Genomic DNA, 168,295 nt, shown 5'->3' with positions numbered 1-168,295 from the left:
CATCCGTAGCTCAGCTGGATAGAGTACTCGGCTACGAACCGAGCGGTCGGAGGTTCGAATCCTCCCGGATGCACCATCTTCTGCGATACCCCCGTCGATTTATTCTCTCAGGTTTAATGCATGTTTCTGCTGATACCAGCAAGAATAATGCTGCTTCGACAAGAGTCTGCAAGCTAAACAAAGCCATTCTCCAGACCGCATCACCTTCGCAAAACACAAAACTTCGTCTCACCGGTTACCCAAGCCAAATCATGCCAACATAATGCTTCTCACTTGCTGGCAGCGACAAAAATGACTGTTTACGTTAAAGTAACTGTTTGTTATCCGCTTTGTGAGAACATGATGTACGAACGTTACGCTGGTCTGATTTTCGATATGGACGGCACAATTCTTGATACAGAGCCAACTCACCGTAAAGCCTGGCATGAAGTGCTCGGGCGTTATGGTATGCGTTTTGACGAACAGGCGATGATTGGGCTTAACGGCTCTCCAACCTGGCGTATCGCGCAATCCATTATTGAAGCCAACCAGGGCGATCTTGCTCCTCATCTATTGGCTCAAGAAAAGACGGCGGCTGTAAAAGCGATGCTGCTGGATTCTGTTCGCCCATTACCGCTTATCGAGGTGGTGAAAGAGTGGCATGGTCGTCGTCCTATGTCGGTAGGAACAGGTAGCGAAAGCGCAATTGCGGAAGCGCTGCTGGCACACCTTGGACTACGAGGTTACTTTGACGCCGTTATTGCAGCCGATCATGTTAAACATCACAAACCCGCGCCCGATACTTTCCTGCTTTGTGCACAAAGCATGGGGGTGGAACCGACGCAGTGCATCGTTTTTGAAGATGCAGATTTCGGGCTTCAGGCGGCGCGTGCAGCCGGTATGGACGTCGTGGACGTACGCTTATTGTGAGTGACGCGCTGTCGCTGTTGTCGCTGTTTTCCAGCAGCTTTCTCAGTGCCACGCTGTTGCCTGGCAATTCTGAGGTCGTGCTGGTTGCAATGTTAATTTCTCACGTTAGTCAGCCCTGGCTTCTTGTTGTAATAGCAACAATGGGTAATAGCCTTGGAGGCCTGACTAACGTTATTCTTGGGCGTTTCTTCCCACAGCGTAAAACATCGCGCTGGCAGGAAAAAGCGACCGACTGGCTTAAACGATACGGCGCGGCAGCGCTGTTATTAAGCTGGGTGCCTGTTATAGGCGACTTGCTGTGCCTGCTGGCAGGCTGGATGCGCCTGTCTTGGGGGCCAGTACTGATTTTTTTATGCCTTGGCAAAGCGTTGCGCTATTTGGCGATCGCCTTTGTAACGCTGCAGGGCATGACGTGGTGGCACTAATTGGACTGAGTGAGTGACCTTTAATCGTCAACCATTACAATTATGCTTAATAAAATGATTATGACAGGCGGGAGGTCAATTTGATCCCGGACGTATCACAGGCGCTGTCCTGGCTGGAAAAACATCCTCAAGCTCTGAAGGGGATACAACGCGGTCTTGAGCGTGAAACGCTGCGCGTAAATGCGGATGGCTCTCTGGCAACTACGGGTCACGCGGCTGCGCTTGGCTCAGCACTGACCCATAAATGGATCACCACCGATTTTGCTGAAGCGCTGCTGGAATTTATCACTCCGGTAGATGGCGATATCGATCATATGCTGACCATCATGCGCGATATTCATCGCTACACTGCGCGCCAGATTGGCGACGAACGCATGTGGCCGTTGAGTATGCCGTGCTATATCAAGGATGGTCAGGATATTGAGCTGGCGCAGTATGGCACTTCCAATATAGGGCGCCTGAAAACGCTCTATCGCGAAGGGCTGAAAAATCGCTATGGCGCACTGATGCAAACCATTTCCGGGGTGCATTACAATTTCTCGCTGCCGATGGCCTTCTGGGAAGCGAAAAGCGGCAGTACTGATAAAGAATCGGTATCGGAAGGTTATTTCCGCCTCATCCGCAATTACTACCGGTTTGGCTGGGTTATCCCGTATCTGTTTGGCGCTTCGCCAGCAATTTGCCCGTCGTTCCTGCAAGGGAAACCGACAACGCTGCCGTTTGAGAAAACGGCGAACGGTATGTACTACTTGCCTTATGCGACCTCATTACGCCTGAGCGATCTCGGCTATACCAATAAATCGCAAAGCAATCTCGGTATTACATTCAATAATCTGCACGACTATGTGGTGGCCCTGAAACGCGCAATCAAAACGCCTTCTGAGGAATACGCCAAAATTGGTCTGAAGAAAGAGGGCAAATACTTACAGATCAACACCAATATTCTGCAGATTGAAAACGAGCTATATGCGCCGATTCGCCCGAAACGTGTGACTCGCAGTGGCGAAACGCCATCGGATGCATTGCTACGTGGCGGGATTGAGTACATCGAAGTTCGTTCTCTGGATATCAACCCGTTCACCGCTATTGGCGTTGATGAGCAGCAGGTGCGCTTCCTCGATCTGTTTATGGTCTGGTGCGTGTTGGCTGATGCGCCGGAAATGAGCAGCGATGAGCTGCTGTGCACCCGTACTAACTGGAATCGCGTGATACTGGAAGGGCGTAAACCCGGTTTGACGCTCGGCATTGGCTGCGAAACCGCACAGTTCCCGCTTGCTCAGGTAGGTAAGGATCTGTTTAGCGATTTGAAACGAGTAGCGCAGACGCTGGATGGCGTGTACGGTGGCAAAGAGTACGAAAAAGTGTGCGACCAGTTGGTTGCCAGCTTTGACGATCCGGAATTGACATTCTCTGCGCGCATTCTGCGGTCAATGATTGATAATGGTATTGGCGGCACGGGAAAAGCGCTGGGCGACCAGTACCGCTCGCAGCTGCGTGAAGAGCCATTGGAAATTTTGCTCGAGGAAGATTTTATCGCCGAGTGCAAAGCGTCGCTGGCGCGTCAGGCCGAGGTTGAAGCCGGGGATACGGAGTCATTCGAGGCGTTACTCGCGCGCCACGCCTGATACAAAAGAAAAAGGCCACATCTCTGTGGCCAAAATTTCATCTCTGAAGTTCAGGGATGATGATAACAAATGCGCGTCTTTCATATACTCAGACTCGCACGGGAAAAAAGAGTTCATTTTATTTTTAAAAAATCACTGTCGGAGGTGACTAAATGCCATTATTGGATAGCTTCACTGTCGATCATACCCGTATGGAAGCGCCAGCAGTCCGTGTTGCCAAGACTATGGACACGCCGCATGGCGACACCATTACCGTATTCGACCTGCGTTTCTGCGTACCGAACAAAGAAGTGATGCCGGAAAAAGGTATCCATACACTTGAGCACCTGTTCGCCGGTTTTATGCGTAACCACCTCAACGGCAACGGCGTTGAGATCATCGACATCTCTCCGATGGGTTGCCGCACCGGTTTCTACATGAGCCTGATCGGTACGCCGGATGAGCAGCGCGTTGCCGATGCCTGGAAAGCGGCGATGACAGATGTTCTGAAAGTAAAAGAGCAGAATCAGATCCCGGAACTGAACATCTATCAGTGCGGGACATACCAAATGCACTCTCTGGAAGAAGCGCAAGAAATCGCGCGTCACATCCTCGATCGCGATGTTCGCGTTAACAGCAACGAAGAACTCGCCCTGCCGAAAGAGAAATTGCAGGAACTGCACATCTAGTTTCCCATGCCGCCTTTCTGCCCAGAAGGCGGCATTATTATTTTATCCGCACGCCTTCTGTATTCTATTCATTCAGTGAAAATATTATATTTCATTATTTATAATGAAATGATAATGCGTCAATAATATCCATTGCAGCTATAGGGCTTCTTGTTGTTATTTAAATCTCAGCATGATAGTTTTCACCCCTGTTGTTATTTGACGGATATTTCACGTTTAATTTATTTATTAACTGAATGTAATTCAGTGAAATAATATGCCTAAGTGATGAGGATATTATGCGGCGTTCACACTCTTATCTTTTATGTCTCTCCTTCGTTTTGCCCTTTACATTAACGGGTTGTGTTAAATCAACGGTGCCCTCCGTGGTAAAGGATGCTCCGCAGAAACAGCAGGCGCAGCAATGTTACGAGCTTCTGACTGCATTAAAAGGTCTGGATAACTCCGCATTTGAAACCTACAAACAGCAATTTAATACGATTAATAAAAGCTATGAAGTCTACAAGCGAAATCGACCGATAATTGATAAAAATTCTGCAGAAATAATGAAATCCGAAATTGATAGTAAGATTGAAGTTGTTTGCTCGCGCGTGCGCAGCGCGGTATTCACTAATATGTCCAGTCGCGCAAATGCCCTGAAACAGTTATGAGAAAACTACTTTATTCATCTGCTGTGCTGTTATCGGCTATATCATCCTCAGCCACCCGCGCTGAGCCTGCCTCATTACTCGAACGCCTAAACGAGGAGCACATAATCTCAGCCGAGCCGCAGTCTCCGTTTACGGCTGATCATGGAAATGCAGGTTCGGTTGCTACGCCTTCGTCACATGCTGCTGTTAAACAGCAGGCTGCACAAAAAAAAGAGACGAGTGAGCAAGAAATCAGATCTCTGAAACGCAAGCTCATGGAATCACGGCGTGAAACAGAAGCTCTGCGGAAAAAGCAGACCCCAGCGACGCCCGTGCAGCCAAAAAATAACGCAGGCAACGATAACAAACAACGACAGCAGCAGCTCCCGGTCAGTAGTAGTGAAAATAAACAGCTACAACAACAGCTCCAGGCCAGCGAGAAGCAACTTGCCGCAGCGAATAACAAGCGCGAAGAGGCAAATAATTACATTGATGCTGCCGCGAAAAAGATGAGTGAGCAGGCTCAGCGTATTACGACGTTGAAAGATGCGTTGCAGCAGCGCAGCGAAGAGGAAGCGCAGGCGGAACAGCAACTGGCGGAAGCGAAAAAGCAGAGTGCAGAGCTCAGCGCGAAGCTGCAACAGGCGGCCACGAAAACCGCAGAACAGGAAAAGCAGCTTACCGATGCGAATAAAAAACGCGACGAGATAACCAGCCAGCTCGCTGACGCCATGAAACAGGCTGGGGGGCAGACATCGCACATCGCCACACTGGAAGCAACGCTGAAACAGCGCAGCGAAGAGAAAGCGCAGGCGGAACAGCTGCTGGCGGAAGCGAAAAAGCAGAGTGCAGAGCTCAGCGCGAAGCTGCAACAGGCAGCCACGAAAACCGCAGAACAGGAAAAGCAGCTTGCCGAGGCGAATAAAAAACGCGACGAGATAACCAGCCAGCTCTCTGCCGCCACGAAACAGGCTGGGGGGCAGACATCGCACATCGCCACACTGGAAGCAACGCTGAAACAGCGCAGCGAAGAGAAAGCACAGGCGGAACAGCAGCTGGCGGAAGCGAAAAAGCAGGGTGCGGAGCTCAGCGCGAAGCTGCAACAGGCAGCTACGAAAACCGCAGAACAGGAAAAGCAGCTTACCGATGCGAATAAAAAACGCGACGAGATAACCAGCCAGTTCGCTGACGCCACCAAACAAACCGCAGATCAGCAAACGCAGCTTGCCGAGGCGAATAAAAAGCGCGATGAAATAGCCGGTCAGCTTGCTGCCGGCACGAAACAAGCCGTAGATCACGCATCACGCATCGCCGTGCTGGAAGCGAAATTAAAACAGAGCGGCGAAGATAAGGCGCAAATGGAACAGCAGCTCGCTGCTGCGAAGAGTGTGGCACCTACTGCGGAAAATGAGGCGAGTAAAGCGAATTCACCGGCATTCTCGCTGGCGGCGGATAAGTCTGAGCTTGCGCGCGTGAACTATGCCTGGGGTGTCTGGTTTGCGGCAAAAGTTCAGTTGGAAAGCGAAACGCTGAAAGACATTGGGCAACAATTTATGCCGCAGGCTTTTCTACAAGGCCTGCAGGATAAATTTGCGGGCAGTCTGCAAATGCCGAATGCTGACCTTGAAAAGGTCCTCAGTACGCTCAACAAGCAGGTAGACGATGCGCGGCAACGTGACATAGCCCGGAATAAGAAGCAAGGGCAGCAGTTGCTGGCCGATGCGGCGAAGCTAAAGGGCGCGGTGCGAGCGGATAATGGCGTGGTCTATTTGGTTGAAAAACGTGGGCCGGGTGCCGCTATTGGCGATACCGATGTCATCCGTTTCAAAGTGGATGAAAAGGTCAGTTCCGGGCAAGTTCTGGCGCAGGGTGAGGTCAATACGGCGCGGGTGAGCGAATTACCGCTGGTGATGCGAACTGGTGTGAAAAAGCTGGTTGTTGGCGGTCGGATGAAGATTTATGTTCCGTTTGAGTTGGCTTATGGCGAGGAAGGTATACCTGGCGCGGTGCCACCCGGCGTGACTTCCGTGATGACGCTGGAAGTCCTCGGCATTGAGAAGTAAAGAAAGCAGTTAAAAAATCGCCTCCCTTCAAGAGGCGATTTGCTTTTCAGGTTAATGCGCGCCGCCGCCACCACCCGCGCCAAATGGCGGTTTGGCAAACCACACCAGCCCCAGCAAGAGCAGGAACACCCCCGCAGAGAACCAGAAAATCTCGTTGGCGGAGATAATCAACCCCTGGTTGGTTATCTGGGTCGCTATCCAGCCTGAAGCCTGTTGCTGCGACATGCCCATCCCCTGCAACTGGTTATAGATTTCCTGCGAGTTCGGATTGTACGGATTTACCGACTCCGTAAGCTGCGCATGGTGCAGCGATTCCCGGTTAGTCCATAGCGTAGTGGTGATCGAGGTGCCGATGGAGCCCGCCAGCGTACGCGCGAAGTTCGACAGGCTCGACGCCGCCGCCAGCCGCTCCGGCGGCAAACCGGAAAGGGTGATGGTCGTCAGCGGCATAAAGAAGCACGCCACCGCAAAACCCTGAATGAACTGAGGCCACGCCGAAGCGCCAAAATCCATGCCCGGCTCGAAGGTATACGCGCGCCAGTAGAAGCACACCGCGTACATGATAAAGCTGAACGTCACCAGACGCCGCATATCCAGCTTATGCGCGAAGCGGCCGATAATTGGCGACAGCAGTACCGGGATCACGCCAACCGGCGCGGAAGCCAGCCCCGCCCAGGTCGCGGTATAGCCATACACCTCCTGCAATAACTGCGGCAGCAATACAATCGCGCCGAAGTAGAGCATATAGGCAAGGCTGATACACAAACAGCCGATGGTAAAGTTGCGCGACTTAAACAGCGACAGATCAACTATCGGGTTATCGTCGGTCAACTCCCACACCACCAGGAAGCTTATCGACACCACGGCGACAATCGTCAGCACGACGATCTCCGTCGAATTAAACCAGTCCAGCTCTTTGCCCTGATCGAGCATCACTTGCAGACTACCGATACCGATGACCAGCAATGCCAGCCCTACGCCATCAATGCGCCGCTGTTCGGTACGCGTTTCGCGCCCACGCAGGCTTTGTAATGTGAGCAACACCACCAGCGCACCGATCGGCACGTTGATAAAGAAGATCCAACCCCAGTGATAGTTATCACTGATATAACCGCCGAGGATCGGCCCACAAATCGGCGCGACGATCACCGTCATTGACCACAGCGCCAGCGCGATAGAGCGCTTCGCGGGCGGATAGTTGCTGAGCAACAAGCTCTGTGACAGCGGGATCAGCGGTCCGGCGACAATCCCCTGGATCACGCGAAAGAAGATCAGCATCCCCAGGCTATTGGACACGCCGCATGCCCAGGATGCGATAGCGAAGGCGACGGTAGACCAGAGAAACAGCTTCACTTCCCCAACGCGTTTCGCCAGCCAGCCGGTGATCGGAATCGAAATGGCGTTCGCCACCCCGAAAGAGGTGATCACCCAGGTACCCTGGCTCAGCGAGGAGCCAAGGTTACCGGCAATAGTCGGAATAGCAACGTTAGCGATGGTCGAGTCCAGCACCTGCATGAAGGTCGCAAGCGACAACGCAATGGTCATAATGACCAGTTGCGCGCCTTCCAGCGGTTTCTGTTGCATTGCACTCACCTCAGATTAACCGGCGTTGGCTTTCACGATGTTTTCGATCAACGTGTTGACCGGTTCAAGGCTGATTTCCCGGGCATTGCTTTCATAGGCCGGGCTGGTGCGCACCTGGCTTGCCAGTATCTGGCCTTCGCGATCGGCGGTATCCACTTTTACCAGCGTGGAGAGGCCAATACGCAACGGATGATCGGCAAGCTGTTTTGCATCCAGCTCAATACGTACCGGCAGACGCTGAACCACTTTGATCCAGTTACCGGTGGCATTTTGCGCAGGCAGCAGCGAGAAGGCACTGCCGGTGCCCATATCCAGGCCAACGATTTTACCGGTGTACTTCACATCATCACCGTAAATGTCGCTGATAATGGTGGCACTCTGACCAATACGCATATGCGCGAGTTGAGTCTCTTTGAAATTTGCATCCACCCACAGATTGCTGGCCGGAACGACCGCCATCAGCGCGGTTGATGTGGTGATCTGCGCGCCAGGCTGTACGGCGCGGCGGGAAACATAGCCGGTGATTGGGCTGACGATTTTAGTCCGTTGCAGTGCCAGCCAGCTATTGCGAACTTCGGTCGCAGCCTGTTTTACCGCGGGCTGATCTTCCAGACGAGTGTCGAGCACGATGGCCTGGTTAGCGTTGTATTGCTGAATGGCGACATCCAGCTCTGCTTGTGCGCTGGCCACGGCGTCACGGGCGTGTTGCAGCTCTTCACGACCAATCAGGTTGGCACTGCCGAGCGGCACGCGGCGGTTAAAATCGCTCTGCGCCTGGGCGAGGGCGGTTTTTTTCAGCTCAATGCTCGCCTGCAACTGTTTGCTGTTGATGATTGACTGGCGGGTTTGGCGAACGCTGCTTGCCAGCGCGGTTTGCGCTTTTTCAAACGCCTGTTGCGCGTCGGTTGCGTCCAGCGTCACCAGCACATCGCCCTGTTTTACAAAATCGGTGTTGTCAGCCCAGACTTTCGTCACGCTGCCAGACACCTGCGCCATAATTTGTACCTGGTTCCCTGCTACGTATGCGTCATCGGTTTCCTCGAAGTGACGCAGTACCAAAAACCAATAAATCCCGTATGCCACGGCAATAACAATAAAGAGCAAGGTCAGTAGAAGAAGGGTACTTTTACGTTTGCCTTTCTTTTTGACCGGTTGCTGCGGGGTTTGGCTCTCCGCATTTGCGCTCATGCTTTTCTCCACGATCTTCTTATTTTCATCCCGGCAAACGCCGGCCTGTTTTTGCCAAAAAAGCCAGTAGATACCGGCTTTTCAGTATTCTTATATCCTGGATATTCGAGCGTCTTATCGCGTTAGCGCAACGCCTCGAGAATGACGTCGTCCTCTTCCATCTGGTCGAGGCGCGTCAGGAGTTTTCGGGTGATATGCTCAAGCTGATCTTTTTCGCTAACGCTCAGCGAAGACCAGAGTTGATGCAGGCAGTTATGCTGCGGGGGCAGAACCTGGCGCAGGAACTCATGACCTTTATCGGTCAGTTGCAGATGCAGACAGCGGCGATCGTTATCACTTTCGCGACGCTCAATCCAGCCGCGCTTTTCCAGCTCATCGGCAATGCGTGTTGCATTGGTACGGGATGACCCCAGCGCGCTACTCAGCTCTGACGGCTGAATACTATGATTTTCCTGGGATTCCAGCGTAATCAGCGCCATAAACAACGTCTCGTTAATGCCCTGCGCTTTCAGCATCTTATTGCGGTTTTCCAGCAGCTTGCCCTGCATATGCATACACAGGCGAGTCAACAGAATTTCCTGAAACGGGAAATCTTCATAGCGGCTGGCGCGAAACTTAAGCATTTGTTCGATGGGCGTAAACGAACTATCCATTTGGGTATGACCTCATTAATTGCAGTCGATATAGTAACGACAGTGACAAATAAAGTAAATGTATTATTTGTAGTAATAAATTTGCCTTATCTATACATCTGCCAGGAGTTTCCAGACGATTCCGTACGCGAAAGCGCTCAGTAGCGTGGGGATAATTATGCTGCGTGTTTTCCAGAAGCTCACGCCGAGCACGGCGAAACCGGCAAGCGTTGGCAACAGGCGGCGGCTGTCGGCGGTGATTTCCGGCACGCAGGAGACCACCAGCAGCGCACAGATAGACGCAATGCCAATGGTGTCCAAAAACACACTGCTCACGCCGCGTTTCGTCGGGCGCGTCTGCCCGGTGCGGAGACGCAACGGAAGATAACGGAATAAAAAATTGACGCAGCCCACCAGCAGGCCGAGTAGCAGCACCTCATTGCGCATCAGGTGCTCCTTGATAAAACGCCTGTACCAGCGCGGCGAGACAGCCGGCGAAAATCCCGGCCAGAATTGCAGCAGGAATAGAAAACAGCGTAACGCCCGCCAGTGCGCCGAGCAGCGCCGCCGTGACGGCACTTATCTGACGACGCTGGAACGAGGCCAGCAGGAAGCTCATAAACAGCGCGGGCAACATAAACCCTAACGCTGATTCCACCGCTGGATAACCTTCCAGCAGTCCGTCGCCGGAAAACGCGCCCAGCACGGTGCCCGCTACCCATGAAAGCCACGAGAATAGGGCGATGCCAATCATCCAGTTTTCGCTCCAGCGGCGGTTGTCACGCACCAGCTTAGCCGTGGCGGCGGCAAATACCTCATCCGTCAGACCAAAAGCCCAGACGGCAGTTTTACGGTTTTTGAGCGGTTGCAGAATACGGCTGCGTAGCGACGGGCCATAAAGCACGTGGCGAACATCCATGGCCATCACAGTCAGCGCGGCAACCCATAATGCGCTACCCGCAGCAAGCATGGTGGTGATGACGAACTGGCTGGCACCCGCATAAATAATGCAGGAGAAGAAAACGCTTTCGAGTGGGGTAAAACCGAGTTTGGTGGCATTCATGCCAAAGGCAAACGCAACGGGGACGTAGCTCAAAACGATGGGAAGGCTGTCTTTGATACCTTCCATAAAGGTCGCGCTCTGGTCAGACGTGCTCTTTGTTGCGGTTACTGAACTATCCATATCCATAATGTTTGTTATATATCACCCACGTTAATATAACCGGGATAAACAAGTCCCATAACCTTAACAGACTGAGGGACTCGTTAACACCCCGGTGTTCCTCCGAAACGTGCAAACGTGGGTGGTTGCTTACATTGCCGCCTCCTGGCGGTGAAATCCTCGCCACCAAACCAGCAGATTCAGCAGCGCCAGAACGCTACCCGCCAGGCAAACCCCCGTCCAGCCTGCGTGTTGCCAGGCGGAGGCGGAGATCAGTGAGCCTGCCGCGCCGCCAATAAAATAGCTGGTCATATACCCGGCGGTCAGGCGGTTTCGTGCGTCCGGTTTAACGCGATAGATAACCGTCTGGTTGGTGATATGCACTCCCTGTACGGTGAGATCCAGCACGATAATGCCAATAATCAATGCGATAACCGAGCTGTGTCCAAGCCAGATAGCCACCCAGGAGAGCAGCAACAGAATCAGGCCGCCGGTGGTGGTGAGATGGGAATGTCCCCGATCCGCCAACCCACCGGCTTGCCGCGCGCCGAGTGCGCCTGCTGCGCCCACCAGACCAAACAAACCAATCGTCGCTTCGGAGAATTGAAACGGCGGTGAGGCCAGCAAAAACGCCATTGACGTCCACAAAATGCTGAAGTTAGCAAAGCTCAGGCAGCCAAGCATTGCCCGGGTACGTAACAGTTTGTCGCCAGCAAACAGGCCAAATACCGAGCCAAGCAGTTGCAGGTAATTAAGGTGATTTTCTTGTTTGAGTTTCGGTAGCCCGCGCCACAGCGCCAGCGCCATCAGGACCATTAACACGCTGGCGACCCAGTAAACCGTGCGCCAACCGCCGAGGCTTGCCAGCAATCCGGCAACGGTGCGCGCCAGCAAAATGCCGAGCAGCAGACCGCTCATAATCGTGCCCACCACTTTGCCGCGTTTGTCTGGCGTTGCCAGCGTGGCGGCCAACGGCACGAGAATTTGCGCCACCACGGAAAACAGCCCGGTCAGTGCGGTGCCGAGGATCATCAGCCCGAGCGACGAACTACTGGCGGTGATCAGCATGCCGCCTGCCGACAGCAGCGTCATCAGCACAATCAGCGAACGTCGTTCGAACATATCGCCAAGCGGCACGAGAAATAACAGCCCGGCGGCGTAGCCAAGCTGGGCGGCGGTGACGATAAATCCAGCCTGGTTGGGCGTGAGTGAAAAGGCGTGGGCGATAGTATCGAGGAGCGGTTGCGCGTAGTAGTTGCTGGCAACGGCGAGGCCGGTGGCAACGGACATCAGCGCAATCAGCGCCGGGCTAAGGCCCTGGTTCGGTGTGGTCATTGGCGTTGTGAGTCAGGTATGTTTTTCCAGACAATCATGATAGCCAATAGATTGAATTTTGTGAGGAAGAACACGTGTCGGAACGTGCTGTTGCGTATCCTGCCAGGCGAACAGGCGAACAGGCGAACAGGCGAACAGGCGAACAGGCGAACAGGCGGCCTGAATAAGCAAAAGCGCCATCCGGCATAAAACCGATGGCGCTTTGGGAAGGCTTAGCGCAACAGGTTATTTCTGTGCGGCAAGGGCCTCTTTGATCCATCCGTCGAATTGCTGCTGGTGAGCTTTGATCCAGCCATCAACGTGACCCTGAATATCCGCTTCAGACGATTTGCCCGCATGCATCATGGCGTTCTCCGCATTGATGTCGGCCAGCGGCAGTTTCATCACGGCGAAAAGTTTCGCCGCCGCCGGGTTTTTCTCGGCCCAGGCTTTGTTGGCAACAATATGCATGGTGTTCACCGGGAAACCGTAGTTCATGCCGTTTGGCAGCTTGGTATCAATATCTTTCTGTTCCCCTGGCAGGGAAGAGAACGGGACTTGCAGCCACACCACATCTTTACCCGGTTTCAGCACATCGCTGACCCAGTAAGGCGTCCAGGTGTAATAGAGCACCGGTTTGCCTTCTTTGAAGCGGGTGATGGTATCTGCCATCATCGCTGAGTAGTTCCCGTGGTTAACGGTGACGGTGTTTTCAAGGCCGTAAGCCTGATGCTGGTGGTTAATCACCGCTTCACAGCCCCAGCCCGGTGAGCAACCCATCATGTCGGCTTTGCCGTCGCCGTTACCGTCAAACAGTTTGGCGATTTTTGGATCTTTTAGCTGCTCAATGTTGGTGATGTGATATTTCTCGGCGGTCTTCTTATCGATCAAATACCCCTGCGCCGCGCCGGTGACATAGGTGCCTTCACGGTAGAATTTTTTGTCGCCCCCGGCGGCGGCATACATGTCGTCATGTAGCGGTTGCCAGTTGACGGCGGTAAAGGTGACATCACCTGCCGCCATCGAGGTGTAACCCACGTTGTAATCCACTTCATCCGGGGTGTTCACGGTATAACCGAGTTTTTCTAGAGCGCGGCCCACCAGCAATGTCTGGAAGCTCTCTTCGGCGATAGTGCTTTGAAATGGCTTGACGGTGATGCCTTTGCCTGGCAGTTCTGCGTCCGCAGCAAATGCACTGGTCGAGACAAGGGTGGCAAACGCTGTGGCAAAAAGTACGCTATGTCGCATCGTTGTTCCTTATTGTTCAGGTGGGATACTGCTACCCGGCAAGGTTGCCGGGCGACAGATTATTTAGCGAAAGGGCGGGTCAGCAGACCCAGCGGGCCGGTTTGATACCAGCGGCGATTACCGCGACTGCGGGAATCGCGACCGACAGCCTGCGTCAGGCGGTCGAGAATGATGGCGAGAATAACAATCCCCACGCCACCCACGGTGGCAAGCCCCATATCAAGGCGGCCGATTCCGCGCAGTACCATCTGACCAAGCCCGCCAACGGCGATCATCGAGGCGATCACTACCATGGAGAGGGCAAGCATCAACGTCTGGTTAATTCCCGCCATAATGGTAGGCATGGCCAGTGGTAACTGTACTTTAAACAACATCTGGCGCGGGCTTGCGCCAAATGAGCGCGAGGCTTCTATCAAATCGGCTGGCACCTGGTTAATGCCGAGAATGGTCAGACGCACCACCGGCGGCAGGGCGAAGATGATTGTCACCACCACGCCCGGCACGTTGCCGATACCAAACAGCATCACAATCGGCACCAGATAGACAAATGCCGGTGTGGTCTGCATCGCATCCAACAGCGGGCGAACGATTTTCGCCGCGCGCTGGCTACGTGCCAGCCAGATCCCCATCGGCAAGCCGATCACCACGCAGAACAGCAGGGCGGTCAGCACCAGCGCTAATGTCACCATCGCCTGCGACCAGGCACCGATGGCGCCAATGGCAATCAGCGACACCAGCGTGGCAATACCCATTCCGGCGCTACTCATCTGCCAGGCGATCAGCGAGAAAAGAATAATCGCCACCGGCGCAGGCATGCCCAGCAGCATTTGCTGAAACGCGCTGAGGATGTAATCCACCGGCACGCGAATGCCCTGAAACAGCGGGCGGAAGTGCATCACCACCCAGTCGATCGCCTGTGTTACCCAGCTATCAAGCGGGATCAGCGTTTTATGGAACGGGTCCATAATATTGAAATGTTCCGGTGCGGGCGCTGGTGCGCTGTGCAGCCAGTCTGCGCTGCTGCCATCGGTTGGCGCGCTACTACCGCCGCCCCATGCATCCGCAGACTGCGCGGCGTTGTCGGTTGCAGGTGCGCTATCCCACGGGTTGTTTTGATCAGCCATGGTTTGCCCCCTCGCGATCTAAAGCTTGCAGCAGCATCCTTTTGGAGATGATGCCCACGTACTGTTGCTCTTCACCCACCACCGGCACGGCACAGGGCGCCTGCCCGACGTGCGAGAGCAACTCGCTGAGCGGCGTTTCGGCATCCACCGCAAGCGGGACGTCAATCAACGCCGCCTCGATCCCCTGGCTTTGGCCGAGCGCCTCTTTCAGGGAGTCGATAGAGACAACGCCGACAAATTTATTGCCGCGTTCAATCACATAACCGAATTCACGATCTTCATCCTGCAACAATTTCAGCGCTGAACGCGGGCCGAAGCCAGGCGTTTTGCGAATCAGCCCCACCGGGGTTCGACGCGCAATATCTTTGGCACTAAATACCTGGCTAATATCCACACCACGGAAGAAGGTACGCACATAATCATTGGCCGGATTATTCAATATTTCATCCGGCGTGCCGACCTGCACCACTTCACCGTTTTGCATAATGGCAATCCTGTCGCCAATACGCATCGCTTCATCCAGATCGTGGGAAATAAATACAATGGTGCGCTGGTGTTTTGCCTGAAGCTTTACCAGTTCATCCTGCATTTCGGTGCGAATTAATGGATCGAGCGCGGAGAAGGCTTCATCCATTAATAAGATATCGGGATTGATGGCTAATGCGCGCGCCAGACCAACACGCTGGCGCATACCGCCAGAAAGTTCATCCGGATAACTGTGCGCATAATTCTCCAGACCGACCTGACGTAGCGCATCCAGCGCTTTTTCCTGGCGTTCTTGCGCCGGAATGTCGGCTAATTCCATGCCAAAAGCGGCATTATCCAGCACCGTCATATGGGGCATTAGCGCAAATGACTGGAAAACCATCGCAATCTTTTTCCTGCGCACCTCGCGTAATTCGGCGTCTGATATTCTGGCGATATCCACGCCGTCAATCAGCACCTGTCCGCGGGTGGGTTCAATCAGGCGATTGAGAAGGCGTACCATAGTGGATTTACCCGAACCGGATAACCCCATGATGACAAATATCTCGCCTTCTTCAATGGCCAGACTGGCGTCTTTAACGCCAAGCGACAGACCCGTTTTTTCCAGAATGTGTTCTTTCGAAAGCCCTTTTTCAATATATTTGAAAGCCCGCTGCGGATGCTCGCCAAATATCTTATAAAGGTTTTTAACTTCTAATTTAATTGCCATGCAATAATAAAGTTCCTGTTATTTATTGTGTCGATATCGTACCTGGTGAGAATAATTGACTGGTTATACCCTAGCATACTCAGAATTTGAGACAACCCTGAATTCCCTGACTTTGAGAATTTACTGATGCAATAATTGCCGCCATTTCCCATGAAATAAGGGCTGGCGGCGGGTGAGATTTTTTTAGAATTCATCGGGAGATCGCACCTGAATAGAGCTGATTCAGATGAAAATGACGTAACAATTACAGTGTAGAAGCTGGATGGATATTGTGCAGATAAATCGTCAGGACATTATTGAAATAACAATATCCTTTTTTTGTGGCGGGTTATTTTAAATGCAATATTAATGGGAATATTCCTCTCCCGAATGGGAGAGGAAAAAAAGATCAGAAGTTCCAGTCTTCGTCTTCGGTTTCGACGGCTTTACCCATCACATATGACGAGCCGGAGCCGGAGAAAAAGTCGTGGTTCTCATCGGCATTTGGCGAGAGCGCAGACAAAATTGCCGGGTTCACTTCGGCCATTTCCGGTGGGAATAACGGCTCATAACCGAGATTCATCAGCGCTTTGTTGGCGTTGTAGCAGAGAAACGCTTTCACGTCCTCGGCCCAGCCACTATCGGCGTACAGATCGTCGGTGTAACGGAGTTCGTTATCGTAGAGATCCATCAGCAGATCCAGCGCGAAGGTTTTCAACTCTTCGCGTTTTTCTGCACTCACTTTTTCCAGTCCTTTCTGGTACTTATAACCAATGTAGTAGCCGTGTACCGCTTCATCGCGAATGATCAGACGAATCAAATCGGCGGTATTGGTGAGCTTGCCACGGCTCGACCAATACATCGGTAGCCAGAAGCCGGAATAGAACAGGAACGATTCCAGAAACACGCTGGCGATTTTTTTCTTCAGCGGTTCGTCGGCGCGGTAATACTGCAACACCTGCTGCGCTTTGCGCTGTAAGGCAGGGTTCTCTTCGCTCCAGCTGTAGGCTGCATCGACATCTTTGGTCTGGCATAGCGTAGAGAAAATAGAGCTGTAAGAGCGGGCATGTACCGCTTCCATAAAGCTGATATTCGACAATACAGCTTCTTCGTGCGGCGTTAGCGCATCCGCCATCAACGCGGGCGCACCCACGCTGTTTTGAATGGTGTCGAGCAGCGTCAGCCCGGTAAATACACGAATGGTAAGCTGCTGTTCTGCCGGGCTTAAGGTTTGCCAGGCGGGAATGTCGTTCGACAGCGGCACTTTTTCCGGCAACCAAAAATTGCTGGTCAGGCGGTTCCACACTTCCAGGTCTTTATCGTCCTGGATTTTGTTCCAGTTAACCGCGCTGACGCGTGATAGTTGGCTCATCCTTTTCTCCTTACAACGCGCAGGACACGCAGCCCTGGATTTCGGTGCCTTCCAGCGCAAGCTGGCGCAGGCGAATGTAATACAGCGACTTGATGCCTTTTTTCCAGGCGTAAATCTGTGCTTTGTTGATATCGCGGGTGGTGGCGGTGTCTTTAAAAAACAGCGTCAGCGACAGCCCTTGATCCACATGGCGCGTGGCTTCGGCGTAGGTATCAATGATCTTTTCCGGCCCGATTTCGTAGGCGTCTTCGTACAGTGCCAGGTTGTCGTTGGTCATAAAAGGCGCCGGGTAGTAAACGCGCCCGGTTTTACCTTCCTTACGGATCTCAATTTTCGACACAATCGGGTGAATACTCGACGTCGCATGGTTGATATAGGAAATCGACCCGGTGGGCGGCACCGCCTGCAGATTCTGGTTATAGATCCCGTAGCGCATCACATCCTCACGCAGTTGTTGCCACATCTCACGGGTTGGGATTGTGATGCCAGCACGTTCAAACAGCGCCCGCACTTTTTCCGTTTTCGGTTGCCAGTCGCTCTCAAGGTACTGGTTGAAATACTCGCCGCTGGCGTAGCGCGAGGCCGGGAAACCGGCAAAATGTTGACCGCGCTCACGGGCGATCATCATTGAGGTATGCAGTGCATGCCAGGTGATGGTGTAGAAATAGAAATTGGTGAAATCGAGCCCTTCCGGGCTGCCGTAGGCGATGCCTTCGCGCGCCAGATAACCATGCAGGTTCATCTGTCCAAGCCCGATGGCGTGCGAGGCGGCATTACCGTTTTCCACCGAGGGCACCGAGCGGATGTGGCTCATATCCGATACGGCGGTTAAACCGCGAATGGCGATTTCCACCGTGCGGCCAAAGTCCGGGGAATCCATGGTGTGCGCAATGTTCAGCGAGCCAAGGTTACAGGAGATATCGCGCCCGGTGTCGGCGTAATCAAGGTTCTCATCAAAGGTCGAGGCGCTGTTAACCTGCAAAATTTCCGAGCACAGGTTGCTCATGTTAATGCGCCCGGCAATCGGGTTGGCGCGGTTGGCCGTATCTTCAAACATGATGTACGGGTAGCCGGATTCAAACTGAATTTCCGCCAGCGTCTGGAAGAAATCGCGGGCGTTAATGTAGCTTTTACGCACACGATCGTCGGCCAGTAATTGCTCGTACATCTCGCTGATGGCAACGTCACCGAACGGTTTGCCGTATAAACGCTCGACATCATAAGGCGAGAACAGCGCCATTTCGGCGTTCTCTTTCGCCAGACGGAAAGTGATATCCGGGATCACCACGCCCAACGACAGGGTTTTGATACGGATTTTCTCGTCGGCGTTTTCGCGCTTGGTGTCGAGAAAACGCAGAATATCCGGGTGATGCGCGTGTAGATAAACCGCCCCCGCGCCCTGGCGTGCGCCAAGTTGGTTGGCATAGGAAAACGCATCTTCCAGCATTTTCATTACCGGGATCACCCCGGAAGACTGGTTTTCAATGCGCTTGATCGGTGCGCCGGCTTCACGCAGGTTGGAGAGCAGAAATGCCACGCCGCCGCCGCGTTTGGAAAGCTGCAACGCGGAATTCACCGCGCGGCCAATCGATTCCATGTTGTCTTCAATGCGCAACAGGAAGCAGGAGACCAATTCGCCGCGCTGTTGTTTGCCGCAGTTGAGGAATGTTGGTGTCGCGGGCTGGAAACGGCCAGAGAGGATCTCGGTAGTTAACTGGCGCGCCAGCGCTTTATCGCCCTGCGCCAGCGTCAGCGCCACCATGCAGGCGCGATCTTCGAAATGTTCAAGATAACGTTTGCCGTCGAAGGTTTTCAGCGTGTAGCTGGTGTAAAACTTCCATGCGCCCAGAAAGGTCTGGAAGCGGAAACCGCTGGCGTGCGCATCGGCAATCAAGTCGACGACGAAAGCGCGGTCGTAACGGGCCAGCACACTGTCGTCGTAATAACCTTCCGCCACTAGCCAGTTCAGACGTTCATCCTGGTTGTTAAAGGTCACGGTATTTGGGCGCACATGGGTTGCCATAAAGGCATCCACCGCCTCGCGGTCTTTATCGAACTGGATGCGGCCGTCTTTGTCATAAAGATTCAGCATCGCATTCAGCGCGTGAAAATCGGGCGCGGATTGCATCACGCGCTCTGCGGTTGTCGTAGCCAAAATTCGCTCACTCCTTTACGCACGTTGTCGATGTCCTGCCGGGTACCCATTAGCTCAAAACGATACAGATACGGCACGGCGCATTTTTGCGATATCACATCGCCTGCGCGACCAAATGCTTCGCCGAAGTTACGGTTGCCGGAGGCGATCACGCCGCGAATCAATGCGCGGTTTTGTGGATCGTTCAAAAAGCGGATCACCTGGCGGGGAACCGCGCCTGCCGTACCGCCGCCGCCATAACTGGGCACCACCAGGATATAGGGTTCGTCTACCTGGAGCCGTTCACGCTCATTAAGCGGAATGCGCACGGCCGGCAGCCCGAGACGCGCGATAAAACGCTGCGTGTTTTCCGAGCTGCTGGAGAAGTAGACAAGGGTGCTCATGCGCTGGCAACGCTCGGTGTGGCGTGTAAGCGGTTAATCATATCCGGGCGGAAACCGGACCATTTTATTTCCCCGGCGACTACCACCGGCAACTGACGAAAGCCCATCGCACGTAGCTCATCTGCCGCTTGCGGCACGTGGTCAACGTTCACCATTTCGAACGCCAGGCCACGGCTTTCCATCGCGCGTTTGGTGGCGTGGCACTGAACACAATCATTTCTAGTGTAAATGGTAATGCGCATAGTTCGTATTTCCGTTTAAAATGGGACGGCGGCGCGAAGGTTCGCGTCAGTTAGTGTGTGTGTTACTGTTTTGAATACTAGATGTAGTTATTTAAAGATGCAACCACACAATATATAGGAAATTATCATAGGCTTTGCCCAAAGGATGGAAACAATGGGTAAGGGCGGTTTGTACGCGTTTTGTACAGAAAAGGGCGATGTGCAGGCAAATAAAAACCCCTGCGGGGGAAACCGGCAGGGGTTGGGTCGTGCGGAAATCCGTTAGCGGCGCAAGCTCAGTAGCGCGCCAACAAAAATACCGACCGCGGCGGCAGCGCCAACGCTGCACCAGGGTTTGTCTTTCACAAACGTATCGGCACAACCCACGGCATCTCTTGCTGCTTGTTGTACACGGCTGCGGCCATGCAGACGCGCTCGGGTCTCTTTGAGCAGCGCCTGTGCTTTACGGCGTGCGCTTTCGGCTTCGTCTTTCGCGTCGCTACCCCAGGATTTCAGCACTTCTTCGAGGCTATCAGCGAGCTGGTTAACATCGTGGTTAATATCCTCAACACCTTCATCTACGTCACGGCGATTCGGTCTGTTAAACATAGGATCCTCCCTCGTTTTCGATGTGAATTTTAGTTTAGACCATAATTTTCAAGGCCAGACGGCAATCACGCCTTTCAGGTTCGTTTGTGGAATTTTCTGAGTCACGGTCCATGCTCAGTCATGTAAGGTGGCGAGGCTTTGGAAAGATGACGAGGAAAATCTATGTATTTAAGACCCGATGAAGTGGCGCGCGTGCTGGAAAAAGTGGGATTCACCATGGATGTGGCTACGCCGAAAACCTATGGTTATCGCCGTGGCGAAAATTATGTATATGTTAACCGCGAAGCGCGTATGGGACGCACGGCGCTGGTGATTCACCCCACGTTGAAAGAACGCAGTTCGTCGCTTGCGGAACCCGCCTCGGACATCAAGTTGTGCGATCACTATCAGAATTTCCCGCTCTATTTCGGCGGAGATGCGCAGGAGCATTACGGCATTCCGCACGGTTTTAGCTCGCGCGTGGCGCTGGAAAAGTTTATTACGGGGTTATTTGGCGAAGCGCATTAAAAGGCGGCAGACCAAAGCCTGCCGACAGCCATCAGGCTTTAGCCTGATGGTAGTTGCTCACCCGGAACAGGCGGCGGCAATAATCGAGGAAGTAACCGTACACCGCGCCCATCATCATCGACAGCACAATATTGGAGCTGACTGCGGCGACAATCTGGTGCCAGTCGGCACCGACACTCCACAAAATGGCGACATATACCGGTGACTGAAAGGTCACATAAGCCAGCACATCTGCGAGATTTTTCATCCAGCCAGACGGGCTAATTCGGCGGGCGTAACGCATAAATGCATCGCGGTACATGCCATAAGGCCAGGCAATAATAATGTTCACCGGGATCGCTACCAGTCGTGATGAAAGTGACTGTTCAAAGCTCATTCCGGAGAGGAATATTTCAATCAACATGTTCACTACCGAACAGTAGACAACCATCGCAAAGGTGTCCGCAGCGGCGTGACGCAGGCGAGACTGCGAAGAGAACATGGTGGTGCTCCTTGATAATCAATAAACAGGCTGATGAACGGTCGTGTTAGCGTTTTTAAACGGCTGGCTTGATGTGGATAGAGTATCTATCTGCATTGAAACTCACAACTAGCGATAAATTTTTATTTTCTTTTCTTTGTTGGATAAAGTGCTCTGCGTTTGCGTGAATTTTACGCATTTCATTATTTTTGTTGGGTTGGCTATTAAATGTATTAACTATCAATTAGTTATATTTTCTATGTGATGTGGCGCACTGACTGGCACGTGATCAAATAGCCACGTTTCAGCGCGCTATGCTTCCGGGGGGAAAATAAAACAGTGGGCAGCATTTTTTATGCTAGTTAAGCGCGAATGGTAGTGTTTAGTGCTGAAAAGTGAGTTGCTTGTTTATGTGGTTTTTTTGAATGGAAATGAAGTTTAAAGCGGTGGGAGAACGCCCACCGCCGCCGATCAGCAGACGCCAAAATCCCCGTCTTCTTTATACAGCGAGACATCTTCCGCTTTCAGCGTGATTTTTGCTGCCTGCTCGTCGTGGGCCGGAACCGCGACAATCTGATCCTGATGCACTTCCAGTACTTTCAATTTTGGCCCGCCAATGCGTGGTTGCACAATATCGCCGACAGAAAACATGTTTTGCTCCTTTTGTAATGAGTTTGTGAAGATAAACATAGCCTGAACGCCCGCCAGGGTACAGCGTAAAAGAGGGTAAACATAACCAATGAAAATGGCAGGTGCAGGCAAAGTGGCTAATCTTTAAGGGATTGTTTTTTCAATCAGCTGGAATGACGTTGCGTTGCATAGGAGGCTTAATATGGGTTTCTGGCGAGTTGTCTTTACCATCATCCTGCCGCCGCTGGGCGTACTGCTTGGCAAAGGCTTTGGTTGGGCATTTATCATTAACATTCTGCTTACACTGCTGGGTTATTTCCCAGGCCTGATCCACGCGTTTTGGGTGCAAACCCGCAATTAACCCCTGCCGGGCGGTTTTCCGCCCATTATTAAAACTCACCTGATTACACCCCAATTTATGGTGGTTTTGCGTGAATTTTGCGCAAAAAAGTAAAGCCTCCTGCTCTGCAGACGATAACCGACTAATTAACGTCAATTTTATGGAGAAGATATGAGCATTCAGGATGTCGGTTCGGCTGCCGCGTTGCAGACGTTGCCCGAGGTACGTCAGTCGAAAACTATCATCTTTGCCGGAAAAGAGATCGTCACGGAAAGCTCCATTTCCGTCAACATTTCAGCAGAAGCGCTGGCGAAGGGCATGGAAGGGCACACTGCGCCGACCAAAGAAGAGGGCGAAAAGGCGGCCCAGGCAATGGCGACGGTCCGCAATGCTAACATGGCCACGTATTCCCGTGGGCCAAGCCTCGCCAGCGAGTTCTATGCCGATCCGCAAAGCGCGGGTGACGCGGTGAAGTTTATTGATTTTTTCCAGCATTCTTCTGTTAACGCCGATGATATGGCTGCCGCGCTGCATCAGGCGCTCATTTCGCCGCAAGCGAGCGGTGATTACACCACCAGCGCGATGGATCTGTCGATGACTCAGGCGAAGCTGAATGAGGTAGTGTCAAAGTACATCTCAGCTGATTATCAGCAGCAGGCCAGCGAGTTTGTCGCCGGTTTTATTGCCGAAAAAGCCGACCAGGCCGATCAGATGAACCGCGTGGTGCTGGCGCAAGCGTCGACACTGGCGCAAAGCCTGGGCGATACAGCACAAGCCAGTTATCACCAGCAAGCGATTGAGCAGCTGAGCGCGGGCACGCATGATTCGCAGACAGTACGCAACCACATGCTGAGTATTACCGCCAGTAACAGCGACAGCGATAGCTGGTTCACGCAGTTCAACCAGTCGGTGGACAGTAGCGGAACGCTGCCGTTTATTCGTGATATCGAGAAAAACCACATCGGCGCACTCCAGCAGCAATGGCAGCAATTTACGGTCTTTTTGCAGACGGCAAAACAGAGCGATGCAGCCCAGGAGAGTGTCAAGCTGTAGACAATCACCGCCACAGCGTTGTGGCGCTATCCGGCTTAAAAACGCAATCGTGAAATGAAGAAAAGCCAGCGCGACAGGGATATCGCGCTGGCTTTTAGCGGGTGTTAGAACGTTTCCCAGTTGTTATCACTGCTTGAATGTGTCGCCGTAGTAGACGGGCGCAGCGGCGTGGCTTGCGGTTTGCCCGGTTTAGCATTCTGCAGCGCGCTGTGCCCGTTAACACGGAACACGGCAACCGCCTGACGCAACTGCTCGGCTTGCTCTTCCAGTGCCGCGGAGGCGGCGGCGGATTCTTGTACCAGCGAGGCGTTCTGCTGCGTCACGCTGTCCATTTGCGAAACCGCGAGGCTCACCTGCTCGATCCCTTTGCTCTGTTCTTCCGATGCGGAGGCGATTTCACCCATGATATCCGTCACGCGCGTAACCGCATTGACGATCTCTTTCATTGTATCGCCCGCTTCTGCAACCTGCGTGGTACCTGAGTTCACCCGGTTCACGGAGTTATCAATCAGGGTTTTGATCTCTTTAGCTGCCTGCGCACTGCGGCTTGCCAGGGTACGGACTTCGCCGGCCACCACCGCAAAACCACGGCCCTGTTCACCTGCGCGAGCGGCTTCTACCGCCGCGTTGAGCGCGAGAATATTGGTCTGGAAGGCGATACCGTCAATCACGCTGGTGATATGGGCGATTTGCTGCGAGCTGTCAGAGATTTCGCTCATCGTGCGCACCACATTGTTCACCACTTCGCCACCGCGCGCGGCGGTATCGGATGCGTTTTTCGCCAGATGCGATGCCTGACGGGCGTTGTCAGTGTTCTGTTTCACCGTCGCGGTTAACTGTTCCATGCTGGCAGCAGTTTCTTCCAGCGAGGCGGCTTGTTGCTCGGTACGCGACGAGAGGTCGTTGTTGCCGGTAGAGATTTCGCTCGCCCCGGTGTAAATCGAATCGGAACTGTTACGCACTGCGCTAACGGTTTTCACCAGCGAAGATTGCATTTCATGTAAACCAGCGGCGAGCTGGCTCATTTCATTACGCCCTTCGGCCGAGATACTCATCGTTAAATCACCACCGGCGATGGCGCGAATATGCCCCATCACACTGTGCAGCGGGCGCAGAAGCAAGTGCTGCAAACCCAGCCAGATAACGGTCATCACCGCAATTACCACCAACAAAATCACGCCCAGCGTCCACTGCATGCTGGTAAAGCTACTCTGGTTTTGTTGCGCGGCGGCTTGCAGGAAAGTATTGTTTTCTGCCCGCCATTTGGCATAGCTGGCATCCATATCATCCTGCGCTTGCTGCGCGTCGAGGTTGCCATAAGCCTCGTAGTTATTGGCGCGCAGGAAGGCAATCGACTGCTGCAACACATCGTGCATTTTGGTAACGTTCTGCGCCACTTCGTCAGCTAACGCGCTGTCCTGCCCGGCAACGCGCGGTGTGCTTTTGTAGTTGTTGAAATACCCTTCGGACTTACCCAGAGAATCTGCCGCCGTCGTGAGCAGCTTTTCAATGCTGGCCAGCGACGCCGGATCGCGCTGGTTTTTCAAAAAGCGGATCGCCACGCGGGTAACGGTAACGCGCGTTTTGATAAGCGTGTTCACGCTGTCGCCAAGATTTTCTTGCTGCGCGTTCAAAACGCCAGTGTTCTGAAAGTTGACCCTGTCGTTATTGACCGCAGAGTAGAAAAGACCCCCAGTAACCAGTTGAAGAAGACAAAATACTGAAAGAGCAATAATGATGCCTGTAATAACCCGTATATTTTTTAGCATGGCCATAGTCCGTGAGAGAGTCGGGATTGCACCACTAATATCGACCTGGCCAGCATTAACTTTATGATCACTTTTTAAACACTTAAATAAGACTTAAATAAGTGCCGGCGCCTTGCGCGCCGGGAAAGTGTTTTAGATTTTTTTGCGCCGTTTTACGGCGAGAGCAATACGGGGTTCCAGCAATTTGGCCACGGCGGCAAAGACGGGAACGACAACCGAGTTACCAAACTGGCGATAGGCTTGCGTATCGGAAACCGGAATGCGAAACGGTTTTTCGCCCACTTTTTCAAACCCCATCAAGCGCGCACATTCATGTGGTGTCAGCCGTCGCGGGCGACGTGCCTGATTTTCCGCGTTGGCAAAATCGGCCTCGCCGAGCGCTTTATCCCAGCCGCGATCGATAAGAATTTCTGATCCATCTTTGTGATAACGCGCCGAAAGGGTGCGCGCCACGCTATCGGCACGGGTTGGATCAACCAGCCCGAAGCCAAAACCATTGCCTTTCGCCGCGTGTTTCTTCGCGTAGCGATAGAGGTAATCCCACAACTTATGTGACAGCACATATTTGCTGTCGACGGTGGGATCCAGCAGATCACCGAATGCGGGCCGTTTTGCCGGATAAAAACGGTCGATATCGCGCAGGGTAAAACCGTCGGCGAGGTCTAAATCGCGGCGAAAACCCACCAGCACAATGCGCTCGCGGTGCTGGGGTAAGAAGTGTTTGCCGTCGATGATTTTCGGGTCATCTTTGCCGTTTAGCGCGGCGTCAGCTACGTCGTAGCCCAGTTCATCCAGCGTATTCATGATCACGCTGAAGGTTTTGCCTTTGTCGTGGCTCTTTAAATTTTTAACATTTTCCAGCACAAAGATGGCCGGGCGACGGGCTTTGATAATGCGCGCCACATCGAAAAACAGCGTGCCTTGCGCTTCGCACTCAAACCCGTGCGCGCGGCCCATGGCGTTCTTTTTACTGACGCCCGCGAGGCTAAAGGGCTGGCAGGGGAAACCTGCGAGCAGAACATCATGCTCGGGAATAGTCGCGGCGATGTGTGCATAGGCGTCGGCTTCGGAAACGTTCGGGTTGCCGCTCAGCGTGACTTCGCGAATATCCTGGTTGAAGGTATGCGTGGCATGGTCGTTGTACCAGTTGGCTTTATAGGTGCGCACCGCATTTTTATTCCATTCACTGGTAAACACGCACTGCCCGCCAATGGCTTCAAATCCGCTGCGAATACCACCGATACCGGCGAAGAGATCGATAAAGCGAAAGCGATAGTGCGGGTGATGCGCGGGTAGGGAGGGCAGCAAGCTGCGCAGCAGCGCTTCTTCAGCGGCGGTGAACGTTCTCGGATTGCCTTTGCCGTTGACCCAGCGGTTGAGCGATTCGCGGCTCCACTCGGCTTTACCCGCTTTTTTTAACTGCTCTGCCACGTATTTCTGACCGTAGATTTCCAGCACCAGATCCAGTAGTACCCGGTCCCGTTCTTGCTGTCGCTGCTGGTCAGTATCTGCCTGCGCCAGCAGATCCTGCGCAAGTGAATCAAATTCCGCCATGACGTCTCCTTGGGGTTAGGCTCTGAAATATATCACTCATTTGACCCGGAGGATAATTGGCAGAAGTAGCGGTTATTGATTAATGTGCAGACAATTCTTTAAAAAACGCAGGGTTAGCTTTGATAGCGGCCAGGACTTTTGCTGCGAGTCCTGTTGGGTTACGCCGCCCGGATTCCCAACTTTTAATTGTATCCACACTCGTACCCAGAGCTTTCGCCATTTCACCCTGCGACACGTTAAGTTGTTCTCTTATTGCTTTCACATCAGCAATTTCATAACGGGTAACACGGGCCGGCTTTTTAGCACCGTTTTTTATGTCCACAGCCTCTTCCAGCGATGCTTTCAGCTCGTCAAAGAAACTCATATTGCACCTCATCTTTCAATTGCCTGGTCAGCTTTTTAAGTTCAGCCTTTTCTGCATCAGTCAGGCTATCTTTCACATTTTTAGGATAAGCCATCACCAGGTAGATAACGTCTTCTGTCGCCAGAAAATAGATCACTCTGGCGCTTCCGCTTTTTCCCTGAGAGCCTGTTGCCATCCTTATTTTGCGCAGGCCACCTGTCTTCTGAATCAAATCCCCTTTATCTGGAGATTCAATCAGCACTCTCAGTTCATCGTCCGTGGCAATCTGTTTAATTTGTCGAGAGAACATCGAGGTTTCAATAAATACAATAGCTTGACTTACTGTCATACCTCTCCTTTTGGTGTACATAGTACACGCTCAGGAAAGGGCTTACAATAAGACGCGGCTCATTTGATTCAACGAATAATCAACTGAAATGGAGCTCGCTATAACGGTGCTTCTTAACCGCGGTTCCACGGCATTTTCGCCAGCAGCAGCGCCATGCCGCACCAGCCGCTTAATCCTGCAAACAACAGCCCTGCGCCGACAAAACCCGACAGCAGGAAGAAATTGGGGTGAATCGCAAAACCAAGCACCACACCGAGCAGGATCAAGCTGCCTGCGACAATCTGCACCTGTTGCATCAGCGGGCGCGGCTGACGTTTATCCTGCACGGTCGGCAGCTTTTCGCGCTTCCAGTTATTCATTCCGCCTTCGAGGATCATGACAGTTGCTGGTGCCATTGCGCGCGCCAGCGCTTCGGCATTTTGCTGCGTACGCATGCCGGACTGGCAATGGAAAATAATCGTTTGTCCCGGCGAAACGTGCGCCACGTTTTTCCCGGCCAGCAGTTCATCCAGCGGCAGGGAAAGCGCGTCGGGCAAATGTTCACGACGAAATTCATCCACCTGGCGAATATCAACAATCAGCGCGCCATTTTGCTGTTGTGCTCTGGCTTCTTTGGGGCTGACAGGGGTGTATTGCATGGCTATGCCTCCGGGCAATAAATTGTTTTCAGTGTGTGGACCAGCGTTCGGATCGCTGGCGCTTTAATGAAGTAGTTCACCCGCTGCGCCTGGCGCTGGCTTTCGATCAAACCTTCCTCTTTCATCCGCGCCAGATGCTGTGAAGTGGCTGACGGGCTCAGACCAGTGATCGCGCTTAATTCCCCGGCGGACGTACCGGGCGCGTCGCACAGCATGCAGAGGATCAGTAAACGATGCGGGTTGCTCATCGCTTTAAGCAGGGCAGAGGCTTTTTCTGCCTGCGCTTGCAGTAAGGTGATATCCGGGTTTGTCATTGTATTTTAGCTTTTTCTAAATTTAGACAAATCTAAATCAAAAGGAGAGGAAAAGGCAACATGTATGAATAAATTACTCACACTTTCGTGTTTGAATTCTTGCATGTAACTCCGTTTACTGGCGGCTAACGTCCCGCTATCCGTGGAGAAAATCGTGAAAGTTAGCCGCAATCTCAGCTATGCGATCTGCGCCCTTACTATGTGGGTCAACGGCGCAAATGCGTGGAGTAATGCGTTGCCCGTTGGGCCAGCGGTCGGCGATCAAACGCTTTCGCCGTTTTACATCTGGGATGGCGCGTTACCCGATAAACCCGGCGTGATGCTGCGTGAAGAGCCGATTCCTGGTCAGCCTGACATTACCGATGCCAGCCAGATCGCGCGCATTCTTTACACCTCGCAGGATAAACGCTGGAATGCTGGCATCGTGCCGGTCAGCGGTACGCTGTGGCTACCAAAAGGGCAAGCGCCAAAAGGCGGCTGGCCACTTGTTGCCTGGGCGCACGGAACACTGGGCGTTGCCGATAGCTGCGCGCCTTCCTGGACCAACCCGACTCCGCGTGATGCGCACTATATTAACCAGTGGCTAAAGCAGGGTTTTGCCGTTGTCGGGACCGATTACCAGGGGCTAGGCGGGCCTGGCCCGCATCCGTATATGAACTGGGAAGCCGAAGGGCGTTCGGTGCTCGATAGCGTGCGCGCTGTGCTCAACAGCTCGCCGCAGGTAGCAAACAATCTGGTGATTAGCGGCCAGTCGCAAGGCTCCGGTGCATCGCTCGGTGCCAGTCTGCTCGCGCCGGATTACGCGCCGGAACTCAAGCTGCGCGCGACAATAGCCACCGGTGTGGTTGCCACTTTTCCGGACGGTCCGATCAAACCGGGGCCTGCGCGGCTAGGGCAGCGCGATCCCGCCCGCTTTACGCTTCTGCGCATCATTGGCGGTTCGTTGCCGGACGGCGCACCGGCTGCTGAAAAATGGGTGACGGATAAAGGCACGAAGATGCTGGCGCTCGCCAGAACGGCCTGTATGCCGGAACTGGGGCGTTACGAACGACGGGAAAAGCTCACTGGTGGCACGGTATTTGTGGGCGGCACAAAGCAGGTGGAGTCAAAATTGCTGGCGGTAACGGATATGCCCGTGAAAACTTTTCCCGCACCGCTCTTTACCGCAACCGGGCTTGCCGATCACACGTTGTCGCCACATCACCAGTACGCCGCCATCGCCGCGCTCTGCGCGGGTGGTAATGCAGTGGAGTGGAAGACCTACCCTGGCATCACGCATAACGGGGTCGTTAACGTCGCTTTCGATGATGAACTGAAGTTTGTGCGAGGCGTGATGGAAAATGCCCCGCAGCCCAATAGCTGTGGTTCGTTACAGGCTCCGGGGAAATTGCAGCAACCCGCCAGAGGCGTGGCGTTTAACTAATAGCACACCAGGTAAACAGTACACTCACCGCTTAAAACGGCAGCAAGTAAAAGGGAGAAGTCGGTATGACAAACTTCTCCCTTTAGCGGCAAAGAAATATCCGGTTAACAGTCACACCTTATTTATGCCAGCCGCCAAAACGAATCTTACTTAGTGATGCTCAGCATTTATTCCTAATGCATTCGTTCGTGTCAGGCTTCTTTTTACTTTTATCTCTTTGGTTTCAAAGTTTCCTTCTGGGGTTTGAATTTTCTTTTTAAAGTAAGCTGGTTTTGCTCTTGCTTCTCTTTTAACAAATTTTCCATTTTCTGAAATAGTGATATTTTTCTGTTTGAAGGGGTAGAAAACAGTCGTGCCTAAATATCCGTAAACGTTTCCTTTATCTCTTTTGGGTTGTAATTCAAGTAAGCTCTCTTCTAGTTTTCCGGCTAAAGAGGCAGAAAATGGACCTCTATTTTTCGCAATGAATTTAAGTGTTTTTCTACTCGATTTTATCGTGTCGTCAATAACAATATGATCACCTTTACCTTGCGCACTATAACAGGCACTGATCTTTATTTTTGCCGTCGCAGGGAGCTCAAAATCAGTGACCAGCGTTTGTGCCACTTCACCGGCAGAAATTTGAGGAAGTGATTCACCGATACGTTCACCATAAAAATAACTGCTGGCGGGAAGGCCATGTGAATTGATAATTAACTGGTCATTTTCCCCCATCTCCTGCAGGTCATTCACCACATTGAACAACATATTCTCCTTAAGTTCTTCATCGCCTTCAGGCGAATGGGAAAAATGTGTCTCAACAAGTTCGTTGAACTTATCTTCATCCTCAGATTTGATAAGCGTTACATAATCCGATTTATTACTTCCCATCCTGGCTTGATTTGCTTTTACCAAACGTAAAATCCTTGCTTCATCCAAAAAAGGAAAATAAATAAATCGCCTTCCGGGGGCCAACCCATCGTTGTCCTCCAGCGTCACGGGATTATTTTGCACCATCCTGAACAGATTCAGCCCGTCCACTGTACCCGCCGGATCAGCGCTTAGCCACCGCCCCACCCATGGCTGGTAATAGCGGTAACCGTAGTAATACAGCCCCGTCGCGTCCTGTTCTTTTCCGGAATAACGGAGGATTTTGTAATCCGCTTCCAGCTGGCTGCGCGCGGCAAACAGTGCCGTGCCGCCATACGGGTAATACTCTTCCTGGCTGATAAGCTCGCCGCTGCCGTCCACTTCCAGCGCGCTACTGCCCGTCAGGTTGTCGTAGCTGTAACGAATTTGATCGTTGCTGATACTGGCGGGCTGACCGCTTTCCCAGTGCAGCACCCGCACCTGCGCGCGCCCGGCAACACCGACGGTTATCACCTGTAATTCTTCGGTTGTGCTGTTGCGCAGCTCCAGACCCGGCAGGTAAATCACCCGTTTTGTCTGCGTGGTGCTGCCGGTCAGTTGTGAGGTGATTTTGACGATGCGCTGGCTGGTGGCATCGTAGCGGTAACGTTCGCTGTCATCGGGTTCGCCGTTGCGGGTGACGGGCGTGACTTTCTGCAGTTCCTGGCGCGCCGTCCACAACAGATTCTGACCCGGTAAAAGCTGTTTCTGCTGACCACCGGCAGTGAACAGCGCCTCCACATCTGCCGGGTTTTCGGTGAAGGTACTGAGCACCGCGCGGTTGCTGCTGTCGGAGACGGTGATGCTGGTGGTGTAGTTATTGCCGGAGGCCGGGGCGCTGTGCTGAATTTTCGTCAGGTTACCGGCGTTGTCGTAGGTGTAAGTGCGGGAATAGTTCGTGTAGGTGGCGTTATCGAAGGAGGAATAAGCTGGCAGGCTGCTGTTCTGCTGCACCGCATTGGCCATTTCGCGCCCGGTGGCGCTGACCAGCTGGTACAGGCTGTCGTAGGCGTAGGTGTTTTCGGGCACCACTTGCTGATTGCGCCAGAAACGGGTCTCCTCGGCATCGCTGGTAATCACCAGCACATTGCCTACCGGGTCGTACTCGTAGCGCAAATCCTGCAGCACTTTTGTCGTTGTCGCGCGTTCGGTTTTAATACCCACCAGACGCTGGGTTTCCGCTTCGTAGCTGTAGGTTGTCACCACGCCATTGCCGTGCTCCTCGCGCAGTTTCTGCCCGGCGGCGGAGTATGTCAGGGATTTGACTATGACCTGCTCAGAACCGCTGCTGACCGTCAGCCAGCTCCTTTTCAGCAGGCCCGCCACGTCATACGCCACGCGCTGGATATTGCCTTTCGTGTCGGTGGTGGTCAGCACATTTCCGGCGGCGTCCACTGTACTCAGCGTGGTGTAGGTTTCGCCCGCCAGCAGGTCGTTCCACGCCGAGGCGTCCGCGCCCTGCCAGTCCGCTTGTGCATCATCCGGCAGCAGCTGGCGGGAGACAGAAAGCGGTACGCCGTTCAGAGAAACACGGCTCATCGAAAGCAGACCTGCCGGGTCGTAATGGCTAACGCATACGCCAGCGATATTCAGCGCCTGATCTGCCTCCGTGTTGCCCGCATACACAAAGCGCTCCGCAATACGTGCTGCTTCGCCAGCCATCTGCTCAGTCACGCCAAGCGGGCGTCCGGGCATTGAGGCGTCTTCATACTGCCAGTGACGGATTACCACCTGGCTTCGGTCTTCAGCGCCGTCGTCAGCGGTGCGAATATTACTGGCCGAGGTCAACAGGCGCCCGCAGGCATCGTTCAGGCTGATAGTGATGCCTGCATCTACGCTCTGAGTACGCAATACATCGCCGTTCAGATCCGTTAGCCAGATAAAGTTCGCCAGCCCGGTATCGTGCAGGCGCGGATCGGCGCTGCGAGCCTGGAACCCGCGTGCATCAAACCGATGGCGGGTAATGCGTTCGTCAGTGGTGTCCGGCGCATCGGGATGACGGTGATATAATATTTCACGCACTGTCAGGCCACGGTTATCCATAACCGCGACTGACGGGGTGTTGCTGAACAGTGATGTGCTCATTATTTTCTCCTGTTTGAGTGATGCCGCCAGTAAGGCTGCATGATTAAAAATAGAGCAAACAGGAGAGGGCCGGCGGGGGAATAATTCTTATGACGCGGGGTGGCGAAAGCGCAGGGTTGCGGGCAGCACGCGCTGCGGCGAAGCCGGTTCATTGCCCTCTATCATCTGGGTGATGATATCAAAGCAGTCCTGCGCGAGGCGCGGGACATTCTGCTCCACCGTATCAATCGGCAGCGTCAGCGAATCATATAAATAGTGATCGTCGAAACTGGCGATATGAATATCGCTCTCCAGCAAATGGTGCTGGCTCATATAACGCAAAACCCCTTCCAGCAGGCCGCAAGCGGCGGTGAACAGCGCTTTAGGCGGGCGCCCCAGTTTCGCGCACAGAGCGGCGAACATCTCGTAACCGCTGCTCGGATGATAATTACCGTGAATGATCCACTCCGGGCGCGGAGTAACGCCCGCGCGCTCCAGCCCTTGCATAAACCCGGCGAGGCGGTCTTTCGTTGGCGACAAGCGCGGTTGCCCGCCAAGAAAGTAAACTTCATCAGGGTTGGCGCGCGCCAGCCTTTCGACCAGATCGGCGGTCGGCGTCAGCGAATCGGTGATCACCAAAGGCAGTTGCGTGTCATTGATATGGCGGTCAAACAGCACCACCGGCAACTGCTCGCTGAGCTTCACATAGTCGGCGTCGTTTTGCATGCTGGAGGCGACAATCAACCCGTCCACCTGGCGTGCGACCAGGTTGTTGACCACCACCGTTTCCTGGCTGGCGTTTTCGTCGGTACAGGAGATAAGCAGCTGCAAACCGGCTTCGCGGCAGAGGTTTTCCAGCTCGTGAGAAAAAACGGCGAAACCGTAGTTAGTAATTTCCGGCACCACCAGCCCCAGCGTGTGGCTGCGGTTTTCACGCAGCAGGCGGGCATGAATGCTGGGTTGATAATGATGCTGCTGGGCGATGGCCTGCACGCGATCGCGCGTCTCCTGCGCCACGCGCAGCTCTTTGCCGCGGCCGTTAAGCACCAGGCTGGCGGTGGCTTTCGACACACCCGCCAGCGCGGCGATATCACTGATGGTAACGCGTTTTGTTTTTCTCACGGTTGTGCATCGGTTAAGGAAACAAGCACTTATTCTACCATGCAAGCACGTAACGACCAGTAGCTGGCCTGCACTTCTGCGTCTCCCGTCAGGGTTATTTGCGCCGGATGGTCCGGGAAGTAGCGGCTGCTCATCACGCCTTCGCCCTCGTTGATAAAGATCTCGACGCTGGAGTGGTCGCACAGGATCTGCAATTTATGCGCGTATCCGTTCCAGTAACGGTACAGCCATGCGCCGTTCTCCAGGCTACGGCGCGAAAGGCGCAGCTCGTCATGATGCCATTCGAGGATCAGCGTATCGGCGAAATTCAGCGTCACGTCGCCCGCGCTTTCCAGCACCAGCTCCAGGCGTTGCGCGTCCAGCGCGGGCATCTTGTGCGCCGCGCCGTGATAGTGCTGCTGTTCACCGCGCAGTGCCTGCAACTCCTTAACGGGCTGCTGGTACAACTTTCCGTTGCGGGATGTCAGTTCACGCAAGCAGGTCATCTGGTGGATCCAGCCGTAGGCAACGGTCGGCTGGCGCATCTCTTCGCCGTCCGGCACGCCCATCCAGCCCACCAGCAGGCGGCGTCCGTCGGCGCTGAGCGTAGTTTGCGGGGCATAAAACTCAAACCCGGCGTCCAGTTCGTGAAATTCGCCGTGCTGGTAGCTCGCACTGGCGTAGTCGAACTGACCGCTTAAGTAAGCACTTGGGTAGGTGTTTAGATAGCGCTTCTCTTCGCGCGTCACGCCTTGCGGGCAGCAAATCAGAAAGGTACTGCCGTTAAGGGGGAACATATCCGGGCACTCCCACATGTAGCCCGCGTCACCCAAGCCGCCCAGCCCGCTACCGGCGATTTCTCCCAGGTTTTGCCAGTTCCACAGGTTTTCGGAACGCAGTAGTAAAACTTTGCCCTGCAATTGCAAGTCCTGCGCGCCCAGCACCATGTACCAGTAGTCACCGTGTCGCCACACTTTCGGGTCACGAACGTGGCCTGTGTAACCGTGTGGCAACGGGATTGCCGGGCCGAGCTTGTCGAAGCCACCTGCGCTGTTTTGCACCGCCAGGCATTGCCACGCGGTGCGTGTGCCATCGTCAAATTTAACATTGCCGGTATAACAAAGCGTCAGTACGCCGTTGTTATCTACGGCGCTGCCGGAATAACAACCGCTGCGGTCGTACTCTTCATCAGGCATCAACGCGATAGGTTCATGCTGCCAGTGCACTAAGTCCTCTGAACTCCAGTGCGCCCAGCACTTATGCTGGTGCTGGCAACCCAGCGCATTCCACTGATAGAACAGGTGGTATCGCCCGGCAAAGTGGATAAACCCGTTCGGATCGTTGAGCAGCCCGGTAGTGGGTGCCAGGTGCCAGCCAGGGTAATGGCTGTCATTTAGCGCCTTCGGTTGACCTTTCATCACCGCCTGTAAAATGGCGGGTAGCAGCGGTTGTGAAGCCATTATTCAGAGTCCGTTTTGTATTTCAGCAGGTAAGAGATAACAAAGGCGACGCTAAAGGCGATAGCCATGCCGATAATATAATTCAGCAGCGAGCTGGCTTGCACAATCGCCATCCCTGGTAGGCCTGTCAGGCCAACCGCCGTCATATAGACATGCACCGACACCACCCACGCGCCGCCAACCGCGCCGCCGATAAGTGCGGCGATAAACGGTTTCATAAAGCGCAGGTTGATACCGAAAATTGCCGCCTCGGTAATGCCGAGTAGGGCGGAGAATGCCGAGGGCAGAGTAATCGCCTTAATCTTCGCGTCTTTGGTTTTAAACCATACCGCCAGGCACGCGCCGCCCTGTGCCACGTTCGCCATCGCCCAGATTGGCAGCAGGAAGTTAACGCCAATCGACGGGTTACCCAACAGCCCGGCTTCAATGGCATGGAAGCTGTGGTGCACGCCGGTAATCACAATCACTGAATACAAGCCGCCGAACAGCAAACCGGCCAGCCATCCGGCATGGGTGATAAGCGTGCTGAGCACAAAGGAGATACCGTCGCCGAGTGCGCGACCCGCCGGGCCGATAATCAACATCGCGACAAAGCCGGAGATAATCACCGTCAGGAATGGTGTGAGGATCAGATCCAGCGCATCCGGGATCACCCGGCGCAGCTGTTTTTCCAGCAGGCTCATAAACCACACCGCCAGCAGCACCGGGAACACCGTGCCCTGGTAGCCGATCATCGCCACTTCAATGCCGAAGAAATTCATGGTGTGGAAGCCTGCCGCCACGCCCCAGGCGTTGGTCAGCGCCGGGTGGGTCAGAATGCCGCCCAGAGTCGCGCCAAGGTACGGGTTACCACCAAATTCACGCGCGGCAGTAAAACCAATCAGGATCGGCAGAATGATAAACGCTGCCGAGCTGAACATGTCGAGCATGATATAAAGCGCGTTGTCGGCGCTGACCCAGCCGTAGGTTTTCACCATCCCCAGCAGGCCCATCAGCAGGCCGGAGGCGACAATCGCCGGAATAATTGGCACAAAAATGTTGGAGAGCAAACGGGCGATACGCTGGAACGGGTTAAGCTTGCGCGCGGCAATATCTGCCGCTTCTGATTTGCTGGTTTCGCTGATCCCGGCTTCGGCGATAAACGCGGCGTAAACTTTATTCACTACGCCAGTGCCGAAGATAATCTGCAACTGACCGGCGTTACGAAAGCATCCCTTTACGCCATCAATTTTGCCAATCGCGGCAGTGTCCGCTTTGGCATCTTCCACCAGCACCAGACGCAAGCGTGTTGCGCAGTGCGCGGCGCTGGCAATATTGTCCTTGCCTCCCAGTAGCGGCAGTAGCGACCGGGAAATTTGTGCAAAATCCATAAAAACCTCTGTTTTATCGTTTTTGTGGGACTAACCGGCAAAAATGGCTCCCGAAGGAGCCGTTTCATCAGAACCAGGTTTCCATTTGTACGCCGAAGTTCCATTCGCCGCCGGCCTTGAAGCCGTCGCTGCCAAAGGCGTCGGAGCTCGCATATTTATCCAGACGATGATCCCAGTCCATCCAGGTGGCGAACAGGCGGATTTCCGGGCGTTTAAGGAATTCACCCACATCGCTGGCTTTCAGCGTTGGGGCGACAGTGAGTTTGTAGAAGTTGCCGCTGACGGCGTTGCGGCTGTTGTAACCTTCCGGGCGCAGATCCATGTACTGATAGCTGCCTTCATACTGCATCTCGAAGTTTTCGGTAAAGCCCTGAATCAGGCGCACGTTGGCGGTTGCCCATTGATAGCTGTCGCCTTTGACATAGCGATCTTTGCTGGTCTGCGCCAGCAGTGCCGGGGCAATATGCCAGCCACCGCCGAGCGGCGTAATACCGTAGCTGGCAAGACGCCAGGTGTTGGCTTCCGACAGCAGCGCGCCGTCGGAACCGATCGATTTCACTTCCGCACCCAGGCCGTGACCATACAGCAGTGCGGTTTTCGCTGAGCCTTCGCGCAGGCCGTAGAAGCTATCGTTATGCAGGCCGAGCAGGGCGTGCACACCGGTGTTCGCCGCATCGTTCTTCACTTTGTTGCCGTCGAGATCCAGTCGGTCGTCGTTATCTTTGGCGCGCATCCCGCTCACCATCAATTGCACCGGGCCGTAGAAGTTATTCAGCGAGAGAATGTAGTTCTGCGCGGTGTTTTCGCTGTTTTCGATATCGCCGAAGGTGCGCCCGTAAATCGAGACGTTGCTGCGCGTGTTGTCGTTCCATTTCATGTCGTAAACGCCCGCGCCGGTCCCGGCGAGGAACACCACATCGGAGTCTATCCAGTGGATGTCGAAGTTGTCGCGGTCAAAGCGTTTACCGGCCCAGACGGTGGAATCTTTAAACGCGCCGCTAAAGCTTGGCAGATGGCCAATTTCGGTAAACGCCTGGCGCAGGTTGAGATCGCTTGAGGAGGCTGTCCAGTCGTTATAGGTTTTCTGCCCGTCGGCGAGCATCACTTTAAAGCGCGTGGTCGCGCCGTTCGCCAGCGTCTGTTTATGCTCAAGATTCATCTCAACATAGGTGTCCGGCTCATTCCCCAGACGACCAACGTGACCGCCGGTTTCTCCGGCTGGCGTCACCGTCGGGCCACCTTGGGTTTTGGCCGCAGAGTTGTTCATCAGCAGGCCAGAGCGGGCGTAGCCGTGGAATTCAAACCCGCCTTCGTCAGCGGCTTTTTGTTCCAGTTTGGCGATGCGCTGCTCAACCGGGGCGGTGGTGGTCTGGTTTTTTTGCTGGGCGGCAGCCAGTTGCTGAGCCTGTTTTTCGGCGGCCTGCGCACGGTTTTCGGCGGCCTGCGCACGGTTTTCGGCGGCGTTAGCGCGTTGTTCTGCGGCTTGCAGGCGCTGTTCCAGTGCGGCGAGACGCGCTTCAATGCTGCTCATGCTGGGGTCGGCGGCGTGAGCGGCACCGGCGCTTAATATCAAACCAAGGGTTACGGCGAGCGTGCTTTTTTTCATCTTTTTGCATCCCTAAGGAAGAGCCATCATCACAGAGTTATTTTGCTAAACCGGTTTAGGCCTCGAATCATAATCAAGGCCAATTTCTCCGTGCAATGAAATTTGCTAAACCGGTTTAGTGATTGTGAGACGGCTCGCAAAACGAAGCGGCAAGCCTGCCAAATCAGCGGCATTGTTCCATAAGTTGGTGGTGATACGGCAGGGCGGTCATCGCGCCTTTGGCGGTGGTCGCCAGCGCACCGCAGATCTGCGCGCTGGCAAGCCTCGCGGATAACTGCGCTTCGCAGTCCGGCAGCCCGTGCTCCGCCAGACCCCACAACAGCCCGGCGACAAAGGCGTCGCCCGCACCGGTGGTATCGACGCTCACCACCGGCAAAGTGGGGTAGTGATAAATTTTGCCGCTGTGCCAGGCGGTGACGCCGGCTTTTCCTTGTGTCACCAGCAGTAAACTGATGGCATAACGCTCCGCCATGGCTTGCATGCTGGCTTCCAGTTGTGTTGAGCCGGAAAAAAACGCCAACTCCTCTTCAGAAAGTTTCACCACATCGGCCAGCGTTAAGGCTTGGCTCAGGCACTGGCGAAGCTGCGCGGCGTCCGTCCAGAGATCCTCGCGAATATTCGGATCGAAGCTGACAAACCCGCCTGCGCTGCGCACCTGCTGCATGGCAGAGAAGGTCGTTGAGCGCGACGGTTCCGCTGCCAGCGCAATGGAGCAGCAGTGGAGCCATTCGCCACGCTGGAATTCTGGCAGGTCGCTTTTGGCAAGAAACAGGTCAGCGCTGGGGCGCACCATAAAGGTAAACGAACGTTCCCCGTCATTGTCCAGTGCTACCACCACCGTGGAGGTGCGCTGCGCCGGATCGGTGCGCATAAACGCGGTGTTGACCTGTTCTGTTGACAGTGTTTGTTGCATAAAATGGCCAAATGGATCGTCACCGACGCGGCCAATAAACCCGCTATTTCCCTGTAATCGGGCAACCCCGACCGCGACATTCGCCGGTGCGCCACCGGGGCACTGCATCAAATGCCCCGGTGCTTCCGGCAGTAAATCCACGACGGCATCGCCCAGACACCAGACTCTGGCTGACATGCTATTCTCCTGGCAAAAAGTATGGCTAAAAATTAACTAAAACGGTTTAGCAAATCAATGATGTTTTGCAAGACCAACGATTTTTACCCCTTGCTGTGCGGCGGATTCTGCGCGAAATGTAAAAGATATATCAGGAAAAGACGGATTGTTGCAGGCGAAAAATAACGATTTCCAGCCATATAAGATCTGAATTCATCTCATTAAATATAAATTAAGATGGTTGGTGTGGTTATTTATATCAGCGAGTTACCTGTTCTTATTAATAAACATACATTTCACCCGTTAATGGTTTTTTCCTTTTAAATTCAGCTTAATGACGCGCTGTTTTTCTTTATTTAATGATTGGCTCGCAAATTTTTACTCATTTGAAAAAATAAAAATCAGGGTTTATAGCTTTTTCAGGAATGTCGAATTAGCGAATGCACTCATAAGGAGAGGGCACATGGATGAGCAATACCCTGGCATAGACGATATTTATGCTTCACTAGAGCTATCTTCGTCCCTGGAAAAACACCAATTCCCCGCTAAAGAACGGGACCCGCGCAATGTCTTTGCCGCAGTACGCGACGAATTGATGCTTGACGGTAACTCACGACAAAATCTGGCCACGTTTTGCCAGACATGGGTCGACAGTGAAATTCGGACATTGATGGATTTATCCATCGATAAGAACATGATCGACAAAGATGAATACCCGCAAACGGCTGACATCGAGTCTCGCTGTGTGCATATGCTCGCCGATTTATGGCACTCGCCGGAGGCCGAAAACACACTCGGTTGTTCGACGATTGGTTCATCCGAAGCGGCAATGCTCGGCGGCCTGGCGCTTAAATGGCGCTGGCGAAAAAAACAGGCTGCTGCAGGCAAACCTACCGATAAACCGAATCTGGTCTGCGGACCCGTGCAAATCTGCTGGCATAAATTTGCCCGCTATTTTGATGTTGAGCTGCGCGAAATCCCTCTTCAGGGCCAGCGTTTGGTGATGAACGCCGAGGAGGTGCTCAAGCGCGTTGATGAAAACACCATTGGTGTTGTCCCGACGATGGGCGTCACCTTCTCGTGTCAGTATGAGCCGGTGAAAGCAGTGCATGATGCGCTGGATAATCTGCAACAGAAAACCGGCCTGGATATTCCCATCCATGTTGATGGTGCCAGTGGCGGGTTTCTGGCGCCGTTCTGTGCGCCGGATATTCAGTGGGACTTTCGCCTGCCACGGGTGAAATCGATTAATGCCTCTGGCCACAAATTCGGTCTTGCTCCGCTGGGTGCCGGTTGGGTCGTATGGCGCGAAGCCGCCGATTTGCCGGAAGAACTGATTTTTAATGTTAATTACCTCGGCGGCAACATGCCGACGTTCGCCCTCAATTTTTCACGCCCTGGCGGGCAGGTCATTGCCCAGTATTACAATTTCCTGCGTCTGGGGCGGGAAGGCTACGCGAAAATTCACAACGCCTGTTACCAGACAGCGCAGTATCTGGCACGCGAAATCGACAAGCTTGGGCCGTTCAAAATCTTGTTCGATGGCGACAGTCAGCAAGGCATTCCCGCGCTGGCGTGGACGCTACGCGCTGAGCGAGCCATTGGCGGATACACCCTTTATGACCTTGCAGATCGCCTGCGTAGCCGTGGCTGGCAAGTGCCCGCCTATTCAATGCCTGCCCATCGGGAAGATTTGGTCATCCAACGAGTGCTGGTGCGTCACGGCGTAAGCCATGATCTCGCCAGCTTGTTGGTGGACGATATTAAGCGCGCACTTGACTACTTTTCCCGACATCCGGTCAGTAGCCCGCTCAGTGCTGAAGAAGCCAGCGGTTTTAATCACGCCTGAGGCCCGGAAAGTCTCGTTAAAAAAAGGAGGAGAGCCATGGAGGCGGCGAACAAAAGCGTTCCGGCTAAGTCATTATCCATGATTGGTTTTTTTGCTATCACCGCATCCATGGTCATGGCGGTGTATGAGTACCCGACGTTTGCGACATCGGGTTTTAGTCTGGTTTTTTTCTTATTATTGGGCGGCATCTTATGGTTTATTCCGGTTGGCCTGTGTGCGGCTGAAATGGCCACCGTTGATGGCTGGGAAGAGGGCGGGATCTTTACCTGGATATCAAACACACTGGGGGAACGCTGGGGATTTGCGGCGATTTCGTTTGGTTATCTGCAAATCGCAATCGGTTTTATCCCGATGCTCTACTTCGTGCTGGGAGCGCTGGCTTACATCCTTGACTGGCCAGCACTGAACAGCGACCCGCTGACGAAAACACTCGCCGCGTTAATCATTCTCTGGGGGCTGGCGTTTACCCAATTTGGCGGCACGAAATATACCGCGCAAATCGCCAAATTTGGCTTCTTCGGCGGCATCCTGCTGCCTGCCGCTATCCTCGTGGTGCTGGCCATCGCTTATCTTCTCAGCGGTGCGCCGCTGGCCATCACCTTTGATATGTCGACATTTGTCCCAGATTTCACCCGGCTCGGCACGCTGGTGGTTTTTGTGGCGTTCATTCTGAGTTATATGGGTGTCGAGGCGTCGGCTACGTATGTTAACGAAATGAACAACCCAGGCCGTGACTACCCGCTGGCAATGATACTGCTGATGATCGCCGCGATTTGCCTCAGCTCGATCGGTGGCTTGTCTGTCGCGGCCGTGATCCCACATAACGAGATCAACCTTTCTGCCGGGGTCGTTCAAACCTTCAGCGTATTAATCACCCATTACGGTGCGGGACTCTCCTGGGCCGTAAAAGTGATTGCGGCCCTGCTGGTACTGGGTGTGCTGGCGGAGATCGCGTCATGGATTGTTGGACCGTCTCGCGGCATGTATGTCACCGCGCAGCGAGGCATATTGCCCGCGTCATTCGCCAGGGTTAATAAAAATGGTGTGCCAGTGACGCTGGTTGTGAGCCAACTGCTGATGACATCCGTTGCGCTGGTGGTGCTTACCAATTCGGGTGGCGGGAGCAATATGTCCTTCTTGATTGCCCTGACGCTGACGGTACTGATTTATCTGTGTAGCTATTTTTTATTGTTCCTGGGCTATATGCAGTTAATTCGCAAGCAGCCACTGCTCAAGCGCACCTTTCATATTCCCGGCGCAAACGGATTTCGACTCGCGATGGCAGGGCTGGGCTTTTTGGTGTCACTGCTGGCCTTCATCGTCTCTTTTTATCCACCGGCCTCGATTGGTGGTGAAAGCGCCGATGAGAAGTACGTCACGCTGCTGGTTATCTGTTTTGTGATTGTGCTGATCCTCCCCTTTCTGGTCTACGCGCTGCATGACAAGCGCGGCAAACAAGGCGCTGTGACCCTGGTCGCCATCACTGCTGATAATGCGCCGAAAGGACATTTTTTTATCCATCCACGTGCGCGTTCGCCCCACCATTTAGCCCCTAGGAAATCTACGGAATAGCAGTTTTTTCAATGATATAAGTCATCGTTAAGGAGAAGTGAATGAAGACAACCGTTAGCATCATCGTTGGCAGCTTGCTGCTGGTTTCCGCTGCGACACAGGCGGCAGAAAAAGGTAAACCCGTGAATAGCTGGACATGTGAGGATTTTCTCGCGCTGAAAGCCTCTTTCCAGCCAACTGCCATCGGCATTGCTGAGGCGTTAAACAATAAGGACAAACCTGAAGAAGCGGTGGTGGATGTTCAGGGGATTGAAACGGTCACGCCCGCCGTGATTGAAGCCTGTAAACAAGACAAACAAGCCACTTTCAAAAGCAAAGTGGAGGGTGAGTGGGGCAAACTAAAAAAGGATATATAAACGCGAAAATATATTATGGCTAACCTGCCGGGGCTTCAATGCCCCGGCAACTTATTCAGGTTTAAATAGTGGCACTATCTTGCCAGTGATATAGCGTCGGCGCAGCCAGGCCGATGCGCTATCCATCAGCATTACTACCGCCACCAGAATCACGGTGATAAACATCACCACATCCCAGTTCCACAGCCGCATATTCTCGGCATAAATCAAACCAATCCCGCCCGCACCAACAAAACCGAGTACCGCCGCCGAGCGGGTGTTGGACTCAATCTGGTACAGGCTCAGCGCCAGAAATGTCGGGAAGGATTGGGTAAAGGTGCTGAAGCGGTGTTTCTGCAAGCCGCCTGCGCCCACGGCGGTTAAACCGCGCCCTGGCGAGCGATCCACTGCTTCGTGACTTTCGGCGTATAGCCGACCGAGAAGGCCGGTGTCCTGCATGATGATCGCCAGCACCCCGGCAAGCGGCCCAAGCCCGACGGCGCGCACAAAAATCAGCCCCCAGATCGCCATATCAATGCCGCGCAGCATATCGAACAGGCGGCGCACGAAAAAGGCGATAATGCCCGCAATGCCGCCTTTCATGATGTTGCGCGCGGCAAAAAACGACAACAACAGCGCGAATACCGTGGCGGTCAGGGTTCCGGCAAAGACAATCGCCAGCGTAATGCCAATTTGCGTGAAGTAGTAGCCAAACGGCCAGTTGAGAAAATCGTGCCAGACGAACATGCGCAAAATATAGCGGCCAATCTGCTGCATGCCGGTCAGCGCCTGCTCAACAGGAATGCCGAACTGCATAAAGAACCAAACGTAGTAGAGCAGCACGGCGAGGGCGATAACCCCCAGGCGGCGCAGATAACGCCCCTGTGCCTGGAACAATTTTCTGTTTAATTTGCGGCTCAATTCCACATTCGGTACGGCTTGCCAGTTGGTCATTTTTTCCCCTCCAGCACCCACTGGCGTAAGCGGCCAGAGAGCGTATCAAGCACGAAAACCACGGTAATAATCAGCAGCAGCGTGATGCTGACCTGATCATAACGGTCGAGTTTGATATTCGTCATCAGCTCCTGGCCAATGCCGCCCGCACCGACCAGCCCAAGAATGGTCGAAGAGCGGAAGTTAATTTCGAGGCGCATAAATCCATAAGAGAGAAAAATCGGTTTCACCTGCGGCCACAGCGCGAAGCGAATGCGTTGCAGATGTGTCGCGCCACAGGAGGCCAGCCCGCGCACCGGTTTATCTTGTGCGCTCTCTACCGCTTCATAAAACAGCTTGGTCAGGCTGCCAACGGTGTGCAGCGCCAGCGCCAGGAAACCGGGGATCGCCCCGATACCAAACGCCATCACGAAGATTACCGCCCACGCCAGTTCCGGCATGGTGCGTAAAAAGGCCACCAGTGTACGCACGGTAAAGCGTACCGGTGGCGGAGACCAAGTGTTGCTCGCCGCCAGAAAAGCCAGCACGGTGGCGATAGCGAATGACGCCAGCGTTGCGGCCAGCGCCAGTTGCAGGGTTTCCCAAATCAGCGGTAGCTGGATCGGTAAACGATAGCCCCAGTACGCCAGCGAGCCTTTGGTGTGGGTGTCGGCAAACAGTACCGACCAGTGCAGCGTCGGCACTGTTTCCAGCATGTAATCCATAAAGTTCGGCAGCGAGTGCCAGATGGTGGCGAGATTAAATTCCGCCGCGTTCCCGGCGGCAAAATAGAGCGCCAGCAGCACCAGCGACCAGGCGACAGTGTCGCGCTTCTGGCGCATTCTGATTTGCTGATAGTAGTGCTCAAACTGCGTATTCGACCTGTTCATGCGTAGCGGTAGCGTCCTGTATGACCATCGAATAAAAGCCCCTGGTTTTTACGCAGGGGCCGGGGAATCGATACGGCGAAGGATTAACGTGCGCTAACCAGTTCGCGTTTCATCTCAATAATCTGTTTAAAGTCATCCACGCTGCCCGGACCGATATGCTGTGTACCGCCCATCGCCTTCACGAAGCAGGCGTGGTTGTCGGTATCCAGTTTTTTAATGGCGGTGACCACTTTGGCTTTGAACGCGGCTGGCAGGCTATTGCTCACAAGGATTGGGCCGTTGGGGATGATCGGCGATTCCCAGATAATGCGAATTTCTTTCATCAGATTCGGGTGATCCATACGAATCAAACGGTTAAACGCACCGGTGCTGTAGCCGGAGTCGTAATCGCCGACCATAGAAGTCCAGGTTACTGCACCGGCGAACTGGCCGTTCAGCACGCCAAGAATGTCCTGCTCGTGACCACCGGAGAAGGTAACGCTGGAGAAGTAGTTGTTGTATTTATTGTCCGCGTTACCGCCAAACTTCTGTTTGAACGCATAGTTCGGGATCAGGTAACCGGACGTTGAGTCGGGATCGGCGAAGCCAAATGCTTTGCCTTTCAGATCTTCCAGTTTTTTGTACGGACTGTCGGCTTTAACGATAACCACAGAGTGGTAACCGCGCGATTTATCTTTGTCATCCACCGCGATACCCACGATATCGACTGCTTTCGGGTTGTTGATATACACAGACGCGTAAGAAGAGGGCGACATGCTCAGCACCACATCGACTTTTCCGCCCAGCAGACCCTGGATCACGCCTGAATAGTCAGACGAGTTGCGCAGCTTGGTATCCACGCTCAGTTCTTTATCCAGAAACTCTTTCACGCACTGGTTATCACCAATTTGTTGGGTTGCGTTCTGGCCGCCCAAAATCCCCAGATTTAATTCCTTCGGCTGCTCAGCGGCAGCCGCCTGCCATGCCAGCAGAAGACCTGTCATCAATGCCGATAAACGTAATGCGCCAGAAATATGCTTTTTCATTGTCATTGCCTGTGTCGTCTCATTGGAAGGAATAATTAATGCAATTGACTGATTTCATCGCCGTACAGCACCTGCAACACGTCCTGCGTTAGCCTTGCGGGATGATCGTCAAAAATGATCCGTCCCTGGGAAACGCCGATAACGCGAGTGCAATACTCTTTTACCAGCTCCACGGAGTGCAGGTTCACCATCACGCTGATGCCTTGCTCGCTTACTTCGCGTAACACGCCCATGATGCGCTGGGTATTTTTCGGATCCAGCGAAGCGACAGGTTCGTCCGCCAGTAAAAGGGATGGGTTTTGAATTAATGCGCGACAAATGGCGACACGCTGCATCTGCCCGCCGGAAAGCGTTTCTGCACGCTGCAAGGCATGCGGCAGCATATTCAGCCACTCCAGCAGCGCGATGGCTTTAGCGCGGTCTTCGTCGGTAAAGACTTTAAACAGGGATTTCAGTGTTGACGTCTGGCTCAGCCTGCCGAGCAGGACATTGGTCAGCACGTCGAGGCGCGGCACCAGGCAGAAGTCCTGGAAAATCATGCCGCACTGGCTGCGCCACTGGTTCAGCGCGCGGCCTTTCAGGTGCGTGACATCACGCGGCTTGCCCATTTCCGGGAAACTGACGATCTCACCAGACGTGACGCTGTGTGTGCCGTTTAGCACGTGCAGCAACGTGGATTTCCCTGCGCCTGAACGCCCAATTACGCCAACCATCTCGCCGCTGTGCAGATCGAAACTGATGTCGTGCAGCACGGTCTGGTGCTTGTTATAGGCTTTGCGTAAGTTTTTCACGCTCAGCACCTTCTGCTTCGGTACGGTGTTTAATTGATGCAGAGACGAATAGTGGTCTTCAGAGATTTCTGCCAACGCGCTGTTCATAAGTCTTCCGGATTTTTCATTAAACTGGCGACCATTAAGAGCACGGGGGATGATCGTTTTATGACGGAAAAGCGAACAAATAATGAACGTGGATGTTTGGCTTAGGCGCTCGCGCCTGCGGATCTTTATTTTACGCAATCGACAGTGAGGTATTTTTTCCAACCCGGTGCGCGGTGAACGGCCGGCGGATCAGCAAAGAAAGGAAAACGCAGACGGGCGGTAAGGGATATTTTTACCCTCCATTCGGCGTCGCCGAGGAAGCGAAAGGTTATTTCCTCCTCTTTGACTGACAATTTTTCAAAATGCCCGCTTGCCCACGCCTGACCAATACGCACAATCTCTTTCACACCCCGATTGATATCTATCAACACCATGGTCAGCCACTCTTCAAAAATAATATCGTCGGTGAGAAAAAGCAGAGAGTGGCAGGCATCTATTTTTACTGCAGCTTCCAGCACCAGCCCAGGCACGATGATATTTGTGGCGATACCTGCAATTTCTACCTTCGACTGTGCTTGCGAAAACGGGGTTGCTTCACACACCGCGATGAGTGCTACGTTATTGGCTTCTTGCATGGACTACTCCGCGATGCTGCGTATTATTTTATCTTCAGATTATTCTTATCTATAAGCCGGGCAAAGTGAGTATTCTGTGTAAACTTTTGTGTATGAAACAGCGAAATAAATACCCGGAATCTTTAGCTGAACATTATATAAATTAATGTAATAACGGTTTGGTATTGTCCTGGTTACCAATTTATTGTCATCATAATACCACTATCAAAAAGACGCAGACGGATGACGTGACAGAAGATGCGACCTTCACCTACCAGGCTAAACGCACCACCACGGTCATGAAAGCGGAAACCAAAACATTTAATGAAAGCGAAACCACCACCATCCAGCACGGACGCAAGCTGGATATTACCAGCGGTGGCGACAATGTGACGATCAAAGATGGTCGGACAACCAATATTACCGGCACGGAATTACACCATGTGACTGGCAATGTGACGCAAAACTTCGACAGCGCGCTGATAACCTCTGTTAAAGGCGGACAAACCGAGACGATTGATGGTGGCGTGACAATCAATGTTAACAGCGGCAGTTGGACGCAAAACGTTAACAACGGGACAATTACCATTACCAGCCCGCAAACTATAACGTTGCGCAGCAGTGTTTCCATCGATCTTGATGCACCGAAATCAACTTATACCGTGGGTGGCCATAAGGAAGCCGTTACAGGGAATAGTCTTAGCGTCACTGGCGCGTCGGAAGGGGTTACAGGTGTTGCGTTTGATTATAAAGCTCTGTCTATCGGTGTAGCGAACACAGCTATCTCACGTAATGTTATTTCTATTAGTTCAAAAGCATTTGAAAAGAAAAATGTGCCGCTGGATTACAAGCAGGTTGGGGTTTTACTAGAGTCCGGAGCGTTACGGTGGAATTCTAAGGCTCTGACGCTAATAGTTTAAAATGATGGAGCTGTAAAATGGAATTCAGATGGATGTATCTCGTTTATCTCTTTATCGCTATTGTCGCCATTCGAGTTTTGATCATGGCCGGCTCGATGGTGATACCGGGTATTCGACAAACAATGATGGAATCAGATGTGCGTAAAAATGGTGTTGGCGTTGGAGCCACTATTGTCTCCAGGAGTCGTGCAGGTTCATTTGAGGGAGGGCTGCCTGTTTACAGGCTGACTTTTAAATTCAAAACACGCGAAGGTGTTGAGGTTGAGTCGAGTCTTGAGCGCCCGTTAGCGGCAGAGGACGTTATGCAATTTGAGCCCGGAAATGGTGTCACGCTTAAGTATGATCCCAAAGCTCCTAAGCGTATTGCACTGTCCGACCGCCCTTTAATTTTAGGCGATTAAACGCAGCTTTCTCAGGTCAGGAAATAACCTTATGCCGTACCACCTGGACTATGTTGTTTTCGCCTTTGTTGCCGCCGTGGCGGCGTTTCTGCTTTATTGCGCGTTGCGCTGGGTTCGCCAGCTATTTATCGAAGTCCATGTGATGAAACACGGAATTGGCGCAAACGCCGATATCATCGCGTTGAATCGTACCAACCTTATGGACAGATATACCGTTTATTGCGAGCTGGTATTGCGCTTTAAAACGCGTGAAGGGCTGGAAGTTGAATCGCGCGTGAAGAAGGCGCTAACACCGCGTGAAATCGTGCGCTTTGCCGCTGGTAATGGCACGACCGTGAAATACTCGCCACAAAATCCACAGCATATTGTGTTGTATGATCGCCCGCTGATTTTAGGCGATTAATATCTCTGTTCTCGATCTCGCAAGCGTGATAAATAAAAGTAAATATCGCCAGGCTTAATTACTTCTTGTCATCATCTCGCCTTTCTACTGACTCTTTTTCACTTCGTGATGCAAAGAACAACCGATCTATCTGGTTGATCTGTAATGCTTTAGCGCAACAATGTACGCAAACCTGCAACCTCATTAATTAAACCCTGCCAGCGTCACAAAACCTGGAAAAAACAAGCCATTGCGTTGCATCGGTCAGCATGCGCGCTATATGTTAAATTTGTGTTTAAAAAATGATACCGAAGGGGTTTGTTCATGGATAAGAAATTAAATGTTCTGGCCGTGGCGCTGGCGGCGCTCTTTTCCAGCACTACGCTGGCTGCCGTGCCTCAGGGGTACCCGGCGGATTACCAGAAAATCGTAGACGCCGGAACCAAAGAAGGCAAAGTCGTTATTTACTCCACGACCGATACCAAAGCCGCAGGACCGCTGATTAAGGGTTTCGAAGCGCAATATCCGGGCATTAAAGTGGAATATAACGATATGAACAGTACTGAACTGTACAACCGTTATCTTAGCGAACAGGCTTCCGGCGGGGGCAGCGGCGATGTGGTCTGGAGCTCGTCAATGGATACCGCGCTGAAACTGGCGACCGACTATGCTGCCGAATACGCGTCGCCCGAGCTGGATAAATTGCCCAAGTGGGCGGTCTGGCAGAAAAAAGCCTACGGCACCACCTACGAGCCGGTGGTCTTTATCTATAACAAACGCCTGATCCCGGCGGGCGACGTGCCGGATTCACACACCGCGCTGGGGAAACTCATCGCCAGCCAGACCGACAAATTCAAAAGCAAAGTCACCACCTACGATATCGAAAAATCGGGGCTTGGCTTTATGCTCGCAGTGGAAGACAGCAAACACGATAAAGACTATTTCACTCACCTGGCGGATGTGGCGAAGGGCGGTTTAACGGTGCAGTCCTCCACCGGCACCATGATGGAGCGCGTCTCTTCCGGCGAAAACCTGATTGGCTACAACATCCTGGGTTCGTACGCCGAAGCGCGTGCGAAAGGCGATAACTCGCTGGGCATCTCCTACCCGAAAGATTATGTGCTGGTGCTTTCGCGCGTCTCGTTTATCAGCGCCGAAGCGGAGCACAGCAACGCCGCGAAATTGTGGTTTGACTATGTGCTTTCTGAAAAGGGGCAGAGCATTCTTGCCAATCAGGCGGATATTCCCTCGCTGCGTAACGATATTGAAGGCAAAAACGACATTGACGGCATGACCAAACAGCTTGGCGACGCGCTGAAGCCGATTGCGGTGGATGAATCGCTGCTGGAGTATCTGGAGCCGAAAAAACGTCTGGAATTTATTAAACAATGGCGCACCGCTGCCGCTAAATAACGCCCTAACTGGTTGTGCGTTTTGCCGACGCACAACCCTTTTCTCAGCCAGCGGGTTGGCGTGAGGTTCCTGACCAAAGGGATGATGTATGAATAGTGTGCGCAGAAAATGGCAGGGGTTGCCGCGCGGCGTCATTGTGTTAATCACCGCGCTGGTTATCTATATCCCGCTGTTATTTATTGTGGTGCAGAGTTTTCTCTCGGCGCCTTTTTTTGTCCGCTCGAAGGAGCTGAGTCTCGAAGCATTTGAGTTCATTTTTACCGATCCGGATTTTTATCTGGCGCTGAAGTCCGGCTTTATTCTGGCGTTTGGCCTGGTGTTTATCGCCATTCCGCTGGGCGGCATTCTGGCGTTTTTGATGGTACGCACCGATTTACCGGGCCGCCGTTTTATTGAGCCGCTGATCCTTGTGCCTATTTTTGTCTCGCCGATGGTGCTTGGCTTTGGTTATGTGGTGGCAGCCGGGCCGGTGGGCTTTTTCTCACGCTGGGCGCAGGAGCTAATCGGCTTTGTGCCGTGGAACATCTACTCGATGTTTAGCATCGTAGTGATTGCCGGGCTAACGCATGTTCCTCATGCTTATCTTTATATCTCCTCGGCGCTGCGCAGTGTCGGTTCCGACGTGGAAGAAGCCGCGCGGACCGTTGGCGCATCACCATTACAGGTGATGACCGCCGTCAGCCTGCCAATGGTGCGACCCTCGATTTTGTACGCCTGCGTTCTGCTGTTCTTCCTCGGGCTGGAGGTGTTCGGCCTGATGCTGGTGCTGGGCGACCCGGAAGGCAACATGGTGCTGGCGACCTACCTGTATAAATTAACCAACAAATTGGGCACGCCCTCTTACCACCTAATGGCGGCGGTGGCGGTGGTGCTGATTTGTATCACTATTCCACTGGTGATGCTGCAACGCCGCCTGATGCGGACCGCGAACCGTTTTGTCACTATGAAAGGGAAAGCCTCGCAGGCGCGGGCGCTGCCGCTGGGTAAATGGCGCTGGGTTGCCGGTGCGGTAGTGGTGGCGTGGCTGACAGTTACCATCGGCGTGCCGCTGATTGGCGTCGTGCTGCGGGCATTTATCTCCAACTGGGGCGTTGGCGTTTCCTTGTGGGACGAAGTGTCGCTCGATACCTTCCGCAATATCTGGCAGCAGCCCAACCTGCTGCGCGCCATCGTCAACTCGATGGCGATTGGCGTTTTTGGCGGCGCACTGGCGGTGGTTTGTTATCTGTTTGTCGGCATTGCCATGCACCGCAAACAGGATAGCGTTACGCGGTTTCTTGATTACAGCGTGCTGGTTCCCCGTGCGGTGCCGGGGTTGCTGGCCGGGCTGGCATTTTTGTGGGTGTTCCTGTTCTTACCGATGTGGCTCGATCAGTCGCTGAAAAACGGCTGGCTTTCCGGGTTGCCGGTAGCCGAGTGGCTGCGCGAAAACCTGATTGTCTGGCTGCGATCGCTGCGTAACACCATCTTTAGCGTCTGGCTGGCCTACACCGTGGTGTGGATGGCTTACGGCTTGCGGCTTATCTCCTCAACGCTTTTGCAGGTCGGGCCGGAGCTGGAAGAGGCGGCGCGCAGCACGGGAGCGACCAGCGGGCAAGTCACCCGCCATGTCACGGTGCCGTTGTCGCGTTATGGCCTGATTGGCTCCTGGCTGCTGATGTTCCTGATTTTTGAGCGCGAATACTCAACCGGGGTTTATCTGCTCTCGCCCGGTACGGAAACCATCGGCTCGATGCTGGTGTCACTGTGGGCGGCAGGGGCGATTGATATTGTCGCTGCGCTGTCGTTTATCAATATTCTGCTGGTGGTCATTGGTCTTGGTGTGGCCCTGCGCTTTGGAGTGAAATTACATGATTGAGCTGGTGGTAGAAAACCTGCATCTGACTTACGGCGACAACCCGGTGTTAAAAGGCGTCTCGATGGAGCTGAAACGCGGCGAAGTGGTGTCGTTGCTTGGTCCTTCCGGCAGCGGAAAAACCACGCTGCTGCGCGCGGTCGCCGGGCTGGAAAAACCAACCCAGGGGCGGATAACCATTGGTAATAACGTGGTGTACGACGGTACGCCGCGCAGTGAGGTTCCGGCGGAGGAACGCAATCTCGGCCTGGTGTTCCAGTCTTACGCATTGTGGCCGCATAAAACCGTGTTCGAGAATGTCGCTTACCCGCTCAAGCTGCGCAAAGTGGGTACGGCGGAAATTAACACCCGCGTGCAAAACGTGCTGGATCAGCTTGGGCTGGGTACGCTTGGCAAGCGCCACCCGCACCAGCTTTCCGGGGGGCAACAGCAGCGCGTGGCGATTGGTCGGGCGCTGGTCTACAACCCGCCGGTGATTTTGCTTGATGAACCGCTCTCAAACCTCGATGCCAAGCTGCGTGAAGAGGCGCGGGTGTTCCTGCGCGAGCTTATCGTCAAACTCGGTTTGTCGGCCTTGATGGTGACCCACGATCAGAATGAAGCGATGGCGATTTCCGACCGCATTTTGCTGCTCAACAATGGCGTGATTGAGCAGCAAGGGACGCCGCAGGAGATGTACGCCACGCCGTCAACGCTGTTTACCGCCGAGTTTATGGGCAGCAACAACCGGCTGCACGGCAAGGTGAGTGAAGTCAGTAACGGCAGGGCGCGGATCGAAGGGGCGAACTGGGCGCTGTGGGGCGTCGCCGGGCCGGGCGTGCGTGCGGGGCAAGATTGCACGGCGGTGATCCGCGTCGAAAGCCTGCGGCTGGCGGACTCACCGCAGAATAACTCGCTGGAGTTGCCGATGCTCACCAGCATGTATCTGGGCGATCGCTGGGAGTACTTATTCCGCACCTCCGGCGATGATTTCGTGATCCGTGTTTACGGCACCCAGCAGCGCAGCCAGCAAAACTACCGCGTGGTGTTGCCCGCCGAACAGTTGTGGATCTTCCCGCAAAAAAGCTAAGTGTGTAAGCACGTACTGACTGCTCAGTACGTGCTGCGCATTACGGGAGCGACACCCATTTGTAACCCAGCGCCATCGTCCCAGCCACAATGGTGCTGAACGCGGCAATATGCAGCATCAAATCCGGCAGGCTGATATGCGTCGAGTGGCAAAGTGCAAGCAAGGTCAGTGACATGCAGGCGACGCCCGCGCCCGCCGCTGCCAGGCTGCGCGCCGGGAAAAGCGTGCGCGTCCGGCGCAGGTAAGCAATCACTATCAATACCATCGGCACGCTGACCGTCACCATAAACAGGTAACAGTTTGGCCCTTCAACAGCGGTGCTCACCGGCAAGACACGGTGGAAATGCAGGTTACTGAACGTACCTGCAAGCCAGAGTGCCGCCAGCGGCGTAAACCACTTCCAGCCCAACGCGTCACGCCCGGCGATACTCAACAGAAACGCGTTACGCACCGCCAGTGTCCCGGCGATAAACGTCAGCAGCAACTGCACCAGCGCCCACCACGCGCCAGGCTGCGACCAGTCGGTTAGCGTGCGGTTAAGTCCGAAACCGGCGGCTATGCCGCAGGGCAGCGCGAGGGCCACCCAGCTTAGCGCTCGCCAGCCAGGCTGGAAGGGGCGTTTTACCGGTTCGGCGCAGCGGCTTAAATGTGCAATTAACAGTTCATGATCGGCCATGATGTGCTCCTAACCGACGAAGGTTATTCAGGGCGCGATGCAGCAGGGATTTCACGGCGGCAACCGTCAAATTTTGTTGCGTCGCGGTTTCGGCCAGCGTCATTTCACGCAAGTGGACATGCTCAACCACCTCCCGCTGGCGCGCAGGTAGCTGATTCAGCAGCGTTGCCAGCTCGTCGTGCGATGACGATTCCATGCTGGTGGCAAGCAGGGGAATCTCCGCCTCGTCGGCGACTTCGCGCTGTTGGTGGCGACCGCGTTTGCGCAGGGCATCTACCGCGCGGGCGTTGGCTATCGCCATCAGCCACGGCAAAAAAGGCGCGCCCGGATCGTAAGTGTGACGCACCCGATGCACAGTGAGCAGCACATCCTGAATCACATCTTCCACCAGAACCTCATCGGCGATGTGTTTGCGTGCAAGTGAGCGGATAACCGGCACCAGCGCTTTGAGCAGCCGCGTGTAGGCCTGGCTGTCGCCGGACTGCGCCAGCGCCATCAGTTGCGGCCATTCGTCGCGCGCTGCCTCATTTTTTTCCATATCCCGCCTTCAGGTTTTTTTACCGCTGGCCTGCGTCAGCGCGTTGACCACAATTGAGGGGGTTAGCACCTGCGGTAAAATGTGCGGTGCGCTGCCGTCTGCCGGGTAGACCACATACAGCGGTAAGCTGCCTTGCCCCAGCGCGTTCAGTGCGTCATCAATATCGGCATTAAATTTGGTCGAATCCGCCACCATGTAAAGCGTGCCGGTTTTCGCCAGTGCCTCTTTCACTGTTTGTGTCGAGAGCGACGTCTTTTCATTTACCTGGCAGGTTATGCACCAGGACGCGGTGAAATTCACAAAGATGGCCTTGCCGTGGCCGCGATTATCCGCCACGGTTTGCGGCGACCATTTGACCTCTTCAATACTCTTGTTCGCTGCCAGCGGCGCGCCGTTTTGCACCACCGAAGGCAGGGGAACAACGGCGGCCAGCAGTAGCGCAGCCGTTAATGTAAACAATAGCTTATGCCCGCGCCCGGCAAACCGCCGCTGCTGCGCCATACCATAAAGCCAGGCGGCGAAACTCACCACCACGGCAGCCGCCAGGATAGCTGCCAGCGCCGTTGTTCCTGCCTGTTGCGCCAGCACCCACACCAGCCAGCCGAAGGCGCCAAACATCGGAAAGGCCAGCCCGCGTTTTAAGGTGTTCATCCATGCGCCGGGGCGCGGCAGCCATTTGCCGAGCGCCGGAAACAGCGAAATCAGCGTAAACGGCGCGGTAAAACCGAGCGCTAGCGCGACGAAAATAGCCAGCGCCACAGCAGGTGGTTGCACCAGCGCGTAGCCGATGGCTCCTGCCATGAAGGGCGCGGCACACGGGGTGGCGACAATGATCGAGAGCGCACCGGTCAGCGCCGCACGCAAAAATGCCCCGCGCTCTATGGTTATCTCGCCGGCGCGTTGTACCGACAGACCGACCTCAAACACGCCGAGCAAATTGAGTGCCGCGCCAAGAATAACCAGCGCCAGAAAGGCGATAACCAGCGGCGACTGTAACTGAAAACCCCAGCCGACGGCGGTTCCCCCAGCGCGTAACGCCAGCAAGACGCCGGCAAGCGCCAGCATGGTCACTACACAGCCGAGCAAAAAACCCAGCCCCTCTTTGCGGGTTTGCGCCGCGCTTTGGGTGTGACGCAACAGCCCCAGCGCTTTCAGCGAAATAATAGGAAACACGCAGGGCATCAAGTTGAGAATAATGCCGCCTGCGAAGGCGGCGAGCATGGCGGTTAACATAGCGAATCTCTGATGGATAAAAGGAGCTTAACGGGCCTGTTTACGAATGCGCGTTCGCATACTGTTTCACTGCTTCCATCGTTTTCTGAATATGCGTTTCCGGGTTTCTGTCAGTGTAGCTCAGCAGGATTTTGCCATCTGGCGCGATCACATATGACGTGCGATCCGAGAGGGTTTTGCCGTTCATTTTCATCAGCGTGTCGTATTGCGCCGCCACTTTTGCGCCCGGATCGGCGGTGACGGTGAATTTGTCGCGACACTCCAGTTTTGAAAACTCATCTATCTGGTCGGTGTTGCCAGCGGTCACGCCAATGACCGTCGCACCCAGTTTTTTGAAATCGTCTGTCGCTTCGGCAAAGGCGTGTGCTTCGATGGTGCACCCTTTGCTGAATGCCGCCGGGAAGAAGTAGAGCACTACCGGGCCTTTTTGCAGTGCCTGTTGCAATGAGAAGGTGAGCGGTTTTCCAGCCAGCGCGCCTTGTAATTTAAAGTCCGGTGCTTGCGAACCGGTGGGCAGAGCGGCGTGGGCGTTGGCGATATTCAACAGTGCAGCGGCGGTGAGGCTCAAAACGAATTTTTTCATTGGGATCATGTTGCGCTCCTGTAGGGAAGTTTATTGATGCTCATACACAGTTCGTTTGCTGGCAGACAAAAGTTTCGCCTGGTTAAAAAAAAGAAAATGCCATTTTTTCTGAAGCAGAAAAGCAGATTAATTATTAACCACACGCAGAATTAACGTGCTCGGGAAATTAAAATCGGTGATAAATCTGAATTGGTAAAAATGCTGAAATGAGGGTAGGTTTCGAACAAAAGCGAGTAATTTATCCTTTTCTATCATGCTATTATTATTTTCTTTAACTGGCGAAAAGTGCGTGATATTTGGTTGGGCCGATTCTGCTTATTTTCTCATATGCTACATTTAATAGGTTTTCTTCTGGCCTTGTCGCCACCTTTTAGCTGCCTTGCGTTACGCTGGTAAATCTTAATGCTCTATAATTCTGCCGTTAAAAAAGGTAGTTTGCTGCGCCGCTATAATCGGTTGCTTTCTCGCTATAACACCCATCGCCACGAAGTGTCGTTGGCGCAAATTGCCGATACATTAGCCTGCACCTCGCGCTATGCGCGCTCTCTACTCCATGAAATGCAGGAGGAGGGCTGGCTGGTGTGGAATTCCCGTCCTGGGCGCGGCGCACTTGGTGTGCTGCAATGCCGCATGAATGCGGCGTCGCTGGAGACGCTGGTTGCGGGTGAGTACCCGACCTCGGAAACCGAAATGGCGACCGGGCAGGCGCAACCGCACTATTCCAGCGATGGTTTTCGCTATTTCATCGCTTTCTACCGGCCGCTGTTGGCACCTATTCCTTCCATCCACACCGACCGGGCCGGGCGGCATATTTTGCAAATGGTGCATGCCGGTCTGGCGCGCCATATTCCCGAACAGGTTGCACCGATCCCCGGTCTTGCCCATACGATCACCTGCAGTGAAGAGGGATTGCGCTGGCGTTTTATTCTGCGACGCGGCTTGGTCTGGCATAACGGTGAGCCTGTCGCGCCAGAACAATTACGCTACACGCTGGAGCGCTATGCCGGTGGCCCGGGGTTGCCGCATGTTATCGAGGTGAAATGCACCGATCATGTTCTGACGATGCAACTGGGCCAACGTGACACCATGCTGCTTTATCGGCTGGCAAGCCCGGTTTATGCGCTGCCGCATCCGCGCAACGGCTCCATTGGTCTGGGACCATTTAAAGTAAGCGAGCACTCAAGCAGCCAACTGGTGCTGACCCGGTCTGCCTTCTGGTACGGTGAAACGCCGCAGGCGTCGGAGATTATTTACAACACGCCGCTCAGTGTCGCGCCGTTGCCCGCGCTGGTGCGTCTGGATACGCCGCACTCATTGATTGCGCCGGAAGCCATGACACAGCGCGAAGATGCCGACGCGTTCTACTATGTCACTTTCAACCAGTCTCGCGGGCGATTAAGCGCGCAGCAGCAGGCGTTTATCCGGCGTATTGCGCTCTCGCTCAGCGCAGGATTGATTGAGCGGGAGGATACGCTGGCACCGTTGCCGGAGTGGTTGCAGCCCGCAGCCGAGCCCGAAGTGCAGGCGTTATTACCGGATAGCCTGAATCTCGTCTATTTCCGCTCAACGGAAATGCGAAAGCTGGTTGATGAGCTGGCGAAAAGCCTGCGGTATCGCGGCTGTAAAGTGACAATGACGCCTATAAGCGTGACGCACTGGCTATTGCAGGATAAAAACTGGGCCGAACAGGATCTGTGCATGGGTTTTCTGCGTTTTGAGCAGCATGATGCATTCAGTATGGAAGAGCGCTACCGCCACAGTGTGATGTGGGCCTGGTTTTGGGGCGAAGCGGTATGGCGGCGCGGGATCGGGATTCTTGATCGCATTAACGCCGGGCCTGCGGAGCGTTACAGCCAGCGTGTCAAAAGATTGATGCGTTATCTCAGCGATCACCGCTGGATTGTACCGCTGCTTGCGCAACGCTACCGGCTGGTGACGCCCGCCAGCGTGCAGGGCGTTTTTTGTTATCCGCAGAGCTGGCCCGATTTCACACGGCTGTGGACGGACGAGGTGCAGCATGTCCAGAGCACACAAAATCATCAAGATTAGCTTTTCTTGGTTAAAAATATCGCATATTTCATTTTTCTTGGTGTTTAAAATCGGAAATTGGCGGGGAAATTGCACGTTGTCGATATTAATTGCTGGTTGTAGTGCTGCCTTGTCCTGTTATTCCCAATAAAGTTTAAATATAACAGTGGGTTGTGGTTTTAACATCGGCGGCGGCAGAAACTGGACGATTAAAAAAGATACGGTAGAATACGTCTTCACAGCCATTGCAAAACAGGCTGCTCTCTATTTTTCCGCTAATAAGATAAAACTGTCAGAATATATCCTTTAAACAATAAATGGATATTTTTATGATGTGTTATATCGCTTATTTGTTGAATAACAGCGATTCCTATTCCTGATATTTATCTTTTTTTATAATTCTTCTTCGCATTTTCATTTCTCAGCTTGAGTGCTGAAAATATATCCTGTCCTTTTCCTTTCTTCCCTGTTTTTTTGAAGATTCCACTTGCCTTTCTTGCTTAACATCATGAAAAAAAGGCAAAAAAAATGCCACTCAAGGTGGCAATCGAAATAGTGGTTTTACATCACATATGACAACTAATGTACTGTTTAATTGCCACAGTAATATAGTTTAGTCACCAGGTTTCCCGACATGTGGCAACTAAAAAAAACGCCTTTCATCGAGAGGGTATTTAAGCAAAGCACCATTCAGAATGAATCGGTAAAACGTCCTGTTGCATTGCTTGAACGTATTTTCGCTATTTTTGATGCGTTCGTAAATAGCCTTTTTTCTGCCGATTGATTTATTGGGGGGAGAAAAACGAGGTCAAAAATTCCCTGCTAAAAAAGTGCCAATTATTTACTCTGACCGCCTCCGCTCAGGCAGCATTTTTAACCGGAAAAAAAGGATCAAAATCAGCGCTTTTGATTTTTAATGCGACGGACCTCACACTCGCCGTCAAAATTTACGAAACATCTTGAAACATTTTTGTTAGGGGATGCGCTAAGAACGGCATTCTGCGCGGGTTTATCGCTAAGACTAGTACGAAGATAACTAACGCTGATGGTTAAATAAACCGCACAGAGGATTGTGCTATGGATGAAGGCCATAAAACAGCACCGAAGTGCGCGGCGGTAAATCTCAATCGTCCAGACAATCGCTGTAGGCAAAAATGGATGCCATAACGCCACACAGAGTAAAACACCGGAACTAAACGCGAGCTAACGGCACAGAAGAAAGGTGCTAGTTTTAGCGTCCGAATATCACGCAGAGTAATACACCGGAACTAAACGCTAGCTCACGGCACAGAAGAAAGGTGCTGGTTTTAGCGTCCGAACGCCATACAGAACAAACCGCCGGAACTGAATGCCAGCTAACAGCGCAGAAGAAAAGATCCAGGTTTAGCTATCTAAACGCCAGCTAACAACACAGAAGAACGGTGCTGGTTTTAGCGTCCGAATGCCACGCAGAGTAATACACCGGAACTAAACGCTAGCCCACGGCACAGAAGAACGGTGCTGGTTTTAGCGTCCGAATACCACGCAGAGTAAAACACCGGAACTAAACGCGAGCTAACGGCACAGAAGAAAGGTGCTGGTTTTAGCGTCCGAATGCCACGCAGAGTAATACACCGGAACTAAACACGAGCTCACGGCACAGAAAAACGGTGCTAGTTTTAGCGTCCGAATGCCACGCAGAATAAATCGCCGGAACTGAATGCCAGCTAACGGCACAGAAGAAAAGATCCTGGTTTAGCTATCAATAACGCGCATAACGCTACGCAGAAGAAACCGCTGGAATGAAAGACCCGCCAGCCGCCCGCAAGAAAGGCCGGTTACAGCGTCGGTACGCTATGAAGAACGGATACAGGAAATGAGGCGCAGAAAATCACGCAAAGCGTGTTCAGAGAACGTGCGTCAGGCGTAATGCGAGAAGCACATGCAGGGCATACACACCAGGCACGGAAGCAGAGAATGGCTTCCGAACCTGGCGCGAGGAACAACACTGGCGCGAAAGACGCCATAACATCGTGTTAATGCTGAATGCTGCACAGAGAAGAGGCCGCATTAAACGGAAATGCGATAAACATTACCCGAAGCATCATTGCTGCGGTTTCCACTTTCGCCATAAAGCTGCGCGGTTGCGGTCGTCTGGCTGACAATCTTTTTGAAGTCGTTCATCTTCTTCATATGCATGTTCAGCAACTGATAGCTCTTCTGGTTGAGCTCAGCAGATTTTCGCACCACCACGGTAATACGATCCCAAAGCGTAGCGAGTCCGGAGTGGCGCGGGTAAGGAAACGCCAACCGATGGTGTTTCTCTTCCTGCTTGCGCTGCTCATCATAAAAGTTAATCGCCGACAGCAAGCGGCTCTTGTTGTCGGAGATCACTTGCAGCGAAACCGGGTTTATCTGGGCGCGGCTAAGCTGGCCGATTTCTTCTACCAGGGTCGCTTCAAGCTCACCCAGCAGGCTATACAGTTTGTTCAGAATTACGGGTAAGTTTTCCATTATTCACGTGCATGTTGAGATTAAGAGAATCGAAAGATGTCGCGTACCAACGCGCTGGCGATTTTATCGCTGTCCAGGTGGAGTTCACCTGCGTCCATCTTCGCTTTAATGGCGGCAAGACGTTCCGTATTAACATCACGGCTACCGTCATTTTTAATTTGCTGCGTCAGCTGGCTGAGTTTGACCTGCGTCCCGGCCTGCTGGGCGTCTGTTTTCCCCGATTGCGCTGACTCATCATTCATTACTCTCGTCTCAACGGGCTGCTGTTGAGTGCCGGTTGCCTGAATGGGATTGGCCTGGCGGGTGCGTTCAATGTTCATACGGATCCTGGTTTTCTATGCGGTGGCTCTGTATTAAAGATATCGGCACGGGGAAAATAAAACTGAAATCAGTTCGACAGGCTAATGCTCACTTGTCCTTGTCCTGTTACGGTGGCGACCACCACCTGGCCGGTGCGAGTCTGTACTCTGACGCTTTCATCGAGTGCGGCGTTATCCAGCGCTTTACCTTTGGCGTGGATCAGAAAACCGTCACCGGGCGCGGTAATATCGACGGTGCGATTAGCAATAACGGCCCAGCTGCGGCGCAGCTGGTTATCCGCCAGCGGCGACCCCGGTTGAATGATGCGCGTAGGCGTGCTGCCAATGATGTTCTGCGGATCAAGTAATACACCGGCCGGTAAACGATCCAGTTCGCCGCTCACGGGCTGGATATCCTCTGCGCCAATGATCTGCCCCGGTTTGAGCGTCCGCGCTGCCACCCAGTACCTGCCACTGGCACTAATCTGAATCTGAATGAACTGCTGTTTTTTACCGCACTTGGCGATGACGCTGCGCCGGCCTGTCAGGCGCACGGAGCGACCAGAAAGACGTAAATCCGGCTGTGCGCATAATGCGGCGAGTTTGGCCGCGGGGGTAAGAATTTTAATGCGCAACTGCGGCTGATTCTCTGCTTCTTTATTGTCCGCAGCCAGCAAGGTGGCGATCCTCGCTTCGAGATCGCTGTTTTCCGGCGCGCTGGCAAAAGCCGGTGAGAATGGGCAGCAGAGCGCGAAAATCACGATGAGTGACCTGATAAGGGACTGCGGCATAATGAGATAAACCTGCCTGATAATATAAAGGAGCAATAGGATTAATATTTTTTTATTGTAATTCAGAATGGCTATTTTCTTATCTATTAAATGCCGTCAGTTTTGACTGCATTTCACTGTATTGGTATTTCAACTTTTAAATATAAGCTTCTTTTCGGCAAATTAAGAGAGGTTGAATTGGCTAAATGCGTCTACTTCTGTCGGATTTTTAAGGTATAGATTTATTAGGTTGTCTCTTAGACTATGCCTCGTAATCAATTTCGAAGTAAGCGAGTCATTTCATGTTTGATAAACTTGATAATGAATTGCGTTTCCAGCAGCAGGCGTTAAGCCTGATGTCGCGGCGGCAGGATATTCTAGCGTCTAATATCGCGAATGCCGATACGCCGGGATACAAGGCGCGAGATATTGATTTTTCTAAGCAATTGAAAAATGCAATGCAGCAGGAAACGCGTCATCCATTAACACTAAGTTTAACAGCCGGGAAACATATTCCTGGCGTAGCGCCGAAAACGGACGATCGACAATTACTTTATCGTATTCCCGATCAGCCAAGAGCTGATGGAAACACTGTCGATATGGATCGTGAACGCGTTAATTTTGCTGACAACAATGTCAAATATCAGACGAGTCTAACGATTCTCGGCGCTCAATTAAAAGGTTTAACGAGTGCCCTTAACCAAGGTCAATAATTTTCATGTCGCTGTTTAGTGTTTTCGATATTTCAGGTTCGGCAATGGCCGCCCAATCAAAAAGACTTAACGTCAGTGCCAGCAATATGGCGAACGCCGACAGTATTGCCGGCCCGGATGGCAAACCGTACCGCGCGCGTTCGGTGGTTTTCAATGTTGATAACTCCGCGGGTCAGGAGATTGGCGGCGTGAAAGTGAGCGGCGTTACGGAATCCACTGCGCCGGACAGGCTGGTCTATGAACCCGCAAACCCACTGGCGGACGACAAAGGTTATGTCCATATGCCGAACGTCGATGTGGTGGGTGAAATGGTCAACACCATTTCTGCATCCCGCAGCTATCAGGCCAACGTCGAAGTGATGAACTCGGCGAAGAGCCTGATGCTGAAAACGCTGACTCTGGGCCAGTAAGGATTAAAAAATGGCAATTTCACCCGTTATGACCCAAAGCGCACCGACGACGAAAACCACCGCTTCGTCGGGCACAAGTAACACCAATACCACCAGTTCTTCCAGCGTGGGTACCGGCTCCAGCGCCGATGACCTGCTGAATAACTTTATGACGCTGCTGGTTGCGCAGATGCAAAACCAGGACCCGACCAGCCCAATGGACAACAACCAGTTGACGGCTCAGCTGGCGCAGTTCAACACGGCGGCGGGCGTCGAGCAGCTCAACAGCACCATGAACAGCATGGGTACGCTGGTTGCCAGTATGCAGCAGATGAACTCCGCTGACTGGGTAGGGCGCGACATCATGGTTGAAGGTGAGCCTTCTGTTTCCACCGCCACGGACGGAAACCAGAAAGTCGGGCTTTCCCTTAACAGCCCGGCGGATGAAGTCACCGTCACGCTGACCGATCCGGCCGGTAACGCCTATACCGCGAAGCTGAAAAATGTGGAAGCGGGCGTGCATCAGTATTCACTGGATGATTTTGAAGATTTCCAGCCGAGCGATCCGCGCTTGCAGGCCGACACGAACTTCAAAGTGTCGTTCTCCGCCACCAACGCCGATGGCAGCACGCCAACCATCACCGCGCTGAAACCGGCAAAAGTGCAGAGCGTCTCCTTCACTAACTCAGGCGCAGTGCTGCAACTGGGTGTTAATGGTACCGCCTCGCTGAGTGACGTTTACCTCATCGAGTAATTTTTAGTTTGGATTTTGCGCAACCCGCGCACAGGAATTTATCACATGGGTTTTTCTCAAGGTCTTAGTGGATTAAACGCCTCTTCACAGGCGCTGGATGTTGTAGGTAACAACATCGCCAACTCACAAACGGTCGGTTTTAAATCAGGTTCTGTTGCTTTCGCCGATGTGTTTGCCGGTTCTCAGGTCGGCATGGGCGTACAGGTTGCTGGTGTGAACCAGAACTTCAGCGATGGCGTACTTGGCGCAGGCAGCAGCCCGCTGGATATGGGTATCCAGGGCAATGGCTTCTTCCGCATGGTGACCGAAGCGGGTCGCGTATTTTACAGCCGTAATGGTCAGTTCCAGACCGATGAAAATGGCTACGTCATCAATAACCAGGGCATGCGCCTGACCGGTTATATGGCAACGGGTACACCGCCTGAAATTCAGCAGGGCGCGCCGGTAGGGCCGATTCAGATCCCAACCGGGCAGATGCCTGCGCGTGCGTCTGACGCGGGTTCCATTTCCGGTAACCTGGATTCCGGTAACGACATTGTCACGGTAACGCCTTTCGATCCGGCTGATGGCAAATCTTACAGCTACTCCACCCAGGTTAACGCTTATGACAGCCTGGGCAACGAGCACGCGATCAACGTCTATTACGTAAAAACGGCGGACAACAAGTGGACTGCCTACTCCGTCGACTCCACGTCGCCGGGCACCACCAGCAAGGTTGACCTGACGTTTGATACCTCCGGCAAGCTCACCACCAACCCGGCAGAACTGGCGGTGCAGGGTGCAGCTTACCAGGGCGGCGCGGCATTGAATTTCAACCTCGATCTTTCCGGTCTTTCTCAGCAGGCGTCTGAAAACACCATGGATAGCCCGAGCACCACCGGTTACCCGCCGGGACTGATGAACGGCTACACCGTAGGTGATAACGGTCAGATCATCGCCTCCTACAGCAACGGTGAAAACCAGCTGCTGGGTCAGGTTGTGCTGAGCAACTTCACCAACCCGGGCGGCCTTGAGTCGGCAGGGAACAACTGCTGGTCTGAAACCCCGGAATCGGGTCAGCCGGTCATTGGTCTTGCGGACACCGGTAACCTGGGTTCACTGCGCGGCAACATGCTGGAAGGCTCCAACGTGGATCTGAGTAAAGAGATGGTGAACATGATTGTTTACCAGCGTAACTACCAGTCCAACTCTCAGACCATCAAGACCCAGTCTGAGCTTCTGCAAACGCTGGTTAACCTGGGTTAAGAGTAGCGCTTCATGGATCACGCGATTTATACCGCAATGGGGGCCGCAAACGCGGCCCTTAACCGCCAGGCGGTGACCTCTAACAACCTGGCGAATGCTTCTACCACCGGCTTTCGTGCGCAGATCGCGGCGTTTCGCGCGATCCCTGTGCAGGGGCCGTCGATAGAAACCCGCACCATGGTGGCGGAATCCACGCCGTTTAGCGACAACACCATGGGCGCGGTGCAGGCCACCGGGCGTAGCCTGGATGTGGCCATGCCGCAAAACGGCTGGCTGGCAGTGCAACTGCCCGATGGCAGTGAAGGCTACACCAAAGATGGCAACATCGAAGTGGATGCCGAAGGCCAGCTGCGGGTGCGCGGTATGCCGCTGCTCGGTGACGGCGGCCCGGTAGCCGTACCGCCGCAGGCGGAACTGACTATCGCGGCGGACGGCACCATCACCGCGCTGGGCGCAGGCGATGAGCCTTCAGCGCTGGCGCAGGTGGCGCGCCTGAAAATGGTCAACGCCACACCGAACACGCTGAAACATGGCGACGACGGCCTGTTTCATGTCGCCGATCCGGCTGCGGCGCAAGTACTTCCCGCCGACGCGGATCTGCGCTTGATGCCCGGCATGCTGGAAGGCAGCAACGTCAGCCCGGTGAAATCGATGGTGGACATGATCGCCACCGCACGCGGTTTTGACATGAACATGAAAGTCATCACCACCGTTGATGATAACGAACAAAAAGCTAACCAGTTACTGAGCGCCGGTTAAGCCTCGGTAAGGAGAAAAACACCATGATCCGTTCTTTATGGATTGCGAAAACCGGCCTCGAAGCCCAGCAAACCAATATGGATGTGATTTCCAACAACCTGGCGAACGTCAGCACCAACGGCTTTAAACGCCAGCGTGCGGTGTTTGAAGATCTGATTTATCAGACCTTACGCCAGCCGGGCGCACAGTCTTCCGAGCAGACCACCATCCCTTCTGGTTTACAGTTGGGTACCGGTGTTCGCCCGGTCGCGACCGAGCGTATTCACAGCCAGGGCAGCCTGACGCAGACCAACAACAGCAAAGATGTTGCCATTCAGGGCAGCGGTTTCTTCCAGGTACAGTTGCCGGATGGCACCACCGCCTATACCCGCGACGGTTCGTTCCAGTTTGACCAGAACGGGCAACTGGTGACCTCCAGCGGTTACCAGGTGCAACCGGCGATCACCATCCCGCAGGACGCGCAAAGCCTGACCATCGGTAACGACGGTATTGTCAGCGTGACCGTGCCGGGGCAGACCGCGCCGCAGCAGGTTGGTCAGCTGACGCTGAGCTCGTTTATCAATGATTCCGGCCTCGAAAGCATTGGTGAAAACCTGTACCGCGAAACGCAATCTTCTGGCGCACCGAATGAATCCACACCGGGTTTAAACGGCGCGGGAACCCTGAAACAGGGCTACGTCGAAACCTCGAACGTCAACGTAGCAGAAGAGCTGGTCAACATGATCCAGACGCAGCGCGCCTACGAAATTAACAGTAAAGCGGTGTCGACGTCTGACCAGATGCTGCAACGACTGACCCAACTTTGATCCCTGGCCGCGGGCGTTGCTCGCGGCTGCTTTACCTGTAGTGAATGAGATGACCAATCACCCTTGCTCTGTACGTACGCTTTGTCGTTTTGCAACGATCTTAATGCTGATTTCCGTGGTTACCGGCTGCGCCTATATCCCGCAAAAACCGTTGGTTGGGGGCGAAACCTCCGCTGTGCCTGCACCGGTCGCCGCCGCTACTGCGAATGGCTCGATTTTTCAGACAGGGCAGGCGATGAATTATGGTTATCAACCGATGTTTGAAGACCGCCGTCCACGAAATGTGGGCGATACGCTGACCATTGCGCTGCAAGAAAATGTCAGCGCCAGCAAAAGTTCCTCTGCGAGTGCCTCGCGTGACGGCTCCACCGATGTCGGCGTTGCTGGCGTACCTGGTTTTATGGCCGGTCTGGTGGGCAACGGCAAAGCCGATGCGTCGATCAGTGGAACGAATGACTTCGCCGGTAAAGGCGGCGCGGCGGCGAAAAATACCTTTAGTGGCACCATCACCGTGACGGTGAAACAGGTGCTGGAAAACGGCAACCTGGCGGTTGTCGGTGAAAAACAGATTGCGATTAACCAAGGGACTGAGTTTATCCGATTTTACGGCATCGTGAACCCGCGCACGATCAGCGCCAGCAACACCGTTATCTCCACCCAGGTGGCAGACGCGCGCATCGAGTATGTCGGTAATGGCTATATCAACGAAGCGCAGCAAATGGGCTGGCTGCAGCGCATGTTCCTTAACCTTTCTCCTTTTTGATTGATGATGAAAACGAATTTCTTAACTCGCTGCCTGGCGCTGTTGTGCTGTCTGTCTGCGCTGGTGGCCGGGCAGGCCAGCGCGGAGCGGATCCGCGATTTAACCACCCTGCAAGGGGTGCGCGGTAACTCCCTGATGGGCTATGGCCTGGTCGTCGGGCTTGATGGCACTGGCGACCAGACCATGCAGACACCTTTCACCACCCAGAGCCTGAACAATATGCTCTCGCAGCTCGGTATCACCGTGCCAGCGGGCGTGAATATGCAGCTCAAAAACGTCGCGGCGGTGATGGTGACGGCGGAACTGCCGCCGTTTGCCCGCGCCGGTCAGCAAATTGATGTGGTGGTTTCCTCAATGGGTAACGCGAAAAGTCTGCGCGGCGGCACGCTGCTGATGACCCCGCTGAAGGGCGCGGATAGCCAGATTTATGCGCTGGCGCAGGGGAACCTGTTGGTTTCCGGCGCAGGCGCGCAGGCCGGTGGTAACCGGGTGCAGGTAAATCAGCTCAATGGCGCGCGCATTAGCGGCGGCGCAACGGTAGAACGTGAAGTGCCGTCAAACTTTGCCGGGCAGAGCACGCTCAAACTCCAGCTTAATGAAGACGATTTCACCGTTGCGCAGCAGATAAGCGATGCGATTAACCGTCGTTACGCGGGCGCCGCGTTTGCGGAAGACGCGCGCAGTATCAGCCTGCGCGCACCTGCCGACAGCGCCGCGCGCGTGCGTTTCCTTGCCGCAGTGCAGGATATTCCGTTGCGCATTGATGCGGGCGATGCCCGAATTATCATCAACTCACGCACCGGCTCCGTGGTGATGAACCGCCATGTTTCGCTTGATTCTTGTGCGGTAGCGCAGGGTGATCTGACGGTAGAAGTCGCCAGCAACACCCAGGTGAATCAGCCGAATACGCCGCTGGCAGGCGGGCAAACGGTAGTCACGCAGAACACGCAACTTTCCGTGCGTGAGCAAAACGGCTCCCTGCAACGCGTGAACACCAGCACCGATCTGAACAATGTGGTTCGCGCGTTAAACAGCCTTGGCGCAACGCCGAATGATTTGATGGCAATTCTGCAATCAATGAAAACCGCAGGCTGCCTGCATGCACGTCTGGAGATTAACTGATGATCGGCCCGGCAATGACTCAGGGGGCGGCGTTTGACGCGCACAGCCTCGACAAGCTCAAACTGGCCGCCCGCAACGACTCTCCGGATGCGCTAAAGGCGGTGGCGAAGCAGATGGAAGGGCTGTTCGTGCAGATGATGCTCAAGAGCATGCGCCAGGCATCATTCAAAGACGGCCTGTTTAATACGCAGCAGTCGGAAATGTTTACCTCGATGTACGACCAGCAGCTGTCGCAGAACATCGCCGATAAAGGAAAAATGGGATTTGCCGATCTGATGGTGCAACAACTGACCGGCAAACCCGCTTCCACGGCGGAAAATGTCACAGCGACGCGTGAAGTGCCGCTTAATATCAGCCCGGCACGCTTTATTAGCGTGCCGCTGCGTTTGCAGCCGGTCGATCCCGAAGAACAGCAGGCGGAAAAAGCCGCAATGGCGCAGCCGGAAATACCGGCGGTTCCAGGCGGCAGCTTTATTTCCCGCATGATGGCACCCGCGATGGCAGTCGCGCGTTTGAGCGGTATTCCGCATCAGTTAATTATTGCGCAGGCGGCACTGGAGTCGGGTTGGGGTAAACGCGAAATTATGACCAGCGATGGTAAACCCAGCCATAACTTATTTGGCGTGAAAGCCACGGCAGATTGGGACGGCGAAACCACGGAAATCATCACCACAGAATATGAAGGTGGAGTTGCGCAAAAAATAAAAGACAAATTTAAAGTTTATTCCTCTTATGCCGAGGCGCTGGAAGATTATACGTCGTTAATTAGTCGTAGTCCGCGTTATAAAAATGTTGTGAAATCTGAATCGCCGGAAATAGCGGCAAAAGCGTTGCAGTCTGCCGGATATGCAACCGATCCCGCCTACGCGAAAAAATTGATCAATATCATTCAGCAGGTGAAGAATAACGTTAATCAGGCGGCTGAAGCCTACTCTTCAGATTTTTCTTCATTATTTTAATCGTCAGGCTTTAGTGAAATTTTATAAGGCCGATAAATATAAGAGAGCGCTACTTTTATCAGGGGCGTCTTACCTCCTCCTCTGGTTAGGATCGATAACATATGAATTTAATCAATCTGGCCCAGAATGGGCTTAACGCTGCGCAGAATGCATTGAATGTGGTGGGGAATAACCTGTCGAATGCTACCACGGCGGGATATAGCCGCCAGAATATTGTTCTGGGCGAAGCGGGTGGCAAATCCACCAATTATGGTTTCTTCGGCTACGGCGTAAAAGTGGGCGATGTCCAGCGTGCTTATAATGGTTTTATGACCAACCAGGTGCGCGGCGCGGCAACGGAATTTTATTCCCTCAATAGCCGTTACGAGCAGGTTAGCCAAATTGATAACATGCTCGGCGATAGCACCAATAATATTTCCGTGACCATGGATAATTTATTCGAAGCCATGGAATCGGTAAGTAAAGACCCTGTTGACCCGGCGGCTCGCCAGGGGGTTCTGGCTGAATTTAACGCCATGGCCAACCAATATCGCTCCAACAGCAAAACATTAAATGGTCTGGAGCAGAGCACCAACACGCAAATTAATCAGACTGTTGATGATATTAATTCCTATACCAAACAGCTGGCGTCGCTGAATAAGCAAATTGAAAAGATCCACGGCCAGACCGGCGGTATGCCTGCGGATTTACTCGATCAGCGTGACCAATTATTAGGTCAGTTGAGCGAAAAGATCGGTATTAAGGTGACAGAAAATACTGATACCGGCGCTGTGAATGTTTCCATGCAAAACGGCATGGCGTTGGTCAGCGGCGGCAAATCCTATGAACTGCAGGCCAGCGCGTCTGAAAGCAACCCGGCAAAAACCGTGGTGGCGTACGTTGATGCGTCGGGCAACGCCCTGCCGCTCGACGAAGGGAAAACCACCGGTGCGCTGGGCGGGCTGTTCAAATTCCGCAATGAAGATCTGGTTTCTGCGCGCGATCAACTGAACCAGCTGGCGCTGCAAATGGCCAACAAGTTCAACGAAGCGAATGCTCAGGGTTACGACCTCGACGGCAACGCGGGCGGCGATATTTTTAACATCGGTAAACCGCAAGCGGTCGGCAACATCAATAACACCGGCACCGGTTCACTGGATGTCAGCTTTACCGATATTCCGTCCGTGAAATCGGAAGACTACGAGCTGACCTTTAACGGCCCGGGCAGCACCGACTGGACTATCACCACTGCTGATGGCCGCTCTATCACGCCGACCGTTGGCAGTAATGGCGAACTGGAATTCGAAGGGATCTCCATTACCCCTGGCGGCACACCGCAGCCGGGTGACAGCTTTACGCTGAACCCGACCGACGGCGCGGCAGATAACATCACCGTGGCGATCACCGATGGCGATCAGATTGCGGCGGCGAAATCCCCCGATCCTGACGACCAGAGCGATAACGAAAATATCCTGGCGATGATTGGCATCAAGGACGAAAAAGTGGTGGATGGCATGACGCTGTCTGGCGCTTACGCAAGCCTTGTCAGCTCCGTCGGTTCCTCGGTGAGTGCGCTGAAAGCGGACATGACCACCTCGGCGAATGTGTATGACCAGTGGGCGCTTCAGCAGCAGTCGGTTTCGGGTGTTGATATCACTGAAGAGTACGTCAATTTGCAGATGTTCTCTCAGTATTACCAGGCGAATGCGCAGGTTTTACAGACTGCGAACACCCTGTTCGACACGTTGTTAAGTATTCGCTAAGTACGCCCGGTTTACCGGGCCACTCAATGAAAAGTCAGGAATAAACGATGCGTCTTAGCACCAGTTATATGTTTCAAAATCGTATTGATAGCCTGTCAGATGCGATGACCGGTTATAACGATTTGTCCACGCGCCTTTCTGCCGGGCAAACGCTGCTGAAGCCTTCCGACGATCCGTCGGGTGCGTCGCAGGCGGTTATTTTGCAGAACGCGTTATCCCGAATGAGCCAGTACGACACCGCGCGCACCTACGCGCAGGATGCGTTGGGCCAGGAAGATAACACGCTGGATTCTATCTCTAATCTGCTGTCTGAAAATTTGTCGCAGAAAATTGTTGCCGGTGGTAATGGCGCGTACTCCGATGAAGATCGCGCAGCGCTGGCGCAGGAGTTGCAGGGGATCCGCGATAACTTGCTGGATCTGGCGAACACCAAAAACAGCGACGGTCGCTACATTTTTGCCGGTTACAAAACCGGGGCGGCGCCTTTCCAGAAAGACGGCACCTATGTCGGCGGTGATACCGCGATGACGCAGGTGGTTTCCGACAGTACCGAAATGCAGGTCGGTCATACGGGCGACGATATCTTTTTGAGCGGCTCCCCGGACGATCTGTTCAAAGCGTTGGACGCGGCCATTACGCAACTGCAACAGCCAGTCACTAACGATGCCGATCGTCAGGCTTTGCAGGCCACGCTGGATAGCACCAACGTCAGTATTAAGAAAAACATTGATAACCTGGGCAAAGTCCGCGCCACCGTCGGCACCAATATGCAGCAGATTGAAGCCCTGGGTTTTAGCTCGGAAGCGCAAAATATCAATGTGCAAAGCCGGTTGCAGGAAACATTAGGATCGGATTGGGATTCGATGATTACGCTGTTGTCGCAATCCAAGATGTCGGAGTTCGCACTCAATTCGTCAATGACCGTGTTCCAGTCGATGCAGCAACTGTCGATTTTTAATTTCGTGGGTTAACCCCATTCAGGCCCGTCATTATTGACGGGTTTTTATTCATCTCGCATGTGTGCATGAAATATCTGCAAAAAGGTATTTCGCCGTGTTCTCAATTATTTAGGTTTCGTTATGTTTAAAGACTTAAAAATATCCACCGGGATTAATATCCTGTTTGGATTGTTAATTGCTTGTATTGTTATGGTATCTACCTATGCGTTAGTCAGTAGCCGCGCAACGGCGGATAACTTCGATGATGCGGTCATGACCAACAACAATATCGATATGTTAAACGGCGCGATTGTCGGTATGACCGGCGGTATTGCGCAGATTAACGGCGCAATGCTGGCGACCATGATCAACCAGGCGCCAGGACAGGACGATATCGATAAAGCGAAAAAAATGCTCGCGAATGCGGAAAAGCAGATGGACAAATTTATGTCCACGCCGTTCCAGACCGAAGAAGAACAGACGATTGCCAACAATATTAAGAAGCGTTTTGATACGGTTCTGGCGGGTGCACAGCGCAAGGCAACGTTTATTAAAAACCCGACGACATATGATCGCGATGTGATTGAAGAAGCCAAACTGCGTGTCGGGTTACAAGATGCCTCTGAAGAATATTTAGCCTATGCCGAGCAAATGGTTACCGGTTTTAGCGATGTATCGCACCGTGATACCCAGCGTATGAGTTTCTTCGCGTTCTTTGCGCTGGCGTTGGCGGTGATTAGCGCGGTGGTTTCCCGTCTCTGGCTGAAACGCACTATCTTTAGCCGTCTGGAACAAGCTATCGTCTCCTTCAAGGCTATCGCTGAAGGTAACCTGAGCAGCAAAATTGACGCGGGTGCGCAGAACGAAATCGGCAAAATGCTGCTGGAAGTTGAGCACATGCGCCAGTCGCTGACCGACACGGTTTACGGCATTCGTACCGGCGTGAAGCAGATTTATTCCAACGCCCAGGAAATCGCCACCAGCAACAACGATCTCTCTTCGCGTACTGAACAGCAGGCTTCCGCACTGCAGGAAACTGCGGCCAGCATGGAAGAGCTGAAAATCACCGTTCGTCAGAACGCCGACAACGCCCACAGTGCGCAGCAACTGGCAGAAAGCGCCAGCGTCAGCGCGCAGAAAGGCGGCGAAGTGATGACCAATCTTGATAAGATCATGACGGAAATTACGGTGAACTCCCGTCAAATTGCCGACATCAACAGCGTGATTGATAGCATTGCTAACCAGACCAACATCCTGGCGCTTAACGCGGCGGTTGAAGCGGCGCGTGCCGGTGAGCAAGGTCGTGGTTTTGCGGTTGTTGCCGGTGAAGTACGTAACCTGGCGAAACGCAGCGCCGATGCGGCGAAAGAGATCCGCCAATTGATCAACACCTGTGTTGCCAATATGAATATCGGTTCTCAGGAAGTTGAACTGGCCGGTTCTTCCATGCAGGAAATTGTGAAATCCGTTATTCAGGTAACCGACATTATGGCGGAAATTACCTCAGCATCGGATGAACAAAGCACCGGTATTAACCAGATTGCGCAGGCCGTTAATGAAATGGACCTGGTTACGCAGCAGAACGCCAGCATGGTAGAGAATGCCGCGCGTACCGCAACCAGCGTGGAAGAGCACGCCAGCGATCTGGAACAAATTGTTGCCCAGTTTACTGTTAATGAAAGCCATGTGTCTGCCGTTACCCGCAGCAGAAATAACGGAGAGAAATTGCGCCCTGTTATTACCGCTGCCAAGCGAGATTATGTTCCAGCCAAAAAAACTGAAGGCGACTGGGAAACATTCTAATTAGCTGTGGGTTTCGTGGGGAAATAAAGTCACGATATGTTCCACTTTCCGATTGCTTATCATGCTATTTGAATTGGCGATAATCGATAATAATTTTAATCAATTATTATCATCCCGGAAATTGTAATAGTGAATGGATTATATAGCCCTGACGGGGCAATTCTGAAAGACCAGTTGTGGACCAAATACGGTTATTTAGTTCGCTACGAAGCGTTAAAGATGCAGTCTAAATTATCATCAAGTGTTGATATTGACGATCTTATTCAGGCGGGTGCCATTGCGCTTCTGGATGCAATCGAACAGTTTGACCCCAAAAAAGGGGTCAAACTCACGGTTTACATTGCACAGCGTTTACGTTGGGCGTTTATGGATGAATTACGCGAACACGATTGGGTACCTCGTCGCGTTCGTCGTAAAACCCGTGAAGTTTCTTCTGCCATTATGCGCGTTGAGCAACGTGCCGGTGGCGTGGCAAGCGAGTCGGACATTGCTGCTGAATTAGGGATGTCATTGCAGGAATATCAGCAAGTATTATCTGATACTAATACCAGCATGCTCTGTTCACTCGACGAGCTACAAGAATTACTGGCAGATGGCGTTGAACTGTCAGAAATGGAACAGGATCATCTTGACCCGCTAAACGATATTTTACTGGGCGATTTGACAAAGCAGATCAGTAAGGAGATCAGAGAGCTTCCTGAGCGCGAGCAGATGCTACTCAATTTATATTATCAACAGGAGTTGAATATGAAAGAGGTCGGTTCACTGCTGGGTATTACCGAAACGCGCGTCAGCCAGTTGCATAGCCAAACGATTAAACGTTTACGTGCGCGTCTGGAAGGAAGAGGCTGGGAATAATAAGTCATCAGGAAAATCTTGCTCCGATAAAACTTCGACCAGGCTGGCTTTTCTTATTAGGTTCATTATTCCCGTCTAACCTTGATTTCTTATACTAAAAAATCGGCATTAAACTTGTTACATCTTGGTTACACAATAAAGGACGGTAATTGCAGTATGGATTACCTTGTACAGGGGGAATTGTAATGAACGTAACAAACTTTAATGAGCCGACGCAGTGTATTCGGGACTTGAATCTTTCCTATTTGTTATTGGCGCAACGTCTCATTCACGAGGATCGCTTTACGGCAAAATTTCGCCTGGGCTTAAGTGAGTCCACAATCGATATTGTGAAAGGCTTGACGTTTCCGCAGCTTATTAAACTTTCGTCAACCGGTCAGCTTATTTGCCGGTTACGCATAGATAACGAAACAGTGATTGACTGTTTGACCAAAGATTCCCGTATTGATGCTTTGCAAAGTCTCCATACCGGAATCATTTTATCCACTGATTTGCTTAATTCTCTTTCTGGGGAAGAGCCTTCGAGATCCTGACAGCGGAGTTTGTGATGTGTGAAAAAAGCATAATGTCAGAAATCAGGGATGCGCAAATTGCCATGGAATTGATTTCTTTTGGCGCCAGGATGCAGGTTCTCGAAAGTGAAACCAATCTTAGCCGCAGAAGATTATTAAAACTGTATAAAGAACTCAAAGGCTGTTCGCCGCCGAAAGGCATGCTACCGTTTTCCACCGACTGGTATATGGCGTGGGAACAAAATATTCATTCGTCAATGTTTTATAACATTTTTTGTTATCTGCAAAAGACGGAATTGGGTCGCCCCGTTGAGATTATGCTGAAAGGCTATCGCCTGTATCTGGAAAATAGTCTGAACGGTACAGAGGAAAAGCCAGTTTTAGGTTTAACGCGCGCCTGGACGCTGCTGCGCTTTATTGACTGCGGCATGGTTACACATACTGAGTGCAGCACTTGTGGCGGGCGCTTTATTACCACGCCGGAAAATACCAACACGAATTTTACTTGCTGTTTGTGTTTTCCACCTTCGCGGGCAATAAAAAAAGCCACGCCTGATCTGGCGCGTTCTCATCGGCGACAGTAACAGATGCTGCGGCATTTTCACCGCGCGGCCTGATATCAGAGTTGCGGAATGATTACTGAATTATTAAGGAGTTGAAGTGTTAGTCATCATTGGCTATATCGTCGTTTTCGCGACCGTATTTGGCGGCTTTGCGCTCAGTGGCGGCAATCTTGCGTCACTGTTTCAGCCTACCGAATTTTTAATTATCGGCGGCGCAGGCGTAGGGGCTTTTATTGTCGGAAATAACGGTAAAGCGATTCGGGCCACCTTAAAAGCGTTTCCTACTCTGTTTAAAGGTTCCCATTTCACCAAAGCGTTATATATGGATCTGCTGGCCATGATGTATCTGTTGCTGGCGAAAGGCCGACAGAATGGCCTGGTATCGCTGGAAAACGATATTGAAGATCCGCAGAACAGCCCGATTTTCTCGGCCTATCCACGGCTGATGGCCGACAGTGAAATCATGAATTTCATCACCGATTACCTGCGTCTGATGGTGAGCGGTAATACCAACGCGTTTGAAATGGAAGCGTTGATGGATGAAGAGATTGAGACCTGCGAACACGAGCATGAAGTGCCGGCGCACAGCCTTAACTCCGTCGGTGACGGGTTGCCCGCATTTGGTATCGTGGCGGCGGTCATGGGGGTGGTTAACGCCCTGGCGGCCGCCGATCGTCCGGCAGCGGAACTGGGGGCGCTGATTGCCCACGCCATGGTCGGTACCTTCCTCGGTATTTTGCTGGCATACGGCATGGTGCTGCCGCTGGCGACGCTGCTGCGTCAGCAGAGTGCGGAACACCTGAAAATGCTCGAGTGCATTAAGACCATGCTGCTTTCCAGCATGAACGGTTATGCGCCGCAGATCGCCGTTGAATTTGGCCGTAAGACTCTCTTTTCCACGGAACGTCCCAGCTTCGCGGAACTGGAAGATCACGTTCGCGAAGTGCGTACCTCAAGCTCTTCATCCTCTTCGGGTGAATCGACATGAGTAAGAAGTCTGCCACTACCATTGTTGTCCGCAGATCCATCAATAAAAAGCATGGTTCTCACGGCGGTTCCTGGAAAATCGCCTATGCGGACTTTATGACCGCGATGATGGCGTTTTTCCTGGTGATGTGGCTGCTCTCTTCTTCCAGCCCGGAGCAGCGCCAGCAAATCGCTGAATATTTCCAAATGCCGATTAAAACCACGCTGGCACAGGGTGATAAAGCGAGCCTTAGCGACAGCATGATCCTCGGCGGTGGCGAAGATGTCATTAAACAAGATGGCGAGGTTTTCAAGCGGACGTTGCAGCAACTGGACGAGAAGAAGAGTGAAGTCAACCTGAAGCGCGCGAGGGAGAAGCTGGAAAGCCTGATCCAAATCGATCCGCGTTTGAACAACTTCACCTCCAACCTGCGGCTTTCGCTGACCGATGACGGATTGCTGATTCAGATCACCGATAGCGCGGATCGCCCGATGTTCCAGATAGGCCGGCCGACACCGGAAAGCTACATGGTGAACATTCTGCAGGCGCTGGTGCCGGTGTTAAACGACATGCCGAACCGCATCATTGTGACCGGTCATACGGATTCGCTGCCTTACGCCAACGGTGCGCAGGGCTACAGCAACTGGGAGCTCTCTTCCGATCGTGCCAACGCGGCGCGGCGCATTCTGACTGGCGCAGGGCTTGCCAGCAATAAATTTATCCGGGTTGTCGGTACGGCGGACACCATGATGCAGGCCGGTTCCGATGCGGCCGATCCCATTAACCGCCGTATCAGTATCCTGGTGCTGAGCCAGCAGAAAGAGAAACAGATCATGCAAGAAGATGTGCTTTTGCGCGACACGCTGGTTTCATCCCCGGCGAGCCAGAGTGCATCAGCCACCGACGCGCCGCAGAGCAGCAGCGCAGTGGCAGTTGAACCTACGGTAAAAAGCGGTCCTGAGGAGATTAAGTAAGTGGACATAAGCGATTTTTATCAGGCCTTTTTTGACGAGGCGGATGAGCTGATGGCGGATATGGAAAAATATCTGCTGGAGCTGGATCTCGACTCACCGGACAGAGAAGTTCTGAATGCGATTTTTCGCGCTGCGCACTCGATAAAAGGCGGTGCGGGCACCTTTGGTTTCACTGTGTTACAGCAAACCATGCACATCCTGGAAAACCTGCTGGATGATGTACGCAGCGGTACGTTGACGATTACCGGCCCTATTCGCGATCTGTTTTTGGAGAGCAAAGATATTATGCAGGATCAACTGGATGCCTATAAAGCTTCAGCCGAGCCCGACGAGGAGACATTCCACTATATCTGCGAAGCGTTACGCCAGATAGCGCTCGACGGTGCGGCTCCTGCGGCGGTTTCCACAGACGTTTCGGCGCCTGTTGTGGCCGAGGCAGTCGTCACAGAAGCGGTGGCAGCACCGGCGGCGAAACCGGCTGAGGATGGCCAGCGACTGCGCATCGTGCTGAGCAAAATCAAAGAAGACGATCGCCAGCCGCTGATCGATGAAATGGGCAATTTAGGCCGCGTGAGCCATTTGCAGGCCGAAAATGAGAACCTGCAACTGACGCTGCACACGACCGTATCCCCGGACGATATTCTCGCGGTGTTGTGCTTTGTGCTCGAACCGGAACAGATTGCCATCACACCTGCACCGGCTGAAGACGAACCTGTTGCCACATCCGACGAACCTGCGGCACCCGCGCCTGCGCCGGTTAACGCGGTGACCGCACCGGCGGCACCTGCAGCGCGTGCGACACGCCCGGAAAATAACCGCCAGCGTCCACAAGCGACAGAAGCCAGCAGTATCCGCGTGGCGGTCGAGAAGGTCGATCAGATAATCAACCAGGTGGGCGAGTTGATCATCACCCAGGCCATGCTCTCGCAGCTTTCTGGTGTGCTCGATTCAACCAACCACGACACGCTGATTAGCACCATCGCGCAACTGGAGCGTAACGCGCGCGACTTGCAGGAGTCGGTGATGTCAATCCGCATGATGCCAATGGAATATGTCTTCAGCCGCTTCCCGCGACTGGTTCATGACCTTGCCGGTAAGCTCAATAAAGAAGTGGAACTGACGCTGGTCGGTGGTTCTGCTGAGCTGGATAAACGTCTTATCGAACAGATTGTCGATCCGCTGACGCACCTGGTGCGTAACAGCCTCGATCACGGTATTGAACCGGTCGATGTGCGCCGCGCCAACGGTAAAGCCGACATGGGGAACCTGGTGCTTTCGGCGGAACACCACGGCGGCAATATCATTATCGAAGTGACCGACGATGGTGCCGGGCTGAACCGCGAGAAGATCCTGGCGCGTGCGCAGCTGCAGGGCATGACGATCAGCGAAAACATGAGCGATGAAGATGTCTGGATGCTAATTTTCGCGCCGGGCTTCTCCACGGCGGAAAAAGTGACCGATGTCTCGGGTCGCGGCGTGGGTATGGACGTGGTGCGCCGTAACATTCAGGAAATGGGCGGGCATGTGACCATCCATTCCGAGCAGGGGCGCGGCTCGAAGATCCGCATCATTCTGCCGCTGACGCTGGCGATCCTCGACGGGATGTCGGTGCGTGTTGGCTCGGAAATCTACGTTCTGCCGCTCGGCAGCATGATGGAATCGTTGATGCTTTCCGAAAACGTCCTGCACCGGATGACCGGCGGCGAGCGCATGTTGCAGGTGCGTGAAGAGTATTTACCGCTGGTTGAGCTGGGCACGCTGTTTGGCATTCACGACGAAAATTACGATATCAGCGAAGGGATTGCCGTCATTGTGCAGAGCGCCGGTAGCCGTTACGCCTTACTGGTGGATCAACTGATCGGCCAGCACCAGGTAGTGGTGAAAAATCTTGAGCAGAACTACCGCAAAATTCCGGGTATTTCTGCGGCGACCATCCTCGGCGACGGCAGCGTCGCGCTGATTCTGGATGTGGCGGTGTTAACGACGCTGGCAAAAAGCGCTAAGGCGCAATGAAACGCAGCCTGACGTCAGTTTTTGAAAAGGTTATGAAATGAATTTATCGAACACAGACAAGCAGTTAACCGGTGACAACACCGGTAATGAGTTCCTGGTCTTCCGCCTGGGCAAAGAAGAGTACGGCATTGAGATCCTTAAAGTGCAGGAGATCCGGGGTTACGATCGCGTCACCCGCATCGCCAACACGCCTGCCTTTATTGCCGGTGTGACCAACCTGCGCGGCGTGATTGTGCCGATTGTCGATCTGCGCGTGAAGTTTGAACTGGCTTCCGCCGAGTTTGACGACAATACGGTGGTGATTGTGCTGAGCCTCGACAGCGGTCGCGTGGTCGGGATTGTGGTTGATGGCGTTTCCGATGTGCTGGCGCTCAATGCCGCGCAGATCAAACCCGCGCCGGAATATACCGTTACGCTCTCCACGCAGTATCTGCTGGGTCTTGGCTCGCTCGATGAGCGCATGCTGATTCTGGTAGATATTGAAAAGCTGCTGAACAGCGAAGAGATGGAGCTGATTGAACGCGTGACTGAGACCTCTTTTAACTAATTTTGTTTTACTTTTAATACGCGCTGTACCTTACAGGCCTTTCCCTTACGGGAAAGGCTTTTTTTTGCTTTCAGCAACGTGATCACCAGCTCACATAAACCCGAATCGTTCTGCCCACTTGGCTTTTCAGATACTGGTGCATTTTGTAGACATCATTGCTTGAATTGAAATCATCGAATCTAAAGCGAACATGGTCTCCCATCGAATGGGCAAAAATATAAGCCTTAAAGTCGTGAGACATATCATAAATGACATCATCGATTCTGATTTGTATGCCCGCTACGCTAAGTTCGGCAAGCAGTTGTTCATCGTTTTCAGGACTACCGGTGAAAAACATAGCGACAAAATTGCACGATGGAGAAATGTACTCAGGATGATATGAGGTGCCGAAACTCCATACAGCGTTTAATAATTCAGGTGACTGAATTAAAGTTGCATAACTTTTAGCGCCATAATCCTCACCGTCTGTGCCCGCCGGGTTGATTTTTATCGTTTCCATATCAAATATCACTTTCCAGTTATCGCCAGGTTCACCAACCCCACCAACAGCGCTCCAGTCCATTGCTTCCATATCCTCGTGCGTCGCAACCCAGGGAACAAAATCCTGCTGCGCATTGCATAACTCGATATTGGGTAAGTAGTTAAATGCCGTACCCACGGCGATACCTGCCGCCGCTCGCCAGTCATTTTCAACTACCACCTGCTCTGTTAAGCCTGGATTTCTGACGAGGTACATTCCTGCATCATGCCACACGCTTCTGCTGACCCGGTTACCGGCCTGAAGCTGTAACATCGCCCATGCGAATGAACCTTCTGGTGCGGTTAAATCTGCCATCGCTACTCTCCTTTAAACGGAATATAAAAAAGATAGCCAGCGTGGAAATGAAAGATAGATGAAGGTTCTGATAACGCGTTTTAGTCAACGCGGTGCAGGGCGGTTTATTACTGATAGAAAGGCGTGTTAAATCGCAGGCAATAAAAAACCCGCCCAGGCGAATGGGCGGGTGGGTAAAAAGCAGGCCGCAGCCTGCCGGAAACACCAGAAATTAACGCAGCAGAGACAGTACGTTCTGCGGAACCTGGTTAGCCTGAGCCAGTACGGAGGTACCAGCAGACTGCAGGATGTTCGCGCGGCTCATTTCGGAAACTTCAGAAGCGAAGTCCGCATCCAGAATACGAGAGCGAGACTGAGACAGGTTGTTAACGGTGTTGTTCAGGTTGCTGATGACAGAAGCGAAACGGTTCTGTACCGCACCCAGACCAGAACGCAGTTCGTCAACCTGAGCCAGCGCGTCGTCGATTTTGGTCAACGGATCGGTAGTTGCCGGAGTGGTAGAAACAGCTTTACCGGTGGTAATAGTACCGTCCTTATCTGCATTGGCTACGGTCAGGCCACCAGCGGCATCTTTAACATAGAAGTTACCTTCACCATCAGTCATCAGAGAGCTACCAGCAAGGCCGGACATGTCAGCAGTCTGCGAAACGGTAACGGAAGAACCCGCTTTGTTGCTGCTCATGGTCACACCGGTAGTGGTTGACGCAGTGGTGGTGTTAAATGTCAACCCAGTACCTGTGCCGTTTGCTTTTGCTTCGTAGTATTTACCATCATCACCAGAAACATAAGTTTTACCATCAGAACCCTGAACAACGCCGGTGGCATTTACGGTTGCACCAGCTTTGCCATCAACGAGGTTACCCAGATTAGCGTCAACGGCTACGCTGATATCCACAGTGGTAGAAGTGGTCAGGGAGTTAACGTCAACGCCTGCTGCTACGTTGAAGCTATCCATACCCAGCGTGCTTGCGTCCATTTTGCTCAGTTCGATATCGATTTTCTGACCATCGTTAGAACCTACCTGAATAGTCAGGCTCTGATCTGCGCTCAGTACTTTCACGCCGTTGAACTCAGTCTGTTCAGAGATACGGTTGATTTCAGACAGACGCGCGTCGATTTCGTCCTGGATGGACTGACGGTCAGAATCAGAGTTGGTGCCGTTCTGCGCCTGTACAGACAGACGACGGATGTTCTGCAGGTTGTCGTTGATTTCGTTCAACGCGCCTTCAGTAGTCTGCGCCAGAGAGATACCGTCGTTGGCGTTACGGGAAGCCTGGCTCAGGCCGTTGATGTTAGCGGTGAAGCGGTTAGAGATTGCCTGACCTGCTGCATCGTCTTTGGCGCTGTTAATACGCAGACCAGAAGACAGACGTTCAATTGCAGTACCCAGAGAGCCCTGAGATTTATTCAGGTTGTTTTGGGCGACGAGGCTGAGGGCGTTGGTATTAATAACCTGGGACATGGGGTTTCCTTATACACAATTTACTATACAGAGTATGGTTATGCGTCATTTCGTTCGCATACTTAATTAATCGGCCTTATAAAAAATGACTAAAATATTTTGCGCGAAAAACTTTTGTATTGGTTGGCCGACTTTTACTTTTTGAGTGGGTTTTGGTGCTATATCGTTGATATTTTATGCGTCTTTATGGTTTATGTTTTAAATTAACCGCAAAACCGCGCGTATTTTGCTTAATTACTTTTTTATCTTTTTCTTTTGAATTTTAATACGGTTTTCTTGCTATATAAGGAAAGGTTTTTTATTGAACGCAAAGCGATAAATTGCCGTCATTTTTGTCGCTAATTATCAGGAATGAATTTTGCTTCTTTATGTGCGGTGTTTGCCCTTTTGTAATCGGCTGGAATTGTTGAGAATAGCCAGTGAAAAGTGCGTCTTTCCTTTATAGTGCACTAAAGGTAAAAAATTCATCTTTTATTTTTCTGCGCCGATAGCTTAATAGAGAATTACCGCAAATATACATTTCCGACAGGAGAAGAAATGGCTATATCATCATTAGGGGTTGGTACTGGCGGGATTGATACGGCGTCGATGCTGGATCAGATGAAAGCGGGCGAACAAACACGCCTGACGCCGTATACCAGCCTGAAAAGCAAGTACGACTCGCAAATTTCGGCCTGGGGCCAGATTTCCAGCCTGCTGGCAAACTTGCAGAAAAGCGTCACCACCATGGGTGGCGATGCGTTTAGTAAAATGACCGTTAGCGCCAACGAAGCGTTTTCGGCCGTTGCGGGCAGCGGCGCACAGGCCGATAGCCACTCGGTGACGATTTCGCAGCTCGCCGCCGCGCATAAACTGAAAACCCAGCCGCAAACCGATGCTGATACCGCGCTCGGTACCAGCACATCGGGCGGTACGCGCACCATCACTATTACCCAGAATAACGGTAAAACGATGGACGTTGAGCTGGCTGATGATGAAACCTCGCTGAACCAGATTGCGAAAGCCATCAACAAAGAGAAAGGCGATGTCAGCGCATCCGTTCAGCGTACCGATGACGGTTATCAACTGGTACTGAGCTCGAAAACAACCGGTTCAGACGGCCAGATGAGCGTCAAAGTTAACGGCGACGCCTCGCTTGCCGGTGTGCTCGATACCTCAAATGGCGGTCAGCATTTTGACGATCAGGGTGTGCTGGTTAACGACCCTGGTATGACTGACAACATGATCTCCGTTTCGGATGCGCAGGACGCGAAATTGCGCGTCGACGGTTCCGACTACACGCGTTCAACCAACAACATCAATGACATCATCGATGGCGTGACGCTGAACCTGAAAAAAGTGTCGGAAAACGGTGCTTCTGAGCAGCTCACGCTGACCAACGATACCTCGGCAATCAAAACCAGCCTGCAAGATTTTGTTAAGCAATACAATGCATTGCTGGATAAAACCACCTCGGCCAGTAAATATGTCGCTGCCGATACTTCAGGCCTTGGCGATGAAGATGTTGCCACACAGAGTTCGAAAAGCGGCGCGCTGATGGGCGATTCCACCCTGCGCGGGCTGGTGAGCGAAATCCGTTCCACCGTGAATGGTGTGTACGGTGATGCGGATGCGACCTACGGTTCGCTGGCGGATCTCGGTATTTCAATTGATGCCCAGACCGGCCAGATGACGCTGAACGAAGATACGCTGGATGAAGCGATTGCCGACAACCCGGAACAAATTTCCAATATGTTTTCGGGTCGCGGGGCGAATGAAGGGCTGGCAACGTCGCTGGGTTCGATTCTGAAAGAGTACCTGGGCGACAGCAAAACCAAGACCGACGGCATCATCGATACCGCGACCGACAGCCTGGAAACTCAATCCGAAATCGCGCAAACGCAGATCGACAAAACGCAGAAGCTGATTGATGCCCAGGTTGAACGTTATCGTGTCCAGTTCCAGAATCTGGACTCCATGATGTCGAATCTCAACAGCATGAGCAGCCAACTGACGTCTCTGCTTTCCACCCTTTAATTTTTGTTACCAGCAGGCCTTTGCCGGCCTGCTTTCAGGAGCCGCATATGTATGCATCTCAGGGCACTCACGCCTATGCGCAGGTATCGTTGCAAAGCAAATTGTCTGGCGCGACACCACACCAATTAATTTCCATGCTGTTTGATGGCGCGCACAGCGCTATTTTGCAGGCCTCAATCTATTTTGAAAAAGGCAATGTTGCCCAACGCGGAAAAATGATCTCCAAAGCGATTAATATTATCGACAACGGCTTACGCGCCGCGCTCGACCATGAGAAAGGGCAGAGTATTGCCGCCGATCTCGAGCAAATGTACGAATATATGTCGCGCACCTTATTAGAAGCGAATTTGCGTAATGAACCCGAGCCGTTAAAACATGTCGACAGTCTGTTAATGAAACTGGCCGCAACCTGGAAAGAGATTGAGCCGGTACAGAAGCGAGTGCGTTATGGCTGAGAGTATTTTGCAATATTACCGTGAATTATTTGATATGAACTTAGCGATGCTGGAGATGACGAAACAGGAACGCTGGGAGGATTTCGTTGAAGTCGCAGCGGATTATGTGATTAAGAAGCAGGATATTTTAACCCATAGTACCGATGCGCTTTCGATGATGGTCAAAGAAGAATTGAAGGTATTGTTAAAAGAACTACTGGCGAATGAAGCGGAAATAACGCGTAATTTACAGGCGCGTCTCAACACCCTCAAACAGAATTTATCCTCAATACATCGTGGTGCCCGGTGCAGCCAGCTTTACTCCCAACATCAAGCCCCTTCACTGCATTAATCTTCCCCCAAAGGCTAGCGGAACATCATTTGTCCGCATAGCCTTTCGTTTTTTCTTATTAGCGATAATTCACGGTTAATTGATTACGTACGACGTTGAGCGCCGGCTGTAGCTGGCCGAGGCTGTTGACGGAATAGATAAAGCGGAACTCACCGTTCGCCGCCAGCGGAACATCAATGCGACGCTCGCCGGCAAGTGCAGGCAGCGGAACGCATTTATCGATGCGGCAAAGCTTAATCACCAGCCCCGGCGGGGGAGGGGAGAGCAGCGTAATGCGCCATGAAATACGCACAATGCGCGCTGAAGGGGAAAGGGATTCCGGGGCGAAAAGCGGGCGTCCACGCAGTAACTGTTTACCGGTGGTGACGCTGCCGCCCGCGGACGTGGCGCTCCAGGCACCCGTCGTTTGTGCGGACGCCGCAGGGGATGTCTGCAGCGCCATAAGAAGTAATACCAGAGATTTCATTGAGTTGTGCCAGTTGCCGCTGTTGTTTGTGCGGACGCCGCAGGGGATACCTGCGGCGTCAGAAGAGGGAATACCAGGGATTTCATTAATGGGTGCCAATGACCGCCGTCATTTGCACGGTTTTGTTGTTGCTGATCTCCAGCGTCGACAACACCGCCAACTGCGGGAACGCACGACGCAGGAAACGCGACACCATGGTGCGCAGCGCCGGGTTGACCAACACCACTGGCGAAACGCCGAGCGACTGCTGTTCGGTAATAGCGCGATCGGCCTGACGCATCAGGTTTTCGGCAATGCCCGGCTCAATCGCGCTACCGCTTTGCAGGGACTGGATCAACAGTTTTTCCAGCGAGGTATCCAGGCCAATCACTTTGATGTCATCGTCGTTGCGGAACCACTGCGCGGTAATCGCGCGGCCCAGGCGAATACGCACCTGCGAAGTCAGCTCATCCGGATCGTTTTGCACCGGCGCATATTCAGCAAGCGTATCGATGATGGTACGCATATCGCGGATAGAAACGCGTTCAGAGAGCAGGTTCTGCAACACTTTATGGAACAGTGTTACGGAAATCACCCCAGGAATTAAGTCTTCCACCAGCTTCGGCATCTCTTTGGTGATGCGGTCGAGCAACTGCTGCGTTTCCTGGCGGCTGAACAATTCATCCGTATGCAGGGTGATCAAGTGGTTCAGGTGCGTGGCGATGACCGAGCTTGGATCAACCACGGTAAAGCCCTGAATCTGCGCCTGTTCACGTAATACTTCATCAATCCAGCAGGCGGGCAGGCCAAACGCCGGATCGACACACGGCGTACCGGGCAGTTCACCTTCAGCATAACCAGGGTTAATGGCCATCCAGCGCTCCGGCTCCATCGTGCCACTGCCGATTTCAACGCCTTTAAGCAGAATGCGGTAATCGCCAGGCGCCAGATCGAGATTGTCGCGAATATGGATCGCCGGTGGCAAAAAGCCCATCTCCTGCGCGAATTTCTTACGGATACCGCGCACGCGCACCAGCAGTTGTCCATCCTGGTCGCTGTCCACCAGCGGGATCAGGCGATAGCCCACTTCCAGACCCAGCACATCTTCCATTTCAACATCTGCCCAAGAGGCTTCCGCAGTGGCCTGATCGTTGGCGGCCAGCGCGCTGGCGCTGTCTTTATCTTCGCTCACGGCGCTGCGACGAACAGGGTTTTTCATTTCGCGACCGCGTAGCCACCAGGCAAGACCCAGCAACACGGCGGTGAACATCAGGAACACCAGGTTTGGCATGCCAGGGATCAGCCCCAGCAGACCAATCACCGCGCCGGAAAGCAGCATCACGCGCGGGTTGTTAAACAACTGGCTGACCATCTGTTCCCCGATATCTTCATCGTTGGAAACACGGGTCACAATCACACCGGCGGCGGTGGAGATGATCAATGCCGGGATCTGCGCGACAAGACCGTCACCGATAGTCAGCAACGTGTAGGTTTCACCCGCTTCTCCCACGCTTAAGCCATGCTGCATAACGCCGATGATCAAACCGCCGACCACGTTAATCGCCATGATCAGCAGCCCGGCGATGGCATCGCCGCGCACGAATTTACTGGCACCGTCCATCGAACCGTAAAAATCAGATTCCTGGGTCACTTCGCTACGGCGGCGTTTTGCCTCCGCTTCTCCAATGATCCCGGCGTTAAGATCGGCATCAATCGCCATCTGCTTGCCAGGCATCCCGTCCAGTACAAAACGCGCGCCCACTTCGGCGATACGTCCGGCACCTTTGGTAATAACCATAAAGTTGATGATGATCAGAATGGCGAACACCACGATACCAATGGCGAAGTTGCCGCCCACTAGGAAGTGACCGAAAGCTTCAACCACCCGGCCCGCTGCGGAGGCGCCGGTGTGGCCTTCCATCAAAATGATACGCGTGGAGGCAATGTTCAGCGCGAGGCGGAGCAGAGTTGAAAACAGCAACACCGTCGGGAACGCGGAGAACTCGAGGGTTTTCTGCGTAAACATCGCCACCATCAATATCATCAGGGACAGCACGATATTAAAGGTGAACAGGGTATCCAGCAGAAACGCCGGCAGCGGCAGTACCATCATTGCCAGAATCAGCATGATCAGCACCGGGCCTGCCATGATTTGCCACTGTGTATCTTTCAACGCGGGTAAGCGTAATTTGCTGGCGATATTAGCCATCAGTTTGAACTCTCATGTACAAAATCCATCGACTCAGGAACCGCGAGATCCCTGGGCTGCTTCGGCGGAACGCCGCCGTTGTTGCGCCATCTACGCAGGCCATAAACCCAGGCCAACACTTCTGCGACGGCGCTATAAAGCTCGCCTGGGATCTGTTCGCCAATTTCGCAATGGCGATAGAGCGCACGGGCAAGCGGTGGTGCTTCGAGCATCGGGATGCGGTGTTGCGCGCCCAGCTCGCGAATTTTTAAGGCAATCTCGCCGGCGCCTTTTGCCAGCACGACCGGCGCACCCATTCCGCCTTCTTTATAAGAGAGGGCGACAGAGTAGTGCGTCGGGTTATTAACGATGACATCCGCTTGTGGGATATCGCTCATCATTCGGTTTTGCGCCGCCGCACGCTGCATCTGTTTAATGCGGCTCTTAATGTGCGGATCGCCTTCACTCTGTTTAAATTCGTCGCGGATCTCCTGACGGCTCATCCGCAGCTTTTTCAGGTTGCTGGTTATCTGATAAAAGACGTCGTAACCCACAACCGGTAACAGGAAAAAAATCACCATCATCAGGCAATCCAGCGTCATGCTCATGGCATGCGCGATGGCCATCGGCAGTGCTTCATTAACTAATTGAATAAAATGCACTTTATTTTTGTAGAGATAGAGCGCGAAGGCGCACGCGACCAGTACGACCTTCAGGCACCCTTTGAGCATTTCTGATAACACTTGGGCTGAAAACAGGCGTTTGAACCCTGCAAGCGGCGAGATCCGCTTGAGATCGAGCTTCAGCGATTTGCCGCTCAGGTTGACGCCGCCCAGCAATATGGGCGATACGATCCCGGTGACAAACAACCCCAGCAAAATGGGCAGCAGCGCGCTGCTCATCATTTCCAGCAAGTAACGGGCCTGGTGGAACATGGACTGTTCATCCATCACCGACAATCGGTTGAGCACCAGGCCGGTTCGCAGCAGCTCCAGCAAATGCCGGGCGAACTGCGAGCCGCCAGAGAGCAGAAGCGCCCACCCGGCCAGCAACATCAGCAGCGAGCTCAGCTCTTTCGAGCGGGGGATCTGCCCCTCTTCACGCGCTTTCTGTTTTCGCTGGGGTGTGGGTTCTTCTGTTTTTTCTACATCACTCTCTTCTGACATAATTTGCTCAGCGGCGCGGCGAACCGCGCACCGTTAGAAACCCAGGCTGTCAAGCAGGTCGTCGACCTGATCTTGTGACGCCATCACACCGGCTTTGCTGTTATCGATCTGCGGGCCATTGACCAGCATGGCGGCTGTTTTTGCTTCCGCTTCCGCCTCTTTCTCCTCCTGAAGAGATTCCGGCACGTAAGCCAGCAGCACCTGAATCAGCTCTTTTTCGACCAATTCGATAAGCGACATCATGCGGCGGATCACCTGGCCGGTAAGATCCTGAAAATCCTGTGCCATCATGATTTCCATCAGCTGGTCGTTGGTCTGACGAGCAATGGCTGGTGCCTGCAGGAGGAACTGACGCGTGTCGGTCACCAGCGTTTTCGCGATCGGTAATTCAACCGGCTCGGCGAACCACTCATCCCAGCGGGCGGTTAATGCTTCTGCTTGCTCCGTGATCGCCTCCTGCTGCGGACGGGCTTCTTCCACGCAGGTCAGTACGCGTTCAGCCGCCTGCGCGGTTTTCGCGACCACGTAATTCAGGCGTTCTCGTGTATCGGGGATCGCGTCTGCCGCTTCAACAATGGTGCGGTCCAGACCTAAGTCGACCAGGCTGTCGCGCAGCAAGCGCGTCAGTTGCCCAACCCGGGAGAAGATGTCTTTGAAATCGTCTTCTGGCTGCGTATTTTCTAAGCCACTCATCGGTTACCACCCGATTTTTTCAAAGATTTTGTTCAGCTTTTCTTCCAGCGTTGCGGCGGTGAAAGGTTTCACGACATAACCGCTGGCACCCGCCTGCGCGGCCGCGATGATGTTCTCTTTCTTAGCCTCTGCGGTAACCATCAGCACGGGCATTTTGTTTAAATTCGCGTCGGCGCGGATTTCCGTCAGCAATTGTAAGCCATCCATGTTTGGCATGTTCCAGTCGCTGATGACGAAATCAAAGGCATCTGCGCGCAGCTTGTTCAGCGCGTCCAGGCCATCTTCGGCTTCTTCAACACGGTTAAAGCCGAGGTCTTTCAACAGATTGCGTACAATGCGGCGCATTGTGGCGAAATCATCGACAACGAGAAAACGTAAATTTTTGTCTGCCATTGTTTTTTCCTGAATAAAAGGGATTGAAATAAATGATTAAATCCTGCGCGCCTGACCGGCAGAACGGTGAAGAATTTGCTGGCTGATTTGCTCAAGATCGACGGTTTCGCAGGCGGCATTGAGCGCGATAGCTTCACGCGGCATACCGAACACCACGCAGCTGCGTTCGCTTTGCGCAATGGTCCAGGCACCCGCCTGGCGCATCGCCAGCATCCCGGCTGCGCCGTCGCTGCCCATCCCCGTCAAAATAACGCCAATGGCGTTTTTCCCCGCGCTTCGCGCCACCGAGTGAAACAGCGAATCGACAGAGGGGCGGTGCCGGTTGATCGGCAAATTATCATTCAGCGCGACGTGGTAGTTCGCACCGCTGCGCGTCAGCTCCATATGAAAAGCACCTGGCGCGATGTAGACGTGGCCAGGAAGAATGCGCTCGCCGTCTTCTGCTTCTTTCACCGACATCGGACACAGATGATCCAGCCGGTTGGCAAACGAGCGGGTAAAGCCAGGCGGCATATGTTGTGCAATGACAATGGCCGGGCTTGTCGGCGGCATCGGTTCCAGCAGCTGACGCAGCGCCTCCGTTCCCCCCGTGGAGGAGCCAATGGCGATGATTTTTTCGCTGCCCACCAACGGGGCTTTAATCACGCGAGGCGGTGCCACTTTTGTTTCGCTGCGACGGATGCGCGCTTTGGCCGCCATGCGGATTTTGTCGGCAATCATGTCGCTGTATTGCGCCATGCCTTCCTGTAAGCCCATTTGTGGTTTGGTAATAAAGTCCACCGCCCCAAGCTCCAGTGCGCTGAGCGTAATATCGGAGCCTTTGCTGGTGAGAGATGACAGCATCACCACCGGCATCGGGCGCAGGCGCATCAGCCTTTCCAGAAACTCCAGCCCGTCCATACGCGGCATTTCGACATCCAGCGTCAGCACATCCGGATTGTGTTGCTTGATCAGATCGCGCGCGACAATCGGGTCCAGCGCCGTGGCGACCATCTCCATATCCGGCTGCTCATTAACGATATGCGTCATGATCTTGCGGATCAGTGACGAGTCATCAATACACAACACCTTGATTTTTCTCATTGCTTTTGATCTCCAAGGCGGTAGACAGACTGCCCGAGCAGACGAAATGGGCTGGTTAAATTTTGAAAATGTTCCGAGTGGCCAACAAAGAGCAGCCCGCCGGGTTTCAGCATTTTCGCGAAGCGCTGCAGCAGCTTCTCCTGGGTGTTTTGATCGAAATAAATCATCACGTTACGGCAAAAAATGGCATCGAAAGGCGCGGGAATATCCCACTGCGCATTGATCAGATTGAGTTGGCGAAACTGCACGGTGCTGCGAAGTTCGCTTTTGATTTTCACTCTGCTTTGATGCTCGCCAGTCCCGCGCAAAAACCAGGTGCGCTTTTGCTGTTCGGTCAGGTTGTCGATATCACTTAACCGGTAAACACCGAGACTGGCTTTCTCCAGTACATCGGTATCAATATCGGTGGCCAGCACTCGCGGGCCGGTAATGCTGCGCCCCAGCGTCTCTTCCAGCGTCATGGCGATTGACCACGGCTCTTCGCCGGTTGAAGCGGCTGCGCACCAGACGTTGTACATTCCGCTTCTGGACTGGGCATGCCGGGCCAGCGTCGGAAAGTGATACGCCTCGCGGAAAAAAGAGGTCAGGTTAGTGGTCAGGGCATTCACAAATACCTGCCACTCGTCACTGCCTGGATTCGCCACCAGTCGATCGGTGTAATCCTCAAAACCTTTTAAATTCAGCTCGCGCAGACGACGGGAGAGACGGTTATAAACCATGTCGCGTTTTTGCGCGGTGAGGACAATACCCGCGCGCTGGTATATCAATTTGCTGATTTTTTCTAATTCACTCTCGGTCAGCACAATGGGTGCTTGTGGAGCGTTCGGAGTAATGGAATGCATATTTTTCTGACAACCAATAATAATATTGACGGTAATTCACTGGTTTATTGCGCACACACGTATCCGCAAATGATGAGTTACTCATCACCCGACAAATGCGTGTGTGCTATTAAATCTTAATAAGAAATATCCAGGATGATTCGGGTGTGAAAAATAGCAACCATATTTCCGGGGTAATCGGCATTAAGATAATACTTAGCGGTTATACCGGCATATTCATAATGTCTTGATAAGCATTTACTAATTTGTTGCGTACCTGAATACCAAGATTTAATGCCAGCGATGATTTTTGCATTGAAACCATCACATCGTTTAAACCAATACCTTCCACACCGGACAGATAAGCCTGTGACTGGGTTTTGGCGGTGGTCTGCATTTGGCTAATATTGTTAATACTGTTAAATAAAATATCAGAGAATTGTGACTTACTCTCGACATTACGATTTGTAGTAAAAGGGTTCAGCGCTGACGCGTCTGAGACTTTTCTGGCCTGGGACTGAATCTGATCCAGTACCCCACCTATTGCATTCATAGACATAGAAAACAACCTTAGTAGTAATTAGCCGTAAGCTTATCATGTGGCGCGAAAAACGGCATAACCTGAATAGCTGACACAAATTTCACCTTTTTACCACTTAGAAAATGGCCTGTTTTGTAGATAATACTCAACCAGGAATTCCCTTGGGAAATACTTTTGCGTTTACTTATTTCATACCAAATGAGGCGAGCCGTAATGCTCTTTAATTTTTATTGCGGCGATCACTTTTACAGGACATTGGCATGACTGCCACGACCCAAAGCAGTAACAAGAAAAGCAGTGTCGATATTAAGGCACTGTTTGATAATATTCGGCTTAATCCCCGGATGATATTTTTCATTGCCGCCGCAGCTGCTATTTCAATAGTGATTGCACTGCTGTTCTGGGCTAAAGAGCCAGACTACCGTGTCCTGTACAGCAATATTAGCGAGCAGGATGGCGGGGCGATCGTCACTCAACTGAAACAGATGCAGATACCGTACCGCTTTGCGGATCGTGACGGTTCTATTCAGATACCCGCTGAACAGGTGTATGAAGTGCGTCTCAAGCTGGCCCAGCAGGGGCTGCCGAAAGGTGGCGCAGTGGGCTTTGAACTGCTTGATCAGGAAAAATTTGGCATCAGCCAGTTTAACGAACAAGTGAACTTCCAGCGTGCGCTGGAGGGCGAGCTTTCGCGCACCATCGAAACGCTTGGCCCGGTAAATACCGCACGGGTTCATTTGGCGATGCCGAAGCCGTCCCTGTTTCTGCAGGATCAGAAGCAACCTTCTGCGTCGGTGACGCTGGCGCTGATCAGCGGCAGAACGCTGGATGCCGGGCAGGTGAGCGCGATCTCGTACATGATCTCCAGCGCCGTGCCGGGCCTCAGCGCCGATCGCGTGACGATTGTCGATCAAAGCGGACATCTGATGACGCAGAGCGGCGAGCAGGCGACGCAGACCACGCAGCTCAAATACACGCGCAAAATTGAAGCGGAATACCAGAATCGCATTCAGGCCATCCTCGCACCGATTGTCGGCGCGCAAAACGTCAGAACGCAGGTAACCGCGCAGGTTGACTTCACGCAGCACGAACAAACGGCGGAGCAGTACCAGCCTAACAGCCGCCCGGAAGATATGGCTATTCGCAGCCGCCAGAGCAGTAACGCTGAGCAAGGTGGTAAGAATGCGGTGGGTGGCGTGCCGGGTGCGTTAAGTAACCAGCCGCCAGCAGAAGTCTCCGCACCGATTGTGCAACCGGCAGCGCCGCAAGCCAATGGGCAAGGTGCGACCAACGCGAATGCGAACGCAACGGCGACGCCCGCTGCGCCTGCGACGCCGTACAACAAGCAGAGCGATGAAACCACCAACTATGAAGTGGACAAAACGCTCACCCATATCAAGCGCAGCACCGGTACGGTGGAACGTCTCTCTGTTGCGGTGGTGGTGAACTATGCGCCAGGCGCAGACGGTAAAAGCGCCGCACTTAGCAAAGATAAGATCGACCAGATCAACGCGCTGGTGAAAGAAGTGATGGGCTACTCCGACAAACGCGGCGATACGCTGAATGTCGTGAACACCCCGTTCAGCGCTGAGGCTGATGAACCGCCGGTTCCGCTGTGGAAACAGCCTGAAGTCATCAAACTGATGATGTCTGGCGCCCGTTATCTGTTTGTGTTGCTGATCGCCTGGATCCTGTGGCGTAAAGCGGTGCAACCGTTCTGGACGCGCCATCAGGATATGCTGTTGCAGCGTATGGAGATGGAAAAAGAGGCGCGCCAGGCCGAGCTGGATGAGCAAATCCGTAAACGTCAGAGCGCGGAAATGGCGAAAGCACAGCAGCGCGTTGAGGCGGAACAAGGCGCGCAGCAACTGCGTGAAATGGCCGATCAGGAACCGCAGGTTATCGCGCTGGTTCTTCGCCAATGGTTGAATAAGGAGCAGAAGTCGTCATGAACGCCGCCCAGAGAAGCGCCATAGTCATGCTGACGCTCGGTGACGAGCGTGCAGCCGAAGTGTTTAAACACTTGAATACCCATGAAGTTACATCAATCAGTAGCGCCATGGTTCATATCGGCAGCTATACCCACGATCAACTGGGCGCGGTGATGAAAGAGTTCCGCCGCGATTCGGGTGAGTTTGCCGTGATGGATGTGAATACCAACGAATACCTGCGCAGTGCGCTGGTGAAAGCGTTGGGTGAAGAGCGGGCGAATGCGCTGCTTGAAGATCTGCTGGAAAACAATGATGAGCGTAACGGTATTGAAACGCTCAACTTTATGGAGCCGCAGATGGTCTTTGACCTCATCCGCGATGAGCATCCGCAGATTATTGCCACCATCCTTGTGCATCTGAAACGCAGCCAGGCAGCCGATCTGCTGGCGAAATTCGATGAGCGCGAACGTAACGACATCATGCTGCGTATCGCCACCTTCGGCGGTGTTCAGCCGGTAGCGTTGCAGGAGTTGACCGAAGTGCTGAACAACTTGCTACACGGTCAGAACATCAAGCGCAACAAGATGGGCGGTGTACGTCCTGCGGCGGAGATCCTCAACATGATGAAATCCCACCAGGAAGACGCGGCTATCGAAGCGGTGCGCGAATACGACCAGGAACTGGCGCAGAAGATCATCGACGAGATGTTCCTGTTCGAAAACCTTGTCGAAATGGAAGATCGCAGTATCCAGCGTATTTTGCAGGAAGTGGATAACGAATCGCTGCTGGTGGCACTGAAAGGCGTGGAAGACGCGTTGCGCGATAAGTTCTTCCGCAATATGTCCAAACGTCAGGCCGATATTATGCGTGACGATTTGAATTCCCGTGGCCCTGTCCGTATGTCGCAAGTCGAAAACGAGCAGAAAGCGATCCTGTTGATTGTCCGTCGTCTGGCGGAAACTGGCGAAATCGTGCTGGGTGGAGGCGACGATGTCTACGTCTAAAAAACAGTGGCAGTCGTGGCAGCCGGAAAATTTACTGCAGGAGTCATTCGCCCAGGATAGCGAACTGCGCGAGGTCGTTCCGGCAAGCGATCCGGCGACAGAAGCCGCGATGCAGGTAGAGTTGTCGCGTCTGCGCAAACAGGCTGAGCAAAAAGGCTTTGCCCAGGGGCAGACGCAGGGGCTGGAAGCAGGCAAAAAACAGGGCTACGAAGACGGTTTTGCGCAAGGCCGGGAAGAGGGCGCGGCGCAGGGCGCGGCGGACTACCTTCAGCAACAGCAGAAGCAGACGGATGATTTCGCCCAACTGTTTGATAACGTCAAGATAACCTTCGACAGCCTCGACAGCGTGATGCCTGCGCGCCTGGTGCAGGTCGCCCTGATGGCGGCGCGCAGCTTGTTGGGCGAAAGCGTGGTGTCGACCGCGACCAACGCCTGGCTGATGACCCGTATTCAGCAACTGCTGCATGAAGACACGTTGCAGCAAGGCAATGTGCAACTGTGGGTCAGCGCCGAGGAGTCTGCCGCTGTGCAGGAGATGTTGGGTTCGGTGCTGGAAACACGTGGCTGGGAATTGCGTACCGATGCGCAAATGTTGCCGGGCGGTTGTCGTCTCACCACCGACGGCGGCGAGCTGGACGCCACCACGGAAACCCGCTGGAACGAGCTGTGTAACCTGAGTCGTGAGGACTTCGCGTTATGACCATCCGGTTAAAAAATTGGCTTGATGGCATTGACCTGCGCGAGCACAAAATGGCGGAACTGCCGCTGTTTCGCCGTTATGGTCGGCTGACACGCGCGACCGGGCTGGTGATGGAAGCTGTCGGTCTGAAATTACCGATCGGCACGCTTTGCATCGTTGAACGCGAGAGCGAAACGGGCATCCAGCGCGTAGAAAGCGAAGTGGTGGGATTCAATGCCGAAACCCTCTATTTGATGCCGCTGGAAAACGTCGAAGGCGTGCTGCCTGGCGCCAGAGTGTATGCCTTTGGGAACAACGTCAAAGGCAAACTGCTGCCGCTGGGACCGGAATTACTCGGCCGCGTGCTGGATGCCAGTGCGCGTCCACTTGATGGCCTGCCAGCGCCGGGTTCGACTGACCGTGGGGCGTTGTTTACCGCGCCGTTTAACCCGCTGCAGCGCGATCCGATTAAAAATGTGCTTGATGTCGGGGTTCGTGCGATCAACGGCTTACTGACCGTGGGTCGTGGCCAGCGTATGGGGCTGTTTGCTGGTTCCGGCGTCGGGAAAAGTGTGTTGCTGGGCATGATGGCACGCTTCACCAAAGCGGACGTCATTGTCGTCGGGTTGATTGGCGAGCGCGGCCGCGAGGTGAAGGACTTTATCGAGAACATTCTCGGTAAAGAGGGGCTTAAACGTTCCGTCGTCATCGCCGCACCAGCGGATGTGTCGCCGATCCTGCGTATGCAGGGCGCGGTCTATTGCACGCGTATCGCCGAGGATTTTCGCGATCGCGGCCTCGACGTGCTGCTGATTATGGACTCCTTAACCCGCTACGCGATGGCGCAGCGCGAAATTGCGCTCGCCATTGGCGAACCGCCCGCGACCAAAGGCTACCCGCCATCGGTTTTCGCCAAGCTACCCGCGCTGGTGGAACGTGCCGGTAACGGCACCAAAGGCGGCGGTTCGATCACCGCGTTTTATACCGTGTTGACGGAAGGGGATGACCAGCAGGATCCGATTGCCGATTCGGCGCGTGCGATCCTCGACGGCCATATTGTGCTCTCGCGCAGGCTGGCGGAATCGGGCCACTACCCGGCGATTGATATCGAAGCCTCGATAAGCCGCGCGATGACCGAACTTATCGAACCGGTGCACTACAAAAAGGTGCAGCGCTTTAAACAGATGCTTTCGTCTTACCAGCGTAACCGCGATCTGGTGAGCGTGGGGGCGTATGCGGCAGGCAGCGATCCTTTACTGGATCAGGCCATTAGCCTCTACCCCAACATGGAGCATTACCTTCATCAGGGGATTCATGAATCCTGTGACTATCCGACCTCCTGCGCGGCGCTTTCTGCGCTGTTTCCGGATACCGGGGCGAACTAATGCGGATAGCGCGTAATGGCCAGCCATAACCCAATGGATGTACTGCGTGAGCTGGCGGAAAAGAAGCTCAATGACACGACGGTACGGCTCGGCAGCGCTCGCCAGGCGCATGTCCAGGAGACCTCCCGCCTGGAACAGTTGCGCACTTACTCGCAAGAATACCGCCAGCAAATGCAAACAACGCTGACGCAAAGCTGCGTTTCAATCATGGCGCTACAGACACAGCAGCGTTTTTTAACCTCTCTGGATGGAGTGGTTGAGCAACAGGTCAGGCGGGTTTCCGCCAGCCAGTTTGCCGTGGATAACGTGCAGGATGCCTGGAAAAAAGATAAGCAGCGGCTGAATGCTTTTGAAGCGCTGAAAAACCGTGCTGAAGCCCAGCGATTGTTAAAAGAGAACCGGCTGGAACAAAAGCTGATGGATGAGTTTGCCCGTCGCGCCAGCCAAAGGAATATATAAGATGATTATCAGACCTTCAAACCCTACTCCCGCAAGCGATAGCGGACGCCAGACGGCATCCACGTCATCCGCGCAGGAAGAGGGCGAGTTTTCTTCCGCGCTGAAAAAACAGCTGGCGGCAGAACAACCCGCAAAAACCGACAACAAAGCGCCTGCGCAGGAAGGGAATAAAAAACCTGCGGACAAAAAAGACGAGCCATCAGACGACGCCCGTCCGGCGCAGCCTGCGACGCTGGCTATCGATCCGCTGGCGCAAGTGGCGAAGACAATAGCGTTGCCTGCGGAAATGACCACCGCAGATGCGCTGCTTGCCCAGGGTGAACAGACCGCGCAACCGGCGTTGGCAGATCTGGCGGCTTTACCGCAGAACGCGATTGAGCCTGCACTTGCTGCAACACCGGCAAACGCACTTACACCGGCCGCTGTGGCGACCGACATTCAGCCTGCTGACCCACTAGCACAGGTGACTTTCTCCGCTGTTCTTGGTGAGAAAGTGCAAACCCCGGTGACAGCCGCAACGGAGCGCGCACCCGCGACCGGAAAAGGGCAGGGGATAACGGCTGCGCTTCACTCGCCTGCACCGCTTGCGGATAAAGCCGTTGAGGGCAGCGAATCTCGTTTGCCAGCCACGGACACTGCGCAGCTAACGGGCAATGGGCAAACCCAGGCAGCGCCTGCGAGTGAGAGTTTTGCGACGGCGTTACATGCAGTGAAAGCTGGCGAACCAGTACCGCAACTGAGTGCGATTTCTCACGCGGCACCCGTTACGGCACCGTCAACAACGCCCGCGTTAGCGTCTCCGGCGATGGCGACTGGCACCTTACAGGCGGAGGTTGGCACACCCGCGTGGCAGCAATCGTTGGGGCAGCAGATCGCGGTATTTACCCGTAATGGCGTTCACCATGCGGAGCTGCGCCTGCATCCTGAGGAGTTGGGGGCGTTACAAATCAGCCTGCGTGTGAATAACGATCAAGCCCAGGTCCATTTCGTTTCGGAGAGCCATCAGGTGCGCTCGGCGCTGGAATCAGCGATACCGAACCTGCGCACTATGCTGGAAGAGTCCGGTATTTCGCTTGGACAGAGCAGCGTTGGCGCAGACACCTCCTCTTCGGCGGGAGAGACGACATCGGGCAATGCCTCCGGGCAAGGAAAGTCTGATCCAGAACAAGGTGAAGGGGCTATTTCGCTGGAAGAAGAGAGCCCAACACGCTCGCGCATCATGCATTATTCCCGCGGAATCAATACGTTCGCTTGATACGAATGCGCTAAATGGCAAGGTGCTGACAGTAATTTCAGTTTATCAGGGAATTGTCCTGCATGGGTGCTGTATTAAAATAACGGCATCCAGCAGGTTATCTGTCTTAAGTATGATTCCTGATTTATTTTTAATTACAGAGTTATTCATCAAATGCCGAAGAAGAAACAAGCCGCCCAGAGTGGGAAAAAAAGCCCGCTGTTGGTTTTACTCATTTTGTTAATTCTTATTGGTATGTGCGCTGGTGGCGCTTATGCCTATATGGAAATTAACAAACTTAAAACGCAAGTTGCTAATGGGAACGATGGTAAAACCCCTGCCGCACCCGTTGAGCAAGTAGAGCCGGTATATTTGGACCTGGATACCTTTACGGTCAGTCTAAAACCAGACGCCCAGGAAAATGATCGCATTCTGTATATTGGCCTGACGTTGAAAGTTAAAGATACCGCAACGAAAGCGATATTGGAAAAACATCTCCCTGAAGTTCGTAGTAATTTGTTAGTGCTTTTTTCTCAACAAACAGCGGCTGAATTAGTCGATGATAAGGCGAAAGAAACGTTGGCATTAAAAGTAAAAGATGCGGTTAACGCATCGCTTGCTGGTCAGCCTCAACCGATGGTGACAAACGTCCTGTTTAATGCATTCATTTTACGGTAACTATTATGTCGGACAGCATTTTATCACAGGACGAGATCGATAATCTTTTGAATGGCGGCCCCGGCGGCGAAGAGAAAAATAGCGCAGAAACGGCGATTTCCTCAGCAGAAGATCATATCAAACCTTATGATCCCAATACGCAGCGTCGGGTTATTCGTGAACGTTTATATTCTCTGGAAATTATTAATGAACGTTTTGCGCGACAGTTTCGTATCGGTTTGTTTAACATTTTGCGTCGTAGCCCGGATGTTACTGCCGGAAACATTAAAATTCAGCCGTACCATGAATTTGCCCGCAATTTGCCGGTGATGACGAGTCTGAATCTGATTAACATGCATCCGCTGCGCGGCACGGCGCTATTCGTCTTTTCGCCCAACCTGGTGTTTACCGCGGTGGATAACCTTTTTGGCGGCGACGGTCGTTTCCCGACAAAGGCCGATGGTCGCGAATTTACGCCCACAGAACAGCGTATTATCCAACGTATGTTGGCCATGGCGCGCGAAGCATATGATTACGCCTGGACATCTATTTATAAGATCAAAACAGAGTTTATCCGTTCTGAATTGCAGGTGAAGTTCACCAATATCACGTCGTCACCGAATGATATTGTGGTGACCACACCGTTTCAGGTGGATATTGGTTCACACAGCGGTGAATTACAAATTTGTATTCCGTTTAGCATTATCGAACCGATTCGCGAGTTGTTGACCAACCCGCCGCTGGAAAACTCACAGCACGAAAACAATCAGTGGCGTAGCGCGCTCGCTTCGCAAATGCGTGATACCGAACTGGAATTGGTGGTGAAATTCGCTGAGATTTCTACCCGCTTGTCCAGAATTATGAGCCTGAAACCTGACGATATTATTCCATTGGAAAAGCCTGAAGACATTGGCGGGTTTGTTAACGATGTGCCGGTCATGTCCGGTAAATATGGCAGCGCCAATAATCAGTATGCCATCCAGGTGGAAAATTTGATGAATTCAACATTATTAGCCTTAAAGAAGGAGTGACCAACGAATGAGTGATATGGAACTTGAATCGGGGTCAAATAAATCCTCGCTTAACGACCTTTGGGGCGACGCGATGAGCGAACAAATGAACGAAAATAGTGCCGAGCTGCAAGCTACGGTGAAAGACGATGTGATGGTTAATTTTTCGGAAGATTTAAATCTAGTGCTCGACATTCCGGTCAAAATGACCGTGGAGTTGGGGCGCACAAAAATGACCATCAAAGAGTTATTAAGACTCAGCCCAGGCGCCATTGTTTCTCTTGAAGGGTTAGCCGGTGAGCCGCTGGATATTTTGATTAACGGTTACTTAATTGCCCAGGGTGAAGTGGTCGTCGTTTCGGATAAATTCGGTATTCGTATCACCGATATTATTACGCCTTCCGAACGTATGCACCGCCTGAGCAGATAATGAATACCCCATCACTTAATACTGTTCAGCCCGTTGCCGGCGGGCCTGCCGTGGCTCCGGTCTCTATTGGCAATGTTGTTGGCGCGCTGGCGCTTGTGCTGTTGCTGATTGTGGCGGTTGCCTGGATCTGCCGTCGCACTGGCGTGGCTTCACGAATGGTAAAGGGAAATAGCATTCTGTCGGTAAAACACACCCAGTCCCTTGGCGCGAGGCAGCGTCTGGTGGTTGTCGAAGTGGATGACAAATGGTTGTTGCTGGGCGTGACACAGGAAAATATTACTAACCTGATGACGATGGAGAAAAAAGCGGACGCTGAGCCGGTTCAGGCTGCGCCGTTTGCTGCCAGTCTTCAGGCGGCTTTAGTGAATCGCATTACCCGGCATAAAGGTGAGGGCAAAAAATGAAACGCAACACTCGCCTGTTACCGGTAATGCTTGGCTCTGGAATAGCGCTTGCCGGGATTTTCTTTCCCGCCGGGCTGACCTGGGCGGCCAGTAGCGACATCATGCTTAGCCATTCAGCGAATGGAGAGAGCTGGTCACTGCCGGTACAAACGCTGGTTTTAATGACATCGCTGACGTTTTTGCCCGCGATATTGCTGATGATGACGGGGTTCACCCGCATTGTGATTGTGCTCGGGCTGCTGCGAAACGCCCTTGGCACCGCCAGTACGCCACCTAACCAGGTGCTGCTGGGACTGGCGCTGTTTCTGACGTTTTTCGTCATGTCGCCGGTGTTGAACCGTATTTACGACGAAGCATGGGTTCCGCTCTCGCAGGATAAGATTTCGATGGAAGTCGCGTTACAAAAAGGGTCGCAACCCTTGCGCGCCTTCATGCTTAAACAGACCCGTGAAGGGGATCTGGCGCTCTTTTCCCGCATCGCGAAAGCAGAGCAGTTTAATACTGCCGACGATGTGCCAATGAGCATTCTGGTGCCTGCGTTTGTGACCAGCGAACTGAAAACCGGTTTCCAGATCGGCTTTACGATGTTCATTCCTTTTTTGATTATCGACCTGGTGGTGGCAAGTGTGCTGATGGCATTGGGGATGATGATGGTGCCTCCGGCAACGATTTCCCTGCCTTTTAAGCTGATGCTGTTTGTCCTGGTGGATGGCTGGCAGCTGGTTATCGGTTCCCTGGCGCAAAGCTTTTTTAGTTAGAGAGAAGAAGATGACCCCTGAAAGTGTCATGTCGCTTGGTTTCCAGGCGACGAAAGTCGGGCTGTTTATTGCCACACCATTATTGTTAGCCGCGCTGGCAGCGGGTTTGATTGTCAGTATTTTGCAGGCGTCGACGCAGATCAACGAAATGACGCTCTCATTCATTCCGAAGATCCTGACCATCGTGGTGGTGCTGATCGCTTGCGGACCGTGGATGCTGTCAACGCTGGTTGACTACATGCGTGGTCTGTTCAGTAGCCTGCCCTATATCATCCGTTAAGTATGCTTACGCTCTCGCTGGTTAATCTTTATGACCAGGTGAACCAGTATTTCTGGCCGTGCCTGCGCATGCTCGCCCTGTTCGGTGCGGCACCGATCTTCAGTGAAAAACAGATGAGCGCGCGGTTAAAAGTCGCGCTGGCGTTGATCACTGCTTTTCTTGTCGCCCCGCAACTGCCGCAGAGCAACATTGCGATCGCTTCGTTTGACGGCTTTTGGGCCTGTTGTCAGCAACTGATTATCGGTATCGCTATCGGGCTTGCGGTACAGCTGATTTTCGTGGCGGTACGCCACGCAGGCGAGATTATCGGTATGCAGATGGGCCTCTCTTTCGCCATGGTTTATGACCCCAGCGGTGGCCCGAGTATGCCGGTCGTTTCACGGCTGCTGAACCTCTTTGTCACGCTGCTGTTTCTGACCTTCAATGGCCATCTTTATATGCTGGAAGTGGTGGCGAACAGCTTTGAGGCTTTCCCGATTAGCGCCGCGCCGCTCGGTCATGAAGGATTTATGGCGATGGTCAAAGCAGGCAGCCTGATCTTTCGCTACGGCTTAATGCTGGGCCTGCCGGTTATCACCTTATTGCTGTGCCTCAACCTGACAATGGGATTGCTCAATCGCCTGACGCCGCAGCTTTCGATTTTTGTGATCGGTTTTCCGCTTTCTTTAACTGTCGGCATGGTAGCCATGTCGCTGGTGATGTACACGCTTGCACCCTTCTTTGAAAACATGATGGCGGGCATTTTTGACCATCTGTTTGTGATCCTGACGGGATTCAAATAACGCCGGAAGGGACGTTTTTAATCATCGCAATTTGTCACTGGATGTGACGCTGAGTAGGTAAAGGACTATGAGTGAAAAAAAGGCAGTTAGTATCGCTAACGTTCTGATTTACAGTGAAGATGTGTTTTCGACACTGGGATTAACCACGCTGATTAAGTTTTATCGTCCTAGCTTGCGCATTAGCCATATCGCAAGCCCGGAAGACGCGTATGCAATATCCTGCAATAAAGTGCGCTTTGTGATTGCGGTTGCCACGCAGACCACTAATCTGATGTCGTTGATGAACACTATGCAGTATTTGCGTGAAGCGAAGCCTGATGTGCCCTGCCTGTTGCTGAGCGACGATCTTGACCCTGTTTTGCCCGCCTTGATGCCGGATATTCCGACCCTGTGTCTCAATACGCCCATTCGGCACATTTATGAGTCAATCAGCCGTTTGCTGTCGCGTAAAGGGACAATATCACTGCGGTATCCCGCGCTCCCGCTTTTAACACAGCGCCAGCGCGAGGTGCTTTGTCTGTTGGCTTCCGGAGCCAGCGCACAGGATGTTTCTACCGAACTTGGGATCAGCCTGAAAACGGCCTACGTTCACCGGCGCGATATCCTTATGCGGCTTAACATCAGTCCGAGTTATTATCGTGGTGTCTTTACCGCCCGCTTGTCATAACGGGCGCAAATAACAGAAAGACAACAGCCTCGCCTGCTCAACGTGATGCTGACCAGGCGAGGCTGCTATTGGCGGCTTGAAGATGTTTTTGCCCCGACAGGGGGCAAAATCATGCCATTACTGCAATGTGGTGGGTGCGCCAGCCGCGAAGTTGAGCAGCGGGCTACGTTTCAGCGCGCGTGACGGTGGCACGCAGAGGCTGCAGGTAAAGCCGTTGAACATGTGCTCCGGCGTGGTGATAAAGCTGCCACCACAACAATCGCACTGCGTCTGTTTGAGCATGCCGCCGTCGATAAAGCGTAACAGCGTCCATGCACGGGTTAACCCCAGCACCGGTTCTTCATTTTCTTCAGCCAAACCGTGTTCCATATAAATACGGTAGGCTTTCAGCATCAATTCGACCGTGCGTCCTGGTTCGACCTTCTGCAAATACAGATAAATATTATAAAAAATGGACGAGTGAATATTCTGTTCCCACGCCATATACCAGTCGGCGGAAAAAGGCAGCATACCTTTCGCCGGTGAATCCCCTTTCAGCTCTTTATAAAGCTTTAACAGTTTTCTGCGGCTAAGGCTGGTTTCACTCTCCAGCACCTGCATTCTGGCGCCGAAATTAATCAACTGCATGGCAATATGCGTATCTTTAATTTCCGACATAATGCTTTTTTCTTGCAACATTGAGTCTTCCATTAAGCCGCCTCGCTGCCATCTTGATTGAGGGTATTAAGCAGATTGCTCGACAAAATAATGCCGGTATGCAAACGCTGAAGCGCATCAATTCGCGAATCTTTGGTCAGGCAGTTGATCATCACATCATCATCAATACGCAACCGGCTAATCAGCTGACCAGAAGTGGACAGTTTAATCAGTTGCGGCAGTGACAAGCTGCGTAAGGTTTCCATCGTGGTTTCGTTTAAACCGAGGCGGAAACCGGCTGCAATTTTATCTTCACGAATCAGACGCTGTGCCAGTAATAAATAGGACAGGTTCAGATCCTGGATAGACTGCATTTGTTCGTCAAAATTTTGTTCGTTCATAAAGTTGCTCCCGCAAAAAACAGGCGATGCGCTGTCTTTCGCTGTTATTTAAAAATTAAATATGCGAGCAACCACTTCATTTCGATATTAATTAAAATACTAAAAGGTAAATCTTTTAACAGCTTTAATATAATTGTGCAGGAGATTATATTATGTTCCTGCTTAAATCTTTGTTTCCAGGACTTTTCCTGACAACGGAAATAAGTTTACACAAAAGGGGTCATGCGAACAATCGAAATAATGCGGAAAAAATAGGCGATTCGTCGAATTGGATTTTTGTTATTTATTTTTAATCAATTAATTCAAGCGGTTGCTTGCTTTGTAAAGAATTTTAATAACTTTAGTTACATAATGCAGTAATGCCAACGGAGATGCGATTTTTCTAACGGGTTTAATTTATCTTGTTGAAAGTAATCTATAAATTATTAAGATTTTAGAGAATGAGAATGATTTTATTCTAATATTAATTAATTACATGAAATTAACAATTTGATCTGTATGTTTCACATATAGGAAAAATCACAACGCTTATTTAAAAAGTTGAACAAAGTCGATGCAAATAAAAACGACCTGTATAAGTTTTTCCTTACTTTGCGCTAAATGGATAAGGGCAAGCCGTGAAAGTTAACACTGACTTGCCTGAAATAGCAGGGTCATGAACGCGTTAGTGCGAAGGGTTAAAAGGCTGCAGCAAAGGGATCGGACAGCACTACCGCTTTCTGCACTTCAAGTAGCGGCTCTGATAGCGAGAGATCTTGCGTTTCGGCAATCTTCTCTATACGCGCTTCTGGTTCCGTTTGCTCGTCAAAAAACTCTGCGGCTCTATCGAGATCCAAAGAGAAATAGATGCCTTTAGCGCTACTAATAGTGACGGTGCGCATTGCCAGCAGCAGTTGCAAAAAACCGGCATCGGTATGGCTGACTTTGCTAACCCAGGCTTTCACCACTTCTTCGCTCGCAATATCTCGCCACGCGTAGAGATAACTTAATAATTGCGGAGCAGCCAGGAGCTGACTCTTCACACTCTCGCGCTCCATGCGTTCGGCGAGCGTTGTACGTAATGCTGCGAGCTCGCGGACGGAAAATGGCGACAGATCGGCTGAATCGTTTTCACGCGGTTTGAAAAGGCTGCTGTAAAACTGGACTATCCAGTAGAACGCCTCGCCATTTTTTATCCGCTCCTCAATAAACGTGCATAAACGGACGTGATCCTGGTTATGTAGTTGCTTTGTCAATTGTAAGGCCAGTACGCCAGTGCCGGATTCTTGCATGCGGTATAACGCATCCCGTTGCTTGAATTTTTCTTCAATAACATCAGCTCGCTGGAAGAAAAAATTGAGCAGCCCGTACAATTGTTCGGGTTTTGCTTTCGCGATAACACCCGGAGTGAGGCGGGTGACGATATGCTCAAACCAGGTCTGCGTAGAGACGCCTTTGCTGTGAATTTTGCCGAGCAGATACTGAGCGAGCTGCTCTTCGTCGTTGCCAGCCATCGATAAAACCTCCTCAATGGCCGATTCCGGCAGTACGTTTTGCGGCGCGGAAAAAGAAAAGTAATAGCGCCAGTAGCCCGCGCTGCCGAGACGTCGTAGCGCTGCCATTTCTTCTCGTCTGCTCTCATTTATTTCCATGAACAGACTGGCCTCTTTTTCGCTGCTGCCTTGCACGCCGGGCACCCAGCGGCCAAGCGTCCAGACATTGCGACCCGAAGCGTATTTGAACAAAGCGAGTTTATTAACCAGATCGCCCGCCATTGTATTCTGGTCTTCGTTGTTAATGGTTCCGTCACCGGCTTCGACAATAGAGCGCTCGGTGAGATAGTGTTCGATCCAGTCATGCAGGCCTGGGTTAACTACGCGCAGTAACTGCAAAAAGCAGAGATCGGGAAAATAGACATAATCGCGCATCGCCGGGTAGCGAAACTGTAATGCGTTTAATGCCAGGCGGACTTCACGCGGCGTGGAGAACTCGTTGCCATAGGCATCCACCGCTTTATTCAGCACTGAAATCGCTTCTTCATCTAAATCGCGCCCCTGAATTTTTTTATACAGTTCAAGCGCGCCGGCCAGGAATTCCCGGTGCAGGTCGAACGCTTCCGGGCGCGGCAGGCTGAACGAGAGTTGCACGATTTTTTGCAGGTATAAGCGCCCATCAGTGACGCCAAGTCCGTGCTCGATGGCTTTTGCCAGTACATCGCGGTCGTAGCACATCACGTAACGAAAGCGGGGGAAATCCGCGACCGAACGTACCATACGCAAGATTTCGACGGCTTGCGCCGGTTCCAGCCGATCGAGATCGTCGAGAATAATAATAAATGTCAGCTCAAGTTCTTCCAGACTGCTTTCAATTTCAGCGCGCAGATCGGCGGCACTTTTCTCACTGTCTGAGCCGAGCTTTGTCAGCGCTTCAGTAACCTTATCCACGCCACCCAGAAGCGGGATGATACTCGCCATATCTGCCAGCGGTTGGGCTAGCCTGGCGGTCGAGCGGACATAGCGCAACACCCGATCTTTTGTCTCATTCAGCGTCTTTTTTGCGCTCTTAATCTTCTGTTCTTCTTCAGGTAATGTGCGAGTTTGCTCCTGATCCAGGATCAGCGCGACGGGAATTAAAAGCGACGCGACCGGGCTTACACTGTCGCCATTAAGCCAGGGAGAGATATGCAGCACATGTGTCTTCTGATCCCGGGTTTGCTTGAGTTCATTAAGGAGTAAATTTATAAGGCTCGTCTTCCCTGAGCCCCAAACACCTTCGATACCAATGACGGCGGAACCTTCATCGTCCATTGCCTGGATTGCCTGCGCTAGCCCTTTGGCCACCGCCGTCAGCCCGTAACGATCTTCATCCTCGTTCTTTACCGGTGCGTCCGGGCCAACCAGACCATATCTTCCATCTGTTTTCATTTTGATACCTGTTCCATTCATTCATCCAGATCACGGCACAGGGAAACAGGCGTGCCGGGCACGACATTTCCATGCATGTTTTCAATTTATCCGTCGCATACGCTTATTAAGGGAGTGTCTTGAGAAAAAAGACAAGCCACAACCTATGAAATGTAGGAGGGGCTTCGAGTCTGGTCGTAAATGAGATGGTGGATGTTATTTAACGGGTTGAATATTAATGAATTATTAGTGTGGGTTGAGCGGGAAGGGAAAACAAAAAGCCCGCAGGGCTTGCGCAGTGGGGGCTCTTAGGGCTTGTTGGCGTCCCTGTAATGAGATGCTCTGACCTGAGCCCCGAGGATGAGATATAGCACTCAGTGAGTCATACCGGTTCTGAACAGACTTATCAGTCTGTTCAGACTGGAAACCTTACGGGACTCTATGTTAATCCTGATATTTCCCGGGCATCATTCTTTTTAACGTGTTATCTCGCCATATATAGTGATGCATTAGGGCTGCCGCTGCATGCAAACCAATGATGAAATAACCAGTGTTAGCCAGTAACTCATGAACTTCCTTCAGGTTGTGTTGCAAAAGACTATTTTTTACGGATGCCACCGGCATATTTATAAAAAGAAAACTCCACCCTTTCTGACCAAAATAGAGCGACACGACCCCAAGAATCGGAAGTAAGATGAAAAGCGCATATAAAACAAAATGCACAACAACAGCACTGAGTTTCTGCCATTGGGGCAGCGGTGGAACAACCGGTGGCTCCGGGGTGAGAAACCTGAATATCATTCTGACCAGCATCAGAATAAGTACACTGACACCACAAGTGTAATGCGTGATGCTCATCCAGTAACGTTCTGCCGAATCTTTAGGGAAAATATCCCTGAATTCCATCGCAGCGTACGTTATGACGATAAGCAGTAACACCAGCCAGTGTAATGCTATCTGACTACCCGAATATTTTTTCATTTTGATCTTTCCTGAGAATTAAACGATCTTCTAAGCCAATACCTGGCCTGCGAGTGTGCCCGCTCCCATAGATAAAGCCATAGCCATTGCACTCCAGAAAGTGATTCTAAGCATTGCTTTCAGTGGTGACGCTTTGCCCACAACCGATGAGATATAACCAAGGAGGGTGAGTGAAAATAGAGTGGAAAGGATGACGAACGGGAAAACCAGTGGGGCGGGTGCTAACCATGCAACAATCAAAGGCAACACGGCTCCGGCAGAAAAACTGAGCGCCGAAAAAATGGCCGCCTGAAGAGGTTGTGCCGAATTCGTTTCCGTCAGTCCTAACTCTTCGCGGGCATGTGCGTCCAGCGCATCCTTAGCCATAAGCTGCTGTGCAACCTGGCGAGCAAGCCCAGGCTCCAGCCCCCGCTGAATGTACAACGACGTAAGCTCCAGTACTTCTCCTTCATAATCGGCCACCAGCTCTCTTTTTTCCTGGGCGAGGGCGGCGTTTTCTGTATCCGTCTGGGATGAAACGGAGACATATTCTCCTGTTGCCATCGACATCGCACCGGCGACGAGCCCGGCAATCCCCGCCAGCAAAATACCTGATGATGTGGTACCTGCCGCCGCGATACCAAGCACGAGACTCGCGGTGGATACAATGCCATCATTTGCCCCCAGCACCGCGGCCCTTAACCATCCCACTCTTCCGATACTGTGTAGTTCCAGATGCATTGTCAGGTTGTCCTTTTAATCAATAATTAATAATTCACACATTACTGATATATAAAATGCTGCGTTACCAGATAATTTATTCTTTCAGCCTTAACGTCACATTAAGATTGGATAAGGATAATCTCAAATCTGTTTTTTATTTCCTGGGATATTAATATGCGTAATGATAATGGGTGTCATGATCGTTCAGCAATGGCACGAAAAAGCACATTCATCAGCGTTGTTGTTAATTTGGTTTTATCGCTCATGCAGATTCTAACGGGTATATTTTCAGGATCTCAGGGATTAATTGCTGATGGTATTCATTCTCCTTCTGATTTAGTTGCTGATTTTGTCGTATTGCTTGCCAATAAAAAAAGCCATAAACCTTCTGACAGCGATCACCATTATGGGCACTGGCGGTATGAGAACGGTGCTTCAATGCTTCTTGGGATGATGTTAATCGCCGTAGGTGCCGGAATGTTGTGGTCCGCTGCCGGTAAATTGCTGCATCCGACGGCGTTTGCTGCGGTGCATGTCGGAGCTTTGTGGGTGGCGCTGGCCGCATTGATAATAAAAGAAGGGCTGTTCCGGTATATGCTTAGGGTGGCCAGGCGTGTCCAGTCCTCCTTGCTCGCTGCAAATGCATGGCATGCCCGTTCTGACGCTGCATCATCTGTTGTTGTCGCTGTTGGTATTATCGGCACCCTGGCAGGATATCCGTGGTTCGATACAGCGGCTTCTCTTTTAGTCGGAGTGCTGATACTCCGTATGGGATACTTGTTCACTTCTGATTCACTACATGACCTGATGGACCGCTCTGCCGATATAGATAAGGAACATGAAATAAAAACTATTCTTCTTTCCACACCGGGTGTGGCTGGTTTGCATGATCTTAAAACGCGCAAGGCAGGAGATCATATCCTGGTTGATGTGCATCTTGAGGTTCCGGAATATCTGTCTGTCAGGGAGGGACACGAAATTGCGGTAGCAGCACGGGAGAGAGTTTTGCAAAAGAACAACATTCTCAACGTCATGGTACATATTGATCCGTTTTCAACAAACCCTGAACGTTGTTGTATGTAGGATTAAGTACGATGACAATATTGGGTTGTTATGTTTTCTCCGGGCGAGAAGCAGGCGCCTTACGCCTCGACCTGTCCTCTTTGTGTACACAGAGTGCGGTATCAGTTCATCATAGCTGGCGGAGTCTGAATAAATTCGCTAATTGATTGAATTAAAGTGTTTTTAGTGAATTCAACTTTCATTCGTATACCTAAGCGTATACCAATCGCTTCGCCTAACAGACTTTTGGGCTCATTTCTTATGTGCATTTATCCAGCTCGGCAGTAAGCCTGTTTAGCTCATCCCGAATGTGTTTCCGACGCTGTTTTAACAACAAGTTGGCTGGAACAACACGCTCAATAATGGTCGGCTTCCTGCTCACGTACTCCGTGACGAGCCGCTTAATATCTTCTTCTGTCCAGCCAGCCATCACCGGCGTTGGGTTATAAAGAAGATTACCCTGGAGGGCAGGGGTAACTTCCTCATCCAGAATCACAAAGATCGCTTCCCGGCTGAGCCCGGATTCCTTTAACACCTTAGCCATCCATTGATAGTCATAGTCCTGGAGCTCCCGACCGGTGAAAAGCTCCGATAAGGCGTGCCAGACAGTGATGCGGTTTGCTTGATCGTTATCTGTCAGTTGCATGTTAGCTCCTCCCGATGCTGAAAAATAAGAGGATAAGAATTTTCCTAGATTGTAAGCGAAAGCAAAAAATGCCTGCCAAATGCTCAATCACGGTAGTTAAAATGATTATGGGATATAAGAAAAGGAAAAGGCAAATGGTTGATATTACAGCAGAGATGCTTTGGAATATTGCCAGGCATTACCGGCATATAGAAAGCCTGCTAAATTCACAGCATTACAATGTCCATGCCATAGCACCACATTTGAACCAATGGTTTACCGTTTATGGAATAAATACAGAATTAAGAGCCGCTCATTTTATAGCGCAAGCATGTGTTGAAACTGCCAACTTTTCTAGATTAACTGAAGTTCCAAGAGATGGTGGCAGAGAATATGATGCAGGAACGCGCATAGGACGCAATTTAGGTAATACAGAAGTAGGTGATGGTCCAAAATTTATAGGTCGTGGGTTATTACATCTGACAGGTAGAGAAAATTATACGAATTTCGGAAGCCAGTTTGAGAAAGATTACGTAACCGATCCTACTATAGTTGCAAGGAACCCATATGTTGCCGTTAAGGCAGCTTGTTATTATTGGGATCTCAGGCATGTGAATGCGGCAGCAGACAGGGATGACGTAAATAAAGTAACCCTTCTCGTGAACGGTGGCTACAACGGTCTCGAAGAAAGAAAAGGGGCGTTGATAAGAGCAAAAAGAGAGCTTGGAATAATATGAAAGTATCAACTGGCATTCTAACACTATTACTGTGTGCTATAACTTTTCCGTCTTTGGCTGCTGTGAAACAGTCTGAGTTAACTTGTAAAGCTCAGGCAATAACAGAAGCAAATAAACTGCTGGCTTTTTATCGGGACAACGATGACAGGGCTGAGGTTGATAAAGATGTAACTGCATTAGCGAAGATGCAAAATCCGGAAAATAAATCGCAATATTTTGATGTATTGCAGACCTGGGGTTATATCTACAAAGGCAAGTATCGTATGAGATTCATCTTCCTTAATGACTGTACTCTCATGGGGGAAGAAATTTTAGAGTATGCTAATCCTTAGTATCACTCTGATTTTTGCATATAACTCGGGGCGGCATTTTGCCGCTCCCTACGATAAATTGAATAACAAAATTTCGCTTAAATTCCAATTCCTCTCACAGCTCAAAATAATTCTTTAGAGTCACTCCCTTTAAAATCCGTCAGCCCTGGGCTCTTCAATCGGATTCTCAGATATGTTCTGTGTGCAGAGTGCTCTCTTTCTGTAGCGCGCTTTCCAACAAGCATTAGGCCGATGGGTGTAAAAAGTTTTTTTGTGTTTACCGTTCACACTGTTCACTCCGCGATTTTTTTATTATTTATCATTGGCATGGGTGGTGATGAGCTAGTGAGTAGTGAACAGTACACTGTTCACTTCCGGGGGCGTCAGATAGAAAAAGACCGGCAATCGCCGGTCTGCGGTGGTTATTTTGTTGCGGGCTCATCGCACTTCGGCAGCCAGTCGCCGTTGCTTTCTTCTTTCAGCGTGAGGTTGGTCTGCATCCCCTGATTTGTTCGCCGCTTGTCATAGTTCAGTCCGTACTCTTTCAGCATGGCCGGCAATCCCTTTCGAAACTACATCCTCCTTAAAATTCACTGTATAACTCTATAGTTTGTGTTTAATCAGTGCCTTTTCGATCTTGGTTAGGTTGTCGGCTATTTTACGCGTGTTGCTGTTATCCGATGCATCCACAAAATCCCAAGACTGTAAGTCAATATAACACTCATTTAATATTTCTCGCGAGAATGGGTTTCTACTATTAGCTTTACGAAATCTGATGGTAACTTTAATTTTTTCATCTCCTACATATTTCTTTATTCCATGTAAATTGCCGAAGTGATATACCCGATCAGTCCCAGGCGCAAAGAAAGGGATTCCCGTAATTAGGGCTCCCTTGGTCATGTCTTCACCCGTTTTGTCGTCAAAGGCACGTTGTGGCAATGTTCTATCAAAACTAAACGTAACATCCTTTGCTGCACTTTTCCCTATATTCTTTATGACAATATTTAGAATCGTTTTTGCATTGTTATCTTGCTCAAGGTATACAATCACATCAGGAGAAGAATTCTCCTTGTAAACAAGATAACTAATAAACGATGAGCTTACGGCAACGAGCATGGTCAATATGTTTACGAGAAAACCACCTGTCTGCAAATAGTCCATATTCAATCCTTGGTATTAATGTGAAAAAATAAATACGGTTGTAGAATGTTCTTTTCAGGCGATTTAGTAAAGGCTCTGGTATGATTGAAAATATTAGACCGGCTGTTGCCGGTCTAAAGAAGATCAAGTTATTGTGGGCTCATCGCACTTCGGCAGCCAGTCGCCGTTGCTTTCTTCTTTCAGCGTCAGGTTAGTCTGCATCCCCTGATTTGTTCGCCGCTTGTCATAGTTCAGGCCGTACTCTTTGAGCATGGTCGGCAACCCCTTTCCGAACATCGTCAGGCTCAGGGTGTTCTTGTAACCATGCGCCTCCATGTACACCAGATAGGCGTGATACAGGTAGAGTCGCGGCTGGCGCGGAATAATATTGGCGTTCCCCATAAACATGCCGATGGTATCGGGCAAGATTTTAAGATAGCCGCAGAAGTCAAAAGCCGGGTCGGCGTCGCGCTTAATGCTGAGCGCTTCGCCGGAGTTCTGCTGCGACTGGAGCAGCGTGCGGGCGGTCATCGGGTCACTGAACCGTTGCATAAGCTGGCGCACAATGACGGCCAGCTCGCGGGCGATTTTATCCTTCAGGTGCGGGTCGCGCTCCTCCGGGGCAATCTGTTCCTGGAAATGCAGGATAACACGGCGACGGGAAACACCGCCGCTGCGGTCGGTGAAGCGCATCGGGTTATTATTGACGGCCAGAATCACCGCCGGAATATGCGTGGAATATGCATCCCGGTATTTAGGGTCAACCGACACCGCATCGCCGCCGGTGATGGCCTTGAGCCCCGCACCGTCCCCGCTCCATTTCTCCTGGTCAGGCAGACGAATCAATGAGAAGCCAATCAGGGCGGCGCGCTCGCGCGGCGATTCCAGCGTCTCAATGGTCGCGGAGGTGGCGTTATCTTCCCCGGCGAGCAGGGTCGCAATCTCGGCGAGAATGCTTTTCCCGCTTCCCCCTGGCCCCGTCACTTCAAGAAAGAGCTGCCAGTCGTAGCGGTTTGCCAGCACCATAAACAGCGCGGCGAGTATCACGTCGCGTTTGTCAGCCCGGCCACCGGCAGCACGGTCGAGCCAGCACCAGAAATGCGGGGCATGCGTTTCCAGCGTTTCGCCTGCCACCGGCGGAGTGAAATCAACCTCGCACAGGGTGCGCAGCCAGTGGGATTTGTGGTGCGGGCTGAACGTGCCGGTTTTCGTGTCCAGCACCCCGTTACGGAAGCCAATCAGACGCCGTGCCGGAGCGCCCTGTTGCGGCACAATCAGTTTCAGGGTCTCCACCACCGACGCAATTTTGCCAGACGAGAAGGGCGCGCGCAGGCGCTGGAAGAGTGCCGCCACATCGCGGGAGAAGTCAGCCGGGGAAATCACTTTCCAGGCTCCGGCTTCATAGCGGGAAAGAAGCTGACCGTTTGTATCCACGGCCAGCGCTTCGCCGTAGTGCTCATACACGCGCATCGCCTTCTCACTGGTGCTCATGGCGGTAAATTCCGCTTCGCTCATGGTGTCAAACGGGCTTTGTACCAATGGCTGGAGGATGTCATAAATTGCCTGACGTGTGGCATTCTCCCCCTGCTGCATAAATGCATCATTCCAGTCACCAAACACTGGCGGCAGGGCAATCATACCGGCACAGGCCTTTGCAGCCGCAGCGGCTTTTGTCTGGCCGTCGCCATTCAGGTCACGGTCGGCAGCAAGGATAATCTGACAGGCCGGGTGCTGGCTGCGGGCAAGGCTCGCCAGAGAAAGAAGGTTCACCGATGACAGCGCCACCATCACGCTTTCACTGGTCAGGTGATGCACGGTTAGTGCCGTGGCATACCCCTCGGCTATCCACAGGCGTTTTCCCGACTGTTTTTCACCGTTGATGAGGTGACAGGCTCCCTTCACCTGGCCGCCTTTCAGGGTGCGCTTGTCGCCGTCAGCGTTAATGAGCTGGAGGTTAACCAGCTCTGATTTATCGTCATACAGCGGCACCACCACATCACCGGCGCGGTATGTCACGCCGCCGGTTTTATGTGTGGTCGTTAGCATCCGGCATTCAGCAGCAGGAAAGCCCTTGCGGGTCAGGTAGGCGTTACCGGTGGCTGAACAGCTTTTCGCCAGCAGACTGGCCGCCAGCGCGGCGGCCTCCCTGTGGCTGGCTTCGGTTTCTGCATCAGCAGCAATCACCTCCGGGGCAACCGGCTGCAGGCTACCGGTCACTGCGTTCACACGATTGGCAGCTTCGCTAACCGTCACGCCCAGCGCCTTTTCAACCAGGCTCAGGCCGTCGCCGGCGCCGCACTGGTTGCAGAACCATGTTCCGCGCCCCTCTTTATCGTCAAAACGGAAGCGGTCAGAGCCGCCGCACACCGGGCAGGGCTGATGCCGGTTTTTTATCACTTTCACTCCCAGCGCCGGGAGAATGCGCGGCCAGTGGCCGCATGCTTGTTTCACGGTTTCCGTTACGTTTATTTTCATTATTTTTCCTCAGCACCGCACTGTCACAGTGATATGACGGGCGCATAACTCTTCCATTACTGCCATGCCAAGAAAAGAGAGTGACGGCGCGGTTTTGAGTGGTGCGGCATTCATTAAATCTTCCAGCAACGCACAGGCAATCTGGCGACCTTTTTCCTCGCCGTGCTGGTGCAGATAGAATCCTTCCAGCTCGGCAGCGATGGCAGACTCCAGCGTATCGAGTGTTAGATCCGGATAGCGCTGCTGGCGCTGGCACAGGGTCAACCAGGCACAGGCCACGGCGCGGCGGTAAAACGCAGCGCGCAGGATGGGCGGTAACTTCTGTTTCATATCTGCTTCTCCCCGACCAGGCAGCGCCGGTTGCAGCGTTCGATTACGGCATCAAGCTGATCTGTTATCAGGTAAATCAGGGAAATGAGCTGCAGACGCTCAGCCGGATCGTGGCGGGCAGTCACGCTGTCCTGTTCCGCTGCCAGCTCGCCAACAAGATGGCCGATATTGCGCAGATGTTCGAGATATCTGAGATCATCAACGGTAAGGATTGACTGGTTCATGCGCGCACCTCTGCAACCGGCAGACGAGCGGCAAACGAGAGGACATAATCGCGAACGAGGGAACGGCGTGCGGTACGTTCATCGGCGGCAATGGTGCGCAGCATACAGACGCGTGGCTTAAGCCCGGAACGACGAACGGCAGCGAAGACAAAGATAAATTGCGGGTGAGACAGGGTGAGGGTCGTAGCCATAATGGCAGCCTCCGTTAGATAGCGGTTAACGCTACCACCGGAGTTTCCACGCTCACTGGTGGTAGCCCAGACAGGGGTGGAAATACCGGCTCTAACGGATACCGGCCAGCCCGAGGGCTGCCCCGCCTGAGCCACCATTACGCAGATACAGCAACGGTTAAAGAACCGGTGCGTAAACAACAGGTGTACAGAGGCATAGACACAAAAAAAGACGCATGGCGCGTCCGGTGTCGCCGTTAGATTACTCGGGTTTCCACGCCCGGCTGCCGATTTTGCGACAGCGGGAAAACTATACCTGGAAAGGATGTCAGGAAGCAAGCCGGAAAAAAGGGGATTAGTTTGCAAAGCCCGTTTCCGCATGGCTTCTCTGCTAGCGTGCTGCAATTCGATCAGCCATCCATGCGCTGACTTCCGACTGTACCCAGGCAACATTTTTTCCGCCCAAAGATATCTGCTGCGGGAAAGCATCGCGGCTGATGAGGTCGTAGATGGTTGAGCGGGATAGCCCGCAAAGATGCATCACTTCAGGTAAACGTATAAATCGCTCATTCTGAGCCGGAACGGGAAGCACTGGAGCTGCTGGTGCTGGCGTGGAAACAGAAATACTTTGCATCTGACTACCTCTTAAAAATTTTTCAGCAATCCGGGTAATTCCACCCGAATTTAGACGGCCCTTATTGTTTATATATAATCCATGTGAGCATGTTTTATATATTCCAAGTTCAGTATTGACTCTTCATGGTTGAAATAAATAAAAATCTGATAAGGGTGGTGTTATCGTTAATTTCACGGCGAGATAGAATAAAGAACAAAACCATGGATAAAGTATTGCATCGCAGTAATTGGCCTAGTCAAGGGAAACTCCAATATGCCATTGCTGGCTTTTACATCATCCAGAACAGTGGCTCATAGTGAGAATAAGCAGAGCAAAAAATATATGAAGATAAACAACGCTCTGCATATATTAAAATTCCTCACTTGAGACCTTCAGAAACCATCAAATCTTCCACATGTATCCGGGGATACTTTATCAGAACCGGACAGATTCATTTTTATGAATATTGTTCCGAAATGCAATACGGTAGTGGGAGAGTAAAGAAAGTAATAATCAAACAGACATAAGGATTTTATTTCTGTACACCGAATACACCGGAGTAATGGTGAGGAGAAATTATCCAGTAATGAACCGGAATAAATAGTGCTATTTCTATGAAAAACAAATATAAGGTTCACTTCTTCCAGTGAACAGTTATGAACAATACATGAACACTTCAAGTGAAATACTTCACCTATTAACTACCTGTATTTACTATTTTTTCATTAAAATGAACAGTAGTGAATAGTAAGTATAAAAGACAGGTTGCTGAATGGTCATGACGCTTCCTCTGGCTAGCCAGGAAAAGGCCATTGTTCTGAAGACGGCACAATCCCCTCCGGTAGTACGCTTGTATGAGCGCCAGCACAATTGCCATGACAACAAAACACTACCGGAGCTGCCATGACTACTAACAATCAGACTTCCAAAACGGACAAGGTCCTCTTGCTTCCAAACAACATCTGCGAAGCAGTGGATAAAGTGAAGACCGCGAGAGCTGTCTGGCAGGAAGAACGGCGTAAACAGAACGAAGCGGCCTCGATGACTGAAACCATCCGCAAACGCCATGAAGATACAAAAAAGGAAACGCAGGCCTTAAACGATGAATGGCGCACATTGTTTCGCGAGAATCAGGGAAATATGACGCCCCGCATGAAAAAACTGCGGGCTGAAATTGCTCTCGGACGCGAAACGCTGGATGAGTTCGAAGATTTACTTGCAGTCCAGGCCGCAGAAAACGAATTTCTGCCCTGGAAAACTGCAGACGCTGCAACCCGCTACATTAGCGAACATAACCGCCTGATTGAAAGCCATGCATCGTGGCTCTGGAATGAGTTTATGAAAGAAAACGGTCAGAAGCTTATTCAGATGCTTGGATTACTGAAGATGACTCTGGGGCGAAGCGCTTCTTCCGTTATCGGCGTAGTTCATACCGTGAACGATCCAGAAAGCGTCCTGAAGCAATTTATCACCGAACAAATCACCCAACCGGCGCTGTCCTGCGACGTATCTTTAGGGGACGATACTTTACTTCAGGGCATCGGTATTTATGCAGATGATGTAGCCATCCTGGACGCCAGAAAATCACCTAGCCCTGCGGCGCGCTCAAGGATGCTGAAACAGCGTGAGAAAGCTAAAGGTGGGAAGGGCGAATGATAGCCGCCCCCCCACGCAGCGTTCAAAGATTACTGATAAAGCTTTCAAGTGTCCTGAATGAGGCTCGGTAGCTCATGCCAGAATCAGCGCCTATGAAGCCCTGACAGTTAAACGCTCTTGATATCATTGCCAGAACACAGAATGTACCTGCATACCTACCGCCCTGGACATTGTGGATAAGATAATCACAAAATATCGGTGTTTCAGCAGCCATGCCGGAAAAGTCAGGGAAACAGCAGCAAAAGTTAAATCGTCAGGGTTCTGTGTCCAAGTTTTCCTGGTGCCAACAAATCCCGGCTCTGGACCGGGATTTCTAGATACTTATCCCAATATTTTGAAAGCACGCGAGTGCATGACTATGCTGCATGAAAACGCATGAGTCTACGAACATTGATTTAACCACTATAGGCCAGCAGTGGTGCAGAATATACCCATACATGCAGGTGCATGAAAAAGCATAGGTAAAGCGCGCAGGCGAGGCGGGGAAAGCACTGCGCGCCAGCAATAATGCACATTTTTCTTGCCTAAGTGATTTGTTGAGCATTACTGGTTCGACGTGTGGCGAGTAGTCTGGGAGCGGTGATCGCGTGATGAGTTGCACCTTCAGGGGCTGTGTAAAAAAGGACGCTGTAGCCTTGGGTATGTAGCTTTGAAGCAGCCAGCCTTATCACGCTTTGGTTACTTTATTTTTGTACTAATCCGGGTTTGGCCTGAGTTCGTCCATTAAACCACATAAAGCTGTTCTACGAAGCTAACTGGTGATAGCACTACGCGCTAGTTATCAATTAAGGAATTTTATTATATCTTTATCTTGCAACTCAGTAGTTATTAGGCTGTGATTAGATAAGTACTAGTAAAAGGTGGGAATGCTTTTGCTAGCAAGGCATTTTTACTACTATTAATTTACAGTAAGTGTTGTCAAAGTTTGCGAAAAGAAGCTTCAGTGATGATAATTTATCTATAGAGGCACTTAAGAGGTTTTATATGGGGGCGGATATGAGCAGTATATGTTTGAGAGGTATTAATTTATATAAAATACATGGTCGTTATAATTTAAGTATTACTCTTAATGAAGGTTTGAATGTAATACATGGCAAGAATGGAGCTGGTAAGTCAACATTAATCCATATCATTGCTAATATTGTGAACTGTGATTTCGTGAGGTTTGCATATCTAAATTTTGAAAAAATAGAGGCGATTTATACCAATGGTGTAGAGGTTTTAGTTACAAAAGAAAAAAGAGAAGATGATACATATGTGGTCATCTCTGTATCTGACGGAAAAAGTATATATTTTTCATTTAATGATGCGGCGAATGCCTTAAAAGAGATGGATGAGGAGAGATATAGTGGTGATACAAAGCCCTCATTGATACATTATATACATAGCTTTGTAAAAACATATGGTCTAAATTATACAACCTCATCATATTTTCCTGCATTTAGAACAATGCTAGAGGCGTGGGGTAGTTATCCAGAAAGTGGTTTTGAAAGAAGAAACTATCGTTCTGTATATGTGCAAAATAAAATAAATAAATTTGCTCGCGGGCTATTTGGTAAATTTTTGCCTAATATAAATTACCCATCCCCAATTGAAATTGAAGAGCGTATAAAAGAAGAGATCAGGCGAGCTCAAATGGGGATAGCAAGGTATGAAGGGCGAATCTTCTCTGAATCATTTGTTCGGGTTTTTTCGGCTTTAATTAATAGGCGAACAACAGAGGACTCAATACCCCAGGAATTGTTAAGTGAAATAGAAGGGCTTGTCAAAACTCATGATGATAATGCTAAAATAAATTATTATGAAGAATATTCAAAGATATATGATGAAATAAGGTTGTTAATAAATAGGAACCCACGAGGTGAAGTAGAGAGCTCTGTAGCAGGGGCTTTAACTGTCTATAGAGATGCCTTGAGGGAACGGCAGTCCTATCAAGAACAGGCATTTTACAGTATTGATAAGTATTTTAATTCTGTAAATTCATTTTTGGAAGATAAAGAAGTATGCTATCAATTTGATCTTGAAAGACGATCTCCAAGAGTTGGGTTGAAATTTCCTGATGACACATGGAGTAGCATTAGAGTAATGTCCTCTGGCGAACGTCAGCTTTTAACCATGCTTTATGCTGCGTCAAAAATGAGTGAGGATTCAATAGTACTAATTGATGAGCCTGAGATATCGCTTCATATTGATTGGCAAGAAGACTTACTTAAAAAAATGCTATCTCAGTTAAGCGGTAGGCAAATTATTGTCTGTACTCACTCTCCCTCAATAGCGACAGGTTATGAGGATTGTATGATTCTTATTAACCCTGAGTTTGTTTCCTCGCGCGCTAAAAGTGACGACTGTGAATTCGATGAGGAAGATAATATATGAGTAGTTGCACATATTCTATCGAGTCATATGTTACACTATTAAAAATGAGTCATAAAAAACGTGTTTTAGTTGAAGGACGAGATGATAGGAAACATATTACCAACTTATTAAATAGCATGATTGGTAGCGTTAATATTAAAATTGATACTGCACAAGATATTCGAGCGGAAAATAAAGCCGCTTCAAAAAATAATAGACTGAAAGTTGAGATTATTCATTCTAAGGTTAAAGGGAATGTTAATGTGTATTTTCTTTGTGACCGCGAGTTTAGAGGTTTTTCTTTAAATGAGACTATAATTGACGAGATTGGATGCCATTATGAAAATGAAAGTCTTTTCTGGACTCTCGGGCATTCAATGGAGAACTACTTTTTTAGCATTAATGTGTTAATTGATGCGTATAAATATCTATGTGGTTCTGAGTTCAAATATGGAGCTGTTGAGTTATTTTCTGGCGTGATTGAATGTGCTTTTTCAATAATATCTGCTTTTACGTTGGCTGGAAGAGATATTGAAAAAGAAAGTTACTGCCTTTCATTGGTGAAATGGACTGATTTCATTATCAAAAATAATAAACTTGTTTTAAAAAATAGAGATGAACTTAGTTGGGATGATAACGAGCTTACTATTTCTTTGATTGGTGCTTTTAATCGATACTTACCATTAATGGAAGCTACTGCGGCAGAAATTAATGCTCGTTTATGTAGAGGGCACTCAGGGATGATATTACTCCAGCGTATATTTTCTGCTTGCTTGTATATTGTCGGTAAAGATATTGATGAGGATTCTGCACGAGAAAGTGCTAATCGCTTTAGCAATATCCCAGAGGATTTATTGGCAAATGCGTTATCAGAAAGTTGGGTAAGAAATATTCAAAGCAGTAATGCATCTTATCCTGAGTTGTTATTAAATAGGATTGTTGCGTAAGACAGAGGCCTCTATGTCTGAGGCCTATTTATTATCAGAGACAAAATTTCCCCACCAATTCATCAGAGGTATTCTTTTATCAAAATATGTCGAGCGATTATATGCCTTTCTGACTTCATTTCTATCCGAATGAGCTAAAGCTGCCTCTATAACATCAGGGTTAAAATCTGCTTCATTCAAAGCTGTGCTTGCTATCGCACGCAATCCATGTGCAACCAATTTGCCACCATATCCTATCCTTTTCAAAGCAGCATTAGCCGTCTGACTATTCATCGGCTGTTTTGGGTCATTCCTACTTGGAAATACATGTTCGCGATGTGCGCTGATTGGCTTCATTGCCTCGAGAATCTCTAATGCTTGGAGCGATAAAGGAACAATGTGCTCACGCTTAGCTTTCATCCGTTCTGCAGGAATTGCCCATAACTTTTCCTCGAAATCGATCTCTACCCATCGAGCACCGGAAGCTTCAGAAGGGCGCACAAGGGTCAGGAGCTGCCATTCGATCAGGCAGCGTGTCGGAACAGATAAATTTGACATGACCAGTGAGCGCATTAGCTTTGGCAGTTCTTCCGGTCGCAGTGTTGGCATGTTCTGCTTTTTCGGCTTCTCAAATGCCATACCGATGCCCGACGCAGGGTTTGCATCTATCAAGCCGGTGTTAACAGCGTAAATAATGATTTCGTTGATACGCTGTACCAGGCGGCGAACGGTTTCGAGTGCGCCACGCGCTTTAATCGGCTCTAGCGCCTCAACTAATGTGCGTGCTCTAATTTCCTGAACCGGGATATCACCAATCGCCGGGAAAATATCCTTCTCTAATGATCGCCAGATATCCTTCGCGTAATCGGGTGTCACGCTGTTGCGTTTCATAGCAAACCAGTTTGCGGCCACGTTTGAGAAGATGCTCTCTATCGCTATCTGTTGCTGTTCTGCTGCCTGCTCGGCTTGTGTTTGCGGGTCGATGCCTCTTGCTAATAAAGAGAGGTACTGAGTGCGTAAGCTTCTGGCTTCCGCTAAAGAGAGGGCAGGGAAAGCACCAAGGCCAATCATGGTGCGCTGTTTTGTTGTTGGTTTTTGGTAGCGAAAGCGCCACAGCTTTTTGCCGCTGGTCTTCACCATAAGGAAAAGGCCGTCGCCATCATGCAGCGTCAGATCTTTATCAGTCGCTTTAGCGTGTGAGACTTCGGTGTTAGTAAGGGGGCGTGTTGTCCTTGCCATGTTGGCCGCTCCTGCGTGAATTGGTATACGATTTTAGGTATACATCGTACCGTATACCTAAACGTATACCAATAATCACCGGATTCAGCCGGATCGTCTCGGACAATTACAGACACAAAAAAGCCCGCAGGGCTTGTGCCGTGCGGGCTTTCAGGATTTCACCGGACGTATCCGGATCATAATGTGGTGGAGCTGGCGGGAGTTGAACCCGCGTCCGAAATTCCTACATCCTCGGTACTACATGCTTAGTCCAGTCTTTGATTTCGCTTGCCGGCTGCGGACGGACACGCCACTAACAAACTAGCCTGATTAGTTTTAACGCTTCAACCCCAGGCAGGGCATCCACGCGATCTCTTTTGGGTTTGACCTCTCTTGATCCCCGTCCTAAGAGCGGAGGCTAGGGAGAGAGGGCTCAAAGCAGGTTATTAAGCTGCTAAAGCGTAGTTTTCGTCGTTTGCGACTATTTTTTTGCGGCTTTTTACGAGGCCAACCGCCCCTCGGCATGCACCTTGGGTTTCGCGAATCCCGTCGAATCCAGAATCAGCCCCAAAAGTGTGACGGTGAGTATAACAGATTTATGACGTGCCATTCCAGTCCATATCACAATGACTTTTGAGGAGGGAAATGTGGTTAGTATTTGTCCGCAGCTATCGAATACGATCACGCCATATTTGTTATTACTTATGCACACAAAGCGTTCGCAGCAGACAGCTAACTTACTAGAGCGTATGGAATTGACCCGATCGTCTGTGGCTGATTGCTCTATGGAGATGATTTACGCGCGCACAAGGAGCACTTAGCTGACCAACCGCACTGGAAAATCTTTCCTGGTCTGCCAGGGATGATTGCCAATGTGGAGATCAAAATCGGTGCTGGATTATCTATAAAACCGTTGAATAAGCTGAATAAGGTGTTGAGAGGCGTTCGGAGCCCTCTCCCGGCGTGAGAGGGCGAGTCGGGCGTGGTTAACGCCCTGCGTTTTTCATAATGCGTGCTTTATCCAGTTGCCATTCACGCTCTTTCAGATCGGTGCGTTTGTCGTGCTGTTTCTTACCTTTCGCCACGCCGATTTTTACTTTGCACCAGGCGTTTTTCCAGTACAGCGACAGCGCCACCACGGTATAACCTTCGCGGTTAATGCGGCCGTAGAGTGAATCGAGTTCGCGCTGGTTAAGCAGCAGTTTGCGTGTGCGAGTCGGATCGCAAACGTAGTGGCTGGAGGCTACAGTCAGCGGCGTAAAGTTTGCGCCAAACAGAAAGGCTTCGCCGTCTTTCAGAATAACGTAGCTGTCGCCAATGTTTGCTTTACCGGCGCGTAAGGATTTTACTTCCCAGCCCTGCAGTGCCAGCCCGGCCTCAAATTCCTCTTCGATAAAGTATTCATGGCGGGCGCGCTTATTCAGCGCAATGGTGGCTGAACCTGGTTTGTATGCTTTTTTCTTCGTCATAGTGTCGTGAAGCCATCCGGTAATCTGATATCTGAAACTGACCTCATTGCGTCCCGTGAGGTTTAGCCGGATATCTTAGCATGAGTTCGGGCATAGCGTTTTCCTTTCATCCTGAGGAAATGTTATTATTTGACGATTGTGTGAACGCGGAAAACGATATGCCTCAGATTAGCCGTACTGCGCTAGTGCCTTACAGCGCGGAACAAATGTACAAGTTAGTGAATGATGTGAAATCTTACCCGCAGTTTTTGCCTGGCTGTACTGGCAGCCGAGTGCTGGAATCCGGGCCGACGCAAATGACGGCGGCGGTGGATGTTTCCAAGGCCGGGATCAGCAAAACCTTTACCACGCGTAATACGCTGGACACGAATCAAAGCATTTTGATGCACCTTGTTGATGGTCCATTCAAATCTTTGATCGGCGGCTGGAAGTTTACCCCACTGAGCGCCGAGGCCTGCCGGATTGAGTTCCAGCTGGATTTTGAATTTACCAATAAGCTGATTGAGCTGGCGTTTGGCCGTATCTTTAAAGAACTGGCGGCAAACATGGTGCAGGCGTTTACGCATCGGGCGAAAGAGGTTTATCGTGCCGGGTAACATCGCTGTTGAAGTGGCTTACGCACTGCCGGAGAAACAGTATCTTCAACGGGTGACGATCGAAGAGGGCGCAACCGTTGAGCAGGCGATACGTGCTTCCGGTTTGCTCGAGCTGCGTGATGATATTGATCTGAACGTGAATAAGGTTGGTATTTACAGCCGCCCGGTGAAATTACAGGATCCTGTGCATGATGGCGATCGCGTAGAAATTTACCGCCCGCTGATTGCTGATCCGAAAGAGTTGCGCCGCCAGCGCGCTGAGAAGTCGGCAAAGAAAGTGTAACGCGATAGAGTCGAGTTTTGTTCGCTGTACAAGCAGGGAAGAAGCAGAAAACGACGGGAAAACAGCCGACATAAAAGGCTCAAACAAAAAAGGTGCTCATTGAGCACCTTTTTGCATTTCTGCAACTTTAGCCTTTGGTCAGCGCAGGTTTGTTATCCATGTTGGTCAATACACCATTACTGTTGAACGTCAGTGTCAGGGTTTGCTGAGAAACGTCTTCATGGCCTGGTTGCTGGCGGAACACGTAGAACCAGGTGTTACTGCCAAACGGGTCGCTCATCATCGGCGTACCCAGTGCATAAGCAACCTGCTGTTGCGTCATACCCACGCGGATTTTAGAAACATCGTTTGGCGTCAGGTAGTTCCCCTGATTGATATCAGGACGGTAAACCACGCGTTCTACGGTAGAGCAACCTGCGGTCAACATCAGAAGAACCGCTGCGGCAGCAGTCAGCATTTTACAGCGCATAGTGATTTGATTCCTTTTCGGCCCGAACAATACGTGGCTCATATGTAATATGCCGATGATAATAGACCTTTCGCCAGTTTAAAACCTTTGCCGGTGGGTCTGTTGTCGATTTTGTCGAGAACTCAGACCGTCATATTACAAAAAAGTTTACGCGGCCAGCAGCTCTTTGGCGTTAGCCAGCGCGTTGCGGGTCACTTCACTACCGCCAAGCAGGCGTGCCAGCTCCTGCAAGCGGGCGCGTTTATCCAGCGGCTGCATATGTGTTTCGGTCATTGCGCCATCCGTTTCTTTACTGACAAAGAAGTGATGATGGCCACAACCGGCAACTTGTGGCAGGTGCGTTACGCACATCACCTGCGTGGATTCACCCAACTGGCGCAGTAACTTGCCTACAACAACGGCCGTCGGGCCGCTAATGCCGACGTCGACTTCATCGAAAATCAGCGCCGGGGTTTCCATTTTCCGCGCGGTGATCACCTGGATAGCCAGCGCAATACGCGACAACTCACCACCGGAGGCGACTTTGGCAATGGATTGCAGCGGCTGACCGGGGTTGGTGGTCACACGGAATTCAATGCGATCGGCACCTTCTGCTGTCAGCGAGTGCGCATCAAACGCAACATCAATGCAAAACAAGCCATGCGGCATAGAGAGAGCATGCATGCTTTCGGTAATTAATTCGCCAAGTTCTTGCGCATATTTCACGCGCTGGTCATGCAACTGCTGCGCGGTAGCCAGCGCGAGCTGGTGGTGTTGTGTGACAGCCAGCGCCAGAGTTTCCTGAGAGTCGGCCTGATCGTCAAGCAACTGTTGTTCATCAAGCAGCGACTGGTGAAACTGAGGCAACTCTTCCGGGCTGATGTGATGTTTGCGCGCCAATGAGATCTGCCGTGAGATGCGCTGTTCCAGCTCGTACAAGCGGTTCGGATCGAGTTCTAAGCGGTCGCAGTAGTGGCGAAGCTCATCGCTGGCCTCGCTAATCTGAATGGCTGCTTCTTCGAGCATATCCAGCACGCCAGAGAGACGCTCATCCATGCCAGCCAGTTCGCCAAGCAGCTGACGTGCGGTATAGAGCTGGCTTTGCAGATTGGTATCTTCACCGTCTGCCAGCACATTCAGTGCATGCTGGCTGGTAGAAAGCAGTTGTCCGCTGTTGGCGAGGCGTTTGTACTCTTCGTCAATCTGCTCGAACTCGCCTGGCTGCGGGTTAAATTCATTCAGCTCTTTCAATTGATAGTGCAAAAGCTCTGCTCGGGCCGCGCGCTCCTGGCTTTGTTGTTGATGCTGAGCCAGTTCACGGCAGCTTTGATGCCAGGCGCGATAGCGTTCGGTCATTTGCAGAGTGAGTGCATACTCACCGGCGTAGCCGTCGAGCAGGTTCTTCTGCTGCTCTGGCTTAATAAGAAGCTGATGCGCGTGCTGACCGTGGATCTGAATGAGCAACTGACCCAGCTCGCGCAACTGGGAAAGCGGCACCGCCGTGCCGTTGATAAAACCGCGAGAGCGCCCGTCACTGCTGATCACGCGGCGAAGTAAACACTCACGACCATCTTCGAGCTGGTTCTCTTCCAGCCAGCGCTGGGCGGCAGGGGTATCTTTCAGTGCAAAGCGGGCGCACAGGTCGGCGCGCGGCGCACCGGCACGCACCATGTCGGCATCCGCACGACCACCCAGGCAGAGCCCGAGTGCGTCAATGGCAATGGATTTACCCGCCCCGGTTTCGCCGGTAATAGCCGTCATCCCGCTGTGAAAATCAATCTCAAGCTCACGGACGATAGCGAAATTACTGATGGTCAGTTGTGCCAACATGATTGCTTTCCTGTATGAAAAACCATAACTGTGTTTTCATACAGTATAAACTGGTTTTATATACAGTAAAGTGTTGTGCAATGATTTTCAGAACAATTTTTTCGACCAGCCTAGTTTTGAGCTTAACGTATTGAAGTAGCTGTAATCTTTTGGGTGGATAAGATTGAGATGGTAATCGCAGCGGCGGATTAGCACATCTTCACCTTCCTGAATCGGTAGCGCGATTTGGCTATCGCAGCTCACCTCAAGATCGCTGCGGCGATGGGAAAAACGCAGGCGAATGGTACTGCTGCTATTAATCACCAGCGGGCGCGCAGACAAAGTATGCGGGAACATCGGCACCAGCGTGATGGCGTCCAGCGATGGCGTTAGAATTGGCCCGCCGGCGGAGAGCGAATAGGCTGTGGAACCGGTAGGCGTGGAGATAATCAGCCCGTCCGAACGCTGGGAAAAGGCGAAAACTTCGTCAATATAGACTTCAAATTCTATCATATGGGCAACTTTGCCCGGGTGCAGCACCACTTCGTTGATCGCGGTGCTAATGCGCTTCTGGCACTCTTGCTGGCAGACCTGCACTTCCAGCAGAAAACGTTTTTCAGCGATATAATGCCCCTCCAGCACATCAGCCAACTGTTGCTGCGCGTTGTCAGGATCGAGATCGGTGAGAAAGCCGAGGTTGCCACGGTTAATGCCAATAACCTTGATGTCATAGCGCGCCAGGGTGCGCGCCGCGCCCAGCATATTGCCATCGCCGCCGACAACCACCGCGAGATCCGCTTGCTGGCCGATTTCAGCCAGTGTGCCAGTTCTCACATTATTGAGCTGCAGTTCCTGGGCAATCTGTTGTTCGACAATGACGTCATAACCTTTGGCGCTTAACCAGCGATATAACATTTCATGTGTGGTCAGTGCGGTAGGGTGCCGTGGATGCCCGACAATACCAATACACTTGAAATGATGGGTCATTTTCTGGTGGTCCTTGTGGCGAATGAAATGATGACAATCTGTCACGCTCCCTTGAATCCCGGAAACGGATCCCCATAATAATGCAGGTTGGCGAAATGAATGCAAAAAAACGCGGAGAAATTCATGAGTAGTAAAGAACAGAAAACGCCTGACGGGCAAGCCCCGGAAGAAATTATCATGGAACAGCACGACGAAGTTGAGGCAGTTGTTGAGTCTGACGATTCTGCTGGGCAGGTGGATCCGCGCGATGAGAAAATTGCGAACCTTGAAGCGCAGTTAGCTGAAGCGGAAAGCCGCGAGCGCGAAACTGTTTTACGCATTAAAGCGGAAATGGAAAACCTGCGTCGCCGTACCGAACAGGATATCGAGAAAGCGCATAAGTTCGCGCTGGAGAAGTTCATTAATGAACTGTTGCCGGTAATCGATAGCCTGGATCGTGCGCTGGAAGTGGCGGACAAAGACAACGCCGAGATGGCACCGATGGTTGAAGGCATTGAGCTGACGCTGAAAAACATGCTGGATGTGGTGAAAAAATTCGGCGTGGAAGTGATTGCTGATACCGACGTTCCGCTGGATCCAAACGTGCATCAGGCGATTGCCATGGTGGAATCTGAAGAGATTGCCGCCGGTAAAGTGCTGGGCGTGATGCAAAAAGGTTACACCTTAAACGGCCGCACCATTCGCGCTGCGATGGTGACCGTTGCTAAAGCGAAGGCGTAACCTTTCCAGATAAAACCCTCTCCGCCCGGAGAGGGTTTTTTTTCGCTTATTCTGCGACGCTTTCCCGCAGCGCTTTGATTGGAATCACCTGCACCTGCTTAATCATATTGTCCTGCACATCGAGAATATCGATATCGTACTGTTCAATACGTACGCGCGTACCTACCGCCGGGATCTCTTCCAGCGCCTCCAGCAGCATGCCGTTAATGGTGCGGGCTTCGTCTTCCGGTAAGCGCCAGTTAAAGGCTTTATTCAGTTCGCGCACGTTGGCGCTGCCATCGATGATCACCGAACCGTCATTTTGCGGCGTGGCTTCATCTGCCAGCGCAGGCGACATGGACGTGGTGAAATCACCGACAATCTCTTCCAGAATATCTTCGACCGTCACCAGCCCCTGAATATCGCCATATTCATTGACCACCAGGCCGACTTTCTTTTTATTGCGCTGGAATTTCACCAGTTGCACACTCAGCGGCGTACCTTCCGGGACATAGTAGATTTCATCGGCGGCGCGCAGCATCACCTCTTTGGTGAACTCGTTTTTTTCCGTCATCAGCCGGTAGGCTTCGCGCACGCGCAGCATGCTGATGGCGTCATCCAGCGAATCGCGGTAGAGCACAATACGGCCATGCGGCGAGTGCGTGAGCTGACGAACAATGGCTTTCCAGTCGTCATTTATATCAATGCCGACGATTTCGTTGCGCGGCACCATGATGTCGTTAACGCTGACCTTTTCCAGATCGAGAATGGACAGCAACATGTCCTGGTTGCGGCGGGAGATTTGCGAGCGTGATTCATTCACGATGGTACGTAACTCATCTTTACTGAGTGCGCCGCTGACAACTACATCGGCTTTAATTCCGACCAGCCGCATCAGCACGCGGGTTACGCCATTGAGCAACCACACCAGCGGCAGCATAATCACTTGCAGCGGTACCAGCAGGAAACTACTGGGAAACGCCACTTTCTCCGGGTAGAGCGCAGCGATGGTTTTCGGCAACACTTCTGCGAACACCAGCACCACAAAGGTCAGTACGCCGGTGGCGATAGCGACGCCAGCATTTCCGTACAGACGCATGCCAACAATGGTGCCAATTGCCGATGCCAGAATATTGACGAGGTTGTTACCGATAAGCACCAGGCTTATCAGGCGGTCGGGTTTACGCAACAGCTTTTCTACGCGTTTTGCCGCGCGGTTGCCCTGCTTGGCTAAGTGGCGCAAGCGGTAGCGGTTGAGTGTCATCATTCCGGTTTCGGAACCGGAAAAATAGGCCGAAACCACGACCATGATGATTAGCGTAATAATCAGCGTCGTGGTGGAGATGTGTTCCAGGGGGAACTCCTTTCTGTTTAGCTCACGAACTGCTGCAGGATGCGGCTGCCAAAGTAGGCCAGCGTTAAAATCCCCGCGCCTGCAACGTTGAACCAGACGACCCTGCGGCCGCGCCAGCCCTCATGGTAATGGCCCCACAGCAGGACGATATAGACAAACCAGGCGATAATGGAGAGCACCGCTTTGTCGATATTTTCCATGCTGAACAGGTTCTGCATAAAGAACAGGCCGGTGCAGAGCGTCAGCGTCAGCAGCACTACGCCAACCTGAGTAATGTGGAACATTTTGCGCTCAATCACCATTAGCGGCGGCATTTCGTTGCTGAACGCCAGCCGTTTATTCTTCAATTGGTAATCAATCCAGGCCAGTTGCAGCGCGTACATTGCCGCAATGATCAGTGTGGCATAGGCGAAGAGCGACAGGCCAATATGCACCAGCATGCCAGGCGTGGCTTCCAGATGGGTGATGTACTCATTGGGCACAAAAACGGCGAAAGCGAGGTTGATTAACGCGAAAGTATAGACAATCGGCAACAGCAGCCAGCCGCGATTCTTCGATGCCACAATGGTCATCACCGTACAGATCATCAGACTGACCAGCGAACCGACATTCAGCAGGCTCAGGTTTTGCCCGCCGTCATCCGGGAACAGGCGCTCTTTCAAACCGAAACCGTGGCAAATAAGTGCGATTACCGCCGAAAGGATAGCCATTCTGCGCCAGCCGCTGTTTTTTTGTAACAGGCTGGGAACGATCAGCGCAATGCTGATTGAGTAGGCGACAAGAGCGATCAGGGCAAAAACGGGCATAGGATGTCGGCAGTTGACTGAAGAAGAAAGGAAAGCAGTATAACGTTAGGCGACGTTGGCTCCAACAGTTGCATCACATACAGGAGCAATGTCTTCATGTTATACTGCGAGAAATTTCTGTTATGCGTCGCGCTGGCGGCCATCGTATCACCTCAGGCGAGAGACAATGTTTGATAATTTAACCGATCGTTTGTCGCGCACCCTGCGCAATATCAGCGGCCGTGGACGCCTCACTGAAGACAACATCAAAGACACCCTGCGCGAAGTGCGTATGGCGCTGCTGGAAGCGGACGTTGCGCTGCCAGTGGTGCGTGATTTTATCAACCGCGTAAAAGAGAAAGCGGTTGGTCATGAAGTAAACAAGAGCCTGACGCCCGGTCAGGAGTTCGTCAAAATCGTGCGCAACGAACTGGTTGTTGCGATGGGCGAAGAGAATCAGAGCTTGAACCTCGCTGCGCAGCCGCCGGCGGTGGTGTTGATGGCGGGTCTGCAAGGTGCGGGTAAAACCACCAGCGTCGGTAAGCTTGGTAAATTCTTGCGCGAAAAGCACAAGAAGAAAGTGATGGTCGTTTCTGCCGACGTTTACCGTCCGGCGGCGATCAAACAGCTGGAGACGCTGGCACAGCAGGTTGAAGTCGATTTCTTCCCCTCTGACGCCGCGCAAAAGCCGGTGGATATCGTTAACGCCGCGCTGAAAGAAGCGAAGCTGAAATTTTACGACGTGCTGCTGGTGGATACCGCCGGCCGTCTGCACGTCGACGAAGCGATGATGGATGAGATCAAACAGGTTCACGCGGCGATTAAGCCGGTGGAAACGCTGTTTGTCGTCGACGCCATGACCGGTCAGGATGCTGCAAATACTGCCAAAGCCTTTAATGAAGCGCTGCCGCTGACCGGCGTAGTGCTGACGAAAGTGGACGGTGATGCTCGCGGTGGTGCGGCGCTCTCTATTCGCCATATCACTGGCAAGCCGATTAAATTCCTCGGCGTTGGTGAGAAAACCGAAGCGCTGGAGCCGTTCCACCCGGATCGTATCGCTTCACGCATTCTCGGCATGGGCGATGTGTTGTCACTTATCGAAGATATCGAAAGCAAAGTTGACCGCGCGCAGGCTGAGAAGCTGGCGAATAAGCTGAAGAAGGGCGACGGCTTCGATCTGACCGACTTCCTTGAGCAATTGCGGCAGATGAAAAACATGGGCGGCATGGCGAGCCTGATGGGCAAGCTGCCGGGCATGGGGCAAATCCCGGATAACGTTAAAGCGCAAATGGACGACAAGGTGCTGGTGCGTATGGAGGCGATCATTAACTCCATGACGCTGAAAGAACGCGCCAACCCCGACATCATCAAAGGTTCACGTAAACGCCGTATCGCCGCCGGCTGCGGTATGCAGGTGCAGGATGTGAACCGTCTGCTCAAACAATTCGACGACATGCAGCGCATGATGAAGAAGATGAAAAAGGGCGGAATGGCGAAGATGATGCGCGGCATGAAAGGGATGATGCCGCCTGGTTTCCCGGGTAGATAATATCGGCCTGGCTTATTGGCCATTTTGACGCCGGGGTGTGCTCGAAATGCTCACGTACTACGTGTACGCTCCGCTTTCTGCGCGCACGCCGACGCCAAACTGGCCGCAATGCCAACGGCCTCACTCCTCACAGTTTCGTAACTGTCGATTGCTTTTTAGCAAAAAATGAGTAAAATTTTCGGGCTTTTAATATGACGCCGGGCTCCGTTCCTCGATGGGGCCTGGTGTTTTATTCACACAAGAGGATGTTATGGTAACTATTCGTTTAGCACGTCACGGCGCTAAAAAGCGTCCGTTCTACCAGGTTGTTGTTACTGACAGCCGCAATGCACGTAACGGCCGCTTCATTGAGCGCGTTGGCTTCTTCAACCCGATTGCTTCCGATAAAGAAGAAGGCACCCGCTTGGATCTGGATCGCATTCAGCACTGGGTTGGCCAGGGCGCTACCGTTTCCGATCGCGTTTCCGCGCTGATCAAAGAAGCACAGAAAGCAGCTTAATCTGTCACGGTGGTCATGATGAGCAAGCAACAAGCCGCACCGGTCCCTGTCGAGCCAATTGTTGTCGGTAAGCTGGGGTCTTCTTACGGAATTCGTGGTTGGCTCAGAGTGTTTTCCTCCACCGAAGACGCCGAAAGCATTTTTGACTATCAGCCCTGGTTTATCCAGAAGGCGGGTCAGTGGCAGAGCATTGAGCTGGAAAGCTGGCGCTACCACAGTCAGGACATCGTCATCAAACTGAAAGGTGTTGATGACAGAGATGCCGCGAATCTTCTGACCAATTGTGAAATTGTCGTCGATTCCGCGCAGTTGCCGGAACTGGAAGAGGGTGACTACTACTGGAAAGACCTGATGGGCTGCCAGGTAGTGACTACTGAAGGTTACAGCCTCGGTAAAGTCGTCGATATGATGGAAACCGGGTCGAATGACGTTCTCGTCATCAAGGCAAACCTGAAAGATGCATTTGGTATCAAGGAGCGGTTGGTTCCGTTCCTCGATGGGCAGGTTATCAAGAAAGTCGATCTCACTACTCAAACCATTGAAGTAGATTGGGATCCTGGTTTTTGAACCTCCGGATATACGGTAAAAGACGGCGCTATGTGGATTGGCATAATTAGCCTGTTTCCTGAAATGTTCCGCGCGATTACCGACTACGGGGTAACTGGCCGGGCAGTAAAAAATGGCCTGCTGAGCATCCAGAGCTGGAGTCCGCGTGATTTCGCTCACGACCGGCACCGTACCGTGGACGATCGTCCTTACGGCGGCGGACCGGGGATGTTAATGATGGTGAACCCGCTACGGGACGCCATTCATGCAGCAAAAGCCGCGGCGGGCGAAGGCGCCAAAGTGATTTATCTGTCGCCTCAGGGGCGCAAGCTTGATCAAGCGGGCGTCAGCGAACTGGCAACGAATCAGAAACTGATTCTGGTGTGTGGTCGCTACGAAGGGATAGATGAGCGCGTAATCCAAACCGAGATTGACGAAGAATGGTCTATTGGCGATTACGTTCTCAGCGGTGGTGAGTTACCAGCGATGACGCTGATTGACTCGGTTTCCCGGTTTATTCCGGGGGTACTGGGACACGAAGCTTCGGCAACGGAAGATTCTTTTGCCGATGGGTTGCTGGACTGCCCACACTATACTCGACCTGAAGTGTTAGAAGGGATGGAAGTACCGGCGGTGTTACTGTCGGGGAACCATGCCGAGATACGTCGCTGGCGTTTGAAGCAGTCGCTGGGCCGCACCTGGCTTAGAAGACCTGAACTTCTGGAAAACCTGGCTCTGACTGAAGAGCAAGCAAGGTTGCTGGCGGAGTTCCAACGTGAACATGCACAACAGCAACAGAAACATGATGGGTCGGTTTAAGAAACTACCCGAATATCAGTTTACCCAGGATAAGAGATTAAATTATGAGCAACATTATTAAGCAAATTGAACAAGAGCAGATGAAGCAGGACGTACCTTCCTTCCGTCCGGGTGATACCGTGGAAGTGAAAGTATGGGTTGTTGAAGGTTCCAAAAAACGTCTGCAGGCATTCGAGGGCGTGGTTATCGCTATTCGTAACCGCGGTCTGCACTCTGCATTCACTGTTCGTAAAATTTCCAACGGCGAAGGCGTTGAGCGTGTCTTCCAGACTCACTCTCCGGTAGTTGACAGCATCTCTGTCAAACGTCGTGGTGCCGTTCGTAAAGCTAAACTGTACTACCTGCGTGAGCGTACTGGTAAGTCTGCTCGTATCAAAGAGCGTCTTAACTAATAAAACGCACGCGCTACATCCAAAGCGTGTTGTGAAACAAGGGGTTGGCGTAATGCCAACCCCTTTTTATTGGTCACAGAAAAGCGCGTCCTGTAAGTAATCCCGTCAACAGATTCTGGTGTCGAATTTTTATCTTTGGGTTTCCTTCTCACAAAACGGGCAGACGCTTCTTTTAAGGTTTCGTTATGTCTCAAGGGCGAAGCCAGAGCGCTTTCTGTATCAGCGTTTTTTACTTTCTGTGATCGCACCGTGCCCACGTCACTATCTTTTCATTACCCGCTATCGATGCCGAAATAAAAAACCTGCTGACGCAGGCTTTTGAGTATTTCGCCGAATTATTTCCCGGCGTGGGACGCGCTCACTTGCAGCGCCGGCGGACGGACAATATAACGCGCCAGCGACTCATGGGTGACGAACGTACAACCGCAGTGAATATTCTGGCACTGATGGTAGCGCTCTTTGGTTTCAGAACTGAGGTAGCGACTGGAGCGCGCGTGCGCCGCTTGTTGGCATACCGGGCAATGCATCATGGTGGTTTCTCCCTCGTGTATATGCCAGCTATATTATCTCTTTAACTCGCAAATGCAAGTTAAAGAATGCATTTGACGCTACTCTTCCACTTCATATTCAACGCCATCAACTCGCACCTCCAGCTCCAGTTGGCTAATAAAACCATTACTATTAATGCCATGTGTCACTTTTTTAATCACCCAGGGTGTGTTGTTGATCGCATCTTTAAAGCCTGAAACATACACAGGGCTTTCTGCAGAGATATCGGTGCGCCCCTGAGCGAGAGTGAGCGTAAATTTTGCCGCATTACGCTGGATCTCTTGCCACTGCGCTTCTGCAGCCCGCATGGCTTCATCTTTAGACGCGTACGTCGTCGGCAGGGTAAAGACATTATCTTTTGAGCCAGCGGTGTAATCCGTCACTTCTCGTTTTGCATCGCTGGTTGTCGCGGCTTTGCGCGTCAGTTTTATCTGCTTCGTCTGCGCTTTTGGCGCTTTGGTATCTTGCCAGTGGGCAATAACACCGCTGTAAGCTGCGCGATCGGCAAGGGTAAACTCGTGTGAATCGCCATCGCTGCGGGTGATCGTTACGGAAGGAACAATCTTGCCGCCCCGAACGCACATGCCTGGAACAAGGAAAATCAGCGTACCTGATTTCACGGCGATTTCGGCACCGTTGCGAGTTGCCAGCCGGGTAAGAAAGCCGATGTCGGACTCATTAGACTGGTCGATATGGGCGATTTTTATATTTGCCAGCGCTGGCGCGACACTGGCGCTCAGTGAATTACGCCAGGCGATATCTTTGACTACTTCGCCAAGCGTTGTGTCATGCCATGACCACTCTTTTGGGCTGTTCATATTACCGCGAAAATCGACGCTGCGGCCGGTAACAATCACCTGATCCGGCGTCCCCTTGTGCGTCACCTGATCGATGGTAAACGTGCCCATATTGGTGAGCAGTTCTCCCTGCCGACCAATGGCGACTCTGACTTCATTACCGCGCTGCGGCATCTGGATTTTCCCGTCGGCATCATCCAGCGTTAGCGTTAATGTATCGGCCTCAAACCCGCGATTATCGGTGACAGTCAACGCTATCAGGCGAGGCGCGATATCGTAGGTAATGTCTTTTGCTTCCTGTTTTTGCGCTTGCTGCGGATCGTGCTGTTTCTGCTTTAGTTTCAGCGTAAACAGGGGGACACTCGTTCGCCCCAAATCCTGGGTGAGTACGTCAATCATCACAAGTTCCCCAGCATATTCGTCGCGCTCCTGAGCAGGTGTTCACCCTGCTCCTGAAGGTCGCCCGCCAGGGCGACCAGCGATTCATCAACACGCGTGAGTTTCAGGGTGAAGTTGATTTTGCGCGGTGAACCGTCGCTGTAAAACTCAGAACCTTTTTCGATGACGCTGCTTATGACATACATGCCATAAATCATTCCAGTTCCGTCAATAAGCGGCCACGAACGACCTTGATCGGCCATCAGCCGGACCGCCGCGAGCGATAGCACACCGCCAGTCAGTTCCGGGTAGAGTGCGCCAGTGATATCAATGGTTTCTTCCCCAGGACCGAGATACTGGAACGCCGCGCGCTTACCCACGCGCGCGTTGTTCTTCCAGTTAAACGCTGAGGTACGATCCATATTCTGGAACGGCAGCGTCTGCCGCATGAAAACAAAAAGCCCCAATGCCAGCATCATAATGCGAACTCTCCTTACGGGTTGAATTGGGATAAGGCGTTGTTGCGCCGGCTAGCGGCATCCTGGCGGAACAGATCCTGCAAATAACGTTCGTTGTTGCTGCCCGGTGTGACATCGCCCTGTAGCGTGACGTTATATTCCGTACGGCTTTGGTCGAGGTAAGAACTCCCTGTAGACGGGCGCGCCATCTGATAGGCGTTGTACCCCGGTTGTGAACTGGTGGGCTGGATATAACTGGATACGCCTCCCGTGGCGGGTTGCTCGAACGACGGTTTAAGCGCCAGTGCGGGTTTTTTATCGATAATGCCCAGCGTCTCCAGCAACCCCATGGCGCTCTCGCTGAGTGAACGGAAGAGGTTCAGTGGCCAGGTGAATGCATTAACAAGTACTTTACCGACAGTCTGCCCGACGTCGCCGAATTGTGTGAGCGTCTCCTCGCTGGCCTTGATTGGCGTCAGCAGCTCGCTGAAAGTGTCTTTCACCGTTTGCAGTGCACTGCCAATGGCATCGAAAACCGGCTGTAATGGCGCAAACATTTCTGCAATAGGGGCAAATGCCGCGACGATCCCCTCAATCACGCCGCTAAAAAAGGCGCTGATGGGCTCCCAGTATTTATAAATCAGCGCGGCTCCAGCGGCGATGGCGGCCACCACGGCAACTATTGGCCATGTGAGTCCGCCGAGCACCGCCATGATCCCGCCACAAACGCTGGTAAACACGCTGCCAAAGGTCGTAGCAATGGTGATAAGCGTGCTGATCCCTGTAAAGACCGGCGCAATTACGCTCGCCACGGTGCCGATTGCCCCGGCGATGCCGACGATCACCGTCGCAATCAGACCAAAGCTCTGCACCAGCCCCTGGTTGTTTTGTACCCACTGCTGAAGCTGCCCGAGATAACCGGTCGCGGTCTGTACCAGCATGCGCAGCGACGACTCCTGGGTGGCGAAAATATCCACGCTCAAGGATTGATAGGCCGCCTGTAACGCTTCTAAATCCGTGCCAAGGTTGCCGACATTATTCTGCATCGCAGCCGCCGGAGCAGGAGCGCCGGTACTATTGTTTCGGGCAGCGACAGCCGATGCGAGGCTCCCCGCGCTCTGCTGCTGGCTTGCGGCTGCGGTGCCCGGCGCTGCGGTGTGAGTTTGCAGAGTTGCAACAGCGCTGCCCGGTGTTGCAGGTGGCACGGCTGAATGCGTTTGCAGCGATGCTTCATATCCCGGCTGCAACAATTTTTTGCCAAGATTAAATCCGGTGGTCGCTATCGACATCCCGGTCTTGCCGACGGCGGATACTTTCCCCGCCACGCCCAAAATCGACTGTTGGCTCTCCTTGATTTTCACCAGCCGCTGCTGGCGGTTCTCCTGCTTTAACGCTTGCTGTTGGCTCGACAGCTGCTCGGTAGCGCTGCTGATGTTCTGCTGCAGGCGTTGTTTCGCTGTTGCAGGCGCACGGGTACTGATCCCCGCTTGTTGCAATGTTTGCCGCTGGTTTTTCACCGACTGGCGTAAACTGTCGTGCTGCTGTTTCAGCGCGCTCACGTTGGCGCGCGCCTTATCCAGCGCGGTTATCTGCGCTTCACTGGGTTTATCGATTTTTTTCAGTTCGAAGGCCAGCGCCTGCGTGCTCGCTTTGGCGATCTTTAGCTGCTGGCTAACGCCGTTAAGTGCGCTTTGTGTGCGGGTAAATCCGTCAATCTGCGCAGCCTGGCTATACAGGCCACGCAGGTTTTTCTCCGTCTCTTTGATGCCGTCAGCCAGCGATACATTTGCCGTCTGCAGGGATTGAAAGGGCCGCTTCGCCTGATCAACAGCAGCGAGCAGGGCCTCGATATTAACGCTGTTACTCATATGTGTTTCCGCTTCGCTGCAGCGCTTTTTCGCGCCAGGTGATGAGTTCGCTCAGACTCAGGGGATAGAGCTCTGATGGCGGCCAGTGGAAGATCACCGCGATATCCGCCATCAGATCGTCAACCGACAGCCTGGCCGGAAAATTTACTGTCCCGAAGCTGGTGACAAAAAACCGACCACCTTGCCCGCCAGTGCAACCATATCGGCCAGATCCAGCGCGCCCACTTCCTGCTCGGTAAGCGAAGGCGAGGTAATACGTGGCAGCACTTTAATCAGCGCGTCTACTTCGGCATTTGCCACCGCCGCCAGACTCAGACCGCGCAGCGTACCGGCGTTGGGTTTCATCAGCGTAAGCGAGTCGATAAGCTGCTCGCCGCGTTTAATCGGGGTTTGCAGGGTAATGACGTTATCAGTTTCGTGGCTCATACAAATCCTCGTTGCTTTTGCGGGGGAAAACCCGGCCAGCCAGGCTGACCGGGTGGGCATTACAGGCCGATATTGCGGCGGTGCTGTTCGAGACGATCGACGCCGTTCACTTTTTCAACCATGTTGACGGTATCGATTTCCACCAGATCCTTGCCATCCATGGACAGCTTGAAGTAGGTGCAAACCACGGAGATTTTGGATTCCGTATCTTCACCCGGCTTGTTTTCGCCAGTGTCGATCTCTTTCTGGCGGCCACGCATAACCACTTCAACCGCCACCGTTTCACCGGTGTCATCGCGTTGGTAAGAGCCCGCGAAGCGGATCGGCACCGCGTCGGCACTGGTTGCGCCATACAGTTCCCAGATGGCTTCATCCGGGAAGCCGCCCAGCGACCACTCCATTGACATCGCCTCTTCATCGAGCCCCATATCAATCGGTGCGACGCCATTCATGCCTGCACCGCGGTAGTTTTCCAGCTTGCGGGTCAGTTTCGGCAGCGTGATAGATTTGGCGACACCCTGGTAGCTGTAGCCATTGAGGAACACGTTCATGTATTTCAGTTTTCGCGGCATTGCCATTTATCAGGCTCCTTAATTGCTGTTAACCGAGGAAACCAGGTTCGCCAGGTACTTATCGGTGATGCGCTGGCGTAAGGTCAGGTTTTCCAGTGGCGGGACCGGCGTATAGTCATAATCGATATACAGTTTCCCGGCTTTCAGGGTTTCGGCGTCGTTCGCGGACTCGTCGAACCAGCAGGTCGCATCCACGATGTAACCGTTGCTTTTCAGCTCGCGGAATTTCGCGTTAATGCCATCAATGATGTCGCGGATAAGCGTTGCGGTAATCGGTTTGTCCACCGCCCACATATGCGCGTCTGCCATGGTGTCGGCAATGACCTGCGCGGTGCGGGTGTAGTTTTCAAACAGGAACAGCGGATCATCCGAGCAGGTACGGTTGCCCCAGAAACGGAAGCCGTCTTTACGAATCAGCGTAGTGACGCCTGCCTGGTTCAGCAGATCTGCATCGGTGCCGGATTCCTGCAAATCCCAGAACACCGGTGTGCTGATGCCGGTCACGCCGTTAACGCCGACGTTAGACAGGGTTTTGTGCCAGCCAACAGACTGGTCGATATAAGCGCGCAGGCCGAGTGCGCGCGCAGTGGCATATGCCGTGGTACTGGCGTTAGCGACGGTATCCCAGGCGAGGAAGTCCGGCCAAATCACCATCAGCTCGCGCTGGCTGAAATTCTCGCGGTACTTAATCGCTTCCGAAATGGTTTTGCAGCCCCATGCGCTGACGTAACCGAAAGCACGCAGCTTCTGGCAGATGGGGGCCAGCGCGGTTGCGACTTCCTGGGTGTCGTAACCCGGCACGCCAAGAATACGCGGTTTCACGCCGGTCACCGCTTCAGCGGTCAGCAGCGCTTTCAGGCCGGTGTATTTCCCGTTTGCATCGGTAGTGCCGATGATGTTGGAAATCGTCTGCGCCTGGGCATCGTCGCCGCTACCTTCCGCGACACGTACCACAACGATCACCGGTTTCGCCTGATCGGCAATCGCCTGTAAGGACGATGCCAGCGTACCTTTGGCGCCCGCTTTGGCAATGGCGCTTTGCACGTTAGTGATAAGCACCGGTTCATTCAGTGGAAAGGTTGCCGCATCGGCGTCGCTGGCCGTACAAACCATGCCGACGATGGCGGTTGAGACAGTGGAAATGACGCGTGTGCCGTCGTTAATTTCAACGACCTGAACGCCATGATGGTAGTCACTCATCCGTTTAACTCCGTGGTGTTGGGGTGAGAGCTATTTTCCAGAACACAGCGCTAACGCGCTATTTGTCGGGGTTGGCGTGGGGATGAAACAACACGGTGGACAAAAAAAACGGGCCGGGGCCCGTTGGATGTTATTTGTTATTGCGGTTTTTCCGGCCAGGAGATATTTGGTGCCGTTGCGGTGTCCACCGTCTGGAGCTGTTTGATGTATTGCAACCATTCAATCAGCCGGGCTTTGTCGTCATCACCGATAATGCCGAGCTGCAACTCGGTCTGCCACAGGCTGATGGTGTTTTTGGCTTCGTTGAGCAGTTGCGTTTTTTTCTGTTCCGCCCCGGTGACAAGCGCTGACTGCTGTGCGGCGTTATCGGTCACCCATTTGTTGCCGTCCCACTTATCGTAAGGTGTCGCCGGTGAAATCGGTGTGGTGTTTGCCGGGTAATCACCCAGTTCGCTCAGTTGCGTCTCTTTCCCGCTTTGAATGTCATAGATTTTTTCGCCGCGATGATCGGCAACGTATTCCCAGCTGCTAAAATCTGCCTTGCGGCAAACCGCAAAACCACTTTTCACCGCGAGCGGCGCATCAATGGCAGCGTTTGCCGGAATGCCAACGCCGACAGCCAGGTACTCCACCGAGCTCGAACGATATTCGCGTGTATCGGCGGCAAAGTTATAGACGGTTTGCTCTCCGGCAATGGTGGCAATCAGGTTCTGATTCAGTGTCGCTTGCGTCATTATGCAGCCCTCACGATGTAGTTAAATGCGATGTTATGCGGGCGATTTTCATTAGCAGTAGGTACTGCCATGGATGCGTTAAATCCAATGCCGTACCCACCCGCTTTAGATTCCACCGAGCCTCCTCCGTGAGCAAAACTTGCGGCGCCAAATAATGCACCTCGTCCATCTTGCTCATATCCATAAGGTGCAGTGCAAGGAAGCATGCCGGTAATATTGCGAATCGCGTCGCCCTGGATACTTAATAGTGACCGTCCGGCATCTAAGGAACCATCGTCCGCCCAGCCGCGAATAAACTCGCCACGCAAATCAGGCAAATATCCAGACGGAAATCCTGCGGCGAGCCCCGGATATTTTGCCTTATCAAACTCGGCACCATTACATTTGAGCCACCCCGTCGGCGGTGTCGCTGAAGGAAAAGGTAGCGGTACGCCGACAGGCGTAAATTTTGCAATATTGGCGATTTGCAGGTATTGCGGGTGCGGATCAACAGCGGCAAGATGTGCGGTCAGCAGATTATCGGAATAGGCTTTTACCTCGATAACTTTATCATCGACATATTTACGCGTCGCCAGCACCACCGACGGGTCGATTTTCAGCGTTACCGCAGCCGTTGACGAAACAATCAGCGCCATACGAATCGTTTGCGTGCGGCCACTGCCTTCCTGTAACAACGGCTTGTACGTTTCCGGACAGTTGGCAATGGCAATCAACACGCCATCGTCATCAAAAAGCCCCATTTCGCGGATCCAGTAACCCCCTTCGTTTTCCGGGATCACCTGTTCGGCAATGATCTGATTTGCGTTGGCCGTATCGACAGTGAGCGTGTTCACCGCACCGATGCGCTTCTGGTTGAGCAACTGGGTTTGTGTGGCGTCGGGCGTTGGCAGGGAACCATTGCCGTCGCCGACGGCCATTTGTGTGATATGGATTTGCGTGCCAAGCGCGGTGGCTGCTGCCAGCTTCGCTGCACCTTGATTGGTCAGAATAGCGTAATATTTCGCGGTCATGCGTTCACTCTCAGTTGTCGGAAACGTGGGCACTATTTTCCGGTGAGCGCATCAGGCAGGGCTATCGGTTGGGGTTGGTTTGCAGGCAGGACAACTGCAAATGAAAAAACGGGCCGTAGCCCGTCTGGTGTTATTGCGGCTGTTGCGGCCAGTTGATATTCGGTGCCGTTGCGGTATCCACCGCCTGGAGCAGCTTGATGTACTGCAACCAGGCAATCAGCCGGGCTTTATCGTCATCGCTGATGATGCCGAGCTGCAACTCGGTCTGCCACAGGCTGATGGTGTTTTTTGCCTCACTCAGTAACTGCGTTTTTTTCTGTTCCGCCCCGGTGACAAGCGCCGCCTGCTGTGCGGCGTTATCGGTTACCCATTTGCTGCTGTTCCACTTATCGTAAGGCGTCGCTGGCACAAGCGGCGTAACATCTGCTGGGTAATCGCCCAGTTTATCCAGTTGCTTCTGCTTGCCGCTGGCGATCTCATAAACCGTTTCGCCGCGATGATCGGCAACGTATTCCCAGCCGCTAAAATCTGCCTTGCGGCAAACCGCAAAACCACTTTTCACCGCGAGCGGCGCATCAATGGCAGCGTTTGCCGGAATGCCAACGCCGACAGCCAGGTACTCCACCGAGCTCGAACGATATTCGCGCGTATCTGCTGCAAAGTTGTAGACGATTTGCTCCCCGGCAACGGTAGCAATCAGGTTCTGATTCAGTGTCGCTTGCGTCATTATGCAGCCCTCACGATGTAGTTAAATGCGATGTTATGCGGGCGGGTTTCCGCGCCACCGGTATTTTCCATCCAGATATACGTCCATGCCCGCTTGCCAGGCGTAACGGAACCATCCACGCCTTCACTGTTTTCATCTGTAAAAGCAATAATTCTTACGGTCGGCGTAGCGTATTCGTTAATAAATCGGTGGTTATGCGCTCTCAATTCATCGGCCTGTGCCGAAAGTAGTGTTCGTCCGGCATCCATGCCACGCCCATCATCCCAGCCACGAAGGAACTCGCCGCGCAGATCGGGAATAACACCGGATGGGTACGCCAGCGCCAGTTTGGGATATTTGGCTTTATCAAACGCCGCGCCATTACATTTAAACCAGCCTGCTGGCACCGTTGCCTGCGGCCAGGCAACGGGGGAGCCCACAGGGAAAATGCCATCGTAGTCGGCAATGACATCGCGAACATATTTGGTATTAGCTATCTGCTGGCCATAGTTGCCGATGTGCGTATCCGGGGCGGTAGGCACGCCGGTAAATACCGGGCTGGCAAGCGGTGCATATTGCGGATGCGGGTTGGCAGCGGCGACATGCTGTTTCAGCAGATCGTCCGAATAGGCCTTCACTTCGATAACTTTATCATCGACGTATTTACGCGTGGCCAGCACCACCGATGGGTCAATTTTCAACGTCACGGCTGCGGTCGATGAAACAATCAGCGCCATGCGAATCGTCTGCGTGCGTCCGCTGCCTTCCTGCAACAACGGTTTATAGGTTTCCGGGCAGTTGGCGATGGCAATCAGCACGCCGTCATCGTCGTAAAGGCCAATTTCACGGATCCAGAAGCCGCCTTCGTTCTCCGGGATCACCTGTTCGGCAATGATCTGATTGGTGTTATTCGGATCAACGGAGAGGCGGTTCAGCGGGGCAATTCGCTTCTGGTTAATCAACTGAGTTTGCGCCGCATCGGGCGTGGGCAGTACGCCATTGGCATCGCCGAGCGCCATCTGCGTAAGGTTAAGCTTTGTGCCAAGCGACGCGGCGTTCGCCAGCTTCGCGGCCCCCTGATTGGTCAGAATGGCAAAGAATTTTGCAGTCATGCGTTAACTCTCAGGTTGTTGGGTGATGAATCAGTGCAGAAGTCATTTTCCGTTCAGCGACAGGCGAACGCTATCAGGCGGAGTTGGCTGCCCGCTGGCACAACGAGGCGGGTATAAAAAAACGGGCCGCAGCCCGTTTTGTCTGATGTGGCGTGGTTAAGAGATGATGACATCATCAATCAGGTGAACCGCTGAAGCAGGGTAATACTCACCGCCGACCGTGATCTCTTCCGGTGTGTAGGGGTAGACGGTCAGCTCTTCGCCCAGGTAGCAACCGGCGCCGACATAAAACTCCCCGTTGCTGCTCAGGCTGATATTTAACCCGGTCAGGTGGCGGCTCGCCGGTTTGGCATCATTAATTAGCCGCTCCAGTTCGAGGTACATCTCTTCGGTAATGCCGTTCTCCTGCACGCCAATCACCAGTTTAAAGGTGCCCGGTTCGGCGTTGTCCTCCCACCATTCGCGCAGCTCAATCAGAAAACCGAGTGGCTCAACCACCCGGCGTAGCGCGCTGCGCGTACCTTTGTGCTGATGAACGAAGAATGAAGCGGCAATCACTTTGCGCTTGGTCGCTTCGGGCCAGGTAAAATCCCAGCGGTCGACAGAGAGCGCCCAGGCCAGATAAGGCAGCAGCTCCGCCGGGCACGTTTGTGGATCCCACAACGTGCGCAGCGGCACCGGCACGCGCTCAATGTCTGCCGCCGCTTTTGCCGCTGCCACCTCAAGAACGGATGAGCCAACAGGCAACAGACGGTCATCACTCATCAGTGCCTCCGGCGGTAATGCTCCAGGCTGTGCAGTAAGAGGCCTGATTTTTTGCCAGCACCAGATCGCTTTGCGGTGTGCTCAGTTCTACCCGCTGTACGCCTTCGACATGCAGCGCGGCGTAAATCGCCGACTGGCGGATATCGCGCCCTAAACGCCGTTGCGCGTTGATATAGGCTTTTAGCTGCTGTTCAGCCGCCTGGCGAATCGGTTCCGATTCCGGCCCTGGGTAGAAGTAGAGCGTGGCGTTAATCTGGTAGGGCACAATCTCTGCGCTTTGCACCGTCACGCGGTCGCCCACCGGGCGCACATCTTCGGCGTTTAGTGCTTTATTCACGATGGCGATCAGTTCATCGCTGGCACTGCCATCTCCCTCGCGGGACAGCACGGAAATGGTGATATACGCCGGGTTCGGGCTGATGACCGAGATATCGGCAACGCGTCCATCGGCGCTACGACCATGGTACTCGTAAGCGCCTTCCGGCCCGGCGACGCTTAGCCCTTCAAACGCTTGTTGCGCGCGCAGACGCAGATCTTTATCAGACTCCATCACCGCTGGCGTTGGTGGAATGGTGCTGTCGTCGGCGGGCAAAATCACCAGCCGTGCCGTGTTGCTGTTGGCGGCCATTACATCCAAATCGTTGCCGGCGGCGTAAGCCAACATCACCGCGCGGGCCGCTTCGTTAACGCGGCTGCGCCACATCACTTCACGGTAGGTGTTCTCTTGCAAAAACTTGGTCAGCGGTTCGGACTCCAGCGCCAGCGTGCGCGCCAGTGCTTCTTGTTCATCGGCGGGAAACAGGGAAACCAGCGTCGCTTTGCGGTCGTTGAGGATAGCCTCATAATCAAGCTCCTCGACCACATCCGGCGCTGGCAGTTGGCTCAGATCGATAATCGGCATGGTTTTAACTCACTGGAAGGGTTAATGAAAGGGATTCGCCGGTGCTGGCGAGTTGCGCGGTCAGGTTGACCAGCAATTTGCCGTCGAACTGGCGCTCGGTGGTGACCGCGCTTAACGTGATGCGCGGCTCCCATTTCAACAGCGCCATGTAACAGGCGGCCTGGATTTGCAGCGTCAGCGCCGGGGTTTGCGGCTGGTCGATCATCTCAAACAGCAACGAGCCGTAATCGCGGCGCATTACTCTGGAGCCTATCGGCGTGCGCAAAATATCGCTGATGCTCTGGCGGATGTGCTCGGTGTCGGTAAGACGCTTGCCGGTGCTGCGGTTTAACCCGCTGTAACGAACTGTCATAAAGGCGCTCCTGTTGTGCCGCCGCTATCGCCGGGGTGTTTATGGGTATGCAACACTTTGCCGTTGGAGGTGAGAGATCCGCCGCTGTGCTCGATGTTGCCGCTCATCGTGCCGCCTTTTTGCACCTCCAGCGTGCCGGTGATGAGCTTGTTGGTGCAGACCACTTCCGGCGTATCCAGCGTGATGCGGGTAGTGGCTGTCACCCGCACGTCCGGCACGGTGGCGGTTAGGGATTGCGAGGCGCTGATGGTGGCGGTTTTAATGCCGCTCACCGTTAACGCGCTGGTTTTCGGTTCATATTCGACGACAGCGCCATCGGGAAAGGCGACATGTAAGGCCTCGGCGGATGCCGAAGGGGCCGGATTGTCATCGGAGAAGATCCCCGGCAGCACGAACGCGGTGTCGAGTTCGCCGCCGACCGCCAGCAGCAAAACCTGTTCGCCAACGGAGGGTGCCCACCAGCTCCGTGAATGTCCGGCGCGGTGCGTTAACCATTGCAACCATTGTGTTACGAGGCCACCGGTCTGCACCCGGCAGCGCCCGCTGTTCAGATCGATATCAACGATTATCCCGGTGCGGATCATATTGCGCAGCAAACGGGCCAGTTCCTGAAGCGAGAGTTGTCTATTCATAACGGAAATCATCCTATGCGTTACGGGCGTTGAGAAACGGACAAGGCTGTCCGGTTTTTGACACAACGCAGGGCGATTCAGGCAGGCCAGCGGCTCACCAGCTCACCGTTGATATAAAGCTCGGTCGGGCGAGTCACAAACGCGGGTGGCAGCGGTTCCGGCAGCGTTTCAGCATGCAGCGTACCGTCAATTTCCGTCACTCTGGTGCGCTCAGTTAGTTGCAGCACCATTGTCAGATCCTGCGTGCTATCGGTATTCGCTACCAGCGACCAACTGAAGCTGCCTTTGCGACCGGCTTCGGCGGTGAGGATGTCGGGCTGGTTATCACGTAGCCATGCCATCACCGGCACAAACAGCGCATCGATATCACCGGCAAAACCGCTGACGGCGACATTGAGGCTGAACTGTTTTTCAAATGACAGAGAGTTGGCGAGGGTGGCGGTATTACTGCCTTTGTCCACCCACAGGCGCAGCATTGAGGGGTTATCGCGCAGCGCCGGAACGGCGTCAGTCAGCGCGGTGCGCAGCGTATTGGGTTTTAGCATTGATCTCATCCTGGCAATGTTTAAGGGTTTCGACCTGGAGCGCACACTGTTCCAGCGCGAACTCCAGTCGGCGGATATCGGCGCTCAAATCGCCGTTAGTTTGCGGAGTACTTCCCGGCATCGGACACAGGCTGACCAGCGGGCAACTGTTGTAAACAGTGACCGGCGGAAGGGCAGGCGGGGCGCTGGTGCACCCGGCGCACAGCATCAGGTAACTCAGCGCTGTACCAGCGACGAAATGCCTCATTTTCATTGAGTAACCTCGTAATAGATTGTTCGCGCCGCACCGCTTGCGTGCTGGCGGCATCCAGTTGTAAACGCAATGCGACCTGCGCCTGCTGGTTTTTATCTGCCAGCGTTGTGGCGGCGCTCAGTTGCGCTTTTAGCTGCGTGATGGCGCTGTTTTGCTCACGCGCAAGCTGGCGGGATTGCGCCAGCGAGGCGCTCAGCGAATGGTTTTGCTGCACCAGCCACAGCAGGCCCAGTGAGGCTACCAACAGGGCAATGAGGCGAACATTCATTGCGCCCCCTGCAGGCACCAGCCGCGTTCGCGCTGGCGGCGGTTTTCCAGCCCGGCGTTACGCACGCCCTTGATAAACACCCAGCGCGGCAGCTGATCGCAGGCCTGTTGCCACTGTTTTTTGGTGAGAAAATAAACCAGCGTTGAGCGGCAAGCCGCGCCGCTGCCAACGTTAAAGGTGAAGCTGACCACCGCGTCATACACCTGCGGCGGCATCGTTACCGGTGCGCACTGTGCCAGCCTGCTCTCAACCTGTAATACGTCGGCGACAAGGTTGCTCGCCGCCTCTTTTTCACTGATATCGCGCGTTGGTATAACGCCCGCAGTGTGGCCAATGCCGGATGTCCAGACTCCGGCGCTGCACTGGTAGGGGCGCAGGCGGCAACCTTCAAGATTGGCAATCAGCGCCAGCCCCTGCGGCGAGGTTTTCAGTAAGCGGAAATCTGGCAATAACACCGCCAGCGCCAACACCGCCGCCGCGCTACAGCGTTTTACGGGTAATCCCATTCATCACCTCCTGGGTTGACGCGCAGGACTGGAGGAACAGATAGCTTTTGCGGCGGTAGTACCAGTTCACCGCCACGGTAACGGCAACGCCCAGCGCGCCAAAATAGGCGGCGAAGTCTTGCGGGGTCATGGCGCCAAAAAAGGTCAGCGCCACGCTTATCCAGTACGCCAGCGATGAGGTGACTTTTTCGATGGTCAGCCCCATAGATTCACCGTCTCTTTGATAGTTTGCGTCTGTACTTCCGGCAGGTTGACCGTGGTGCCATAAGGCAAAATAACGCCCAGATCGGCGAGCCCTGGGTTGGCGGCGAGCACCGTTTCGACCATTGATGCGGTACGCCCGTAATAACGCAGGCAAAGGAGGTCGAGGGTATCGCCTTGTTGTGTTTTCACATTCATCGTTCGCGTCTCTTTCCATCAGGAAGGTTTTTCCCCATGGTTAAGTTTCCTGACCACAGGCGATGGACGCTATCTTTCGGGGCTGGTTAAGCGCTGGCACAACAGGTGTGCGCAGGGAGAAAAGCAAAGCACAAATGCACCAGGCAGCACTGCCGCTGGCGCATCAAGGGAAGGGCAGCGCTAACTGCCGGGAGGGGATGTGGTGGGGCGCTATTCGGCCTGGTAGAAAATGTTTTCATCCTCGTCGGTGGTGTTTTCGCTGTTGGCCAGGTCCGCAATCAGACTCAGCGCCAGTTTCAGATCGGACGGTTTGCAGTTAGCCAGCAAAGACACCTCGGCAATGAATTGCACGCATGCCCATTTGTGCTGAGTCTGATTTAGTCGCTCAGAGACCATGAATCCCTCTCATGAATTTCTTGTACTGTATGTTTATACAGTATCATAGGCCGATTATTAATGGGAAGCGATAATTATTTCTTTCCATCTCTATGTTGCTGATAAAGAAAACCATTGTGGCTTTCTGGTAGCGCCTCAAACCCAGTGTTTCCAGCTATTTCCCTGATATTTCTGCCAGTACAGATAGCGCTTTTTGGCGTGTGTTTGCGCGCCTGCAGAATATCGCTGCGCAGCCAGGCGGTAAGTTGCCGACGCTGGCGCCTGTTTAACCGCTTACCCGGCTCGAAGGGCGTACAGTTATTGACAGAACTCCAAGAAAGGGCGGTGTTCGGCACGTTTTCCTGCGCACGCTTCGGCACGATCTTCCACTTTTTCAGCCGCGTCAGCAGCGGCGAACCGCTCCCAACCGCGTTGTCATACACTCCGCGTACGCGCAGCGTCTCTTCGCCATACTGATTCATATCGCCGTCTGCTTCATAAAGGGTGCGCACCTGCACCTCATCGCGTTTAACGAACGGCCCACCTTGCGCGTTGACATAACCTGCCCAGTCGCCGCAATCGGCGGCTTCATGCACCTGTGCAAATTCCACGCTTAATCCGCGTGCGGCATCGTTATCGGTCAGTTTGCGTAGCTCGCGATAAACGGTGACCGGCGCGCCGCCAATAAACTGAAACTGGCGGATACGCCAGCGCGTGGCCCATGCACAGACCGCGCAGGCGCTCTCTTTTAGCAATGCACCGCTCTCAACGTCGGTTTCGCCATCCAGCGCATAACCGTCGATATTTTTAGCGATATATTTCGCCAGATAACCCGTCGCGCTGCCTTTTAACGCATCGATAATTTCGGCGTGAAAGCGTGCCTGTTGCGCTTTCGCACTACTCAGCTCGTGGTGGTCTTGCTGGCAGGCGAAATCACGCACGATCTCGCGCACGCGGGAAACCTCCTGCGGCTGCATAAACAGCAGCAGGTGCCAGTGCGGAGTGCCGTCGTGATGGGGCTCCGCCACGCGAATGCCGAAAACGCGCAATCCGTTGCGGTGCAGCTTCGCGCGGATTCGCGCCCACAGACCGGTGAAATAGCTCTGGGTTTGCGCCGGGCTGGCACCGTTCCATTTCCGGTTGCGGTAGCCCGCGCGCGTTGTCGCGTGCCAGGCCGAAGGCGCTGTCAAGGTGTAAAACTCGCCTACGTAGCCGAGGTTTTGGCAGAGGGTTTCGAAACCGCGAAGGCGCGTCATTAGCTCACAGCGTCGGATCGCCGGGTTGGCGACTGAACCGTCGTGTTTATCGATAAGGCTAATGCGATTTCCCTCTTCATCTTCCAGCTCCATGCTTTTGAGAAACTCACGGTTGCGCCGTTTTTGCTCGCGCCAGGCGGTGACGCACTGCGCGCTGGCGTAGGGCTGCTTTTTCTTGCTGACATTGCCAAGTGCAATATGCAAATGCTCGCGCCACTGCGCGGCGGCTTTGCGCAGATGTCCGCGCCACCACTGTTCGCTGAACAGGCGCATGATTGCCGGAGCGATATCTTCCGCGCTGACGACTTTTTGCGTTACGCGCTGCCAGTGCGGCGGGGTAACGTTAAATTGCAAGGCGATGGTGCCTGCGTGCAGATACCAGCGATGCAGCGTTTTCAGCTCCGTTGCGCTTGTGTCGTCGTGTTCTGCCAATTCGCCACGAATAAAGTTGGCGATGTCTGCCGCCAGCCTGTCGACAGGGGCTTTGTTCATATCCGGCAATTGGTTATAGCGGCTAAACAGCGAGACTAAGCGGTGCGCCAGCCCCTGCTGAATAACCGTGTCGAAATGACCATTGAACACCGCTTTGGAGACGCGCGGCTGTAAATGGCTCAGTTGATAGTGCTGTGCCACCGCGTTGATCCTTGGCAACATTCGGCGGTAAAAATGCAGCAGAAAAGCCTCAGCACGCGCCATGCCGTGCTCTTTTTCTATCGTATCCGCTGCACGGGTGAGCGAAATGCGCACGCACTCCGGCTGTAGCGCCAGCGCCTGACGCGCCTGCAACACCGCCGCAATATGACGATTGCGGCGATGCAGCTCAGCATGAGTGAGCAAGGGGCTGGAGATAGCTGAACGCGGCGCATTCCACGGATAAGCCCAGGTGACGGACACTTAGCGTCTCCTGTAGTGCTTGTCTTTCTGTTCGGCAATCTGCTGGCAACAAACGCAACAGGTTACGCCGGGCAGCGCCATACGCCGCGCTTGTGGAATTGGCGCATCGCAGCTTTCACACGTCAGCCTTGAGGGGGCTAACAAGCGATTACGCGCATGCTGAATATGCCGTTCGCGCTCTTCTATCTCGCGTTGCTGGGCGAGATCCATTTCGTCGGCCATTAGTGCAACTCCTGCGCCTGGTTGTCGATGTGGCTGGCTTCCTGGCGCAACAATTCAGCGGCATCGTGCCATTCAAGGCGTTGCGAGGTGATGAATGCGGCCAGTGCGTCCAGACGGGCAGAGATAACGCCGGCGCAGCGCAGACGCTCAATGTTACGCGCTTGTGCCAGTTGAAGCGCGAGCGCTTCCGGGCTGTGGTTCGGCGAGTTGAGTGGCTGTTTTCTCATTGTGTTTCTCCTTAATTTGGGCAAAGGGATGCCCGACGGGTTGACGTCATGGTTGTGGATTTAGGGTTTACAGCGGCATGGTGAGCCGTTTCGGAAACTGGCTTACTACTGCGCGGAAATGGTTCATGGCGGCGATCACCGCCCGTTTCTCATCACGCGTTAATGCATGCGGGTTGAGCGCCTGGCGCGCGGCAGGCACTCTGGCGAGAAAGAAAATTGCCGCCAGCGCCCGGTTATTCTCTTCTGCGTGTTCATCGCGCTGGTCACGCAGATCGTCGATAAAGCGTGCCACGTCGCTCCAGTTATCGCCCCATAAGCGCCCGCGAAGTTCGGCGATATGGTTCAACCCGCTTAGCCGCTCTGACGTGTTAAGCGGAACATGCACGACAGGGGATGTGATAGCCATAAACCCTCCTGTGATAGTGTTGGCTTGCAAAAGCAAAATCAGCATGACGCCATGCCGAAAGTGCGTTTAACGCCGTGGCGGCACTTTTCCTGGTGAGTAAAGGCGAAGCGCAGGGTGCTGGCATTCATCTGCACATCGCGACATTTTGCGGTGCCGTGGGTGTCAGATTCGTTGTCGATAAGCCGACTCAGCGATATGTACTTAGCGTATTGCTGATCCCGCTGACATTCGCTCTGGCTATGGATTGCCGCGGGTACTTTTTTACTCATTAGCGGAAGTATCGATACGCGAATCGATGCATACGGCACCGGAAAGAGGGTTGGCAACCATGTCTTTGTCCGGCTGTGCGAAAAACGCCTGGATTGCATTTGAAAGCCGGATAATGGATGCGACGGCGTTGATTTTGCATCTGACATATCGCATTATCTCCTGTTGTTTAAAATGTACTGCGAAGCTGTGCTTTTTGGTCGATGCATAGCAATATAAATCGCAAATGCGATTGTGTAAATCACTTTTTCGATGTTGGTGTCCATGAGTGAAAATAAGATGAGTGTTCAAGATGTGATTGAGCGCATTGCCGCGTCCTATTCCGTCTCCAGCCAGAAGGCGCTCGCGGAGGCGCTGGATGTGCCGGCGAACAATATCAGCAGCTGGATCCAGCGCGATAGCGTGCCGTATAAAGCGGTGGTCAAATGCGCACTCGACACTGGCGCAGACCTGCACTGGCTGGTGAATGGTGAATTTGCAAATGCGAAATTAACCGATAAGCCAGTGCCGAAAGGCAAAGCGCTGTACGACGAAATTTTGTCGACCGGCGGGCGTCCGGTGCTGCGCCGTATCCTTGATGCGTACGGGTTCGAGATGCAAAAAGAGCTGGGGGATTTACTGGATATCTCTTCCGGCACCATCAGCACCTGGGTGCGACGTGAGTTTTTCCCTGGCGATGTGGTGGTGACTTGCGCACTGGATACCGGCGTCTCTTTAGGCTGGCTGGCCACGGGCAAAGGCGAAATGTACCCCGCAGCGGCGGACACAGTGCAAAATGACGCGGCGCTGAGCATTCCGAAATTTCGCCATGAATCTGGCGAGCTAAAAGAAGCGGGAGTCTGGTCGCTGGATCGCAGCCTCGCACCATCTTCCACCGACGGCCTGAATTTTATTGAAGGGCTGAATGCGGGCTGGCTGGTGGATACTCGCGCGCAAAAAATTGGCAACGGCCGCTGGTTTATCAGTATTGACGATACGCTGGATGTGTTTGATGTGGTGCGTCTGCCGGGCGGCAAAGTGCGCCTCACCAACGGTGCGGTGGATTTTGAGTGTGCGGTGGCGGAGATCATGCCCTATGGCGTGGTGGTCTTCACACTGGAAAAACATGTCTGAGGGCTGCGACTCGGCACGCAGAAAAACGACAAGTAAATTAACTTTCTGGTGATGTTTAATTTACAATGCCGCTTCGACCGGGAGGAGAAGTGGTGAGGAACGTTTTTCATCAATACGCAGCACAACGCGCAGCCACAGGGCTGGCGCTGTTTGCGATCTTGTTGATCCTCGTTGCGCCGCTGATTTCTGTCTCGCTGCAGCAAGACCCGATGAGCGCGATGCCCGGCATGCACCACGAGATGAACATGCCGATGCATGCACATCACGATGTCTCATCGCAGCCGATGTCGCACCATCAAAGTTCATCGCAAAGTATGCCGCTTGATCACGCCGAGGCCTGTGGTTACTGCGTATTGCTGGCACATGTTCCCGGTCTTATTTTCCTTGTTATTTTGCTGTTGCTTGGCCGTGTGCTGCGCATCCGCCTGGCTGCTACCCGCCAGCGCGTTCGGCACTGGCACTTCTTTCCCTGGCTTTGTCCTGACACCCGCGCCCCGCCGTGCGTCTGCTTTTCCTGACCCTAAAAAAATGCCCGTTCGCCTGTGCGAAACGGCAACCTTTTGCTATTTCTGAGGAAAAGTATGACAACCTGCACTCCGCGTGCGGCGTGGCTTAGTGTGCTGCGACGCCTGCATTTTTACATTGGCCTGTTTGTCGGCCCGTTTATTTTTGTCGCCGCTCTGAGCGGCACGTTATACGTGGCGACGCCACAGCTGGAAAACAGGCTCTATCACGATGTGCTTTACGGTGTGGAAGAGGGGGCGCGGCAACCGCTCGCCGAGCAAATCGCTGTTGCTGAACACGTAACGGGTGGTCATTTGCGTCTGCATGCGGTGCGCCCCGGACTTGCCGGGAGTGACACAACCCGCGTGATGTTTGCTGACCCGCAACTGGGCGCATCAGAGAACCGCGCGATATTTATCGACCCGGTGACGCTGCAAGTGAAAGGGGATATGACGGTCTATGGTACCAGCGGAATTTTGCCGCTGCGCCAGTGGATTGATTATTTCCATCGCGCGCTGCTGCTGGGCGATGTTGGTCGAATTTACAGCGAACTGGCAGCGTCCTGGATGTGGGTTGCCGCGCTCGGTGGCATTGCGCTGTGGTTTTTTACCCGCCCGAAACGGCGCATCAATAACGCGGTGCAGAATCATCGTCGCCTGCATGTCTCTTTAGGTTGGATCTTGCTTGCCGGGATGCTGCTATTTTCCGCCACCGGTCTGACCTGGTCGCAGTGGGCGGGCGGCAATGTTGACAGCCTGCGAGCGGCGTTTGGCTGGATGACGCCGCAGGTCAATACGCAACTGCACGGCTTGCAAGAGATGAACGATCCGCATGCTGAACACCATATGGTGCACGACGGCATGAATATGCCGGATATGCAGCTGGATCTGGTGCAGTTCGACGAAGCCTTACACAGCGCGCGGCAAGCCGGGATCGCCGCCAGCAAGCTGGAGATCCGCCCGCCGCGCAGTGCAGATAAAGCCTGGACGGTAACTGAAATCGATCGCGGCTGGCCCACGCGCGTGGATGCGGTGGCAATTGACGGCAGTACGATGGCGGTAGTGGATCGCACAAGGTTCGCTGATTTCCCGCTGATGGCGAAGCTGACTCGCTGGGGCGTCGATTTCCATATGGGCATTCTGTTTGGCCTGGCGAATCAATTGCTGCTGATTGCCTTTGGCTGTGCGCTGTGCGTAATGATTGTGATTGGCTACCGGCTGTGGTGGATCCGCCGCCCGGCCAGTGCGAACGCAAATCCGGCGAGCACGCTACTGTACAGTTGGCTGAGCTTACCGCTATCAGGACGGATAATGAGCGCTTTACTGGCGCTGTTGCTGGGGCTGGCGTTACCCGTAATGGGAGCCAGCTTGCTGCTGTTTATACTGATTGATGCGGTGCGCTGGAGACAACATGCCAGGCGTGCTGTCGTAGAAATATAGCCGCAAAATGTCGCCATTTGTAAAGTTAATATTACACAAGGCGACAACAAAATCGGGATAAATTTGCTTTTGTAAAGTAATCGTTACGCCATGTGGATTGAAATCTTTACCCGGTGTGGTATCGTTACGTCATCCTCACTTGAGGAACAACTATCGCAAACGAGCCATACAGGATTTTTGATCATGCAAAAAGACGCGCTGAATAACGTACATATTACCGATGAACAGGTGCTGATCACCCCGGATCAGTTAAAAGCGGCCTTCCCGTTGACCACCGAGCAGGAAGCGCAAATTGCGCAGTCCCGCCAGACCATTTCCAACATTATTGCCGGGCGCGATCCGCGTCTGCTGGTGGTCTGCGGTCCTTGCTCGATTCACGATCCGGAAGCCGCGATTGAATATGCTCGTCGATTTAAAGCCCTTGCCGCAGAGGTCAGCGATAGCCTCTACCTGGTGATGCGCGTCTATTTTGAAAAACCCCGTACCACCGTTGGCTGGAAGGGGCTGATTAACGATCCGCACATGGATGGTTCGTTTGATGTGGAAGCAGGCCTGAAGATTGCGCGTCGTCTGCTGGTTGAACTGGTCAGCATGGGGCTGCCGCTGGCGACCGAAGCGCTGGATCCGAATAGCCCGCAGTTCCTTGGCGATCTGTTTAGCTGGTCGGCAATTGGTGCGCGGACCACAGAATCACAAACGCACCGCGAGATGGCTTCGGGTTTATCAATGCCGGTTGGCTTCAAAAACGGTACCGACGGTAGCTTGGCAACTGCCATCAATGCGATGCGCGCGGCTGCCATGCCGCACCGTTTTGTTGGCATCAACCAGGCCGGCCAGGTTTGCCTGCTGCAAACCCAGGGCAACCCGGATGGGCATGTGATCCTGCGTGGCGGTAAAGCGCCGAATTACAGCCCGGCGGATGTCGCGCAGTGTGAAAAAGAGATGGAACAGGCGGGACTGAAACCGTCGCTGATGGTAGATTGCAGCCATGGTAATTCCAACAAAGATTACCGTCGCCAGCCTGCCGTTGCTGAATCGGTGGTGGCGCAGATCAAAGATGGCAACCGTTCGATTACCGGTCTGATGATTGAAAGCAATATTCATGAAGGCAATCAATCTTCTGAGCAGCCGCGCAGCGAGATGAAATACGGCGTTTCCGTGACCGATGCGTGCATCAGTTGGGAAGCGACCGAAGCGCTGCTGCGTGAAATCAACAACGATCTGCGTAACAGCCTGGCGGCGCGTTTTGCTTAAGAGGGTGTTATGGTTGCTGAACTGACCGCGCTGCGCGATCAAATTGATGAAGTTGACAAGGCGCTGCTGGGTTTACTGGCGCGCCGCCTGGAACTGGTGGCAGAAGTCGGCGAGGTAAAAAGCAAGTATGGCTTGCCGATTTATGTGCCGGAGCGCGAAGCGACTATGCTGGCGTCGCGCCGCAAAGAGGCTGAATCACTGGGTGTGCCGCCGGATCTGATTGAAGATGTGCTGCGCCGTGTGATGCGTGAATCCTACTCAAGCGAAAATGACAAAGGGTTTAAAACCCTTTGCCCAGAACTACGCCCGGTGGTGATTGTGGGCGGCGGTGGGCAAATGGGGCAACTGTTTGCCAAAATGCTGACGCTCTCTGGCTACCAGGTGCGCATTCTTGAAAAAGAAGATTGGGCGCAGGCCGATATGCTGCTGGCTGACGCGGGCATGGTGATTGTCAGCGTGCCTATTCACGTTACCGAGCAGGTGATCGCCAAACTCCCGACTCTACCGGATGACTGTATTCTGGTCGATCTGGCATCGGTGAAAAGCGGACCATTACAGGCGATGCTGACGGCGCACAAAGGGCCGGTGCTCGGGTTGCACCCGATGTTTGGCCCGGATAGCGGCAGTCTGGCCAAGCAGGTGGTGGTCTGGTGTGATGGCCGACAGCCGGAAGCGTATCAGTGGTTCCTGGAACAGATTCAAGTGTGGGGCGCGCGTTTACATCGCATTAGCGCCGTTGAGCACGATCAGAACATGGCCTTTATTCAGGCGCTGCGGCACTTCGCAACGTTCGCATATGGCCTGCATCTGGCGGAAGAGAATGTTCAGCTCGAACAGTTGCTGGCGCTTTCATCACCGATTTATCGCCTGGAACTGGCGATGGTCGGGCGCTTGTTTGCGCAGGATCCGCAGTTGTACGCCGACATTATTATGTCGTCGTCCAGTAACCTGGCGCTGATTAAACGCTACTACCAGCGTTTTGGCGAAGCGATTGGCCTGCTGGAGCAGGGCGATAAGCAGGCGTTTATCGATAGCTTCCGCAAAGTTGAGCACTGGTTTGGCGATTATGCCCAACGTTTCCAGAGTGAAAGCCGTGTGTTATTACGTCAGGCCAACGACAGCCGCCCGTAAGTGAAAAAGCCGTTTATACTGAAAAGCCAGTGGTAACCCACTGGCTTTTTTCATTTAAGGGATGCGCAATGGCTGAGTTGCACACGCTGTTTGATTACACCGGGCATTTACCGGAATGCCCCACCTGGAGCGAAGCGGAGCAGGCGCTCTACTGGGCGGATATTATTGAAGGCGAGATCCACCGTTATCACTTATCGTCTGGTGAACATACGGTGCTCTCGTTTGCCGAAGAAGTGGGCTGCTTTGCGCTGCGTGAGAAAGGCGGCTTTATCGTGGCGATGCGTAATGCCATCTGGCTGACGGATGCACGCGGTTTGCTGCGACAAAAAGTCTGTGATAATCCTTCAAACCCGCAGCTGGCGCGCTTTAACGATGGTGGCACCGATCATTTGGGCCGTTTTTATGCGGGCACATTTTGGGGGCCGGGTGATTACAACGGCGCGTTACTGTTGCGCATTGATAACGACCTCACGCCCAAAGTATTGCAGTGCGACATTCACGGTGCCAATGGCCTTGCTTTCAGCCACGATAAACAGTGGATGTTCACTTCGGATACGCCGAACGCGGTGATTTACCGCACGCCGCTTGATGAGCAGGGCGAGCCGGGTAAACGTGAGGTCTTCCGCCGTTTTAACGCCGGGGAAGGCATTCCGGATGGTGCGGCGATGGATGTTGAAGGTTGTTACTGGAGCGCGATGTTTGACGGCTGGCGCATTGCCCGTTTTTCGCCGCAGGGTGAACAACTGGCAGAGTATCGCTTGCCGGTACGTTGCCCGACGATGGTCTGTTTTGGCGGCCCTGAGATGAAAACGCTATTTATCACCACCACGCGGGAAAATATGACGGCGGACGAAGTGGCGCAATATCCGCTGTCGGGGGCGATCTTCACCCTGCCCGTGGCGGTGGCAGGGATGAAGAAGCCTTTGTTTAAAGAGGATTAAATCGGGTCGACCGGCACTACATTTTCACTGGGGTAGCAGCCAAGCACTTTCAGCGAACGTGCGGTGTCGGTGAGTTCGCGCAGTGCTTTTTGCATCAGTGCGGATTGCAGATTGGCCTGCACGTCAATGTAAAACATCTCTTCCCACGGGTTGCCGTGAATTGGGCGTGATTCCAGTTTGGTCATGATCAGATTGTGGTTACGCAGCACCAACAGGGCTTCAACCAGGGAACCTGCTTGCTGGCCGGTCGCCATCAGCAGCGTGGTTTTTGCCGGCACTTGATCGGAAACATCAATGGCTTTGCGTGCCAGCACCACGAAGCGCGTAATGTTCTGCGTCTGGTTCGCCAGATTACGTTGCAGTACCTGCAAGCCATACAGTGCGCCACCGGCTTCGCTACCCAGCGCCGCGACCTGTGGAGAGTTCGCCTGCGCGACCTTTTCCATCGCGGCGGCGGTGCTTTCGCAATACTCAATTTTCCACTGCGGATAGCGGTTAATGAACTGGCTACATTGCTGGAAAGGCTGCGGATGGCTGTAAACCGTGGTGATCTGTTCTAAATCGGTGGCGCTAGAAACCAGAATGCAATGGTCAATAGGAATTGTCAGTTCACCGACGATAGATAAACTGGTGTGCTGGAGCAGGTCGTAAACATCGTTAATCGCCCCAGAGGTGGTGTTCTCCAGCGGTACAACCGCGTAATCGGCCTGGCCCGTTTCTACCTGGCTGAAGATATCGTGAAATTTCAGGCAACCGCTTTCAATGAACTGCTCAAAATGGCGTGCCGCGTATTGGCGAGCAGCCAGATGTGAGTACGAGCCTTTCGGGCCAAGAAAAGCGATACGGGCTGAGTGCGGGTTAATTTCATTCAGATGCTGCTGGAGCAGAGCTTGCTGGGTGAGAACGGAGTCTTCGATGATCAACTGGAACAGGCGGGTGATGTAGTGGGCGTCCAGATGATGTGCTTTGCCGAGTTCTATCAGACGTTCGAGTAAATCACGCTCGCGATCGATATCGCGTACCGGGCGGTGCGAATCCAGCTTGGCTTTGCCGACTTCAACAGAGAGCTGGCGGCGTTCGGCCAGCAGCGTCAGCAACTGTTCATCCAGTGCGCTGATCTTTACGCGTAAATCCAGTAAGGGGTTTTCAGCCGTCATGTTGTTGCCTTTCGTCTTTAATTGTTATCAATAAAAAAGGCCTCCCGGTGTGGGAGGCCTTATTGTTCGTCTTCGCATTCTTTATCACAAAACGAATCGCCTCCCTAATTGGGGAAGGTAAAAAAGAATGCGAAGAAGAACGGAACAAGTTTCATGGAGTTTTCCTTTGTGCGACCGAAGTACAGTACCCGTACTGTTTTCGCTCTGTCAATAAAAAACGCGCCCGTGGGCGCGTTGGGATGGGCTCAATGTAGAGACTACTCTTCTTCTTCCTCAACAAAGCTTGTGTCTTTCACCGATGTTGCGGCGCGACGTGCTTCACCTTTGTGCTGCACTTTATTAAGCTGCCGTTCCAGCTTGTTAATCAAGTCGTTGATTGCAGTGTACATATCTTCATGTTTCGCACTGGCAACTAGCTGCCCGTTAGGTGTGTTGATTGTTGCATCGGCGATAAAGCCCTGTGGCTCTTTCGACAGGATGATATGCGGGTTAATCAGTTGAGTTTGCCATTTATCCAGTTTGGCGAGACGGTCTGTGACATGCTGGCGGATTGCCGGAGTAATTTCCATTTGTTTACTGGTAATGTTCATTGTCATAAATTTTACCTCTTGTCTTTCCGTCTTGGTGATTTCAGCATACCGTCCATAATGTCAAAATGTGTGATTTAAATCACATTATTTTGTCACTTTTTGTCAATGAAGGGGTTTTGTGAGGCAGGGCAGGAAGAGGGCAAATTTACCTTGTCTAAGCCACCATTAGCAGTCATAGTTGATAGGATGGGTTGCGGCTAAACCGCTTTAGTGATAGATAAAATGAATAAAAAACGGCAGCCCGTAGGCTGCCGTTTTGCATTTCAGGCGATCAGGTCAATTAGGTTCGATTGCTGTTCGCCGCAATAATTTTCGCCACTTTATCCGCCTGCGCGTTGAGCTGCAGTTCACGATAGGCTTTTTCCATCAGCGGCAGGGCGTCATGTGTCGCTTTTGTATCCGGGAAGTCACGCAGCATACCTTCTACACGGTTGGTTACTGCAACCCAGGCACCACGATCGGTGTAATATTCTGCAACCGACAGCTCATATTTCGACAGACGATCTTTCAGGAACACCAGGCGCTTGGTGGCATCGGTGACGTACTGGCTGCTCGGGTAACCGCGCACCAGTTTGGAGAAATCTTTGAATGCGTCGCGGGCATGCGCCGGATCGCGATCGCTACGGTCTACGCCGAAGAACCCTTGCAGGGCACTGTCATCCAGCGCCATGTTGGTCAGCCCACGCATATACATCACGTAATCGATGTTCGGATGGGTTGGGTTCAGACGAATAAAACGATCAATCGCGGCTTGCGCCAGCGGCAGATCGGCATTTTTGTAATACGCGTAAATCAGATCCAGCTGCACTTGTTGTGAGTAAGGACCAAACGGATAACGATTATCAAGTGCTTCCAGTTGCGTTATTGCCGCCTTCCAGTTACCGTCTTGCAGCTTTTGCTGAGCTGTCGCGTAGATTTCGTTTGGCGGATTATCAGGCACTTCTTCCTTTGAACCGGAGCAACCTGCCAAAGCCAGACTCAACGTGGCGGCTGCCACCAGATATTTCAAGCGCGTCATGACGTTTAGACTTTCCTCAGAATGTTTATGCGGGAGATTCTTTATTCCTGCTCCCGACTAAGACCAGCTACAATAGCACACTATATTAAACGGCGAAGCCGTAAAACCCAACGTTAACGAAGAAGCTGTCTATGGCACAACTAGTACAACTCACCGCAACGGTATCCGAAAACCAACTCGGTCAACGCTTAGATCAAGCTTTGGCCGAATTGTTCCCGGATTATTCACGTTCGCGCATAAAAGAATGGATTCTCGACCAGCGCGTGCTGGTCAACGGCGCTGTCAGCGACAAGCCGAAAGAGAAAGTGTTGGGTGGCGAACTCATTGCTATCAACGCAGAAATCGAAGAAGAAGCGCGCTTTGAACCGCAGGATATTCCACTTAACATCGTCTATGAAGACGATGACATTATTGTCATTAACAAGCCGCGCGACTTGGTCGTACACCCGGGCGCGGGTAACCCTGATGGCACCGTTCTTAATGCCTTGCTGCATTATTATCCGCCCATTGTGGATGTTCCGCGCGCAGGCATCGTCCACCGTCTGGATAAAGACACTACCGGTTTGATGGTGGTGGCGAAAACCGTACCCGCTCAGACGCGGCTGGTGGAGTCGCTGCAACTGCGTGAAATCACGCGTGAATACGAAGCGGTAGCGATTGGGCATATGACTTCCGGTGGAACGGTGGAAGAACCCATCAGCCGCCATCCGACTAAGCGTACCCATATGTCGGTGCATCCGATGGGCAAACCGGCGGTGACACACTACCGCATTATGGAACATTTTCGTGTGCATACACGCCTGCGTTTGCGCCTGGAAACAGGCCGTACGCACCAGATTCGCGTGCACATGGCGCATATTACTCACCCGCTGGTGGGCGACCAGCTCTATGGCGGCCGTCCGCGTCCGCCGAAAGGCGCATCGGACGAGTTTATCGATACACTCCGCAAGTTTGATCGCCAGGCTCTGCATGCCACCATGCTGCGTCTTTACCACCCCATCAGTGGTATCGAAATGGAATGGCATGCGCCGATTCCACAAGACATGGTTGATTTGATTGATGCGATGCGCGCTGATTTTGAAACCCATAAGGACGATGTCGCCTGGTTATGACCAAACTGATCCTCCCGGACTGGCCGCTGCCAAAAGGTGTGGCGGCCTGTAGCTCGACGCGTGTTGGCGGCGTTAGCCTGCCGCCTTACGATTCGCTGAACCTTGGTGCACATTGCGGGGACAATACTGAGCATGTGGAAGAGAATCGCGCGCGCGTATTCGCAGCGGGCGGTTTGCCTTCGAAGCCGGTGTGGCTTGAACAGGTTCATGGCACTGACGTGCTCGAACTCAGCGGTGGTCCCTATGCGTCGAAACGGGCGGATGCGTCATACAGCAACACGCCCGGTACAGTCTGTGCGGTGATGACCGCCGACTGTTTACCGGTCTTGTTTTGTAACCAGGCTGGCACTGAAGTTGGTGCTGCCCATGCCGGTTGGCGTGGTTTATGTGCGGGTGTGCTGGAACAGACGGTTGCCTGTTTCGCCGATAAACCGGAAAGCCTCATGGCGTGGCTGGGACCGGCGATTGGGCCGCAAGCATTTGAAGTTGGTGCAGAAGTTCGCGAAGCGTTCATAGCGCACGATCCGCAGGCCGACAGCGCTTTTCATCCCCACGGTGAAAAATATTTCGCTGATATCTACCAGCTTGCTCGCCAGCGCCTGGCGAGCGTAGGCGTACAGCAGGTGTTCGGCGGTGATCGCTGCACCTTCAGCGATAAGGATGATTTTTTCTCATACCGCCGGGACAAGACGACCGGACGTATGGCAAGTTTCATTTGGCTGATATAACCTAAAGAATCAAGACGATCCAGCACGCGTAGGTTTTCTTTCGCATAATTCAGGTCATTCACCTTGAATAATTGAGGGATGACCTCATTTAATCTCCAGTAGCAATTTTGACCTGTTATGGGAGGAGTTATGCGTCTGGATCGTCTTACCAATAAATTCCAGCTTGCTCTCGCCGATGCCCAGTCGCTCGCACTCGGGCACGACAATCAATTTATCGAACCTCTTCATTTAATGAGCGCCTTACTGAATCAGGAAGGCGGTTCGATTCATCCTTTATTAACCTCTGCTGGCGTGAACGCCGGTCAGTTACGCACAGCGATTGAACAAGCGCTGAGCCGCTTGCCACAGGTGGAAGGCACCGGTGGCGACGTGCAGCCTTCTCAGGATCTGGTGCGTGTGCTTAATCTTTGCGACAAGCTGGCGCAAAAGCGAGGTGACAACTTTATCTCGTCGGAACTTTTCGTTCTGGCGGCGCTTGAATCACGCGGTACGCTGACGGATTTGCTTAAATCTGCTGGTGCGACAACCGCCAATGTGACCCAGGCGATTGAACAAATGCGTGGGGGAGAGAACGTGAACGACCAGGGGGCCGAAGACCAACGTCAGGCCTTGAAAAAATTCACCGTCGATCTGACTGAGCGCGCCGAACAAGGCAAGCTCGATCCGGTTATCGGTCGTGACGAAGAGATTCGTCGTACGATCCAGGTACTGCAACGGCGTACCAAAAATAACCCGGTGCTGATTGGTGAACCGGGCGTCGGTAAAACGGCGATTGTCGAAGGGCTGGCGCAACGTATTGTTAACGGTGAAGTGCCGGAAGGACTGAAAGGCCGCCGTGTGCTGGCGCTGGATATGGGCGCACTGGTTGCTGGCGCAAAATATCGCGGTGAATTTGAAGAGCGTTTAAAAGGTGTGCTGAACGATCTGTCGAAACAGGAAGGCAACGTCATTCTGTTTATCGACGAGCTGCATACGATGGTCGGTGCTGGTAAAGCCGACGGTGCAATGGATGCGGGCAACATGCTGAAACCCGCGTTAGCGCGCGGTGAACTGCACTGCGTGGGCGCTACCACGCTGGATGAGTATCGCCAATATATAGAGAAAGATGCAGCACTGGAGCGTCGTTTCCAGAAAGTGCTGGTGGCCGAGCCGACAGTGGAAGATACCATTGCGATTCTGCGTGGGCTGAAAGAGCGTTACGAACTGCATCATCATGTGCAAATTACCGATCCGGCAATTGTTGCGGCGGCGACGCTGTCACATCGCTACATCGCCGATCGCCAACTGCCGGATAAAGCCATCGACTTGATTGATGAAGCGGCGTCCAGCATTCGTATGCAGATTGACTCGAAACCGGAAGAACTCGACCGACTCGATCGCCGTATTATTCAGCTCAAACTGGAGCAGCGGGCGCTGATGAAAGAGTCCGATGAAGCCAGTATCAAGCGGCTCGAAATGCTTAATGAAGAGTTGGAAGATAAAGAACGCCAGTACTCATCATTAGAAGAAGAGTGGAAAGCTGAAAAAGCCTCCCTTTCCGGAACCCAAACCATTAAGTCGGAACTGGAGCAGGCCAAAATTGCCATGGAGCAAGCGCGACGTAATGGTGATTTAGGACGCATGTCGGAACTTCAGTACGGGAAAATACCGGAGCTTGAAAAACAGCTGGCTGCCGCAACTCAGACCGAGGGTAAAACCATGCGTCTGCTGCGTAACCGTGTAACCGATGTGGAAATTGCAGACGTGCTGGCGCGCTGGACCGGCATCCCGGTAGCGAGAATGATGGAAGGCGAGCGCGAAAAATTACTGCGAATGGAGCATGACCTCCACCATCGGGTAATTGGCCAGGATGAAGCTGTCGAAGCCGTTTCTAACGCTATTCGCCGTAGCCGCGCTGGGCTGTCTGATCCGAATCGCCCGATCGGTTCGTTCCTGTTCCTCGGGCCTACCGGGGTGGGTAAAACCGAATTGTGTAAGTCCCTTGCGAACTTTATGTTCGATAGTGACGATGCAATGGTACGTATCGATATGTCGGAATTTATGGAGAAACACTCCGTTTCACGTCTTGTCGGTGCGCCTCCGGGATATGTTGGTTATGAAGAGGGCGGTTATCTGACGGAAGCGGTCCGCCGTCGCCCTTATTCCGTTATCCTACTGGATGAAGTAGAGAAAGCGCATCCGGATGTGTTTAACATTCTGTTGCAGGTACTGGACGATGGTCGTCTGACTGATGGGCAAGGCAGAACGGTTGATTTCCGTAATACGGTCGTCATTATGACTTCCAACCTGGGTTCTGATTTGATCCAAGAGCGTTTTGGCGATCTGGATTACAGCCACATGAAAGAGCTGGTGTTAGGTGTGGTTAGCCAGAGCTTCCGGCCGGAATTCATCAACCGTATTGATGAAGTGGTGGTGTTCCATCCGTTGGGTGAAAAACACATTGCTTCTATTGCGCAGATCCAACTGCAGCGTTTGTATAAACGTCTGGAAGAGCGTGGCTATGCTGTAAGCATTTCCGACGACGCGTTGAAGCTGCTCAGCGCAAACGGGTACGATCCGGTGTATGGTGCGCGTCCACTGAAACGCGCTATTCAACAGCAGATTGAAAACCCGCTGGCGCAGCAGATTCTTTCTGGCGAGTTGATTCCGGGCAAACCGGTGCAGCTTGTGGTGAAAGATGAGCGAATTGTGGCAGTGCAGTAAATCACAAAAGAAGAAAACGAGCCCTTTTGGGCTCGTTTTTGTTTGAAAACCAGGCAAAAATTAAACATCTAAGTGCAATTTGCCTGAAAAGTGAGCGAACGATCGCTTTTTTCAAATTAGGGGTTGTCAGCGGAAATTAACTCCCTATAATGCGCCTCCACTGACACGGCACAACGGCAAACACACCGGC

At 52.7% G+C, this 168,295-nt stretch carries 181 protein-coding genes, 1 other RNA gene and 1 other annotated feature; of the genes, 79 read left to right on the top strand and 103 right to left on the bottom strand.

Annotated features, from left to right (window positions below; all coding sequences use genetic code 11):
* The first annotated feature begins 342 nt into the window (after positions 1–342).
* From yqaB to ACFX4O_RS19860, 6 genes are all read left to right on the top strand, one after another.
* Positions 343–909 carry a fructose-1-phosphate/6-phosphogluconate phosphatase gene (yqaB, locus tag ACFX4O_RS19885; RefSeq protein ID WP_380210474.1) on the top strand — a complete coding sequence of 189 codons (567 nt, stop codon included), beginning with the start codon at positions 343–345 and terminating at the stop codon, positions 907–909.
* On the top strand, positions 906–1,334 hold the full coding sequence (locus ACFX4O_RS19880; protein ID WP_131408827.1) for a YqaA family protein: 429 nt from the start codon (positions 906–908) through the stop codon (positions 1,332–1,334). The genes yqaB and ACFX4O_RS19880 overlap by 4 nt, the downstream gene beginning before the upstream one ends.
* A gap of 80 nt (positions 1,335–1,414) precedes the next feature.
* Positions 1,415–2,959 carry a glutamate--cysteine ligase gene (gene gshA, locus ACFX4O_RS19875; protein WP_380210258.1) on the top strand — a complete coding sequence of 515 codons (1,545 nt, stop codon included), beginning with the start codon at positions 1,415–1,417 and terminating at the stop codon, positions 2,957–2,959.
* Between the two features lie 152 nt (positions 2,960–3,111).
* A complete protein-coding gene (luxS, locus tag ACFX4O_RS19870) occupies positions 3,112–3,627 on the top strand; it encodes an S-ribosylhomocysteine lyase (RefSeq protein ID WP_131408831.1) in 516 nt (171 codons plus the stop codon).
* 365 nt (positions 3,628–3,992) lie between these two features.
* Positions 3,993–4,277 carry a hypothetical protein gene (locus tag ACFX4O_RS19865; RefSeq protein WP_086873709.1) on the top strand — a complete coding sequence of 95 codons (285 nt, stop codon included), beginning with the start codon at positions 3,993–3,995 and terminating at the stop codon, positions 4,275–4,277.
* A gap of 311 nt (positions 4,278–4,588) precedes the next feature.
* Positions 4,589–6,319: an FKBP-type peptidyl-prolyl cis-trans isomerase N-terminal domain-containing protein gene (locus ACFX4O_RS19860; protein WP_380210261.1), complete on the top strand. Its 1,731-nt coding sequence runs from the start codon at positions 4,589–4,591 to the stop codon at positions 6,317–6,319.
* A gap of 51 nt (positions 6,320–6,370) precedes the next feature.
* Here the strand turns inward: ACFX4O_RS19860 and emrB are convergent, their stop codons facing one another.
* From emrB to ACFX4O_RS19790, 14 genes are all read right to left on the bottom strand, one after another.
* Positions 6,371–7,903 carry a multidrug efflux MFS transporter permease subunit EmrB gene (emrB, locus tag ACFX4O_RS19855; protein WP_131408835.1) on the bottom strand — a complete coding sequence of 511 codons (1,533 nt, stop codon included), beginning with the start codon at positions 7,901–7,903 and terminating at the stop codon, positions 6,371–6,373.
* 15 nt (positions 7,904–7,918) lie between these two features.
* Entirely contained in the window at positions 7,919–9,163 is a 1,245-nt protein-coding gene (emrA, locus tag ACFX4O_RS19850) for a multidrug efflux MFS transporter periplasmic adaptor subunit EmrA (RefSeq protein ID WP_131408837.1), read from the bottom strand.
* Between the two features lie 50 nt (positions 9,164–9,213).
* Positions 9,214–9,744: a transcriptional repressor MprA gene (mprA, locus tag ACFX4O_RS19845; protein ID WP_017459325.1), complete on the bottom strand. Its 531-nt coding sequence runs from the start codon at positions 9,742–9,744 to the stop codon at positions 9,214–9,216.
* A gap of 90 nt (positions 9,745–9,834) precedes the next feature.
* Positions 9,835–10,170 (bottom strand): L-valine transporter subunit YgaH, encoded by a 336-nt coding sequence (gene ygaH, locus ACFX4O_RS19840; RefSeq protein ID WP_131408839.1) that lies wholly within the window; start codon positions 10,168–10,170, stop codon positions 9,835–9,837.
* Positions 10,160–10,906: an AzlC family ABC transporter permease gene (locus ACFX4O_RS19835; RefSeq protein WP_380210264.1), complete on the bottom strand. Its 747-nt coding sequence runs from the start codon at positions 10,904–10,906 to the stop codon at positions 10,160–10,162. The genes ygaH and ACFX4O_RS19835 overlap by 11 nt, the downstream gene beginning before the upstream one ends.
* Before the next feature lie 129 nt (positions 10,907–11,035).
* Positions 11,036–12,220: an MFS transporter gene (locus tag ACFX4O_RS19830; protein ID WP_131408843.1), complete on the bottom strand. Its 1,185-nt coding sequence runs from the start codon at positions 12,218–12,220 to the stop codon at positions 11,036–11,038.
* Between the two features lie 225 nt (positions 12,221–12,445).
* Entirely contained in the window at positions 12,446–13,447 is a 1,002-nt protein-coding gene (gene proX / locus ACFX4O_RS19825) for a glycine betaine/L-proline ABC transporter substrate-binding protein ProX (protein WP_380210266.1), read from the bottom strand.
* 59 nt (positions 13,448–13,506) lie between these two features.
* The gene (gene proW / locus ACFX4O_RS19820) at positions 13,507–14,571 is read right to left on the bottom strand and encodes a glycine betaine/L-proline ABC transporter permease ProW (RefSeq protein WP_305735225.1); all 1,065 of its coding nucleotides are present in this window, start codon (positions 14,569–14,571) and stop codon (positions 13,507–13,509) included.
* Entirely contained in the window at positions 14,564–15,766 is a 1,203-nt protein-coding gene (gene proV, locus ACFX4O_RS19815) for a glycine betaine/L-proline ABC transporter ATP-binding protein ProV (protein WP_380210268.1), read from the bottom strand. The genes proW and proV overlap by 8 nt, the downstream gene beginning before the upstream one ends.
* A 388-nt stretch (positions 15,767–16,154) precedes the next feature.
* On the bottom strand, positions 16,155–17,117 hold the full coding sequence (nrdF, locus tag ACFX4O_RS19810; RefSeq protein ID WP_380210270.1) for a class 1b ribonucleoside-diphosphate reductase subunit beta: 963 nt from the start codon (positions 17,115–17,117) through the stop codon (positions 16,155–16,157).
* Between the two features lie 10 nt (positions 17,118–17,127).
* The gene (nrdE, locus tag ACFX4O_RS19805) at positions 17,128–19,272 is read right to left on the bottom strand and encodes a class 1b ribonucleoside-diphosphate reductase subunit alpha (protein WP_380210272.1); all 2,145 of its coding nucleotides are present in this window, start codon (positions 19,270–19,272) and stop codon (positions 17,128–17,130) included.
* On the bottom strand, positions 19,245–19,655 hold the full coding sequence (nrdI, locus tag ACFX4O_RS19800) for a class Ib ribonucleoside-diphosphate reductase assembly flavoprotein NrdI (RefSeq protein WP_380210274.1): 411 nt from the start codon (positions 19,653–19,655) through the stop codon (positions 19,245–19,247). The genes nrdE and nrdI overlap by 28 nt, the downstream gene beginning before the upstream one ends.
* Positions 19,652–19,897 (bottom strand): glutaredoxin-like protein NrdH, encoded by a 246-nt coding sequence (nrdH, locus tag ACFX4O_RS19795; RefSeq protein WP_380210275.1) that lies wholly within the window; start codon positions 19,895–19,897, stop codon positions 19,652–19,654. Before nrdH ends, nrdI begins: the two co-directional genes overlap by 4 nt.
* A 261-nt stretch (positions 19,898–20,158) precedes the next feature.
* Positions 20,159–20,485, bottom strand: a complete 327-nt coding sequence (locus ACFX4O_RS19790) for a DUF883 domain-containing protein (protein WP_380210277.1) — start codon at positions 20,483–20,485, stop codon at positions 20,159–20,161.
* Positions 20,486–20,647: 162 nt separating this feature from the next.
* Between ACFX4O_RS19790 and ACFX4O_RS19785 the strand changes: the two genes are divergently transcribed.
* On the top strand, positions 20,648–20,992 hold the full coding sequence (locus ACFX4O_RS19785; RefSeq protein WP_017459338.1) for a DUF2002 family protein: 345 nt from the start codon (positions 20,648–20,650) through the stop codon (positions 20,990–20,992).
* A gap of 31 nt (positions 20,993–21,023) precedes the next feature.
* On the opposite strand, the gene alaE is transcribed toward ACFX4O_RS19785, so the two are convergent.
* Positions 21,024–21,473: an L-alanine exporter AlaE gene (gene alaE / locus ACFX4O_RS19780; protein ID WP_131408859.1), complete on the bottom strand. Its 450-nt coding sequence runs from the start codon at positions 21,471–21,473 to the stop codon at positions 21,024–21,026.
* 450 nt (positions 21,474–21,923) lie between these two features.
* Complete coding sequence (locus ACFX4O_RS19775; protein ID WP_020454900.1) at positions 21,924–22,103, bottom strand: hypothetical protein; 180 nt, start codon at positions 22,101–22,103, stop codon at positions 21,924–21,926.
* A gap of 181 nt (positions 22,104–22,284) precedes the next feature.
* Here ACFX4O_RS19775 and ACFX4O_RS19770 point away from each other — a divergent pair, with 181 nt between their 5' ends.
* Together ACFX4O_RS19770 and ACFX4O_RS19765 are read left to right on the top strand one after the other, a co-directional pair.
* Positions 22,285–22,443 carry a YqaE/Pmp3 family membrane protein gene (locus tag ACFX4O_RS19770; protein ID WP_017459341.1) on the top strand — a complete coding sequence of 53 codons (159 nt, stop codon included), beginning with the start codon at positions 22,285–22,287 and terminating at the stop codon, positions 22,441–22,443.
* A 150-nt stretch (positions 22,444–22,593) separates the two neighbouring features.
* A complete protein-coding gene (locus ACFX4O_RS19765) occupies positions 22,594–23,475 on the top strand; it encodes a hypothetical protein (RefSeq protein WP_380210279.1) in 882 nt (293 codons plus the stop codon).
* A 104-nt stretch (positions 23,476–23,579) separates the two neighbouring features.
* Here ACFX4O_RS19765 and ACFX4O_RS19760 read toward each other — a convergent pair whose 3' ends face one another.
* The 6 genes from ACFX4O_RS19760 to ACFX4O_RS19735 all read right to left on the bottom strand — a co-directional run bounded on the left by ACFX4O_RS19760 (position 23,580) and on the right by ACFX4O_RS19735 (position 28,442).
* Complete coding sequence (locus tag ACFX4O_RS19760; RefSeq protein ID WP_380210281.1) at positions 23,580–25,244, bottom strand: methyl-accepting chemotaxis protein; 1,665 nt, start codon at positions 25,242–25,244, stop codon at positions 23,580–23,582.
* Positions 25,245–25,376: 132 nt separating this feature from the next.
* Complete coding sequence (locus ACFX4O_RS19755) at positions 25,377–26,798, bottom strand: DNA cytosine methyltransferase (protein WP_380210283.1); 1,422 nt, start codon at positions 26,796–26,798, stop codon at positions 25,377–25,379.
* Between the two features lie 79 nt (positions 26,799–26,877).
* Positions 26,878–27,162, bottom strand: coding sequence for a NadS family protein (nadS, locus tag ACFX4O_RS19750; RefSeq protein ID WP_380210285.1), 285 nt, complete (start codon positions 27,160–27,162; stop codon positions 26,878–26,880).
* Complete coding sequence (locus ACFX4O_RS19745) at positions 27,149–27,490, bottom strand: type II toxin-antitoxin system RelE/ParE family toxin (RefSeq protein WP_380210287.1); 342 nt, start codon at positions 27,488–27,490, stop codon at positions 27,149–27,151. The genes nadS and ACFX4O_RS19745 overlap by 14 nt, the downstream gene beginning before the upstream one ends.
* A 113-nt stretch (positions 27,491–27,603) precedes the next feature.
* Positions 27,604–28,128 carry a rhodanese family protein gene (locus ACFX4O_RS19740; RefSeq protein WP_380210288.1) on the bottom strand — a complete coding sequence of 175 codons (525 nt, stop codon included), beginning with the start codon at positions 28,126–28,128 and terminating at the stop codon, positions 27,604–27,606.
* Positions 28,129–28,130: 2 nt separating this feature from the next.
* On the bottom strand, positions 28,131–28,442 hold the full coding sequence (locus ACFX4O_RS19735) for a helix-turn-helix transcriptional regulator (protein ID WP_131408871.1): 312 nt from the start codon (positions 28,440–28,442) through the stop codon (positions 28,131–28,133).
* Positions 28,443–28,596: 154 nt separating this feature from the next.
* Between ACFX4O_RS19735 and ACFX4O_RS19730 the strand changes: the two genes are divergently transcribed.
* Positions 28,597–29,865: a lipase family protein gene (locus ACFX4O_RS19730; RefSeq protein WP_380210290.1), complete on the top strand. Its 1,269-nt coding sequence runs from the start codon at positions 28,597–28,599 to the stop codon at positions 29,863–29,865.
* 150 nt (positions 29,866–30,015) lie between these two features.
* On the opposite strand, the gene ACFX4O_RS19725 is transcribed toward ACFX4O_RS19730, so the two are convergent.
* The 6 genes from ACFX4O_RS19725 to ACFX4O_RS19700 all read right to left on the bottom strand — a co-directional run bounded on the left by ACFX4O_RS19725 (position 30,016) and on the right by ACFX4O_RS19700 (position 39,444).
* Positions 30,016–32,838 (bottom strand): RHS repeat domain-containing protein, encoded by a 2,823-nt coding sequence (locus tag ACFX4O_RS19725; protein WP_380210292.1) that lies wholly within the window; start codon positions 32,836–32,838, stop codon positions 30,016–30,018.
* A gap of 87 nt (positions 32,839–32,925) precedes the next feature.
* Positions 32,926–33,939 (bottom strand): substrate-binding domain-containing protein, encoded by a 1,014-nt coding sequence (locus ACFX4O_RS19720; RefSeq protein WP_131408873.1) that lies wholly within the window; start codon positions 33,937–33,939, stop codon positions 32,926–32,928.
* Positions 33,940–33,968: 29 nt separating this feature from the next.
* Complete coding sequence (locus tag ACFX4O_RS19715) at positions 33,969–35,378, bottom strand: sucrose-6-phosphate hydrolase (protein WP_380210294.1); 1,410 nt, start codon at positions 35,376–35,378, stop codon at positions 33,969–33,971.
* On the bottom strand, positions 35,378–36,748 hold the full coding sequence (locus ACFX4O_RS19710) for a sucrose-specific PTS transporter subunit IIBC (RefSeq protein WP_131408877.1): 1,371 nt from the start codon (positions 36,746–36,748) through the stop codon (positions 35,378–35,380). Before ACFX4O_RS19710 ends, ACFX4O_RS19715 begins: the two co-directional genes overlap by 1 nt.
* 67 nt (positions 36,749–36,815) lie before the next feature.
* Positions 36,816–38,354, bottom strand: a complete 1,539-nt coding sequence (locus ACFX4O_RS19705) for a carbohydrate porin (RefSeq protein ID WP_380210297.1) — start codon at positions 38,352–38,354, stop codon at positions 36,816–36,818.
* A 163-nt stretch (positions 38,355–38,517) separates the two neighbouring features.
* Entirely contained in the window at positions 38,518–39,444 is a 927-nt protein-coding gene (locus ACFX4O_RS19700) for an aminoimidazole riboside kinase (RefSeq protein WP_380210299.1), read from the bottom strand.
* Between the two features lie 442 nt (positions 39,445–39,886).
* Here ACFX4O_RS19700 and ACFX4O_RS19695 point away from each other — a divergent pair, with 442 nt between their 5' ends.
* The 3 genes from ACFX4O_RS19695 to hdeA are packed head-to-tail and all read left to right on the top strand — an operon-like array spanning position 39,887 to position 43,200.
* Positions 39,887–41,272 carry a glutamate decarboxylase gene (locus tag ACFX4O_RS19695; RefSeq protein ID WP_380210300.1) on the top strand — a complete coding sequence of 462 codons (1,386 nt, stop codon included), beginning with the start codon at positions 39,887–39,889 and terminating at the stop codon, positions 41,270–41,272.
* 36 nt (positions 41,273–41,308) lie between these two features.
* Entirely contained in the window at positions 41,309–42,844 is a 1,536-nt protein-coding gene (gene gadC / locus ACFX4O_RS19690) for a glutamate:gamma-aminobutyrate antiporter (protein WP_380210302.1), read from the top strand.
* A gap of 41 nt (positions 42,845–42,885) precedes the next feature.
* Positions 42,886–43,200 (top strand): acid-activated periplasmic chaperone HdeA, encoded by a 315-nt coding sequence (gene hdeA / locus ACFX4O_RS19685; RefSeq protein ID WP_380210304.1) that lies wholly within the window; start codon positions 42,886–42,888, stop codon positions 43,198–43,200.
* 51 nt (positions 43,201–43,251) lie between these two features.
* On the opposite strand, the gene phnE (ACFX4O_RS19680) is transcribed toward hdeA, so the two are convergent.
* The 5 genes from phnE (ACFX4O_RS19680) to ACFX4O_RS19660 all read right to left on the bottom strand — a co-directional run bounded on the left by phnE (ACFX4O_RS19680) (position 43,252) and on the right by ACFX4O_RS19660 (position 47,480).
* Positions 43,252–44,133, bottom strand: coding sequence for a phosphonate ABC transporter, permease protein PhnE (gene phnE / locus ACFX4O_RS19680; RefSeq protein ID WP_380210305.1), 882 nt, complete (start codon positions 44,131–44,133; stop codon positions 43,252–43,254).
* Positions 44,130–45,002, bottom strand: a complete 873-nt coding sequence (gene phnE / locus ACFX4O_RS19675) for a phosphonate ABC transporter, permease protein PhnE (protein ID WP_380210307.1) — start codon at positions 45,000–45,002, stop codon at positions 44,130–44,132. The genes phnE (ACFX4O_RS19680) and phnE (ACFX4O_RS19675) overlap by 4 nt, the downstream gene beginning before the upstream one ends.
* An 83-nt stretch (positions 45,003–45,085) precedes the next feature.
* Entirely contained in the window at positions 45,086–46,027 is a 942-nt protein-coding gene (gene phnD, locus ACFX4O_RS19670; protein WP_380210309.1) for a phosphonate ABC transporter substrate-binding protein, read from the bottom strand.
* A 35-nt stretch (positions 46,028–46,062) separates the two neighbouring features.
* Complete coding sequence (phnC, locus tag ACFX4O_RS19665; RefSeq protein ID WP_380210310.1) at positions 46,063–46,905, bottom strand: phosphonate ABC transporter ATP-binding protein; 843 nt, start codon at positions 46,903–46,905, stop codon at positions 46,063–46,065.
* A gap of 125 nt (positions 46,906–47,030) precedes the next feature.
* Positions 47,031–47,480, bottom strand: coding sequence for a hypothetical protein (locus tag ACFX4O_RS19660; protein WP_380210312.1), 450 nt, complete (start codon positions 47,478–47,480; stop codon positions 47,031–47,033).
* A 227-nt stretch (positions 47,481–47,707) separates the two neighbouring features.
* Here ACFX4O_RS19660 and ACFX4O_RS19655 point away from each other — a divergent pair, with 227 nt between their 5' ends.
* The 6 genes from ACFX4O_RS19655 to ACFX4O_RS19630 all read left to right on the top strand — a co-directional run bounded on the left by ACFX4O_RS19655 (position 47,708) and on the right by ACFX4O_RS19630 (position 53,499).
* Positions 47,708–48,379 carry a hypothetical protein gene (locus ACFX4O_RS19655; protein WP_380210313.1) on the top strand — a complete coding sequence of 224 codons (672 nt, stop codon included), beginning with the start codon at positions 47,708–47,710 and terminating at the stop codon, positions 48,377–48,379.
* Between the two features lie 17 nt (positions 48,380–48,396).
* A complete protein-coding gene (locus tag ACFX4O_RS19650; RefSeq protein WP_380210315.1) occupies positions 48,397–48,780 on the top strand; it encodes a DUF3592 domain-containing protein in 384 nt (127 codons plus the stop codon).
* Positions 48,781–48,811: 31 nt separating this feature from the next.
* The gene (locus ACFX4O_RS19645) at positions 48,812–49,183 is read left to right on the top strand and encodes a DUF3592 domain-containing protein (protein WP_380210317.1); all 372 of its coding nucleotides are present in this window, start codon (positions 48,812–48,814) and stop codon (positions 49,181–49,183) included.
* Positions 49,184–49,486: 303 nt separating this feature from the next.
* Positions 49,487–50,575 carry an ABC transporter substrate-binding protein gene (locus ACFX4O_RS19640; RefSeq protein ID WP_131408906.1) on the top strand — a complete coding sequence of 363 codons (1,089 nt, stop codon included), beginning with the start codon at positions 49,487–49,489 and terminating at the stop codon, positions 50,573–50,575.
* Between the two features lie 88 nt (positions 50,576–50,663).
* The gene (locus tag ACFX4O_RS19635; RefSeq protein WP_380210319.1) at positions 50,664–52,433 is read left to right on the top strand and encodes an ABC transporter permease; all 1,770 of its coding nucleotides are present in this window, start codon (positions 50,664–50,666) and stop codon (positions 52,431–52,433) included.
* A complete protein-coding gene (locus ACFX4O_RS19630; protein WP_380210321.1) occupies positions 52,426–53,499 on the top strand; it encodes an ABC transporter ATP-binding protein in 1,074 nt (357 codons plus the stop codon). Before ACFX4O_RS19635 ends, ACFX4O_RS19630 begins: the two co-directional genes overlap by 8 nt.
* Positions 53,500–53,539: 40 nt before the next feature.
* Here ACFX4O_RS19630 and ACFX4O_RS19625 read toward each other — a convergent pair whose 3' ends face one another.
* The 4 genes from ACFX4O_RS19625 to ACFX4O_RS19610 are packed head-to-tail and all read right to left on the bottom strand — an operon-like array spanning position 53,540 to position 56,538.
* A complete protein-coding gene (locus ACFX4O_RS19625) occupies positions 53,540–54,175 on the bottom strand; it encodes a DUF1109 domain-containing protein (protein WP_380210323.1) in 636 nt (211 codons plus the stop codon).
* Positions 54,162–54,713 carry a sigma-70 family RNA polymerase sigma factor gene (locus ACFX4O_RS19620; RefSeq protein ID WP_380210325.1) on the bottom strand — a complete coding sequence of 184 codons (552 nt, stop codon included), beginning with the start codon at positions 54,711–54,713 and terminating at the stop codon, positions 54,162–54,164. The genes ACFX4O_RS19625 and ACFX4O_RS19620 overlap by 14 nt, the downstream gene beginning before the upstream one ends.
* Positions 54,714–54,722: 9 nt before the next feature.
* Positions 54,723–55,946 (bottom strand): protein-disulfide reductase DsbD family protein, encoded by a 1,224-nt coding sequence (locus ACFX4O_RS19615; RefSeq protein WP_380210327.1) that lies wholly within the window; start codon positions 55,944–55,946, stop codon positions 54,723–54,725.
* 40 nt (positions 55,947–55,986) lie between these two features.
* The gene (locus tag ACFX4O_RS19610) at positions 55,987–56,538 is read right to left on the bottom strand and encodes a peroxiredoxin (protein WP_131408918.1); all 552 of its coding nucleotides are present in this window, start codon (positions 56,536–56,538) and stop codon (positions 55,987–55,989) included.
* 393 nt (positions 56,539–56,931) lie between these two features.
* Between ACFX4O_RS19610 and ACFX4O_RS19605 the strand changes: the two genes are divergently transcribed.
* Entirely contained in the window at positions 56,932–58,578 is a 1,647-nt protein-coding gene (locus ACFX4O_RS19605; protein WP_380210329.1) for an SgrR family transcriptional regulator, read from the top strand.
* A 2,028-nt stretch (positions 58,579–60,606) separates the two neighbouring features.
* Here the strand turns inward: ACFX4O_RS19605 and ACFX4O_RS19600 are convergent.
* The 3 genes from ACFX4O_RS19600 to flgA form a co-directional block, all read right to left on the bottom strand.
* Positions 60,607–61,050 (bottom strand): flagella synthesis protein FlgN, encoded by a 444-nt coding sequence (locus ACFX4O_RS19600; protein WP_380210331.1) that lies wholly within the window; start codon positions 61,048–61,050, stop codon positions 60,607–60,609.
* Positions 61,051–61,070: 20 nt separating this feature from the next.
* Positions 61,071–61,370 carry a flagellar biosynthesis anti-sigma factor FlgM gene (gene flgM, locus ACFX4O_RS19595; protein ID WP_131408924.1) on the bottom strand — a complete coding sequence of 100 codons (300 nt, stop codon included), beginning with the start codon at positions 61,368–61,370 and terminating at the stop codon, positions 61,071–61,073.
* Between the two features lie 68 nt (positions 61,371–61,438).
* Entirely contained in the window at positions 61,439–62,140 is a 702-nt protein-coding gene (flgA, locus tag ACFX4O_RS19590; protein WP_131408926.1) for a flagellar basal body P-ring formation chaperone FlgA, read from the bottom strand.
* Positions 62,141–62,421: 281 nt separating this feature from the next.
* On the opposite strand from flgA, the gene flgB reads away from it, so the two are divergent.
* The 19 genes from flgB to cheW all read left to right on the top strand — a co-directional run bounded on the left by flgB (position 62,422) and on the right by cheW (position 80,546).
* The gene (gene flgB, locus ACFX4O_RS19585; RefSeq protein ID WP_131408931.1) at positions 62,422–62,832 is read left to right on the top strand and encodes a flagellar basal body rod protein FlgB; all 411 of its coding nucleotides are present in this window, start codon (positions 62,422–62,424) and stop codon (positions 62,830–62,832) included.
* Positions 62,833–62,837: 5 nt separating this feature from the next.
* The gene (flgC, locus tag ACFX4O_RS19580; RefSeq protein ID WP_017459379.1) at positions 62,838–63,242 is read left to right on the top strand and encodes a flagellar basal body rod protein FlgC; all 405 of its coding nucleotides are present in this window, start codon (positions 62,838–62,840) and stop codon (positions 63,240–63,242) included.
* A 10-nt stretch (positions 63,243–63,252) separates the two neighbouring features.
* Positions 63,253–63,975, top strand: coding sequence for a flagellar hook assembly protein FlgD (locus tag ACFX4O_RS19575; RefSeq protein WP_131408933.1), 723 nt, complete (start codon positions 63,253–63,255; stop codon positions 63,973–63,975).
* Between the two features lie 45 nt (positions 63,976–64,020).
* Positions 64,021–65,220: a flagellar hook protein FlgE gene (gene flgE / locus ACFX4O_RS19570; protein WP_380210335.1), complete on the top strand. Its 1,200-nt coding sequence runs from the start codon at positions 64,021–64,023 to the stop codon at positions 65,218–65,220.
* 12 nt (positions 65,221–65,232) lie between these two features.
* Positions 65,233–65,979 (top strand): flagellar basal body rod protein FlgF, encoded by a 747-nt coding sequence (locus tag ACFX4O_RS19565; RefSeq protein WP_131408937.1) that lies wholly within the window; start codon positions 65,233–65,235, stop codon positions 65,977–65,979.
* A gap of 23 nt (positions 65,980–66,002) precedes the next feature.
* Positions 66,003–66,785 carry a flagellar basal-body rod protein FlgG gene (flgG, locus tag ACFX4O_RS19560; RefSeq protein ID WP_017459383.1) on the top strand — a complete coding sequence of 261 codons (783 nt, stop codon included), beginning with the start codon at positions 66,003–66,005 and terminating at the stop codon, positions 66,783–66,785.
* Between the two features lie 103 nt (positions 66,786–66,888).
* The gene (locus ACFX4O_RS19555; protein WP_235855219.1) at positions 66,889–67,548 is read left to right on the top strand and encodes a flagellar basal body L-ring protein FlgH; all 660 of its coding nucleotides are present in this window, start codon (positions 66,889–66,891) and stop codon (positions 67,546–67,548) included.
* Between the two features lie 3 nt (positions 67,549–67,551).
* On the top strand, positions 67,552–68,670 hold the full coding sequence (locus ACFX4O_RS19550) for a flagellar basal body P-ring protein FlgI (protein WP_380210337.1): 1,119 nt from the start codon (positions 67,552–67,554) through the stop codon (positions 68,668–68,670).
* The gene (gene flgJ / locus ACFX4O_RS19545) at positions 68,670–69,629 is read left to right on the top strand and encodes a flagellar assembly peptidoglycan hydrolase FlgJ (RefSeq protein ID WP_380210339.1); all 960 of its coding nucleotides are present in this window, start codon (positions 68,670–68,672) and stop codon (positions 69,627–69,629) included. The genes ACFX4O_RS19550 and flgJ overlap by 1 nt, the downstream gene beginning before the upstream one ends.
* A gap of 101 nt (positions 69,630–69,730) precedes the next feature.
* Positions 69,731–71,371 carry a flagellar hook-associated protein FlgK gene (gene flgK / locus ACFX4O_RS19540; protein ID WP_131408945.1) on the top strand — a complete coding sequence of 547 codons (1,641 nt, stop codon included), beginning with the start codon at positions 69,731–69,733 and terminating at the stop codon, positions 71,369–71,371.
* A gap of 47 nt (positions 71,372–71,418) precedes the next feature.
* On the top strand, positions 71,419–72,342 hold the full coding sequence (gene flgL / locus ACFX4O_RS19535; protein ID WP_131408947.1) for a flagellar hook-associated protein FlgL: 924 nt from the start codon (positions 71,419–71,421) through the stop codon (positions 72,340–72,342).
* 108 nt (positions 72,343–72,450) lie between these two features.
* A complete protein-coding gene (locus tag ACFX4O_RS19530) occupies positions 72,451–74,112 on the top strand; it encodes a methyl-accepting chemotaxis protein (protein ID WP_380210341.1) in 1,662 nt (553 codons plus the stop codon).
* Between the two features lie 129 nt (positions 74,113–74,241).
* Complete coding sequence (locus ACFX4O_RS19525) at positions 74,242–74,970, top strand: RNA polymerase sigma factor FliA (protein WP_131408951.1); 729 nt, start codon at positions 74,242–74,244, stop codon at positions 74,968–74,970.
* A 185-nt stretch (positions 74,971–75,155) separates the two neighbouring features.
* Positions 75,156–75,503, top strand: a complete 348-nt coding sequence (flhD, locus tag ACFX4O_RS19520) for a flagellar transcriptional regulator FlhD (RefSeq protein WP_131408953.1) — start codon at positions 75,156–75,158, stop codon at positions 75,501–75,503.
* Between the two features lie 14 nt (positions 75,504–75,517).
* The gene (flhC, locus tag ACFX4O_RS19515) at positions 75,518–76,066 is read left to right on the top strand and encodes a flagellar transcriptional regulator FlhC (RefSeq protein ID WP_380210343.1); all 549 of its coding nucleotides are present in this window, start codon (positions 75,518–75,520) and stop codon (positions 76,064–76,066) included.
* A gap of 76 nt (positions 76,067–76,142) precedes the next feature.
* Positions 76,143–77,033, top strand: a complete 891-nt coding sequence (gene motA, locus ACFX4O_RS19510; protein WP_380210345.1) for a flagellar motor stator protein MotA — start codon at positions 76,143–76,145, stop codon at positions 77,031–77,033.
* Complete coding sequence (gene motB, locus ACFX4O_RS19505) at positions 77,030–77,986, top strand: flagellar motor protein MotB (protein ID WP_380210347.1); 957 nt, start codon at positions 77,030–77,032, stop codon at positions 77,984–77,986. Before motA ends, motB begins: the two co-directional genes overlap by 4 nt.
* Positions 77,987–79,999 (top strand): chemotaxis protein CheA, encoded by a 2,013-nt coding sequence (gene cheA / locus ACFX4O_RS19500; RefSeq protein ID WP_380210349.1) that lies wholly within the window; start codon positions 77,987–77,989, stop codon positions 79,997–79,999.
* A gap of 37 nt (positions 80,000–80,036) precedes the next feature.
* Positions 80,037–80,546, top strand: a complete 510-nt coding sequence (gene cheW / locus ACFX4O_RS19495) for a chemotaxis protein CheW (RefSeq protein ID WP_131408963.1) — start codon at positions 80,037–80,039, stop codon at positions 80,544–80,546.
* A gap of 82 nt (positions 80,547–80,628) precedes the next feature.
* Here the strand turns inward: cheW and ACFX4O_RS19490 are convergent, their stop codons facing one another.
* Positions 80,629–81,381 (bottom strand): MW1434 family type I TA system toxin, encoded by a 753-nt coding sequence (locus tag ACFX4O_RS19490; protein ID WP_380210351.1) that lies wholly within the window; start codon positions 81,379–81,381, stop codon positions 80,629–80,631.
* 211 nt (positions 81,382–81,592) lie between these two features.
* Positions 81,593–82,843 carry a FliC/FljB family flagellin gene (locus ACFX4O_RS19485; RefSeq protein WP_380210352.1) on the bottom strand — a complete coding sequence of 417 codons (1,251 nt, stop codon included), beginning with the start codon at positions 82,841–82,843 and terminating at the stop codon, positions 81,593–81,595.
* A gap of 537 nt (positions 82,844–83,380) precedes the next feature.
* Here ACFX4O_RS19485 and fliD point away from each other — a divergent pair.
* The 3 genes from fliD to fliT are packed head-to-tail and all read left to right on the top strand — an operon-like array spanning position 83,381 to position 85,645.
* On the top strand, positions 83,381–84,859 hold the full coding sequence (fliD, locus tag ACFX4O_RS19480; RefSeq protein WP_380210354.1) for a flagellar filament capping protein FliD: 1,479 nt from the start codon (positions 83,381–83,383) through the stop codon (positions 84,857–84,859).
* 47 nt (positions 84,860–84,906) lie between these two features.
* Entirely contained in the window at positions 84,907–85,314 is a 408-nt protein-coding gene (gene fliS / locus ACFX4O_RS19475) for a flagellar export chaperone FliS (protein ID WP_131408972.1), read from the top strand.
* Positions 85,307–85,645, top strand: a complete 339-nt coding sequence (gene fliT / locus ACFX4O_RS19470) for a flagellar protein FliT (RefSeq protein ID WP_131408974.1) — start codon at positions 85,307–85,309, stop codon at positions 85,643–85,645. Before fliS ends, fliT begins: the two co-directional genes overlap by 8 nt.
* A 58-nt stretch (positions 85,646–85,703) precedes the next feature.
* On the opposite strand, the gene ACFX4O_RS19465 is transcribed toward fliT, so the two are convergent.
* From ACFX4O_RS19465 to fliE, 8 genes are all read right to left on the bottom strand, one after another.
* Complete coding sequence (locus tag ACFX4O_RS19465; RefSeq protein ID WP_380210357.1) at positions 85,704–86,210, bottom strand: flagellar protein FlhE; 507 nt, start codon at positions 86,208–86,210, stop codon at positions 85,704–85,706.
* The gene (gene flhA / locus ACFX4O_RS19460; protein WP_380210358.1) at positions 86,197–88,299 is read right to left on the bottom strand and encodes a flagellar biosynthesis protein FlhA; all 2,103 of its coding nucleotides are present in this window, start codon (positions 88,297–88,299) and stop codon (positions 86,197–86,199) included. Before flhA ends, ACFX4O_RS19465 begins: the two co-directional genes overlap by 14 nt.
* Positions 88,299–89,444 (bottom strand): flagellar biosynthesis protein FlhB, encoded by a 1,146-nt coding sequence (flhB, locus tag ACFX4O_RS19455; RefSeq protein WP_131408978.1) that lies wholly within the window; start codon positions 89,442–89,444, stop codon positions 88,299–88,301. The genes flhA and flhB overlap by 1 nt, the downstream gene beginning before the upstream one ends.
* Before the next feature lie 33 nt (positions 89,445–89,477).
* The gene (gene cheZ, locus ACFX4O_RS19450; RefSeq protein WP_380210360.1) at positions 89,478–90,137 is read right to left on the bottom strand and encodes a protein phosphatase CheZ; all 660 of its coding nucleotides are present in this window, start codon (positions 90,135–90,137) and stop codon (positions 89,478–89,480) included.
* Positions 90,138–90,140: 3 nt separating this feature from the next.
* Positions 90,141–90,530 (bottom strand): chemotaxis response regulator CheY, encoded by a 390-nt coding sequence (gene cheY, locus ACFX4O_RS19445; protein ID WP_020454839.1) that lies wholly within the window; start codon positions 90,528–90,530, stop codon positions 90,141–90,143.
* Between the two features lie 36 nt (positions 90,531–90,566).
* A complete protein-coding gene (locus ACFX4O_RS19440; protein ID WP_131408982.1) occupies positions 90,567–91,613 on the bottom strand; it encodes a chemotaxis response regulator protein-glutamate methylesterase in 1,047 nt (348 codons plus the stop codon).
* Positions 91,610–92,455 (bottom strand): CheR family methyltransferase, encoded by an 846-nt coding sequence (locus tag ACFX4O_RS19435; protein WP_380210363.1) that lies wholly within the window; start codon positions 92,453–92,455, stop codon positions 91,610–91,612. Before ACFX4O_RS19435 ends, ACFX4O_RS19440 begins: the two co-directional genes overlap by 4 nt.
* A gap of 202 nt (positions 92,456–92,657) precedes the next feature.
* A complete protein-coding gene (fliE, locus tag ACFX4O_RS19430; RefSeq protein WP_131408986.1) occupies positions 92,658–92,993 on the bottom strand; it encodes a flagellar hook-basal body complex protein FliE in 336 nt (111 codons plus the stop codon).
* Between the two features lie 242 nt (positions 92,994–93,235).
* On the opposite strand from fliE, the gene fliF reads away from it, so the two are divergent.
* The 14 genes from fliF (at position 93,236) to ACFX4O_RS19360 (ending at position 104,655) form a co-directional block, all read left to right on the top strand.
* Positions 93,236–94,927 (top strand): flagellar basal-body MS-ring/collar protein FliF, encoded by a 1,692-nt coding sequence (gene fliF / locus ACFX4O_RS19425; RefSeq protein ID WP_380210365.1) that lies wholly within the window; start codon positions 93,236–93,238, stop codon positions 94,925–94,927.
* Positions 94,924–95,910: a flagellar motor switch protein FliG gene (gene fliG, locus ACFX4O_RS19420; RefSeq protein ID WP_131408990.1), complete on the top strand. Its 987-nt coding sequence runs from the start codon at positions 94,924–94,926 to the stop codon at positions 95,908–95,910. The genes fliF and fliG overlap by 4 nt, the downstream gene beginning before the upstream one ends.
* On the top strand, positions 95,897–96,610 hold the full coding sequence (locus ACFX4O_RS19415; RefSeq protein WP_131408992.1) for a flagellar assembly protein FliH: 714 nt from the start codon (positions 95,897–95,899) through the stop codon (positions 96,608–96,610). Before fliG ends, ACFX4O_RS19415 begins: the two co-directional genes overlap by 14 nt.
* Entirely contained in the window at positions 96,607–97,974 is a 1,368-nt protein-coding gene (fliI, locus tag ACFX4O_RS19410) for a flagellar protein export ATPase FliI (RefSeq protein ID WP_131408994.1), read from the top strand. The genes ACFX4O_RS19415 and fliI overlap by 4 nt, the downstream gene beginning before the upstream one ends.
* Before the next feature lie 15 nt (positions 97,975–97,989).
* Entirely contained in the window at positions 97,990–98,433 is a 444-nt protein-coding gene (gene fliJ / locus ACFX4O_RS19405) for a flagellar export protein FliJ (RefSeq protein WP_131408996.1), read from the top strand.
* Position 98,434: 1 nt separating this feature from the next.
* The gene (locus ACFX4O_RS19400; RefSeq protein ID WP_380210369.1) at positions 98,435–99,688 is read left to right on the top strand and encodes a flagellar hook-length control protein FliK; all 1,254 of its coding nucleotides are present in this window, start codon (positions 98,435–98,437) and stop codon (positions 99,686–99,688) included.
* Between the two features lie 153 nt (positions 99,689–99,841).
* On the top strand, positions 99,842–100,345 hold the full coding sequence (fliL, locus tag ACFX4O_RS19395) for a flagellar basal body-associated protein FliL (RefSeq protein ID WP_380210370.1): 504 nt from the start codon (positions 99,842–99,844) through the stop codon (positions 100,343–100,345).
* A 5-nt stretch (positions 100,346–100,350) separates the two neighbouring features.
* Entirely contained in the window at positions 100,351–101,355 is a 1,005-nt protein-coding gene (gene fliM, locus ACFX4O_RS19390; RefSeq protein WP_380210372.1) for a flagellar motor switch protein FliM, read from the top strand.
* Between the two features lie 7 nt (positions 101,356–101,362).
* On the top strand, positions 101,363–101,764 hold the full coding sequence (gene fliN / locus ACFX4O_RS19385) for a flagellar motor switch protein FliN (RefSeq protein ID WP_131409002.1): 402 nt from the start codon (positions 101,363–101,365) through the stop codon (positions 101,762–101,764).
* Entirely contained in the window at positions 101,764–102,168 is a 405-nt protein-coding gene (gene fliO / locus ACFX4O_RS19380; protein ID WP_380210374.1) for a flagellar biosynthetic protein FliO, read from the top strand. The genes fliN and fliO overlap by 1 nt, the downstream gene beginning before the upstream one ends.
* Positions 102,165–102,926: a flagellar type III secretion system pore protein FliP gene (gene fliP, locus ACFX4O_RS19375; protein ID WP_380210376.1), complete on the top strand. Its 762-nt coding sequence runs from the start codon at positions 102,165–102,167 to the stop codon at positions 102,924–102,926. The genes fliO and fliP overlap by 4 nt, the downstream gene beginning before the upstream one ends.
* 10 nt (positions 102,927–102,936) lie before the next feature.
* Positions 102,937–103,206, top strand: coding sequence for a flagellar biosynthesis protein FliQ (gene fliQ / locus ACFX4O_RS19370; protein ID WP_131409007.1), 270 nt, complete (start codon positions 102,937–102,939; stop codon positions 103,204–103,206).
* A 2-nt stretch (positions 103,207–103,208) separates the two neighbouring features.
* Complete coding sequence (fliR, locus tag ACFX4O_RS19365; RefSeq protein ID WP_131409009.1) at positions 103,209–103,988, top strand: flagellar biosynthetic protein FliR; 780 nt, start codon at positions 103,209–103,211, stop codon at positions 103,986–103,988.
* Positions 103,989–104,055: 67 nt separating this feature from the next.
* Complete coding sequence (locus ACFX4O_RS19360; RefSeq protein WP_380210378.1) at positions 104,056–104,655, top strand: helix-turn-helix transcriptional regulator; 600 nt, start codon at positions 104,056–104,058, stop codon at positions 104,653–104,655.
* A gap of 117 nt (positions 104,656–104,772) precedes the next feature.
* Here the strand turns inward: ACFX4O_RS19360 and flhC (ACFX4O_RS19355) are convergent, their stop codons facing one another.
* From flhC (ACFX4O_RS19355) to ACFX4O_RS19335, 5 genes are all read right to left on the bottom strand, one after another.
* Positions 104,773–105,330 (bottom strand): flagellar transcriptional regulator FlhC, encoded by a 558-nt coding sequence (flhC, locus tag ACFX4O_RS19355; protein WP_165501897.1) that lies wholly within the window; start codon positions 105,328–105,330, stop codon positions 104,773–104,775.
* Between the two features lie 14 nt (positions 105,331–105,344).
* A complete protein-coding gene (gene flhD / locus ACFX4O_RS19350; protein ID WP_131409015.1) occupies positions 105,345–105,692 on the bottom strand; it encodes a flagellar transcriptional regulator FlhD in 348 nt (115 codons plus the stop codon).
* A gap of 677 nt (positions 105,693–106,369) precedes the next feature.
* The gene (locus ACFX4O_RS19345; protein WP_380210381.1) at positions 106,370–108,595 is read right to left on the bottom strand and encodes a P-loop NTPase fold protein; all 2,226 of its coding nucleotides are present in this window, start codon (positions 108,593–108,595) and stop codon (positions 106,370–106,372) included.
* A 423-nt stretch (positions 108,596–109,018) separates the two neighbouring features.
* Positions 109,019–109,555 carry a cytochrome b561 gene (gene cybB / locus ACFX4O_RS19340; protein WP_131409019.1) on the bottom strand — a complete coding sequence of 179 codons (537 nt, stop codon included), beginning with the start codon at positions 109,553–109,555 and terminating at the stop codon, positions 109,019–109,021.
* A 30-nt stretch (positions 109,556–109,585) separates the two neighbouring features.
* Positions 109,586–110,275 (bottom strand): VIT family protein, encoded by a 690-nt coding sequence (locus tag ACFX4O_RS19335; protein ID WP_380210383.1) that lies wholly within the window; start codon positions 110,273–110,275, stop codon positions 109,586–109,588.
* A 156-nt stretch (positions 110,276–110,431) separates the two neighbouring features.
* Between ACFX4O_RS19335 and ACFX4O_RS19330 the strand changes: the two genes are divergently transcribed.
* Positions 110,432–111,340 (top strand): cation diffusion facilitator family transporter, encoded by a 909-nt coding sequence (locus ACFX4O_RS19330; RefSeq protein ID WP_380210385.1) that lies wholly within the window; start codon positions 110,432–110,434, stop codon positions 111,338–111,340.
* 238 nt (positions 111,341–111,578) lie between these two features.
* Here ACFX4O_RS19330 and ACFX4O_RS19325 read toward each other — a convergent pair whose 3' ends face one another.
* Positions 111,579–111,965 carry a hypothetical protein gene (locus ACFX4O_RS19325; protein ID WP_380210387.1) on the bottom strand — a complete coding sequence of 129 codons (387 nt, stop codon included), beginning with the start codon at positions 111,963–111,965 and terminating at the stop codon, positions 111,579–111,581.
* Between the two features lie 134 nt (positions 111,966–112,099).
* Here ACFX4O_RS19325 and ACFX4O_RS19320 point away from each other — a divergent pair, with 134 nt between their 5' ends.
* Both ACFX4O_RS19320 and ACFX4O_RS19315 read left to right on the top strand, forming a co-directional pair.
* Complete coding sequence (locus ACFX4O_RS19320) at positions 112,100–112,681, top strand: glycoside hydrolase family 19 protein (protein ID WP_065369985.1); 582 nt, start codon at positions 112,100–112,102, stop codon at positions 112,679–112,681.
* On the top strand, positions 112,678–113,013 hold the full coding sequence (locus ACFX4O_RS19315) for a hypothetical protein (RefSeq protein WP_380210389.1): 336 nt from the start codon (positions 112,678–112,680) through the stop codon (positions 113,011–113,013). Before ACFX4O_RS19320 ends, ACFX4O_RS19315 begins: the two co-directional genes overlap by 4 nt.
* Before the next feature lie 401 nt (positions 113,014–113,414).
* Here the strand turns inward: ACFX4O_RS19315 and ACFX4O_RS19310 are convergent, their stop codons facing one another.
* From ACFX4O_RS19310 to ACFX4O_RS19280, 7 genes are all read right to left on the bottom strand, one after another.
* Positions 113,415–113,543, bottom strand: coding sequence for a hypothetical protein (locus ACFX4O_RS19310; protein WP_380210391.1), 129 nt, complete (start codon positions 113,541–113,543; stop codon positions 113,415–113,417).
* Positions 113,544–113,595: 52 nt separating this feature from the next.
* Positions 113,596–114,153, bottom strand: a complete 558-nt coding sequence (locus tag ACFX4O_RS19305; protein ID WP_380210393.1) for a hypothetical protein — start codon at positions 114,151–114,153, stop codon at positions 113,596–113,598.
* Between the two features lie 123 nt (positions 114,154–114,276).
* Positions 114,277–116,607: a primase-helicase zinc-binding domain-containing protein gene (locus ACFX4O_RS19300; RefSeq protein WP_380210395.1), complete on the bottom strand. Its 2,331-nt coding sequence runs from the start codon at positions 116,605–116,607 to the stop codon at positions 114,277–114,279.
* 9 nt (positions 116,608–116,616) lie between these two features.
* Positions 116,617–116,937 (bottom strand): DUF5375 domain-containing protein, encoded by a 321-nt coding sequence (locus ACFX4O_RS19295; protein ID WP_380210397.1) that lies wholly within the window; start codon positions 116,935–116,937, stop codon positions 116,617–116,619.
* Positions 116,934–117,161: a hypothetical protein gene (locus ACFX4O_RS19290; RefSeq protein ID WP_380210399.1), complete on the bottom strand. Its 228-nt coding sequence runs from the start codon at positions 117,159–117,161 to the stop codon at positions 116,934–116,936. The genes ACFX4O_RS19295 and ACFX4O_RS19290 overlap by 4 nt, the downstream gene beginning before the upstream one ends.
* On the bottom strand, positions 117,158–117,712 hold the full coding sequence (locus tag ACFX4O_RS19285) for a host cell division inhibitor Icd-like protein (RefSeq protein ID WP_380210400.1): 555 nt from the start codon (positions 117,710–117,712) through the stop codon (positions 117,158–117,160). The genes ACFX4O_RS19290 and ACFX4O_RS19285 overlap by 4 nt, the downstream gene beginning before the upstream one ends.
* Positions 117,713–117,722: 10 nt before the next feature.
* The gene (locus ACFX4O_RS19280) at positions 117,723–117,965 is read right to left on the bottom strand and encodes a helix-turn-helix transcriptional regulator (protein WP_380210402.1); all 243 of its coding nucleotides are present in this window, start codon (positions 117,963–117,965) and stop codon (positions 117,723–117,725) included.
* A gap of 885 nt (positions 117,966–118,850) precedes the next feature.
* Between ACFX4O_RS19280 and ACFX4O_RS19275 the strand changes: the two genes are divergently transcribed.
* The 3 genes from ACFX4O_RS19275 (at position 118,851) to ACFX4O_RS19265 (ending at position 122,905) form a co-directional block, all read left to right on the top strand.
* Positions 118,851–119,603: a septation initiation protein gene (locus ACFX4O_RS19275; RefSeq protein WP_380210404.1), complete on the top strand. Its 753-nt coding sequence runs from the start codon at positions 118,851–118,853 to the stop codon at positions 119,601–119,603.
* Positions 119,604–120,599: 996 nt separating this feature from the next.
* Positions 120,600–121,979: an AAA family ATPase gene (locus ACFX4O_RS19270; RefSeq protein ID WP_380210406.1), complete on the top strand. Its 1,380-nt coding sequence runs from the start codon at positions 120,600–120,602 to the stop codon at positions 121,977–121,979.
* Entirely contained in the window at positions 121,976–122,905 is a 930-nt protein-coding gene (locus tag ACFX4O_RS19265) for a hypothetical protein (RefSeq protein WP_380210407.1), read from the top strand. The genes ACFX4O_RS19270 and ACFX4O_RS19265 overlap by 4 nt, the downstream gene beginning before the upstream one ends.
* 24 nt (positions 122,906–122,929) lie before the next feature.
* Here the strand turns inward: ACFX4O_RS19265 and ACFX4O_RS19260 are convergent, their stop codons facing one another.
* From ACFX4O_RS19260 to smpB, 3 genes are all read right to left on the bottom strand, one after another.
* On the bottom strand, positions 122,930–124,123 hold the full coding sequence (locus tag ACFX4O_RS19260) for an integrase domain-containing protein (protein ID WP_380210409.1): 1,194 nt from the start codon (positions 124,121–124,123) through the stop codon (positions 122,930–122,932).
* A gap of 184 nt (positions 124,124–124,307) precedes the next feature.
* Positions 124,308–124,671, bottom strand: a transfer-messenger RNA (tmRNA) gene (ssrA, locus tag ACFX4O_RS19255).
* A 417-nt stretch (positions 124,672–125,088) separates the two neighbouring features.
* The gene (smpB, locus tag ACFX4O_RS19250; protein WP_017459912.1) at positions 125,089–125,571 is read right to left on the bottom strand and encodes an SsrA-binding protein SmpB; all 483 of its coding nucleotides are present in this window, start codon (positions 125,569–125,571) and stop codon (positions 125,089–125,091) included.
* Positions 125,572–125,729: 158 nt separating this feature from the next.
* Between smpB and ACFX4O_RS19245 the strand changes: the two genes are divergently transcribed.
* Both ACFX4O_RS19245 and ACFX4O_RS19240 read left to right on the top strand, forming a co-directional pair.
* On the top strand, positions 125,730–126,167 hold the full coding sequence (locus ACFX4O_RS19245; protein WP_025263873.1) for a type II toxin-antitoxin system RatA family toxin: 438 nt from the start codon (positions 125,730–125,732) through the stop codon (positions 126,165–126,167).
* Positions 126,157–126,450, top strand: coding sequence for an RnfH family protein (locus tag ACFX4O_RS19240; RefSeq protein WP_131413420.1), 294 nt, complete (start codon positions 126,157–126,159; stop codon positions 126,448–126,450). The genes ACFX4O_RS19245 and ACFX4O_RS19240 overlap by 11 nt, the downstream gene beginning before the upstream one ends.
* 127 nt (positions 126,451–126,577) lie before the next feature.
* Here ACFX4O_RS19240 and bamE read toward each other — a convergent pair whose 3' ends face one another.
* The 3 genes from bamE to nadK form a co-directional block, all read right to left on the bottom strand.
* Positions 126,578–126,919 carry an outer membrane protein assembly factor BamE gene (gene bamE, locus ACFX4O_RS19235; protein ID WP_380210412.1) on the bottom strand — a complete coding sequence of 114 codons (342 nt, stop codon included), beginning with the start codon at positions 126,917–126,919 and terminating at the stop codon, positions 126,578–126,580.
* A gap of 147 nt (positions 126,920–127,066) precedes the next feature.
* Positions 127,067–128,728, bottom strand: a complete 1,662-nt coding sequence (gene recN, locus ACFX4O_RS19230; protein ID WP_380210414.1) for a DNA repair protein RecN — start codon at positions 128,726–128,728, stop codon at positions 127,067–127,069.
* Positions 128,729–128,815: 87 nt separating this feature from the next.
* Positions 128,816–129,694, bottom strand: coding sequence for an NAD(+) kinase (gene nadK / locus ACFX4O_RS19225; RefSeq protein ID WP_131413414.1), 879 nt, complete (start codon positions 129,692–129,694; stop codon positions 128,816–128,818).
* A gap of 123 nt (positions 129,695–129,817) precedes the next feature.
* On the opposite strand from nadK, the gene grpE reads away from it, so the two are divergent.
* Complete coding sequence (grpE, locus tag ACFX4O_RS19220) at positions 129,818–130,414, top strand: nucleotide exchange factor GrpE (protein WP_165501942.1); 597 nt, start codon at positions 129,818–129,820, stop codon at positions 130,412–130,414.
* A 46-nt stretch (positions 130,415–130,460) separates the two neighbouring features.
* On the opposite strand, the gene ACFX4O_RS19215 is transcribed toward grpE, so the two are convergent.
* Positions 130,461–131,747, bottom strand: a complete 1,287-nt coding sequence (locus ACFX4O_RS19215; RefSeq protein ID WP_131413410.1) for an HlyC/CorC family transporter — start codon at positions 131,745–131,747, stop codon at positions 130,461–130,463.
* A 17-nt stretch (positions 131,748–131,764) separates the two neighbouring features.
* Complete coding sequence (locus ACFX4O_RS19210; RefSeq protein WP_131413408.1) at positions 131,765–132,553, bottom strand: inner membrane protein YpjD; 789 nt, start codon at positions 132,551–132,553, stop codon at positions 131,765–131,767.
* 166 nt (positions 132,554–132,719) lie between these two features.
* Between ACFX4O_RS19210 and ffh the strand changes: the two genes are divergently transcribed.
* The 5 genes from ffh to rplS all read left to right on the top strand — a co-directional run bounded on the left by ffh (position 132,720) and on the right by rplS (position 136,337).
* A complete protein-coding gene (ffh, locus tag ACFX4O_RS19205; RefSeq protein WP_131413405.1) occupies positions 132,720–134,081 on the top strand; it encodes a signal recognition particle protein in 1,362 nt (453 codons plus the stop codon).
* A gap of 250 nt (positions 134,082–134,331) precedes the next feature.
* Positions 134,332–134,580 (top strand): 30S ribosomal protein S16, encoded by a 249-nt coding sequence (rpsP, locus tag ACFX4O_RS19200; protein WP_131413403.1) that lies wholly within the window; start codon positions 134,332–134,334, stop codon positions 134,578–134,580.
* Between the two features lie 18 nt (positions 134,581–134,598).
* The gene (gene rimM, locus ACFX4O_RS19195) at positions 134,599–135,147 is read left to right on the top strand and encodes a ribosome maturation factor RimM (RefSeq protein ID WP_131413401.1); all 549 of its coding nucleotides are present in this window, start codon (positions 134,599–134,601) and stop codon (positions 135,145–135,147) included.
* 30 nt (positions 135,148–135,177) lie between these two features.
* On the top strand, positions 135,178–135,945 hold the full coding sequence (gene trmD, locus ACFX4O_RS19190; protein ID WP_131413399.1) for a tRNA (guanosine(37)-N1)-methyltransferase TrmD: 768 nt from the start codon (positions 135,178–135,180) through the stop codon (positions 135,943–135,945).
* Positions 135,946–135,989: 44 nt separating this feature from the next.
* Complete coding sequence (gene rplS, locus ACFX4O_RS19185) at positions 135,990–136,337, top strand: 50S ribosomal protein L19 (RefSeq protein WP_039057049.1); 348 nt, start codon at positions 135,990–135,992, stop codon at positions 136,335–136,337.
* A 335-nt stretch (positions 136,338–136,672) separates the two neighbouring features.
* Here rplS and ACFX4O_RS19180 read toward each other — a convergent pair whose 3' ends face one another.
* The 28 genes from ACFX4O_RS19180 to ACFX4O_RS19045 all read right to left on the bottom strand — a co-directional run bounded on the left by ACFX4O_RS19180 (position 136,673) and on the right by ACFX4O_RS19045 (position 154,564).
* A complete protein-coding gene (locus tag ACFX4O_RS19180) occupies positions 136,673–136,867 on the bottom strand; it encodes an ogr/Delta-like zinc finger family protein (protein WP_017459926.1) in 195 nt (64 codons plus the stop codon).
* A gap of 78 nt (positions 136,868–136,945) precedes the next feature.
* Positions 136,946–138,082: a phage late control D family protein gene (locus tag ACFX4O_RS19175; protein WP_380210419.1), complete on the bottom strand. Its 1,137-nt coding sequence runs from the start codon at positions 138,080–138,082 to the stop codon at positions 136,946–136,948.
* Positions 138,082–138,540 carry a phage tail protein gene (locus ACFX4O_RS19170; RefSeq protein WP_131413557.1) on the bottom strand — a complete coding sequence of 153 codons (459 nt, stop codon included), beginning with the start codon at positions 138,538–138,540 and terminating at the stop codon, positions 138,082–138,084. The genes ACFX4O_RS19175 and ACFX4O_RS19170 overlap by 1 nt, the downstream gene beginning before the upstream one ends.
* Before the next feature lie 14 nt (positions 138,541–138,554).
* Complete coding sequence (locus ACFX4O_RS19165; RefSeq protein ID WP_380210422.1) at positions 138,555–140,387, bottom strand: phage tail tape measure protein; 1,833 nt, start codon at positions 140,385–140,387, stop codon at positions 138,555–138,557.
* Positions 140,380–140,499 carry a GpE family phage tail protein gene (locus ACFX4O_RS19160; protein WP_017459930.1) on the bottom strand — a complete coding sequence of 40 codons (120 nt, stop codon included), beginning with the start codon at positions 140,497–140,499 and terminating at the stop codon, positions 140,380–140,382. The genes ACFX4O_RS19165 and ACFX4O_RS19160 overlap by 8 nt, the downstream gene beginning before the upstream one ends.
* A 32-nt stretch (positions 140,500–140,531) precedes the next feature.
* The gene (locus ACFX4O_RS19155) at positions 140,532–140,813 is read right to left on the bottom strand and encodes a phage tail assembly protein (protein WP_131413564.1); all 282 of its coding nucleotides are present in this window, start codon (positions 140,811–140,813) and stop codon (positions 140,532–140,534) included.
* 59 nt (positions 140,814–140,872) lie between these two features.
* A complete protein-coding gene (locus ACFX4O_RS19150) occupies positions 140,873–141,391 on the bottom strand; it encodes a phage major tail tube protein (RefSeq protein WP_131413566.1) in 519 nt (172 codons plus the stop codon).
* Positions 141,392–141,403: 12 nt separating this feature from the next.
* Complete coding sequence (locus ACFX4O_RS19145; protein ID WP_380210424.1) at positions 141,404–142,585, bottom strand: phage tail sheath protein; 1,182 nt, start codon at positions 142,583–142,585, stop codon at positions 141,404–141,406.
* Positions 142,586–142,722: 137 nt separating this feature from the next.
* A complete protein-coding gene (locus ACFX4O_RS19140; protein ID WP_380210426.1) occupies positions 142,723–143,319 on the bottom strand; it encodes a tail fiber assembly protein in 597 nt (198 codons plus the stop codon).
* Positions 143,319–144,329: a phage tail protein gene (locus ACFX4O_RS19135; protein ID WP_380210427.1), complete on the bottom strand. Its 1,011-nt coding sequence runs from the start codon at positions 144,327–144,329 to the stop codon at positions 143,319–143,321. The genes ACFX4O_RS19140 and ACFX4O_RS19135 overlap by 1 nt, the downstream gene beginning before the upstream one ends.
* A 130-nt stretch (positions 144,330–144,459) precedes the next feature.
* Positions 144,460–145,056 (bottom strand): tail fiber assembly protein, encoded by a 597-nt coding sequence (locus tag ACFX4O_RS19130; protein ID WP_380210429.1) that lies wholly within the window; start codon positions 145,054–145,056, stop codon positions 144,460–144,462.
* Complete coding sequence (locus ACFX4O_RS19125; protein ID WP_380210431.1) at positions 145,056–146,147, bottom strand: phage tail protein; 1,092 nt, start codon at positions 146,145–146,147, stop codon at positions 145,056–145,058. Before ACFX4O_RS19125 ends, ACFX4O_RS19130 begins: the two co-directional genes overlap by 1 nt.
* Before the next feature lie 156 nt (positions 146,148–146,303).
* Entirely contained in the window at positions 146,304–146,912 is a 609-nt protein-coding gene (locus ACFX4O_RS19120; protein ID WP_380210433.1) for a phage tail protein I, read from the bottom strand.
* Positions 146,905–147,813: a baseplate assembly protein gene (locus tag ACFX4O_RS19115; protein WP_380210435.1), complete on the bottom strand. Its 909-nt coding sequence runs from the start codon at positions 147,811–147,813 to the stop codon at positions 146,905–146,907. The genes ACFX4O_RS19120 and ACFX4O_RS19115 overlap by 8 nt, the downstream gene beginning before the upstream one ends.
* A 4-nt stretch (positions 147,814–147,817) precedes the next feature.
* On the bottom strand, positions 147,818–148,165 hold the full coding sequence (locus ACFX4O_RS19110) for a GPW/gp25 family protein (protein WP_131413579.1): 348 nt from the start codon (positions 148,163–148,165) through the stop codon (positions 147,818–147,820).
* Positions 148,162–148,797 carry a phage baseplate assembly protein V gene (locus tag ACFX4O_RS19105; RefSeq protein WP_380210437.1) on the bottom strand — a complete coding sequence of 212 codons (636 nt, stop codon included), beginning with the start codon at positions 148,795–148,797 and terminating at the stop codon, positions 148,162–148,164. The genes ACFX4O_RS19110 and ACFX4O_RS19105 overlap by 4 nt, the downstream gene beginning before the upstream one ends.
* Before the next feature lie 77 nt (positions 148,798–148,874).
* Positions 148,875–149,342 carry a phage tail protein gene (locus ACFX4O_RS19100; RefSeq protein ID WP_380210439.1) on the bottom strand — a complete coding sequence of 156 codons (468 nt, stop codon included), beginning with the start codon at positions 149,340–149,342 and terminating at the stop codon, positions 148,875–148,877.
* Positions 149,305–149,550 (bottom strand): Rz1-like lysis system protein LysC, encoded by a 246-nt coding sequence (gene lysC, locus ACFX4O_RS19095; RefSeq protein ID WP_380210441.1) that lies wholly within the window; start codon positions 149,548–149,550, stop codon positions 149,305–149,307. The genes ACFX4O_RS19100 and lysC overlap by 38 nt, the downstream gene beginning before the upstream one ends.
* On the bottom strand, positions 149,438–149,863 hold the full coding sequence (gene lysB, locus ACFX4O_RS19090; protein ID WP_380210443.1) for an Rz-like lysis system protein LysB: 426 nt from the start codon (positions 149,861–149,863) through the stop codon (positions 149,438–149,440). The genes lysC and lysB overlap by 113 nt, the downstream gene beginning before the upstream one ends.
* Entirely contained in the window at positions 149,860–150,369 is a 510-nt protein-coding gene (locus ACFX4O_RS19085; protein ID WP_380210445.1) for a lysozyme, read from the bottom strand. Before ACFX4O_RS19085 ends, lysB begins: the two co-directional genes overlap by 4 nt.
* Positions 150,344–150,574, bottom strand: coding sequence for an HP1 family phage holin (locus ACFX4O_RS19080; protein WP_017459945.1), 231 nt, complete (start codon positions 150,572–150,574; stop codon positions 150,344–150,346). Before ACFX4O_RS19080 ends, ACFX4O_RS19085 begins: the two co-directional genes overlap by 26 nt.
* A complete protein-coding gene (locus ACFX4O_RS19075; protein ID WP_380210447.1) occupies positions 150,565–150,768 on the bottom strand; it encodes a tail protein X in 204 nt (67 codons plus the stop codon). Before ACFX4O_RS19075 ends, ACFX4O_RS19080 begins: the two co-directional genes overlap by 10 nt.
* A 210-nt stretch (positions 150,769–150,978) precedes the next feature.
* Complete coding sequence (locus ACFX4O_RS19070; RefSeq protein ID WP_131413586.1) at positions 150,979–151,164, bottom strand: hypothetical protein; 186 nt, start codon at positions 151,162–151,164, stop codon at positions 150,979–150,981.
* Positions 151,165–151,238: 74 nt separating this feature from the next.
* On the bottom strand, positions 151,239–153,293 hold the full coding sequence (locus tag ACFX4O_RS19065) for a replication endonuclease (protein ID WP_380210449.1): 2,055 nt from the start codon (positions 153,291–153,293) through the stop codon (positions 151,239–151,241).
* Entirely contained in the window at positions 153,294–153,515 is a 222-nt protein-coding gene (locus tag ACFX4O_RS19060) for a TraR/DksA family transcriptional regulator (protein ID WP_380210451.1), read from the bottom strand.
* Entirely contained in the window at positions 153,515–153,742 is a 228-nt protein-coding gene (locus ACFX4O_RS19055; protein WP_380210453.1) for a DUF2732 family protein, read from the bottom strand. Before ACFX4O_RS19055 ends, ACFX4O_RS19060 begins: the two co-directional genes overlap by 1 nt.
* Positions 153,743–153,809: 67 nt before the next feature.
* Positions 153,810–154,148: a DUF5347 family protein gene (locus ACFX4O_RS19050; protein ID WP_131413590.1), complete on the bottom strand. Its 339-nt coding sequence runs from the start codon at positions 154,146–154,148 to the stop codon at positions 153,810–153,812.
* 38 nt (positions 154,149–154,186) lie between these two features.
* Complete coding sequence (locus ACFX4O_RS19045) at positions 154,187–154,564, bottom strand: hypothetical protein (protein ID WP_380210455.1); 378 nt, start codon at positions 154,562–154,564, stop codon at positions 154,187–154,189.
* 115 nt (positions 154,565–154,679) lie between these two features.
* On the opposite strand from ACFX4O_RS19045, the gene ACFX4O_RS19040 reads away from it, so the two are divergent.
* The 6 genes from ACFX4O_RS19040 to ACFX4O_RS19015 all read left to right on the top strand — a co-directional run bounded on the left by ACFX4O_RS19040 (position 154,680) and on the right by ACFX4O_RS19015 (position 160,797).
* Positions 154,680–155,528 (top strand): phage repressor protein CI, encoded by an 849-nt coding sequence (locus tag ACFX4O_RS19040; RefSeq protein WP_380210457.1) that lies wholly within the window; start codon positions 154,680–154,682, stop codon positions 155,526–155,528.
* 92 nt (positions 155,529–155,620) lie between these two features.
* Positions 155,621–156,046: a DUF2946 domain-containing protein gene (locus ACFX4O_RS19035; protein WP_380210459.1), complete on the top strand. Its 426-nt coding sequence runs from the start codon at positions 155,621–155,623 to the stop codon at positions 156,044–156,046.
* Between the two features lie 63 nt (positions 156,047–156,109).
* Entirely contained in the window at positions 156,110–157,471 is a 1,362-nt protein-coding gene (locus ACFX4O_RS19030) for a PepSY-associated TM helix domain-containing protein (protein ID WP_380210461.1), read from the top strand.
* 183 nt (positions 157,472–157,654) lie between these two features.
* Positions 157,655–158,725 carry a 3-deoxy-7-phosphoheptulonate synthase AroF gene (aroF, locus tag ACFX4O_RS19025; protein WP_313508420.1) on the top strand — a complete coding sequence of 357 codons (1,071 nt, stop codon included), beginning with the start codon at positions 157,655–157,657 and terminating at the stop codon, positions 158,723–158,725.
* A gap of 9 nt (positions 158,726–158,734) precedes the next feature.
* On the top strand, positions 158,735–159,856 hold the full coding sequence (gene tyrA / locus ACFX4O_RS19020) for a bifunctional chorismate mutase/prephenate dehydrogenase (protein WP_380210463.1): 1,122 nt from the start codon (positions 158,735–158,737) through the stop codon (positions 159,854–159,856).
* A gap of 68 nt (positions 159,857–159,924) precedes the next feature.
* Positions 159,925–160,797, top strand: coding sequence for an SMP-30/gluconolactonase/LRE family protein (locus ACFX4O_RS19015; RefSeq protein WP_380210465.1), 873 nt, complete (start codon positions 159,925–159,927; stop codon positions 160,795–160,797).
* On the opposite strand, the gene pheA is transcribed toward ACFX4O_RS19015, so the two are convergent.
* The 4 genes from pheA to bamD form a co-directional block, all read right to left on the bottom strand.
* Entirely contained in the window at positions 160,794–161,954 is a 1,161-nt protein-coding gene (gene pheA, locus ACFX4O_RS19010; RefSeq protein WP_380210467.1) for a bifunctional chorismate mutase/prephenate dehydratase, read from the bottom strand. The two genes, ACFX4O_RS19015 and pheA, sit on opposite strands and share 4 nt — an antisense overlap.
* Positions 161,955–161,984: 30 nt before the next feature.
* Positions 161,985–162,110 (bottom strand) — a sequence feature (Phe leader region).
* The gene (gene pheL / locus ACFX4O_RS19005) at positions 162,059–162,109 is read right to left on the bottom strand and encodes a pheA operon leader peptide PheL (protein WP_189660115.1); all 51 of its coding nucleotides are present in this window, start codon (positions 162,107–162,109) and stop codon (positions 162,059–162,061) included. (Overlaps the previous feature by 51 nt.)
* Positions 162,111–162,211: 101 nt before the next feature.
* Entirely contained in the window at positions 162,212–162,550 is a 339-nt protein-coding gene (raiA, locus tag ACFX4O_RS19000; RefSeq protein WP_044489450.1) for a ribosome-associated translation inhibitor RaiA, read from the bottom strand.
* A 274-nt stretch (positions 162,551–162,824) separates the two neighbouring features.
* Positions 162,825–163,562 (bottom strand): outer membrane protein assembly factor BamD, encoded by a 738-nt coding sequence (bamD, locus tag ACFX4O_RS18995; protein ID WP_380210469.1) that lies wholly within the window; start codon positions 163,560–163,562, stop codon positions 162,825–162,827.
* 131 nt (positions 163,563–163,693) lie between these two features.
* Between bamD and rluD the strand changes: the two genes are divergently transcribed.
* From rluD to clpB, 3 genes are all read left to right on the top strand, one after another.
* Positions 163,694–164,674 carry a 23S rRNA pseudouridine(1911/1915/1917) synthase RluD gene (rluD, locus tag ACFX4O_RS18990; RefSeq protein WP_131413599.1) on the top strand — a complete coding sequence of 327 codons (981 nt, stop codon included), beginning with the start codon at positions 163,694–163,696 and terminating at the stop codon, positions 164,672–164,674.
* Positions 164,671–165,402, top strand: a complete 732-nt coding sequence (yfiH, locus tag ACFX4O_RS18985; RefSeq protein ID WP_380210472.1) for a purine nucleoside phosphorylase YfiH — start codon at positions 164,671–164,673, stop codon at positions 165,400–165,402. Before rluD ends, yfiH begins: the two co-directional genes overlap by 4 nt.
* A 129-nt stretch (positions 165,403–165,531) precedes the next feature.
* Entirely contained in the window at positions 165,532–168,105 is a 2,574-nt protein-coding gene (gene clpB / locus ACFX4O_RS18980; protein ID WP_131413601.1) for an ATP-dependent chaperone ClpB, read from the top strand.
* Positions 168,106–168,295: the final 190 nt, after the last annotated feature.

Origin of the sequence: Kosakonia sp. YIM B13571, assembly GCF_042788095.1 — a bacterium.
Lineage (GTDB): Bacteria > Pseudomonadota > Gammaproteobacteria > Enterobacterales > Enterobacteriaceae > Kosakonia > Kosakonia quasisacchari.
This window is presented reverse-complemented; position numbering and strand designations above follow the sequence as displayed.

Bases quoted from the DNA above. Each gene is read 5' to 3' on its own strand.
- ACFX4O_RS19630 (WP_380210321.1), top strand. From the start codon at position 52,426: ATGATTGAGCTGGTGGTAGAAAACCTGCATCTGACTTACGGCGACAAC.
- ACFX4O_RS19115 (WP_380210435.1), bottom strand. From the start codon at position 147,813: ATGCCGATTATCGATCTGAGCCAACTGCCAGCGCCGGATGTGGTCGAG.
- flhA (WP_380210358.1), bottom strand. From the start codon at position 88,299: ATGGCTAATATCGCCAGCAAATTACGCTTACCCGCGTTGAAAGATACA.
- ACFX4O_RS19695 (WP_380210300.1), top strand. From the start codon at position 39,887: ATGGATGAGCAATACCCTGGCATAGACGATATTTATGCTTCACTAGAG.
- ACFX4O_RS19575 (WP_131408933.1), top strand. From the start codon at position 63,253: ATGGCAATTTCACCCGTTATGACCCAAAGCGCACCGACGACGAAAACC.
- ACFX4O_RS19125 (WP_380210431.1), bottom strand. From the start codon at position 146,147: ATGACTGCAAAATTCTTTGCCATTCTGACCAATCAGGGGGCCGCGAAG.
- phnD (WP_380210309.1), bottom strand. From the start codon at position 46,027: ATGAAAAAGCATATTTCTGGCGCATTACGTTTATCGGCATTGATGACA.
- nrdI (WP_380210274.1), bottom strand. From the start codon at position 19,655: ATGAGCACCCTTGTCTACTTCTCCAGCAGCTCGGAAAACACGCAGCGT.
- ygaH (WP_131408839.1), bottom strand. From the start codon at position 10,170: ATGCGCAATGAGGTGCTGCTACTCGGCCTGCTGGTGGGCTGCGTCAAT.
- flgJ (WP_380210339.1), top strand. From the start codon at position 68,670: ATGATCGGCCCGGCAATGACTCAGGGGGCGGCGTTTGACGCGCACAGC.
- ACFX4O_RS19705 (WP_380210297.1), bottom strand. From the start codon at position 38,354: ATGAAAAAAAGCACGCTCGCCGTAACCCTTGGTTTGATATTAAGCGCC.
- hdeA (WP_380210304.1), top strand. From the start codon at position 42,886: ATGAAGACAACCGTTAGCATCATCGTTGGCAGCTTGCTGCTGGTTTCC.
- flgB (WP_131408931.1), top strand. From the start codon at position 62,422: ATGTTTGATAAACTTGATAATGAATTGCGTTTCCAGCAGCAGGCGTTA.
- ACFX4O_RS19530 (WP_380210341.1), top strand. From the start codon at position 72,451: ATGTTTAAAGACTTAAAAATATCCACCGGGATTAATATCCTGTTTGGA.
- ACFX4O_RS19615 (WP_380210327.1), bottom strand. From the start codon at position 55,946: ATGTTAACCGCCATGCTCGCCGCCTTCGCAGGCGGCATTATTCTCAAC.
- ACFX4O_RS19045 (WP_380210455.1), bottom strand. From the start codon at position 154,564: ATGTCAGATGCAAAATCAACGCCGTCGCATCCATTATCCGGCTTTCAA.
- ACFX4O_RS19055 (WP_380210453.1), bottom strand. From the start codon at position 153,742: ATGAGAAAACAGCCACTCAACTCGCCGAACCACAGCCCGGAAGCGCTC.
- ACFX4O_RS19710 (WP_131408877.1), bottom strand. From the start codon at position 36,748: ATGGATTTTGCACAAATTTCCCGGTCGCTACTGCCGCTACTGGGAGGC.
- flhD (WP_131409015.1), bottom strand. From the start codon at position 105,692: ATGAACGAACAAAATTTTGACGAACAAATGCAGTCTATCCAGGATCTG.
- ACFX4O_RS19150 (WP_131413566.1), bottom strand. From the start codon at position 141,391: ATGGCAATGCCGCGAAAACTGAAATACATGAACGTGTTCCTCAATGGC.
- flhC (WP_380210343.1), top strand. From the start codon at position 75,518: ATGTGTGAAAAAAGCATAATGTCAGAAATCAGGGATGCGCAAATTGCC.
- ACFX4O_RS19565 (WP_131408937.1), top strand. From the start codon at position 65,233: ATGGATCACGCGATTTATACCGCAATGGGGGCCGCAAACGCGGCCCTT.
- ACFX4O_RS19765 (WP_380210279.1), top strand. From the start codon at position 22,594: ATGAGCATTCAGGATGTCGGTTCGGCTGCCGCGTTGCAGACGTTGCCC.
- trmD (WP_131413399.1), top strand. From the start codon at position 135,178: ATGTGGATTGGCATAATTAGCCTGTTTCCTGAAATGTTCCGCGCGATT.
- flgK (WP_131408945.1), top strand. From the start codon at position 69,731: ATGAATTTAATCAATCTGGCCCAGAATGGGCTTAACGCTGCGCAGAAT.
- ACFX4O_RS19135 (WP_380210427.1), bottom strand. From the start codon at position 144,329: ATGACCGCGAAATATTACGCTATTCTGACCAATCAAGGTGCAGCGAAG.
- ACFX4O_RS19400 (WP_380210369.1), top strand. From the start codon at position 98,435: ATGATTATCAGACCTTCAAACCCTACTCCCGCAAGCGATAGCGGACGC.
- cheY (WP_020454839.1), bottom strand. From the start codon at position 90,530: ATGGCAGACAAAAATTTACGTTTTCTCGTTGTCGATGATTTCGCCACA.
- ACFX4O_RS19760 (WP_380210281.1), bottom strand. From the start codon at position 25,244: ATGCTAAAAAATATACGGGTTATTACAGGCATCATTATTGCTCTTTCA.
- ACFX4O_RS19165 (WP_380210422.1), bottom strand. From the start codon at position 140,387: ATGAGTAACAGCGTTAATATCGAGGCCCTGCTCGCTGCTGTTGATCAG.
- fliE (WP_131408986.1), bottom strand. From the start codon at position 92,993: ATGTCTATGAATGCAATAGGTGGGGTACTGGATCAGATTCAGTCCCAG.
- nrdF (WP_380210270.1), bottom strand. From the start codon at position 17,117: ATGAGCCAACTATCACGCGTCAGCGCGGTTAACTGGAACAAAATCCAG.
- ACFX4O_RS19770 (WP_017459341.1), top strand. From the start codon at position 22,285: ATGGGTTTCTGGCGAGTTGTCTTTACCATCATCCTGCCGCCGCTGGGC.
- ACFX4O_RS19315 (WP_380210389.1), top strand. From the start codon at position 112,678: ATGAAAGTATCAACTGGCATTCTAACACTATTACTGTGTGCTATAACT.
- rpsP (WP_131413403.1), top strand. From the start codon at position 134,332: ATGGTAACTATTCGTTTAGCACGTCACGGCGCTAAAAAGCGTCCGTTC.
- ACFX4O_RS19160 (WP_017459930.1), bottom strand. From the start codon at position 140,499: ATGGCGGATATCGCGGTGATCTTCCACTGGCCGCCATCAGAGCTCTAT.
- ACFX4O_RS19175 (WP_380210419.1), bottom strand. From the start codon at position 138,082: ATGATTGACGTACTCACCCAGGATTTGGGGCGAACGAGTGTCCCCCTG.
- fliF (WP_380210365.1), top strand. From the start codon at position 93,236: ATGACTGCCACGACCCAAAGCAGTAACAAGAAAAGCAGTGTCGATATT.
- ffh (WP_131413405.1), top strand. From the start codon at position 132,720: ATGTTTGATAATTTAACCGATCGTTTGTCGCGCACCCTGCGCAATATC.
- ACFX4O_RS19600 (WP_380210331.1), bottom strand. From the start codon at position 61,050: ATGGAAAACTTACCCGTAATTCTGAACAAACTGTATAGCCTGCTGGGT.
- pheA (WP_380210467.1), bottom strand. From the start codon at position 161,954: ATGACGGCTGAAAACCCCTTACTGGATTTACGCGTAAAGATCAGCGCA.
- ACFX4O_RS19305 (WP_380210393.1), bottom strand. From the start codon at position 114,153: ATGGACTATTTGCAGACAGGTGGTTTTCTCGTAAACATATTGACCATG.
- flhD (WP_131408953.1), top strand. From the start codon at position 75,156: ATGAACGTAACAAACTTTAATGAGCCGACGCAGTGTATTCGGGACTTG.
- ACFX4O_RS19650 (WP_380210315.1), top strand. From the start codon at position 48,397: ATGGAATTCAGATGGATGTATCTCGTTTATCTCTTTATCGCTATTGTC.
- ACFX4O_RS19295 (WP_380210397.1), bottom strand. From the start codon at position 116,937: ATGAAACAGAAGTTACCGCCCATCCTGCGCGCTGCGTTTTACCGCCGC.
- ACFX4O_RS19030 (WP_380210461.1), top strand. From the start codon at position 156,110: ATGACAACCTGCACTCCGCGTGCGGCGTGGCTTAGTGTGCTGCGACGC.
- cheW (WP_131408963.1), top strand. From the start codon at position 80,037: ATGAATTTATCGAACACAGACAAGCAGTTAACCGGTGACAACACCGGT.
- ACFX4O_RS19040 (WP_380210457.1), top strand. From the start codon at position 154,680: ATGAGTGAAAATAAGATGAGTGTTCAAGATGTGATTGAGCGCATTGCC.
- ACFX4O_RS19180 (WP_017459926.1), bottom strand. From the start codon at position 136,867: ATGATGCATTGCCCGGTATGCCAACAAGCGGCGCACGCGCGCTCCAGT.
- flgA (WP_131408926.1), bottom strand. From the start codon at position 62,140: ATGCCGCAGTCCCTTATCAGGTCACTCATCGTGATTTTCGCGCTCTGC.
- nrdH (WP_380210275.1), bottom strand. From the start codon at position 19,897: ATGCGCATTACCATTTACACTAGAAATGATTGTGTTCAGTGCCACGCC.
- ACFX4O_RS19320 (WP_065369985.1), top strand. From the start codon at position 112,100: ATGGTTGATATTACAGCAGAGATGCTTTGGAATATTGCCAGGCATTAC.
- ACFX4O_RS19835 (WP_380210264.1), bottom strand. From the start codon at position 10,906: ATGGATAGTTCAGTAACCGCAACAAAGAGCACGTCTGACCAGAGCGCG.
- smpB (WP_017459912.1), bottom strand. From the start codon at position 125,571: ATGACGAAGAAAAAAGCATACAAACCAGGTTCAGCCACCATTGCGCTG.
- yqaB (WP_380210474.1), top strand. From the start codon at position 343: ATGTACGAACGTTACGCTGGTCTGATTTTCGATATGGACGGCACAATT.
- ACFX4O_RS19285 (WP_380210400.1), bottom strand. From the start codon at position 117,712: ATGCGGAAACGGGCTTTGCAAACTAATCCCCTTTTTTCCGGCTTGCTT.
- ACFX4O_RS19280 (WP_380210402.1), bottom strand. From the start codon at position 117,965: ATGCAAAGTATTTCTGTTTCCACGCCAGCACCAGCAGCTCCAGTGCTT.
- grpE (WP_165501942.1), top strand. From the start codon at position 129,818: ATGAGTAGTAAAGAACAGAAAACGCCTGACGGGCAAGCCCCGGAAGAA.
- ACFX4O_RS19290 (WP_380210399.1), bottom strand. From the start codon at position 117,161: ATGAACCAGTCAATCCTTACCGTTGATGATCTCAGATATCTCGAACAT.
- ACFX4O_RS19415 (WP_131408992.1), top strand. From the start codon at position 95,897: ATGTCTACGTCTAAAAAACAGTGGCAGTCGTGGCAGCCGGAAAATTTA.
- ACFX4O_RS19050 (WP_131413590.1), bottom strand. From the start codon at position 154,148: ATGGCTATCACATCCCCTGTCGTGCATGTTCCGCTTAACACGTCAGAG.
- ACFX4O_RS19105 (WP_380210437.1), bottom strand. From the start codon at position 148,797: ATGAATAGACAACTCTCGCTTCAGGAACTGGCCCGTTTGCTGCGCAAT.
- ACFX4O_RS19015 (WP_380210465.1), top strand. From the start codon at position 159,925: ATGGCTGAGTTGCACACGCTGTTTGATTACACCGGGCATTTACCGGAA.
- ACFX4O_RS19265 (WP_380210407.1), top strand. From the start codon at position 121,976: ATGAGTAGTTGCACATATTCTATCGAGTCATATGTTACACTATTAAAA.
- ACFX4O_RS19100 (WP_380210439.1), bottom strand. From the start codon at position 149,342: ATGCTAAAACCCAATACGCTGCGCACCGCGCTGACTGACGCCGTTCCG.
- recN (WP_380210414.1), bottom strand. From the start codon at position 128,728: ATGTTGGCACAACTGACCATCAGTAATTTCGCTATCGTCCGTGAGCTT.
- cybB (WP_131409019.1), bottom strand. From the start codon at position 109,555: ATGAAAAAATATTCGGGTAGTCAGATAGCATTACACTGGCTGGTGTTA.
- fliL (WP_380210370.1), top strand. From the start codon at position 99,842: ATGCCGAAGAAGAAACAAGCCGCCCAGAGTGGGAAAAAAAGCCCGCTG.
- ACFX4O_RS19740 (WP_380210288.1), bottom strand. From the start codon at position 28,128: ATGCAATACACCCCTGTCAGCCCCAAAGAAGCCAGAGCACAACAGCAA.
- fliD (WP_380210354.1), top strand. From the start codon at position 83,381: ATGGCTATATCATCATTAGGGGTTGGTACTGGCGGGATTGATACGGCG.
- ACFX4O_RS19620 (WP_380210325.1), bottom strand. From the start codon at position 54,713: ATGGAAAAAAATGAGGCAGCGCGCGACGAATGGCCGCAACTGATGGCG.
- clpB (WP_131413601.1), top strand. From the start codon at position 165,532: ATGCGTCTGGATCGTCTTACCAATAAATTCCAGCTTGCTCTCGCCGAT.
- ACFX4O_RS19745 (WP_380210287.1), bottom strand. From the start codon at position 27,490: ATGACAGTAAGTCAAGCTATTGTATTTATTGAAACCTCGATGTTCTCT.
- ACFX4O_RS19275 (WP_380210404.1), top strand. From the start codon at position 118,851: ATGACTACTAACAATCAGACTTCCAAAACGGACAAGGTCCTCTTGCTT.
- fliS (WP_131408972.1), top strand. From the start codon at position 84,907: ATGTATGCATCTCAGGGCACTCACGCCTATGCGCAGGTATCGTTGCAA.
- ACFX4O_RS19170 (WP_131413557.1), bottom strand. From the start codon at position 138,540: ATGATGCTGGCATTGGGGCTTTTTGTTTTCATGCGGCAGACGCTGCCG.
- ACFX4O_RS19270 (WP_380210406.1), top strand. From the start codon at position 120,600: ATGAGCAGTATATGTTTGAGAGGTATTAATTTATATAAAATACATGGT.
- nadK (WP_131413414.1), bottom strand. From the start codon at position 129,694: ATGACCCATCATTTCAAGTGTATTGGTATTGTCGGGCATCCACGGCAC.
- ACFX4O_RS19625 (WP_380210323.1), bottom strand. From the start codon at position 54,175: ATGGCCGATCATGAACTGTTAATTGCACATTTAAGCCGCTGCGCCGAA.
- rluD (WP_131413599.1), top strand. From the start codon at position 163,694: ATGGCACAACTAGTACAACTCACCGCAACGGTATCCGAAAACCAACTC.
- cheZ (WP_380210360.1), bottom strand. From the start codon at position 90,137: ATGAGTGGCTTAGAAAATACGCAGCCAGAAGACGATTTCAAAGACATC.
- ACFX4O_RS19085 (WP_380210445.1), bottom strand. From the start codon at position 150,369: ATGGGATTACCCGTAAAACGCTGTAGCGCGGCGGCGGTGTTGGCGCTG.
- fliR (WP_131409009.1), top strand. From the start codon at position 103,209: ATGCTTACGCTCTCGCTGGTTAATCTTTATGACCAGGTGAACCAGTAT.
- ACFX4O_RS19335 (WP_380210383.1), bottom strand. From the start codon at position 110,275: ATGCATCTGGAACTACACAGTATCGGAAGAGTGGGATGGTTAAGGGCC.
- fliM (WP_380210372.1), top strand. From the start codon at position 100,351: ATGTCGGACAGCATTTTATCACAGGACGAGATCGATAATCTTTTGAAT.
- proX (WP_380210266.1), bottom strand. From the start codon at position 13,447: ATGCGACATAGCGTACTTTTTGCCACAGCGTTTGCCACCCTTGTCTCG.
- fliI (WP_131408994.1), top strand. From the start codon at position 96,607: ATGACCATCCGGTTAAAAAATTGGCTTGATGGCATTGACCTGCGCGAG.
- flhB (WP_131408978.1), bottom strand. From the start codon at position 89,444: ATGTCAGAAGAGAGTGATGTAGAAAAAACAGAAGAACCCACACCCCAG.
- ACFX4O_RS19610 (WP_131408918.1), bottom strand. From the start codon at position 56,538: ATGATCCCAATGAAAAAATTCGTTTTGAGCCTCACCGCCGCTGCACTG.
- phnE (WP_380210307.1), bottom strand. From the start codon at position 45,002: ATGAACAGGTCGAATACGCAGTTTGAGCACTACTATCAGCAAATCAGA.
- ACFX4O_RS19485 (WP_380210352.1), bottom strand. From the start codon at position 82,843: ATGTCCCAGGTTATTAATACCAACGCCCTCAGCCTCGTCGCCCAAAAC.
- ACFX4O_RS19635 (WP_380210319.1), top strand. From the start codon at position 50,664: ATGAATAGTGTGCGCAGAAAATGGCAGGGGTTGCCGCGCGGCGTCATT.
- flgG (WP_017459383.1), top strand. From the start codon at position 66,003: ATGATCCGTTCTTTATGGATTGCGAAAACCGGCCTCGAAGCCCAGCAA.
- ACFX4O_RS19640 (WP_131408906.1), top strand. From the start codon at position 49,487: ATGGATAAGAAATTAAATGTTCTGGCCGTGGCGCTGGCGGCGCTCTTT.
- fliG (WP_131408990.1), top strand. From the start codon at position 94,924: ATGAACGCCGCCCAGAGAAGCGCCATAGTCATGCTGACGCTCGGTGAC.
- rplS (WP_039057049.1), top strand. From the start codon at position 135,990: ATGAGCAACATTATTAAGCAAATTGAACAAGAGCAGATGAAGCAGGAC.
- ACFX4O_RS19605 (WP_380210329.1), top strand. From the start codon at position 56,932: ATGCTCTATAATTCTGCCGTTAAAAAAGGTAGTTTGCTGCGCCGCTAT.
- motB (WP_380210347.1), top strand. From the start codon at position 77,030: ATGAGTAAGAAGTCTGCCACTACCATTGTTGTCCGCAGATCCATCAAT.
- ACFX4O_RS19120 (WP_380210433.1), bottom strand. From the start codon at position 146,912: ATGAGTGATGACCGTCTGTTGCCTGTTGGCTCATCCGTTCTTGAGGTG.
- lysC (WP_380210441.1), bottom strand. From the start codon at position 149,550: ATGCTGTGCGCCGGGTGCACCAGCGCCCCGCCTGCCCTTCCGCCGGTC.
- ACFX4O_RS19755 (WP_380210283.1), bottom strand. From the start codon at position 26,798: ATGGCGGAATTTGATTCACTTGCGCAGGATCTGCTGGCGCAGGCAGAT.
- phnC (WP_380210310.1), bottom strand. From the start codon at position 46,905: ATGAACAGCGCGTTGGCAGAAATCTCTGAAGACCACTATTCGTCTCTG.
- rimM (WP_131413401.1), top strand. From the start codon at position 134,599: ATGAGCAAGCAACAAGCCGCACCGGTCCCTGTCGAGCCAATTGTTGTC.
- ACFX4O_RS19490 (WP_380210351.1), bottom strand. From the start codon at position 81,381: ATGGCAGATTTAACCGCACCAGAAGGTTCATTCGCATGGGCGATGTTA.
- ACFX4O_RS19645 (WP_380210317.1), top strand. From the start codon at position 48,812: ATGCCGTACCACCTGGACTATGTTGTTTTCGCCTTTGTTGCCGCCGTG.
- ACFX4O_RS19555 (WP_235855219.1), top strand. From the start codon at position 66,889: ATGCTGATTTCCGTGGTTACCGGCTGCGCCTATATCCCGCAAAAACCG.
- ACFX4O_RS19130 (WP_380210429.1), bottom strand. From the start codon at position 145,056: ATGACGCAAGCGACACTGAATCAGAACCTGATTGCTACCGTTGCCGGG.
- flgM (WP_131408924.1), bottom strand. From the start codon at position 61,370: ATGAACATTGAACGCACCCGCCAGGCCAATCCCATTCAGGCAACCGGC.
- ACFX4O_RS19735 (WP_131408871.1), bottom strand. From the start codon at position 28,442: ATGACAAACCCGGATATCACCTTACTGCAAGCGCAGGCAGAAAAAGCC.
- ACFX4O_RS19325 (WP_380210387.1), bottom strand. From the start codon at position 111,965: ATGCAACTGACAGATAACGATCAAGCAAACCGCATCACTGTCTGGCAC.
- phnE (WP_380210305.1), bottom strand. From the start codon at position 44,133: ATGACCAACTGGCAAGCCGTACCGAATGTGGAATTGAGCCGCAAATTA.
- ACFX4O_RS19725 (WP_380210292.1), bottom strand. From the start codon at position 32,838: ATGAGCACATCACTGTTCAGCAACACCCCGTCAGTCGCGGTTATGGAT.
- ACFX4O_RS19245 (WP_025263873.1), top strand. From the start codon at position 125,730: ATGCCTCAGATTAGCCGTACTGCGCTAGTGCCTTACAGCGCGGAACAA.
- fliP (WP_380210376.1), top strand. From the start codon at position 102,165: ATGAAACGCAACACTCGCCTGTTACCGGTAATGCTTGGCTCTGGAATA.
- fliQ (WP_131409007.1), top strand. From the start codon at position 102,937: ATGACCCCTGAAAGTGTCATGTCGCTTGGTTTCCAGGCGACGAAAGTC.
- flgL (WP_131408947.1), top strand. From the start codon at position 71,419: ATGCGTCTTAGCACCAGTTATATGTTTCAAAATCGTATTGATAGCCTG.
- fliO (WP_380210374.1), top strand. From the start codon at position 101,764: ATGAATACCCCATCACTTAATACTGTTCAGCCCGTTGCCGGCGGGCCT.
- tyrA (WP_380210463.1), top strand. From the start codon at position 158,735: ATGGTTGCTGAACTGACCGCGCTGCGCGATCAAATTGATGAAGTTGAC.
- flgE (WP_380210335.1), top strand. From the start codon at position 64,021: ATGGGTTTTTCTCAAGGTCTTAGTGGATTAAACGCCTCTTCACAGGCG.
- ACFX4O_RS19660 (WP_380210312.1), bottom strand. From the start codon at position 47,480: ATGCAAGAAGCCAATAACGTAGCACTCATCGCGGTGTGTGAAGCAACC.
- gadC (WP_380210302.1), top strand. From the start codon at position 41,309: ATGGAGGCGGCGAACAAAAGCGTTCCGGCTAAGTCATTATCCATGATT.
- ACFX4O_RS19075 (WP_380210447.1), bottom strand. From the start codon at position 150,768: ATGAATGTGAAAACACAACAAGGCGATACCCTCGACCTCCTTTGCCTG.
- ACFX4O_RS19110 (WP_131413579.1), bottom strand. From the start codon at position 148,165: ATGACAGTTCGTTACAGCGGGTTAAACCGCAGCACCGGCAAGCGTCTT.
- yfiH (WP_380210472.1), top strand. From the start codon at position 164,671: ATGACCAAACTGATCCTCCCGGACTGGCCGCTGCCAAAAGGTGTGGCG.
- emrB (WP_131408835.1), bottom strand. From the start codon at position 7,903: ATGCAACAGAAACCGCTGGAAGGCGCGCAACTGGTCATTATGACCATT.
- raiA (WP_044489450.1), bottom strand. From the start codon at position 162,550: ATGACAATGAACATTACCAGTAAACAAATGGAAATTACTCCGGCAATC.
- luxS (WP_131408831.1), top strand. From the start codon at position 3,112: ATGCCATTATTGGATAGCTTCACTGTCGATCATACCCGTATGGAAGCG.
- aroF (WP_313508420.1), top strand. From the start codon at position 157,655: ATGCAAAAAGACGCGCTGAATAACGTACATATTACCGATGAACAGGTG.
- ACFX4O_RS19060 (WP_380210451.1), bottom strand. From the start codon at position 153,515: ATGGCCGACGAAATGGATCTCGCCCAGCAACGCGAGATAGAAGAGCGC.
- nadS (WP_380210285.1), bottom strand. From the start codon at position 27,162: ATGAGTTTCTTTGACGAGCTGAAAGCATCGCTGGAAGAGGCTGTGGAC.
- ACFX4O_RS19080 (WP_017459945.1), bottom strand. From the start codon at position 150,574: ATGGGGCTGACCATCGAAAAAGTCACCTCATCGCTGGCGTACTGGATA.
- ACFX4O_RS19345 (WP_380210381.1), bottom strand. From the start codon at position 108,595: ATGAAAACAGATGGAAGATATGGTCTGGTTGGCCCGGACGCACCGGTA.
- proW (WP_305735225.1), bottom strand. From the start codon at position 14,571: ATGGCTGATCAAAACAACCCGTGGGATAGCGCACCTGCAACCGACAAC.
- ACFX4O_RS19715 (WP_380210294.1), bottom strand. From the start codon at position 35,378: ATGGCTTCACAACCGCTGCTACCCGCCATTTTACAGGCGGTGATGAAA.
- ACFX4O_RS19440 (WP_131408982.1), bottom strand. From the start codon at position 91,613: ATGAGAAAAATCAAGGTGTTGTGTATTGATGACTCGTCACTGATCCGC.
- lysB (WP_380210443.1), bottom strand. From the start codon at position 149,863: ATGAATGTTCGCCTCATTGCCCTGTTGGTAGCCTCACTGGGCCTGCTG.
- fliT (WP_131408974.1), top strand. From the start codon at position 85,307: ATGGCTGAGAGTATTTTGCAATATTACCGTGAATTATTTGATATGAAC.
- ACFX4O_RS19155 (WP_131413564.1), bottom strand. From the start codon at position 140,813: ATGAGCCACGAAACTGATAACGTCATTACCCTGCAAACCCCGATTAAA.
- ACFX4O_RS19210 (WP_131413408.1), bottom strand. From the start codon at position 132,553: ATGCCCGTTTTTGCCCTGATCGCTCTTGTCGCCTACTCAATCAGCATT.
- fliJ (WP_131408996.1), top strand. From the start codon at position 97,990: ATGGCCAGCCATAACCCAATGGATGTACTGCGTGAGCTGGCGGAAAAG.
- fliN (WP_131409002.1), top strand. From the start codon at position 101,363: ATGAGTGATATGGAACTTGAATCGGGGTCAAATAAATCCTCGCTTAAC.
- ACFX4O_RS19070 (WP_131413586.1), bottom strand. From the start codon at position 151,164: ATGGTCTCTGAGCGACTAAATCAGACTCAGCACAAATGGGCATGCGTG.
- ACFX4O_RS19145 (WP_380210424.1), bottom strand. From the start codon at position 142,585: ATGAGTGACTACCATCATGGCGTTCAGGTCGTTGAAATTAACGACGGC.
- ACFX4O_RS19830 (WP_131408843.1), bottom strand. From the start codon at position 12,220: ATGACCACACCGAACCAGGGCCTTAGCCCGGCGCTGATTGCGCTGATG.
- alaE (WP_131408859.1), bottom strand. From the start codon at position 21,473: ATGTTCTCTTCGCAGTCTCGCCTGCGTCACGCCGCTGCGGACACCTTT.
- ACFX4O_RS19330 (WP_380210385.1), top strand. From the start codon at position 110,432: ATGCGTAATGATAATGGGTGTCATGATCGTTCAGCAATGGCACGAAAA.
- ACFX4O_RS19310 (WP_380210391.1), bottom strand. From the start codon at position 113,543: ATGCTGAAAGAGTACGGACTGAACTATGACAAGCGGCGAACAAATCAG.
- ACFX4O_RS19550 (WP_380210337.1), top strand. From the start codon at position 67,552: ATGATGAAAACGAATTTCTTAACTCGCTGCCTGGCGCTGTTGTGCTGT.
- bamE (WP_380210412.1), bottom strand. From the start codon at position 126,919: ATGCGCTGTAAAATGCTGACTGCTGCCGCAGCGGTTCTTCTGATGTTG.
- bamD (WP_380210469.1), bottom strand. From the start codon at position 163,562: ATGACGCGCTTGAAATATCTGGTGGCAGCCGCCACGTTGAGTCTGGCT.
- ACFX4O_RS19435 (WP_380210363.1), bottom strand. From the start codon at position 92,455: ATGCATTCCATTACTCCGAACGCTCCACAAGCACCCATTGTGCTGACC.
- mprA (WP_017459325.1), bottom strand. From the start codon at position 9,744: ATGGATAGTTCGTTTACGCCCATCGAACAAATGCTTAAGTTTCGCGCC.
- ACFX4O_RS19785 (WP_017459338.1), top strand. From the start codon at position 20,648: ATGTATTTAAGACCCGATGAAGTGGCGCGCGTGCTGGAAAAAGTGGGA.
- ACFX4O_RS19140 (WP_380210426.1), bottom strand. From the start codon at position 143,319: ATGACGCAAGCGACACTGAATCAGAACCTGATTGCCACCATTGCCGGA.
- ACFX4O_RS19790 (WP_380210277.1), bottom strand. From the start codon at position 20,485: ATGTTTAACAGACCGAATCGCCGTGACGTAGATGAAGGTGTTGAGGAT.
- ACFX4O_RS19775 (WP_020454900.1), bottom strand. From the start codon at position 22,103: ATGTTTTCTGTCGGCGATATTGTGCAACCACGCATTGGCGGGCCAAAA.
- flgC (WP_017459379.1), top strand. From the start codon at position 62,838: ATGTCGCTGTTTAGTGTTTTCGATATTTCAGGTTCGGCAATGGCCGCC.
- ACFX4O_RS19260 (WP_380210409.1), bottom strand. From the start codon at position 124,123: ATGGCAAGGACAACACGCCCCCTTACTAACACCGAAGTCTCACACGCT.
- proV (WP_380210268.1), bottom strand. From the start codon at position 15,766: ATGGCAATTAAATTAGAAGTTAAAAACCTTTATAAGATATTTGGCGAG.
- ACFX4O_RS19300 (WP_380210395.1), bottom strand. From the start codon at position 116,607: ATGAAAATAAACGTAACGGAAACCGTGAAACAAGCATGCGGCCACTGG.
- ACFX4O_RS19360 (WP_380210378.1), top strand. From the start codon at position 104,056: ATGAGTGAAAAAAAGGCAGTTAGTATCGCTAACGTTCTGATTTACAGT.
- ACFX4O_RS19700 (WP_380210299.1), bottom strand. From the start codon at position 39,444: ATGTCAGCCAGAGTCTGGTGTCTGGGCGATGCCGTCGTGGATTTACTG.